Annotated in this window: 207 protein-coding genes, 2 tRNA genes and 2 riboswitches (2 of these 211 only partly in view); of the genes, 81 read left to right on the forward strand and 128 right to left on the reverse strand. The window is 60.9% G+C overall.

The features are described from left to right. The 4 genes from AC097R_RS13220 to AC097R_RS13235 form a co-directional block, all read right to left on the reverse strand. On the reverse strand, positions 1–154 hold the 5' end (the start) of the coding sequence (locus tag AC097R_RS13220; protein ID WP_479598609.1) for an ABC transporter ATP-binding protein. It extends 947 nt beyond the left edge of the window; the window shows 154 of its 1,101 coding nt (coding positions 1–154); it begins with the start codon at positions 152–154; the stop codon falls past the left edge of the window. Positions 155–246: 92 nt separating this feature from the next. Next, entirely contained in the window at positions 247–1,407 is a 1,161-nt protein-coding gene (locus tag AC097R_RS13225) for an extracellular solute-binding protein (protein WP_479598610.1), read from the reverse strand. Positions 1,408–1,491: 84 nt separating this feature from the next. After that, positions 1,492–2,886, reverse strand: a complete 1,395-nt coding sequence (locus AC097R_RS13230; protein WP_479598611.1) for an aspartate aminotransferase family protein — start codon at positions 2,884–2,886, stop codon at positions 1,492–1,494. Between the two features lie 28 nt (positions 2,887–2,914). After that, positions 2,915–4,282, reverse strand: a complete 1,368-nt coding sequence (locus AC097R_RS13235; RefSeq protein WP_479598612.1) for a glutamine synthetase family protein — start codon at positions 4,280–4,282, stop codon at positions 2,915–2,917. 195 nt (positions 4,283–4,477) lie between these two features. Between AC097R_RS13235 and AC097R_RS13240 the strand changes: the two genes are divergently transcribed. Next, positions 4,478–5,443, forward strand: a complete 966-nt coding sequence (locus tag AC097R_RS13240; protein WP_479598613.1) for a DMT family transporter — start codon at positions 4,478–4,480, stop codon at positions 5,441–5,443. Here the strand turns inward: AC097R_RS13240 and rraA are convergent. Continuing rightward, entirely contained in the window at positions 5,427–5,948 is a 522-nt protein-coding gene (rraA, locus tag AC097R_RS13245) for a ribonuclease E activity regulator RraA (RefSeq protein ID WP_479598614.1), read from the reverse strand. The genes AC097R_RS13240 and rraA overlap by 17 nt on opposite strands. Before the next feature lie 178 nt (positions 5,949–6,126). Here rraA and AC097R_RS13250 point away from each other — a divergent pair, with 178 nt between their 5' ends. The 10 genes from AC097R_RS13250 to AC097R_RS13295 all read left to right on the forward strand — a co-directional run bounded on the left by AC097R_RS13250 (position 6,127) and on the right by AC097R_RS13295 (position 15,806). Beyond that, on the forward strand, positions 6,127–6,561 hold the full coding sequence (locus AC097R_RS13250; protein ID WP_479598615.1) for an SWIB/MDM2 domain-containing protein: 435 nt from the start codon (positions 6,127–6,129) through the stop codon (positions 6,559–6,561). A gap of 173 nt (positions 6,562–6,734) precedes the next feature. Further along, complete coding sequence (locus AC097R_RS13255; protein ID WP_479598616.1) at positions 6,735–7,745, forward strand: ABC transporter permease subunit; 1,011 nt, start codon at positions 6,735–6,737, stop codon at positions 7,743–7,745. After that, positions 7,745–8,644, forward strand: coding sequence for an ABC transporter permease subunit (locus AC097R_RS13260; protein ID WP_479598617.1), 900 nt, complete (start codon positions 7,745–7,747; stop codon positions 8,642–8,644). Before AC097R_RS13255 ends, AC097R_RS13260 begins: the two co-directional genes overlap by 1 nt. Positions 8,645–8,665: 21 nt before the next feature. Beyond that, positions 8,666–9,643: an ABC transporter ATP-binding protein gene (locus AC097R_RS13265; RefSeq protein ID WP_479598618.1), complete on the forward strand. Its 978-nt coding sequence runs from the start codon at positions 8,666–8,668 to the stop codon at positions 9,641–9,643. Further along, entirely contained in the window at positions 9,640–10,647 is a 1,008-nt protein-coding gene (locus tag AC097R_RS13270; RefSeq protein WP_479598619.1) for a dipeptide ABC transporter ATP-binding protein, read from the forward strand. Before AC097R_RS13265 ends, AC097R_RS13270 begins: the two co-directional genes overlap by 4 nt. 30 nt (positions 10,648–10,677) lie before the next feature. Then, positions 10,678–12,306 carry an ABC transporter substrate-binding protein gene (locus AC097R_RS13275; RefSeq protein ID WP_479598620.1) on the forward strand — a complete coding sequence of 543 codons (1,629 nt, stop codon included), beginning with the start codon at positions 10,678–10,680 and terminating at the stop codon, positions 12,304–12,306. Positions 12,307–12,442: 136 nt separating this feature from the next. Next, entirely contained in the window at positions 12,443–12,949 is a 507-nt protein-coding gene (locus AC097R_RS13280) for a gluconokinase (RefSeq protein ID WP_479598621.1), read from the forward strand. Beyond that, positions 12,946–13,443, forward strand: coding sequence for a TRAP transporter small permease subunit (locus AC097R_RS13285; protein ID WP_479598622.1), 498 nt, complete (start codon positions 12,946–12,948; stop codon positions 13,441–13,443). The genes AC097R_RS13280 and AC097R_RS13285 overlap by 4 nt, the downstream gene beginning before the upstream one ends. Before the next feature lie 5 nt (positions 13,444–13,448). Further along, the gene (locus AC097R_RS13290) at positions 13,449–14,741 is read left to right on the forward strand and encodes a TRAP transporter large permease (protein ID WP_479598623.1); all 1,293 of its coding nucleotides are present in this window, start codon (positions 13,449–13,451) and stop codon (positions 14,739–14,741) included. A 33-nt stretch (positions 14,742–14,774) separates the two neighbouring features. Next, on the forward strand, positions 14,775–15,806 hold the full coding sequence (locus tag AC097R_RS13295; RefSeq protein WP_479598624.1) for a TRAP transporter substrate-binding protein: 1,032 nt from the start codon (positions 14,775–14,777) through the stop codon (positions 15,804–15,806). Positions 15,807–15,877: 71 nt separating this feature from the next. Here the strand turns inward: AC097R_RS13295 and gloA2 are convergent, their stop codons facing one another. Continuing rightward, positions 15,878–16,276: an SMU1112c/YaeR family gloxylase I-like metalloprotein gene (gene gloA2, locus AC097R_RS13300; RefSeq protein ID WP_479598625.1), complete on the reverse strand. Its 399-nt coding sequence runs from the start codon at positions 16,274–16,276 to the stop codon at positions 15,878–15,880. Continuing rightward, positions 16,273–18,027, reverse strand: a complete 1,755-nt coding sequence (locus tag AC097R_RS13305) for a thiamine pyrophosphate-binding protein (protein WP_479598626.1) — start codon at positions 18,025–18,027, stop codon at positions 16,273–16,275. The genes gloA2 and AC097R_RS13305 overlap by 4 nt, the downstream gene beginning before the upstream one ends. A gap of 132 nt (positions 18,028–18,159) precedes the next feature. Here AC097R_RS13305 and AC097R_RS13310 point away from each other — a divergent pair, with 132 nt between their 5' ends. Further along, the gene (locus tag AC097R_RS13310; RefSeq protein ID WP_479598627.1) at positions 18,160–18,681 is read left to right on the forward strand and encodes a DUF2199 domain-containing protein; all 522 of its coding nucleotides are present in this window, start codon (positions 18,160–18,162) and stop codon (positions 18,679–18,681) included. Between the two features lie 49 nt (positions 18,682–18,730). On the opposite strand, the gene AC097R_RS13315 is transcribed toward AC097R_RS13310, so the two are convergent. Further along, positions 18,731–20,311 carry an aminotransferase class V-fold PLP-dependent enzyme gene (locus tag AC097R_RS13315; protein ID WP_479598628.1) on the reverse strand — a complete coding sequence of 527 codons (1,581 nt, stop codon included), beginning with the start codon at positions 20,309–20,311 and terminating at the stop codon, positions 18,731–18,733. 128 nt (positions 20,312–20,439) lie between these two features. Between AC097R_RS13315 and AC097R_RS13320 the strand changes: the two genes are divergently transcribed. After that, positions 20,440–20,898 carry an Lrp/AsnC family transcriptional regulator gene (locus AC097R_RS13320; protein WP_479598629.1) on the forward strand — a complete coding sequence of 153 codons (459 nt, stop codon included), beginning with the start codon at positions 20,440–20,442 and terminating at the stop codon, positions 20,896–20,898. A gap of 10 nt (positions 20,899–20,908) precedes the next feature. Here AC097R_RS13320 and AC097R_RS13325 read toward each other — a convergent pair whose 3' ends face one another. From AC097R_RS13325 to hppD, 7 genes are read right to left on the reverse strand one after another with little or no spacing between them, the layout of a single operon-like run. Further along, positions 20,909–22,129, reverse strand: coding sequence for an amino acid aminotransferase (locus AC097R_RS13325; RefSeq protein ID WP_479598630.1), 1,221 nt, complete (start codon positions 22,127–22,129; stop codon positions 20,909–20,911). Between the two features lie 12 nt (positions 22,130–22,141). Then, entirely contained in the window at positions 22,142–22,870 is a 729-nt protein-coding gene (locus tag AC097R_RS13330; RefSeq protein WP_479598631.1) for an SDR family oxidoreductase, read from the reverse strand. After that, positions 22,848–23,732, reverse strand: a complete 885-nt coding sequence (gene phhA, locus AC097R_RS13335; RefSeq protein ID WP_479598632.1) for a phenylalanine 4-monooxygenase — start codon at positions 23,730–23,732, stop codon at positions 22,848–22,850. The genes AC097R_RS13330 and phhA overlap by 23 nt, the downstream gene beginning before the upstream one ends. Further along, positions 23,729–24,043 (reverse strand): 4a-hydroxytetrahydrobiopterin dehydratase, encoded by a 315-nt coding sequence (locus AC097R_RS13340; RefSeq protein WP_479598633.1) that lies wholly within the window; start codon positions 24,041–24,043, stop codon positions 23,729–23,731. The genes phhA and AC097R_RS13340 overlap by 4 nt, the downstream gene beginning before the upstream one ends. Before the next feature lie 11 nt (positions 24,044–24,054). After that, positions 24,055–25,341, reverse strand: coding sequence for a fumarylacetoacetase (fahA, locus tag AC097R_RS13345; RefSeq protein WP_479598634.1), 1,287 nt, complete (start codon positions 25,339–25,341; stop codon positions 24,055–24,057). Next, complete coding sequence (locus tag AC097R_RS13350) at positions 25,338–25,883, reverse strand: VOC family protein (protein WP_479598635.1); 546 nt, start codon at positions 25,881–25,883, stop codon at positions 25,338–25,340. Before AC097R_RS13350 ends, fahA begins: the two co-directional genes overlap by 4 nt. A 15-nt stretch (positions 25,884–25,898) precedes the next feature. Beyond that, positions 25,899–26,996 (reverse strand): 4-hydroxyphenylpyruvate dioxygenase, encoded by a 1,098-nt coding sequence (gene hppD, locus AC097R_RS13355; protein ID WP_479598636.1) that lies wholly within the window; start codon positions 26,994–26,996, stop codon positions 25,899–25,901. A 108-nt stretch (positions 26,997–27,104) separates the two neighbouring features. Between hppD and AC097R_RS13360 the strand changes: the two genes are divergently transcribed. Further along, complete coding sequence (locus AC097R_RS13360) at positions 27,105–27,608, forward strand: Lrp/AsnC family transcriptional regulator (RefSeq protein WP_479598637.1); 504 nt, start codon at positions 27,105–27,107, stop codon at positions 27,606–27,608. Here AC097R_RS13360 and kdpE read toward each other — a convergent pair. The 7 genes from kdpE to AC097R_RS13395 form a co-directional block, all read right to left on the reverse strand. Next, positions 27,605–28,306: a two-component system response regulator KdpE gene (gene kdpE, locus AC097R_RS13365; protein ID WP_479598638.1), complete on the reverse strand. Its 702-nt coding sequence runs from the start codon at positions 28,304–28,306 to the stop codon at positions 27,605–27,607. The genes AC097R_RS13360 and kdpE overlap by 4 nt on opposite strands. 5 nt (positions 28,307–28,311) lie before the next feature. Beyond that, positions 28,312–31,080 carry a DUF4118 domain-containing protein gene (locus tag AC097R_RS13370; protein ID WP_479598639.1) on the reverse strand — a complete coding sequence of 923 codons (2,769 nt, stop codon included), beginning with the start codon at positions 31,078–31,080 and terminating at the stop codon, positions 28,312–28,314. A 4-nt stretch (positions 31,081–31,084) separates the two neighbouring features. Beyond that, a complete protein-coding gene (gene kdpC / locus AC097R_RS13375; RefSeq protein ID WP_479598640.1) occupies positions 31,085–31,654 on the reverse strand; it encodes a potassium-transporting ATPase subunit KdpC in 570 nt (189 codons plus the stop codon). A gap of 11 nt (positions 31,655–31,665) precedes the next feature. Beyond that, positions 31,666–33,741, reverse strand: a complete 2,076-nt coding sequence (kdpB, locus tag AC097R_RS13380; protein WP_479598641.1) for a potassium-transporting ATPase subunit KdpB — start codon at positions 33,739–33,741, stop codon at positions 31,666–31,668. Positions 33,742–33,769: 28 nt separating this feature from the next. Further along, a complete protein-coding gene (gene kdpA, locus AC097R_RS13385) occupies positions 33,770–35,569 on the reverse strand; it encodes a potassium-transporting ATPase subunit KdpA (RefSeq protein ID WP_479598642.1) in 1,800 nt (599 codons plus the stop codon). Next, positions 35,569–35,676, reverse strand: a complete 108-nt coding sequence (locus AC097R_RS13390; protein WP_310339497.1) for a potassium-transporting ATPase subunit F — start codon at positions 35,674–35,676, stop codon at positions 35,569–35,571. The genes kdpA and AC097R_RS13390 overlap by 1 nt, the downstream gene beginning before the upstream one ends. Before the next feature lie 104 nt (positions 35,677–35,780). Further along, positions 35,781–37,001 carry an MFS transporter gene (locus AC097R_RS13395; protein WP_479598643.1) on the reverse strand — a complete coding sequence of 407 codons (1,221 nt, stop codon included), beginning with the start codon at positions 36,999–37,001 and terminating at the stop codon, positions 35,781–35,783. Positions 37,002–37,095: 94 nt separating this feature from the next. Between AC097R_RS13395 and AC097R_RS13400 the strand changes: the two genes are divergently transcribed. The 3 genes from AC097R_RS13400 to AC097R_RS13410 all read left to right on the forward strand — a co-directional run bounded on the left by AC097R_RS13400 (position 37,096) and on the right by AC097R_RS13410 (position 39,299). Then, positions 37,096–37,908 carry an AraC family transcriptional regulator gene (locus AC097R_RS13400; protein ID WP_479598644.1) on the forward strand — a complete coding sequence of 271 codons (813 nt, stop codon included), beginning with the start codon at positions 37,096–37,098 and terminating at the stop codon, positions 37,906–37,908. Positions 37,909–37,935: 27 nt separating this feature from the next. Further along, positions 37,936–38,093: riboswitch (FMN riboswitch) on the forward strand. Between the two features lie 86 nt (positions 38,094–38,179). Beyond that, positions 38,180–38,644 carry a 6,7-dimethyl-8-ribityllumazine synthase gene (locus AC097R_RS13405; protein ID WP_479598645.1) on the forward strand — a complete coding sequence of 155 codons (465 nt, stop codon included), beginning with the start codon at positions 38,180–38,182 and terminating at the stop codon, positions 38,642–38,644. Positions 38,645–38,654: 10 nt separating this feature from the next. After that, positions 38,655–39,299, forward strand: a complete 645-nt coding sequence (locus AC097R_RS13410; RefSeq protein WP_479598646.1) for a LysE family translocator — start codon at positions 38,655–38,657, stop codon at positions 39,297–39,299. Positions 39,300–39,364: 65 nt separating this feature from the next. On the opposite strand, the gene AC097R_RS13415 is transcribed toward AC097R_RS13410, so the two are convergent. Together AC097R_RS13415 and AC097R_RS13420 are read right to left on the reverse strand one after the other, a co-directional pair. Then, positions 39,365–39,760 (reverse strand): hypothetical protein, encoded by a 396-nt coding sequence (locus tag AC097R_RS13415; protein WP_479598647.1) that lies wholly within the window; start codon positions 39,758–39,760, stop codon positions 39,365–39,367. A gap of 11 nt (positions 39,761–39,771) precedes the next feature. Continuing rightward, a complete protein-coding gene (locus AC097R_RS13420; RefSeq protein ID WP_479598648.1) occupies positions 39,772–40,203 on the reverse strand; it encodes a PACE efflux transporter in 432 nt (143 codons plus the stop codon). A 113-nt stretch (positions 40,204–40,316) separates the two neighbouring features. Here AC097R_RS13420 and AC097R_RS13425 point away from each other — a divergent pair, with 113 nt between their 5' ends. Continuing rightward, positions 40,317–41,111 carry a phosphodiesterase gene (locus AC097R_RS13425; protein ID WP_479598649.1) on the forward strand — a complete coding sequence of 265 codons (795 nt, stop codon included), beginning with the start codon at positions 40,317–40,319 and terminating at the stop codon, positions 41,109–41,111. 20 nt (positions 41,112–41,131) lie between these two features. Here the strand turns inward: AC097R_RS13425 and AC097R_RS13430 are convergent, their stop codons facing one another. Continuing rightward, positions 41,132–42,706, reverse strand: coding sequence for a methyl-accepting chemotaxis protein (locus tag AC097R_RS13430; RefSeq protein WP_479598650.1), 1,575 nt, complete (start codon positions 42,704–42,706; stop codon positions 41,132–41,134). A gap of 154 nt (positions 42,707–42,860) precedes the next feature. Here AC097R_RS13430 and AC097R_RS13435 point away from each other — a divergent pair, with 154 nt between their 5' ends. Next, positions 42,861–43,079 (forward strand): hypothetical protein, encoded by a 219-nt coding sequence (locus AC097R_RS13435; RefSeq protein ID WP_479598651.1) that lies wholly within the window; start codon positions 42,861–42,863, stop codon positions 43,077–43,079. A 26-nt stretch (positions 43,080–43,105) separates the two neighbouring features. Here the strand turns inward: AC097R_RS13435 and AC097R_RS13440 are convergent, their stop codons facing one another. Beyond that, positions 43,106–44,779 carry a hypothetical protein gene (locus AC097R_RS13440; RefSeq protein ID WP_479598652.1) on the reverse strand — a complete coding sequence of 558 codons (1,674 nt, stop codon included), beginning with the start codon at positions 44,777–44,779 and terminating at the stop codon, positions 43,106–43,108. A gap of 150 nt (positions 44,780–44,929) precedes the next feature. On the opposite strand from AC097R_RS13440, the gene AC097R_RS13445 reads away from it, so the two are divergent. Further along, positions 44,930–45,847, forward strand: a complete 918-nt coding sequence (locus AC097R_RS13445) for a pyridoxal-phosphate dependent enzyme (RefSeq protein WP_479598653.1) — start codon at positions 44,930–44,932, stop codon at positions 45,845–45,847. 12 nt (positions 45,848–45,859) lie between these two features. Here the strand turns inward: AC097R_RS13445 and AC097R_RS13450 are convergent, their stop codons facing one another. From AC097R_RS13450 to AC097R_RS13460, 3 genes are all read right to left on the reverse strand, one after another. Next, a complete protein-coding gene (locus tag AC097R_RS13450) occupies positions 45,860–46,336 on the reverse strand; it encodes a glycine zipper 2TM domain-containing protein (protein WP_479598654.1) in 477 nt (158 codons plus the stop codon). Between the two features lie 209 nt (positions 46,337–46,545). Then, complete coding sequence (locus AC097R_RS13455; protein ID WP_479598655.1) at positions 46,546–48,123, reverse strand: trypsin-like peptidase domain-containing protein; 1,578 nt, start codon at positions 48,121–48,123, stop codon at positions 46,546–46,548. An 85-nt stretch (positions 48,124–48,208) separates the two neighbouring features. Continuing rightward, the gene (locus AC097R_RS13460) at positions 48,209–48,490 is read right to left on the reverse strand and encodes a DUF427 domain-containing protein (RefSeq protein WP_479598656.1); all 282 of its coding nucleotides are present in this window, start codon (positions 48,488–48,490) and stop codon (positions 48,209–48,211) included. A gap of 118 nt (positions 48,491–48,608) precedes the next feature. On the opposite strand from AC097R_RS13460, the gene osmF reads away from it, so the two are divergent. The 6 genes from osmF to AC097R_RS13490 all read left to right on the forward strand — a co-directional run bounded on the left by osmF (position 48,609) and on the right by AC097R_RS13490 (position 53,057). Then, a complete protein-coding gene (gene osmF, locus AC097R_RS13465; RefSeq protein ID WP_479598657.1) occupies positions 48,609–49,538 on the forward strand; it encodes a glycine betaine ABC transporter substrate-binding protein OsmF in 930 nt (309 codons plus the stop codon). A 14-nt stretch (positions 49,539–49,552) separates the two neighbouring features. After that, the gene (locus AC097R_RS13470; protein WP_479598658.1) at positions 49,553–50,728 is read left to right on the forward strand and encodes an ABC transporter permease; all 1,176 of its coding nucleotides are present in this window, start codon (positions 49,553–49,555) and stop codon (positions 50,726–50,728) included. Beyond that, positions 50,725–51,681 (forward strand): ABC transporter ATP-binding protein, encoded by a 957-nt coding sequence (locus AC097R_RS13475; protein WP_479598659.1) that lies wholly within the window; start codon positions 50,725–50,727, stop codon positions 51,679–51,681. The genes AC097R_RS13470 and AC097R_RS13475 overlap by 4 nt, the downstream gene beginning before the upstream one ends. Further along, entirely contained in the window at positions 51,674–52,420 is a 747-nt protein-coding gene (locus AC097R_RS13480) for an ABC transporter permease (RefSeq protein WP_479598660.1), read from the forward strand. Before AC097R_RS13475 ends, AC097R_RS13480 begins: the two co-directional genes overlap by 8 nt. A 131-nt stretch (positions 52,421–52,551) precedes the next feature. Further along, the gene (locus tag AC097R_RS13485) at positions 52,552–52,782 is read left to right on the forward strand and encodes a ParD-like family protein (RefSeq protein ID WP_479598661.1); all 231 of its coding nucleotides are present in this window, start codon (positions 52,552–52,554) and stop codon (positions 52,780–52,782) included. After that, entirely contained in the window at positions 52,779–53,057 is a 279-nt protein-coding gene (locus tag AC097R_RS13490; RefSeq protein ID WP_479598662.1) for a type II toxin-antitoxin system RelE/ParE family toxin, read from the forward strand. Before AC097R_RS13485 ends, AC097R_RS13490 begins: the two co-directional genes overlap by 4 nt. A 168-nt stretch (positions 53,058–53,225) precedes the next feature. On the opposite strand, the gene AC097R_RS13495 is transcribed toward AC097R_RS13490, so the two are convergent. The 5 genes from AC097R_RS13495 to AC097R_RS13515 all read right to left on the reverse strand — a co-directional run bounded on the left by AC097R_RS13495 (position 53,226) and on the right by AC097R_RS13515 (position 66,924). Continuing rightward, the gene (locus tag AC097R_RS13495; RefSeq protein ID WP_479598663.1) at positions 53,226–54,737 is read right to left on the reverse strand and encodes a hypothetical protein; all 1,512 of its coding nucleotides are present in this window, start codon (positions 54,735–54,737) and stop codon (positions 53,226–53,228) included. Positions 54,738–55,119: 382 nt separating this feature from the next. Continuing rightward, positions 55,120–57,720: an ATP-dependent chaperone ClpB gene (gene clpB / locus AC097R_RS13500; RefSeq protein WP_479598664.1), complete on the reverse strand. Its 2,601-nt coding sequence runs from the start codon at positions 57,718–57,720 to the stop codon at positions 55,120–55,122. A 147-nt stretch (positions 57,721–57,867) separates the two neighbouring features. Further along, on the reverse strand, positions 57,868–63,807 hold the full coding sequence (locus AC097R_RS13505; RefSeq protein WP_479598665.1) for an alkaline phosphatase D family protein: 5,940 nt from the start codon (positions 63,805–63,807) through the stop codon (positions 57,868–57,870). Between the two features lie 25 nt (positions 63,808–63,832). Then, the gene (locus tag AC097R_RS13510; RefSeq protein ID WP_479598666.1) at positions 63,833–66,283 is read right to left on the reverse strand and encodes a putative bifunctional diguanylate cyclase/phosphodiesterase; all 2,451 of its coding nucleotides are present in this window, start codon (positions 66,281–66,283) and stop codon (positions 63,833–63,835) included. A gap of 140 nt (positions 66,284–66,423) precedes the next feature. After that, positions 66,424–66,924, reverse strand: coding sequence for a molybdenum cofactor biosynthesis protein MoaE (locus AC097R_RS13515; RefSeq protein WP_479598667.1), 501 nt, complete (start codon positions 66,922–66,924; stop codon positions 66,424–66,426). A 220-nt stretch (positions 66,925–67,144) separates the two neighbouring features. Between AC097R_RS13515 and dapA the strand changes: the two genes are divergently transcribed. Further along, entirely contained in the window at positions 67,145–68,071 is a 927-nt protein-coding gene (gene dapA, locus AC097R_RS13520; RefSeq protein WP_479598668.1) for a 4-hydroxy-tetrahydrodipicolinate synthase, read from the forward strand. On the opposite strand, the gene moaD is transcribed toward dapA, so the two are convergent. The 5 genes from moaD to AC097R_RS13545 all read right to left on the reverse strand — a co-directional run bounded on the left by moaD (position 68,058) and on the right by AC097R_RS13545 (position 73,685). Then, on the reverse strand, positions 68,058–68,309 hold the full coding sequence (moaD, locus tag AC097R_RS13525; protein WP_479598669.1) for a molybdopterin converting factor subunit 1: 252 nt from the start codon (positions 68,307–68,309) through the stop codon (positions 68,058–68,060). The genes dapA and moaD overlap by 14 nt on opposite strands. Then, entirely contained in the window at positions 68,306–69,556 is a 1,251-nt protein-coding gene (locus tag AC097R_RS13530; RefSeq protein WP_479598670.1) for a molybdopterin molybdotransferase MoeA, read from the reverse strand. Before AC097R_RS13530 ends, moaD begins: the two co-directional genes overlap by 4 nt. Positions 69,557–69,635: 79 nt before the next feature. Further along, positions 69,636–71,066, reverse strand: a complete 1,431-nt coding sequence (gene thrC / locus AC097R_RS13535) for a threonine synthase (RefSeq protein WP_479598671.1) — start codon at positions 71,064–71,066, stop codon at positions 69,636–69,638. After that, positions 71,066–72,388, reverse strand: a complete 1,323-nt coding sequence (locus AC097R_RS13540) for a homoserine dehydrogenase (protein ID WP_479598672.1) — start codon at positions 72,386–72,388, stop codon at positions 71,066–71,068. The genes thrC and AC097R_RS13540 overlap by 1 nt, the downstream gene beginning before the upstream one ends. A 70-nt stretch (positions 72,389–72,458) precedes the next feature. Continuing rightward, entirely contained in the window at positions 72,459–73,685 is a 1,227-nt protein-coding gene (locus AC097R_RS13545; protein WP_479599551.1) for a pyridoxal phosphate-dependent aminotransferase, read from the reverse strand. A gap of 111 nt (positions 73,686–73,796) precedes the next feature. On the opposite strand from AC097R_RS13545, the gene AC097R_RS13550 reads away from it, so the two are divergent. The 3 genes from AC097R_RS13550 (at position 73,797) to AC097R_RS13560 (ending at position 76,652) form a co-directional block, all read left to right on the forward strand. Then, the gene (locus tag AC097R_RS13550) at positions 73,797–74,162 is read left to right on the forward strand and encodes an Mth938-like domain-containing protein (protein ID WP_479598673.1); all 366 of its coding nucleotides are present in this window, start codon (positions 73,797–73,799) and stop codon (positions 74,160–74,162) included. A 154-nt stretch (positions 74,163–74,316) separates the two neighbouring features. Further along, positions 74,317–74,793: a peroxiredoxin gene (locus AC097R_RS13555; RefSeq protein ID WP_479598674.1), complete on the forward strand. Its 477-nt coding sequence runs from the start codon at positions 74,317–74,319 to the stop codon at positions 74,791–74,793. Positions 74,794–74,972: 179 nt separating this feature from the next. Further along, entirely contained in the window at positions 74,973–76,652 is a 1,680-nt protein-coding gene (locus tag AC097R_RS13560; RefSeq protein WP_479598675.1) for a PhoH family protein, read from the forward strand. 144 nt (positions 76,653–76,796) lie between these two features. On the opposite strand, the gene dnaB is transcribed toward AC097R_RS13560, so the two are convergent. From dnaB to ppsA, 7 genes are all read right to left on the reverse strand, one after another. Next, complete coding sequence (dnaB, locus tag AC097R_RS13565; RefSeq protein ID WP_477891290.1) at positions 76,797–78,200, reverse strand: replicative DNA helicase; 1,404 nt, start codon at positions 78,198–78,200, stop codon at positions 76,797–76,799. 197 nt (positions 78,201–78,397) lie between these two features. Further along, entirely contained in the window at positions 78,398–78,850 is a 453-nt protein-coding gene (rplI, locus tag AC097R_RS13570) for a 50S ribosomal protein L9 (RefSeq protein ID WP_479598676.1), read from the reverse strand. A 12-nt stretch (positions 78,851–78,862) separates the two neighbouring features. Further along, positions 78,863–79,144 (reverse strand): 30S ribosomal protein S18, encoded by a 282-nt coding sequence (rpsR, locus tag AC097R_RS13575; RefSeq protein ID WP_029708819.1) that lies wholly within the window; start codon positions 79,142–79,144, stop codon positions 78,863–78,865. A 16-nt stretch (positions 79,145–79,160) separates the two neighbouring features. After that, positions 79,161–79,454 (reverse strand): primosomal replication protein N, encoded by a 294-nt coding sequence (gene priB, locus AC097R_RS13580; RefSeq protein WP_477891286.1) that lies wholly within the window; start codon positions 79,452–79,454, stop codon positions 79,161–79,163. Between the two features lie 22 nt (positions 79,455–79,476). Then, positions 79,477–79,842, reverse strand: a complete 366-nt coding sequence (gene rpsF, locus AC097R_RS13585) for a 30S ribosomal protein S6 (RefSeq protein ID WP_105260691.1) — start codon at positions 79,840–79,842, stop codon at positions 79,477–79,479. Between the two features lie 94 nt (positions 79,843–79,936). Then, positions 79,937–82,234: a VC_2705 family sodium/solute symporter gene (locus AC097R_RS13590; protein ID WP_479598677.1), complete on the reverse strand. Its 2,298-nt coding sequence runs from the start codon at positions 82,232–82,234 to the stop codon at positions 79,937–79,939. A 5-nt stretch (positions 82,235–82,239) separates the two neighbouring features. After that, positions 82,240–84,633 carry a phosphoenolpyruvate synthase gene (ppsA, locus tag AC097R_RS13595; RefSeq protein ID WP_479598678.1) on the reverse strand — a complete coding sequence of 798 codons (2,394 nt, stop codon included), beginning with the start codon at positions 84,631–84,633 and terminating at the stop codon, positions 82,240–82,242. 217 nt (positions 84,634–84,850) lie between these two features. Here ppsA and ppsR point away from each other — a divergent pair, with 217 nt between their 5' ends. Then, the gene (gene ppsR / locus AC097R_RS13600) at positions 84,851–85,672 is read left to right on the forward strand and encodes a posphoenolpyruvate synthetase regulatory kinase/phosphorylase PpsR (protein WP_479598679.1); all 822 of its coding nucleotides are present in this window, start codon (positions 84,851–84,853) and stop codon (positions 85,670–85,672) included. Positions 85,673–85,739: 67 nt separating this feature from the next. Here ppsR and AC097R_RS13605 read toward each other — a convergent pair whose 3' ends face one another. Then, positions 85,740–86,423 (reverse strand): ABC transporter ATP-binding protein, encoded by a 684-nt coding sequence (locus AC097R_RS13605; RefSeq protein WP_310339544.1) that lies wholly within the window; start codon positions 86,421–86,423, stop codon positions 85,740–85,742. Between AC097R_RS13605 and AC097R_RS13610 the strand changes: the two genes are divergently transcribed. Continuing rightward, positions 86,422–87,078: an arylesterase gene (locus tag AC097R_RS13610; RefSeq protein ID WP_479598680.1), complete on the forward strand. Its 657-nt coding sequence runs from the start codon at positions 86,422–86,424 to the stop codon at positions 87,076–87,078. The genes AC097R_RS13605 and AC097R_RS13610 overlap by 2 nt on opposite strands. Positions 87,079–87,087: 9 nt before the next feature. Further along, positions 87,088–88,143: a tRNA 2-selenouridine(34) synthase MnmH gene (gene mnmH / locus AC097R_RS13615; RefSeq protein WP_479598681.1), complete on the forward strand. Its 1,056-nt coding sequence runs from the start codon at positions 87,088–87,090 to the stop codon at positions 88,141–88,143. 30 nt (positions 88,144–88,173) lie between these two features. On the opposite strand, the gene AC097R_RS13620 is transcribed toward mnmH, so the two are convergent. The 23 genes from AC097R_RS13620 to AC097R_RS13730 form a co-directional block, all read right to left on the reverse strand. After that, the gene (locus tag AC097R_RS13620) at positions 88,174–88,356 is read right to left on the reverse strand and encodes a hypothetical protein (protein WP_479598682.1); all 183 of its coding nucleotides are present in this window, start codon (positions 88,354–88,356) and stop codon (positions 88,174–88,176) included. Positions 88,357–88,439: 83 nt separating this feature from the next. Then, entirely contained in the window at positions 88,440–89,273 is an 834-nt protein-coding gene (locus tag AC097R_RS13625; protein WP_479598683.1) for a DUF2189 domain-containing protein, read from the reverse strand. Positions 89,274–89,343: 70 nt separating this feature from the next. Further along, a complete protein-coding gene (locus AC097R_RS13630; RefSeq protein ID WP_479598684.1) occupies positions 89,344–90,549 on the reverse strand; it encodes a PLP-dependent transferase in 1,206 nt (401 codons plus the stop codon). A gap of 10 nt (positions 90,550–90,559) precedes the next feature. Further along, positions 90,560–91,084: a phosphoribosyltransferase gene (locus AC097R_RS13635; RefSeq protein WP_310339551.1), complete on the reverse strand. Its 525-nt coding sequence runs from the start codon at positions 91,082–91,084 to the stop codon at positions 90,560–90,562. Between the two features lie 77 nt (positions 91,085–91,161). Then, complete coding sequence (locus AC097R_RS13640; RefSeq protein WP_479598685.1) at positions 91,162–92,538, reverse strand: adenylosuccinate synthase; 1,377 nt, start codon at positions 92,536–92,538, stop codon at positions 91,162–91,164. Positions 92,539–92,549: 11 nt separating this feature from the next. Further along, positions 92,550–93,698 (reverse strand): ATP phosphoribosyltransferase regulatory subunit, encoded by a 1,149-nt coding sequence (locus tag AC097R_RS13645; protein WP_479598686.1) that lies wholly within the window; start codon positions 93,696–93,698, stop codon positions 92,550–92,552. 54 nt (positions 93,699–93,752) lie between these two features. Next, positions 93,753–93,944 (reverse strand): DUF2065 domain-containing protein, encoded by a 192-nt coding sequence (locus AC097R_RS13650; RefSeq protein ID WP_479598687.1) that lies wholly within the window; start codon positions 93,942–93,944, stop codon positions 93,753–93,755. 3 nt (positions 93,945–93,947) lie between these two features. Continuing rightward, a complete protein-coding gene (hflC, locus tag AC097R_RS13655; protein ID WP_479598688.1) occupies positions 93,948–94,850 on the reverse strand; it encodes a protease modulator HflC in 903 nt (300 codons plus the stop codon). A gap of 9 nt (positions 94,851–94,859) precedes the next feature. Further along, complete coding sequence (hflK, locus tag AC097R_RS13660) at positions 94,860–96,236, reverse strand: FtsH protease activity modulator HflK (protein ID WP_479598689.1); 1,377 nt, start codon at positions 96,234–96,236, stop codon at positions 94,860–94,862. A 39-nt stretch (positions 96,237–96,275) separates the two neighbouring features. Then, positions 96,276–97,448, reverse strand: a complete 1,173-nt coding sequence (hflX, locus tag AC097R_RS13665) for a GTPase HflX (RefSeq protein WP_479598690.1) — start codon at positions 97,446–97,448, stop codon at positions 96,276–96,278. 48 nt (positions 97,449–97,496) lie between these two features. Next, the gene (hfq, locus tag AC097R_RS13670; RefSeq protein WP_409034242.1) at positions 97,497–97,745 is read right to left on the reverse strand and encodes an RNA chaperone Hfq; all 249 of its coding nucleotides are present in this window, start codon (positions 97,743–97,745) and stop codon (positions 97,497–97,499) included. A 117-nt stretch (positions 97,746–97,862) separates the two neighbouring features. Then, entirely contained in the window at positions 97,863–99,200 is a 1,338-nt protein-coding gene (gene der / locus AC097R_RS13675; RefSeq protein ID WP_479598691.1) for a ribosome biogenesis GTPase Der, read from the reverse strand. 19 nt (positions 99,201–99,219) lie between these two features. Further along, entirely contained in the window at positions 99,220–100,350 is a 1,131-nt protein-coding gene (bamB, locus tag AC097R_RS13680) for an outer membrane protein assembly factor BamB (protein ID WP_479598692.1), read from the reverse strand. Then, positions 100,350–101,003: a YfgM family protein gene (locus tag AC097R_RS13685; protein WP_479598693.1), complete on the reverse strand. Its 654-nt coding sequence runs from the start codon at positions 101,001–101,003 to the stop codon at positions 100,350–100,352. The genes bamB and AC097R_RS13685 overlap by 1 nt, the downstream gene beginning before the upstream one ends. A 12-nt stretch (positions 101,004–101,015) precedes the next feature. Beyond that, positions 101,016–102,341: a histidine--tRNA ligase gene (hisS, locus tag AC097R_RS13690; protein ID WP_479598694.1), complete on the reverse strand. Its 1,326-nt coding sequence runs from the start codon at positions 102,339–102,341 to the stop codon at positions 101,016–101,018. 11 nt (positions 102,342–102,352) lie between these two features. Then, positions 102,353–103,621 carry a flavodoxin-dependent (E)-4-hydroxy-3-methylbut-2-enyl-diphosphate synthase gene (gene ispG / locus AC097R_RS13695; RefSeq protein ID WP_479598695.1) on the reverse strand — a complete coding sequence of 423 codons (1,269 nt, stop codon included), beginning with the start codon at positions 103,619–103,621 and terminating at the stop codon, positions 102,353–102,355. Continuing rightward, on the reverse strand, positions 103,621–104,538 hold the full coding sequence (locus AC097R_RS13700; protein WP_479598696.1) for a helix-turn-helix domain-containing protein: 918 nt from the start codon (positions 104,536–104,538) through the stop codon (positions 103,621–103,623). The genes ispG and AC097R_RS13700 overlap by 1 nt, the downstream gene beginning before the upstream one ends. Positions 104,539–104,545: 7 nt before the next feature. Then, positions 104,546–105,373, reverse strand: a complete 828-nt coding sequence (gene pilW / locus AC097R_RS13705; protein WP_479598697.1) for a type IV pilus biogenesis/stability protein PilW — start codon at positions 105,371–105,373, stop codon at positions 104,546–104,548. After that, positions 105,366–106,526 carry a dual-specificity RNA methyltransferase RlmN gene (gene rlmN, locus AC097R_RS13710; RefSeq protein ID WP_479598698.1) on the reverse strand — a complete coding sequence of 387 codons (1,161 nt, stop codon included), beginning with the start codon at positions 106,524–106,526 and terminating at the stop codon, positions 105,366–105,368. Before rlmN ends, pilW begins: the two co-directional genes overlap by 8 nt. A gap of 8 nt (positions 106,527–106,534) precedes the next feature. Further along, positions 106,535–106,960 (reverse strand): nucleoside-diphosphate kinase, encoded by a 426-nt coding sequence (gene ndk, locus AC097R_RS13715; protein WP_479598699.1) that lies wholly within the window; start codon positions 106,958–106,960, stop codon positions 106,535–106,537. Between the two features lie 74 nt (positions 106,961–107,034). Further along, positions 107,035–108,324, reverse strand: a complete 1,290-nt coding sequence (locus tag AC097R_RS13720; RefSeq protein WP_479598700.1) for a pseudouridine synthase — start codon at positions 108,322–108,324, stop codon at positions 107,035–107,037. Positions 108,325–108,337: 13 nt separating this feature from the next. Further along, positions 108,338–108,991 carry an SMC-Scp complex subunit ScpB gene (gene scpB, locus AC097R_RS13725; protein WP_479598701.1) on the reverse strand — a complete coding sequence of 218 codons (654 nt, stop codon included), beginning with the start codon at positions 108,989–108,991 and terminating at the stop codon, positions 108,338–108,340. Positions 108,992–109,110: 119 nt separating this feature from the next. Next, positions 109,111–110,139 carry an RluA family pseudouridine synthase gene (locus AC097R_RS13730; RefSeq protein ID WP_479598702.1) on the reverse strand — a complete coding sequence of 343 codons (1,029 nt, stop codon included), beginning with the start codon at positions 110,137–110,139 and terminating at the stop codon, positions 109,111–109,113. 13 nt (positions 110,140–110,152) lie between these two features. Between AC097R_RS13730 and AC097R_RS13735 the strand changes: the two genes are divergently transcribed. Next, positions 110,153–110,959 (forward strand): outer membrane protein assembly factor BamD, encoded by an 807-nt coding sequence (locus tag AC097R_RS13735; RefSeq protein WP_479598703.1) that lies wholly within the window; start codon positions 110,153–110,155, stop codon positions 110,957–110,959. Here the strand turns inward: AC097R_RS13735 and AC097R_RS13740 are convergent. Next, positions 110,928–112,931: an ATP-dependent DNA helicase gene (locus AC097R_RS13740; RefSeq protein ID WP_479598704.1), complete on the reverse strand. Its 2,004-nt coding sequence runs from the start codon at positions 112,929–112,931 to the stop codon at positions 110,928–110,930. The genes AC097R_RS13735 and AC097R_RS13740 overlap by 32 nt on opposite strands. A 3-nt stretch (positions 112,932–112,934) precedes the next feature. Further along, on the reverse strand, positions 112,935–113,138 hold the full coding sequence (locus tag AC097R_RS13745; protein ID WP_477891232.1) for a YdcH family protein: 204 nt from the start codon (positions 113,136–113,138) through the stop codon (positions 112,935–112,937). Between the two features lie 111 nt (positions 113,139–113,249). Between AC097R_RS13745 and AC097R_RS13750 the strand changes: the two genes are divergently transcribed. Next, positions 113,250–114,011 carry a PP2C family protein-serine/threonine phosphatase gene (locus tag AC097R_RS13750; protein ID WP_479598705.1) on the forward strand — a complete coding sequence of 254 codons (762 nt, stop codon included), beginning with the start codon at positions 113,250–113,252 and terminating at the stop codon, positions 114,009–114,011. Between the two features lie 13 nt (positions 114,012–114,024). On the opposite strand, the gene AC097R_RS13755 is transcribed toward AC097R_RS13750, so the two are convergent. The 5 genes from AC097R_RS13755 to AC097R_RS13775 all read right to left on the reverse strand — a co-directional run bounded on the left by AC097R_RS13755 (position 114,025) and on the right by AC097R_RS13775 (position 121,428). Continuing rightward, entirely contained in the window at positions 114,025–114,609 is a 585-nt protein-coding gene (locus AC097R_RS13755; RefSeq protein ID WP_479598706.1) for a hypothetical protein, read from the reverse strand. Continuing rightward, positions 114,606–115,703 (reverse strand): cell division protein ZapE, encoded by a 1,098-nt coding sequence (gene zapE / locus AC097R_RS13760; protein WP_479598707.1) that lies wholly within the window; start codon positions 115,701–115,703, stop codon positions 114,606–114,608. The genes AC097R_RS13755 and zapE overlap by 4 nt, the downstream gene beginning before the upstream one ends. A gap of 79 nt (positions 115,704–115,782) precedes the next feature. Then, positions 115,783–117,210, reverse strand: coding sequence for a dihydrolipoyl dehydrogenase (gene lpdA / locus AC097R_RS13765; RefSeq protein WP_479598708.1), 1,428 nt, complete (start codon positions 117,208–117,210; stop codon positions 115,783–115,785). Positions 117,211–117,222: 12 nt separating this feature from the next. Continuing rightward, on the reverse strand, positions 117,223–118,488 hold the full coding sequence (gene odhB / locus AC097R_RS13770; RefSeq protein ID WP_479598709.1) for a 2-oxoglutarate dehydrogenase complex dihydrolipoyllysine-residue succinyltransferase: 1,266 nt from the start codon (positions 118,486–118,488) through the stop codon (positions 117,223–117,225). A 45-nt stretch (positions 118,489–118,533) separates the two neighbouring features. Continuing rightward, a complete protein-coding gene (locus AC097R_RS13775) occupies positions 118,534–121,428 on the reverse strand; it encodes a 2-oxoglutarate dehydrogenase E1 component (RefSeq protein WP_479598710.1) in 2,895 nt (964 codons plus the stop codon). Positions 121,429–121,736: 308 nt separating this feature from the next. Between AC097R_RS13775 and AC097R_RS13780 the strand changes: the two genes are divergently transcribed. Together AC097R_RS13780 and AC097R_RS13785 are read left to right on the forward strand one after the other, a co-directional pair. Next, positions 121,737–123,014, forward strand: coding sequence for a tetratricopeptide repeat protein (locus AC097R_RS13780; RefSeq protein WP_479598711.1), 1,278 nt, complete (start codon positions 121,737–121,739; stop codon positions 123,012–123,014). Positions 123,015–123,029: 15 nt separating this feature from the next. Continuing rightward, positions 123,030–124,379, forward strand: a complete 1,350-nt coding sequence (locus tag AC097R_RS13785) for a FecR family protein (RefSeq protein ID WP_479598712.1) — start codon at positions 123,030–123,032, stop codon at positions 124,377–124,379. 6 nt (positions 124,380–124,385) lie between these two features. Here AC097R_RS13785 and AC097R_RS13790 read toward each other — a convergent pair whose 3' ends face one another. From AC097R_RS13790 to AC097R_RS13800, 3 genes are all read right to left on the reverse strand, one after another. Next, on the reverse strand, positions 124,386–126,281 hold the full coding sequence (locus AC097R_RS13790; RefSeq protein ID WP_479598713.1) for a propionate--CoA ligase: 1,896 nt from the start codon (positions 126,279–126,281) through the stop codon (positions 124,386–124,388). 119 nt (positions 126,282–126,400) lie between these two features. After that, positions 126,401–127,009, reverse strand: coding sequence for an isochorismatase family protein (locus AC097R_RS13795; protein ID WP_479598714.1), 609 nt, complete (start codon positions 127,007–127,009; stop codon positions 126,401–126,403). 77 nt (positions 127,010–127,086) lie between these two features. Then, positions 127,087–127,767 carry a TetR/AcrR family transcriptional regulator gene (locus AC097R_RS13800; protein WP_479598715.1) on the reverse strand — a complete coding sequence of 227 codons (681 nt, stop codon included), beginning with the start codon at positions 127,765–127,767 and terminating at the stop codon, positions 127,087–127,089. Between the two features lie 219 nt (positions 127,768–127,986). Between AC097R_RS13800 and AC097R_RS13805 the strand changes: the two genes are divergently transcribed. Then, a complete protein-coding gene (locus tag AC097R_RS13805; RefSeq protein WP_479598716.1) occupies positions 127,987–128,535 on the forward strand; it encodes a C40 family peptidase in 549 nt (182 codons plus the stop codon). 12 nt (positions 128,536–128,547) lie between these two features. On the opposite strand, the gene AC097R_RS13810 is transcribed toward AC097R_RS13805, so the two are convergent. Next, a complete protein-coding gene (locus AC097R_RS13810) occupies positions 128,548–129,795 on the reverse strand; it encodes a YbiU family protein (RefSeq protein ID WP_479598717.1) in 1,248 nt (415 codons plus the stop codon). Continuing rightward, a complete protein-coding gene (locus tag AC097R_RS13815) occupies positions 129,782–130,783 on the reverse strand; it encodes a LacI family DNA-binding transcriptional regulator (protein ID WP_479598718.1) in 1,002 nt (333 codons plus the stop codon). The genes AC097R_RS13810 and AC097R_RS13815 overlap by 14 nt, the downstream gene beginning before the upstream one ends. 98 nt (positions 130,784–130,881) lie before the next feature. Here AC097R_RS13815 and AC097R_RS13820 point away from each other — a divergent pair, with 98 nt between their 5' ends. Both AC097R_RS13820 and AC097R_RS13825 read left to right on the forward strand, forming a co-directional pair. Then, on the forward strand, positions 130,882–131,874 hold the full coding sequence (locus tag AC097R_RS13820) for a Gfo/Idh/MocA family protein (protein ID WP_479598719.1): 993 nt from the start codon (positions 130,882–130,884) through the stop codon (positions 131,872–131,874). A gap of 28 nt (positions 131,875–131,902) precedes the next feature. After that, positions 131,903–134,653 (forward strand): DEAD/DEAH box helicase, encoded by a 2,751-nt coding sequence (locus AC097R_RS13825; RefSeq protein ID WP_479598720.1) that lies wholly within the window; start codon positions 131,903–131,905, stop codon positions 134,651–134,653. Positions 134,654–134,759: 106 nt separating this feature from the next. Here the strand turns inward: AC097R_RS13825 and AC097R_RS13830 are convergent, their stop codons facing one another. The 5 genes from AC097R_RS13830 to AC097R_RS13850 form a co-directional block, all read right to left on the reverse strand. Then, complete coding sequence (locus tag AC097R_RS13830; RefSeq protein WP_479598721.1) at positions 134,760–135,710, reverse strand: fumarylacetoacetate hydrolase family protein; 951 nt, start codon at positions 135,708–135,710, stop codon at positions 134,760–134,762. A gap of 9 nt (positions 135,711–135,719) precedes the next feature. Then, positions 135,720–136,808, reverse strand: coding sequence for a VOC family protein (locus AC097R_RS13835; protein WP_479598722.1), 1,089 nt, complete (start codon positions 136,806–136,808; stop codon positions 135,720–135,722). Then, positions 136,805–137,611, reverse strand: a complete 807-nt coding sequence (locus AC097R_RS13840; RefSeq protein ID WP_479598723.1) for an amidohydrolase family protein — start codon at positions 137,609–137,611, stop codon at positions 136,805–136,807. The genes AC097R_RS13835 and AC097R_RS13840 overlap by 4 nt, the downstream gene beginning before the upstream one ends. Before the next feature lie 12 nt (positions 137,612–137,623). Continuing rightward, positions 137,624–138,202 (reverse strand): NAD(P)H-dependent oxidoreductase, encoded by a 579-nt coding sequence (locus tag AC097R_RS13845; RefSeq protein ID WP_479598724.1) that lies wholly within the window; start codon positions 138,200–138,202, stop codon positions 137,624–137,626. 69 nt (positions 138,203–138,271) lie between these two features. Beyond that, a complete protein-coding gene (locus AC097R_RS13850) occupies positions 138,272–138,805 on the reverse strand; it encodes a Crp/Fnr family transcriptional regulator (RefSeq protein ID WP_479598725.1) in 534 nt (177 codons plus the stop codon). Positions 138,806–138,999: 194 nt separating this feature from the next. On the opposite strand from AC097R_RS13850, the gene AC097R_RS13855 reads away from it, so the two are divergent. Further along, positions 139,000–139,683 (forward strand): YceI family protein, encoded by a 684-nt coding sequence (locus AC097R_RS13855; RefSeq protein ID WP_479598726.1) that lies wholly within the window; start codon positions 139,000–139,002, stop codon positions 139,681–139,683. On the opposite strand, the gene AC097R_RS13860 is transcribed toward AC097R_RS13855, so the two are convergent. Beyond that, positions 139,652–140,581: a DMT family transporter gene (locus AC097R_RS13860; protein WP_479598727.1), complete on the reverse strand. Its 930-nt coding sequence runs from the start codon at positions 140,579–140,581 to the stop codon at positions 139,652–139,654. The genes AC097R_RS13855 and AC097R_RS13860 overlap by 32 nt on opposite strands. A 101-nt stretch (positions 140,582–140,682) precedes the next feature. On the opposite strand from AC097R_RS13860, the gene gcvA reads away from it, so the two are divergent. Continuing rightward, positions 140,683–141,546, forward strand: coding sequence for a transcriptional regulator GcvA (gene gcvA / locus AC097R_RS13865; protein WP_479598728.1), 864 nt, complete (start codon positions 140,683–140,685; stop codon positions 141,544–141,546). A 106-nt stretch (positions 141,547–141,652) separates the two neighbouring features. Here the strand turns inward: gcvA and AC097R_RS13870 are convergent, their stop codons facing one another. The 3 genes from AC097R_RS13870 to AC097R_RS13880 form a co-directional block, all read right to left on the reverse strand. Then, positions 141,653–142,471 carry an EAL domain-containing protein gene (locus tag AC097R_RS13870; protein ID WP_479599552.1) on the reverse strand — a complete coding sequence of 273 codons (819 nt, stop codon included), beginning with the start codon at positions 142,469–142,471 and terminating at the stop codon, positions 141,653–141,655. 135 nt (positions 142,472–142,606) lie between these two features. Further along, positions 142,607–143,416 carry a siderophore-interacting protein gene (locus tag AC097R_RS13875; RefSeq protein WP_479598729.1) on the reverse strand — a complete coding sequence of 270 codons (810 nt, stop codon included), beginning with the start codon at positions 143,414–143,416 and terminating at the stop codon, positions 142,607–142,609. Continuing rightward, entirely contained in the window at positions 143,416–143,961 is a 546-nt protein-coding gene (locus AC097R_RS13880; RefSeq protein WP_479598730.1) for a PadR family transcriptional regulator, read from the reverse strand. Before AC097R_RS13880 ends, AC097R_RS13875 begins: the two co-directional genes overlap by 1 nt. A gap of 203 nt (positions 143,962–144,164) precedes the next feature. Here AC097R_RS13880 and AC097R_RS13885 point away from each other — a divergent pair, with 203 nt between their 5' ends. The 3 genes from AC097R_RS13885 to AC097R_RS13895 all read left to right on the forward strand — a co-directional run bounded on the left by AC097R_RS13885 (position 144,165) and on the right by AC097R_RS13895 (position 147,142). Continuing rightward, entirely contained in the window at positions 144,165–144,548 is a 384-nt protein-coding gene (locus AC097R_RS13885; protein ID WP_479598731.1) for a hypothetical protein, read from the forward strand. An 88-nt stretch (positions 144,549–144,636) separates the two neighbouring features. Then, positions 144,637–145,764 carry a YHYH protein gene (locus AC097R_RS13890; protein WP_479598732.1) on the forward strand — a complete coding sequence of 376 codons (1,128 nt, stop codon included), beginning with the start codon at positions 144,637–144,639 and terminating at the stop codon, positions 145,762–145,764. 16 nt (positions 145,765–145,780) lie between these two features. Beyond that, positions 145,781–147,142: a diguanylate cyclase gene (locus AC097R_RS13895; RefSeq protein WP_479598733.1), complete on the forward strand. Its 1,362-nt coding sequence runs from the start codon at positions 145,781–145,783 to the stop codon at positions 147,140–147,142. A 6-nt stretch (positions 147,143–147,148) separates the two neighbouring features. Here AC097R_RS13895 and AC097R_RS13900 read toward each other — a convergent pair whose 3' ends face one another. The 8 genes from AC097R_RS13900 to AC097R_RS13935 form a co-directional block, all read right to left on the reverse strand. After that, positions 147,149–148,423, reverse strand: coding sequence for a glycoside hydrolase family 125 protein (locus AC097R_RS13900; RefSeq protein ID WP_479598734.1), 1,275 nt, complete (start codon positions 148,421–148,423; stop codon positions 147,149–147,151). A 79-nt stretch (positions 148,424–148,502) separates the two neighbouring features. Further along, the gene (gene rsmH, locus AC097R_RS13905) at positions 148,503–149,561 is read right to left on the reverse strand and encodes a 16S rRNA (cytosine(1402)-N(4))-methyltransferase RsmH (RefSeq protein ID WP_479598735.1); all 1,059 of its coding nucleotides are present in this window, start codon (positions 149,559–149,561) and stop codon (positions 148,503–148,505) included. 99 nt (positions 149,562–149,660) lie between these two features. Next, a complete protein-coding gene (locus AC097R_RS13910) occupies positions 149,661–151,082 on the reverse strand; it encodes an aspartate kinase (RefSeq protein WP_479598736.1) in 1,422 nt (473 codons plus the stop codon). A gap of 164 nt (positions 151,083–151,246) precedes the next feature. Then, on the reverse strand, positions 151,247–152,506 hold the full coding sequence (locus AC097R_RS13915) for an MFS transporter (RefSeq protein WP_479598737.1): 1,260 nt from the start codon (positions 152,504–152,506) through the stop codon (positions 151,247–151,249). Continuing rightward, a complete protein-coding gene (locus tag AC097R_RS13920; RefSeq protein WP_479598738.1) occupies positions 152,503–152,820 on the reverse strand; it encodes a hypothetical protein in 318 nt (105 codons plus the stop codon). The genes AC097R_RS13915 and AC097R_RS13920 overlap by 4 nt, the downstream gene beginning before the upstream one ends. A 29-nt stretch (positions 152,821–152,849) precedes the next feature. Next, entirely contained in the window at positions 152,850–153,407 is a 558-nt protein-coding gene (locus tag AC097R_RS13925) for an RNA polymerase sigma factor (RefSeq protein ID WP_479598739.1), read from the reverse strand. A gap of 152 nt (positions 153,408–153,559) precedes the next feature. After that, positions 153,560–154,207, reverse strand: a complete 648-nt coding sequence (locus AC097R_RS13930; RefSeq protein WP_479598740.1) for a FecR family protein — start codon at positions 154,205–154,207, stop codon at positions 153,560–153,562. 108 nt (positions 154,208–154,315) lie between these two features. Further along, positions 154,316–154,702: a COG4315 family predicted lipoprotein gene (locus AC097R_RS13935; protein WP_479598741.1), complete on the reverse strand. Its 387-nt coding sequence runs from the start codon at positions 154,700–154,702 to the stop codon at positions 154,316–154,318. A gap of 184 nt (positions 154,703–154,886) precedes the next feature. Between AC097R_RS13935 and AC097R_RS13940 the strand changes: the two genes are divergently transcribed. Continuing rightward, complete coding sequence (locus tag AC097R_RS13940; protein ID WP_479598742.1) at positions 154,887–155,609, forward strand: response regulator; 723 nt, start codon at positions 154,887–154,889, stop codon at positions 155,607–155,609. Between the two features lie 29 nt (positions 155,610–155,638). Further along, a complete protein-coding gene (locus AC097R_RS13945) occupies positions 155,639–156,988 on the forward strand; it encodes a sensor histidine kinase (protein ID WP_479598743.1) in 1,350 nt (449 codons plus the stop codon). Positions 156,989–157,124: 136 nt separating this feature from the next. Here AC097R_RS13945 and lpdA (AC097R_RS13950) read toward each other — a convergent pair whose 3' ends face one another. The 4 genes from lpdA (AC097R_RS13950) to aceE form a co-directional block, all read right to left on the reverse strand. Continuing rightward, positions 157,125–158,966 carry a dihydrolipoyl dehydrogenase gene (lpdA, locus tag AC097R_RS13950; protein ID WP_479598744.1) on the reverse strand — a complete coding sequence of 614 codons (1,842 nt, stop codon included), beginning with the start codon at positions 158,964–158,966 and terminating at the stop codon, positions 157,125–157,127. Positions 158,967–158,970: 4 nt separating this feature from the next. Further along, a complete protein-coding gene (locus AC097R_RS13955; RefSeq protein ID WP_479598745.1) occupies positions 158,971–159,567 on the reverse strand; it encodes an MFS transporter in 597 nt (198 codons plus the stop codon). Between the two features lie 85 nt (positions 159,568–159,652). After that, complete coding sequence (gene aceF / locus AC097R_RS13960) at positions 159,653–161,317, reverse strand: dihydrolipoyllysine-residue acetyltransferase (RefSeq protein WP_479598746.1); 1,665 nt, start codon at positions 161,315–161,317, stop codon at positions 159,653–159,655. A gap of 18 nt (positions 161,318–161,335) precedes the next feature. Beyond that, positions 161,336–164,044, reverse strand: a complete 2,709-nt coding sequence (aceE, locus tag AC097R_RS13965; RefSeq protein WP_479598747.1) for a pyruvate dehydrogenase (acetyl-transferring), homodimeric type — start codon at positions 164,042–164,044, stop codon at positions 161,336–161,338. 170 nt (positions 164,045–164,214) lie between these two features. On the opposite strand from aceE, the gene AC097R_RS13970 reads away from it, so the two are divergent. The 6 genes from AC097R_RS13970 to AC097R_RS13995 all read left to right on the forward strand — a co-directional run bounded on the left by AC097R_RS13970 (position 164,215) and on the right by AC097R_RS13995 (position 171,834). Continuing rightward, on the forward strand, positions 164,215–166,761 hold the full coding sequence (locus AC097R_RS13970; RefSeq protein WP_479598748.1) for a PAS domain-containing sensor histidine kinase: 2,547 nt from the start codon (positions 164,215–164,217) through the stop codon (positions 166,759–166,761). A 4-nt stretch (positions 166,762–166,765) separates the two neighbouring features. Further along, entirely contained in the window at positions 166,766–167,392 is a 627-nt protein-coding gene (locus AC097R_RS13975; RefSeq protein WP_094478892.1) for a response regulator transcription factor, read from the forward strand. A gap of 70 nt (positions 167,393–167,462) precedes the next feature. Beyond that, positions 167,463–168,341, forward strand: a complete 879-nt coding sequence (gene folD, locus AC097R_RS13980) for a bifunctional methylenetetrahydrofolate dehydrogenase/methenyltetrahydrofolate cyclohydrolase FolD (protein ID WP_479598749.1) — start codon at positions 167,463–167,465, stop codon at positions 168,339–168,341. 51 nt (positions 168,342–168,392) lie between these two features. Next, entirely contained in the window at positions 168,393–170,450 is a 2,058-nt protein-coding gene (locus AC097R_RS13985; RefSeq protein WP_479598750.1) for a M3 family metallopeptidase, read from the forward strand. A 31-nt stretch (positions 170,451–170,481) separates the two neighbouring features. Continuing rightward, positions 170,482–171,120: a glutaredoxin domain-containing protein gene (locus AC097R_RS13990; RefSeq protein WP_479598751.1), complete on the forward strand. Its 639-nt coding sequence runs from the start codon at positions 170,482–170,484 to the stop codon at positions 171,118–171,120. 117 nt (positions 171,121–171,237) lie between these two features. Then, a complete protein-coding gene (locus tag AC097R_RS13995) occupies positions 171,238–171,834 on the forward strand; it encodes a hypothetical protein (RefSeq protein WP_479598752.1) in 597 nt (198 codons plus the stop codon). Here the strand turns inward: AC097R_RS13995 and AC097R_RS14000 are convergent. Next, the gene (locus AC097R_RS14000) at positions 171,755–172,867 is read right to left on the reverse strand and encodes an IS1595 family transposase (protein WP_479598753.1); all 1,113 of its coding nucleotides are present in this window, start codon (positions 172,865–172,867) and stop codon (positions 171,755–171,757) included. The genes AC097R_RS13995 and AC097R_RS14000 overlap by 80 nt on opposite strands. Before the next feature lie 707 nt (positions 172,868–173,574). Between AC097R_RS14000 and AC097R_RS14005 the strand changes: the two genes are divergently transcribed. The 5 genes from AC097R_RS14005 to AC097R_RS14025 all read left to right on the forward strand — a co-directional run bounded on the left by AC097R_RS14005 (position 173,575) and on the right by AC097R_RS14025 (position 180,058). Next, positions 173,575–174,660: a hypothetical protein gene (locus AC097R_RS14005; RefSeq protein ID WP_479598754.1), complete on the forward strand. Its 1,086-nt coding sequence runs from the start codon at positions 173,575–173,577 to the stop codon at positions 174,658–174,660. 371 nt (positions 174,661–175,031) lie between these two features. Next, complete coding sequence (locus tag AC097R_RS14010; protein WP_479598755.1) at positions 175,032–176,390, forward strand: ParB N-terminal domain-containing protein; 1,359 nt, start codon at positions 175,032–175,034, stop codon at positions 176,388–176,390. 75 nt (positions 176,391–176,465) lie between these two features. Continuing rightward, a complete protein-coding gene (locus AC097R_RS14015; protein WP_479598756.1) occupies positions 176,466–177,320 on the forward strand; it encodes a DNA adenine methylase in 855 nt (284 codons plus the stop codon). 183 nt (positions 177,321–177,503) lie between these two features. Further along, a complete protein-coding gene (locus AC097R_RS14020; protein WP_479598757.1) occupies positions 177,504–178,487 on the forward strand; it encodes a hypothetical protein in 984 nt (327 codons plus the stop codon). Between the two features lie 839 nt (positions 178,488–179,326). Next, complete coding sequence (locus AC097R_RS14025; RefSeq protein ID WP_479598758.1) at positions 179,327–180,058, forward strand: hypothetical protein; 732 nt, start codon at positions 179,327–179,329, stop codon at positions 180,056–180,058. 101 nt (positions 180,059–180,159) lie between these two features. On the opposite strand, the gene AC097R_RS14030 is transcribed toward AC097R_RS14025, so the two are convergent. The 8 genes from AC097R_RS14030 to cysS all read right to left on the reverse strand — a co-directional run bounded on the left by AC097R_RS14030 (position 180,160) and on the right by cysS (position 188,242). Further along, complete coding sequence (locus AC097R_RS14030; protein ID WP_479598759.1) at positions 180,160–181,911, reverse strand: hypothetical protein; 1,752 nt, start codon at positions 181,909–181,911, stop codon at positions 180,160–180,162. Between the two features lie 179 nt (positions 181,912–182,090). Then, positions 182,091–182,786, reverse strand: a complete 696-nt coding sequence (locus AC097R_RS14035) for a hypothetical protein (RefSeq protein WP_479598760.1) — start codon at positions 182,784–182,786, stop codon at positions 182,091–182,093. Between the two features lie 324 nt (positions 182,787–183,110). After that, the gene (locus tag AC097R_RS14040) at positions 183,111–183,920 is read right to left on the reverse strand and encodes a mechanosensitive ion channel family protein (RefSeq protein WP_479598761.1); all 810 of its coding nucleotides are present in this window, start codon (positions 183,918–183,920) and stop codon (positions 183,111–183,113) included. A 123-nt stretch (positions 183,921–184,043) separates the two neighbouring features. Continuing rightward, positions 184,044–184,136: transfer RNA gene (locus tag AC097R_RS14045), tRNA-Ser, on the reverse strand. A 93-nt stretch (positions 184,137–184,229) separates the two neighbouring features. Beyond that, entirely contained in the window at positions 184,230–185,192 is a 963-nt protein-coding gene (gene tilS / locus AC097R_RS14050) for a tRNA lysidine(34) synthetase TilS (protein ID WP_479598762.1), read from the reverse strand. A gap of 29 nt (positions 185,193–185,221) precedes the next feature. Next, positions 185,222–186,199, reverse strand: coding sequence for an acetyl-CoA carboxylase carboxyltransferase subunit alpha (locus AC097R_RS14055; protein ID WP_310345680.1), 978 nt, complete (start codon positions 186,197–186,199; stop codon positions 185,222–185,224). A gap of 13 nt (positions 186,200–186,212) precedes the next feature. Continuing rightward, positions 186,213–186,863 (reverse strand): DNA-3-methyladenine glycosylase family protein, encoded by a 651-nt coding sequence (locus AC097R_RS14060; RefSeq protein ID WP_479598763.1) that lies wholly within the window; start codon positions 186,861–186,863, stop codon positions 186,213–186,215. Next, entirely contained in the window at positions 186,863–188,242 is a 1,380-nt protein-coding gene (gene cysS / locus AC097R_RS14065; RefSeq protein ID WP_479598764.1) for a cysteine--tRNA ligase, read from the reverse strand. The genes AC097R_RS14060 and cysS overlap by 1 nt, the downstream gene beginning before the upstream one ends. A 224-nt stretch (positions 188,243–188,466) precedes the next feature. Between cysS and AC097R_RS14070 the strand changes: the two genes are divergently transcribed. From AC097R_RS14070 to AC097R_RS14090, 5 genes are read left to right on the forward strand one after another with little or no spacing between them, the layout of a single operon-like run. Beyond that, entirely contained in the window at positions 188,467–189,585 is a 1,119-nt protein-coding gene (locus AC097R_RS14070; RefSeq protein ID WP_479598765.1) for a YybH family protein, read from the forward strand. Between the two features lie 28 nt (positions 189,586–189,613). Further along, the gene (locus AC097R_RS14075) at positions 189,614–190,897 is read left to right on the forward strand and encodes a L,D-transpeptidase family protein (protein WP_479598766.1); all 1,284 of its coding nucleotides are present in this window, start codon (positions 189,614–189,616) and stop codon (positions 190,895–190,897) included. Then, positions 190,897–191,574 (forward strand): peptidylprolyl isomerase, encoded by a 678-nt coding sequence (locus AC097R_RS14080; protein ID WP_479598767.1) that lies wholly within the window; start codon positions 190,897–190,899, stop codon positions 191,572–191,574. The genes AC097R_RS14075 and AC097R_RS14080 overlap by 1 nt, the downstream gene beginning before the upstream one ends. Positions 191,575–191,577: 3 nt before the next feature. After that, a complete protein-coding gene (locus AC097R_RS14085; protein WP_479598768.1) occupies positions 191,578–192,084 on the forward strand; it encodes a peptidylprolyl isomerase in 507 nt (168 codons plus the stop codon). A gap of 17 nt (positions 192,085–192,101) precedes the next feature. After that, entirely contained in the window at positions 192,102–192,905 is an 804-nt protein-coding gene (locus tag AC097R_RS14090) for a UDP-2,3-diacylglucosamine diphosphatase (protein ID WP_479598769.1), read from the forward strand. Here the strand turns inward: AC097R_RS14090 and AC097R_RS14095 are convergent. Both AC097R_RS14095 and AC097R_RS14100 read right to left on the reverse strand, forming a co-directional pair. Further along, positions 192,880–194,547 (reverse strand): HD domain-containing phosphohydrolase, encoded by a 1,668-nt coding sequence (locus tag AC097R_RS14095; protein ID WP_479598770.1) that lies wholly within the window; start codon positions 194,545–194,547, stop codon positions 192,880–192,882. The two genes, AC097R_RS14090 and AC097R_RS14095, sit on opposite strands and share 26 nt — an antisense overlap. Positions 194,548–194,560: 13 nt before the next feature. Continuing rightward, entirely contained in the window at positions 194,561–197,293 is a 2,733-nt protein-coding gene (locus AC097R_RS14100; protein WP_479598771.1) for a DUF349 domain-containing protein, read from the reverse strand. 880 nt (positions 197,294–198,173) lie between these two features. Here AC097R_RS14100 and AC097R_RS14105 point away from each other — a divergent pair. From AC097R_RS14105 to AC097R_RS14155, 11 genes are all read left to right on the forward strand, one after another. Beyond that, positions 198,174–198,992: a lytic transglycosylase domain-containing protein gene (locus tag AC097R_RS14105; protein ID WP_479598772.1), complete on the forward strand. Its 819-nt coding sequence runs from the start codon at positions 198,174–198,176 to the stop codon at positions 198,990–198,992. Positions 198,993–199,010: 18 nt separating this feature from the next. Further along, positions 199,011–199,139: riboswitch (ZMP/ZTP riboswitch) on the forward strand. Positions 199,140–199,180: 41 nt separating this feature from the next. Next, entirely contained in the window at positions 199,181–200,425 is a 1,245-nt protein-coding gene (gene glyA / locus AC097R_RS14110) for a serine hydroxymethyltransferase (protein ID WP_479598773.1), read from the forward strand. A gap of 15 nt (positions 200,426–200,440) precedes the next feature. Then, positions 200,441–200,890 (forward strand): transcriptional regulator NrdR, encoded by a 450-nt coding sequence (gene nrdR / locus AC097R_RS14115; RefSeq protein WP_310345709.1) that lies wholly within the window; start codon positions 200,441–200,443, stop codon positions 200,888–200,890. 160 nt (positions 200,891–201,050) lie between these two features. After that, a complete protein-coding gene (gene pilV / locus AC097R_RS14120; protein ID WP_479598774.1) occupies positions 201,051–201,632 on the forward strand; it encodes a type IV pilus modification protein PilV in 582 nt (193 codons plus the stop codon). Further along, complete coding sequence (locus tag AC097R_RS14125; RefSeq protein WP_479598775.1) at positions 201,629–202,639, forward strand: PilW family protein; 1,011 nt, start codon at positions 201,629–201,631, stop codon at positions 202,637–202,639. Before pilV ends, AC097R_RS14125 begins: the two co-directional genes overlap by 4 nt. A gap of 30 nt (positions 202,640–202,669) precedes the next feature. Continuing rightward, positions 202,670–203,242, forward strand: coding sequence for a pilus assembly PilX family protein (locus AC097R_RS14130; protein WP_479599553.1), 573 nt, complete (start codon positions 202,670–202,672; stop codon positions 203,240–203,242). A 19-nt stretch (positions 203,243–203,261) separates the two neighbouring features. Then, positions 203,262–207,884, forward strand: coding sequence for a pilus assembly protein (locus AC097R_RS14135; RefSeq protein ID WP_479598776.1), 4,623 nt, complete (start codon positions 203,262–203,264; stop codon positions 207,882–207,884). Continuing rightward, entirely contained in the window at positions 207,881–208,387 is a 507-nt protein-coding gene (locus AC097R_RS14140; RefSeq protein WP_479598777.1) for a type IV pilin protein, read from the forward strand. Before AC097R_RS14135 ends, AC097R_RS14140 begins: the two co-directional genes overlap by 4 nt. 4 nt (positions 208,388–208,391) lie before the next feature. Next, the gene (locus AC097R_RS14145; RefSeq protein ID WP_479598778.1) at positions 208,392–208,982 is read left to right on the forward strand and encodes a GspH/FimT family pseudopilin; all 591 of its coding nucleotides are present in this window, start codon (positions 208,392–208,394) and stop codon (positions 208,980–208,982) included. A 42-nt stretch (positions 208,983–209,024) separates the two neighbouring features. After that, positions 209,025–210,143: a bifunctional diaminohydroxyphosphoribosylaminopyrimidine deaminase/5-amino-6-(5-phosphoribosylamino)uracil reductase RibD gene (ribD, locus tag AC097R_RS14150; protein WP_479598779.1), complete on the forward strand. Its 1,119-nt coding sequence runs from the start codon at positions 209,025–209,027 to the stop codon at positions 210,141–210,143. Between the two features lie 54 nt (positions 210,144–210,197). Further along, a complete protein-coding gene (locus tag AC097R_RS14155; protein ID WP_479598780.1) occupies positions 210,198–210,827 on the forward strand; it encodes a riboflavin synthase in 630 nt (209 codons plus the stop codon). A gap of 6 nt (positions 210,828–210,833) precedes the next feature. On the opposite strand, the gene AC097R_RS14160 is transcribed toward AC097R_RS14155, so the two are convergent. Beyond that, positions 210,834–211,496: a trimeric intracellular cation channel family protein gene (locus AC097R_RS14160; RefSeq protein WP_479599554.1), complete on the reverse strand. Its 663-nt coding sequence runs from the start codon at positions 211,494–211,496 to the stop codon at positions 210,834–210,836. A 42-nt stretch (positions 211,497–211,538) separates the two neighbouring features. Continuing rightward, entirely contained in the window at positions 211,539–212,225 is a 687-nt protein-coding gene (rpiA, locus tag AC097R_RS14165; RefSeq protein WP_479598781.1) for a ribose-5-phosphate isomerase RpiA, read from the reverse strand. Positions 212,226–212,270: 45 nt separating this feature from the next. Here rpiA and AC097R_RS14170 point away from each other — a divergent pair, with 45 nt between their 5' ends. Beyond that, a complete protein-coding gene (locus tag AC097R_RS14170) occupies positions 212,271–213,389 on the forward strand; it encodes a quinone-dependent dihydroorotate dehydrogenase (protein WP_479598782.1) in 1,119 nt (372 codons plus the stop codon). 43 nt (positions 213,390–213,432) lie between these two features. Here the strand turns inward: AC097R_RS14170 and AC097R_RS14175 are convergent, their stop codons facing one another. Next, a complete protein-coding gene (locus AC097R_RS14175; protein ID WP_479598783.1) occupies positions 213,433–214,296 on the reverse strand; it encodes a DUF4394 domain-containing protein in 864 nt (287 codons plus the stop codon). A 32-nt stretch (positions 214,297–214,328) separates the two neighbouring features. Beyond that, positions 214,329–215,435, reverse strand: a complete 1,107-nt coding sequence (locus AC097R_RS14180; RefSeq protein WP_479598784.1) for an NAD(P)/FAD-dependent oxidoreductase — start codon at positions 215,433–215,435, stop codon at positions 214,329–214,331. Positions 215,436–215,583: 148 nt separating this feature from the next. On the opposite strand from AC097R_RS14180, the gene AC097R_RS14185 reads away from it, so the two are divergent. Both AC097R_RS14185 and AC097R_RS14190 read left to right on the forward strand, forming a co-directional pair. Then, the gene (locus tag AC097R_RS14185) at positions 215,584–216,615 is read left to right on the forward strand and encodes an alpha/beta hydrolase (protein ID WP_479598785.1); all 1,032 of its coding nucleotides are present in this window, start codon (positions 215,584–215,586) and stop codon (positions 216,613–216,615) included. A gap of 15 nt (positions 216,616–216,630) precedes the next feature. Then, complete coding sequence (locus tag AC097R_RS14190; RefSeq protein WP_479598786.1) at positions 216,631–217,314, forward strand: PilZ domain-containing protein; 684 nt, start codon at positions 216,631–216,633, stop codon at positions 217,312–217,314. 63 nt (positions 217,315–217,377) lie between these two features. Here the strand turns inward: AC097R_RS14190 and AC097R_RS14195 are convergent. The 10 genes from AC097R_RS14195 to uvrB all read right to left on the reverse strand — a co-directional run bounded on the left by AC097R_RS14195 (position 217,378) and on the right by uvrB (position 225,755). Beyond that, positions 217,378–217,452, reverse strand: a tRNA-Val gene (locus tag AC097R_RS14195). Positions 217,453–217,492: 40 nt separating this feature from the next. Further along, the gene (dnaQ, locus tag AC097R_RS14200) at positions 217,493–218,203 is read right to left on the reverse strand and encodes a DNA polymerase III subunit epsilon (RefSeq protein WP_479598787.1); all 711 of its coding nucleotides are present in this window, start codon (positions 218,201–218,203) and stop codon (positions 217,493–217,495) included. A 9-nt stretch (positions 218,204–218,212) separates the two neighbouring features. Next, a complete protein-coding gene (gene fdx, locus AC097R_RS14205) occupies positions 218,213–218,551 on the reverse strand; it encodes an ISC system 2Fe-2S type ferredoxin (protein WP_479598788.1) in 339 nt (112 codons plus the stop codon). Positions 218,552–218,569: 18 nt separating this feature from the next. After that, the gene (gene hscA, locus AC097R_RS14210; protein ID WP_479598789.1) at positions 218,570–220,426 is read right to left on the reverse strand and encodes a Fe-S protein assembly chaperone HscA; all 1,857 of its coding nucleotides are present in this window, start codon (positions 220,424–220,426) and stop codon (positions 218,570–218,572) included. An 8-nt stretch (positions 220,427–220,434) separates the two neighbouring features. Beyond that, positions 220,435–220,950 carry a Fe-S protein assembly co-chaperone HscB gene (gene hscB / locus AC097R_RS14215; RefSeq protein WP_479598790.1) on the reverse strand — a complete coding sequence of 172 codons (516 nt, stop codon included), beginning with the start codon at positions 220,948–220,950 and terminating at the stop codon, positions 220,435–220,437. Then, positions 220,947–221,270, reverse strand: a complete 324-nt coding sequence (iscA, locus tag AC097R_RS14220; protein WP_105259531.1) for an iron-sulfur cluster assembly protein IscA — start codon at positions 221,268–221,270, stop codon at positions 220,947–220,949. The genes hscB and iscA overlap by 4 nt, the downstream gene beginning before the upstream one ends. Positions 221,271–221,318: 48 nt before the next feature. Further along, positions 221,319–221,705, reverse strand: a complete 387-nt coding sequence (gene iscU, locus AC097R_RS14225) for a Fe-S cluster assembly scaffold IscU (protein ID WP_105259532.1) — start codon at positions 221,703–221,705, stop codon at positions 221,319–221,321. Positions 221,706–221,733: 28 nt separating this feature from the next. Continuing rightward, on the reverse strand, positions 221,734–222,954 hold the full coding sequence (locus AC097R_RS14230; protein ID WP_479598791.1) for an IscS subfamily cysteine desulfurase: 1,221 nt from the start codon (positions 222,952–222,954) through the stop codon (positions 221,734–221,736). A 36-nt stretch (positions 222,955–222,990) separates the two neighbouring features. Beyond that, positions 222,991–223,527 (reverse strand): Fe-S cluster assembly transcriptional regulator IscR, encoded by a 537-nt coding sequence (gene iscR / locus AC097R_RS14235; protein WP_310345751.1) that lies wholly within the window; start codon positions 223,525–223,527, stop codon positions 222,991–222,993. A 101-nt stretch (positions 223,528–223,628) separates the two neighbouring features. Further along, complete coding sequence (gene uvrB, locus AC097R_RS14240; protein ID WP_479598792.1) at positions 223,629–225,755, reverse strand: excinuclease ABC subunit UvrB; 2,127 nt, start codon at positions 225,753–225,755, stop codon at positions 223,629–223,631. Between the two features lie 66 nt (positions 225,756–225,821). Here uvrB and AC097R_RS14245 point away from each other — a divergent pair, with 66 nt between their 5' ends. The 4 genes from AC097R_RS14245 to AC097R_RS14260 all read left to right on the forward strand — a co-directional run. After that, complete coding sequence (locus AC097R_RS14245) at positions 225,822–226,865, forward strand: NAD(P)H-dependent flavin oxidoreductase (RefSeq protein ID WP_479598793.1); 1,044 nt, start codon at positions 225,822–225,824, stop codon at positions 226,863–226,865. Positions 226,866–226,970: 105 nt separating this feature from the next. Then, the gene (locus AC097R_RS14250; protein WP_479598794.1) at positions 226,971–228,179 is read left to right on the forward strand and encodes an amino acid aminotransferase; all 1,209 of its coding nucleotides are present in this window, start codon (positions 226,971–226,973) and stop codon (positions 228,177–228,179) included. Positions 228,180–228,247: 68 nt separating this feature from the next. Further along, entirely contained in the window at positions 228,248–229,585 is a 1,338-nt protein-coding gene (locus AC097R_RS14255) for a hypothetical protein (RefSeq protein WP_479598795.1), read from the forward strand. Between the two features lie 45 nt (positions 229,586–229,630). Continuing rightward, positions 229,631–230,686, forward strand: partial view of a polyhydroxyalkanoate depolymerase gene (locus tag AC097R_RS14260; protein ID WP_479598796.1) — the 5' portion only. 369 nt of this gene lie beyond the right edge of the window; only the first 1,056 of its 1,425 coding nucleotides appear in the window; its start codon is at positions 229,631–229,633; its stop codon lies off the right edge, out of view.

Consider the following 230,686-nt stretch of genomic DNA (forward strand, 5'->3'; position numbering starts at 1 on the left):
AGGTGGATTTGCCGCAACCCGAGCTTCCCAGCAGGGCAAAAATTTCGCCCTGAGCGATGGAGAGAGATACCTCGTCCACCGCCAGCGCCTCGTCAAAGCGCTTGACCAGTTTTTCGGTCACCAAGTAACCCGCGTTATCCGCTTGTGCTGTCATCAATTGATCCCTGCTGAATACGACCGCGCCATGAAAAAGGGCTGTTCATACGCCATGTACAAACAGCCCCTGTTGGCGTTTACACCAAAACCTTACTTGCCTTTTTTGAACGCGTTGTAAGCGTTGGCCAGTGCCTCACGGGCTTCGTTGCTGAAGCTGCTGGGAGGAACCATTTTGGCCAGGTAGTCGGCTTCCACGAAGATGGTCTTGTTGCCAGCGATTTCAGGCTTGACCTTGTCAACAGCCGCCTTGTTGCCGGTGTTGTAGGTCATTTCATTCGCCATTTGCGCTGCGTTTTCAGCACGCAGATAGAAGTCGATGAACGCATGGGCGTTGTTGGGGTGCTTGGCATCCTTGGTCAGCGCGATGGAGTCAATGAAGATCAGGGCGCCAGTGCTGGGCAGCAGGGCTTCGATCACGTCTTTGGAGCCGTTGTCACGGGCGCGGCCCGCAGCGATGTTGATGTCACCCGCCCAGCCAATGGCTGCGCAAGCCTTGCCGCCAGCGATGTCGTCGATCATGGTGGCGCTGAACAAACGTACATCCTTGCGAACCTTGGCCAACATGGCGGTCGCGGCTTTGTAGTCTTCGGCGTTGTTGGAATACGCATCCTTGCCGATGTAGTGCAGGGCTGCTGGCAGGATTTCGGTAGGCGAATCCAGGTAGGCAATGCCGCAAGACTTCAGCTTGGCCGTGTACTTGGGGTTGAACACCAGGTCCCATGCGTTTTCTGGCATGGGCATGCCGCCCAGGGCTTTTTCGACCTTGGTCTTGTTGATGCCCACGGTTGTGAAGCTCCAGGCCCATGGCACCAGGTGTTTGTTCTCTGGGTCAGCCTTGGTCATGACGGCCAGCAGGGCCGGGTCCAGGTTGGCCAGGTTCTTGATCTTGGATTTGTCCAGCGGCTGCAGCAGGCCGCCTTCGATCTGGCCCTTGGCAAAGACGGTGCCGGGCACCACGATGTCGTAACCGGTATTGCCGGCCACCAGCTTGGCTTGCAGGGCTTCGTTGGTCTCAAAGGTGTCGTAGTTCACCTTGATGCCGGATTCCTTCTCAAACGCGGCCACCATGCCTTCGGGGATGTAGTCAGGCCAGTTGTAGATATTCAGGACTTTTTCTTCCGCGTTGGCTGCAGGAGCAGGCGCGCTAGCCACTGCAGCGGGCGCGGGAGCAGCCGCTGCGGGCTCCTCTTTTTTGCCACAAGCCGTCAAAACCAACGCCGCTACGGCGACGGAACACAGGGTGTACTTCATGTTGGAGCTCTCCGTTACAAAAATAGAGGAAGAAAAGTCAGAAATATGCGAAGCAAAAAACAGACCAAAAGATTATAGAAGTGCTTAGACCAGCCCACGGGCCTTCAGATCCACCAAAGTGCGGTCCAAAGCCAAACGGATCAGGCGCATCAGCTCGTCAATGTCAGATTTCGTCATCACCAGCGGTGGAGCAATGATCATCCGGTCGCCCACGGCCCGCATGATGAGGCCATTGCCAAAGCAATGGCCCCGGCAGACCATGCCCACACCATCGTCGGCGTGGAAGCGCTCCAACGTCTTCTTGTTCTTGACCAGCACCAAGCCGCCGACAAAGCCGCAGGTCTCGGCGTGCGCCACCAGCGGGTGCTCGTTCAGCTCGGCATAGCGCTGCGCGAAGTAGGCACCTGTCTCGCCGCGTACCTTCTGGGGCAGCTGCTCGGCTTCCATGATGTCCAGGTTGGCCATGGCCACCGCGCAGGCCACGGGGTGGCCGCTGTAGGTGTAGCCGTGGTTGAACTCGCCGCCCTGCTCTATCAGCACCTGGGCTACACGGTTGCCCACCATCACACCGCCCAGAGGTACGTAGCCGCTGGTCACGGCCTTGGCAAAAGTCACCAAGTCGGGCTTGTAGCCAAACTTCTCGTAACCGAACCAATGGCCCAGGCGGCCGAATGCGCAAATCACCTCGTCGCTGATCAGCAGGATGCCGTATTTATCCACGATGCGCTGGATCTCTGGCCAGTAGGTGCTGGGCGGGATGATCACGCCCCCGGCCCCCTGCAGCGGTTCGGCAATGAAGGCCGCCACCTTGTCAGGCCCCACTTCCAGAATCTTGGCCTCCAGCCAGCCCGCCGCGCGCACGCCAAATTCCTCGCGCGACTCGCCTGCAATGGCGTTCTCGAAGTAGTACGGCTGCTCAATGTGGGTGATGTTGGGGATGGGCAAATCGCCCTGCGCGTGCATGCCACTCATGCCGCCCAGCGAGGCGCCCGCCATGGTGCTGCCGTGGTAGCCGTTGATGCGGCCGATGATGACCTTGCGCTGCGGCTGGCCCAGCAGGTCCCAGTAGCGGCGCACCATGCGCACATTCGAGTCATTGCTCTCGCTACCGCTGCTGGAATAGAACACATGCTGGAAGCTGCGCTCCCCCACCGGTGGCGCCAGGGACGCCAGGCGCGCCGCCAACTGCACGGCCGGCACATTGGTAGTCTGGAAGAAGCTGTTGTAGTACGGCAGCGTCATCATCTGCGCATGGGCAGCATCGGCCAGGGCCTTGCGGCCATAGCCCACGTTCACACACCACAAGCCGCTCATGGCGTCCAGAATCTGCTGGCCTTCAGAGTCCCAGACATAAATGCCCTCGGCCCGCGTGATCACGCGGGCGCCGCGGCTGGAGAGGTCCTTGAAATCGGTGAACGGGTGCAGAAAATGCGCGCTGTCCAACGACTGGATCAAGGCGGTGTCAACAGAGGTAGTCATGGCGGTCATTGCGGGTTGGGTGAACGAGTCAGACGTGGAGCAGCAAGTGCTCCCGCTCCCACGGCGAGATCACCTTCATGAACTCGTCAAACTCCAGCTCCTTGATCTCGGTGTACACCGTCACAAACTCCTTGCCCAGGATTTCGTGCAGGTCCGATTCCTTGCGCAGCCAGTCCAGCGCCTCGCCCAGGCTGCGGGGCAGCGCATAGGGTGACAGGTAGGCGTCGCCACGCATTTCTGGCTTGGGCTTGATCTTGTTTTTCAGGCCCAGGTAGCCACAGGCTAGCGTCATGGCCATGGCTACATAGGGGTTGGCATCGGCGCCAATCACACGGTTCTCCACGCGACGCGCAGCGGGCGATGAAATCGGCGAGCGAATGCCAACCGTGCGGTTGTCGTAGCCCCACTCGATGTTGATGGGCGCTGCGGTGTTGCGCGACAGGCGGCGGTAGCTGTTCACATAGGGCGCCACCAGCACCATGGCCGCAGGGATGTAGCGCTGCAAGCCGCCGATGTAGTGGAAAAAAGCCTCGGACGGCGTACCGTCTTCGTTGCTGAACACGTTCTTGCCGGTCTGCACATTCAGCAGGCTTTGGTGCACATGCATGGCGCTGCCGGGCTCGCCCGCAATCGGCTTGGCCATGAAGGTGGCGTACATGTCGTGGCGCAACGCGGCCTCACGCACTGTGCGCTTGAAGAAGAACACCTCGTCGGCCAGACCCAGCGGCTGGTTGTGGAAGAAGTTGATCTCCATCTGCCCTGCGCCGACTTCGTGGATCAGCGTGTCCACATTGAGCTCCATCTTGTCGGAGTAGTCGTAAATCTCTTCAAACAGCGGGTCGAACTCGTTCACCGCGTCAATGCTGTAGGCCTGGCGGGAGGTCTCGGCGCGGCCACTGCGGCCAATGGGTGCACGCAACAGCGTGTTGGGGTCGGTGTTGCGGGCCGTCAGATAAAACTCCAACTCGGGCGCCACGATGGGTTGCAGGCCTTCGGCCGCATACAGATCACACACGCGACGCAGCACGCTGCGTGGGGCAAAGGGCACCAGCTTGCCTTCGTGGTCAAAACAGTCGTGGATAACCTGCGCCGTGGGGTCGGTGGCCCAGGGAACAATGCGCACCGACGACGGATCGGGCCGCAGTTGCATGTCTTTGTCCGTGGGGTCGACCACGTCGTAGTACGGGCCGCTCTCAGGAAACTCTCCCGTGACCCCCATGGCCACAATGCCTTGCGGCAAGCGCATGCCGCGGTCTTCGGTGAACTTGGCGCGGGGCAAAATTTTGCCGCGCGCTACGCCCGTCAAATCGGGCACCAGGCATTCCACCTCCGTCACTCTCCGTTCATTGAGCCATTGCTCCAGATCGTTGAAGTTCATTGGTTTGTTTTCACTCATTCCCTACTCCTTGCTGTATGCACCGCAAGAGGCGTGCCCATCGCGGGTGGCAACGCGGTGCTGGCTTGGCTACAAGAGCCTGATGCCATTGTGCTGCATAAACGCACCACCCAAGTGCATGGCCCCGCCCTGACCAAGGCCGCGTGTTACATGGTGTATCGTCGTGCGCTTGTTTCTTACCCGCCGCCCCGCTGCATGACCCACACCCCTGCTGTCCTCGCCCATCCCCCACGCTGGATTGCCTACAGTTTTCTGGCGCTCAGCATGTCTCTGGTCGGCAGCTATGTGGCACTGTCCAAGCCCTTGGTGGCCGCTCTTCCCGTATTTCTGTTGGCCTGGCTGCGCTTCGGCATTGGTGGGTTGGCCATGGTGCATTGGCTCAAGCGCCCGGCGTCTGAACTGCCCATGACACCGGCTACGCGCAAGCTGGTGTTTCTGGAATCGCTCTTGGGCAATTTCCTGTTCTCAATCTGCATGCTGTTTGGTGTGAGCATGACCACCGCGGTGTCTGCGGGGGTGATCATGGCGTCCATCCCCGCCGTGGTGGCACTCATGAGCTGGGCCTTTTTGAAGGAACGCATTGGCCTGCGCACCTGGGCCGCGGTAGCTTGCAGCGCGCTGGGCATCAGCATGCTGGCGCTATCAAAAGGAGAGCTGTCCGCGCACCATTCATCGGGGCCAGAGGGCGATTTAGCCCATAACCAGGCGCTGTGGGGCAACTTGCTGGTGTTTGGCGCCGTGCTGTGCGAAGCGGCTTACGCGGTGATTGGCAAGAAGCTGACCGGCGCTTTGTCACCCAAGCGCATCACCGCACTCATCAACCTCTGGGGCTTTGCGCTCATGACGCCCATGGGCCTGTACATGGCGTGGCGCTTTAACTTTGCATCGGTGGCCACGGGCTCCTGGGTGCTGCTGGTCTTCTATGCGCTGGCCGCCAGCGTGTGGACGGTGTGGCTGTGGATGACGGGCCTGAAGACCGTGCCCGCAGCCCGCGCTGGTGTGTTCACAGTCATGCTGCCCATCTCGGCCGCGCTGGTGGGTGTGCTGGTGTTGGGTGAAAGCCTGGGGGGCCTGCAGCTGCTGGCGTTTGGCATTGCGCTGTTGGGCGTAGTGTTGGCCACCCTGCCCTCGCGCAGTGCGGCGGCTACACCAGCGGCGTAGCCGACACGACCATACCGTCTTCATCGGCATAGAGCCAGTCGCCCGGGCGGACCCACACGCCTTGCAACTGCACCGCCACATTCGCTTGGCCTTGGTTGCGTTTCTCGGTGGGCAGCGGCATGGGTGCCAGTGCGCGGATGCCCACGGCCTGCGTCGCCAGCTCGGCGGTATCGCGCACGCAACCGTCAATCACCACACCGGCCCAGCCATTGCGCGCAGCGGCCGCGCCCAGGTTTCCACCCAGCAGGGCTTTGCGCAACGAGCCACCACCGTCCACCACCAGCACCTGGGCCACGCGGCCGGTGGGCGTGTCCAGCCAGCCTTGCGAATCCACAGCGGCTTTCACCAGCGTGTTGTCCTCAAAACACTTCACCGTGACCACCGGGCCCGCAAACTTCAGCGCCTGGCCGAAGTCACGAAACACCGGTGGCAATACCCGAAAGGCACCCGAGGTGTCGCCCTTGTGGGCATCGCAAAGGTCACAGGTTGTAAATGGCAGGCTCATCTGGGGGCGCTCCTTTTCGGTGTTGCGGGCTATTCTCCAATGAAAAAAACAACATTCCCCAATGAAAATTGCAGTTTCTCCCTTGGAAACGCGCTTTTTTGCCATTAGCATCCGGGTTACCAGTGAAGAAGCAGTTTTTTGCTGGTGATTAATCAATCTTCTAGAAGGACAATCAATCATGGCAACTGCGAAAAAAGCACCGGCAAAAAAAGCCGCTCCCGCAAAGAAAGCGGCTCCTGCTAAAAAGGTAGCAGCACCAGCGAAGAAAGTCGCTGTAAAGGCCGCTCCGGCCAAGAAGGCGGCTCCCGCCAAGAAAGCTGCTCCCGCTAAAAAGGTTGCAGCCAAGAAGGCTCCCGCCAAGAAGCGCACCGTGAACGCCGCGTTCATGAAAGCCCTAACTCCCAGCTCCGCATTGGCGGCTGTGGTTGGCGCAGCTGCTCTGCCCCGCACTGAAGTGGTGAGCAAGCTGTGGACGTACATCAAAAAGAACAAGCTGCAAGACGCAGTGAACAAGCGCAACATCAACGCCGACGCCAAGCTGAAGGAAATCTTCGGCAAGGCCCAGGTCACCATGTTTGAGTTGGCTGGCCTGATCGGCAAGCACCTCAAGTAAGCAGCACCTGCACAGCGCTAAAAAGGCCGGCTCATCCCCGGCCTTTTTTGTTGGCATCAGCATTGCTAGTCACTTCGGCGACTGGTAGCCAACCTCATAAGGGAAACTCACTAGTCGTTATTGGCTTCGATCAACACTTTGCACTGCTGTGCACGCCTAGAATTCGCCCCTTCATGCTGCGCTTCCTACTCACCCGATTCAGCCTCGTCATTCCCACATTTTTTGGGATGACACTGCTCGCTTTCTTTCTAATCCGTTTGGTCCCAGGAGACCCCATTGAAACCCTTGCAGGCGAGCGAGGCATTGATGCCACGCGCCACGCGGTGCTCCTCAAAGAATACGGTCTTGATCAGCCCCTGATGGTGCAATACGGCATCTACATTGGTAAGGTGCTCAAGGGTGATCTAGGCAAGTCGATTATCACGCAGGAGCGTGTACTAACAGAATTCGCAACCTTGTTTCCTGCGACTATCGAGCTGGCACTTTGCGCCATCATCTTCGCCTTGCTAATAGGTATTCCAGCTGGGATTTTGGCGGCGGTAAAGCGCAACTCGATCCTTGACCATGGTGTTATGGGCGTGTCTCTAGCGGGCTACTCCATGCCTGTTTTCTGGTGGGGCTTGTTGCTCATCTTGTTGTTCTCGGTGCAGCTGGACTTAACGCCCGTATCGGGCCGCATCAGTGTGCAGTTCTTCATTGAGCCCACCACAGGCTTCTTACTGATCGACAGCCTGCTTTCAAACGACAGGGGGGCCTTCCTTTCGGCGCTGTCGCACCTGATCCTGCCTACCATCGTGTTGGGCACCATCCCGCTTGCCGTGATTGCGCGCATGACGCGCTCGGCCATGCTCGAGGTAATGGGCGAAGACTACATCCGCACCGCCAAAGCCAAGGGCCTGACCGGCCTACGCGTCGTGGCGGTGCACGCCTTTCGCAATGCCCTGATCCCGGTCGTCACTGTTATCGGCCTGCAGGTTGGCCATTTGTTCACCGGAGCAATCCTGACAGAGACAATCTTTTCCTGGCCTGGTGTTGGCAAATGGCTGATTGAAGCCATTAGTCGACGTGACTATCCTGTGCTACAAGGCGGCATGCTCCTGCTCGGCGTGGTTGTCATGACCGTGAATCTATTGGTAGATATCACCTACGGCATCATCAACCCCCGCATTCGCCACCAAAAGTAATGACTACTACCGCTATTCATACGCCGGTGGCGTTGCAACCCTCTCATCCGCTGCAAGAGTTCTGGCGCTACTTTAGAGTCAACAAGGGCGCCATGGCTGGGCTCGTCATCGTAGTGTTTGTGTTGCTGATGGCCCTGTTCGCACCTTGGTTGGCGCCTTACGCTCCAGACCTGACCAACAACGCAGCCTTTCTGAAGCCCCCGGCTTGGCAAGACGGCGGCTCATCTGCTCACCTGCTAGGTACGGACGCCATTGGACGGGACATCCTCTCGCGCCTCATGTTCGGCGCCCGCCTCTCTTTGGTCATCGGTATTGCCGTGGTGTCCATTTCGGTGATGGTCGGCACCGTGTTGGGCCTGGTTGCAGGTTACTTCAAGGGTCTGCTGGAAATCGCCATCATGCGCGCCATGGATATCATCCTCACGCTACCCAGCCTGCTGCTGGCCATCGTGATTGTGGCCATCCTTGGGCCCGGCTTGGTCAATGCCATGTTGGCCGTGGCGATTGTGGTGCTGCCGCACTATGTGCGCATCACACGTGCCGCCGTGATTGCCGAAACCTCGCGTGACTATGTGACTGCCGCACGCATGACTGGCGCCAGCCACCTTCGTCTGATGTTCAGCGAGGTACTGCCTAACTGCACGGCGCCGCTGATCGTGCAAGCTTCACTGGGTATTTCCACCGCGATTCTGGATGCAGCCGCACTAGGCTTCCTGGGCCTGGGCGCACAGCCACCCTCCCCCGAGTGGGGCACCATGCTGGCCGATGCACGCGAATTTGTGCTGCGCGCCTGGTGGGTGGTGACTTTCCCCGGCCTGGCCATTTTGATCACTGTGCTGGCGTTCAACTTGCTTGGGGATGGACTTCGCGATGCGCTGGACCCAAAGCTCAAACGTTAAGCTGAAAAGAGAACAACGCTGATGGCATTGCTAGAAATTGAAAACCTGTCTGTGGAGTTCCCGTCGCACAACGGCGTGATGCATGCAGTGCAGGACGTGAGCCTCTCGCTCGATGCGGGTGAGGTATTGGGCGTGGTGGGTGAATCCGGCTCGGGCAAGAGTGTGACCATGATGGCGCTCATGGGCCTGGTAGCCTACCCTGGCCGCGTGCAGGCCAAGACGCTGCGCTTTGATGGCCATGACCTGCTGGGCCTGAGCGACCGCGAGCGCCGCCGCTTCACCGGCAAAGACATGGCCATGATCTTTCAGGACCCCACCACCAGCCTGAATCCCTGCTTTACGGTGGGCTACCAATTGGCCGAAACACTGAAGCTGCATCTGGGCATGGACCGCAAGGCAGCCCACAAACGCTCGATTGAGTTGCTGGAACAAGTGGGCATCCCCGCACCCGAGAGCCGCCTGAAGGTCTACCCGCACCAGCTGTCTGGCGGCATGAGCCAGCGCGTGATGATTGCCATGGCGATTGCCTGCAACCCCAAGCTGCTGATTGCGGATGAGCCCACCACCGCGCTGGACGTGACGATTCAGGCGCAGATTCTGGAGCTGCTCAAGACCTTGCAAAAGGACCGCGGCATGGCGCTGGTGCTCATCACCCACAACATGGGCGTGGTGTCGGACATGGCCCAGCGCGTGGCCGTGATGTATGCGGGCCAAGTGATGGAGGAGCGCAGTGCCGACGCACTGTTTGCCACACCGGCCCACCCCTATACCGAGGCACTATTGGCCGCCATGCCCGAGCGCAGCCTGCACCAGAGCCGACTGAACACCATCCCCGGCATGGTGCCCGGCCTGCATGACCGCCCCAGCGGCTGCCTGTTCATGCCGCGCTGCCGCCATTCGCGCGAAGCGGCCTGCGACCAGCGCCCCGCCTTGACACCCTGGCCCGGTGGCCAGGTGCGGTGCCACTTTGCGCTGGATGCCGAACAGGTGGCCGCATGAGCACACCCACAATGCCTGCCGTGGCACCCGTGGTCCAAGCGCAGGGCTTGCGGCAGGTCTACACCATTCGCCGCGGCTTTCTGCGTGCACCCGACCAGTTGCAGGCCGTGGCCGGAGTTTCGTTCTCGGTGCAACCGGGCCGTACGCTGGCCGTGGTGGGCGAGTCGGGTTGTGGGAAGTCCACGCTGGCGCGCATGGTGTCGCTGATCGAGTCGCCCACCGAGGGGCAATTGACACTGGCTGGCGTAGACACGGCCCAAGCGGATGCGGTGCAGAAAAAACTGCTGCGCCAAAAAGTGCAACTGGTGTTCCAGAACCCCTATGGCTCGCTGAACCCACGCAAACGCATTGGCCAGATTCTAGAGGGTCCGCTGGAGATCAACACCCCGCTGACCCGCACCCAGCGGCAAGAAAAAGCCCGCGCCATGCTGGCCAAGGTGGGCCTGCGCCCCGAGCACTACGACCGCTACCCCCATATGTTCTCTGGCGGCCAGCGCCAGCGCATTGCGATTGCGCGCGCGCTGATGCTGGACCCGGCGCTGGTGGTGGCCGATGAGCCAGTGTCGGCATTGGATGTGTCCATCCAGGCACAGGTGCTGAACCTGCTGGCCGACCTGCAAAACGAGCTAGGCCTGGCGTACCTCTTCATTTCGCACGACCTGGGCGTGGTGCGCCACATTGCCCACGATGTGCTGGTGATGTACCTGGGCCAAGTGGTGGAACAAGGCGACAAAGCCACGCTGTTCGAGCGCCCCCTGCACCCCTATACCCGCGCCCTCATGGCGTCCACGCCCGGCATGCACGCGCGAGGCACTGCCGGCCAGCGCATCGTGCTCAAGGGCGAACTGCCCTCCCCGTTGAACCCGCCCGCTGGCTGCGTGTTTTCCACGCGCTGCCCGCACGCCACTCCTCGCTGCCACAGCGAGCGCCCAGTTCTACAAACGCTTGATGGCAGGCTAGTTGCTTGTCATGAAGCGCTGACCCTTAGCCAACTCGCTGCATAGGCAGCATTAACCCCCAGAGGAGTAACTCCCATGAACCTGAACTCAAAGAAAGCCGTCGCGACACGCCGCACCAAAAGTGCGCTGTTGTGCGCATTGGCGCTGCCTGCTGCTCTGGCACTTGCGCCGGTCGCAGCCAAGACCTTGGTGTACTGCTCAGAAGGTAGCCCCGAGAACTTCTACCCAGGTGTGAACACTACCGGGACTTCGTTTGATGTAACCGAACAAATTTACGACAATCTGGTGCACTTTGAGCGGGGCGGCACCAAAGTCGAACCCTCTTTAGCCGAGAGTTGGACCATCTCAAAAGATGGCCTGGAGTACACGTTTAAGCTGCGCAAGGGTGTGAAATGGCAGTCCAACAAAAACTTCCAACCCAGCCGCGACTTCAATGCGGACGACGTGATGTTCATGCTGGAACGCCAGTGGAAAGAAAACGACCCTTACTTCAAGGTCACCAGTCCGAACCACGCGTACTTTGGCGATATGGGCATGCCCAAACTCCTGAAGTCCGTAGACAAAGTGGACGAGTACACCGTGAAGATCACGCTGAACAACCCCGAAGCTCCCTTCCTGGCCAACCTAGCCATGCAGTTCGCGGGTGTGCAGTCTAAGGAATACGCGATTGCCATGCTGAAGGCCGGCACTCCAGAGAAGATTGACCAAGACCCGCTGGGTACTGGCCCCTTCCAAGTGGTGCAATACCAAAAGGATTCGCTGATCCGCTTCAAGGCTTTCCCCCAATACTGGGCTGGCAAGGCCAAGATCGATGACCTGATTTTTTCGATTACACCCGATGCGTCAGTACGATGGGCCAAGCTGCAAAAGGGCGAATGCCATGTCATGCCCTACCCCAACCCGGCCGACCTGGACGCCATGCGCAAGGACACCAACGTCACTGTAATGGAACAACCTGGCCTGAACATTGGCTACCTGGCTTACAACACCACCAAGAAACCGTTCGACGATGTGCGCGTGCGTAAGGCCATCAACATGGCCATCGACAAAAAGGCCATCGTCTCTGCTGTGTACCTTAGCACCGGTGTAGCCGCCACCAACCCGATTCCTCCAGGCCAGTGGTCATACAATAAGGCCCTGAAGGATGACGCCTTCAATCCTGCTGAAGCAAAGAAGCTGCTGGCAGCTGCGGGCTACCCCAATGGGTTCACCACCGACCTGTGGGCCATGCCTGTTCAGCGCCCCTACAACCCCAACGCCAAACGCATCGCCGAGCTGATGCAAGCCGACCTGGCCAAGGTGGGCGTGACCGCCGAGATCAAGAGCTTTGAATGGGGTGAGTACCGCAAGCGCATGCAGGCTGGTGAACATCAAATGGGCATGCTGGGTTGGACCGGTGACAACGGCGACCCTGATAACTTCTTGAACACCCTGCTGGGTTGCAGCTCCGCCAAGAGCAATGGCTCCAACGTGGCCAAGTTCTGCTACCAACCCTTTGAAGACCTGGTGCAAAAGGCCAAGGTGGTGTCCAACCCTGCAGAGCGCACCAAGCTGTACGAAAAAGCCCAGGTGATCTTTAAGGAACAGGCACCCTGGTTCACCATTGCCCACGCGGTGCAGTTGGCCCCAGTGCGCAAAGAGGTGCTGGACTACAAGCTGAGCCCCTTTGCCCGACACACTTTCTACGGTGTGGATATCAAGTAAGCCCCTCACGCAGCGACCCAGGGCCGGTTTTCACCGGCCCTTTTTTTCGGCCATTCGCGGCAAGTCTAGGGAAAGTACCGATCCTTGGCGTTGGGCAGGCGTCATAAGATAGCGCTATCCAAACCACGCGAATCACATGAATTCCATCGTCATCATGGGTGTTGCCGGCTGCGGCAAGTCCAGTCTGGGGGCAGCGTTGGCACAGGTCGGCCACCTCTCCTTGCTGGAGGGCGACGACTACCACAGCCCCGCCAGCCGCGAAAAAATGCGCCAGGGTATTGCTTTGACCGATGCCGACCGCGACGGCTGGTTGGCCACACTGGGCGATGCCCTGCGCGCCCAACCCCAGGGCCTGGTGGTGACGTGCTCGGCCTTGAAACGCAGCTACCGCGAACGCCTGCGCCAGGCCGCCCCAGGGCTGCGCTTTGTATTTATGGATATTGACAAGGCCCACGCCCAGGCCCGGGTCGTGGCGCGTGCGCCTTCCCATTTTTTCTCCACCAGTTTGGTGGACAACCAGTTCGCCACGCTGGAATCCCCCGTGGGCGAGGCTGGCGTGCTGCGCGTGGACGCGCTGCGCCCGCTGGTCGATTTGCAAACCGAGGTCAGCGCCTGGCTGCACCCCACCACGGAGGCTCTATGACAGCAATCCCACCCAACCGGTTTCAACGCTGGTCCAACCACCTGCTAGCCCTGTGCCTGGGCGTGATGGCCGTGGCCGTCTTTATCAACGTGGTGCTGCGCTACGGCTTTGGCAACGGCGTAGCCGCCAGCGAAGAGGTGTCGCGCCTGCTGTTTGTCTGGATGGTCTTTATCGGCGCCACCGCTGCCTACCCCGCGGGTGAGCACATGGCCTTCACCAGCCTGGTGGGTGCCCTTCAACCGCACCCGCGCGCCATGGCTGCCATGACGGCGCTGATACGGCTGCTGGTGCTGGCAGCCTGCGTGATGCTGGGCATAGGCGCCTGGCAGCAGGTGGTGGTGGGTTGGGGCAGCTATTCGGTAGTGATGGGTTACCCCACGCTGCTGCTGCCCTTGCCCGCCCTGCTGTGCTCTGCCGCCATTGGCGTCTTTGCGCTTGTTGAACTGATCAAACGCACGCCGCTGGACCTGGGTCACGCGGCAGAACTGGACTGAACACCATGAGCAACGAAGGTCTCGCTTTTCTGGTTTTTTGCTTCGGCATGCTGGCCCTGATGGGCATTGGCATGAACATGGGCCTGGCGCTGGTGCTCACCGGCGCCGGCATGGCCTGGGTGCTGGAGTTTTGGGACACGCAGCTGCTGGCCCAAAACCTGGTGGCTGGGGTGGACAGTTTTCCGCTGCTGGCCGTGCCCTTCTTCATCCTGGCCGGTGAGCTGATGAACTCCGGCGGCATCAGCCGGCGCATCATCGCCATGGCACAGGCTTGGGTAGGCCATATCCGCGGCGGGCTGGGCTTTGTCGCCATTGGCGCCGCCGTGCTCATGGCCAGCATGAGCGGATCGGCACTGGCCGACACCGCCGCGCTGGCCACCATCCTCATGCCCATGATGCGCCAGCAGGGCTACCCCATGCACACCTCGGCCGGGCTGATTGCGTCAGGCGGCATCATCGCGCCCATCATCCCGCCCAGCATGCCGTTTGTGATCTACGGCGTGACCACCAACACCTCCATCTCGGCACTGTTCATCTCTGGCATCGTGCCCGGTCTCATCATGGGCGTGGGCCTGGTAGTGGCCTGGAAGCTGATGCTGCGCAAGATGGACCTGCCTGAGGGCCAGCCCCTGCCACTGCGCGAGCGGCTGCATGCCACGCGCAAGGCCTTCTGGGCCATGCTCATGCCCATCATCATCATTGGCGGCATGAAGACCGGCGTGTTCACGCCCACCGAAGCCGCCGTGGTGGCTGCGTTCTACGCGCTAGTGGTAGCCCTGTTTGTGCACCGTGAGATGAACCTGCGCGAGGTACACGGCGTGCTGGTGCGCGCCGCCAAGACCACGGCCATCGTCATGTTCCTGTGTGCCGGTGCGCAGGTGGCCAGCTACATGATCACGCTGGCCGATCTGCCCGGTGTGCTGACCGGCTGGCTGGGCCCGCTGGTCAACAGCCCGCGCCTGCTGATGCTGGTGATGATGGTCGTGCTGATCATCGTGGGCACCGCGCTGGACTTGACCCCCACCATCCTGATCTTTGCGCCAGTGATGCTGCCGATTGCGGTGAAGGCTGGCATAGACCCGGTGTACTTCGGTCTGATGTTTGTGCTCAACGGTGCGATTGGTCTCATCACCCCGCCTGTGGGCACGGTGCTCAACGTGGTGGCTGGCGTGGGGCGCCTGCCGCTGCACCAGGTCATCAAGGGGGTGAATCCGTTCCTGATCACCTACACGCTGATCCTCTTCCTCTTTGTTCTGTTCCCGCAAATCGTGACCGCGCCCGTGGCGTGGATGCGATAGACCCCGTTCCCCTTACAACCCCAGGAGACAACCATGACCCACTTCCCCACCCTGCTGCGCCGGACTCTGGTAGCAGCGGCCAGCGCCGCACTGCTCAGCGCCTCGTTTGCCACGCTGGCGCAGGACATCAAACCCCGCCTGATCCGCTTTGGCTACGGCTTGAATGAGCAAAGCAACCAGGGCCGCGCCTCCAAGGTGTTTGCCGAGGCCGTGGAAAAAGCCTCTGGCGGCAAGATGAAGGTGCGCGCCATTGGTGCCTCCGCCCTGGGCCCCGATTTGCAGATGCAGAACTCGTTGATTGGCGGCGCGCAGGAAATGATGGTGGGGTCGACCGCGACACTGGTGGGTATCACCAAAGAGATGGCGCTGTGGGACACGCCGTTTCTGTTCAGCAACGCCAAGGAAGCCGACACCGTGCTGGACGGCCCCATTGGCGACAAGATCCGCGCCAAGCTGCAGGACAAAGGCTTGGTCGGTCTGGCCTATTGGGAAAACGGCTTTCGCAACCTGACCAACAGCAAGCGTGCCATCACCAAGATGGAAGACCTGGGCGGCATCAAGCTGCGCGTGATGCAGAACAACGTGTTCCTGGAGAGCTTCAAGACCCTGGGCGCGAATGCCGTGCCCATGGCGTTCTCCGAGTTGTTCAGCGCGCTGGAAACCAACACCGTGGACGGCCAGGAAAACCCGTTCAACACCATCCTCTCCAGCAAGTTCTATGAAGTGCAAAAGTACATGACGGTGACCAACCACGTGTACAGCCCCTGGATCGTGCTGGTCAGCAAGAAGTGGTGGGACCAGTTGTCCAAGGACGAACAAAAGATCCTGAGCGACGCCGCCATCGCCAGCCGCGACTTTGAGCGCAAGGACACGCGCGACGAAGCCTCCCGGGCTGTGGCCGACCTCAAGGCCAAGGGCATGCAAGTGAACGAGCTGTCGCCCGCCGAAGCCGGCCGCATGCGCGACAAGCTAACCCGCGTCTACGCGCTTATTGGCGCCGAGGTGGGCATGGACCTGTGGAACGAAACCCAGACCGAACTGACCAAGCTGCGCAGCAAGAAATAGGCCTCTAGCCCGCTTATCCATTGCGCTAGCAGCTTCTTTTTTGATAGCAACTGCGTGCTGAAGCCCTGCCCTCAAGCAGGGCTTTTTACTTCGTACAGCTCCAGCGGCAAGCCATCCGGGTCGGCAAAAAACACAAAGCGCCGCCCGGTGAACTCGTCCACGCGGATGTCTTCCACCGCAATGCCCGCAGCCTCCAGCTGGCGCTTCCAGGCCGCCACGTCATCCACCGCGAACGAAAGATGCCGCAAGCCACAGGCCTCCGGTCGCGAGGGGCGTGCTGGCGGGTTGGGGAACGAAAACAACTCAATCTGCGCACCATCGGGCAGCGCCAGGTCCAGCTTGTACGACTGGCGTTCCGCCCGGTAGTTTTCTGCCACCAGCTTCAAACCCAATGTCTCCGTATAGAACTGCTTGGACCGGCCATAGTCCGAGGCAATGATGGCCACATGGTGGATGCCGCGCAAGCTCATGCCTGCGCCCGCAGCGCGGCCTCGGTCATCGCGGCCAGCGTGCCGCGCGTACTGATGAGCTCGGGCTCCAGCACCACCTCAATCACCGTGCCATTGGGCCTCGCCAGCGCAGCCAGCAGCTCGGCTTCAAAGTCTGCACTCTTGCGGATCGTCACCCCCGCATAGCCATAGGCCCGTGCCAGCGCCGCAAAGTCGGGGTTGTTGAGCGCCGTGCCCGCCACACGCTGCGGGTACTCGCGTTCCTGGTGCATGCGGATGGTGCCGTACATACCGTTGTTGAGCAGGAGGATGATGCTTTTGGCATCATGCTGCACGGCTGTGGCCAGCTCCTGGCCATTCATCAAAAAGTCTCCATCGCCGGCAATGGTGAAGGCGACTCGTCCGGTGGTGATGGCCGCGGCAATGCCAGCCGGCACCCCATAGCCCATGGCCCCATTGGTGGGAGCCAGCTGGGTCTTGTGGCCCGCCGCCAGGCCGGTGTAGCGGTAAAAGCGGTGCAACCAGCTCGCAAAGTTGCCAGCGCCATTGGTCAGTACCGCGTCTTTGGGCAAGTGCTTTTGCAAGGTGGCCATCACGCGCGGCATATCCACCAAGCCCCGATCGTTGTCGGCTGGCAAGCCGTTGATCACGCTGGGGACGAGATTGGCCAGGTAGTCGGCGTTGCAGCCCTGCGTCCAGGCCTCCCATGGCACGTTCACGGGGGCCGTCAACACTTCCAGCGAACGCGCCGCGGCGCGCATGCTGGCGTGGATGGCCAGGTCGGCCTGGTAGACACGGTTCAGCTCTTCGGCGCTGGCGTGGATGTGTACCAGCGTCTGCGCCGCCTTGGGGGCCTGCAGCAGCGTGTAACCGCCCGTGGTCATCTCGCCCAAGCGTGGGCCGATGGCGATGATGAGGTCGCTGTCCTTGACGCGCTTGGCCAGCGCGGGGTTGATGCCAATGCCCACATCCCCCGCGTACTGCGGGTGGTGGTTGTCAAAGGTGTCTTGGAAGCGAAAGGCATTGCCGACCGGCAGGCGCCAGTTTTCCGCAAAGCGCTGCAGCGCTTGCGCGGCCTGCGGCGTCCAACCGCCACCGCCGGCAATGACAAAGGGACGCTCCGATTTCAATAGCAGCTGGCGCAGGTTCCGCAAGGCCCCGGGGTCACTCCAAGCCTCTACCGGTTCCACCCGAGCCAGCGGCTGGGGCCACTTGCCCGCTGCATCGGGCACCAGCGCCTGGGTCAACATGTCTTCGGGCAGCACCAGCACCACAGGGCCGGGGCGGCCATTCATGGCGGTGGCAAAGGCACGGGCAATGTATTCGGGGATGCGCGCGGCCTCGTCAATGCGCTCCACGCGCTTGGCCATGCCCAGTGCGCTGGGGCCGAACATCACGCGGTAGTCCATTTCCTGGAAGGCTTCGCGGTCACGCTGGTCACTGGCGACATCACCCACCAGCAGCACCATGGGCGTCGAATCCTGAAACGCGGTGTGCACGCCAATGCTCGCATTGGTGGCGCCGGGCCCGCGCGTGACGAAACACACGCCGGGGCGGCCCGTCAGCTTGCCATGCGCCTCGGCCATGAAGGCGGCTCCGCCTTCTTGGCGGTTCACCACAAACTGGATCTGGTCGCGGTACCGGTGAAAACCGTCCAGCACGGCCAGATAGCTTTCACCGGGCACACCAAAGGCGTGGGTGACGCCTTGTTCCACAAGGCATTGCACCAGCAGGTGGCCGGCAAGTTCGGGGGATGAAGTGACTGCAGTCATGCGCTCCATTGTGCCGCCAACAGAGTGCCCCTTCACCTCTGCAGCATGCATGTAGTCGTGTTGAGCGGGCTATAGTCGAAATCACTAAAACTAGCGTCACTCCAGCTTTCCAAGTAGAAACTCACAACAGCTATGGCAGCCATCTTCGCTTTCAAATGCAACTGCTGCGGCGAGATCCATGAAGGATCGCCGAGTATTGGATATCGCATGCCCGATCAATACGCGTGCCTCTCTGAAGAGCAGCGTTCAAAGATAGGAAAAATCAGCAGCGACTTTTGCACGATCACACGTGAAGCCTGTACAGACTATTTCATTCGCGCCGTACTTGAAATACCGATTCACGGAATAGAAGAGCCATTTTTGTGGGGAGTCTGGGTTTCTTTGAGCGAAAAAAGTTTTACGCGCTACGTCGAAACATACGACGCACCAATGGACGGTGATGGATTCTTTGGTTGGGTTTGCAATGAAATTCCAGCCTATCCGTACGAGGGCTCACGCCCAGCAGATGTCGTTGTCCAACTTGGTGGGGAGCGTCCAAAAGTAATTCTGCATCGCGGTGATCCGGAGAATGATCCTCTAGTCACGGATCAAGTCCATGGAATTTCCGTTTCTCGGGCGCAGCAAATTTCAGAGGATGCCTTGCACCGGATCTGAGCATTCATCCCCAACTTTCAGCTATTTTTTGGACTAGGCGAAACACGCACTACTGCGTCAAAGCCAACCCACCGACTAGGTGCCAAGCCTGGCCATGACCGCGGGCACGCAAGGCCTGCACTGCCTGCAGACTGCGCCCACCGCTGCGGCAGAAAAACACCAGCGGGCGACGCCCATCGCCCAACCACGCGGGCATGTGCTGGCCAAGAGTGGCCAGCGGCACATTGCGCAGCGCCTGCGTGGGCCACAGCAGGCTGTGCTGGCCCACCGCATGTTCACATGCTTCGCGCACATCCACCAGCAGGGCGTCGGGGTGGCTTTGCAAAAACGCGGGCAAAGTGTCGGCGGTCAGTGCACCTGCGTCCATGTCGATGCCTGGTGCCTCGGTCACTGCAACACCCGCCATCGGCGGCGGCACGGATGTCGCTACGCTTTGCAGCGCCGCACCACAGCGCGCAATACGCGCGCAGGCTTCGTCAATCAGCGCGTCATCGCTCAAAGCGCCAATGGACAAACGTGCCGCGCCCTCGGCTTGCCAGGCCGGCAAACCCATGGCACGGAGCACAAAGCTGGGCTCCGCCTTGGCTGCGCTGCAGGCACTGCCTGCACTGATGCGCATGCCGGCCGCGTCAAACAGATTCAGCAGCGCCTTGCTGGAAAGGCCCGGCACTGAGAAATTGAGTGTGGTCGGCAACGAGCCTTCGAACGGCATGTTGAACACCATGCCGGGCAAAGCGGCGCGCAGGGCGTCGGCCAACCGCAGGCGCGCCTGTTGCAAAAAGGCCGTGGAACGGAACACCGCGCCCTCCCCCCCGTGCCCCGCCTCCAGGGCTTGCAGCACCGCGCCTAGGGCGGCAATACCGGGCATGTTTTCGGTACCCGAGCGCTGGCCACCCTCTTGCCCGCCGCCCACCATGAGCGGCGTGAACGGGCTACCGGCGCGCACGTACAGCATGCCGATGCCCTTGGGCGCATAGAGCTTGTGGCCAGAGAACGGCGCGTAGTCAATGCGCGTGGCCTGCAGGTTCACATCCAGTTTGCCCAGCGCCTGCACGCAGTCCACCAGCCAGAGTGCGCGGGACTCCGTCGAATTCAACAGCTTCTCGATGCCTGCGAAGTCCGACACCACACCGGTTTCATTGTTGGCGGCCATGGTGCAAAGCAGGCCTGCAGTCGCCACATGCGCCTGCAGAAACGCCATATCGTGCCGACCGTCACGGTCCACCGGTACTTCCACGATGGGCAGATCCAAGCCAAGCACCCGGTTCCAGTGCGCCAGGCTTTGCGGCACGGCCTTGTGTTCGGTAGCCCCCACCAGCAGCGGGCCGTCCACGCGCTCGCCCGCATCGCGGCGTTCGCGCAGCGCGCACAGGGCGCAGAGCACGGCGGTTTGTATGCCTTCGGTCGCACCGCTCACAAACAGCAGGCGTCCTGCACCCACACCCAGCAAGCGGCTGGCGTGGGCCCGCACATCGTCCACCAATGCCCGCGCACGCAGACCCGTGCAGTGGCTGCTGCTGGGGTTGCCAAACTGCGCTTGCATGGCCTGAAGCGCTGCATCGCGCGCGGCGGGCAGCAGCGGCGTGGTGGCATTGCAGTCCAGGTAAATCTCGGTCGGCGGGGTGTGCATGGCTGGCCTCAGAAGCAAATAGGAATGCTGCAAATCTTAGGTTGGCATGCCAGGAATAGTCGTTTTAAATTTACCCACAAACTGCATTTTTGTAGAATGAACGTTCTCTTAATACGACATATAGCAGCATGAAAGAACTAGATCGCATGGACCGCGCCATCCTGGGTGCACTGCAGCAGGACGGCTCGTTGTCAGCCGCGCAACTGGGCGAAAAGGTGGGCCTGTCGGCCACGCCCTGCTGGAAGCGCGTGAAGGCCATGGAGGAAGCCGGACTGATTGAGAAGCGCGTGGCCATCGTGAACCGCGAACAGGCGGGCTTGCCGGTGACCGTGTTTGTGAGCCTGCGCACCAACCGGCACGACGAGGCGTGGCTGCGCAAGTTTGCGGCCTCGGTCTCCAGCATGCCGGAGGTGATGGAGTTCCACCGCATGAGCGGCGACGTGGACTATCTGCTCAAGGTGGTGGCCGCCGACATTGCAGGCTACGACCGCTTCTACAAGCGGCTGATCCAGAACGCACAGCTGGCCGGCGTGTCGTCCGCCTTCTCCATGGAGGAGATCAAGAGCACCACGGCTCTGCCGCTGTGAACGGCTGGGCTCAAGCTGTCGCAGCCGCAGGTCTGACCATGCCCACAGAGACGGCCGCCATCGCTTCTGCCACCCGCTCCACGTTGTCTGCACGCAGGCCCGAGATGCACATGCGCCCGGAATTCACCAGGTAGATCGCATACATTTCGCGCAGACTGCGTACCTGCTGCGCCGACAGGTTGGTATAGCTGAACATGCCACGCTGCGTCAGCAAATAGCCGAAGTCACGCTGCGGCAAGCGGCGGGTCAGTGCCGCATGCAACTGGTGGCGCAGTCGGCGAATCCGTTCACGCATGGCGGTGAGGTCACGCTCCCAGCTCGCACGCAGCTGCGGGTCTTCCAGCACCCGGGCCACCACGCGGCTGCCGTGCGCGGGCGGACTGAAATAGCTCTGGCGTACGGTGGACTTGAGTTGCCCGAGCACACGCTCGGCCTGCACCGCATCGGCACACACCACACTAAGCGCACCACAGCGCTCCGCATACACCCCCATACTTTTGGACAGGGTATTGGCGAGCAAAAAACACATACCGGATTGCGCCAGGGCCCGGACCGCATACGCGTCCTCTTCCAGTCCGTCCCCAAACCCTTGGTACGCCAGGTCCAGGAATGGGATCAGCGCCTTTTCCTGCAGCACCGGCACCAGCAGCTGCCACTGCGCAGGGGTCAGGTCCACGCCCGTAGGGTTATGGCAGCAGGCGTGAAGCAGCACCACGCTGTGCCGGGGCAATGTGCGCAGTGTCTGCAGCATCGCGTCAAACCGCAGGCCGCCCTCGGCGGCGTAATACGGGTAGGCGTGCACAGTCAGTCCTGCGCTCTCGAAAATGCTGTGGTGGTTGTCCCAGGTCGGATCACTGAGCCACAAGGCGCTGGTAGGAAACCACTGGCGGATGAACTCGGCCCCCGCCTTGAGTGCGCCGCTGGAGCCCACAGTTTGCACAGTGGCCACACGCCCCTGGGCCAGAACTTCATGGCCGGCACCAAACAGCAATTCCTGCATGGCATTGCGAAAACTGGGACTCCCTTCCATCGGCAAATAGGGTTTGGGCTGGCGGGCCTGGGCCAAATACTGCTCGGCCTCACACACGGCATGCTGCGCGGGCACATGCCCCCGCTCATCGCAGTAAATGCCAATCGACAAATTGACCTTGTGCGGCCGAGGGTCCCGATGAAAGGCTTCGTTCAGCGCCACGATGGCATCACCCGCAAACGCTTCTACGTGTTGGAACATTTTTTGTCTCGTTTAGCTGAGCCCGCTGACGGGCAAAGCGACACCATGCACGGCACGGGCAGCATCGGACGCCAGAAAGGCGATGGCCTGGGCCAAGTCGTGCGGTGCCACCCAGCGCGCCGGGGCCGCCTCCGGCATGGCGGCCCGGTTTTCCGGGGTGTCGATGATGGAGGGCAGCACGCAGTTGACGCGGATGTTCCGCTCCCGCAATTCGGCCGCCATGGACTCTGTCAGGCGGATGACCGCGCCCTTGGACGCGGTGTAAGCCCCCATGTGGGCGGCACCGCGCAAAGCAGACTGCGCGCCCACATTGACAATGCTGCCACCGCCCGACAACAACATGCTGGGGACAACCGCACGCACCATGTTCAGGAGCGTGCGGACATTGGTGTCCATCAGAAAATCCCAATCGCTGTCCTGGGTGGTGTGGACGGAAGGCCCCATGCGGAAGCCGCCTGCCAAGTTGCACAACACGTCAATGCGCCCAAACTGCTGCTGCGCCGCCCCGACCGCAGCCTGCACCTCTGCAGGCTCCAAAAGATTGACTGGGAGCAGCAACCGCTGGCCGGTGGACTGGCCGTAGCGCTGCGCCAGCCCCTCGTGCCGCAGGTCCAGCAATCCCAGACGTGCCCCGCGGGCCGACAGCAATTCGGCCACGGCCACACCGAGGTTGCCCGCGGCGCCCGTGATCAGCACGGTTTTGTTGGCAAAGTCCACCTCACTTCCCTCCGCGTCGGGCATCGTGGTAAGTCCCCGTGCCACGGGTCAGCACCATGTCATCGGGCAGCACCTGACCCGGTGCGTACTCCGGCTGGTGCTGCACCTGGGCGTACAGCGGTGCAAAGTCGATTTGGGCCAAAGACAACAACTCGTCAAGGTGCTGGATCACGAAATAGGTTTCCTGAAAGTCATCGATGCGGTAGCGCGTGCGCATCACGCGCGGCAAATCAAAGCGCACGCGGTTGGCGGATGCACCGTCCAGCGCAAACACCGTCTCCGAGGCCGAGGAGGCAATGCCCGCGCCATAGATGCGCAGACCGTCCTTTTGCTGCACCAGACCGAATTCCACGGTGTACCAGTACACGCGCGCCAGCTTGTCCAGCACGCCCAGTTTCTGCGCACGCAGTCCGCCTTGGCCATAGGCCTGGATGTAGTCGGCAATGGCCGGGTTCATCAGCATGGGCACATGCCCAAAAACGTCATGGAAGACATCCGGCTCTTCCAGATAGTCCAGCTCATGCGGCTTACGGATGAAATGCCCGGCCGGGAACCGGCGGTTTGCCAGGTGTTCGAAAAACACCTCGTCGGGCACCAGCCCTGGCACCGCCACGACCTGCCAGCCCGTGCGCCGCATCAGCACATCGTTCAGACGCCGGAAATCAGGAATGGCGTCCGCCGATATCGGCAAATCACGCATGCCCTGCACAAACTCGTCACAGGCGCGGCCTGGCAGCAGCCGGCTCTGGCGCTCAAACAGCGTCTTCCAAGTGGCATGCTCCGCGGTTCCGTAGTGCTCCCAGCCTTGGTCAATGGTCCAGTCCGCACGCTGGGGTACCAGCCCGGCAGCCAAACCGTGTTTGGTGGATGTCGCTTCGGTGTTCATGGGGATACCCCTTGGGAACGGTCTACGTAAGCCGCATCGATCACACGCGCCAAGTCCAGGTCGCGTTGCGACAGGCCCCGCACATCGTGCGTGGTGAGGGTGATCTCCACGCGGTTGTAGACATTGCGCCACTCGGGATGGTGATTGCGCTTCTCGGCCGTCAGCGCCACCTGCGCCATGAAGCCAAAGGCCTGCGCGAAATCGGCAAACAGCAGGGTGCGCGCCATCAGACCACCGCGCTCTGCGCTGAAACGCCAGTGGGGCCAGTCCGCCTGCAGGGTGGCAAAGGTGCCCGGGTCGATGCGTTCCATGCCGCCCTCCTTCACAGGCCGCGCGCGGCCAGCAGGGTCCCGCGACATTCACCGAACCCAATACGCCGCACGCCCGCGCGCTCGCAGCTGCCACGCAGAATAATGCTGTCACCGTCCTGCAAGAACGTGCGCGTCTCACCATTGGCAAGCGTGAGCGGCACCTTGCCGCCCTGGGTCAGCTCCAGGAGTGAACCGCCCTGCTCCGGCGCCGGACCGGACAGCGTGCCGGTGCCCAGCACATCTCCCGCGCGCAGGTTGCAGCCGTTCACCGTGTGGTGCGCCACTAGCTGCGCCAGCGTCCAGTAGGCATCGCGCATATTGGATTGCGAGAGACGCTCGCCCGCGCTGCCCGCCGCGCGCATAGCGGGCGTCTGCAGCCAGACTTCGAGCTGCACATCCAACGCACCTGCGCTGCGGTTGGGTGCGGAGTCCAGATACGCCAAGGGCTGCGGGTCGTCCGCACTCCGCGTGAATGCGGCCCGAAACGGCGCCAGCGCCTCCATCGTCACCAGCCAGGGCGACACGGTAGTTGCAAAGTTCTTGGCCAGGAACGGGCCCAGCGGCTGGTACTCCCAGGCCTGCACATCGCGCGCGCTCCAATCGTTAAGCAGCGTGAGGCCAAAGAGGTGATCTTCTGCATCCGCTATGGAAACAGGAGCACCCAGCGCATTGTCCACGCCGACCCAGGCCGCTATTTCCAGTTCGTAGTCAAGCCGGGCGGTGGACCCGAAGTCTGGCACCGTGGCGCCGGGCTTGAGCGTTTGGCCGCGCGGGCGGTGGAACTGCTGGCCGCTGGCACCGATGCTGGACGCACGGCCGTGGTAGCCAATGGGCACCCATTTGTAGTTGGGCAGCAGCGGGGCGTCCGGACGGAACAGCTTGCCCACCGTGGTGGCGTGGTGGATACCGGTGTAGAAGTCCGTGTAGTCACCGACCTCGCAGGGCAGGCCCAGTTCCACCTCCGTCTGACGCAGCAGTGCGTCAGCCCATACCTTTTGCAGGGCCGAGCCCGTACGCAGGCCGTCCCAGATGGCCAGGCGCAGCGCGCGGCGCTGGGCCACGGGCGCTGCCATCAGGCGCGCCATATCGTTGTGGTCCGTCAGGCCTGTGGCATGCAAGTCCAGCACGCGGTCGCCAATGGCCACAGCGATCTGCCAGGGCTCCAGCTGGTTATGGCGAAAGCGGCCGAACGGCAGGTTCTGGATCGGGAAGTCCGTGTCCGCCGCGTTGGCCGATTCCACCCAGCTTTGGGTGGCGGGGTCGTGCGTGGCGTCCAGCGCAATGACGGGTGCGCTCATGCCTGGACTCCCAGCTCTTTGGCATGCAAAAAGGCCGCGTGCTTGGGCGCGCGTTTGGTCACACTCCACTCCTCCAGCATGGCCCACTTCACGGCATCGGCCTGCGCGATCTTGGCGGTCTCTTCGGGGTCCGGGCAGGCCAGCTCCAGGCGGTGGCCATTGGGGTCGAAGAAGTAAATGCTGTGGAACATGCCATGGTCGGTCACGCCCAGCACGTCCACACCATTGGCTTCCAAATGCGCCTTGAACTCCAGCAACTCAGCACGGTCTTTCACGCGAAAGGCAATGTGCTGCACCCACTCGGGCGTGTTCGGGTCGCGGCCCATGGGCGGCTGCGTGGGCAGCTCAAAGAAGGCCAGCACATTGCCCATGCCCGCGTCCATGAAGATGTGCATGTACGGGTCCGGCGCCTTGGTGCTGGGCACCACGTCTTCGGCAATGGCCAGCACAAAGTCCATGTGCAGCATCTTCTGGTACCACAGCACGGTTTCCTTGGCGTCCTTGCAGCGGTAGGCCACGTGGTGGATGCGGTCGATTTTCATGGTGTAGCTCCCTGTTCACTTGGCGGCTTCGAGCACGCCACGGTTGATCTGGTCACGCTCCAGCGACTCGAACAGGGCCTTGAAATTGCCTTCACCAAAGCCCTCACGGTAGTTGCCCTTGCGCTCGATGAACTCGAAAAACACAGGCCCCAGCAGTGGCTGGGAGAATATCTGCAGCAACAGGCGCGGCTGGCCGCCTTCGGTCGTGCCGTCCAGCAGAATGCCACGTGCCTGCAACTCACCCACCGGCTGACCATGACCCGGCAGGCGTGTGGCCAGGTTCTCGTAGTACACGTCGTTGGGCGCCGTCAGTAGCGGAATGCCGGCCATTTGCAAGCGGTCTATGGCGCTGGGCAGGTCCTCGCACAGCAGGGCGATGTGCTGGATGCCCTCGCCGTTAAACTGCATCAGGAATTCCTCGATCTGCCCCCCGCCCTGGCGGGCTTCTTCGTTGAGCGGAATGCGGACCAGCCCGTCCGGCGCGGTCATGGCCTTGGACGTGAGGCCGGTGTATTCGCCCTGAATGTCGAAGTAGCGGATTTCCTGGAAATTGAACAGCTTGCTGTAGAAGTCTGCCCAGTACGCCATGCGGCCCCGGTACACGTTGTGCGTGAGGTGGTCGACCACGCTGAAACCGTGGCCTACGGGGTTGCGCTCCACACCGGGCAGGAATTCAAAGTCGATGTCGTAGATCGACTTGCCGTCTTCATAGCGGTCAATCAGGTACAGCGGCGCGCCGCCGATGCCCTTGATCGCGGGCAGGTTCAGCTCCATGGGACCAGGACGCAGCTCTACCGGTTGCGCGCCCAGCTCCAAGGCCCGCTTGTAAGCCAAGTGTGAGTCTTTGACACGGAATGCCATGCCGCAGGCGCTGGGGCCGTGCTCGGCGGCGAAGTAGCCCGCTACGCTTTTGGGCTCGCGGTTGACGATGAAGTTGATCTCGCCCTGGCGGTACAGCACCACGTCCTTGGAGCGGTGCTTGGCCACCAGCGTGAAGCCCATGCGCTCGAACACCGGCTCAATCACGCCGGCCACGGGCGAGGCGAATTCCACAAACTCAAAGCCCATCAGGCCCATCGGGTTGTCAAACAAATCACCTGGTTGGGTGGTCATGGTCATGCTCCTCAAACGCTGTTCTTGAAGCCTTGATTGTGGTCAATTGGATGCGCAAATGGTGTGCAAGTTACAGGCCAAGAGGCACTTGCGATGCATAATTTGTGCATGAAACAAGACAAACACGAAGATTCGCTGCTGGATGGCTTTGATATCAGTCTTCTTGCTGCACTGCAGCGCGATGCGCATGCCACCCACCAGCAAATTGGAGAGCAGGTGCATTTGTCAGCCTCACAGGTCAGCCGCCGCGTGCAGCGGCTGCAGACCCAGGGCATCATCCGTCGCTATGTGGCCCTGCTGGAGCCTGTGGCCATTGGCCTGGGCGTGCGTGCCATCTCCTATGTCACGCTGACCCGCCACAGCGGCGACGAGGGCCTGGCGTTTGAGCGCGAGATCGCCGGCTTCCCTGAAGTGCTGGAGTGCTATTCGGTGGCCGGTGAATCGGACTACATCCTGCAGATCGTGGCCGCCGACCTTAGCGTGCTCTCCGAGCAGGTGCTACGCCGCCTGACCCGCATCCAAGGCGTGGGCAGCATCCGCTCCAACATCGTGCTCAACCGCATCAAGAGCAGCACCGAGCTGCCATTGGCGCATCTCAAGCGCAGTGGCTAAACCATCAGGCGATAACCTACCGCTGTTTCGGTGAGCAAATGCTGCGGCTGGCTGGGATCAACCTCCAGCTTTTGCCGCAAATGCCCCATGTAGATACGCAGGTAATGGCTCTGGTCAGCGTGAGACGGCCCCCACACCTCGCGTAGCAGCTGGCGGTGTGTCAGCACGCGCCCCGCATTGGCCACCAGTACCAGCAGCAGGCGGTATTCGATGGGGGTAAGGTGCACCTCATTGCCCGCGCGGCGCACCAGGCGGGCCTGGCGGTCGACCTCCACTTCACCAAACACAAACAGCGACTCATCCACCTTGCCCTCGGCACTGGCTGCCCGCGGGCGGCGCAGATTGGCCCGCACACGGGCCAGTAGCTCGCCCACGCCAAAGGGTTTGGTCAGGTAGTCGTCGGCGCCAGCGTCCAGCGCGGCAATCTTGTCGCTCTCGTCACTGCGGGCCGACAGCACCACGATGGGCACGGCCGACCAACTGCGCACATCGCGGATCACGTCCAGGCCATCGCCATCGGGCAGCCCCAGGTCCAGCACCAGCAGATCGGGCTTGCGGGTGGCGGCATCGCGCAGGCCGTGCTGCGCGGTCTCGGCCTCAAACACCTGCCAGCCTTCGGCCTCCAGCGCCACGCGCACAAAGCGGCGGATCTGGGGCTCGTCTTCAATCAGTACGGCAACGGGCGAAGGGGTGGACATAGGGCTCAAGGTTCGTCGGCTTCGGTGGGCGCAAGCGGCGGTTCGCGCCGCGGCAGAGAGATGGTGAATTCTGCACCACCGCCATCGGCATTGCGGGCGCTGATGCGGCCCTTGTGCGCATCCACCACGGCCTTGCAAATCGCCAGTCCCAAGCCCACGCCACGCGTGGACGATTCGTTCTTGCCGCGCGTGAATTTCTCGAACAAGTCCGCCTCCCTGCCCTGGCTGGCGGCTGGCAGGCCGGGGCCGTAATCCCGCACACGCAACTCCAGGGTGTCAGGCGTTGCCTGTGCCGACACGTCCAACGCCGGAATGTGCAAGGGTGTGGACACACCGTACTTCGCAGCGTTCTCCATCAGGTTCACCAGCACACGCTCCATCAGCCCCGCATCAAACTCCACCAGCGGCAGATCGGGAGCAATGGCGGTGTGCACGGCCAGCGGCCCCAGCGCGTGCCGCGCAGCGCGGATCGCCCCGCCCACCACCTCCTCCGCCGACTGCCATTCCAACCGCAACTCCACCTGACCGCTCTCCAGCCGGGCCATTTCCAGCAGGTTGCCCACCAGGGCCCCCAACTCGCGCGCCTCGTGGCTGATAGCGTCTGCGGAGCTCTTCTGGTCAGTGGTGAGAGGCGCTGAGCTGGCCAGCGATTCGGCCTGGCCGATCAGTGCCGTGAGCGGTGTGCGCACGTCATGCGACATGGCCGCCAGCAGCGTGTTGCGCAAGCGCTCAGACTCCATCTGCACCACGGCGCCCTGCGCCACATCCACATAGTGCACGCGCTCCAGCGCAATGGCGATTTGCCGCGCCAGCGTGTCCAACTGCTGCACCTGCTCAGGGATCAGCAGCCAGCGCGCCTGCGCCGGTTGCAGCGCCAGCACGCCGCGCACGCGCATGGGCGCTTGCAGCGGCACATAGTGCCAGGGGTTGGATGGCAGCGTGGAGGTGGCCAGCCCTGCGTGCTGGCCGTTGTGAAACGCCCAGTCGGCAATGCTGCCGTCCAACCCCAGCGGCAGGTCAGCAGGCAGCGCCAGTTGGTCACGGGCGTCGGGCAGCAGCATCTTGGCCTGGCCACCAAAGGTGCGGCGCACCGCCGCCTCGCCCAGCTCCACCACTTGCTCGGTCTGCAGCGCGGCCGACAGTTCGCGCGTCAGTTCAAACAGCGCTTGTGCGCGCCGCTCTCGGCTGGCGGCAACAAAGGCCGAAAACCGCAAATTGGCCGTGAGCTGACCGATCAACAGACCCACCACCAGCATCACCGCAAAGGTGACCAGGTACTGCGCATCGCTCACCGCAAATGACAAGCGTGGCTGTACATGAAAAAAGTCAAACGAGGCCACCGACAGCACCGCAGCCAGACTCGCCGGCCCCCGGCCCAGCTTGACGGCCACCAGCACCACGCACAGCAAAAACAGCATGACGATGTTGGCCAGGTCAAACCAGGGCAATAGGGGTTGTGTGAGCGCCGTGGTGAGCAGGCAGGCCGCCGTTGCTGCGCCGTAGCGCAGCCAAGTCTCGCGCTGGCGTGTACCGGTTTGGGGTACCTCTTCGGCCTCACGGCGGATGGCCTGGCCCAGTTTGCGCACGCTGTCGGTAAAGCCCACTTCCACAATATCCAGCGTGGGCGCCAGATTGGCCAGCTGGCGTGTCAGCGTGGGGCGCAGTTGGCTCCACACACTGCGCCAGCCGTGTTGCGCCGGGCGCCCCAGCACCACGGTGGCGCAGTTCAAGGTTTGGGCGTGCAGAAGCAGCGCGCTGGCAATGCCTTCACCGGTCAGCACAGCAGTGCTGCCCCCCAGCTCTTCGGCAAGCTTGAGCACGGCCAGCGTGCGGTCGCGGTCCTGCGCGGCCTGGCGCTGTAGCGCCGGGGTCTCCACATAGGCTGCGTGCCAGCGCACATTGAGCTGCCCCGCCAGGCGCGCAGCCGTGCGCACCGCATGTTCTGCACCCGCGTGCGGCCCCACGCACACCAGCAGCGCACCCGAGGTGTTCCAGGCCGGTTGGTCCGTAGCGTTCTGCTGGCGCGAGGTTTGCACCAGATGCTGCCGATAGCTGCGTACGTCATCGCCCACGTGCTCTGCCGTACGGCGAAGGGCAATTTCACGCAACGCAATCAGGTTGCCTTTGCGGAAGAAATTCTGGCTGGCGCGCTCGGCCTGCTGCGGGATGTAGACCTTGCCGGCCTTCAGGCGCGCCAGCAGTTCGTCCGCGGTTACGTCCACCAGCACGATTTCATCGGCCCCGTCCAGCACGGTGTCAGGCACGGTCTCGTTCACGCGCACGCCGGTGATGGCGCCCACGGTGCCGTTCAGGCTCTCCAGGTGCTGCACGTTCAACGCGGTCCACACATCAATGCCCGCATCCAGCAGCTCCTGCACGTCCTGCCAGCGCTTGGGGTGGCGCGAGCCCGGCGCATTGCTGTGGGCCAGCTCGTCCACCAGCAGCACGTCAGGCTTGGCCGTCAGAGCAGCATCAATGTCCAGCTCCAGCAATACTTGGCCGCGGTAGGCAATCTCTTGCAGGGGCAACACGCGCAGCCCGGCCTGCAGCTCCATGGTGTCCTTGCGGCCATGGGTTTCCACTACGCCCACCAGCACCTCTTGCCCGGCGCGCTGCGCACGCTGTGCAGCGCTGAGCATGGCGTAGGTCTTACCTACGCCCGCGTTGGCACCAAAGTAAATACGCAGCTTGCCGCGCTGCTGCGTGGCCTGCGCCTCTTGCAGCTGCGCCAGCAGGGCGTCCGGGTCGGGCCGGGAATCTGAAGGGCTTGCCATTTATCTAGTGTGCATCAAGCGCCAGGTTCAGTTGCAGCACATTCACCACAGGTTCGCCCACCACACCGAACAGCGGGCGCTCGGTGTGCTGCGTCACCAGCGCCTGCACGGCTTCCTGCGATAGCTTGCGGGCGGCCGCTACGCGCGCCAGTTGGTACTGGGCCGCGGCGGGGCTGATATGGGGGTCTAGCCCACTGGCCGAGGCTGTGACCAGGTCTACCGGCACGGCAGCCGTGTTGGTCGGGTCGGCTGCGCGTAGCGCTTCCAGGCGCCCCTTCGCTGCGTCTACCAGCGCAGGGTTCAGCGGGCCCTGGTTGGAGCCGCTCGAGGCCGCCGCATTGTTGCCAAACGGGCCGGTGGCCGAGGGGCGGCCCCAGAAGTGGCCGGGGTCAGTGAAGTTCTGGCCAATCAGGGCAGAGCCCACAGGTTTGCCATCACGCAGGATCAGGCTGCCATGCGCCTGGTGCGGAAAGACTGCCTGGCCCACGCCGGTGACCACCAGCGGGTAGGCCACGCCGGTGACCAGGGTGAGTGCGAAAAACAGAACCAGCAGAGGGCGAAGTGTTTTGTTCATGAGAAGGCTCCTTAAACCAGATTCAGTGCGACGAGCAACAGGTCAATGGCCTTGATGCCAACAAAGGGCACAACCAGACCGCCCAGGCCGTAGATGGCGAGGTTGCGGCGCAAGAGTGCGGCGGCGCCCACGGGGCGGTATTTCACGCCCTTGAGTGCCAGCGGAATCAGCACCACGATGATCAACGCGTTGAAGATGACGGCGGACAGGATGGCCGAGTTGGGGCTGCCCAGGCGCATGACATTGAGGGCAGACAGCTGCGGGTAGGTGCTCACAAAAATGGCCGGGATGATGGCGAAGTATTTGGCCACGTCGTTCGCAATGGAGAAGGTGGTGAGCGAGCCGCGTGTCATCAGCAGCGCCTTGCCGGTTTCCACAATCTCCAGCAGCTTGGTGGGGTTGGAGTCCAGGTCCACCATATTGCCGGCCTCCTTGGCGGCCTGGGTGCCACTGTTCATGGCCACGGCCACATCGGCCTGGGCCAGTGCGGGCGCATCGTTGGTGCCGTCGCCGGTCATGGCCACCAGGCGGCCTTCAGCCTGGTAGCTGCGGATCAGCGTGAGCTTGTCTTCGGGTGTGGCCTCGGCCAGAAAGTCGTCTACACCCGCCTCGGCAGCAATGGCGGCGGCGGTGAGCTTGTTGTCGCCCGTGATCATCACGGTCTTGATGCCCATGCGGCGCAGCTCACCAAAGCGCTCCTTGATGCCGACCTTGACGATGTCTTTGAGCTCCACCACACCCAACACCCGATTGCCATCGGCCACAGCCAGCGGCGTGCTTCCGCGGCGTGACACTTCATCGGCAGCGCGCAACACCTCAGGGGGCATGCTGGTGCCCATGGCTTCCAGGTACTTGCGCACGGCATCGACCGCGCCCTTGCGCAGCTGGCGGGTGCTACCGTCTGCGCGGGTCACGTCCATGCCGCTCATGCGGGTCTGCGCCGTGAACGCGACCTCATGGGTGGTACCTACCAGCGGCTCCATCTGTACCTTGCTTTGGGCCAGGGTCACAATGCTGCGGCCCTCGGGTGTCTCATCGGCCATGGAGGCCTGCGCAGCGCACAGCGCCAACTGGGCCAGGCTGATGCTCGGGGCAGGAACGAACAGCGCAGCTTGGCGGTTGCCATGGGTAATGGTGCCGGTCTTGTCCAGCAGCAACACGTCCACATCGCCCGCAGCCTCCACCGCCCGGCCCGAGGTGGCAATCACATTGGCCTGCATCATGCGGCTCATGCCAGCCACGCCTACGGCCGACAGCAGGCCGCCAATGGTGGTGGGAATCAGGCAGACCAGCAACGCAATCAGCGCCGTGATGCTGACCACCGTACCGCTGCCAGCGGCTTCCACACTGAAGATGGAAAACGGCAGCAAGGTGACCGTCACCACCAGGAACACGATGGTCAGCGCCACCAACAGAATGGTCAGCGCCACTTCGTTGGGGGTCTTCTGGCGCTTGGCACCCTCCACCATGCCGATCATGCGGTCCAGGAAAGACTCGCCGGGGTTCACGCCAATGCGCACCACCAGCCAGTCCGACAGCACGCGGGTGCCGCCAGTGACCGAGGCAAAGTCGCCACCCGACTCGCGCACCACGGGTGCAGATTCGCCGGTGATGGCGCTTTCGTCCACCGTGGCCACACCCTGGATGACTTCACCATCCACAGGGATCATGTCGTTGGCTTCGACCAGCACCACATCACCCTTGCGCAGGTTTTCGGCCTGCTCTGGCAGCCAGGTGGAGCCATGCACAGGATCTTTCAGTTTCTTGGCCCAGGTGCTCTTCTTCAGCCCCTTGAGCGAATCGGCCTGGGCCTTGCTGCGACCTTCGGCCAAGGCTTCGGCAAAGTTGGCAAACAGCACGGTGAACCACAGCCACACGGCAACCGTCAAGATGAAGCCGGGCGAGTCGCTCACGTTGCCCTGCAGCGCCTGCAGGCCCAAGAGCGTGGTCACGATGCTGCCGATGTAGACCACAAACATCACCGGGTTGCGCCATTGCACAGCAGGATGCAGCTTGGTGAATGCGGCCCACACGGCGGGCTTGACCAGTTTGGGGTCCATCAGAGTTAGAGAAGTTTTGCTTGTCATAAAGTGTTCTCGCAAAAAGGGGCGGCGTTTACGCGGCGGGCCAGAGCATCAGGTGCTCAACCACTGGGCCCAGGGCCAGCGAGGGCACGTAGTTCAGCAGGCCCACCAGCAGCACGGTGCCAATCAGCAACACCACAAACAGCGGGCCGTGGGTCGGGAAGGTGCCGGCGGTGGCAGGCAAGCGTTTCTTGGCGGCCAGCGCACCGGCAATGGCCAGCACCGGCACGATCACGCCAAAGCGGCCAAACCACATGGCAATCGCCAACAGGTAGTTGTAGAAAGGCGTGTTGGCAGACAGGCCCGCAAAGGCGCTCCCATTGTTGTTGGCGGCCGAGGTCAGCGCGTACAGGATCTCAGAAAAGCCATGGGCACCGGGGTTGGCAATGCCGGCCTGGCCGGCGCCAGCCAGCACGGCAACGGCCGTGCCTGCCAGCACCAGAATGGGCGTGACCAGAATCGCAATCGAGGTGAGCTTCATCTCGTGCGCCTCGATCTTCTTGCCCAAATATTCGGGGGTGCGACCAATCATCAGGCCCGCGATGAAGACCGCAAGAATGGCGAAGATCAACATGCCGTACAGGCCGGTGCCAGTGCCGCCAAACACCACCTCACCCAGCTGCATCATCACCATGGGCACCATGCCACCGATGGGCGTGAAGGAATCGTGCATGGCGTTCACCGCGCCGCAAGAGGCCGCGGTGGTGATGACCGCAAACAGGCTGCTGGCAGTGATGCCAAAGCGCGTTTCCTTGCCTTCCATATTTCCGCCGCTCTGCAGGCTGCTGGCGGTCTGGTCTACGCCCAGTGCAGCAATTTGCGGGTTGCCCATCTGCTCGGCCGGGGTGATAACGACCACGGCAACCACAAACATCACCGTCATCGCGGCCAGCACGGCCCAGCCCTGGCGTGTGTCACCCACCTCGCGGCCAAAGGCAAAACACAGCGCGGCGGGGATCAGGAAGATCGCCAGCATCTGCAGAAAGTTGCTCAGCGCCGTGGGGTTCTCATACGGGTGAGCGGAGTTGGCGTTAAAGAAACCGCCACCGTTGGTGCCCAGCATCTTGATGGCCTCTTGTGACGCCACTGGCCCCATAGGCAGGGTTTGGGTCGTGGTGCTACTGTCTTCCATCACCAGTGCACCCTTATCGTCCAGCGCGGACTGACCGTCTGCGCCCAGCTTGGGTTGTTGGAACTGCGTGGTTTCCAGCGTAGTGACGTCCTGGTAGGTGTCAAAGTTCTGGATCACGCCCTGCCCCACCAGAAAGATGGCGAACACCAGCGACAGTGGTAACAGCAACCAGGTGGTGATACGTGTGATGTCGACCCAGAAGTTGCCGATCACGGCGGTTGATTTCGCAGAAAAGCCGCGGAACAGCGCAAACACCACGGCGATGCCGGTGGCGGCGGACAGGAAGTTTTGCACCGCCAGGCCCAGCATTTGCGTGAGGTAGCCCATGGTGGATTCACCTGCGTAGCCCTGCCAGTCGGTGTTGGCGACAAAACTCACCGCGGTGTTAAAAGCCGAGTCCACCGACACGGCGCCCATGCCTGCGGGGTTGAGCGGCAACACGGCCTGCCAGCGTTGCAACAGGTACACCACCAGCACACCCAGCGCATTGAACGCCAGCAGCGCCAGCGCGTACTGCTTCCAGGGCATTTGCTGGTCGGGGGAGGTGCCTGCCAGGCGGAACAGCGGCGCCTCCAGCCGCAGCATCCACTGCGGCAAGCGGCCAGAACTCAGACGTGCAATCCAGATACCCAGGGGCCAGGATGCGATCAACAGGGTGGTGAGAAAGAGGGCCAGCAGCCCCCATGCCGAGCTGCTCATTAAAAGTCCTCCGCGCACACCAGCGCATAAACCAGATACGCCAGCAGCAAGGCAGCACAAGTGCCGCCCAGGCCGTAGACCACATGCAATGTATTCACCGTTTCCATCATTTCTCCTGCATCAGTTGGATGGGAGAAGTGTGGTCAGGCGTGCGTAAAAACGGGGTTTAGATTGGGAACGGGGGTATAAAAAAAGCGTAAACGCGTGCGGCTTACTTGGCCGTGCGCAAGCCCACACCGAGCGCGGCACCCACGCTCAGCAACAGCACCAGGGCCGCGCCCAGCAGCGTGGCACCGTACCAGCCGCGGTCCATAAACACGCCAAACACGATGGGCGAAATGGCAAAACCGGTGTCCAGGCCCGAATACACCAGGCCATAAACGCGGCCGGTAGCGCCCTTGGGCGTGGCCTTCTTGATCATCATGTCGCGCGAGGGGCCGCCGATGCCAACGGCGAACCCGGTAATGGCCAGCACCACCATGGTGCCCGTGGCGCCCAGCAAGCCGGTGCCACACAGGGCCAGCAACACCGCACCCGCCGCCATGGCCAGGGCCACCACACGGTCTGAATGCTTGGACTTGGCCGCGACAAAGCCACCAATGAACATGCCCACCGCGCCACACAGCATGTAGGACGAAATGGTCAGCGTGGCCGCCTCAAAGCTCACGCCGTGCATGGCCTTGAGGATGGACACCGCGTAGCTCTGCACCACAGCCAGCGTCATGGTGGACAACAAAAAGAAGCCGAAGCACCACCACACCACGGGCAGCTTCATAAAGGCCAGGTCGTGTTCGGTTTTGGCGTGGGCGGCCACACGGGGCGCCACCGTAGTGCTCAGGTGTTCACGCTGCACCACCAGCAGCGCCAAGATGGCGGCGTACATCACCGCTGCGGCCAGGTAGGCATTGCGCCAGCCCATCAAAGCGCCCAGCCCGGCAAAGAACACCGGTGCCACGGCCCAGCCCAGGTTGCCTGTGAGCCCGTGCGCGCTGAAGGCGTAGCCCAGCCGTGGAGTGGAGACGCGCTGGTTCAGGATGGTGAAGTCCACCGGGTGAAAGGTCGCGTTGCCCAAGCCCGCCAGGGCAGCTACCGCAAACAGGCCGGTGTAACCGGTGACAAACGACGCAGCAATGCAGGCCGCAATGAACAGCACCAGGGCCACAAACATCAACGGGCGCGCGCCCAGCCGGTCCACCACAAAGCCGGCACAGGCCTGGCCCACGCCAGACACCACGAAGAACATGGTCATCAGCAAACCCAGTTGCGAGAAGCTGAGGCCAAACTCTTGCATAAACACGGGGAACAGCAAAGGCAGCAGCAAATGGCCGAAGTGCGAGCTGGCATGGGCCAGGCCCACCAGGCCAATCACGGTGGCGTCCCGCTTCATGGAAACAGAGGCGGCGGGGGCGGAGGAAAGGGTTGCGGTGGTCATGGTGGCATCGTACGGGCGCCCGCATTTTCTTGATTACGACAAAAAGACAATAATTGTCGAAATTCCGCCAAACCTGACCCAACGATCAACGCCCATGAAACGCAAGGCCTCGCTGCACCCCGTGTCTTTTGACACCTCGGCCCAACGCCCGCCTACGGCCGAGCGCCCGGTGCGCAGCCGGACACGCTCGCTGGCCATGGACGCGCACATCAAGCCCCACCAGCACCCCTGGTCGCAGTTCACCTATTGCGCCAGCGGGCTCATGCAGGTCACGGTGACGCAGGGCGAGCGGCAGACCACCTTCATCGTGCCGCCCAGCCGCGCGGTGTGGATTCCGCCGGGCGTGCAGCACAACGTGGTGGTGCTAGAAACCGCGGAGTTACGCACCGTGGACATGGCGCCCAGCGTGTTGCCCGCCAGTTGGACGGAATGCCGCGTGCTGGTAGTGAGCAAGCTGCTGCGCGAGCTGGTCCATGCGCTGGAAGGCAGCGAACCCGGCCCGCGCGATGACGCGCTGATGGCCCTGACCGCTGACGAAACCACCCGCGCCGACACCCAGGCCCTGGGCGTGCCCATGCCCCACCCCGAGCACGGCGACAAGCGCCTGCGCGCGCTGTGCGAGGCGGTGCTGCGCGACCCGGCAGAGAAATCGCAACTCAAGGAGTGGGTGGCCGACATAGGTGCCAGCGAGCGCACCGTAGCGCGGCTCTTCCGCGACGAGCTGGGCACCAGCTACCAGCAATGGCGCACCCAGGCGGTGCTGGCCCACGCCCTTCCCCAGCTGGCACGCGGCGTGCCCATTGCCCAAGTGGCCGCTGCTGCGGGTTATGCCAGCGACAGCGCGTTTTCCGCCATGTTCAAGCAAAGCATGGGCAAGCCGCCCAGCCACTTTCTGGCCCGCAGCTAAAATCCGACCCGCAGCCCGCAAGGGTTGCCGCGTTCTCAGGGCGGGGTGCAATTCCCCACCGGCGGTATCTGTGGCTTGACCACAGCAGCCCGCGAGCGCCCACACCAGCCTTTGCGGGCGTGGGGTCAGCAGATCTGGTGAGATGCCAGAGCCGACGGTCATAGTCCGGATGAAAGAGATCGCGCACACCTGAAACAGGCACGCCGTTGCGCATGCCTGTCTCTGCGTTTGCGTGCGCCCTGATTCTTGTTAACCCTCTTTTGAGACCACCATGAATCAGACTTCTTCGCCGCGCATTGCCATCATCAGTTCTTCGTGGCACCGCGACATCGTCACCAGCAGCACCGAGGCCGCGAAGGCCGAACTGCAACGACAAGACATTTCCCCCGAGCAGGTGGACCACTTCGAAGTGCCCGGCGCCTTCGAGATCCCGCTACACGCCCAGCGCCTGGCACGCAGCGGCCGTTATGGCGCCATCATTGCCTGCGGCCTCGTCGTTAACGGCGGCATCTACCGGCACGAGTTTGTCACCACCGCCGTCATCGACGGCCTCATGCGCGTGCAACTGGACACCGATGTACCGGTCTTCAGCGCTGTGCTGACACCCCGCGATTTTCATGAGCACGAAGAGCACCTGCGCTTTTACCGCGAGCACTTCGTAAAAAAGGGCACCGAGGTCGCCCAGGCCTGTCTGGCGACCTTGCGCAGCCTGCAGGCGCGGCCCACCGTCGCATAAACTGACGCCCATGCACCTCTCCAACTGGCTGGTTTTTTGTGGCGTTGCTTTTCTGGTGTGCTTCAGCCCCGGCCCCGGTGTGCTGCTGGCCATCTCCAACGCCATGGCGCATGGCAAACGGGACTGGGTGGCGAGTTCACTGGGCAATGCCACGGGCCTGTTCATCATCTCGGGCGTGGCCATGGCTGGCATGGGCGCCATCCTGGCGGTGTCGGCCCTGGCGTTCACCGTGCTCAAGGTGGCCGGTGCGCTGTACCTGATCTACCTGGGCATACGGCAGTGGCGCAGCCAGGCGGTGTCATTCGCCGCGGCAGAGTCGGCCACACAAGCGACTGGCGCCCCGGCAAGCCGCAAGCTCTACGGGCAAGGCATGGGCGTGGCACTCACCAACCCCAAGGCCATCCTGTTCTTCTCTGCCCTCTTCCCCCAATTCATCACGGCCGATGCGCCAGTGTTTGAGCAGGTGGCCGTGCTGACCTGTACTTTTGTGGCCATGTCGCTGCTCTCGCACCTGTTTTACGTGCTGGTGGCGCGCCTGTTCAAAGGCCAGCTGACCAACCCGCTGAAACAGCGCCTGTTCAACCGCGTCTCGGGTGGGCTGTTTGTGCTGCTGGGCCTGAGCCTGCTGCGCCTGAAGAACAAGGTGTCGGCCTGAGCCCTGCGAGCTTGCTATCGAAATAGAAGCTGCTCGCGCATATTCCACGGGGGCTAGAGGCCTATTTATCTCTTAGCTGGCTGGCGCAGCACCTGCACCAGGCCCAAGATAAACAGGCACACGACCACCAGGTCAAAGCCGATCGCCAGGCCCGCCTTGCCGAGGTAGGCCTGGCCATAGACCAGCACCAGCCCGATGAAAACCAACTTGCTGACCACCGCCACCGTCAACACCAGCGGGCGACTGGCGGGCCGGTAGGCGCCGTAGATCAGTAGCGCCCCCACCAGCGCGATCAGCACGCCCCAGTTGCGCACCACGATATCGGCCAATGGCCCCTCCAGCGTGGCGCCAAAGGTATTGCGCAGCGCGCCCTGCGGGTCAATGGCGGCGTACAGCATGGTGCAGGTCAGCACACCCGACACCAGCATGATCCACTTCAAGGGTTTGGCAATCCAGTTCATCAATAGTTCCTTCAAGACGGTGAGCCCACAGCCGACGCAGGCAACCCGAATATTTTGTCAAAAGCCCAGGTAAAGGCCACGGTGTAGACAAAGAAGAACGCCAGCATGCCCAGGTCGGCCACCAAGGCCGTCCACAGGGAAACGTCCAGCCAGTACGCCATCACAGGCACCAAAAACACGGTCAGCCCGCCTTCAAAGCCCACGCCATGCGCAATGCGCCGCAACAGCGTGCGGCCCTTCACGGCTTGGCGAGCCTCCCAGCGCTCAAACAGCATGTTGAACACATAGTTCCAGGCCAGCGCAATGCTGGACATGATGGCCGACAACACAAAGGCAGAACCCGGAGGGTGGGAAAAAATCAGCGCCAGGGTGGGCGTGACCACGGCGATGGCAATACTTTCAAACAGGGCTGCCTGTACAACGCGACGGGTGGTGGGAGACATCAACCCATCGTAACGGCTGCGCGCCGCGTCGCTATATGCGCCGCCGTATCATGGCCATGGCCTGTTCATTGCATGCTATGGGGCCATCAAAGCCCGATTCTTGTGGAGCCGCTGTGCTGATTGCCCAACTGTCTGACCCGCATGTGCGCCCGCCCGGCGAGCTGTACCGCGGCGTGGCCGACTCCAACCGCGCACTGACGGCTGCCATCACCCACCTGCACCAGCTCGACCGCCGGCCCGACCTGGTGGTCATCACCGGCGACCTAGTGGACTACGGTGAGCCCGAGGAATACGCGCACGCACTTGCGCTGCTATCGCAACTCACCATCCCCTACCTGGTTCTGCCCGGCAACCACGACCACCGTGAAGCGTTTCGCGCAGCCTTTGCCCGACACACCTACCTGCCCACCCAGGGGCCGCTGCACTACTGTGTGGACGACTACCCGGTGCGCATCATTGCGCTGGACTCCTGCGTGCCGGGGCAACACCATGGCGCGGTGGATGCCGCGGGCCTGCAGTGGCTGCAGAGCACGCTGCAGGCCGACAGGAACAAGCCCACGCTGGTGCTACTGCACCACCCCCCGTTTGTGAGCGGCATTCCTTACCTGGATGAGTACCGCTACCGCGACCCGGCGCCCCTGGAAGCCGTACTGCGAACCGTGACGAATGTGGAGGCCGTGCTCTGCGGCCATGTGCACCGCCCCATGCTGCGGCGCTGGGCTGGCACCGTAGTGGCCAGTTGCCCCAGCACCACCACCGAGATCGCGCTGCAGCTGGCGCCCGATGCCATACCCCAGTCTTTCATCGGCCCTGCAGCTTGCATGCTGCACCTGTGGCAGCCCGCGCATGGGCTGGTTAGCCATACGAGCTACATCGGCCAGTATCCGGGGCCGTATCCCTTCTTTTAGCTTCTCGGGTTAGCACAGGCCTAAGCGGCGACAAATGCCCGGTCAGTAGGCTGCAGCCGGAAGGCACTGATAGCCTCCACCAACAGCCGCGCCTGCTGACTCAAACTGTCGGCCGCCGCTGCAGACTGCTCCACCATGGCAGAGTTCTGCTGGGTGGCCTGGTCCAGGTGGGCCACCGATTGGTTCACCTGCACGATGTCTCGGCTCTGCGATGACGACATGGTGCCCAGCTCGGCAATCAGGGTCACCACACGCCCAACCTGCTCGCGAATATCGGCCATGTTGGCGCCCGCTGTCTCCACCAGACGCGAGCCCGCATCGACCTTCTCCACGTTGCTGCTGATTAAGGTCTTGATCTCGCGCGCAGCGGTAGCCGAGCGTTGTGCCAAGCTACGAACTTCCGAGGCCACCACGGCAAACCCGCGCCCCTGTTCCCCTGCCCTAGCCGCTTCGACCGCAGCATTGAGTGCCAAGATATTGGTCTGGAACGCGATGCCGTCGATGACGCTCACGATGTCGGAGATACGCTGAGACGCCACGTTGATCTGGGACATGGTGCTAACCACCTGGCTGACCACGTCACCGCCACGCGCTGCGGCACCGTTGGCCACCTGGGCACAGTCATTGGCCTGCTGCGCCAAACTCTCGCTGCTGCGCACCATGGTGGAGATTTGTTCCATGGCCGCAGCGGTTTCTTCCAGGCTGGAGGCCTGCTGCTCCGTGCGATGCGACATGTCGCCATTGCTGGCTGCGATTTCGGAGGCACCCAGTGCCACAGCATCGCTGCTGCTGCGCACCATCCCCACCAGATTGCGCAGCGACTCCTGCATCGACCGCAGGGACTCCATCAAGCGCCCCACCTCGTCCTTGGCCTCGGGCTCGACATGGGTGCTCAGATCCCCCTGCGCGATGCGCTGCGTCACATGCACGGCTGCCAGCAGCGGGCGTGTCACGCTGCTAGCGGTCCAGTTGGCAATCAGCGTGCCCGACACCATGGCCACCACCAGCAACAGCAACATCGCATACCCAGCCTGGCGCACCGTGCCATCGGTGGATCGGCGCGCATCCTCCATCCGCTCGCGCTGCAGGGCAATCAGGACATCGAGTTCAGAGAAATAGGCTTTTTGCAGCTGTGTCACGTCCCCCACCAGCAGGTCGCGCGCAGCCTCGTTATTGCCCTCCAAGCCCAACTTCACCGATTCGTCCACCTTGGCCGCATAGGCCAGGCGCTTGGTGGTCACTTCCTTGAGCTTGGCCTGCTCTTCCGGTAGCGTCAGCAAATCTTCCAGCTGCTTGAGCAAGGCGCGGGTGGAGGTGCGATTGCCGTCAATGACGGTTTTTTCGACTAACTTTCCCTGGGGGTCGGTCTGCAACGCAATGTTGCGGGCGGCGCGGGCCGTGAGGTTGACGTTGTCTTTGATGTTGGACAGCACAGTCACCACCACCAGGTTGTGTTCCGTGAGTGCGCGCACCTGGCCACCCACCTGGTCCAGGGCCAGGCGCCCGAACAGGGCCACCGCAATACTCACCAAGATGAGCAGGCCAAAGCCCAAGCGCATGCGTGTCGCAATGGAGCGATTTTTCAGCAACTTCATAGATATCTCCCTGTTGAAACCCAAAACGTTTGATTTCCAACGCCTTAGCTTCAAGCGCTTCTGCGAGCACTGCTGGCGCAGTATGCGGCGATCCATACACGTTGGCAACACGTGGCCGTGGGCTTCGGCGCCATTGACACGCTAGCCCCCCGGCATGGCCGCCGACATAGACCTCTATGCACTGGACTGCCCGTGCTACTTTGGCCTGCACGACGTGGCCGTGGGACCGGCAGCAAGTGGCGGGCTGTCCACACTCAAGGGGCTGTGGGTGAATGGGCAGCAGGTCGTCGAGAACGATGTGCTGCGTGGGGTGGATGTGGGGGAGCTGCGGGCGGAGGCGCGGGGAGCTGTGACGAGGTTGATGCGCATTTGAAAGTCATGCACTTCCAGCTCATTGTCTCAATTTAGGTGCTTGAAAAGTATGCCTGTCGGCGAGGCACGCCTTGCCTTGTCTGCCGCTGATATTTCTTTGTATTTGGTTTTGATGTCCTTTAGTGTTGTGAGTCCGGTTATGCCGAAAAAAGCAGAAACCCCTTGGAGAGGTACGTTGCCCGTCACTGCTCCGGCGATTCCTATCCCTCCAATCGCTAGACATGTAGGAACATCAATGCCATAAAGGCTGAGCTTTTTCCTTTTTGCATCAGAAAGGTCTTTTTGGTGTTTCCTGAAAGCGATATCAATGTTTTCAACAACTTGATCAGCAGTCCTGAAGTAGTTGTCTGGATTGACTTTGAGAAGATCTGAAATTCCATTGGAAAGAAGCATCCGCAACTCTTCTGCTTGGCCGTTCCTTCGAATTTGAAGAACTGATTCTGGGGGAACATTTCCCAACCATTCCAAATTAATATTTGCTTCCGCAGTCAACGCACGTACAACATGTCGAGCCTCCCGATTTCCAGCCTGTTCCGCCGCTGAAGTTCCTTGATATTCGAGCAGCCACGTGTAGTAATTCCACGAAGTCGGTGCAGAAATGAGCGGTGATCCTCCAAATTGAAATGCGGCATCCTCCGCCGCCATTGCTTGCGGCATGCGCCCTAGACACGCGGCGATTATTTGCTGCCCCGCAATGTTCTTATCCATATTTGGAAGAATCGGGTTTTCGGCAATCGCTCTACGCAATTGAACCTCCGGGTCAACGCCCCACTTGGTGTCAAAAAGTAATCGCTCAGGACAGCGTAGTTCTTTCAAGACCTGCTCCACGCTCTTGAGTTCGTTGCAAAACGCATGAAGCTCTTCGAAATCATTAAAGGGTCTCCCAAAAAGACGGCTGCCATGCTTCACCATTACTGGAGTGGCCCTCTCAATCAGACCTGTGCGCCCACGACCCTCTACGTCATCACGATTAGGGGTGATAAGCGCAATAGGTGGAGACACGTCTGCAATTGCAATATCCCTATAGGTCATTGCCGTCAGAACGTGCTTGAGAAACAACCTGGCCACCTCTGCCGGAGGCAGTATTCCTGCCAATGGGACAATTCGAAGTATCGGACAAGGTAAAACAATGGTGTCGATGTACAACCCGGCTGTCGAAACCACGTTCTCGCTGTGCAATGGAAATAAGTCACCTGAGAAAATTGATTTCAACTGCTGGCCATCTTGCAGGTGGTATTCAGAAATATCACTTGCGGTTTCCCAAAATGCTTTGATCGCTCCTTCAAACTCCGGTAGGCCCCCGACTAACTTTTCAACGAACTGGTCATCTGATGCAAAGTGAGCTGCAACGACATGAGGCGGCACTTCTCTTCTTTTCATCTCGTCGTAAAGCCAACCCAATTGCTCAAACAGAAAATCAAAATACGCCTGTTGCAAATCCTGCAAACTAGCTGATTTCTTCATTTCTTCACGTTGCTTCATCGCCAGTAGGGCGAGGGTTGAGGCGCGAATTCGCCCATCCACAGTTGTTGGATCGACTTTCCCGTCAGCACGAAGTCGAATGGACTCGTAGCTTCGCTTAAAGTCATCAACAAGGTGTTCGGCGAAGCGCATCTTGCCGGCTTCGAGTTTTTCCTTCAAAAGAAATACTCGATCCGTCAAGTCCTGGATCTCTTCCTCCGTATATGTTCTTTCAGACATTTGAAATCCCTCCGTTTTGTATTCCGCCATAGTAAGTGAGAACAACAAAACAGAGCTCCGTCACAGCGACCAGTATTGCTTTAACGGACCTTGCAATGGTTAAGCAAACAGGACTAGCGCCTGCTTTACTAAGCCGACTACCATACTCAAATGATCCTGCACCTAGAAACCCCTCTCCTAGAATCTCGCGCCCTCAGCCTCGCCGCACAGCGCTCCATCTGGCTAAAGATGGAGGCGCTGCAGCCGCCCGGCAGCTTCAAGATTCGGGGCATTGGATATGCCTGCCAGATCCATGCGCAACGCGGGGCCAGGCGTTTTGTGTCGTCGTCTGGCGGCAACGCGGGCATGGCGGTGGCGTATGCGGGGCGCGTGCTGAACATCCCCGTGACGGTGGTCGTGCCGCAGACCACCACGGCGCGGGCGCAGGAGCTGCTGCGGCTGGAGAACGCGGACGTGATCGTGCACGGTGCGTCGTGGCAAGAGGCGAATGAACTGGCGCTGTCGCTGGTGGGGCCGGACGATGCGTTTTTGCATCCGTTTGATGACCCGCTGCTGTGGGCCGGCCACGCCAGCATGGTCGACGAAGTGGCCCGCGCGGGCGTGGTGCCTGATGCGGTGGTGCTGTCAGTGGGTGGTGGTGGCCTGCTGTCGGGCGTGGCCGAGGGCATGGCGCGCAATGAATGGGATCAGGTGCCCATCATTGCGGTGGAAACGGATGGCGCCGCGTCGCTGCACGCGGCCATGCAGGCCGGGCACACCTTGGCGCTAGACGCCATCACCAGCATTGCCGGTTCGCTGGGCGCCAAGCGCGTGTGCGAACAAGCTTTTCAATGGACGCAGCAGCGCCCGGTGCAGAGTGTGTTGGTGTCAGACGCGAGCGCGCTGGATGCGTGTGAACGCTTTCTGAACGACCACCGCGTGCTGGTGGAACCCGCTTGCGGCGCCAGCCTGGCGCTGGCCTATGAAGCCAACGCGGCGCTGGCGCCCTTCCGCAACGTGCTGTTCATCGTATGCGGCGGCGCCACCGCCACGGTGGACCAGATCCGCCAGTGGCGGCAAGCCATCTAGCGGATCAAAGGTTTAAGGAGCAGCGTTCTTCTTGGCAATTTCATTGCCAACGTAACCGCCGCCCACTGCACCGGCAATGGTGGCAAGGGTCTTGCCATCGCCACTGCCAATCTGGCTACCCAGCGCACCGCCTACTAGAGCACCTACACCGATACCGACTACGCTGTTTTTCTGGGCCGGAGCGGCGGGGGCAGCAGCGGGTTGCGCAGGGACACCGGAATTAGTCGCCACCTGCATGGAGGTTTTTTGGGTAGCTTGTTTCTGGCTTCCAGCCTTCTGCAGCGAAGTATGTGCAGGAGACGCCGACACATCTGCCGGAGCACTGACGGCAGCAGCCGCTGGCGCCGTGGCATTGGAGTTGGGAAGAATTCCGGTAAGGGCAGCGGCGCCAAGCAGGCTGACCAAAATCACTGAGCCTGCAGCGATTGCAATCACTGGATGCAGGCGCCATACGCGAGGTTGATTGCTAGAGATTGGGTACGAGTTCATGGAATTTCCTTACGTGGTGACTTAATAAACCACGTCGTCAGTGTGGCTGACGCACGCGGTTGGTACCAGAGGACGAAATCCCGACTTGGCGTAGGAGTACTCCTACAAGGCCATTGCACACCATGCGCTGCGCGAAGGAATATTTGCTACCAAATTAGTAGCTGCTCGCGCATATTCCACGGGGGCTATAGGCCATTTCTCTTCAAAACTCAGTAGCACTCCACCTGCACCGTGGCCTTTTGCACCTGGGCCGTAATGTCGCTCACGCTCAGCGGTTTGCTGGTGGCGGGGCCTACGGTGTAGTCCACCGCATGCGCGTCCAGAAAGCCAGACACGGTGGCCAGATTGATGCCAAAGTTCACGTTCTGCGCCGCAATGGGGCCGTTGGGCAGCAGGCGTGCCCGCACAATGCCCACCAGCGCGCCAGTGTTGTCCACAATCGGCCCGCCACTGGAACCTGGCTGCACCGTGGCCGACATCTGGAAGGCCGAGGTGTCGTCGTTGGCGCCGCTCAGCGCATTCAAAATGCCGGTGGTAACGATGGGGCCCGACGACAGCAGGCCGCGCAGCGGGTAGCCAATGGCCACCAGTTCGTCACCCAGGCGCACGCCCTTGCCCGCGCGGAACTTGATGGCCGGTGGCAACGCGCCCTCCAGCTTGAGCAGGGCCAGGTCGTTCTTGGCGTCCTTGGCCACCACTTTCACATCCAGGCCCAGCGGCTGCACGCGCACTTTTTCGCAGCCTTGCACCACGTGTTCGTTGGTCACGATGTCGCCGCGCTTGCTGACCACCACGCCGCTGCCGTACACCCCTTTTTGCACTACGGGCGTGGTCGGTGGGCGGGCCACCATGGCGGACAGCTCGGCAAACATGGTTTGGGCCACCAGGGTTTTGGAGTTCTTCACCGACTCTTCCACTTCGGTCGCGCTCAGCACCTTGGCTACGCGGTCTTTGCCCTCGTTGGCAGCCTTCACCACATCGGGCGGCGCATTGGCTGGCACCACCAGGTACCAGGCGTAGGCCTGGCTGGCGGACTTGGCAATGCCGCCGCGGCCAAACTCGTAGACGCTGGCGATCCAGGTGTAGCTGTTGTAGTTGTTCTGCAGCACCGCTTTTTTGAACCACCGCAGGGCCTCGGCGCCGTCGGCGGTCACGCCTTTGCCCATGGCGTAGATGCGCCCGGCCGACACCATGGAGGTCGCGTTCAGGCGTTCGGCGCTTTTCTTGTACCAGTCCAGCGCCACCAGGCTGTCAGCCACCACGCCGGACTTGCCGTATTCATAGGCGTCGCCCAGCCAGTTCATGGCCAGCGGGTCGTTTTGCGCCGCGGCCTCGTTGAACCAGGTCAGGCCCACCACTTCATTCTTTTCTTGTCCGTACAGGCCGCGCGTCAGCCACACGCCGTACAGCGCTTGGGCCGCCGGGTAGCGCAGTTCGGCGGCCTTTTTGACCAGCTCCACGCCTTTGCTTTCGTCTTTGGTGACCAGGTTGCCGTTCAGGTACATCACGCCCAGTGTGTGCGTGGCACGCAGCGATCCGCCCTCATAGGCTTTGAGGATGTATTCGCGTGCCTTGAGTTCGTCGCGGGTACCGCCCAGGCCCCGCATCAGCATGTCGCCCATCAGGGCCATGGCTTCCACATCGCCCTGCACTGCGGGCTCGGTCAGTTCTTTGCGCGCCTCAGGGTAGCGCGATTTGCCATAGGCTTCCGCGCCCTCAAGTACACCCGCATGCGCCACGGCGCCCATCAGGGCCAGGCCCACCACACACCAGGTCTTCATGCTCATCGGTCTCCCCACCGTTGCAGGCCCCGCGGTGCGCAACCTGCGGGCCCTATTTTTTGCTAATGGGGAGAATATAAGTTACAGAAGGTTACGCGGTGACCTGCACGCCCTTCCAGAACGCGACGCGGTCGCGCACCATCTCGGCTTCGGCCTTGGGGTCGGCGTAGTACCAGACGGCGTCGATGTTCATCTCGCCGTTGACCATCAGCGAGTAGTAGCTGGCCTGGCCTTTCCAGGCGCAGCTGGTCTTGTGGTTGCTGAACTGCACATAGTCGCGGTTCAGGGCACTGGCGGGGAAGTAATGGTTGCCTTCTACCAACACGGTGTCGTCGCTTTCGGCAATCACGGTGCCGTTCCAGATAGCTTTCATGGGGACTCCTGTCAATCAACAATTAGTAGTCCCATTGCACCACAGGCCAAGGCGCCAAAGGGCTTCCGGGGGTAATGGGTTTCGCTTATCCTGTGCCCCACCCTGAAAGGAACATCCCATGGCAACACCTCTGCATTTTCTGCGTCGCACGGTTCTTATTGCGGCCGCTGGCCTGATGACCATGGGGGCCGCACACGCACAAACCGCGGTGCGCGTGGGCTCCAAGATCGACACAGAAGGCAAGCTGCTGGGCAACATCGTGGTGCTGGCGCTGGAGGCCAACGGCATCAAGACCGAAAACAAGGTCTCGCTGGGCAATACCAAGGTGGTGCGCACCGCACTGCTGGCCGGCGAAATCGACCTGTACCCCGAATACACCGGCAACGGCGCCTTCATGCTGGGCGACGAGAGCAACAAGGCCTGGAAAGACCTGCGCGCGGGCTATGAGCTGGCCAAGAAGATGGACCTGGAGAAAAACCACGTCGTCTGGCTGGAACCTGCCAACGCCAACAACACCTGGGCGATTGCCGTGCGCAAGGACGTGGCCACGGCCAACAAGCTGCACACGCTGGACGACATGGGCAAGTTCATTGCGGGGGGCGGCACTTTCAAGTTGGCCGCCTCGGCCGAGTTTATGGAGCGGGCTGATGCCATGCCCGCCTTCCAGGCCGCCTACGGCTTCAAACTGCGTGCCGACCAGGCACTGGTGCTGGCTGGGGGCGACACCTCCGCCACCATCAAGGCCGCGGCCGAAAAAACGTCGGGTGTGAATGCGGCCATGGCCTATGGCACCGACGGCCCCGTGGCCGCGCTGGGCCTGGTGGTGATGGAAGACCCCAAGGGCGTGCAACCCGTGTACGCCCCCGCTCCTCTGGTGCGTGAAGAGGTGCTGAAACGCACGCCCGCCATTGCCACCGTGCTGGCGCCTATCTTCAAATCACTGGACGGCCCCACGCTGCAGACGCTGAATGCGCGCATCCAGATCGAAGGCCAGGACGCCCGCAAGGTGGCCGCCGACTACCTGCGCAGCAAGGGATTCATCAAATAAGCGCGCTGCCTGCCATGGGCCAGCCGCCGCACGCGCCACCGCGCAACCCGGTGTTGGCGGTTTGCCTGGCGCTGGGCGTGGGTGCCGCCTGGGCTCTGCCCTTTGTGCGCGTGGCGCCTAACCGGCTGCTCTCGGGTGAGCCGGTGTTTCTGGCGCAACTGCTGGCAACGCCGGCCTGGTTGGCTGTTACGTTGGCAGTTGCGGCGCTGGTCTGGGCTGTGCTGCGCCCCCAAGGCCACATTACACAAGGCCTGGTGGCCACGGGCATGGCCCTGCTGCTGGCGCTGCTGTGGGCGCTGGCGGCGCACCATTCCACGGCCGTGGCGCACACCGAATCCCCACTTGCCCGCACCGCCCTGGGCGCCGGCTTCTGGAGCCTGATGGCGTTGGCTTGGCTGGCCTGCCTGGACGCGGTGGGCCGCCTGCAGCTGCGCACCCTGCCCCGCCTGGCTGCGCTGGCTATGGCCACCCTGCCCTTGTTGGCACTGCTGGCCATGGGCTGGGGCGAAGACTTGTCCATCCTCAAGGAATACGCCAACCGCAGCGATGTGTTTGGCGCGGCTGTGCTGCGGCATCTGCAAATCGTGGTGCTGGCCGTGCTACCCGCAGTGCTGCTGGGCCTGCCACTGGCCTGGGCCATGGCGCGGGCGCAGCGGCTGCGGCAGGCGCTGTTCCCCGTGCTCAACGTCATCCAGACCCTTCCGTCGATTGCGTTGTTTGGCCTGCTGATGGCGCCGCTGGCCTGGCTGGCGGCCACCTATCCGCTGCTGGGGCGCGCTGGCATCAGCGGTGTGGGCCTGGCACCGGCGGTGCTGGCGCTGATTTTGTATTCGCTGCTGCCCATCGTGCGCTCGGCCCTGGCCGGGCTGGAGCAGGTGCCCGTGGCGGTGACCACCTCGGCCCGCGCCATGGGCCTGGGCGCTTGGCAGCTGTTTTGGCGGGTGGAACTGCCACTGGCGCTGCCCGTGCTGCTGGTGGGCCTGCGCACGGCGGTGGTGCAGACCATTGGCTTGGCCGCAGTGACCGCGCTGGTGGGCGCAGGCGGGCTGGGCGCCATGATGTTTGACGGCCTGTTCAGCGCCGCCAACGAGTTGGTGATGTTGGGCGTACTGCCCATTGTGCTGATGGCCGTGCTGGCCGATGCCCTGTTCAAGGCGCTGGCTGCGCTGCTCGAAAGTCCCACCGCATGATCACGTTTGACAACACCCGCAAATCCTACGGCGGCACCACGGCCATTGCCGGACTGAATCTGAACATTGCGCGCGGTGAGCTGGTGGTGCTGATCGGTCCCTCGGGCTCGGGCAAGTCCACCGCGCTGAAAATGATCAACCGCATGGTGGACCACGACGGTGGGCGCATCCTGCTGGACGGCAAAGAGATTTACAGCTTCAACGTGCGCGACCTGCGCCGGCGCATGGGCTACGCCATCCAGTCGGTGGGCCTGTTCCCGCACTGGACGGTGGAGCGCAACATTGCCACCGTGCCACAGCTGCTGGGCTGGAGCCGCGAACGCATCGCGGCCCGTGTGACCGAGCTGCTGACCCTGTTTGCCATGGATCCCGCGCAGTACCGCACCCGCTTGCCGCACCAGCTCTCGGGCGGACAACAACAGCGCGTGGGCGTGGCGCGCGCGCTGGCTGCCGACCCCGATGTGCTGCTGATGGACGAACCCTTTGGCGCGCTGGACCCGGTCACGCGCGCCGCGCTGCAGCTGGAACTCAAACGCGTGCACCAGGCGTCTGGCAAAACCATCGTGCTGGTCACCCACGACATTGATGAGGCCCTGCTGCTGGCCACGCGCATTGTGCTGCTGCGCGAGGGGCAGATCGCCCAGGTCGGCACGCCGCTGGAGCTGCTCTCGGCCCCTGCGGATGACTTTGTTGCAGACTTTCTGGGCCGGGCGGACCGCGGGCTCAAGCTACTGTCGCTGCGGCCCATAGCTCCCCTGGTAACGCCGCTTGTGGTGCCTGCCTCCCTCGACACGCCTGCCGAGGCCAGCATTGCCCTCACCGCCACCGTGCGCGAAGCCATCTCCAGCATGGCGGTGTATGGGGTATCGGCCCTGCGCGTGGTGGACGACGCCGGCGCCACCGTGGGCCAGGTGACTGCGGCCGACCTGCTGGCCCCCGCTGCCCATGACTGAGTCCCTGCGTACCGCGCTGTGGCGCGACCGACTGGTCTGGACGCTCGCACTGCTGTTGGCGCTGGCCTATGGCCTGCCGCACAGCCAGCCGCTGTTTGCCGCCTGGTTCCCCGCGCTGGAGCGGCCGGTTTACCTGCAGGAGCCGCTGGCCGAGCTGTTGTGGCAGCACCTGGGCCTGGTGCTGCTGTCCAGCGCAGTGTCGGTGCTGATGGGCACTGCCGCCGGCCTGGGCGCCACGCGCCCCAGCGGCAAAGCCTTCCGCCCCCTGCTGGAAACCATTGCCGCCATGGGCCAAACTTTTCCGCCGGTGGCCGTGCTGGCCGTGGCGGTGCCGGTGGTGGGTTTTGGTGAGCTGCCCGCGCTGCTGGCGCTGTCCATCTTCGGGCTGCTGCCCGTGCTGCAGGCCACCATTGCGGGGCTAGAGGCCGTGCCCCAGCCTGTGCAGGAATCAGCCCGCGCGCTGGGCCTGGGGCCATGGCAACTGCTGTGGCAGGTGCAGGTGCCGCTGGCCCTGCCGCTGTGGGTGGCGGGCGTGCGTACCTCGGTCATCATCAACATCGGCACCGCAGCCATCGCTTCCACCGTAGGTGCCAATACGCTGGGCTCCCCCATCATCGTGGGGCTGTCGGGCTTCAACACCGCCTATGTACTGCAGGGTGCCGTGCTGGTCGGCCTACTGGCCGTGGCTGCCGACATGGCGTTTGAACGGCTGGCGCGGCGTGTGCAGTGGGATGCATGAGTAGGCTGCATTACTATCAATTCAATAGCTGCTCGCGCATATTCCATGGGGGCTAGAAGCTCATTTGGCATACATATTCGCATTGACTACAATTTAGCTACTTTTGTAGCAAAACCGTAGGAGGCACAACCATGGGCATGCCAGTCCGCATCGACGACACCCTGTACGACCAAGCCCGAGCGCAAGCCCAGGCCGAGCGGCGCACTATCGCCGGCCAGATCGAGTTCTGGGCCATCGTGGGCCGCACCGCACTCGACAACCCCGACCTGCCGATTGACTTTGTCCGCGACCTGATCGTTGCACGCGCGGAGGGCCCTACTCTGGCCAGCGAGTTTGTGCCGGAAGGTAGCCGCAGCGAATGAACGCCAACATACGGGTGCTGCAAAGCGCCTCGTTCAAGCGCGCGTACAAGCGTCTGCACAGCAACCAGAAAGCGGATGTAGACGACGCCGTGGCCGCCATCGTGTGCGACCCGACGTTGGGTGAAGCCAAGAAAGGCGATTTAGCGGGCGTGTTCATCTACAAATTCGCCTGTGTGGGCCAGCTCACCTTGCTGGCCTACGAATACGACCCCGGCACGCGGATGCTGCTGTTGCTGGGTTCGCATGAGAACTTTTACCGTGAGCTCAAGCGTTAATCATCGAGAACGATGTCGCATCCAGAAATCCTCTACGAACACTAATCTTCAAGCACTGGCGTGGCCGCGCTGTTTGGGCAGGCAGTGCTCAATCGTGGTGAATTTTCCGGTGTAACTCTGATTCCTGACATCGTCTACCCCAATCGTCTTAACTGCTATTAGTACGCCTTAGTTTGAAATCTTCTGGGCGGTCCTGCTTGATTGACTTGACTTCAAAAGCTCCCTCACATCAATACTCCAAATAATTCCTTCATGGTCTTTGCCCGGAATGCGCTGTTTTCCACGCTCAGCTACTCTGCATCCCTGATAGAACCTCACAACCCGTTCAGACGACTGAACGGCACGTGGAGAACCCGTACAGCCGTATTCAGCATTCGCAGAGGGAAAATTTTCTACTTTGATTTGCTTGGCCCACTCCAACTCGCCACTTTTTGAGTAGAACGCAAGAAGCTGCGGCGTACCGGAACCCCAGTCTGTGTTGCCCGACCACACCAAAAAGCCATTTCCCCAAGCATATGCGTCCCACGGATAGCCCCCCTCACTTCCAGTTTGAAGGCGGTAAAGAGTTTTACTCTCCCAATCCACCAATTCACGGTTATACGAAGCAAATCCTGAGCTCTTAGCTTTATTAGTTGTCCGTGGCCATTCGGTTCGAATACTCCAAGGACTCATCACTTTTGAATATTCTTGGTCATCAACCGAAAATAGTTCGGCAACAGGGCGAATCACTTGGAAATCTAGAACTCTCTCAACGAGTTGTTTTGGGGGCTGGTTTGCAACTACCACGGTCCGGGCGAGCACCTGAGGGTGAAGAGGTTCTCCATCGACTGCGCGCAGCCTATCAACCAATGCTGTATGGCGCGCACTGCAGGACATATCTACATTCTTTTGATCTCTAGATAAATCCCTTGCAGAATTCACCCACGGATCGGGCCGGACGTCGGTCAATTTCGCCAAAACGGTATTGCTTTTTCTATCCGTAAGCAGCCAGTTGACAAAGTCTTTCGAGGTACTTTGGGTTGCGTTCACAAATGCAATGGAATATCTAGCAGTCGGTGCGTTTGAATAAGTGGCGGCCAAGCAGGTATCCGGGAGAAAAGGTGGCGTATTGAATTTTCCACTCAATCCATATGGCAGCGCGGTCTCAGCCAAGCACTTACTGTCACCATCACGAGAAAGCTCCAATCGAACGAAAGACCCGACCGGCAGATTGACAGCCCAGCCACTCTCACCGTCTCCATCAGGATATGCAATTTCTACTTGACCGTTCGGTCTTCTTTGAACCATAAGTTCAACAAATTTCAAACGTCTGTCGGCGAGCAATGTCAGGATATGGCGCTGCCTCAAAGCGGCCACTTCATCGAGGATTCCATCCACCTCAAAAAAGCCACCGTTTGGCATTAGACGCAACTCGGCTAACTCTGTGTTGCATTGAGCATAGGCTGACATTCTCTCGTTTTGCGTAGCATGTAACGCACGTCCGGGTGCACCAAGCTTCGACTCGTAGAGCATGCCCCATGCAACCAACGCAACCAAAACTGCTGGCAGCCTTAGTCGACCACGAAATATTTTTGCGATCAGGAAGATCGAGAACACCACAGCGAGCAAGACCAAGACCGCGATGATGACAAGGATGGGGCCTAAATCAAAGGGACTGGAAGTCCCTGCCCAAGTAAGCATAGGTGCAAGTAAAAAGCACCCACCCCCAACTAGATGTTTGATTGGGACTGAAAAAGGTCTTAGACGCATGAAGCGTTAGATCCTACCTGAGTGGGTCGACCTGAATTTGGTGACTCTCCTCAGCTGCATGATCGGCTGCTTTCTGCCAATTCGAGTGGTTAATCTCCAGAAAAAGGCAGCTTGTCGGCTGGTTAGCTGTGACTGACGAATGAAAACACCTAGCTACAGACACGGAAAGTCAGCAGCCCGGCCGGCAATTGAACCGTTACGCAAAGTGATCTATCAAGCAGCCCCCGAAACTCACTATCAATTCAATAGCTGCCCGCACATATTCCACGGGGGCTAGAGGCCTAAAAGGCATCTAACCCCGCCCCACAACCGCTCAGTTGAAGCTGAACTGCCCGGGCGCCTGGATGGGGTCCACCCCCACATTGATGGTGTCCTTGGGCAAGAACTTGCCTTCCAGCAAGAGCTTGGACAGCGGGTTCTCGATACGCTGCTGAATGGCACGCTTGAGCGGCCGCGCGCCAAACACGGGGTCGAAGCCCACCTTGGCCAGCTCGGCCACGGCGGCGTCGCTCACCTGCAGCGTCAGGTCCATCTTGGCCAAGCGGCCCATCAGCGTGGCCAGTTGGATCTTGGCAATCGACGCGATGTTGGCGGCGTCCAGCGAATGGAAGACCACGGTCTCGTCAATGCGGTTCAAAAACTCGGGGCGGAAGTGGTTCTTCAGCTCGCCGGTCACCGCCTCTTTCACATCCTCGTAGTCCTGCCCCACCATGCTCTGGATGAGCTGGCTGCCGATGTTGCTGGTCATCACGATCACGGTGTTCTTGAAGTCCACAGTGCGGCCCTGGCCGTCGGTCAGGCGGCCATCGTCCAACACCTGAAGCAGCACGTTGAACACGTCGGGATGGGCCTTCTCGATCTCGTCCAGCAACAGCACGCTGTAGGGCTTGCGGCGCACGGCTTCCGTCAGGTAGCCGCCCTCCTCGTAGCCCACATACCCGGGGGGCGCACCAATCAGGCGGGCCACCGAATGCTTCTCCATGAACTCGCTCATGTCGACGCGAACCAGGTGCTCTTCGCTGTCAAACATGAAGCCCGCCAGCGCTTTGCACAGCTCGGTCTTGCCCACGCCCGTGGGGCCCAGGAACAGGAAGGAGCCTGTGGGGCGGTTCGGGTCACTCAGGCCCGAGCGTGAGCGGCGGATGGCATTGGCCACGGCGGCAATGGCTTCGTCCTGCCCGACCACACGGTCGTGCAGCTTGCCTTCCATTTGCAGCAGCTTGTCGCGTTCACCCTGCAGCATCTTGCTGACCGGGATGCCCGTCGCGCGGCTCACCACCTCGGCAATCTCTTCGGCGCCCACCATGGTGCGCAGCAGCTGGGTGCGCCCACCGTGTTTGGCGTCTTTGGTCTTGTCAGCCTCTTGGGCCTGGGCGTCTTTCAGGCGCTTTTCCAGCTCGGGCAGCTTGCCGTATTGCAGCTCACCAGCCTTGTTGAAATCGCCCTTATCGGTCAGCTCCTTGATTTGGAAGCGCACCTTTTCGACCTCTTGCATCAGGGTTTTGGAACCTTGGGCCTGCGCCTTTTCAGCCTTCCACAGTTCGTCCAGGTCAGCAATCTCTTTTTGCAGCGCGGTGATCTCTTCGTTGATCAGCTCCAGGCGCTTTTGCGAGGCATCGTCCTTCTCGCGCTTCACGGCTTCGCGCTCGATCTGCAACTGGATCAGGCGGCGGTCTTTCTTGTCCATGACCTCGGGCTTGGAGTCCAGCTCGATCTTGATCTTGGACGCGGCCTCGTCGATCAGGTCAATGGCCTTGTCCGGCAGAAATCGGTCGGTGATGTAGCGGTTGGAGAGCTCGGCCGCGGCCACGATGGCGGGGTCGGTAATCTGCACGCCGTGGTGCACTTCGTAACGCTCTTTGAGGCCGCGCAGGATGGCGATGGTGGCTTCCACGGTGGGCTCGCCCACCAGGATCTTCTGGAAGCGGCGCTCCAGCGCGGCGTCTTTTTCGATGTACTTGCGGTATTCGTCCAGTGTGGTGGCGCCCACACAGTGCAGCTCGCCGCGGGCCAGCGCGGGCTTGAGCATGTTGCCAGCGTCCATGGCGCCCTCGGCCTTGCCGGCGCCCACCATGGTGTGCAGCTCGTCGATGAACACAATGGTCTGGCCTTCGTCCTTGGCCAGGTCCTTCAGCACATTCTTCAGGCGCTCTTCAAACTCACCGCGGAACTTGGCGCCGGCCAGCAGTGCGGCCATGTCCAGGCTCAGCACGCGTTTGCCCTTCAGCGATTCGGGCACCTCGCCCGCGACGATGCGCTGAGCCAGGCCTTCCACAATGGCGGTCTTGCCGACGCCGGGTTCACCGATCAGCACGGGGTTGTTCTTGGTGCGGCGTTGCAGCACCTGGATGGCACGGCGGATTTCGTCGTCACGGCCGATCACCGGGTCCAGCTTGCCCAGGCGGGCGCGTTCGGTCAGGTCAATGCAGTATTTTTTGAGGGATTCGCGCTGGTCTTCGGCATCGGCGTTGTCCACGTTTTTCCCACCACGCACGGCGTCAATGGCGGCCTCCAGGCTCTTGCGGGTCAGGCCATTGGCGCGGGCCAGGTTGCCCGCATCGCCCTTGTGGTCGGCCAGCGCCAGCAAGAACAGCTCGCCCGCAACGAATTGGTCGCCGCGCTTGATGGATTCCTTTTCGGCCGCCTGCAGCAGGCTCACCATGTCTCGGCCTACCGTCACCTGCTCATGCCCTTGCACCTGGGGCAGGCGTTTGATGGCCGCCTCGGCAGAAGCGAGCAGCCCCGCCACATTGACACCGGCACGGTTCATCAGCGCCTTGGGGCCATCGTCCACACGGATCATGGCGGCCAGCACGTGCACGGGCTCGATGTAGGCGTTGTCGTGGGTCAGGGCCAGCGTCTGGGCTTCGCCCAGGGCTTCCTGAAATTTCGTCGTCAGTTTTTCAATTCGCATGTGTGCTCCTGTGGCGCAAAGGCCAGATGCATCCCAGCTTGGGGGTTACCGGCCCCTTTTCAAGTGCGCCAACGCACGGTAACCGCCCAGCAGCGCCCTCCATTGCACCTCGATTGCGCCTATGTTGACCCAGATCAACCACCAGCGCTATGCCAAATCCCAGACCTCACTCACCTGCTCTGGGGTTGCTGCGTCCATGCGCAAGGTGGTAAAGCGCGCCGTTAACCGGTAGCCCCCGGCCTGTTGGCGCTGCACCTCGCAGGCCAACCAGCCATCGCCGTCCCAGGCCTGCGCGCGGATATCGGCTTGGCCGCCCAATAGCGGCACCACTTCGTGGGTCAGCACGTCGGCAGGCGACACATTGGCAAAGCGCAGCGGCGCGTGCAGCGGCGGTGTGACCAGCGCGTAGGCCCGCACCGGGCTATGGCTGAAGACGATCGTGGCGGTGGCGCTGCAGTGGTAGTCACCCGACAGGAACACCACGTTGCTGATCTTGTGCTGCGCGATGAAGTCCAGCACCCGGCGGCGCTCGGGCTCCACCAGCTGCCAGTTGTCGCTGTCGCGCGGCGACGGCCTGCCCGCTGCCTGCACCACCCCGGGCGCCAAGACCGAGCCCGTGGCGATGAACTTGGGGTGGCTGCCGCGCGCCTGCTCGGCCAGCAGCCAGTCTTCCAGCAACAGCCACTGCCCCTCTTCCAAAATACGCCGCTGGCCCTGCGGACCCAGTGCGCGGTCCCGGTGGATGCGGGTGTTGAGCGACAGGAATGCGGCCACCTCATGCGACACGGCGCCGTCGTGCCCTTGCGGGCCCAAAGGTTCGGGCCCATGGGCCCGCTGGAAGGCGGCAAACGCGCTCAGCGCATTGCGCGACAGCACGGCCCGCGCGGTGCTGAGCCGGGGCTCGTCACGGCTCCAGTTGTCGCCAATTTCGTGGTCGTCCATCACCATGTACAACGGCAGGCTGCGCGCCAGCTGGCGGAAGCCCACCGAACCAAAGGCCTCGCGGTAGCGCGGCAGCAGCATCTCGATGGGCGAGGCGCTGGACGCCAGCCCGGCACGCGCATCGGCGTAGATCTGGTCGCCCAGCATCCACATGAACGACGCCGGCTGGCTGCGCTGCTGCGCGGCCAGCGCCTGCAGCGTGTGGTCGCTGCGGGCGGCTTCCAGCTCGGTGATGCCGGGGTGGCGGCAGGTGGACGCCACAAAGCGCAAGCTGGCGCCAGGCACCAGTGTGATGCCGCGCAAGCGCAGCACGCACTCGCCCATCCACCGCAGGCTGCGGCGCTGGCGCGACAACGTGCCCGGCTGCGCGCGCAGGGCGATGGCGCGCTGCTCACCCACCAGGTGGGCCAGGGGGCGCAACAGCAGCACCGCATCCTGCACGGTCAAATCCATCGGTATCGGTTTGATGCACTCCTGCGCGCCCGCGCCCAGCAGCGGCCTGGGCGGCGCGTCTACCCGCTGCGCAGCGCTAGTCTGCGGCTCGGGCGCCGGCCCCTGGGCCGTAGGCACGGGGCTACGGCCACCGTTTTGCATTACCTCGTCCACGGTTACCGGCGCGCCCCAGCTCTCGGGCCAGTGGTGGGCCACTGCGGCGTCAAGCCCGGTAGGTGCGTCGGCCGCAATGCTGTGCAGGCTGACCATGGCCACGGTGATGGGGCCCACCCAATTCGCGGGTACCGCCACATCAGCCACGGCGTAGACGATGCTCTGGTCGGGCGCCGCGCCTGTGCTCACACCCACCAGCCCCTCCAACGGGCTACTGTGCAGCTTCCAGGCGTGCACCACGCGCTGGCGGCCTACCGAGAGCAGCGTCATCGCGGCCACGGCTGTATCCGCCTGGCTGTTGTCCACCTCCATCCACACACGCACCAGGGTCTGGGCACCCTCGCGGCGCACCCAGCCGGCAATCGGCCCGGTGCGCGGCAGGCGTGCGCGCAGGCGGTTTTGGGTGGCGGGCGCGGGCAGCTCGGCGGCTTGGGCCTGGTTGAAAAAGTCCACCACCTCGCCAAAGATCACCTCGGGCGCGCGCTTGCCGATGGTGCAGTCAAAGTGCGCATGGTCTGGCGCGATCAAGAAGCGGTCCAGTTGGGTGGACAGGCGCTCGGCACCAAAGGCGCGGCTGAACTGGCGCTTGGTTTCTTCCAGCGATTCTTTGTCGAACAGCACGTTGTCAGCACCGTGCAGCAACATCACCGGCATGCCCAGGTAGCGACGCACGTTTTCATCGGTCACATAGATGTTCTGGCCATCGGCGTCCACCAGGTGTTCGTACTCCACGCACTTGGCACCGTGCAAAAACACTCCCAGGTTGGTGCGGCCAAAGTACAGGTCCAGCTTCTCATGGGTACCGGGGCGGCCCGGCTGGCTCTCGATGAGCTGGTCGTGGCGGAACAAGCGGCTCAAAAAGCCCGCCATGCGCTTGCACGAGGTGCTGTCGGGGTGCGGCACGCGCAGGTCGTGTTCACCGGGGCAACGTTCGTGCTCGTCGTAGGCAAAGCTGGCAAAGAAGCGGTCCATCAGCGCATGCAAGCCATCGGCCTGCGCCGTGCCCGCAGCAAACTCGACGAACTCCAGCCCCAACGCATTCACCATGAGCGAGGCCACCTGCAGGCGCATCTGCGCGGTGACTGAGCCAATCACATAGGGCTGGAACTGCGAAAACAGCACCGCCGCCACTTTGGGCTGCCCATGGGGGTGGGTCAGGTTCCCACCCAGCAACGACATGGCGGTGGACGCCGACCCCACGCAGTGGCTGAACACGCTGATCTGGCCGGGTAGCAGCGGCGCGTCCTTGCGCTCTTCCTGCAGTGTTTTCAGCACGTGGTTGACGGCCGCAGGAATGTCGCTGGCGCCGATGTCGTCCATACTGGACAGGCGGGTGGACGCATGCAAAAACGGACTGACGCGGTACTCCATGAGCCACACATCCCAGCCCTGGGCATAGAGCATCGCAGCCAAGGCGCGCTCACCCAACTCTTCGGCCACAAAGGGCAAGGTGTTTTGCGCAAAACCGTTGAGCAGCACGATGGACTTGAAGCGCCGCAGGCCCTGGGCCGTGACGCTGGACTCCACTTGCGGCTGGGCGTAGCGCACCAGGCCTACGCGAATCCAGTCAGTGCTATCTTTGGGCGGTGCACCGTCGGGCGGCAGCTGGGTGCTGGCGCGCAGGGGAACGGTCAGGCATACCGGAGCCTGCGGCAGCACCACCTGCCCGCCCGCCAGTTGGATGGGCGGGTACAGGTCGGCCGAGAGTTCGAAATGGCCATCGTCCGGACCCGCCAGCGGGTCTTTGGCAGGCAGGTCGGGTTTGTAGTCCGGCAGGCGGAAGTCCAGCATGCGGCAGCTCACCACATAGCGCAGCACGATGAGCGGGTAGCTGATGAAGGCGGCCAGCGCGTTGACCGTGTCCGGGCCTGGTTTCATTTGCGGGGCAATGCGCCGCACCATCTCAGGAATATCCATGCACAAGCGGCCCGTGGCCAGCTCGGCCCCATCGCTCGCTTGCAGCAGGCGCACGTCCAGCTGGGTCAGCTGGTCCCACACGCTGCGCCGCTGCGGCGCGGGCCAGCCGCCATGGCGCAGCTTGCGTATGCCCCACTGCCAGAGCTCGCCCCAGCCCAGCGCGGGCTGGATGAACTTGGTGCCCTCCAGACGGTAGCGTTGTTGGCCATCGCTGGGGTCGCGCAGCTCCAGCCGGTACGCAAACGTACGCGCAGCGCTGGCGTTCCAGAGCATCATGGCGCCGTCGTGCAGCGTGGTCCAAAAGCCGGGGCCGGGCCGCTCCAGCTTGGGGTCTTTGGGGTGTTTGAAATCGGGATACCAGCGGGCGATGCCGTACGTTAGCCCCGCTCGGACAGCTCGGCTGATGCGCGCGCCCACCCACTCTTGCACCTCGGCAAACATCTGCACCTGCCCCCCCGTGACCTGCAGCACAAGCGGGGGGGCTCCAGCCCGGTCCACCACCACGCGCGATGCCGTCAGGCGCTTGGCCGTGGGCGTGCCGGGTATCGCGTGCAGCGTATGCGTGGGGTCTTGCCACAGCTGCGTCCAGTCCTGCACATCCATTTCCAGGAACAGGGCTGCGGGCACGGTGGTCGCATCGCCCTGCGGTTGCAGCCAAGTCGGCAGCTGCGCATTCGCGGTGGACGCCAAGGTGCCACGCAGCACTTCGGCCAGCACCGCACCGCGTGGCGCGTCCGGCACGGCCTGCACAGACTTCTGCCGTGGCGGATGCTGCGGCAGCACATGTTGCGTGGGCTCTGCCAGCGGCGGTGCCAGCAACAAACACAAACGACAGGCGCGCTCCGCCAGTGCGGTGATGGTGAGCAAGGGGTTGACGCCCAGCGAAGTGGGAATGACCGAGCCATCCATCACCAGCAAGCCGCTGTGCACCCGGCCATCGGGCATGAAGACCTGGCCCAGGTGGTTCACCACACCCTCCGCGGCCGAGCCTGCCATGCGGCAGCCGCCCAACGGGTGCACGGTGATCCAGCTGGTGTCGCCCTGGGGGCCACTGAGCACGCTGGCAATCTTGTCTGGCAGCACGCCGGTGGCGGGGTTGGGCAAAAACTCGGCACCTGCGCCTTCCACGCTGCTGGCGCGGCTGCGGTGCAGCAGCGGTGCAGGGTCTTGGGCGTCTTTGCCCCACGACCACTGCACACGCGCATACGCGCTGGCCAGCTCTGCCCGACCGGCGGAAGAATCGTGGCCCATACCCAGCATCACCAGGCTGCGCGCCGTGGCATCGTGCCGCACGGCCAGCGGGTCTTGCCCGGCTTTGCCGCGCAGGCCAAATCGTGCCAGCTGGGGCAGGATGCCCAGCGTGGCCAGCGCCTGGCCCACGATGGGCGACAACATGCCAGGAATGCTCCCGTCCTCGGTCACCGTGCTTTGGGTGTGGTCCAGGTGGTCATGAAAACGGATCACGCCGCTGATGGTGGGCCCCACCTTTTGGGGCAATGCGGGGCCACTGCCCTGCCCAACGGCGTTGGCGGTCTCCGTCAGGTCGTAGGCGGCACTCAGGTCGTCGCCGTTGGCTGAAATGCCCCGGCCCAGCCAGGTGTGTGCCACTGGCAAGCCCAGCTTGTGGGAACGCAACAAAATTTCGCTGGAACCAAAGGTGCCCGCACTGAGCACCACGGTGCCTGTGCGCACCACAAACTCATAGCGGTCGTTCAGCGGGACCTTGGGGGCGTCAAACGACGCTTCCCAGGCCCCACGCTCGGTAGTGCGTATGCAGTGCACCACCCAGTCGCGCCCGGGGTGGGCCACATGGGGTTGGTACAGCACATGCAATACGCTGACGCCGGTGAACAGGCGCGCGCCCAGCTTGGCGGCGCGCGGCAGGTAGGTTTTGTTCAGGCTCAGCTTGGCATCGTGGTTGCAGCCGGAGCAGCAGTCACCGCAGCCCACGCAGGCATTGCGCGGACCCAGGTCCAACGGCGTGTCCTTGCGGAACTCAATGCCCAAGGGCACATCTTCGGTGGTGACGGACAACCGTGCATTGGCGAAGCGCTTGGCTGCGGCCCGGCCAATGTCTTGCAGGCGCTGGTACTTCAGGGTTTGCTGCGGCACGCAGGCGGGCGAGGCCCTCTGCGCTTCCGGAGTCTGCACCTCCAGCACCTGCGCGGCCAGCGCATAGTCCGTATCCAGCGATGCATCGCGCAGCGGCGCGGGCCAGGCCGCTTGCTGGAAGACGCGGGCATCGGGGCGCAAGGCCACGGCCGCGTTGATCAGGCTGCCGCCGCCCAGGCCATTGCCCACCAGCGCTGTGGCGCGCGTGCCTACCCGAAAGTCAAACAACGCGTCTTCGTAGCCAATGGCGGCAGGGCCTTTTTCGCGCTCCAGGTCGCCGCCCACTTCGGCGCGCACAAAGCCGCCAAACTGGCCAAAGTCCGTGGGGAACTCGCCCGCTACGTACTCGTTGCCACGCTCCAGCACAGCCACGCTCTGGCCGCGCTCGGAAAACCGCAACGCGGCCACCGAGCCCCCATAGCCCGACCCGACCACCAGCACGTCGGGGGCATAGCCCTCGTCCGTGCAGGATGCGATCAGTTGCTCAACACCGTGTGACAGCCAGTGCATAGCCCACTCTCCCTATCGTTTTTAGTTATGGCAAAAAAGGAACCTGTGCAGCACACCAGTGTTCAAAATCCTTGACCGGCATGGGCTTGGCCGCATACCAGCCCTGGGCGTAGTCGCAGCCCATGGAGCGCAGCAGCACCCATTCCTCGGCGTTCTCGGCGCCCTCGGCCACCACGCTCAGGCCCAGGCGGTGGCCCAGGGCGATGGTGGATTCGAGCAGCGAGGCCTCGTCCGTCCCCGCGCGCACATTGCGCACAAAGGCACGGTCAATCTTGAGTTCGGCCACTGGCATTTTTTGCAGGTAGGCCAGCGATGAATAGCCGGTGCCAAAGTCGTCAATCGACAGGCTGAAGCCCGCACCGGTCAGCGCATTCATCACCTCCAGCGCGGCGGCCGGGTCCTGCATCGCGCCGCTCTCGGTGATCTCCAGGCGGATGTCTGCGGGGTCGGCCCCGGTGTCACGCGCCAACGCGGCCACGCGTGCGGCAAACCCCGCTTCGCCCAGGTCAAAGGTCGAGAGATTGACCGAGATCTGCAAGGGCTGGCCCAGGGCGCGGTAGTTCGCCACCATGCGCATGGCCTCTTCCAGCACCCAGCGCGTCAGCAGCGTGATGCGCCCGGTCTTTTCGGCAAACGGCACAAATTCGGCCGGCGGTATAAGGCCACGGCGGGGGTGCTCCCAGCGCACCAGGGCCTCGGCGCTTTGCACCGCACCGTCTGCCAGCCGCACCTTAGGTTGCAGGTACAGGCGCAGTTCACCGGCCTCCACCGCGCGCTTGAGCTCAGACAGCAAGTCCAGATCCGCACGCTGGCTGGTCTCCAGATCAGCGCGGTACTCCATCCAGTTTTTGTGCTGAGCCCGGCCGGCGTCCAGTGCAATCTCGGCATTGCGCAGCAGCTGGGCCATAGATGGCTGGCTGGCCAGCACCAAGGCAGCACCCGCCGCCAGCGCAATGTCCACCGCCTGGCCTTCCACCTCGGCCGGGTGGTTGAACTCGTACTCAATTTCTTCGCGCACCGATACCAGCGTGAGCTGGCTGGGGTAGATCAGGCAGAACTGGTCCGCATGCATGCGGCCTACGCGGGCCGTGGAATGGGTCTTGCACACGGCCAGCAAGCGCTTGCCCGCCTCTTGCAGGATGCGGTCGCCCAGCGTGGGGCCCAGGGTTTCGTTGATGGCGTGAAAGCGCTCCACGTTGAGCATCAGCACGCAGGGCACCTGGCCCTCGTCGATCATCAGCTGGCCATACTGGCGTATGCCTTCGCGGTTCAGCAACCCGGTCAGTGGGTCAAACCGGGCCATCCGCGCGGTCTCGCGTTGCAGGCGCAGCGTGCGTTCGGCAATGCCGTAGCAAAACGCAATCGGCAGCAGCAGTGTGCGCACAAAGTCGAAGGTGGAGCCCAGCGCCAGCTCCGTGGGCATGGGTTCATGCAACACCACGCTGTAGAGCAAAAAGGTCAGCCAGTAGGCGGCAATCGGGGTCAGGCCCAACAGCAAAATGCCGCAGCCACGCTCCCCCTTGCGCCAGCCGCGCCAGTTGCCAGTCAGCAGCACCAGAAAGTGCAGCGGCACCAGCGCGTAGATCAGCACATTGGCCACACCTGGCAGCAGGTAGTGCATGGGAATCATGGCGGCGAACATGGCGGCCACGCCATAGGCCACCTTGGTGGTGCGCGGGCTGTGCTTGGCAAAGCGGCCAAAGCGCACGCTCAGCAACACCGACAGCACGCCCACCAGGTAATTGAAAATCCAGGCGTTGAGCCACAGCGGCGAGCTCACATTGAGCACAAACGGCAAGCCGCTCTTGGTGAAGATGGTGATGGATTGCAGCGCGGCGTACACCGCGTAGATGGCGTAGTTGGCATCGCGCAGGGTGATGGCAAAGAACAAGGCCACTAGCGCCGTGGTGAACAGAAACACGGCACCGCTGTGGTTCAACAGGTCCACGCCCTGCTCGTCCCGCAGGCTGTCTTCGGGCACCACGGCTTCTACCAACAGCGTGCGCGCCAGACCCGGATAGGCCAAAGCGCCCGCAGCGGGCTCAAAGCGGGCGTACAAGGGGAAGGCGGCCGCTGCATCGGGGGTGAAGATGGCGCGCAAGCCGGTGACCAGCACGCCGCTGCTTCGGCCCAGGCGCAGGGCTTGGCCCAGCGGCTTGCCATGGGCATCAAACAGGTTGATGTTGACGCGCTGCACATTCAGGTCGGCAAACGACAAGCGGTTGACGGTCTCCAGCGCGTGGCCCTGGGGCAGGCTGGCGATGCGAATCCAGCAGGACTGGCCCTGGGCCCCTACGGGCGCCTTTCCATCGGCAGCCGCGGTCCAGCCCTCGTGGGCCGTCGTCTGGATGACTTGTTCTGCAGAGAGGCCGTCGCAGCGGTAGTCCACCGGCAAGGGCGCGCTCCAAACGCAGGCACTCCACAGCGCAGCGACCACCGCAACACACCAACGCAGCCCAGGTAGCCGGAGATCCATGCCCGCCCTTGTTGAATGAGAGATGAAGCGGGCAAACGCGGACAACGTTCTGACCCGTAAACCCACGGCATTGTAGAGGGACAGGGCCGGATTTGGCCTGTTTTCGGGCGTCGGCTGCTACGCTTTTTGACGCAGGGCGCTCAGGCGTTGCTTGCCTCGATGCCCCAGCGCGCTAGTGCGGCGTCGTCGCTCACCCGGGCATCCACCCAATGGGCGCCTTCGGCGGTCTGCTCCTTCTTCCAGAACGGGGCCTGGGTCTTGAGGTAGTCCATCAAAAACTCGCAGGCCTGAAAGCTCTGGCCGCGGTGGGCCGAGGTCACCACCACCAGCACCACGCCGTCGGTGGGCCACAGCACGCCCACGCGGTGCACCACGCGGGCGCCCAGGATGTCAAAGCGGGCGAAGGCGGCGTCCACCATGGCCTCGATGGACTTTTCGGTCATGCCGGGGTAGTGCTCCAGCTCCATGGTCTGTACCGAGCCCGCGGCGCCGGGGCTATTGCGGTCACGCACCGTGCCCACAAAGCTGCAGACGGCCCCCACGCGCGGGTCACCCACCTGCAGGGCGGCAATCTCCTGCGCTACATCAAAAGGCTGTTGCTGGATGCGGACACGGGCGGGGGAAGCGGCTTCAGAATGCATGGCCGAATTGTGGCACCGTGCTAGGATGATGACCATGTTCGCATTCACCGCACTCCTCGCCACGGCCACTCTGGCCCTGGTCGGCGCACGTGTGGTGGCTGCGAACAAATCCAAAAAACCCAAGCTCATTTGACCGGAGCTGCGGTTCCGTCCTCAGATGAGCGATGGAACTGCGAACAACACCCTCCCCCGTTTAACGCACCCCGCCGCACAGCTGACGATGGTTCTTTCCATCGGTCTTGTTTCTGCAAAGGATGTTCGCGTGCACGCTACTGCTACCTTCTCTGGCCTCTGGATTCCACTGGTCACCCCCTTCCATAACGATGCCGTGGACCATTTGGCCCTGCGCAAACTCGTGCAGCACCTGCTGCCACAGGGCATTGCGGGCATCGTGGTCTGCGGCTCCACCGGCGAAGCTGCTGCTTTAAGCGGGGACGAGCACTTGGCCGTGCTGGACACCGTGGCACAGGCCGCACCGGGCCTGCCGCTGGTGATGGGCCTGTCGGGCTACCACCTGCCCGACACGTTGGACTGGGTGCGCACCGTGAATTCCCGCAAGCTGGCCGGACTGCTGGTGCCCGCACCCCACTACATCCGGCCCTCGCAGGCCGGGCTGGTACAGTGGTTCACCGCCATTGCCGATGCCAGCACCCAGCCCGTCGTGGTCTATGACATTCCGGCACGCACCGGGGTTCAGCTTGCGCTGGCCACGCTGCGCACACTGGCCCGGCACCCCAACATCATGGCCATCAAGGACTGCGGTGGCGACTTGGCCAAGACCCAGGCGTTGATCGCCGACGAGCAGCTGCAGGTGCTGGCCGGCGACGATGCCAATATCTTCACTACGCTGGCGCTGGGCGGCACGGGTGCCATTGCAGCCAGTGGCCATGTGCACACGGCGCGTCTGGTGGCGCTGATGCAGCAGGTGGTGCGTGGGGAACTGGCGGCGGCGCAAGCGCTGTGGCGGCCAATGCTGCCGTTGATGGAAGCCCTGTTTGCCGAACCTAACCCGGGGCCACTCAAAGCGTTGCTGGCACAGCAAGGATGGATACAAGCCGAGTTGCGCGCACCCATGACGGCGGCATCCACCGAACTCACCGCGCGGTTGGTTGCACTGAGCGCTGCTTTGGGGGCTAGCCCCCGGTAACAGGCGGAAAAAAAGCGACTTCGCAACCGGAAGTAAGTGGTGCGGACTCCTGGCTCATGACCTGGTCCAACGCCATGCGCACCGCACGGCCCGGGGCCAGGGCGTCGGCCCCAGCGCCACCGCGCGCCACCAGTTCCGCACGCAGTGCGGCCAGCGTGGGGGCCTGCGTGTCCAGCACCTCGGCGCCCGTACCCATGGCTTCTCGCACGGATGCGAAGTAACGCACTGTGACCTTCATGCCAGCAGCTCGCTGAACGGGATGTAACGCACCATGGCGCCGTACGGAATGGCCTCACCGGGCGGGGTGTCGATCACGCCATCGCCCCACACAGCCGAGGTCAGCACGCCAGAACTCTGGTTATCGAAGAGATCCAACCCGCCTTGGTCGTTGCGGCGTACGCGCAGGAATTCGCGGCGCTTGTCGGCCCGCGGCCACTCAAAGTCTACCCGGGCGGCAATGGTTCGCAGCGCCACATCCCCCACGCCCTGCAGCTTCAACAGGAACGGCCGCACCAGCAGCATAAAGGTCACAAAGCTGGACACCGGGTTGCCGGGCAGACCGAGGAAGTGGGCAGAGCCCACCGTGCCATGCGCAAACGGCTTGCCGGGTTTGATGGCGATTTGCCACAGATGCAGCGCGCCCAAGGCCTGCACCGCGGGCTTGACATGGTCTTCCTCACCCACCGAAACACCGCCGCTGGTCAGGATCACGTCGTGGTTGGCGGCCGCCTGCTGCAGGGCCTGCACGGTCGCGTCCAGTTGGTCGGGCACGATGCCGAGGTCCGTCACCTCGCAGCCCATGCGGCGCAGCATGGCGCTCAGGAAAAAGCGGTTGGAGTTGTAAATCGCGCCCGGCGGCATGTGGGCCGGCGCCACGGCGCCGGGCATCACCAGCTCGTCACCGGTAGAGAACAACGCCACGCGGGGCCTGCGCACCACCGACAGTTGGGCCATGCCCACGCTGGCGGCCAGACCCAGTTCGGCGGGCCCCAGGCGGGTGCCTGCGGCCAGCACCACGTCACCGCGGCGCACGTCTTCGCCGGAACGGCGGATGTTCTGGCCCGGGATCGGCACACTGTTGATGCGCACCAGGGTCGCGCCCTGGGCATCAGGAGCTTCCTGCACGCTGCAGTCCTCCTGCATCACCACCGCATCGGCCCCAAACGGAACCGGGGCGCCGGTAAAGATGCGCGCAATGGTGCCGGGTTGCAGCGGTGTGCCTACGCTGCCCGCCGCAATGCGCTGCGAAACGGGCAAGCCCGCGGTGGCGGCCAGCACATCGTCCACACACACGGCATAGCCGTCCATGGCGCTGTTGTCATGCGGCGGCACCTGCAGGCCCGACACGATGGACTGGGCCAACACGCGGCCATCGGCCTCCATGGTGGACACGGTGTCCCACTGCGCCAGCGGCTGCACGCCAGCCAGCAGCTGCACCAGCGCGTCGTCCAGCGGCATCAAAGGTTTACGGGGAGCGGTGGACATGCCGTATGTTTGCTATGGTTTCAATAGCTGCTGGCGCACGTTCCACGCGGGCTAGACAGCTATTTGGTGTCTATCTGGCTCAGTAACCGCACTCGCTGGCGATCAGGGCCTGGATGGCGGCCACATCGGCCTCCATCACGCGCACGCGCTTGGGCAAGGCTTCGATGCCGTTGAACTTGGCGGGGCGCTCCGGCTCGCGGCCCAGGGCCTCGACGATGGTGGCGGCAAACTTGATGGGCAAGGCTGTTTCCAGCACCACCATGGGCACACCGGGGGTGTGCTGCTCTAGCGCCACCTTCAGGCCGTCGGCCGTGTGGGTGTCGATCACCATGCCGTGGCGGCTCCAGGTGTCCTGAATCGTTTGCAGACGGTCGGCATGCGTGCTCTTGCCGCTGACAAAGCCGTAGCGGGCGGCAGCCTCTGCAAACACCGGGTCGGCGCTCAGGTCAAACTGGCCGGTCTTGGACAGGCCCTCGCCAAACAGCGCTTTCACGCGCACACCGTCGCGACCCAGCAGGTCGAACACAAAGCGCTCGAAATTGCTGGCCTTGGAAATGTCCATCGACGGGCTGGAGGTCTCGTGCGTGTCAGCCGTGCCGCGCACGCGGTACACGCCGGTGCGGAAGAACTCGTCCAGCACATCGTTCTCATTGGTGGCAACCACCAGCTTGTCGATCGGCAAGCCCATCTGGCGCGCCACATGGCCGGCGCAAACGTTGCCGAAGTTTCCGGAGGGCACCGCGAAGCTGACCTTTTGGGCGTTGCTGTCAGTGGCTTGGATGTAGCCCGCAAAGTAGTACACCACCTGGGCCAGCAAACGTGCCCAGTTGATGGAGTTGACGGTGCCAATCTTGTACTTGCGCTTGAACGCCAGGTCGTTGGAGACCGCCTTGACGATGTCCTGGCAATCATCGAACACGCCGTTGACGGCGATGTTGTGGATGTTGGCGTCCTGCAGGCTGAACATCTGCGCCTGCTGGAAGGGGCTCATGCGGCCGTGCGGGCTGGTCATGAAGACGCGTACGCCCTTCTTGCCGCGCATGGCGTATTCGGCTGCGCTGCCGGTGTCGCCACTGGTAGCACCCAGGATGTTGAGCTCTTCACCGCGGCGGGCCAATTCGTACTCGAACAGGTTGCCCAGCAACTGCATGGCCATGTCCTTGAAGGCCAGCGTGGGGCCGTTGGACAGGGCTTCGATCCACACGCCGTCTTCGAGGTGACGCAAAGGCACGATCTCGCCCGTGCCAAACACTTCGGCGGTGTAGGTCTTGGCGCACAGGGCACGCAGATCGGTGGCGGGAATGTCGTCGATGTAGAGCGAAAGGATTTCAAACGCCAGCGCGGCATAGCCTTGCTGGTGGTAGACGGTACGCCACTGCTGCAGCGTGGCGTCGCTCACCTGAGGATAGGCCTCAGGCAGGTACAGACCGCCATCCGGTGCCAGGCCTTCGAGCAGGATCTCGCAGAAGCGTTTGCGGTCAGGGTTGCCGCGGGTGGAGAGGTAACGCATCAGTTCAGCTCCTCTTTGCGGATACGGGTGATGGGCGCCAGCACCGTGGGCAAGGCCTGCATCTGGGCGATGGCACTGTTCATCCTGGCCTCGGCGCAGTCGTGCGTGAGGATGATGACGTCAGTCTGGGTGCCCGCTTCGCCGCTGATCTCGTCGGCTTCGCGCTGCAGCACCGCATCGATGCTGATGGCTGCCTCGGCCAGGATGCCAGTAACCTTGGCCAGCACACCGGCCTCGTCGGCCACGCGCAGGCGCAGGTAGTAGCTGGTCACCACATCGCCCATGGGCAGGATGGGCGTGTCGCTCATGCTGTGCGGCTGGAAGGCCAGGTGCGGCACGCGCTGCGCCGCATCGGCGGTGTGCAGGCGGGTGATGTCCACCAGATCCGCAATCACGGCGCTGGCCGTCGGCTCGGAGCCCGCGCCCTTGCCGTAGTACAGCGTGGTGCCCACGGCGTCGCCATTCACCACCACGGCGTTCATCGCGCCTTCCACATTCGCAATCAGGCGCTTGGCCGGGATCAGCGTGGGGTGCACGCGCAGCTCAATGCCCTTGCCCGAGCGCTTGGTAATACCCAGGAGCTTGATGCGGTAGCCCAGCTGCTCGGCGTACTTGATGTCGGCCGAACCCAGCTTGGTGATGCCTTCCACATGGGCCTTGTCGAACTGCACGGGAATGCCAAAGGCAATCGCCGACATGAGCGTGAGCTTGTGCGCGGCGTCCACACCTTCGATGTCGAAGGTGGGATCGGCTTCTGCGTAGCCCAGGCGCTGTGCTTCTTTGAGCACCACGTCAAAGTCCAGGCCCTTGTCGCGCATCTCGGACAGGATGAAGTTGGTGGTGCCGTTGATGATGCCGGCGATCCACTGCACGCGGTTGGCGGTCAGGCCTTCGCGCAGCGCCTTAATGATGGGAATGCCACCGGCCACAGCCGCTTCAAACGCCACCATCACACCCTTGGCGGACGCAGCCGCAAAAATCTCGGTGCCATGCACGGCCAAGAGCGCCTTGTTGGCGGTGACCACATGCTTGCCTGCGGCAATAGCCTCCAGCACCAACTCTTTGGCCAGCGTGTAGCCACCGATGAGCTCGACCACGATGTCGATATCGGGGTTGCGGATGATCGCGCGTGCGTCGGCCACCACCTGGGCCTTGTCGCCCACGATCTCCTGCGCCAGCGCCGTGTTGCGGCGCGACACCATGGTCACCTCGATGCCGCGGCCGGCGCGGCCCTTGATTTCTTCCTGGTTGCGCTGCAGGACGTTGAACACACCGCTACCCACGGTGCCCAAGCCCATCACGCCTACTTGTATCGGTTTCATAAATTCTTCAGGTAAAAAGGCTTCTAGCCCGCGCAAACACTGCGCGAGCAGCTATCAAAATCAGAGTGAGTCAGCCGGCCTTGCGGGCACGGTAGTGCTCCAGGAACTTGGCGATGCGGCCAATGGCTTCGCGCAGATCGTCTTCGTGCGGCAAAAACACAATGCGGAAATGGTCTGGCTGCGGCCAGTTGAACCCCGTGCCTTGCACCAGCATGACGCGGGTCTCGCGCAGCAGCTCCAGGAAGAACTGGCGATCGTCCGCGATGGGGTACACCTTGGGGTCCAGCTTGGGGAACATGTAGAGCGCAGCCTGCGGCTTCACGCAGCTCACGCCGGGAATGGCGGTAATCAGCTCATAGGCCAGGTCGCGCTGGCGGCGCAGGCGTCCGCCTTCGCAGACCAGGTCGTTGATGCTCTGGTAGCCGCCCAGCGCGGTCTGGATGGCCCACTGGCCGGGCACGTTGGAGCACAGCTTCATGTTCGAGAGCATGTTCAGGCCCTCGATGTAGTCGGTCGCGTTCTTCTTGTCGCCCGACACGACCAGCCAGCCCGCGCGGTAGCCGCAGGAGCGGTAGCTCTTGGACAGGGAGTTGAAAGTCAGCGTCAGCACGTCATCGGACAGGCTACCCAGCGCCGTGTGCTTGATGCCGTCGTACAGCACCTTGTCATACACCTCGTCGGCCAGGATGACCAGGCCGTGCTCCCGCGCAATGGTGATGATGCCCTTGAGCAGCTCATCGGAATACATCACGCCCGTGGGGTTGTTGGGGTTGATGACCACGATGCCCTTGGTGCGCGGCGTGATCTTGGCGCGGATATCGTCCAGGCTGGGCATCCACCCATTGGCCTCGTCGCACAGGTAGTGCACCGGGGTGCCGCCCGACAGGCTGGTCGCGGCCGTCCACAGCGGGTAGTCGGGCATGGGCAGCAGCAGCTCGTCGCCATCATCGAGCAAGGCGTTCGTCGCCATGGTGATGAGTTCGCTGGCGCCATTGCCCAGGTAAATGTCGTCCAGCGTCACGGCCTTGATGCCCTGCTGCTGGGTGTAATGCATGACGGCCTTGCGCGCCGCAAAAATACCCTTGCTGTCCGAATAACCCGCCGAGTTGGGTAGGTTGCGAATCATGTCTTGCTGAATTTCCTCAGGCGCATCAAAACCAAACACCGCCAGGTTGCCCAGGTTGAGTTTGATGATTTTCTGCCCCTCGTCCTCCATCTGCCGCGCCGCGTCCATGATGGGTCCGCGGATGTCGTACAGCACGTTGGCAAGCTTGGCAGATTTCTGAATGGTTTTCAAAGGCCCTCCGGCGGTCTTCAGCATGGGGTGAAACCTATAATTTGACCACAGTTCCGCAGCGCAACAGCCTCGCCGCACCCCGCGCCCACCCCAAACACCCGCACATTGCCCATGAAACTTTTGCCCGATGCCCTGCAAGGTCCGTCCATCACCGGTTACGGCCCTGGCTGGATAGCGGTGAATGGCCAGCAATACACCACCAGCATGATTGTCAGCAGCGAGGGGTTATGCCAACCCTGGAGCTGCGCGGCCTTCGACCAGCTGGATATTGCCCACTTTGAAGAACTGGCCACGCTGGCGCCCGAGTTGGTGCTGTTTGGCAGTGGCGAGCGTATCCAGTTTCCACGCCCGCAGTGGCTGGCCCCCCTGTACAGCCGCCGCATCGGGCTGGAGACCATGGACACCCAGGCGGCCTGCCGTACCTTCAACTTTCTGGCCGGGGAAGGCCGCAAGGTGGTAGCCGCGCTGCTGGTATAGGGATTCCTCTAGAGCCTTCAGGGTTTGGGGAGTGGTTTTCAGAGTAAAATCACGGGTTGCGGTCTGGGGCGACATTCGCTGTCACGTTTGGCGCCCTTCACTACGACTGACAAGTCCGGCTTACCGGACTGCAACACCGAGACTGAAACTGCTTATGGCCATCGTTGTCAACAAACCCCTGCCCGAATTTGAAGCCAACGCCACCGGCGGCATCAGGGTGACCAACACCACCCACGTCGGCAAAACCATGGTGCTGTACTTCTACCCCAAGGACAATACCCCTGGCTGCACCACCGAAGCGATGCAATTCCGGGACAAATACAAGGATTTCGTCAAAGCCGGTGCCGAGGTTTTCGGCGTCTCCCGTGACAACATGAAGTCCCACGACGAATTCAAGGCCAAGCTGGAACTCCCGTTTGAGCTAATCGCCGACACCGAAGAAAAAATGTGCCACATGTTCGGCGTGGTCAAGAACAAGATCATGTACGGCAAAAAGGTCAAGGGCATCGAACGCAGCACCTTCCTGGTGGGCGCCGATGGCCTGCTGAAGGAAGAATGGCGCGGCCTCAAGGTGCCAGGCCATGTGGACGAAGTCCTCAAGGCGGTCAAAGTCCTCAAAAAAGCGGGTTGATTTTCGCGCCTGTTGTTTTGGTGCACACCAAAGCAACCGTGTCACGGCAGTCATGCATAATGAATTCATGCCGTTGAACGTCGCAACCGCGCTCCCACAAAAAGCCGCCTTGGCTCAAGGCGGCTTTTTCGTTTTTACGGCTACGGTTTTTCACTTTTCATCCTCTGCGAGCCCACTCCATGCCATTGCCTCCCGCCCCGTCCAAGCGCGCCGATCGCCTGACTGCCAAAGACTTTGACGCCCCCGCACGTGCCACAGCCCGCCCTGTGCGCAAGGCCCAGCAAGTCGAGACACTTGCTGCCGCAGCCCCAAGCTTGAGTGAAAAGCCCACCGCCAAAGAGTCGACCAAACGGGTTCAGACCTCGGCACTGACCCACACGCCCGTCAGCAGCCCGGCGGTAGTGGCCGCAGCGCCGGCAGCGCCCCGAGCGGTTGCACCCGCCCGCCGCATCAAACGCACGGGCCCCAGCGGTCCGAGCAAGCTGTTTGTGCTGGACACCAATGTGTTGCTGCACGACCCCATGTGCCTGTTCCGCTTTGAGGAACACGACATTTACCTGCCGATGATCGTCCTGGAAGAGCTGGACGGTCACAAAAAGGGCATGACCGAAGTGGCGCGCAACGCCCGCCAGACCAGCCGTACGCTGGATACGCTGGCCGGCGCCCCCGGCGCCGACATCACGGCGGGTTTCGAACTCAACAGCACCGGCCACAAGGACGCGGGCGGCAAGCTGATGTTCCAGACCCAGCCGCTGAACTACACCTTGCCCACCAGCCTGCCCCAAGGCAAGGCCGACAACCAAATCCTGGGTGTGGTGGAGGCTCTGCGCCAGCACTACGCGCCGCGTGAGGTGGTGCTGGTGTCCAAGGACATCAATATGCGGGTCAAGGCCCGTGCGCTGGGCCTGGCCACAGACGACTACCAGAACGACAAGACCCTGGAGGACGGCGACCTGCTGTACTCCGGCGCACTCGCCCTGCCCTCCGACTTTTGGGCCACCCACGGCCAAGGCGTGGAAAGCTGGCAACAAGGCCCGCACACCTTCTACAAGGTGGACGGCCCCGTGGTGCCCAGCATGCTGATCAACCAGTTCGTCTTCTTTGAATCCCCCGGCGAACCCAGCCTGTATGCGCGCGTGACGGAAATCCGCGGTACTACCGCGGTGCTCAAGACCCTGAAAGACTTCAACCACTTGAAGAATGCGGTTTGGGGTGTAACCACGCGTAACCGCGAGCAGAACTTCGCCATGAACCTGCTGACCGATCCCGAAGTCGATTTCGTCACGCTGACCGGCACCGCTGGCACGGGCAAGACGCTGATGGCCCTGGCCGCCGGCCTGACCCAGGTGCTGGACGATCGCCGCTACACCGAAATCATCGTCACCCGCGCCACCGTGAGCGTGGGTGAAGACATCGGCTTCCTGCCCGGCACCGAGGAAGAAAAAATGGGCCCTTGGATGGGCGCGCTGGACGACAACCTCGAAGTGCTGGGCAAAACGGATACCAGCGCCGGCGAGTGGGGCCGCGCGGCCACCAATGAGCTGATCCGCAGCCGCATCAAGATCAAGAGCATGAACTTCATGCGCGGCCGTACCTTCCTGAACAAGTACGTGATCATCGACGAGGCGCAGAACCTGACGCCCAAGCAGATGAAGACGCTGATTACCCGTGCCGGCCCCGGCACCAAGATCATCTGCATGGGCAACCTGGCGCAGATCGACACACCCTACCTGACTGAAGGTTCGTCGGGCCTGACCTTTGCGGTGGACAAGTTCAAGGGCTGGCCGCACGGCGGGCACATCACGCTGGCGCGCGGCGAACGTTCGCGCCTGGCGGACTTTGCGAGTGAGGTGCTGTGACATTGAGGGTCAGACCACTCGCGCAGCGACGTGCTCTGACCCCAACTGATTAGAAACGCTATTGATTCAATAGCTGCCGATGCAATGTGGACGGGGGCTAGAGGCCGATTTGGCTTCTAGCCCCCGTTCTTTTGGTGCCGTCAATCAGTAGTCGTCGCCACCGCTGTAGGCCAGGTTCTCGAACTTGGTAAAGCGGTTCATGAAGGCCAGCTTCACCGTGCCCGTGGGGCCGTTACGCTGCTTGGCAATGATGACTTCGGCCACGCCAGGTTCCTTGCACTGATCCTTGGTGTAGTACTCGTCGCGGTAGATGAACATGATGATGTCCGCATCCTGCTCAATGGCGCCGGATTCGCGCAAGTCACTCATCATGGGGCGTTTGTCGGGGCGCTGCTCCACCGAGCGGTTGAGCTGCGAGAGCGCGATCACCGGGCATTTGAGTTCCCGCGCCAGCATCTTCAGACCCCGGGAGATTTCGCCCAGCTCGGTGGCGCGGTTTTCACCGTCGCTGCTACTGCCGCTCATGAGCTGCAAATAGTCGACCACGATCAGGCCCAACTGGCCGCACTGGCGTGCCAGGCGGCGCGCGTTGGCGCGCACCTCGCTGGAGTTCAGGCCCGCGCTTTCGTCGATATGCAGGGAGATGGTTCGGAGCTTCTCGATCGCTTCCGACAGGCGTGGCCATTCGTCATCGGTGAGCTTGCCGGTCCGCAGATGGCCCTGGTCGATACGGCCGATGGAGCCCACGATACGCACCGCCAACTGGGCGGCGCCCATTTCCATCGAGAAAATGGCAACCGGTAGGCCTTCATTGAGTGCCACATGCTCGGCAATGTTGATGGCCAACGCGGTTTTTCCCATGGAGGGGCGTGCAGCCAGCACGATCAAATCACCGGCCTGCAGGCCGGCCGTCATGCGGTCAAAGTCAATAAAGCCCGTAGGCACCCCCGTCACATCGTTGGGGTTGTCAGCCATCTCCTGCACGCGGTCCAGCAGGTTGACCACCAGGGTGTCCATGCCTTGGAAACCCTGCTTGTTGCGCTTGCCCTGCTCGCCGATGTTGAAGATCTTTTGCTCGGACTCGTCCACGATCTCGGACACCGGCCGACCCTTGGGGTTGAAGGCATTGGTGGCAATCTCATCGCTGGCACTAACCAGCTTGCGCAGGATGGAGCGGTCCCGCACGATCTCGGCATAGCGGCGGATATTGCTGGCGCTTGGCACATACTGGGCCAGCGAATTCAGGTAGGCCAGCCCGCCCATTTCCTCGGCCTTGCCCTGGCTTTGCAAATGCTCAAACACCGTGATCACATCAGCCGGCTTGTTGCCGTTGATCAGCGTACCGATGGAGGCATAAATCAGGCGGTGCTCGTAGCGGTAGAAATCCGTGTCCACCAACACGTCGCTGACGCGGTCCCAGGCCTCGTTGTCCAGCAACAGCCCACCCAGCACGCTGGACTCACCCTCGATGGAGTTGGGCGGCACCCGCAACTGGGCGATTTGGCGGTCGGTATCAAAGTTATCGCTGGCGGACAGTACGGCGGACATTGGTGGTTTCCTTGAAGCCTTTCATCCTACGATGTGGCCGCATTGGCGTCGAGGGACAAAGCTGGGGGCAAGTTGTGGGCAAACTGTGCAAATGGCGGGATAACTCCGTCCCAAAAGCACAAAAGCCGCAAGGGACCAGCCCCAGCGGCTTTTGGTGAGGGCACACCCCGTTGCCGGGGCATACCATCAAAGTGCCATTAAGCGGTTTCGCCGTACACGGACACGGTGATGTCGACCACCACGTCAGTGTGCAGAGCCACGCTCACGGTGCTTTCGCTCACGACCTTGATAGGACCGTTGGGCATGCGCACTTGAGACTTGGCCACCTTGTAGCCGGCTTTCACCAGTTCTTCGGCGATGTCGTAGTTGGTCACGGAACCAAACAAACGGCCATCCACACCAGCCTTTTGGGTCAGCTTGATGGTGGTACCACCCAGCTTGGCACCCAGTGCCTGGCATTCAGCCAGCTTGGCAGCGGCTGCTTTTTCCAGCTCAGCGCGCTTGGCTTCGAATTCTGCCTTGGCAGATTCGGTGGCGCGGCGTGCACGGCCGGAAGGGATCAGGAAGTTGCGTGCGTAGCCATCTTTGACCTTGACGATTTCGCCCAGGTTGCCGAGGTTCACGACCTTGTCGAGCAGAATAATTTGCATTGCCTACGCTCCTTAGATCTTGTGCTGGTCGCTGTAAGGCAGCATCGCCAGGAAGCGAGCGCGCTTGATAGCGGTGTTCAATTGGCGCTGAAAAATAGCGCGGGTGCCGGTCAGGCGTGCGGGAATGATCTTGCCGTTTTCAGCAATGAAGTCACGCAGCGTGTCGATGTCTTTGTAGTCAATCTCTTCCACACCGGTCACGGTGAAGCGGCAAAAGCGCTTGCGCTTGAACAGCAGGGATTGTGTGTTGCGCTTTGGGCGCTTGTCTTTGTTGAAACGTTTTGGTCCGGGCATGATGGACTCCTAAAAATTAGTCTTGCAAAAAATCTTGAATGTGAAACACGAGTGACTTGCCTTGGCGTGCATTGGCGAGAAAACCACTGAACTTCCAGACACTGCCGATGGCTTGCTTGGCAAGCCGCTCCGCCAATGTGCCGAAAGCCACTGCTTTCACCACCACCTTCACGGTTCGCTGACCCCCTGCTTCTTCCACTTGGGACTCGTGTTCAAGTCGCAAATTCAGAGCGGGTAAGCCGGCTGGCGTGTAACGCATGGACTCAACCTCTGCGATACAGGCACTTAAAACCAATGAGTTGGCTTGCACTCCTTTTCAGGCAAATGCGTGTTTACGCTTGGTACTCGGCCTGTTGGGCCTTGCGTGCATCTTCGCGTTCCACAGTCTTCATCATGGAAGAAGGGCCGGTATCGGCTTTTTTCTTCAACACGGTGAGGTGGCGCAACACGGCGTCGTTGAACTTGAACGCGTGTTCCAGTTCAGACATCACAGCCTGGTCGGCTTCGATGTTGACGCACAGGTAGTGGGCCTTGGCCAGCTTGTTGATCATGTACACCATCTGACGACGGCCCCAATCTTCAACACGGTGCACCTTGCCACCGCCAGCGGTGATCATGCCCTTGTAACGTTCCAGCATGGCAGGAACTTGTTCGCTCTGATCCGGGTGGATCATGAGGATGATTTCGTAATGACGCATTGATACTCCTTGAGGATTTCCCAGCATCTGGGATTAAGTAAGCTGCCCCCGGCGTCTAAACAGGGTGCAGCAAGGCGAAGCCCATGATTATAGCTCAGCCCAGGTCGGGCGCCAAATCTCGCTCTGGCAGGGGTTCTGGGCGCGTTACGCAGCTGAGCAAAAACCCCACCACAAAGCCCGCCAGCACCCCAAACACCCCTGCGGAAACGGGTTGGATGCCCCACCACAAGCCCTCGCCCTGCAAACTCAGGGCCAAGCGCAGGCCTGGCAAATTCACCGCCATGTAGTAGACCGTGACGCCCAGACCGGCCAACATGCTCCCCACCGCCCCCACCCGCGTCATGCGGGGCCAGAAGATGCCCAGCACCATCGACGGCACAAAAGCCGCCCCCGCCAACGAGAACGACGCCGACACCAGGTACAGAATGCCGGCCGGCCGCTGCGCCGCCGCGTAGGCCGCCACCAGGGCCACCACCAGCAAGGCAAATTTGGACCACATGACGCGGCGCATGGCCTGGGCCTTGTTGCCACTGCCCTCGAAATACACATCGTGCGCCAGCGCATTGCCAATCGTCAGCAGCAGGCCATCGGCCGTGGAGAGCGCAGCGGCCAGTCCGCCTGCCGCCACCAGCACCGACACCACATAAGGCAAGCCGCCAATCTCAGGCGTAGCCAGCATGACCAGGTCGGCCCCCACCCGCAGCTCGGCAAACTGCAGGATGTGGTCGCCATTCACATCCGCCACGGTCAGCAGCGTGGGATCGCGCGACCACTGGGCGATCCAGCCGGGCAGCGCGTCCATGGGCTGCCCCACCAGATGCGCCATGACCTCGTACTTGACCAGCACGGCCAGCGCCGGGGCCGACAGGTACAGCATGGCAATGAATACCAGCGACCAGGCCACGGAGCGTCGGGTCTCTGCGACCGAAGGCGTGGTGTAGTAGCGCGTGAGCAGATGCGGCAGGCCGGCTGTGCCCACCATCAGGCAGAACATCAGGGCCAGAAAATTCAGGCGTGAGGTCTGGGTGTCCTCCGGCGTGCCCCCTACCCCACCGGCCTTCCCCGCAAAGGGTTGGGAATGCAGAGGCATGCCACCCAGCGGTTGCGCGCGCTCCAGATTGTCGGTGCGGGCTTTGGTCCAGCGCTCGCGCGCGGTGACCGCGTCTTTGGGCAGGGCAGACAGTTCTCGCCGCAGCGTCTGGGCGCGCGTGTTGTCGGCCTTGATGTCGCCCAGGGCACGCAGCTGCTGGCGCAGCTCCTGCCGCTCCTGCTGCAAGGCCTCGTCCACGTTTTGCAGCTTGCGCTCCAGCACCGCGGCGCGGTGCGCGTAGATGCCGATGACTTCCTGCTCGACCGGCGAGTTGAGAAACTGCTGCTCCAGCGCCGCAATTTTGGGCAACTGCTGGCCGTAGGCCAAGGGCGCCAATGGATTGCCGGTCTGCTTGTAAGACAGCCAGGACACCGGGATAAGAAACGCCAGGATGATGATCACGTACTGGGTGACCTGGGTCCAGGTGACGGCCCGCATGCCACCGAGAAACGAACACACCAGCACGCCGCCCAGGCCCAACAAAATACCAATCTCGAAGTTCACGCCGGTCAGGCGCGAAGTAATCAGCCCCACGCCGTACAGCTGTGCCACCACATAGGTAAACGAGCACAGTACCGCGGCCAGCGCGGCCAGCATGCGCGGCCAGCGCCCCCCAAAGCGCACCGCGAAATAGTCGGGCACGGTATACAGGTTCATGCGGCGCAAATACGGCGCCACCAACAGAGCCACGAGGCAAAAACCGCCGGTCCAGCCCAGCACATAAGCCAGACCGCCAGGCTGCCCCCCCGCCCCTGAAAAGCCTTGCAGGTAGAGGCCACCGGCCAGGCTGATGAAGGAGGCCGCACTCATCCAATCGGCCGCCGTAGCCATGCCGTTGTAGATGCCGGGCACGCGGCGCCCGGCCACGTAGTACTCATTGGCATCGGCCGTGCGGCCCACCACGCCAATCACGGCGTACATCATCAAGGTGGTGGTCAAAAAGATGCCCGCCACCCAGGGTTTGGACAGGCCAAACTGCTCCGCCACAGCCAGTGCCCCGAGCAACAGCAGCAACGTGGCCACATAAATGCCAAAACGCCGGTGCAGGGTGCGCGTGTATCGGCCGTAGGCCCGCGGATCAAAGGTGGGAGTTTCCGTCTCGCGCCGGTTGGCACGCCAGGCATACACCACCACGATGGCAATGAAGACCAACACCGCGCCCTGGGCCGCAAACCAGAAGCTTATGGGCCAGGACAGTAGCTGCCACTGCAAGTCCCGCGCGAAAAAGACCGCCCCGAACGACACGGCAAACCACAGCGCCAGCAACCCTGCATGCAGGTGCCACCGGCGTGTGGTCTGCACACGCGTCATTGGTTGGCGAGCTGCTGCCAGGTCGCGACGACCGAGTCCGGGTTCAACGAGATCGAGGAGATGCCCTGCTGCTCCAGCCACTGCGCAAAGTCAGGGTGGTCGCTGGGACCTTGGCCGCAGATGCCGATGTACTTGCCCTGACGCTTGCAGGCGTCAATGGCCAGCGTGATCAGCGCCTTGACCGCGGGGTCACGTTCGTCAAAGTCGGCCGCCAGCAGCTCCAGGCCCGAATCACGGTCCAGGCCCAGCGTGAGCTGGGTCAGGTCGTTGGAACCGATGGAGAAGCCATCGAAATACTCGAGGAACTGGTCCGCCAAGATGGCGTTGCTGGGGATCTCGCACATCATCACCAGCTTGAGCTCGTCCTCGCCGCGGCGCAGGCCGTGGCGGCCCAGCAACTCGGTGACCTTTTTGGCCTGGCCCAGGGTGCGCACAAAGGGCACCATGACCTGCACATTGGTCAGGCCCATGTCGTTGCGCACGCGCTTGAGTGCCTCGCACTCCATGGCAAAGGCTTCGCCAAACTCGGTGCTGGTGTAGCGCACGGCGCCGCGGAAGCCCAGCATGGGGTTCTCTTCCTCAGGCTCGTAGCGGCTGCCACCGATGAGCTTGCGGTACTCGTTGCTCTTGAAGTCCGACAGGCGCACGATAACGGGCTTGGGCCAGAAGGCTGCGGCAATGGTCGCCACGCCTTCGGCCACACGGTCTACATAGAAAGCGCGCGGAGACGCATGGCCGCGGGCTACCGACTCCACGGCCTTTTTCAGGTCGCTGTCGATATTGGGATAGTCCAGGATGGCCTTGGGGTGCACACCAATGTTGTTGTTGATGATGAACTCCAACCGCGCCAGGCCCACGCCCTGGTTGGGCAACTGGCAGAAGTCAAACGCGAGCTGCGGGTTGCCCACGTTCATCATGATTTTCACCGGGATGTCGGGCATGGCGCCGCGCTGCACTTCCGAGACCTCGGTCTCGAGCAGGCCGTCGTAGATGAAGCCGGTATCGCCCTCAGCGCAGCTCACCGTTACCAGCATGCCGTCCTTCAGCAGGTCTGTGGCGTTGCCGCAGCCCACCACGGCCGGGATGCCCAGCTCGCGCGCGATGATGGCGGCATGGCAGGTGCGGCCACCGCGGTTGGTGACGATGGCGCTGGCGCGCTTCATGACCGGCTCCCAGTTGGGGTCGGTCATGTCGGTGACCAGAATGTCGCCGGCCTGCACCTGGTCCATCTCGTTGATGTTGTGCACGATGCGTACGGGGCCGGTGCCAATCTTCTGGCCAATGGCGCGGCCTTCCACCAGCACGGCGCCTTTGCCCTTGAGCTTGTAGCGGTACTCGGCGGCATTGCCGGCCTGGCTCTTCACAGTCTCGGGGCGGGCCTGCAGGATGTAGAGCTCGCCGTCGATGCCGTCCTTGCCCCACTCGATGTCCATGGGACGGCCGTAATGGTCCTCAATCACCAGCGCGTAGCGGGCCAGTTGCTCCACATCGGCATCGGTGAGCGAGTAGCGGTTGCGCAGCTCGGTGGGTACATCGGTGGTCTTGACCAGCTTGCCACCGGCGGCTTTTTCTTCTGCGCTGGTAAACACCATTTGCAAGAGCTTGGAGCCCAGGTTGCGGCGGATCAGTGCGCGCTTGCCAGCCTTGAGCATGGGCTTGTGCACATAGAACTCGTCGGGGTTCACTGCGCCCTGCACCACGGTTTCACCCAGGCCGTAGCTGGAGGTGATGAACACCACTTGGTCAAAGCCGGATTCGGTGTCGATGGTGAACATCACACCCGCCGCGCCCAGGTCCGAGCGCACCATGCGCTGCACACCTGCCGACAAGGCGACCACGTCATGGGCAAAACCCTTGTGCACGCGGTAGCTGATGGCGCGGTCGTTGTAGAGCGAGGCGAACACCTCTTTCATCTTGTGCAGCACGTCCTCGATGCCGACCACGTTGAGGAAAGTTTCCTGCTGACCGGCAAAGGATGCGTCGGGCAAATCCTCGGCCGTGGCGGACGAGCGCACGGCAAAGCTGGCTTGGGCGTTGCCCGCAGACAGCGTCACGAAGGCCTCGCGGATGGCTTTTTCCAGGTCAGCCGGAAAAGGCTGGGCCTCGACCATGGCGCGGATTTCGGCACCTACGACGGCCAGCGCGCGCACATCTTCGGTGTCCAGGTTCTTGAGTTTGGCGCTGATCTTGTCGGCCAAGCCGGCGTGGGCCAGAAACTGCCGAAAGGCATGGGCCGTGGTGGCGAAGCCCGTGGGCACTTTAACGCCCTGCGGTAGTTGGGAAATCATCTCCCCCAGGCTGGCATTTTTGCCACCCACGGATTCCACATCGGCCATGCGCAGCAGCTCGAAGGGGACGACCAGGTCGGTCGGGTTGAAAAGATTAGACATAGGAATGCTCCAGAAGTTAAAACCGTTTCATGGCCCGCAGGTCCGAGACCCGCCCGCAGCCGCGCACGACCGTTCGTTTTCTGTTGTTGGTGTTCTGGATTACGAACCGGTTACCAAATGCGCTAAATTGTGGTGATTGTAGGTGGCGAGGGCGGTAGGTGAGACTACTGAAAATCCAGGCGCGCTTGCAAATCACTGACACCCTGGACCACCCACCATGCACCAACGCACCGTATTTTTCATTTCTGACGGCACCGGCATCACCGCCGAGACCTTTGGCAACGCCATCCTGGCGCAGTTCGAGTTGAAGGCTCGCCATGTACGCCTGCCCTTTGTGGACACGGTCGACAAGGCCTACCAGGCGGTGCGCCAGATCAACCACACCGGGGTGGTGGATGGCAACAAACCCATTGTGTTCACCACGCTGGTGAACATGGAGGTGCTCAAAGTGATCCAGGAGGGCTGCCAGGGCATGCTGCTGGACATGTTTGGCATGTTCGTGAACCCGCTGGAAAACGAGTTGCAGATCAAGTCCCACCACCGCATTGGCCGCTTCAGCGACGCCAGCAAGAGCAAGGAGTACCAGGACCGCATCGAGGCGATCAACTTCTCGCTAGCGCACGACGACGGCCAGAGCAACCGCGACCTGGAACAAAGCGATGTGATTCTGGTGGGCGTGAGCCGCAGCGGCAAAACCCCCACCTCGCTCTACCTGGCCATGCAGTACGGCCTGAAGGCCTCCAACTACCCGCTGATCCCGGAAGACTTTGAGCGCCGCCAACTGCCGCCTGCGCTGGTCCCGCACAAAGCCAAAATTTTTGGCCTGACGATTCAGCCCGAGCGCCTGAGCGAGATCCGCAATGAGCGGCGCCCCAATTCGAAATACGCCTCCATCGAGAATTGCCGCATGGAAGTGAGCGAGGCTGAGACCATGATGCGGCGCGCCGGCATCCGCTGGCTGTCTACCACCACCAAGTCCATCGAAGAGATCTCCACCACCATCCTGCAAGAGATCCACCCTGAGCGGCTGATGTACTAGTTCGCTATGGTTTTAGTAGCTGTTGGCGCAATGTTGACGGGGGCTAGCGGCCTATTTTTCTTAAAACTCAGGCGGGCAGCTCGGCCAGCACCTTGCCCGCCTCAATCGTGATGCGGCGGTCACAGCGCGCGGCAATGGCACGGTCGTGGGTCACCAGCACCAGGGTCGTGCCCTGCTCCCGGTTCAGGTCAAACATCAGCTCCATGATCTTTTCGCCCGTGGCGAAGTCCAGGCTGCCCGTGGGCTCATCCGCTAGCAGCACGGCAGGCTTGACCACAAAGGCACGGGCCAGCGCCACGCGCTGCTGTTCACCCCCACTCAGCACCTTGGGATAGGAGTTCAGGCGCTGGGCCAGGCCCACGCGTGCCAGCATCTCGGTGGCAGCGCTGCGGGCATCCTTGCGGCCATCCAGTTCCAGCGGCAGCATCACGTTTTCCAGCGCGGTCAGGTTGCCCAGCAGCTGAAAGCTCTGGAACACAAAGCCCACCTGGCGCGCGCGCAGCGCAGCGCGCGCATCTTCGTCGATGGCGAACAGATCGTGGCCCGCCAGCCGCACCGTGCCGCGTGTGGGCGTGTCCAGCCCGGCGATGATGGACAGCAATGTGCTCTTGCCCGACCCGGATGCTCCGACGATGGCCGCGGTCTCGCGGGCTTTGAGTGCAAAATCAATATCGCGCAGGATCTCCAGCGTGCCGGTGGAATCGGTCACCGCCTTGAAAACATGCTCTACCGAAATGATGGGATCTGACATGGGACTCTCTGTAGTTCGACGACACTGTAGCGCGCTGCTTATTTTGGCTGGATTCGCAGGGACTTGTGCCCTGCCCGCCCAGGCCGCCGCACCCAAGCCTGCCACCATTGTGGTGGTGGGTGATTCGCTGAGCGCCGAATACGGCCTCAAGCGCGGCACCGGCTGGGTGGCGCTGATGGAGCAGCGCCTGGCCCAGGACAAGGTCAATGCCAAGGTGGTCAACGCCAGCATCAGCGGTGACACCACGTCGGGCGGCCGCTCGCGCCTGGCGGCGCTGCTGGCGCAGCACCACCCCAGCGTTGTGGTGATCGAGCTGGGCGGCAACGATGCCCTGCGTGGCCTGCCCCTGGGCATGACGCAGGACAACCTGCAGGCCATGACGCAAACTGCCCAGGCGGCTGGTGCCAAGGTGCTGTTGGCGGGCATGCAGGTGCCGCCCAACTACGGCCAGGACTACACCAAGCGCTTCAGCGACACCTTTGCCACCGTGGCCAAGGCCAACAAGGCCGCGCTGGTGCCGTTTCTGCTCAAGGGCGTGGCCGATGCGCCGAACGCGGCCCAGCTGTTCCAGGCCGACCGCATCCACCCCAAAGAAGAAGCCCACCCCACCATCCTCAACACCATGTGGCCCGCGGTACGCGCGCTGCTGCGCTAAGCAAGTCCCATGAGCCTCAAGTTAATGGCGGCCGCCCAGGCCTTGGCCCAGTTGGACCAGTTTGATGCCGTGATCGACGCGCGCAGCGAGGGCGAGTACGCGCTGGACCACCTGCCGGGGGCGCAGAACTGGCCCACGCTGCACGACGACGAGCGCATCACCATCGGCACCCTGTACAAGCAAGTCAGCCCGTTTGAGGCCCGCAAGCTGGGAGGGATAGCCGCCGCCCGGAATATCGCCAGCAACATCGAGGCCCACGCGCTGGACAAGCCCAAGCACTGGGCCCCACTGGCCTACTGCTGGCGCGGCGGCCAGCGCAGCGGCTCACTCAGCCTGGTGCTGGACCAGATTGGCTTCAAGGTCACGCTGGTCGAAGGCGGCTACAAGGCCTTTCGCGCTGCCATGCTGGAGGACATTGCGCTGCAAGCGCAGCGGCTGCAGTTGGAGGTGGTGTGCGGCACCACGGGCTGCGGCAAAACCCGACTGCTGCACGCGCTGGCAGCTGAGGGCGCCCAGGTACTGGACCTGGAGGGCCTGGCCAACCACCGCAGCTCTCTGTTGGGGGCCGTTCCCGGCCTGCCCCAACCCACGCAAAAGCGCTTTGACACACTGGTGTGGAACGCGCTGCGCCGTTTTGACGCCACGCGCCCTGTGTATGTGGAGAGCGAGAGCAAAAAGATCGGCAACCTGACCCTGCCCACGGCACTGGTTGAGCGCATGCACGCCAGCCCGTGCCTGCAACTGAGCCTGCCCACCGAAGAGCGCATAGAGCTGCTGCTAGAGGATTACAGCCACCTGGTGCACGACACCACCTACTTTTGCCAGCGGCTGGACGTGATGGCCGAATTTCGCGGCAAGGTGGTGGTGCAGGGCTGGAAAGACCAGGTGATGGCCGGTAACTTTCGCCCCGTGGTGCAAGACCTGCTGGCCCAACACTACGACCCGAGCTACCTCAAGTCCATGCAGAACCACTTTCGCCAATACGGCAACGCGCGCAGCATCACCGCCCCCAACCGTTCGGTGGAGGCGATGCGCCAGCTGGCGCAGGCGCTCTTGGCGCCCTAGCGATTTGCGAATGGGGGGATGGGAGGCGGCTCAGGCAGCGTCGCCAGCGGCAGTACCTTCGGCAGGCGTGCCGGGCTCAGCGTCAGTCTCGTCATTCTCAGGCGCGTCACCTGTGAGCTTGCGCTCGGCCTTGCTCTTGAGCTTTTCTTCTTTTTTCTTGCGCTTGGCCAGTTCTTTCTGACGCTTTTCGTAACCGTAATTGGGTGTTGCCAAGTTGTGCTTTCAGTATATGGGGGGCACTTTACCACCTTGGTGCCCCGTCGCCAGCCTGCATCTGGCGTTTACCGCGTGATTTGTCAGGCCATAGCGGCCTCCTCCGCGGGCTCTGCCTGGGCAGGCCATTGCACCGCCCCCCGATAAGCGTGCCAGCTGGCGTGCCCCAACCAGGGCCCCACCACCAGCAAACCCAGGCTCCAGGGCACCAGCATGGCCAGCACTACCAGAGTCGTCAGGATGGCGCCCCAAAGCAGCATGACCGCCAGGTTGTGAAACACCACCTCCAGGCTGGTGATGGCCGCCGAGATGGCATCGGTGTCGCGGTCCAGGATCATGGGGATGGACACCACGGCGGTGGCAAACACCAGCATGGCAAAGCCCCCACCGACCACGGCGTAGGCGACCACAAACTCCCAGTTGTCCGGGTTGAAAATGGCCTGCACAACCCCCGTGGTCGAGGGCATGCCGGTGTTGAAGAACACCGCAAACACCACCAGCGACGCCCTGCCCCAGAGCAATTCGAGCACCACCAACACCAGCACCAGCAGCCCCATACTGCCCAAGTGGCGGTCCCAGCAGGTGACCGAAGCACCGAGCTCGGGCACCAAACCCAACTCGCGGCGGCGGCTAACCTCGTACAGGCCCATCGCCAGAAATGGCCCCAGCAGCAGGCAGCCCGATGCAATCGACAGGGTGTATTCGGGTTTGGACTGGAAGACCGCAGTCAGCACCAGCGCCATCAGGCAAAACGCCACACCATAAAACGCAGCAATACCGGGGTGGGCGACCAGGTCAGCAGCACCCTTGCGCAGCCACACCAACGGCTGCAACCCGTTCAAACGGACGATGGTTTTGCGCGGTGCCGTCGATGGCGGTGGGATATACGGTTCAGGTTCAGGCGAGGAAGGTTGCATAGGTACCCCCAGCCTACCCAGACCGCGGGCCTTTGCCTACTCAGGAAAACGCGCGGTTGGCGCGCAAACTTCAACGCAGGACTTGCAAGGCCTGGGCGATGTCCGCCTGCAAATCCGCAACATCTTCCAGCCCAACCGAGAAGCGCACCAAGGTGCCGGGCAACAAATGCGCGGGCCAGCCCGAACGCATGGTCTCTAGTTCGTAGGGCACCACCAGGCTGATGGGGCCGCCCCAGCTGTAGCCCAGGCGGAACAGCTTGAGCGCGTCACAGAAAGCATCGGTCTGCGCCTGGCTGAAGCGCTTGTCCAGAATCACGCTGAACAGGCCGGCAGCTCGCCCTTCTTCATCGCTGCACAGGGCTTTCCAATGCGCATGGCCCGGTGATTCTTCGAGCGCAGGGTGCAGCACCTGCACAAACTCGGCTTGGGTCTGCGCCCAGGCCGCCAGCTCGCGCGCGGCCACATCATGGGCGCGGTAGCGCAGTGCCATGCTGGGCAAGGAGCGCAGCACCAGTTCCACATCGTTCATGCCCACACCGATACCAAAGCGCATGTGGGTGAGCTTGAGCTTGAGGTGCAAGCCCGCGTCAACTGTGGTGACACTGCCCATGAGCACGTCGCCACCGCCGCTGGGGTACTTGGTCAGCGCGTGGGCCGAGATGTCGACCCCCACCGCAGGGCTGGCACCGGGCACCAGGTCAAACGGCGCAAACGCCAGGCCTGCGCCCCAAGTGTTGTCCAGCGCGGTCAGCACCTTGCGGCGCTGGCAGATGCGCACCATCTCCACCAGATCAGGGAACTCCAGCGAGACCGAGCCCGCGGCCTCTAGCCAAACCAGTTTGGTGCGGCTGGAGATTTGCGCCTCCAGGTCCTCGGGGTCCATGGGGTTGTAGTACTGGTGGGTGATGCCCCAGCCCATCAACTCGCCTTCGACCAGGGACTTGTTGGGACCGTAGGCGTTGTCGGGCACCAGCACCTCGTCACCGCTTTTGAGCAGAGACAGGGCCACCAGACCCAGGGCGGCCAAGCCACTGGGCACCAGCAGACACTGCCGGCCACCTTCGATGGTGGCCAGGCGCTCTTCCAGCGCGTAGCTGGTGGGCGTGCCGTGCAGGCCGTAGGTGTACGCGGTCTTGTCTTTCCACTCGCGGCTGCGCATGGCAGCCACGGTGGGAAAGAAGACGGTGGACGCCTTGAAGACGCCGGGTTGCGGTGCCTCAAAGCCTTCTGGAGGAACGTAGGGGTGGTGAATGAGGCCGGTGGTGGGATGCGCCATCAGACCAACCTCACACCGACCATTTTTGGATCAATTGTTGGGGGCGCAGGGAGTCGTAGCCCTCGAAGGGCTGGTGAATCCAAGGATTGGTGGGCAAGAATTCGACGGAGTAGTCGGGCGTGAAGGTGCTCAGGGCCTTGGTCCAGATCACGGCGCTGCGCAGCTCGCTGATGGGCTTGTAGTTGTTCTTGAGCTGGTGGATCACCGCGTTCAGCGTGTGGCCCGAATCAGCCAAGTCGTCCACCAGGAGCACGCGGCCGGCGATCTCACCCTTGGGCGTGGTGATGAAGCGCGCAATGTCCAGGTTGCCCTGCTGCGTACCGGCTTCGGCACGGTAAGAGCTGGTGGACATGATGGCCAAGGGCTTGTCAAACACACGCGACAGGATGTCGCCGGGGCGCATGCCGCCACGGGCCAGGCACAGGATGGTGTCGAACTCCCAACCCGACTGAAAAATCTTGATCGCCAGTTTTTCAATCAGGTTGTGGTACTCGTCGTAGCTCACATACAGGTGCTTGCCGTCTTCTGTCAACATCAGAATGCTCCTAAATTAGTAGCTGCTTGCGCAATATTCACGGGGGCTAGAGGGCTATTTGACTTCAAACCGGGCGATCACTCGGCCAAGTAGGGGTGGCGCATCATGATGGTGTGGTCACGGTCAGGGCTGGTGGACACCATGTGAATGGGCACGCCCGTCACTTGTTCAATGCGCTGCAGGTACAGGCGCGCGGCCACGGGCAGCTTGTCGTACTGCGTCACACCCACGGTGCTGTCGCTCCAGCCCTCCATGGTTTCGTAAATCGGCTTGCAGCGCGAGATGTCATCGGCCCCCATAGGCAGGATGTCTACCACTTCACCGTCCAGTTCGTAGCCGGTGCACAGCAGCAATTCTTTCAACCCATCCAGCACGTCCAGCTTGGTGATGCACAGGCCGGACAAGCCGTTCACCTGGGCGGAGCGCTTGAGCAGTGCGGCATCAAACCAACCGCAGCGGCGTGAACGACCGGTGGTCACGCCCTTTTCGGCACCCACGGTGCTCATGTGGTAACCGGGCGTACCCTCCACTTCCCAGTCCAGCTCGGTAGGGAACGGACCACCACCCACGCGAGTGCAATAGGCTTTGGTGATGCCCAGGATGTAGTGCAGCATCCCCGGGCCTACGCCGGCACCTGCGGCAGCGTTACCCGCCACGCAGTTGCTCGAGGTAACGTAGGGGTAGGTTCCGTGGTCCACGTCCAGCAGCGTGCCCTGGGCGCCTTCAAACAGCAGGTTGGCACCGTGGAGGTTGGCTTCGTTCAGCTCGCGCGACACATCGGCCATCATGGGCTTGAGCAGCTCAGCGTGGCGCATAGCTTCGGCGTACACGGGCTCAAACAGCACTTTGCCATCGGCCATATAGGGCGTCAGCGTGGGGCCGAAGTCAAACGCGGCGGAGCCCAGGTAGCTGGTCAGCACGTGGTTGTGCAGGTCCAGCAGCTCGCGCAGCTTGGTGGCAAAACGTTCCGGGTATTTCAGGTCCTGCACGCGCAGGGCGCGGCGGGCAATCTTGTCTTCATAGGCAGGGCCAATGCCACGGCCGGTGGTGCCGATCTTGGCGTTGCCGCCCTTCTCGCGTGCAGCTTCGCGGGCTACGTCCAGTGCCGCGTGGAACGGCAGGATCAGTGGGCAGGCTTCGCTGATGCGCAGGCGCGAGCGCAGCTCCACACCCACTTTTTCCAAGCCTTCAATTTCCTCAAACAGCTTGGCGGCAGACAGCACTACGCCGTTGCCGATGTAGCACTTGACGCCGGGACGCATGATGCCGCTGGGGATCAGGTGCAAGGCGGTTTTAACGCCGTTGATGACCAAGGTGTGGCCCGCATTGTGGCCACCCTGGAAGCGCACCACGCCTTGCGCGCTTTCGGTGAGCCAATCGACCAGCTTGCCCTTGCCCTCGTCGCCCCACTGGGTGCCCACGACCACTACATTTCGACCTTTGGTTGTATTCATTTCACTCTGCTTTAAATTGCTGTTACGACCCACTGACCGGCGGCTTGCACCAATTCGCGGTCGCACTGAAACTCATCGACTTCACTCTCATGCCCTGGCAGCACACACACCACCGTCTCGCCCTGCTGGCGAAGCTGGGCAATGGCGGTGCGCAACGCGGCAGCTTCGCCCCAAGGCGCGCGGATGGCCGCACGCAAGGGGCGCACGGCAGCGGCGCCAACCAACACTTTCACGTCCAGGCTGAACCCCACGGCCGGGCGCTTGCGGCCAAACACCGAACCCACCTCGTCATAGCGGCCACCGCGCGCCAGCGCATCACTGGCACCGGCGGCATAGACAGAGAAGCGCACACCGGTGTAATAGGCGTAGCCACGCAGGTCCGCCAGGTCAAACGACACGCGCACGCCTTCCAGGTGGCTCGCCAGCCATTTCAAATGGTCCAGCGCTTCGTGGATCGCGGGCAAAGGGGGCAAGACCTTGCGGGCATGCTCCAGCACCTGTTCGCCACCATAGAGATCAACCAGCGCCAACAGGCCTTGGGCAATCGCTTCGGGGCAACTCTTCACCAGCAAAGCCAATTCGCTGCTGTCTTTGGCGGCCAAGGCGGCGTGCACCAGCACCTGCTGCGCGGCGTCCAGGCCCGAGGGGGCCAACAGGGCTGCCACGATGCGCGCATCGGCCATATCCACCGTGAGGGCACCCACTTGGGCGGTCTTCAGGGCGTCCAGGGCCAGCGTGAGAATTTCGAGATCGGCTTCCAGGCCAGAGTGGCCATAGATTTCGGCACCGAACTGCAGGGGTTCACGCGTGGCGTGCGGCACTGCGGGGCGGGTGTGCAACACCGGGCCGCAGTAGCACAGGCGGGTCACCCCCTGGCGGTTCAGCAAATGGGCGTCAATGCGGGCTGCCTGCGGCGTGCTATCAGCCCGCAAGCCCATGGTGCGGCCCGAGAGTTGGTCCACCAGCTTGAACGTTTGCAGGTCCAGCGCCTCACCCGTGCCAGACAACAAGGACTCCAGGTGTTCCAGCATAGGGGGCATGACCAGCTCGTAGCCATAGCAGCGCGCCATGTCCAGCAGGTCTCGACGTATTTCTTCGATGTGGCGCGCTTCAGACGGCAGCACATCGGCAATGTGATCCGGCAGGACCCAAGCAGACATGGAATTAGTGGGGGCTGTTAAAACAGCGATTTTACCGGGCTTGAGGCCCGGTTTTCAGGGCGTGAGCCACCAAATCGTGATCAAACCCGCCAAGATGCTGAGCAAACCGAAGAATCGGATCTGCCCATCCTGCAGCTGCAGCAGCTGCGCAAACATGCGGCGCCACCCGGTGGGTGAGATAAAAGGGAACAAGCCTTCAATCACCAACACCAGGGCCAGCGCCAGCCAGAACGCGTCAGCGCTCAAGGCCTACTTCTTGGCTGCGGCCATTGCGCCGCCGCCATTGCGGAATACCTTGAAGAATTCGGAAGAGCTGGGGTCCAGCACCATCACATCACTCTTGTTGGCAAAGCTGGTCTTGTAGGCTTCCAGGCTGCGGTAGAACTGCGCGAACTGCGGGTCTTTGCCAAAGGCCTCGGCATAAATGCGCGCAGCCTCGGCATCGCCCTCGCCCTTGATCTTCTGGGCTTCGCGGTAGGCATTGGCAATCGCGATCTCGCGCTGGCGGTCCGCATCGGCGCGGATTTTTTCACCCTCGGCGGCTCCGGTGGAACGGAGCTCGTTGGCTACGCGCTTGCGCTCGGCCTCCATGCGGCGGTAGACCGACTCGGTGATGGCCTCCACATAGTCCACACGGGTGATGCGCACATCCACCACGTCCACGCCCCAAGGCTTGGCACCACGCACCTTGTCGAGCACCTCAGCTTTCACGTCAGCCATCAGCGCTTCACGCTTCAGCGACAGCAGTTCTTTCACCGTGCGCTTGTTGATTTCTTCCTGGAAAGCATTGCGCACCACACGGTTGAGCTGGCTGGCTCCGGCGCTTTCGTTCAAGCCTACATTGCGGATGTACTCGGTAGGCTCGCTGATGCGCCAACGCACATACCAGTCAATCACCACGCGCTGCTTTTCTGCAGTCAGCATGGGCTCAGCATCGGTGCTGTCCAGCGTCAGCAGGCGCTTGTCGATGTACGAGACATTTTGGAACGGTGGCGGCAGCTTGAAGTTCAGGCCTGGCTCCGTGATGACTTCCTTGATTTGGCCCAAGGCATAGACCACGCCAAACTGGCGCTGGTCCACCACAAACAGCGTGGAGCTGGCCAGCGCCAACACTACCAGCAACGAAGAAAAGATAAGTCCGATCCGGTTCATGGTCAGTTCCTAGCGCGAATCGCGGTCACGGGTGCGCGAAGCATCCCGGCTGCGTGCATCGTTGTTCAAAATGGTCACCGCTGGGGCAGTGGCAGGAGCGGTCGTGGTTGCGGCTGTGCCGGCATCCGCCGCAGGCGCTTGGGTCCCATTCATCTGCAGAACCTTGTCCAACGGCAAATACAGCATGTTGCCACCCTGGCGAGACTCCACCAGCACCTTGGTCACATTGCCATAGATCTGCTGCATAGTGTCCAAATACATGCGGTCACGCGTTACCTGTGGCGCCTTTTGGTATTCGGTGTACACCGAGCGGAAGCGCTGTGCGTCACCCTGGGCCTGGGCCACCACACGGGCCTTGTAGGCATCGGCTTCTTCCTTCAGGCGCGATGCGGAACCCACGGCACGGGGCACCACGTCGTTGGCGTAGGCTTGGGCTTCGTTCTTGGAACGCTCGCGTTCCTGACCCGCCTTCAGAACATCGTCAAACGAGGCTTGTACCTGCTCGGGCGGACGCACACCACCCTGTTGCAAGTTGATACCAACCACTTCCACACCCACCTTGTAGCGATCCAGAATGGTCTGCATCAGGGCGCGCACACGCGGTGCAATCTGGTCACGCTCCTCGGAGAGGGCCGCATCCATCTTCATCTTGCCCAGCACTTCACGCACCGCGGTTTCTGCGGCCTGCACGACAGCCTCATCGGGCTTCTTGCTTTCAAACAAAAAGGCACGGGCGTCGCTCAGGCGGTATTGCACGGCGAACTTGATGTCCAGAATGTTTTCATCTTCGGTCAGCATCGCGGACTCTTTGAGGCCGGTGGCCTTCAAGACCACGTCACGGCCCACATCCACCGAGCGGATTTGGCTGACAAACACCAGCTCATGCTTTTCAATCGGGTACGGCAAGCGCCAATTGAAGCCCGCGTTGACGGTGGACTTGTACTTGCCAAACTGGGTGATCACGGCCTGTTGGCCTTCTTGCACAATGAAAAAGCCGGTACCCAGCCAGATCAGCAACAACACGCCAACAATCAAGCCAATGCCAATGCCGGCACTCTTCATGTCAGGCTGAAATCCGCCGCCATTGCCGCCGTTGCCAGTGCCTTGGGGCTTAGCGCCACCACCGAACAGGCCACCAAGCTTGCGGTTGAAGTCGCGCCACAGTTCGTCCAAATCTGGGGGGCCCGATTGGGCAGCACCACGGTGACCCGATTGCGGCCCCGTGCTGGGCTTGCTGGCTTCAGGGGGAGATACCGGTGGCTCCCCGCCCTCGCCCTCTGGCTGCTTGTCCTCACCTCGGCCCCAACGCGAATCGTTGAGGTTGAACATTTGGCGCATCCACTGCGGGCGACGAAGCCCCTGGAGGGAAAGCGTAGGAATTTTCATGATTTTGTCTCGCATACAACTGCTGACGATTGTGCCTAACTAATCACCGTCCCCAGACGGATCAGGGGAATACGCGGGCGAAAGGTCTGCCTCCACGGGCAGTGCGGCCATTTGCGCCAAGCGCTGGCGCAACAAAGGCATGCCCTTGTTGTCCCGCGCGCTGACAAACACCCGCGGGGTTTGCACGCCGTTGACCTCGTAATCATCTTCCAACCGCAAGGGTTGGTGCTCCGCATCCAGTGCATCGATCTTGTTGAAGACCAGCAACTGTGGAATGTGGTCTGCACCAATCTCCGCAAGCACGGCCTGCACCTGGGCAATTTGCTCCGGGAAGTTGGGGTTGGATGCGTCCACCACATGTAGCAACAGATCGGCGTCAATCGCTTCTTGCAGCGTGGCCTGGAAAGCATCGACCAACCCGTGCGGCAAATCACGGATAAAACCCACGGTATCCGACAGCGACACCGAACGCTGGGCATCGCCCAGGTAGAGCTGCCGCGTGGTGGTATCCAAGGTAGCAAACAACTGATCGGCCGCATAGGCGCGCGCCTTGACCAGCGCGTTGAACAACGTCGATTTACCCGCATTGGTATAGCCAATGAGTGAGATGTTGAAGGCATCGCGCCGTTCGCGCTGCCTGCGCTGGGTTTGGCGCTGGCGCTTGACCTTGGTCAGGCGCTCTTTGGTGCGCTTGATGGTTTCGCTGATCATGCGGCGATCCAGCTCGATCTGCTTCTCACCTGGGCCACCACGCACCCCCGCACCACCGGTTTGGCGCTCCAAGTGTGACCAGCGACGGACCAGACGCGTGCTGAGGTACTGCAGGCGCGCCAGCTCGACCTGCAACTTGCCCTCGTGGCTGCGCGCGCGCTGGGCAAAGATTTCCAGAATGAGAAAAGTACGGTCGTTGACCGGCAGTTCAATGTGGCGCTCCAGATTGCGCTGCTGGCCAGGACTGAGCGACTGGTCAAACAGGATTTCCGTGGCCCCCAATTGCTGGGCGAGCATTTTGATTTCGTCGGCTTTCCCAGAACCGACAAACAAGGCGGCATCCGGCGCCCGGCGCTTGCAGGTGATGCGCGCCACAGGGCTCAGCCCGGCGGTTTGCGCCAACAGCCCGAGCTCTTCGAGCTCACCGTCGAAATTGGGAACACCCAAATCCACCCCGACCAAGATGGTAGGAGTGATGGGAAAATCAGTGCGATTGGTCAAAAGGGAGATCTGGCCGATCAAACAGCTGCGGGCACAGTGCCCGCAGGATTAGGCTGCGCCAGCGTCGTCTGCGGTGGCCGCAGCGAGGTTCACTGCGCGGCCTGGAACGATGGTGGAGATGGCGTGCTTGTAGACCATTTGTGTCACCGTGTTGCGGAGCAACACGACGTACTGGTCGAACGATTCAATTTGTCCCTGAAGTTTGATGCCGTTGACCAAGTAAATGGAAACCGGCACGTGTTCCCGACGCAAGGCGTTGAGGAACGGGTCTTGTAGGAGCTGACCTTTGTTGTTCACGATATTCTCCGTGTTCAAAAAATGAAGAGGACTCGACCATACCACAGCATTGGACATGCGCTGAGCGCAACCGTGGTAACCCGGGGGTCAAAGGGCTACTTGGGCGTCAAATGGGCGCTAGTCTTTGTCCGCGTAGGGGTTTTCCGAGGATTTCATCTGGATTTTGAGGGGGGTACCCACCAAATCAAACTCCTTGCGGAAGCGGCCTTCCAGAAAGCGCTTGTAGGTCTCGGTCACATGTTCGAGCGAATTGCCATGCACCACAATGATGGGCGGGTTCATTCCACCTTGGTGGGCATAGCGCAATTTCGGGCGGTAGACCCCAGTTTTCTTGGGCGTCTGGAACTGTACGGCCTCCAGCAACAAACGGGTCAACACTGGGGTTGGCATTTTGCAATTGGCCGAGCGATGCGCCTGTGCAATGGAGTCCCACACTGGGCCCAGACCTTGGCGCTTGTGGGCAGAAATCATGTGCAAGGCGGCGAACTTCAGAAAGCCCAGGCGGGTTTCGATAGAGCGTTTGACCAACTCGCGCTGGTATTCGTCGACTGCATCCCATTTGTTGATCGCCACCACCACGGCCCGGCCCGACTCCAGGATATAGCCCGCAATGTGCGCATCCTGGTCCGTCACGCCTTCGATCGCGTCAATCAATAGCAACACCACGCTGGCGGATTCAATCGCCTGCAGGGTCTTGACGACAGAGAACTTTTCAATAGCCTCAAAGACCTTGCCTTTGCGACGCAAACCAGCCGTATCAATCAACTCAAAGCGCTGACCGTTGCGCTCAAAAGGTACCGAAATCGCATCCCGTGTGGTCCCGGGCATGTCAAATGCTACCAAGCGCTCCTCACCTAGCCACGTGTTGATCAGGGTCGACTTGCCCACATTGGGGCGCCCTGCCACTGCCAGCTTGATAACCGCAGGATCCACTTCCTCGACAGCGTCCTCAGGCAGGTCCCATTTCAGAAGTGCCAAAGCCATGTCGACTAGGGAACGAATGCCTTGCCCGTGGGCCGCGGAGACCGGAAACACTTCGCCAAGACCTAGCTCAAAGAATTCGGACAGCTGCGAGCCATCCTTCATGCCTTCGGCCTTGTTAGCGACCACCAGGCAGGGCTTGCCCAACTTGCGCAGGTACTTGCCGATGTCATAGTCTTGGGCAGATACCCCGCCTCTGGCGTCCACCACAAACACCACCACGTCCGCTTCAGCGACTGCCTGGCGGGTTTGCTTGGCCATTTCCTTGTAAATGCCAGAACTGGCATCCGGCTCGAACCCGCCGGTGTCAATAACGATGTATTCGTGCTTGCCCTGCTTGCCATTGCCGTAGTGGCGGTCGCGTGTCAGCCCCGCGAAATCGGCCACAATGGCATCTCGGGTTTTGGTTAGCCGATTGAACAACGTGGATTTGCCGACGTTCGGACGACCGACCAGCGCGATGACAGGTTTCATGAAGAGTGCACTTTTCTAATTATTCAGGGCGGTACGCAAAAACGCCGCCTTTTTGCGTTACTGCAATCAATGTTTTTCCAACCAGCGTGGGCGAGGCCATGATGGCCGAACCATCGGTGCTCAAGCGGTTCAAGGCGGCAGCATCCTGGCGTGCCAGGAAATGCAGCAAGCCAAAACTGTCCCCCACCACAATGCTTTGACCCAGCAGCACAGGCGCAGTCAGACCGCGCCAGCGCAGGCTGTCCGAGGACCACAGGCGCTCGCCATCGGCACGCCGCCAAGCCACCACTTTTCCATCGTTCTCGGAGCCGACCAGCACACTGTCGTCGCCACCCAAGCCTGTGCTGCCAACCGCCGGTTTGGTCCACGCCACTTTGCCCGTCGCAGCATCCACACACCCCACCACGGACTGAAAAGCCCGAACACACACGCTGCTGCCCACACGGCTCACACCGGCAGAGAGATCCACCAGTCGCTCAACCTCGTTGGTTCCTCGGCTTACCGCCACAGGAGCCTCCCAGCGCACGCTACCCGATTGAGGGTTCATACCCACCAGGCGGCCACCAATGCCAACCACCAAGGTATCGCCTACGGGCATCAACACCCCCGCTTGGCCCAGCACCAAGGCATCGGAACCGCGCTGTTGCTGCCACAGCTTGCGACCCGTAGCGGCGTCAAAAGCGGTAATGGTGCGATCGGCAGAGAGGGAAAACACACGCTCGCCAGCCACCAAGGGCGTGGTCAATGCCGCCGCCCCCAAGCGTTGGCGCCAAATGACCTGCCCGGCCTCCAGAGTGATCAACTCACCCTGGTCTGTCACGACGGCCGCATAGTGGCCGTCGCTGCCGACGCCCGTCACCACTGAAGCGGCCAATTCCGCTTGCCACACGGGTGCACCGGTTTCACCATTCAGTGCCACCACATGGCCACTGGAGGATGCAAGAAACAGCGTGTTGCCAACCACCCGAAGCTCTGTCGGGGCATTGATAGCGCCAACACTGGCAGCCCAAGCAGGCTTGACGCCCAGCAACGCGGCATTGGGCCCTAACTCAGCAGGCACCGGCTTGGCAGGGCCAGCGCAACCGGACAGCACTATAGATAGTGCGCCCAATAGAACGGAGATCCAGCGGGTCAGGAGAGGCCGCGACATCAGGTTGCGTCACCCGCGGTGGCGCCCAAGGCATTCAGCTTCACCAGCACCATGCGGCGGTATTCAGACTGGGCATCAAACCCGAGGTAGGCCTTTTGGTACAAGGCGATTGCCTCTGTATTCTTACCCTGGGCTGCCAAAACATCACCCTTGCGATCGGCCACCAAAGACGCAAACTCGGCAGGGAATGCGCCATCCAACAGTTTGAGCGCCTCGTCATAAGCTTTGGTTTCCAGGCGCATTCCAGCCAAGCGCAACTTGGCAATGGCGGCGTACCCCTCGTCGGTCTTGCTCTCAGCCACCCATCCCAGCACGTTCTGCGCAACTTCGGGCTTGCTCGACAGATACGCCATCTTGGCAACCAGCAAACCTGCCTGCGGTGTATAGACGGCAGAGCCAAAGCGCTGCTTCATGTCATCAAAAGCTCGCTCAGCCTGGGCTATATCGCCACTGCGCACGACCTTCTCCACCTCATCAAACATCGCGGCCGCTTGGGTCGCCTGCTTTTGCTGCCAGTACTGGTAACCGTTCCATGCGGCCAAAGCACCCAACACCAGTACCAAAATACCGGTGATGAGGTTGCCATACTGTTTCCAGAAATGTTTGAGCTGGTCTAGCTGCTCTTGTTCTTCAAGGTCTAAGTGGTTTGCCATATCAATCTTCAATTAAGCGGGGGATTGTAGGCTCTTGGCCCATTGTTCAATTTGGTCAAGCGGCTGAGTGGCTTGTGTTTGGGTTGCATCCCGCAGGGGCTTGATGGTCACCTGGCCTTGGCGCATTTCATCGGCACCGAACACCAAAGCGAAGCGGGCGCCAGAGGTATCCGCACGCTTGAACTGCGATTTGAAACTGGCCATGCCCTCGGGGCCAGATGTGTGCATCTGCACCGACACCCCCAGTGACCGTAACGTCTGCAGATGGCGCATGACCTGCGGGAGGTCGGTGACTTCGGACACGATGGCATACGCGTCTGGCACGGGTGTCGATACGGAGGTGCCTTGCTCTTTCAATAGCTCCAGCACGCGCTCAATGCCCAAGGCCCAGCCCACGGCCGGTGCGGCCTTCCCGCCAATCTGGACGATCAGATCGTCATAGCGGCCGCCGGCACACACCGTGCCCTGGGAGCCCAAGCGGTCAGTGACAAATTCGAAGACCGTCAAGTTGTAGTAGTCGAGGCCCCGCACCAAGCGCGGGTTGATGGTGTAAGTGACACCGTTTGCATCGAGGATGGCCTTTAAACCCTCAAAATGCGCAAGCGACTCAGCGCCGAGAAAATCCAGCAGGCGCGGCGCCGCCATGACCATCTCCTGCATGACAGGGTTTTTGGTGTCAAGGATGCGCAACGGGTTGCTGTGCAGCCGGCGCCTAGCATCTTCATCTAGCAGCTCGGCATGCCTCTCAAAATACGCGATGAGTTGGGCACGGTGTTGTGCCCGCTCTGCTGGCTGGCCCAAACTATTGAGTTCCAGCCGCACGTCGGTCAGACCGATCGCCTTCCATAGCGAAGTGGCCAACAAGATCACCTCGGCATCAGTGTCCGGACCGGCAAAGCCCAGCGCCTCGACACCTACTTGGTGGAACTGGCGATAACGCCCGCGTTGCGGCTTTTCGCGTCGGAACATCGGGCCCATGTAAAACAGGCGCTTGCCACCGTCGTAAAGCAAGTTGCTCTCGATCACGGCACGCACCACAGCCGCCGTTCCTTCGGGGCGCATGCTCAGGTGCTCGGCCTGTCCATGCTTGTCGGAACGGTCTTCAAAGGAATACATCTCCTTCTCGACAATGTCAGTGACCTCGCCAATGCCGCGCACAAAAAGCGCAGTTTGCTCAAGGATAGGGGTGCGGATGTTACGGTACGCATAGCGAGACATGAGTTCACGCACCGTGGCTTCTAACGATTCCCAGCGCGCTGAATCCGGTGGCAGGATGTCATTCATGCCTTTCACACCAACGAGTTTCTCCACCTTGCGTGGAACGATCTTGTCAACCATAAGTTTTTGAATCAGGAATTGGGTTCTACGGACGCAAAACGCCGCTGAATGTAATCTTCAACCACCGCCTGGAATTCGGTGGCAATCGCGTCGCCGCGCAAGGTCATGCGTTTTTCGCCATCAATGTAGACAGGCGCAGACGGCGCTTCACCCGTACCGGGCAGGCTGATCCCAATGTCCGCATGCTTGCTCTCCCCAGGACCATTGACAATGCAGCCCATGACGGCCACCTTCAAGTGTTCGACACCCGGGTAGGCGGAGCGCCAGACTGGCATTTTCTCCCGCAGAAAATCATCAATCTGTTTGGTCAGCTCTTGAAAGGTCGTACTGGTGGTGCGGCCACATCCCGGGCAGGCGGTCACACTGGGAACGAACGTGCGCAACCCCAAAGCCTGGATGATTTCCGAGGCGATGACAACCTCCTGGGTCCGAGCTTCGCCAGGCGCAGGCGTCAGAGAAACGCGAATGGTATCGCCGATACCTTCCTGCAGCAGCACGGAGAGCGCCGCTGCAGAGGCCACGGTGCCTTTTGTCCCCATACCTGCTTCGGTCAATCCCAAATGCAAAGCGTAGCGCGAGCGGCGCCCCAACTCACGGTAGACCGCGATCAGGTCTTGCACACCACTAACCTTGCACGAAAGCATGATCTGCTCAGGCCGCATACCCAGCTCCTGCGCGCGCTGCGCAGACTCCAGTGCTGACGTGATCAAGGCCTCGTACATCACCTGTTTGGCATCCCACGGTATTACACGGGCCGCATTCTCATCCATCAAGGACGCCAGCAACTCCTGGTCAAGACTGCCCCAGTTGACACCAATACGAATCGGTTTGTCCCAGCGGACGGCGGCTTCTATCATTTGGGAAAATTGCTTGTCCCGCTTGTCGCCCTTGCCCACATTGCCAGGATTGATACGGTACTTGGACAGCGCTTGGGCGCACTCCGGAAAATCCGTGAGCAGGCGATGTCCGTTGAAGTGGAAGTCCCCAATCAGAGGGACATCAATACCCATGCGATCCAATTGTTCGCGAATGTAGGGCACGGCTTGCGCGGCTTCTGGCGTGTTGACCGTGATCCGAACCAGCTCGGAACCCGCGTTGGCCAATTCTTTGACCTGGATGGCTGTACTAATGGCATCCACGGTGTCGGTGTTGGTCATGGACTGCACGCGCACCGGCGCACCACCACCCACCGTAACAACACGGCTTCCCCACGTCACTGCGGACTGCAAGGAACGTCGCTGACCAGGCACAGCCAGCGCAATCGGAGAATTCGCTTCCACTACTTCACCTCAAATCGAGCAACGTTGTCACGGGCAATGGCGGTCGCATTGAAGGCCTTGCCGCGCACTTCTACATCGGTCAGATCGGCACGTCCTACCACCACCGTCAAGGGGCTCACGCCGGTGGCCTTGACCACCTCCCCTTGGGTCAGCATTCTGCGCACCTGCACACTACCCTTGGCGTCGGTAACCTCTACCCAGGAAGGTCCCCGCACCCGGAATACCACCATGTCTGACGGGGAAGCTGCCGGCGCCTCCGCCACCGGGGCAGGTGGAACAACTGCCGGCGCCACAATGGCTGTCGTTTGAACTGACATCTGCGGTGGATTGGCTTGCACCACGTCTGTAGCGACAGGCACAGCCGGCACATTCACTGCAACTGCAGGAGTTGTGACATCAGAAGGTGCAATAGCCTCAGCTTGGGGATTTTTAACCGGCTCGGCACCAACAGCATCAGACGCTGCAACCGTTACCTTTTCCATCTGAAACTCAGGAACCATCACGACCACCACAGCGGCCACCAGCAAGGCCACGACCACCAGTGCGGCGGGACGCTTCAGAAAAGACGGCAGCGACATGGCGCTGGTGTCTCCAGAGGCTCGAAATGGCGCGTTGATCCCGCGCTCCCCCGTATCCAGACGAGGAATACCGTTCTGCGGCAATTTAGCCAACACGGGAGCAGCGTCTATCTTCAGACTGCGACACACACTGGAGGCCAAGGCCCGAACAAAAACAGCATCTGGCAGCAGATCCAAGCGGTCTGACTCCAGCGCCTCCAGCTTCTTCACAGGGACCTTCATGGACACGGCCAAGGCCGCCACATGCAAGCCCGCAGACTCTCTCGCAGCGCGCAGCATTGCGCCCGCGGTCAAGACAGGAGAAACAATCGGCGATGGCACATCTGCAACATCCGCCATAGGTGTATCACTCATCGAATGCTCCGCGCTCCAGCAAGGTTGTCTCTTTGGACTGAGGGAAACGTTTTTTCAACTGCCCTGACAACTGCGACACAGCCTCACGATTGTCCAAGCGACGTTCGATCTTGATGCCCAGCCACAGGGACTCGGCATTGGCGTAATCACCATTGTTAATACGACGAACATAAAACTGCGCGCGCACATACTCCGCACGCTGGAACAGCAGCAATGCCAGGTTGTAGCCTGTGACAGGACTGGCAGCATCCAGCTCATACGACCGGATCAAGCTGCTCTCTGCCTCGCTGCGTTGCCCGGCTTTAGCCTGGCACACACCGAGCGCCATCCAAGATTTCGCGCGGTCGGTATAGGTCGGATCCGCAATCGCATTGCCAAACTGCTTGTATGACTCCGCCATACGGCCCTGCTGGCACAGCAACCAGCCGTAGTTGTGTTGCACTGTGCCCGCCTGGGGGTTGATCTGCAGCGCGCGCTTGAAGCTCTCTTCGGCCAACCCCATGTCATTGAGACGCAGGTAAATCAGACCGCGCAGGTTGTGTGCCTCAAAAAGGCTAGGATCGGCGGCAATAGACTGCTTCAGTTCATCCAAAGCAATGTTGGTCTGCCCATTGTTGTAATACCCAGCCGCCAGCTCCAGGCGAATACGCGCACGCTTACGGGCTGCAGACTCGTCCGAGTCCGTCATGAGGTCGGCATTACCCGCGGGACCTGCGGAGTTGGAGGCACAGCCCACCACTCCCGAGACCACATGCAAAGCTAGCGCAGACCAAAGCAATCCGCGCACCCACTTCCCAACCAGACCAGCAAGCTTAGGCATCCAAATCCTTTTTCGATTCGACGGAGGCAATCTCCAAAACAGGATGCAGCATAACGGTTCGTTGCTTGAAAATTCGCTTGGCGACATCCGTTCTGTCTTTGACATCACCCGCCAGCTGCCCGCAGGCGGCATCGATGTCGTCCCCACGGGTCTTGCGCACCGTGGTCACAATGCCTGCGTCGCTGAGAATTTTGGAAAAGGCCTGAACGCGCGCGTTAGGCGAGCGGGTCAACCCGGAAGCCGGAAAAGGATTGAAAGGAATCAAATTGAACTTGCACGGCAAGGTCTGAGGCTTGCCAGGCTGCACCAACGCCACCAATTCACGTGCATGTTCAGGCGTGTCGTTCACGCCATCCAGCATGCAGTACTCAAACGTAATGAAATCGCGCGGCGCGAAGGCCAAATAGCGCCGGCAAGCGTCCAGCAACTCTGCAATCGGGTACTTCTTGTTCAATGGAACCAGGCTATCGCGCAGCGCATCATTGGGCGCATGCAGAGACACGGCGAGTGCCACCGGGCACTCCTCGCCCAACCGATCCATCATGGGAACGACACCAGAGGTGGACACCGTTACACGGCGCCTGGACAACCCATAGGCATGGTCACTCAGCATGGTGCGCAAGGCGGGCACTAGGGCTGAGAAGTTCTGCAGGGGCTCACCCATACCCATCATGACCACATTGGAAATGACCCGTTGGGTGACGCCCAAATGTTTGCGCAAAAAATGCTCGGCGAACCATAGCTGCGCAACGATCTCAGCAGTTGTGAGATTGCGACTGAAACCTTGATGGCCCGTAGAACAGAATCGGCACCCCACAGCGCAACCGGCCTGCGATGAAATGCACAAGGTGCCTCGGTCGTCCTCGGGAATGAAAACTGCTTCAACGGCATCACCCTGCCCTACGTCAAACAACCATTTGATCGTGCCGTCTGCGGACATGTGCTGCGTGATCACGGGCAAGGCCCGCATTTCGGCGCAGGTCTTGAGCTTTTCCCTGAGTGACTTGGCCAAGTCACTCATGCTGTCGAAGTCAGCCGCCCCTCTTTGGTGAATCCAACGGAACAGCTGGGTGGCCCGGAAACGTTTTTCCCCGAGCCGCTCACAAAAGGCGGCCAAGCCCTCGAGATCAAATTCGAGCAGATTGGCCGTCATTGCATAACTTAGCGAGAGTAAACGTTCATGCCGGGGAAGAAAAACGACACTTCAACAGCGGCGGTTTCTGCGGCGTCGGAACCGTGCACAGCATTGGCGTCAATGCTGTCTGCAAAGTCGGCACGGATGGTTCCAGGAGCGGCCTTCTTGGGGTCGGTAGCGCCCATCAGGTCACGGTTCTTCAGGATGGCGTTTTCGCCTTCCAGTGCCTGAATCATCACGGGGCCGGAGATCATGAAGTCCACCAAGTCCTTGAAGAAAGGACGTGCCTTGTGCACGGCGTAGAAAGCCTCTGCCTCGCCGCGCGACAGATGCGCCATGCGAGCAGCCACAACCTTCAGGCCAGCCGCTTCGAAGCGGGCGTAGATTTGACCAATCACATTCTTCGCAACTGCGTCGGGCTTGATGATGGAGAGAGTACGTTCGATTGCCATATAAGTTCCTAAAGTTTCTTGCTGTTACAACATTTGCCCGAACAGAGCAAAGCCTGCGATTTTACCATTGGTGATTAGCGATTTCGTCCACCCCGACGCTGATTGCCGCCGCCCTTGGGGCGACCGGCCTCTTGGCGTTGCCGGGAGAAGCTGTCGGCACCGATGTACCCAAACGCAGTCTTCATGGGATCTGGTTGGGACGAGGCGGCTTGGCGGTCGGCAGGTTTGTCCTGACGCATACCACCACGGCCGGCATTTTTACCTGCGGCAGGGTTGCCAGGCTTCGGAAAGGCGGGGCCGCGGCCAGGGGTATTGCGTCCACGCTGTTTTGGGGGACGCGCACCGCCATTGGCATTGGCATTGCCGCCACGATGTGATGGTTCCCGGGCATCGCCGTCTTCACGCTGGGCACGTCCACCACCGGCAGCTTGCACCAGAGAGCGGATATCTGCATCGTCCAACTCCATCCAGGCACCACGCTTGAGCCCACGGGGCAGCACCATGGCGCCGTAGCGGATGCGGATCAAACGGCTGACCGCGTGCCCCACCGCTTCCAGCATACGGCGCACTTCCCGGTTCCGGCCTTCAGAAATCGTCACGCGGTACCAGCAATTCGACCCTTCGCCGCCGCCATCCTCAATGGAGCCAAACTGGGCCAAACCATCATCCAGCTGCACGCCATTCAGCAGGGCCTGCTTTTCTTCCTTGTTCAAGGCGCCGAGCACACGCACCGCATACTCGCGCTCCAGACCAAACCGGGGGTGCATCAAGTTATTGGCCAACTCGCCGGAACTGGTGAACAGCAGCAAACCTTCTGTATTCAAGTCCAGACGCCCTACCGATTGCCACTTGCCCTGGTGCAGTTTGGGTAAACGGCGGAACACCGTAGGACGGTTTTGGGGGTCGTCATGGGTCACAACCTCACCCACCGGCTTGTGGTACGCGATCACGCGAGCGGGGGGCGGGTCAATGCGAAAGCGAATGGGTTTGCCATTGACCTTGATGTTGTCACCAAACTGAATGCGCTGGCCAATGTGGGCTGGCTCGTTGTTGACCGAGATGCGCCCTTCCAGAATCAGTTGCTCCATTTCCAGGCGAGAACCCATACCCGACTGGGCCAGTACCTTGTGCAGCTTGGGGGTCTCGGCCAAAGGCGCCAGCACACGCTTGGGCACTGTCAGGTCTTCGATCGCTTCATCCGCATCGAATTGGCCAGAAATCACGTCGTCAAAGCGGTTCGCTGGGCCGGATGGTGGTGCGTCGCCCGTGGGCGCGGCAGAAGTGGCCTGCACGGCCGCCTTGTTAGCAGACGCGGGCACTGCGCCGTCCGATTCCAGCTTCGGTTCGTTTGTTTCGTCGTTCATTCTGCTAACCCAATCATGTTTGTTCCAAGCCCAAGGTGTCCAAAGGCATATTCATCTGCGCGCCCGGCGCATCAGGATCTGTCGCCTCCGCTTGCACCACCACCGGCTGCTCTTCCAGTGCTGCCGCCAGCACCTCCAATGTGTCACCCGGACTACTGGGGCTTTCCAATAAGGGGAGCTGGTCCAGCGATTGCAGCCCCAAGTCATCCAAAAACTGTTTCGTGGTCGCGAACAACGCGGGCCGACCTGCGGCCTCGCGATGCCCAATCACCTCCACCCAGCCACGGTCTTCCAGTTGTTTGATCAACAAAGAGCTGATCGTGACGCCTCGGATGTCTTCCATGTCGCCCCGGGTCACCGGTTGGCGGTAGGCAATGATGGCCAAGGTTTCTAACGTCGCCCGCGTGTAGCGCGGCGGCTTTTCAGGATGCAGCCGGTCAAGATACTCGCGCATCTCGGGCCGGCTCTGGAAGCGCCACCCCGTGGCCACGCTCACCAACTCCACACCGCGCTCAGCCCAATCGTTCTTCAGATCTTCCAAAAGCTGCTTGATCGAATCCACACCAATGGCATCCGCAAACAACTCTCGCATGCTTTTGAGCGGCAAAGGTTGTTGAGCGCACACCAAGGCGGTTTCCAGAACCCGCTTTGCATCGACCATGTTCATAGTCAGGGTATTTCGAATATGTCACCAACACAAGTGAGCGGCTGCTGTGGGGCCGTCAAGGGCAACTTCAGCGGCATATTTCGCCGCAGTGCCAGCCCGGGAGCGACTTGCCGAGGCTTTCAGTGTCCTCCCGGACCTGCAGCTGCATTGTATCGCAGCCCCCAGTCCCCTAGCATCTGCAAGAAGTCTGCAGGTGGCTGGGACTCAAATGCCAGAGGCTCGCCGGACACCGGGTGTGCAAATGCGAGCTTGTAGGCATGCAAGGCCTGCCGGGCCATTGCGCCGGTAGCGCTGCCGCCGTACAGCGTATCGGCAATCAAGGGGTGCCCTAGCGACGCCATGTGCACGCGTATTTGGTGGGTTCTCCCCGTATGGAGAATGCAACGCACCCAGCAGCCCTCACCGCCATTGGCAATCCAGACAATATCTGTTTTTGCAGTTTTTCCAGACGTTTGCGCCAGATCGACCACCGCCATGCGCAAGCGATTGCGGGGGTCGCGGCCAATGGGCTTGTCTACCGTCTGCCGTACGGCACCCGCCCAGACACGGTGTGCCAAGGCGACATACTGGCGGCTCACATCCCGTGCAGCAATGGCTTTGACCAGCGCATCCATGGCGGTGCGCGTGCGCGCCACCACCATCAGGCCACTGGTGTCTTTGTCTAGCCTATGCACGATGCCTGCCCGTGGTACCGAGGCGCACGCAGGGTCACGGGCCAGCAGGCCGTTGAGCAGGGTCCCGCTCCAATTGCCCGGTGCCGGATGAACCACCAAACCTGCCGGCTTGTTGATGACCAGCAAATGCGCGTCTTCAAAAACCACGTCCAGCTCCATGGCCTCTGGCCGGAACGCCTGGCTTTGGGGCGTGGGCCGCAGCTCCACCTCGATCATGTCGCCAGCCTTGACGCGCTGCGAAGTCTTGCGCACCGTTTGGGCATTGAGGCGCACTGAGCCATCTTCGATGAGCTGCTGCAAGTAGCTGCGCGAGAATTCATTGGCCGCCAAGGCCAACGCCCGGTCCAATCGCTCGCCATGTTGGGGAGTGTCGATCACCACACTGCGCACCTCAGATTCTGCGACCGGCTCCGCCACCTCATCCAAGTCCGGCTCCAGAGAGGGCGTCGATATAATTCCGGCGGTCTGATTCAAGAAGGTCCCCAAGATGCTACGTGTGAAATTATCGGTCGTTTGTGCCCCGCTGTTGACGGCCTTCACATTGCTGTTGGTGGGCTGCTCCAGCACACCGGTGGACAAAACCGCGGGAATGAGCCCCAACCGCTTGTACGCGGAAGCCAAAGATGAAATGCAATCATCGCAGTGGGACAAGGCTGTACCCCTGCTCGAAAAACTCGAAGCCCGTGCCGCCGGCACCCCGTTGGCGCAGCAAGCCCAGTTGGACAAGGCGTATGCGCACTACAAGTCTGCAGAACCGGCGCAGGCCTTGGCCACGCTGGACCGCTTTATCAAGCTCAACCCAGCCAGCCCGGCATTGGACTACGCCATCTACCTCAAGGGGATCGTGAACTTCAATGACGACCTGGGTGTACTGTCTGCCATCACCCGCCAAGACCTAGCCGAGCGCGACCAGAAGGCCGCCAAGGAGTCATACGAATCGTTCAAGGAACTGGTCACCCGTTTCCCGGATTCCAAGTACACCCCGGACGCACGCCAGCGTATGAACTACATCGTAGGCTCTCTCGCGCAGTACGAGGTGTATGTGGCCCGCTATTACTACAAGCGCGGGGCCTACCTGGCTGCCATCAACCGCGCGCAACTCGCCGTGACAGACTACCGCGACGTGCCCGCAGTGGAAGAAGCTTTGTTTATCCTCTACAAGTCCTACGACGCCTTGGGCATGGAGCAACTGCGCGACGACACCAAGCGCGTGATGGAAAAAACCTTCCCGCAGTCAGACTACCTGGTCAAGGGCGGCAAGCCTAATACGGATCCTTGGTGGAAGATTTGGTAAGGTCCCGCAAAGCCTGCTGAAAGGCATCTGTCGAATCAAGCCTGCGCATGGGCGGCAGGCTTGCCAGGAGCTTGCGGCCATAGCCCATCTGGGCCAGCCGCACGTCACACAGCACCAGCACACCACGATCCGTTTCGCGGCGAATCAACCGCCCCACCCCTTGCTTTAAGGCCACTGCCGCCTGAGGCAGTTGGTAATGGGCAAAGGCACTCTTCCCCTCCTCTTCCAGGGCCTGACAACGCGCCTCGACCAAGGGGTCGTCGGGCGGTGCGAAAGGGATCTTGTCTATCACCACCAGCTGCAACGCCGCACCTGGGACATCTACCCCCTCCCAAAAGGAAGCGGACGCCACAAGCACACACCCTGCAGCCTCCGACGCGCTGGCAAAGCGATCTATCAACTCGCGTTTGGAGCCGTCGCCCTGCACCAGAACCCGGATTGCGCCAGTGGCAGCCAATCGCGCCCGCAAGCGCTGGCCAATGCGACGCATAGCGCGCAAGGTGGTGGTGAGTACCAGCGTCCGTCCGCCCAAAATGGCTGCGGCCTGCACCACCAGATCGGCCACCTGATCGCTGTGCTGGGGCTCCGACGGTTTGGGGAAAACCTTCGGCACATACAGTGCAGCCTGCTCCAAATAATTGAAGGGGCTGGCCACTTGCAAGACTTGGGCGCCCTCCAAGCCCGTGGACGCTAAAAACCACTGCAATCCGGCTTCATGCCCCAAGGTGGCGGACGTAAAAACCCAGGACTTGCGTCCCTCTCCCAGGCCCCCATCCCCCGCGACTTTGGAACGCAGTGCATCGGCGATTTGCAAGGGTGACTCGACCAAGCGCAGCCGCAACCCGGCTTCCAGCCAGCGCACATTGCCCGCCTGCGGCGGTGTTGCGAAATCATCTAGCCGCGCAACCAAGACCTGTGTGCGCTCGCGCAGGGTACCCAAGTCGGGTGACATTTCCGCCACAAGATCTAGTGCCTGCAGTACGCGTCCCAGGGCCGCGGCAACCCCTCCCATGGCCTGCGACCAGGCCTGAGGCACGACCCCAGCGGGGGTATCGCCCACCCAGCGCAAACGGGTCGGCATATCAGCCCGCCCACCACACAGCAGTTGCCACTCCGCCAAGGTGTTTTCCAGGTACCCCACCAAGCCCTGCCAATCGGCCAGCCCGCGGGCATGCTGGCTGCCCAGCAACACCACATCGCGCCCCAGCGACAGCAATTGTCCCGTGGTGAGTTGTTGTCCCAGAAACTGGACACCAATTTCATTGAGCTGGTGCGCTTCGTCAAAGATGACGGCCTCGACCGAGGGCAACAACTCGGCCACGCCCGACTCCTTGACATTCCAGTCGGCAAAAAACAGATGGTGGTTGATGACCACCATGTCGGCGGCCATCGCCTCGCGCCGGGCCTGGTACACATGGCAAGCTTGGTATTGCGGGCAGCGTCCGCCTTGGCAGTTCTCGCGGGTAGAGGTGACCAGCGGAATCACGGGCGACTGTTCATCCACGGAGGCTAGCTCGGCAAGATCCCCTGTGCGGGTGGCGAGTGCCCAAAACTCCACGGCAGCGATGGAACGCAGGTCGTCGGGCGTTTGCAAGGTGCTGCCGTAACGCGCCACCCCCAACCGCTGCAAACATAGGTAACTGGCACGCCCCTTGAGCAGCGCCACCCGGGCCCCGACCCCAAGGGCCGCCAGCAGCTTGGGAATGTCACGGCCGAAAAGCTGGTCTTGCAAGGCCTTGGTCGCAGTAGACACCAGCACGCGCGAACCACTGAGCAGGGCAGGCGCCAAGTACGCATAGGTTTTGCCGATGCCGGTACCGGCCTCCACCACCAGCACGCCCCCAGACTCCAGCGTCTGGGCCACGGCCTGGGCCATTTCCAGCTGGCCGGCGCGCGGAGAAAACTCTTGCACCGCACGAGCGATGGAGCCCTCCACCGCAAACGCTTCGGTCACCGCGTCGGACAGGCCCATACCTCAGGCGGGCTCGTCAGGCTGCAACGCGTCCTGCAAACGGGTGATCTCGTCGCGCAACGCCAAGCGCCTTTTTTTCAGACGACGCATCATCAGCTCATCCTTCGGCGCATCCAGCAGCGCGATGTCAATCAGGGCATCCAAATCGCCGTGTTCGATGCGCAGCTCGATCAGCCGACGCTGCGGGGAGTGGAGATTCGTTTCCAATGGTAAATCGGGATAAGTACGTGGTTAAATGGCGCGGGTTGCCGGCGACTCCGCTCGATAATACGGCCAGTTTCTTCATTCTCGGAAAACCATTGCTGGATCGAACGCACCATGGCCACTGGATACCGTCTTACCGCCTCCACCGGCATTCACAAAGGTGACCGGGATTACCAGCAGGACCAGGTCGCCTTGTTCAAGCACGGCCGCAGCAACGGTTGCCTGCTGGCCATCGTGGCGGACGGCATGGGGGGGCGCAGCGGCGGACGCAAAGCTTCCGATCAGGTGATGATGACCGCCAAACAACTGTTCGAGCGCTACGACCCCGAAACCGATGACGCTGCGGCCACCCTGATGCAAATCGTGCAAGAAGCGCACATTGTCATCAAGCTGACGGCCATTTCTTCTGAGGAAGAACCGCACAGCACGCTGGCGGCATTTCTGATCAACCCGGGTGGCGACTGCCACTGGGCCCACACCGGGGACTCCCGTGTGTACCAGTACCATGGCAACCGCTTTGTGAAGCGCACCATGGACCACTCCTACGTGCAAGCGCTGGTGAACCGCGGCGAAATCACCGAAGAACAGGCGGCAGTGCATCCGCAGTCCAACATCCTCATGGGCTGCCTGGGCACGGACAGCGACCCGCCGGTGGACTTTCACTTCATCCCCAAACTGCGGGCGGGTGACGTGCTGATGGCCTGCAGCGACGGTGTGTGGCACTACTTCAACAACGGGGAGCTGGGGTCGGTGCTGTCCACCCTGTCCGCGCGCGAGGCCACCGAATTTCTGATTGAAAAGGCCCGCTCACGCGGCCACGGCGGCGGAGACAATCTCTCCCTTGTGGTGGTGAAGGTCGAGGCCCTACAGAGCTAAGTTCAAGCCACCATCAGGGTGGCGTAGGCAGGGACTGTTTGGGTTTGGTGCTTTCCCGCAACCGCTTGTCGCGGGCGGCCTTGCGCTCTTGAGCCGCTTTCTGTTTGTCCGCAAATGCCTGTTGGTTGGCCGTCTGCGCACTGGCAGCTAGGCCAGGTTTCGAAGCAGCAGCTGAGCGGTTGCTAGCCTGCGCGGTCTGCGCTTGGTGTTGGGCCTGCTTGTCCCGCTGCTGCTGCAGTTTGTCCTCCTCAACATCCCGGTTGCCTTGTGTCCCAGCATCACGGGCCAAGCGTTCCCGCGCTTTGTCGTCCAGACGCTCCCGCTGCTCAGCGGCGCGCTGCGTGCGCTCCGCGTTGTTCAACACAGCCTCCTGGCGTGCCAAGGCTTTGCTGCTGGCGCGGCGGCGTGCGGACACGTCTTCCATGCAGGTGGTGACGGCAAAGCGCTTGGCGCACACAGCTTCCTGCGCAGCAAACTCTGTCTGCGCTTGGGCACGTGCCGCGGCAATGGACTGGCGCTGGGCCTCAACATCGTCCTGGGCCAGCGCCGTGCCAGAGGCCAGCCAACACAGCGACAGAGCGATGACTGCCGTTTTCATGTCAGCCCCGTGTCCACTACGCGGCGCTCGAGCAGCAAAAACTCTTTGGATTGCATCTCCGTCAGGCGCGAGACCGTGCGTGGGAACTCGTGTGACATGGGACCTTCGGTGTACAGCGCCTCGGGTGCCACGGCAGCCGACATGATGAGTTTGACGCGCCGGTCATACAACACATCCACCAGCCAGGTGAAGCGCCGCGCCTCAGAGGCCATGCGCACTGGCATATAGGGCACATCGCTCAAGAATACCGTGTGAAAGCGCGAGGCAATCTCCAAGTAGTCGTTTTGCGATCGGGGGCCACCGCACAGGGTTTTGAAGTCAAACCAAACGGCACCACCTGCCATGCGCCGCGCATGGATTTCACGCGATTCGATGTGCAAGACCGGGTTTTCATCATGCTGCTCAGCCAGTGCATTGAAAGTGGCCGTCATCGCCGCATCGGCCTCCGGGCCGTTGGGCACGTGGTACAGCTGGGCGTCCTCCAGCGTGCGGCGCCGGTAGTCGGTGCCGTTGTCCACGCTCAGCACCTCCAGCTTGGCATTGAGCAAGGCAATCGCCGGCAGGATACGGTCACGGTGCAGGCCGCCGGGGTACAGGTCGTTGGGCTTGAAGTTGGACGTGGTGACAAAGCCAACGCCATTGTCAAACAGCGCCGTCAACAGGCGGTGCAGGATCATCGCGTCGGTGATGTCCGCCACGTGGAACTCGTCAAAGCAGATCAGGCGGTAGCGCTTGGCCATGCGCTTGCCCAGCTCATCCAGCGGGTTCACCGTGCCTTGCAGGTCAATCAACTCGCGGTGCACCTCGCGCATGAACTCGTGGAAGTGCAGGCGCGTTTTGCGCTTGAGTGGCACGGCGTTGAAGAAGCAATCCATGAGGAAGCTCTTTCCCCGGCCTACTCCGCCATACATGTACACGCCGCGCGGAATCTCGGGGCGGTTGATCAGCTTCTTGAGCGCGTTAGAACGCTTTTCCTTGTACTGCGCCCACTCAGTGGCGCAACGCTCCAGCGCCTCCACCGCACGCAGCTGGGCCGGGTCGGCCGTGTAGCCGCGCGCGGCCAGCTCGGCCTCGTAGGTTGCTTTGACGCTCAAGAGGAACTCCGATTCGCTATGGAAATAATAGCTGCTAGCGCACTACCCACGGGGGCTAGCAGCCTATTTCGTTCCTAAATCAGAAGTTCAGCGTGCGTTTGTCCACCGCCAGCGCCGCTTCCTTGGTGGCTTCACTCAAGGAGGGGTGGGCGTGGCAAATACGCGCAATGTCTTCAGCACTGGCCTTGAACTCCATGGCTACCACAGCCTCGGAGATCAATTCCGATGCCTGCGGACCCACGATGTGCACGCCCAGGATTTCATCGGTCGTGGCATCGGCTAGAAACTTCACAAACCCGGTGGTGTCGCCCAGCGCGCGGGCGCGACCATTCGCCAGGAAGGGGAACTGACCGGCCTTGTACGCCACGCCGTCCGCTTTGAGCTGCTGCTCGGTGCGGCCAACCCACGCAATCTCGGGGCTGGTGTAGATGACCCACGGCACGGTGTTGAAGTTGACATGTCCGTGCTGACCAGCAATACGCTCGGCCACGGCAACGCCCTCTTCTTCCGCCTTGTGCGCCAGCATGGGGCCACGCACCACGTCACCCACTGCCCACACGCCGGGTAGGTTGGTTTTGCAGTCTGCATCCACCACCACGGCACCGCGCTCGTCCAGCGCCAGGCCCACCGCTTCGGTGTTCAGACCGATGGTGTTGGGCACGCGGCCGATAGAGATGATGAGCTTGTCCACATCCAGCGTTTGGGCTTCGCCCTTGGCGTTGGTGTAGGCCACCGACACGCCCTTCTTGCCGTTCTTGATCTCACCGACTTTCACGCCCAGCTCGATCTTCAGGCCTTGTTTGGTGAAGGCCTTGAAGGCTTCCTTGGCGACCTGCTCGTCCACCGCGCCCAGGAAGACCGGCAGGCCTTCCAGGATGGTGACCTCCGCGCCCAGGCGCTTCCACACAGAACCCATTTCCAGGCCGATCACGCCGGAGCCGATCAGGCCCAGCTTCTTGGGCACGGCGCCGATATTCAGCGCGCCGTCGTTGGACAGCACATTGACTTCATCAAACGGGGTGCCGGGCAAGGCGCGCGCGTTGGAGCCGGTGGCAATGATGATTTGCTTGCCGGTGATGACTTCTTCGGCAGCACCTGCCACCTTGATCTCGTAGCCAGCATCGCTTGCTTTCACAAACGAACCGCGGCCATGGAAGAAGGCGATCTTGTTCTTCTTGAACAGATACAGGATGCCGTCGTTGTTCTGCTTCACCACGGTGTTCTTGCGGGCCAGCATCTTGGCCACATCCATGCTCACGCCAGTGGCCGTGATGCCGTGCTCGGCAAAGTGGTGGTTGGCGTGGTTGAAGTGCTCGGACGATTGCAGCAAGGCCTTGGAGGGAATGCAGCCCACGTTGGTGCAAGTGCCGCCGGGCGCAGGACCGCCCTTGTCGTTCTTCCACTCATCGATACAGGCCACGTTAAAGCCCAGTTGGGCCGCGCGGATGGCGGCGATATAGCCACCGGGGCCGCCACCGATAACGATCACGTCGAATTGTTTGCTCATGCTGTGTGGTCCTTAGATGTCGAACAACAGACGGGCGGGATCTTCCAGCGCTTCCTTCATGGCCACCAGGCCCAGCACGGCTTCGCGGCCGTCGATGATGCGGTGGTCGTAGGACATGGCGAAGTAGTTCATGGGGCGCACCACCACTTGACCGTTTTCCACCATGGCGCGGTCCTTGGTGGCGTGCACGCCCAAGATGGCCGACTGGGGCGGGTTGATGATGGGGGTGGACATCATGGAGCCAAAGGTGCCGCCATTGGAGATGGAGAAGGTACCACCGGTCATGTCTTCAATGCCCAGCTTGCCGTCCTTGGCCTTTTGGCCGTATTCAGCAATCTTCTTCTCGATGTCGGCAAAACTCATCTGGTCGGCATTGCGCAAGATGGGCACTACCAGGCCACGGGGCGAGCCCACGGCAATACCGATGTCGAAGTAGCCGTGGTACACGATGTCATTGCCGTCCACCGACGCATTCAGCACCGGGAATTTCTTCAGGGCGTGCACCGCGGCCTTGACGAAGAAGCTCATGAAGCCCAGCTTCACGCCGTGCTCCTTCTCAAAACGCTCTTGCATGCGTTTGCGCATTTCCATGACCGGGGCCATGTTGATTTCGTTGAAGGTGGTCAGGATGGCGTTGCTGCTTTGCGATTGCAGCAGGCGCTCGGCCACGCGGGCGCGCAGGCGGCTCATGGGTACGCGCTGCTCGGGGCGTCCGGCCAACGAATCCGCCAGGCTCACGCTCGGCGATGCCACTTGGGGCAAAGAAGCGGTGCGAACCCCCGTGGGGATTGCGGCAGCAGCTACCACTTTAGGAGCAGCAGCGGCGGCCAACACATCACCCTTGGTGATGCGGCCATCCTTGCCGGTGCCTTCCACGCTGGACGCAGCGATGCCGTTGTCGGCTAGCAGCTTGGCCGCCGCAGGCATGGCCACACCGGCCTTGGAGTTGCTAGCGGGTGCCGCAGCGGTTGCGGGTGCAGCGGCAGGCGCTGCAGCCACGGGAGCGGTTGCGGCGGGAGCCACGGCGCCGGCCACAGCGGCCGTGTCGATGCGGGCGATCAGCTGCTCTGCCACCACGGTGCCGCCATCGGCCACCAAAATTTCAACGATCACGCCGGAAGACGGTGCGGGCACTTCCAGCACCACCTTGTCGGTTTCGATGTCGATCAGGATTTCGTCCGCCGTGACGGCGTCACCCACTTTTTTCTTCCATGCCAGCATGGTGGCTTCGGCCACAGATTCAGAGAGCTGCGGTACTTTGACTTCTACGATTGCCATATCAATTCTTTCCGTATGTGTTCGAGTGAGGATGCTGCTGACGGCTTATTTGGTCAGCACAAAGCCCTTGAGCTTGGCGAATGCGCCTTCCACCAGCGCTTTTTGTTGCTCTTGGTGGAGGTGGGAATAGCCCACCGCAGGCGACGCAGACGCGGCGCGCCCGGAGTAGCCCAGCTTCTGGCCTTCGAGCATGTTTTCGTGGATGTAGTGCTGCACGAAGAACCAGGCGCCCTGGTTCTGTGGCTCGTCCTGGCACCACACCACGTCGGTGGCGTTGGGGTACTTCTTCAGCTCTGCCGCAAACACCTTGTGGGGGAACGGATACAGCTGCTCCACGCGGATGATGGCTACGTCGTCGTATCCCTTCTCTTCGCGCTTTTTCACCAGGTCGTAGTACACCTTGCCGGAGCAGGCGATCACGCGCTTGACCTTGTCGCCCTTGAGCTCTTTGCTCTCGGGGATCACGGTCTGGAACGCACCCTTGGTGAACTCGGTCAGCGGCGAAGTCGCATCCTTGTTCCGCAGCAAGCTCTTGGGCGTCATGATGATCAAGGGCTTGCGCAGGTTGCGCACCATTTGGCGACGCAGCACATGGAAGATCTGGCTGGCCGTGGTTGGCTGCACGATCTGCATGTTGGTATCAGCCGCCAATTGCATGAAGCGCTCCAGGCGTGCCGAGCTGTGCTCGGGGCCTTGGCCTTCGTAGCCGTGCGGCAGCATCAGCGTGATGCCGTTGACACGGCCCCACTTCACTTCGCCGGAGGCGATGAACTGGTCGATCACTACTTGCGCGCCGTTGGCGAAGTCGCCGAACTGGGCTTCCCAGATCACCAGGGTATTGGGGTCGTTGGACGCATAACCGTATTCAAAGCCCAGCACCGCTTCTTCGGACAGGATGGAGTCGATGACGACGAATGGGGCCTGGTTGTCGGCCACGTTTTGCAGGGGCACGTAGGTGCCCGCATCCCACTTCTCGCGGTTCTGGTCGTGAATCACGGCGTGGCGGTGCGTAAAGGTACCGCGCCCGCTGTCTTCGCCCGACAAACGCACGGGGTAACCACTGGCCACCAGAGAGGCGAACGCCATGTGCTCACCCATGCCCCAGTCCACATTGACTTCACCGCGGCCCATGGCGGCGCGGTCGTCGTACACCTTCTTCACCAGCTGGTGCGGCGTCACACCAGCAGGAATGGTGGTCAACTTCTCAGACAAACGCTTCCATTCGGTCAGCGGAATGGCAGTGTCACCTGCGTCGGTCCACTTTTTGCCCAGGAAGGGCGACCAGTCCACCGAGTACTTGCTTTTGAAATTGGTCAACACCGGGTCTACCGTGTGCTTCCCAGCGTCCATGGCGGCGCGGTATTCCTTGACCATGGCATCGCCCAACTCCACACCCAAACCTTGGGCGGCCAACTTGTCAGCGTACAACTTGCGGGTACCCGGATGGGTGCCGACCTTTTTGTACATCAGGGGCTGCGTCAGCGACGGTGTATCTTGCTCGTTGTGGCCTAGTTTGCGGAAGCAGGTAATGTCCAACACCACGTCCTGGCCGAACTCCATGCGGAATTCCAAGGCCAGCTGGGTGGCCAGCACCACGGCTTCAGGATCATCCCCGTTCACGTGCAACACTGGAGACTCGACCATCTTCACGATATCCGTGCAGAAAGCGCTAGAGCGCATGTCACGCGGGTCCGAGGTGGTGAAGCCGATCTGGTTGTTGATGATTAGGTGGACCGTGCCACCGGTGGTGTACCCACGGGTCTGGGCCAGCGCCAGGGTTTCCTGGTTCACGCCCTGGCCGCCGAACGCGGCATCACCGTGCACCAGCACGGGCAGCACCTGGCTGCCCTTGGGGTCACCCCGGCGGTCCATACGGGCGCGCACAGAGCCTTCCACCACCGGATTCACGATTTCCAGGTGTGACGGGTTGAACGCCAGCGAAAGGTGCACTGGGCCGCCGGGAGTGGACACATCGGAGCTGAAGCCCTGGTGGTACTTCACGTCACCCGAAGGCAGCTCTTCGGGCGCAGTGTGGTCGAACTCGGCAAACAGGTCCGCAGGCATTTTGCCCAGGGTGTTCACCAGTACATTCAAGCGGCCGCGGTGGGCCATACCGATCACGATTTCCTGCACGCCCTTGGCGCCGGCTTGCTGGATCAATTCGTCCATGGCGGCAATAAAGCTCTCGCCCCCTTCCAGGGAGAAACGCTTTTGACCTACGTATTTGGTGTGGAGGAAGCGCTCCAGCCCTTCGGCAGCGGTCAGGCGCTCCAGAATGTGCTTCTTCTTCTCGGCGTTGAACTGGGGCTTGCTGCGGCTGGCTTCCAGCTTTTGCTGCCACCAGCGCTTCTGGTTCTGGTCGGTGGTGTACATGTACTCCACGCCAATGGTGCCGCAGTAGGTTTCACGCAAAGCGTTCATGAGCTCGCGCAGGCTCATGGATTCCTTGCCGAAGAAGGTATTGCTGATGTTGAAGACCGTTTCCTGGTCAGCGTCGTTGAAGCCGTAGAAGGTTGGCTCCAGCTCGGGGATCTTGTCGCGCTCGGTGCGCTTGAGGGGATCGAGGTCAGCCCAGCGGGCACCCACGTTGCGGTAAGCGGCAATCAACTGCTGCACTGCGGTGCGCTTGCGCCCCATCTCGGAGTCAGCGCCGGTGGCCATCACCACATGCTTCACACCCTTTTTGGCCAGATCAACGAAGGCGTTGATCACGGGCATGTGGGCTACGTCTTTGGACGTAGAGCCATCGGCTGCGGGGACGTTTTGCAGCGCGTCGAAGTAATCGCGCCAGGTGTCGGGAACGCTGCCGGGGTTGGCCAGGTAGTTCTCGTACATCTCTTCGACATACGGAGCATTGCCACCGAACAGGTAGGTGTTGTTTTGATAGGTTTGGTACACGGACGAAGCCGTGCTCGCACCATTGGAGCTTGAATCACTCATATTTCGCTGACCTCCGTTCCCCTTCAGGGAACATTAGCTGGTTAAAGCTAGTTAATTAACCTTCCGCGACACGGCTGAACCGATTGGCGGATGCGACTGTGGCATGGGAAGGGCCTTCATTGCAGGGCGGATTGTGCCACCTTATGCGTTGGCGGCAAAGGGAATTCACCAAACTGGGGCGATGCCCGTCTTGATTCAACGGGGGGCTTCCAAGGGAGAATTGGGCTTTTGTTGCAAAAGCGCATGGCATAAAATTCGCTTGTTGCCTGCGTGCTTAGGCCTCCCCATTTCGCCAGAAAGTCCCCTCCATGCGTTTACGTCTTCTTTCTTGCCTGGCGCTTGGCAGCGCGTTGCTCGCCGGCACAGCCCATGCCGAATGGGACGCCACGCTGAAGCAGGCCTTGTCACTGGCCGAATCAGGTGCTGCGCAAAAAGCGTTTGAGATGCTGGAGCCCCAGGAAATGCAGCGCTCCGGCGATCCGGATTTCGACCTGGTGTTGGGAATCGCTGCCAACCAAGCCGGTCATTACACCCGCGCCATTTTTGCGCTAGAACGGGTCTTGATGGTTACCCCCAACAACGCGCGCGCCCGGGCAGAACTCGGACATGCGTTGTATGCCGTAGGTGACAACGCGGGCGCCAAGACCATGCTGGGCCAAGCCAAGGAGCAAGGCATTCCCACCGAGGCGGCCCGCACGATTGACCAGTTGCTGCAGACCATCGAGCGCATCGAGGCCGAAGCGAAGACCACCACCCGGGGTTACCTTGAAGCCACTGCGGGGTTCGACAACAACGTTAACAGCGCCCCCGACAGCAAGGCCTTTGGCCTGAAGCCTGTGAGCAGCCAGTTTGGCGGCATGGGGTTGGGCATTTCCGGACGCACAGCCATTGCGCCGCGCTGGTCTGCTATCGGCAGCCTGAACGCGAGTTTCCGCGCCCATGAGCCGACGGCACTGGCCTATGACAACACCCAGATCGACGCCAGCGCAGGCGCCGCCTATCTGGTGGACCGCAACGAATACACCGTGGCGGTGCAAGCGGGGAACAGCACCATTGCGAGCGTTCCCGCCCGCACCAGCTGGAGCATCACGGGCGAGTGGACGCACCGCTTTGATGGCTTCCGTCAGTTCAATGCCTATGCCCAACTGGGCCAGCTCCGCTACCCACAGCAAACCCGCAATGTCGACCGCTACACGGTGGGCGCGTCATATGGACAGCAGTTCAAAAGCGGACTGTCCGCCTATGGCAGCGGCTATCTTGGACAAGAACTCACCATGGAGCCCGGCGTCGGCCATTTGGGGCAGCAGTTCATCGGCGCACGCGCGGGCCTACAGCAGCCGTTTTCAGAAGCACTGGCGGGCTTTGCCACTGTTAGCCTGGAAGACCGAGGCTACAACGGGCCAGACCCCTTCTTTGGCAGCGTGCGCCACGACCAGCAATGGGGACTGACCCTGGGCTCCATCTGGGTTCCCGCCAAGGCCTGGCGTGTGACCTCGCAATGGGCCTACCTGCAAAACGTGTCCAACCTGAGCACGTCCACCTTCGACAAACAAACGCTGTCCATCACCGCACGCCGCGAATTTTGATAGCAGGAGCACACCATGCGCACACACCTCTTCTCTTGCCGCACCGCCCTGGCCGTGGGTTTGCTGGTCACGTCCCCCTGGAGCTTGGCAGTGGATGCCGGCACGGCCAACTTTGTGTTTGGCGACGTAACTGTGCGCTCCACCAACGGGAGCAACGTGCCCCTGAAAAAAGGGGGCGCCGTTCAGAGTGGCGATGACATTCTGACCAGCAATGGGGCGCAAGCGCAGATCCGCTTCAGCGACGGCGGCATGGTGGCTATCCAGCCTAATTCGCAGTTCAAGCTGGCCAGCTATGCCGACCACAACGACGCAAAAAGCGACAGCTTTCTGGTCGAGCTGGCCAAAGGCGGCATGCGCGCTATCACCGGCCTGATCGGCAAGCGCAACCACGACAACTACAAGGTCGTCACCAACACCGCCACCATTGGCATCCGCGGTTCGTCCTTCCTGATCTCCTACAACACCGATGGATCCGTTGCGGTGAATGCGGAGCAGGACGCGATCGTGGTTTGCACCAACACCGGTTGTGCCGGCCTGACCGCTGGCGAAACGGTAGTCGTCAAGGACAAAAACCAGGACCCGGCACGTACCACCCAACGCACATCGTCCGAAGGCAGTGTTCCCCCTCCCCCGCAGAGCCAGACCGTGGCGGGCAACAAGGTGTATGTCATCAACGACTTACAAGCGGAATTCAAAGGTATCGACAGTGCGCTCAATACCGCCGGCTACTCCACCGTGAACGCCGATGGCAAGGCCTCCGCGGTCGTGATCGACACGCCCCTGGTTTCCTTTTTGGACTCAGATGGATCCAAGCAATTGCTCAAAGGCAACAACGTTTCCAGCTTTACTGCATCAGGGGATCCGTTTGCTGCCGACTACATTGGCTGGGGCTACTGGGCCACTGCCACCAAGGGCCCTGTGTCGGGCACGGCGGCAGCACTACAAGACGTGCACTACATCGTGGGCCGCCCAACTCCTACGCTACAGATGCCTACGGTGGGCACCTTTGAATACAACATGATTGGCGGAACCGCACCAACGGCCACCAATACGTCCACCGGCGCAACCTTGGTGGGGCAATTGGTCAGTGCCAGCATGACGGTGGACTTTGGCTCTTCGTACGTGCAAAGTATCAGTGCCACGACACGCTTTGCAGGCAACGATTACACCGCGAGCGCGAGTGGTTCCTTGAGCGGCGCCCGCTTCAATGCATCCATGACGGACTCCAACTTCAAGGGCATTCTTACTGGCGCCGGAGCGACCAAGGCCGCCTTTACCTTTCAGCAAACGAGCACTGCCGTAGGCACCATCACGGGTGCGGTAGGCATGACCAAGGGCGCGGAAGTAACCAACTACGCCCAGTAACTCACTTCACGGTAGGGCCAGATCTCGGATTTGCTGCAGGGCAGACGGATCTTCCATCGTGGTGAGATCTCCGGGATCGCGCCCCTCGCACACCGCCTGAATGGCACGGCGCAGCAGTTTGCCGCTGCGGGTTTTGGGCAGTACTGTCACAAACCGAACGCGTGCCGGGCGGCCCACCGCACCAATGGAATGGTCTACCACCTTCATGATTTCGCCCTCCAAGGTCAGCTTGGCAGCATCGTCGACCAGGGCACTGGCGTCTTTGGCCACGACAAATGCCATGGCGACTTGACCTTTGAGTGCATCCGCCACTCCGACCACGGCTACTTCGGAGACGTTCGGGTGGCCTGAAATGCTTTCCTCAATTTCTCGGGTGCCCAAGCGGTGGCCCGCCACATTGATCACGTCGTCAGTACGACCCAGGATGAAAAAGTAACCATCCTTGTCGCGCACGCCCCAGTCAAAGGTGTTGTAGACCAGTTTGCCGGGAATGCTGTTCCAGTAAGTTTTGACAAAGCGGGCATCGTCTTGCCACACGGTTTGCATGCAGCCTGGCGGCAACGGCCCCTCAATGGCCACCACCCCTTTTCGGTCTGCGCCCACCAACTCTTCGCCCGTGTTTTCATCCAGCAGCTTGACGTTGTAGCCGTACATGGCCACGCCGGGGCTGCCAAATTTGCTGGGCGCTTGCTCGACGCCATTGGCGATGCTGAGGATGGGCCAGCCGGTCTCCGTTTGCCAGTAGTTGTCGATGATGGGCTTGCCCAGCGCTTGGCTGATCCAGTGCGCCGTCGGCTCATCCAGCGGCTCGCCCGCCAAAAACAGTGCACGCAGGCTAGACAGGTCGTATTGGGACAGCAAGGCGGGGTCTTGTTTCTTGAGCACCCGCACCGCCGTGGGGGCGCTGAACATCACGGTCACCTTGTATTTTTCGACCAAGCTCCACCATATGCCACCGTCCGGGCGAGTGGGTAGCCCTTCGTACATGATGGTGGCCATGCCAGCGATCAGGGGGCCATAGACGATGTAGCTGTGGCCCACCACCCAGCCAATGTCACTGGTAGAAAAGTAGGTTTCGCCCGCCTTGCCACCATAAATGTGCCGCATGCTGGCCGCCAGGGCGACCGCGTAACCGCCTGTGTCGCGCTGCACGCCCTTCGGTCTACCGGTGGTGCCGCTGGTGTAGAGCGTGTAGCTGGGGTGCGTGGCATCGACCCACTCGCACGGAACCACCGTTTGCAAGTGATTCTGGCGCTGAGCCCCCCACAGATGGTCGCGATCAGCTACTAAATTCATAGCAACCAGTTGCCGGTCTACCAGCAGCACCGCGGCCGGTTTGTGGGTCGATGTGGCAATGGCCTCATCCAGCAGCGGCTTGTAGGCCACCACCTTGCCATTGCGAGAGCCCGCGTCAGCGCTCACCACCACAACAGGGGTTGCATCTTCAATACGTGAGGCCAAGGCGCCGGCTGCAAAGCCCCCAAACACCACCGAATGGATAGCGCCAATGCGCGCGCAGGCAAGCATGGCGAATGCGGCCTCCGCCACCATGGGCATGTAAATCAACACCCGATCCCCCTTGTTCACACCAAGCGCACGCAAGGCCGCCGCCATGCACTGCACTTCGGTATGCAGCTGGGCAAACGTGTAGGTCTGCTCGGTGTTGGTTTCTGTGGAAACGGCGATCAGTGCGGCTTGGTCAGCACGGGTGGGGAGGTGGCGGTCCACCGCGTTGTGGCACAGGTTGGTGGCGCCACCCACAAACCACCGCACAAAAGGTGGGTTGCTGTAATCGCACACCTGCTGGGGCGGTGTTTGCCAGTCGATCAGTGCGGCCTGCTCTGCCCAAAAACCGTCGCGGTCGTCGATAGAGCGACGGTAAAAGTCGGCGTAGCCTGGCATGGTGTGTCTCCGGTCGGATTCGTAAAACTGAATTCATAATTATGAGCAAGCAACTTGCTACAGGCTGACTTCAGTATTTACCCCCAGGGCGCCCCACTAGCCCGCCAAGGACCGCAGGCTTACTTGATAAGCGCCTGCATGGCCTTGAAATCGGGGTGCTCGGCAGAGCGCACCCATTCAAACCCCACCATCTCGGTGGTTACCAGCTCGGCACCCGCGCCGGCCAGACGGTCAAAGGCGGCATCCCGATTGCGCTCCGAGCGGGAGCTGCAGGCGTCGGTTACGACCCACACCTCAAAGTCATCTTCCAGCAGGTCCAACGCCGTTTGCAGCAGGCACACATGCGCCTCGCAACCCGCAATCACAATGCTACCGCGCTGGTCTGCCGGTGGTTTTTGCAGGTGCTTGGGCAGGCTGCGCGCATTGCCTTGCACGGGTTTGGCTGGCGGGCGCAGCCATTCGCCCAAGCCTTCCTCCACCGCGCTGAACTGCATTTTGCTGAGCACCCTGGCCTCTGACTCTTCCAGTGCTTCCAGCAGTTGCGGCACCGTGGCCCCTAATCCAGACGGGTTTTGCTCGGTATAAAAAGCAGGCACCTCCAGCAAAGCGGCCCATCGTGCCAAGCGCACGGCATTCGCCAATACCAGATCACCCTCCAGCATGGCGGGCATCAGCCGCACTTGGTAATCCACCAAAACCAGCTGGCTTTCTTCAATATCTAACAACATGGAATTCTTTCGTTCTGACTAATACAGATAAGCATAACCGCCGCCTGTGCCACTAACGGCGAGACACCTCGACCGCGTTAGCCAAACAAGTCCACTTGGGCGGGCGCGCTGCCCTGCCCCTCTTCAGCGGTTAATGCCTGGGCCATGGCCCAGCGGGCTGCTGCCTGGTCCAGGTGGGCCGCGAACGACTGCAAAGCCAAGGCGTTGAGCGCAGACAAACGCCTGGCATCGCGCAATAGCAAGGCACCCATGGCAGCCGATAGCAACGCCATGGTTTCTGATGGCAGCTGCGCGTCTGGGCAACCCAGCGCACCCAAAGCGGCCGACACCGGCGCCAGAGACTGCAACAGATCTGCCACGATATGGTGGGTTTGGGCCAACTGCTCGGGATCGGTCGTGTCTTGGGCTAACAGATGCAGGACCAGACCAGCCTCACTGGGGTGGGCGGAAAAATACGCAAACCAGGCATGGGCACGCACGTGAAGAATGCTGGACCCTGCATTATTTTTAGGCACTTTGGCCTGCTGGGCGGCGGCCTGTGCGCCCAGCAAGGTCTCTTGCAGCACCGCCGCGAACAGGGCTTGTTTGCCCGGAAAGTAGGCATACAGAGCACCCGGCGTGTACCCAGCCCGGCGGGCAATGTCACGCACATTGGCGCCCTGAACGCCCCCTTCGGCAATGGCCGAACGCACCGCCCGCAACACGATGCCCCGCCTGGCCTCGGCCATCGCCTGCTGGCGCTTGTTCTTCAGTTCCATGGAAACACGCACCCAATCAAACACAACATCAAGTATTTGATCATCACTCAATTCAAAAAACCTTGAATTTAAATTTGAACATTGTTTAATTTTAAGAACACGCAATCCATCTATTGAATCAACAAGCCCCTCATTTTTCCAACGAATCAAAGACTTACCTGAACATCTTGAGACACTACATTGCTTGACACCCGCCGCTTAGCTCATTACATTGCGTCGATGCTTTTTCGCTTTCTGGTTGTTGCTGCGCTTTTGATTGGTACTGCACACGCCGAACCCACGCCCCCTGCCGACGACATGTCACGCTTCATGAATGAGCGTGGTTTACTGGCGCGCATTGGTGACGTAGGCGAAAAGATGGGCAACAAGGCATCCGAGCTGGTGTTGAACTCCATGGCCTTCTTGGGAGTGCCCTACAAGCGTGGTGGCAACGACGCGCAGACAGGCTTTGATTGCAGCGGCTTTGTGCGCGCCATTTACGAGCAAACCGCCGGCTTGCTACTGCCCCGCAAGGCTGAGCAACAAGCCGCGGCCACCGAAAAAATCGACAAAAAAGACCTGCAACCCGGCGACCTGGTGTTCTTCAACACCATGCGCCGCGCTTTCAGCCACGTAGGCATTTACGTGGGCAATGGCAAATTCATCCACTCGCCCCGCCCCGGCGCGGAGGTGCGGGTGGAAGACATGGGCGTGAGCTACTGGTCCAAACGGTTCGACGGTGCACGCCGCGTTGCCACCGAAGAACCAGCACCGCTCGCCGCCCGCTGATTTGCACGGCCGTTAGCGGTCGTAACCCATCTGCAGACGCCCTAGCGGCGTCAGGTCTGCCGGCATGAACCGGCCTTCAAAATCCACCTCGTAGTCTTCCGGCGCAAAGTTGGGCGACGACTTGCCCACCTCAAACGCGGGCCGCTGCTGCGCCAGAAAAATGCGGTTTTTCTCACAATCGGGCGCCGCACCGATGTAAATCACGTTGCTGTAGCCCTTGCCCAGGTGCTTGTCTTCCACGCCGTGGATGGTGTCCGGATGCCACCACACGGTGTCTCCGGCTTCCACCTTGGGAATGGCGACATAGGCACGCAGCAGCAGCGCGTGGTACTGCTCTGACACCACCAGGGCGCGGCCCGCGCGCGCGCCACACAACTCGTCTTCGGCAATGTCGTCCTGCAGCGCGCGCAGCAGCACCCAGGGCATGGCGTTGGCAATCGGCACCAGATTCAGCGTGCCGTCGCCCGGCCCCTGGGGCGTCAGCGCCGTCCAGCCCTGGAAGGTGCGGAACATGCTGCACACGGCTGGCGACGGGATTTCGTGGGTCTCGGTGCGGTAGGCGGCGGCAAAAGGGTCGTACTGGTTGGCATCGCCCCCATAGATATGGCGGTAGACATTGCGGTAGCCGGGGTCCGTCCAGCGCTCGATGGAGCCACCGTCGACGTGGGGCGACAGGCCCAGGGACGCATCACCGGGCTCACGCTGGCGCACGCGATCGGCATAGGTGCATTCCTGGTCGGGGTTAAACACCGACTGGCCGTTCTGGTCAATATTCCACAGGCGGTTGAGCCAGCGGCGGGCGTGGGCCAGCTCGGTGGATTGGCGCGCCTCCATCTGCGGCTTCGACCAGTACACACCATAGATCTGTGGGCGGCTGCTGGCCAGGGCGCTGAAGTATTTGTCGATGCCGCGCTTGCTCACTTCCTTGTCCAGATAGTGGTTGTCGGCCAAGTACGACTCAATCGTGTGGTTCCACTTTTCCACGCGCGCCTTGTCAAACACCCCCCGCACCACCACGCAACCACGCTGCTTGATGCGAGCCACCGTAGCGGCGTCCAGCGTGTCCAGCTCGGCGAACTGCACCTCTGGCACGGAGTTGATTCCTTGTGCGCGTTCGCGCTCTATGGCTTCGACCTGGGCTTCTATCGCTCGCGTCAGTACCTCGAATCGTTCCTTCAAATCAGGGATCTGGGCCCGCAGCAGGCGTTTGGCGGCAATGATTTCGCTCTGGAAATTGAGGTTGGGATCAGCTTGTTGCATGGAATAGCTCCAAAGTGGGGGGAGGAAAAAGTTGTTGGTTGACCGACATGCCGGGCTCGGCAAAGCGCGCCAACATGCAAGTGCCGAGCGCTTTGCCAGCCCGGTGCATGTCTTCAAAGCAGCCCCAAAAGGGCTGGCGGATGTACTGCGGCAGCGGGCTGCTGTACTTGATGGCCAGCTCAATGTCCTTGCCCACCTGCAGACTGCTGTCGGCCAGCGCGCTGAGCAGGGGCAGGATGGGCGCTTCGCGCGTCAGCACCAACCCATCAAAGCGACGGGCGTTGTCACGCGCCCACCGGTAAATGTCGCCGGGCGCGTCATCCAGGCTAATGGCCCGCACGCATTCCCCCGTCACACCACGCTGCTGGCACTCGCGGCTGAAGCCATCGGCCAGGTGGTGGTGAAAACTCGCACCGGCTTCGGGCAACAAGATGCCCAGACGCTGGCGCCCCTGCGCCACCAGCGTGGCCACCGCGCCACCGGAAAAGTCTTCGTTGGCAAAGTCCACACTGTCGTGGGCCGCCAACTGGGTGCGCCCGTAGGTCACAAATGGAAAGCCCTGCTCCTGCAACCAGTGCACGCGCGCATCCTGTGGGGCGGAATAGGTCAGCACCAAGCCATCGGCCAGGCCGCGCTCCACCACATAGCGCACGCTGTCCAGCGCGTCCTGCCCCACCAACTGGGGTAACACGATGAGGTGGTAGTCGGTGCCCTGTAGCGCGTCGCCCAGCCCCATGAGAAAGTCCTTGAAGCCGGGCTGGATGGCATCTTGCCGGTCCATGATGAAGGCCAGCGAGTTGCTGCTGCCCGTCTTCAGGCGCACCGCCGCGCGGTCGCGCACGTAACGCAGCTCACGCGCCGCCTGCAGCACTTTTTCACGCGTTTCCGGCTGCACGCTGGGCAAGCCCGCCAACGCACGTGACACCGTGGCCGATGACAAGCCGGTGGCCTTGGCGAGGGTGACGATGCTGGTTTTTCGAGCTTGCATGGGATCTCCTGCAACAAATTATGCAAACGTATACATTGCATGTCAAGTGTTGACTTAAAGAAATGTAAACGTTATCTTTTTGATTTTAAGGAGACTGTATGCGTTGGGCATTGATTGGAGCCAGTTCTATTGCTGAAACATGGATGGTGTCTGCCATCCGCTCTGTGGGGGATGAAATCGTGGCCGTGGTGTCGGGTGATAGGGACCGCGCCCGTGCCTTTGCGACCCAGCACGGCATTGCACATGCCTTGGATGACGAAGCCGGCCTGCAAGGCCTGGACCTCCAGGCGGTCTACATCTCCAGCACCAATGAAAAGCATGAGGCCTCGGTGCTGCGCGCCGCACGCCTGGGCCTGCACGTGCTGTGTGAAAAACCCCTGGCTACCTCGCTGGCCGCAGCCCAGCGCATGGTGCAGGCCTGCGCCGACACCGGCGTGGTGATGGGCACCAACCACCACCTGCGCCACAACAGCGCCCACCTGCAAATGCGCGAGCATGTGCGCCAAGGTAGCTTGGGCCGCTTGGTGTCCGTGCGCGTCAACCACTCGGTCTACCTTCCGGCACATCTGCAAGGCTGGCGGCTCAAAGACAAAGGTGCGGGCGGGGGCGTGGTATTGGACATTGCGGTCCACAACGCCGACTCCCTGGGCTTTTTGCTGGGCGAGTACCCCACCGAGGTCACCGCCATGACCAGCAACAGCGGCATGGCCGAGGGCATGGAAGACAACGCCATGTCGGTCTGGCGCTTCCCCAGCGGCATCACGGCATTTACCCACCAGGGCTTCAACACCCCGTTTGCGGACGTGGGCCTGGAAATCCATGGCACCGAAGGCTCGCTGCAAGGCACGGGCATCCTGCACCAGGGACCTGATGGCAGGCTGAATTTCAAGAACGCCCAGGGCGAACAGGCCTTGCCGCTGGAACCCACCAATCTGTACAACCGCTGCATCCAGCACTTCCACAAAGCCATCCAGGGCCAGCCCAATGACTTGGCGGACGGCCAGGCCGGCGTGCGCTCGTTGGCCGTGGCGCTGGCGGTGCTGGAAAGTGCCCAAACCGGCCGCACGGTGAGGGTGGCTTACAGCGGCTGAAGCACACGGGCCACGGCACAATCGCCGCATGGCCCGCCCCCGCAACAGCCCTACGCATCTGCATCCCGGTGCCGACCACCGTGACCGCACGGTGGCGGCTTGGGTGGAGGCGCTGCGGCGCAAGGCCGACGCGGCCACACTGAAGACTCTGCCCACGCTCTCCGATGCGGATGCCGCCCGCGTGATGGCGCTGCTGCGCATGGACAGCCCGCCGCCCGCCGAGCTCGCACCAGTGGTCGAGGTGCCATCGGACAGCATGCCCGGCCGCTTCCGCCCTCGCCTCACGCTGCAAACCCTGGGTCGGGGCGATGGCCTGCTGGGCCTCAAACCCCAAGGCAAGCTGGGCCCGCGCGGCGACAGCGTGACGCTGGCGCAGTTTGACTGGACCTACCAGACCGATGCGGGTGACCGCTGGCAGACACCGGCCCCCACCTCCATCCTGAACAACCGGCCCCAAGCTGTGCAGGAGCTGTTTGACACCGGGGGCCCCGTGGTGCGCATGCAGCGCGACCTGGCGGCCGAGGCCGACGCCATGGACCTGGTGTGGGACATGGGCTTTGTGCCGCTGGACCCGCAGTCTTTCCAGTGGCGCAGCCGTGAACACCCAGCGCTGGGCTCGGTGTGGACGCTGCCGCAAGAGGAGTTCTTTGGCGACTTCTGGGCCGATCAGGTGCCGCAGCTGCAGGCCAACGGTTGGTCGGTGGTGGTGAAACCCGGCTTTGCGCACGAGAGCGTGCCCGTGCAGCGCTGGAAGCTCGTGGTCAGCCCTGACAACGGCGAGGTGCTGGGCAAGGAACTGGACACGCCCCTGGTGAAGCCCGGGCGCGGCGTGGAGAAGCTGCAACTGCCCGCGCGCGAAGGCGCCTGGCTGCTGAGCCTGGGCATCGAGATTGACGGCCAGACGCTGGACCTGGCGCCCATGCTCGCCGACCTGCTGCGCCGCGACCACCGCTGGCTCAACGCCGCGCAGATCGCGGCCATCGACGACCTGGCCATCGTCTCGCTGCGTGCGCCGGGCGGAAAACGCATCGACGCGCCCGCTGCGCCGATCAAAGCCATCGTCGGCGCGATGGTGGACCTGCTGACCGACCCGCTGCGCAACCAGGACCCGAGTTTGTTGAAGCTGGGCGCGTGGGAGGCCCGACGCCTGGACGCCCTGCGCGCCAGCCTGCTGGACGCCCACCGCGTAGGCGCACACAACGCCTGGCAACTCGAAGGTGATATCGGTTTGGCCAGTCTGGCCAAACGCCTCAAGGCCCTGGGCACGCCACAACCCGTGGCCGCCCCCCAAGGTCTGCAGGTGCAACTGCGCCCCTACCAGCTTGAAGGCCTGGCCTGGCTGCAATACCTGCGCGCCCACAGCCTGGGTGGCATCTTGGCCGACGACATGGGCCTGGGCAAAACCGCGCAGGCCCTGGCCCATGTGCTGGTGGAAAAACACGCAGGGCGACTCGACCTGCCGGTACTGGTCGTGCTGCCCACATCACTCATCTTCAACTGGCAGGCGGAAGCACAACGCATGGCACCAAGCCTGCGTGTGCTGACACTGCAAGGCCCGGACCGCGCCGACCTGTTTGCGCAAATGCCTGACCACGATCTGGTGCTGACCACCTACCCGCTGCTGTGGCGCGACATGGATGCGCTGGCCGCACAGCGCTTTCACCTCGTCATCCTGGACGAAGCGCAGATGGTGAAGAACGCCGGCAGCCGCAGCGCCCGCGCGCTGCGGCGCCTGCAGACGCGCCACAGCCTGTGCCTGACCGGCACGCCCATGGAAAACCACCTGGGCGAGCTGTGGGCGCAGTTCGACTGGCTGATGCCCGGCTTCTTGGGCGACGCCCGCCACTTCGCCGCGCGCTGGCGCAAGCCAGTTGAAGAGAACGGCGAAACCCTGCGCGCCGCGCTGCTGGCCCAGCGCGTGCGCCCCTTCATCCTGCGCCGCCGCAAGCAGGACGTAGCCAGCGAGTTGCCGCCGCGCACTGAAGTCATCAAACGCGTGCAACTGCAAGGCCAGCAGCGCGAGCTGTACGAAAGCGTGCGTGTGGCGGCCGATGTACAGGTGCGCCGCGTGCTGCAGCGCCAAAGTTTCAACGGCGCGCAGATCAGCATCCTCGATGCGCTGCTCAAGCTACGCCAGGTCTGCTGCGACCCGCATTTGGTCAAAGGCAGCAAGCCCGTAAACACCATGGAACGCGCCAAGCTGGAGCTGCTGGCCGACATGCTGCCCGCGCTGGTGGAGGAAGGCCGGCGCGTGCTGGTGTTCTCGCAGTTCACCGAGCTGCTGGACTTGATTGCCGACCAACTGCATGCCCAAGCCTTGCCCTTCCTGAGCCTGACCGGCAAGACTGCCACCACGGCGCGTGGCGATGTGGTGCGGCGCTTTCAGGCGCAGGAGGTGCCCGTGCTGCTGCTGAGCCTGAAAGCCGGTGGCGTGGGCCTGAACCTGACCGCCGCCGACACCGTGATCCACATGGACCCGTGGTGGAACCCCGCTGTGGAAGAACAGGCCACCGCCCGCGCCCACCGCATCGGCCAGGACCAACCGGTGTTTGTCTACAAGCTCGTGGTCGAAGGCAGCATTGAGGAGCGCATGCTGGAGCTGCAGGCCCGCAAGCTCGCGCTGGCGGACAGCGTGCTGGGGCATGACGCGGCAGGAGCGCTCAAGTTTGACGAGTCGGATCTGGATGCCTTGCTCGCACCGCTGGGCGCCCTGATCGCCAGTGGGCAAACGCCGGAAGAAGCTGCGCGGCGCTGGGGACGCAGCGGCAGCCGGACGTGAGCCATTCAGGCATCAAACAGACCTCTAGCCCTCGTTAAATGTGCGCGGGAAGCTATTTATTTGATAGCAAAACAATACGCCGCGTGCATCACATCTTCTGGGTGCCTCACACAATGGCTGTAGTTTGCTGGCCCAAATCCAGCTGACCGTCGTCGGTGCGGATGCTGGCGCAGATGCGATCGCCGGGCTGCAGGTAGTGGGGCTTGCGCTGGTTCATGCGGGTGAACAGCCGCCACTTGGTCGCTTCGCTCACCAAGTGCTGCACCACCCAACTGACCAGCCGGCCCGGCGCCTTGGCCGCGCAGCCGGCGGGCGTGCCGGTGGCAATCAGGTCGCCAGCATGCAGGTCTTGGAGCTGCGCCAGCTCCGTCAGCGTAGCGTGCGGCGGGTGGATCATGTCGGCGCAAAAAGCGTCCTGCCGCAACTCCCCATTCACCGCGAGCCGCATGTGCAGTTCGGGCCAACGCTGCCATTCCTCCACCGTGAGCAGCAGCAAGTACGGCCCCACTGGGCCAAAGCCACGGTAGCTTTTTCCCTTGTAAAACTGGCCTTGCGGCAACTGCACATCGCGGGCCGAAATGTCGTTGACGATGACCAAGCCCGCCAGCCATTGGCCCAGGTCGTCCGGCGCCACGTGCGTGCCAGCAGGGATGGGGCGGCGTAGCACCAGCCCCAACTCAATCTCGTAGTCCAGCAACTGCACATGCGGTGGGCGCAGCACCGGTGCATCCGCCGCCACGATGCTGGAGGCCGCCTTGGTGAAGAACATATTGAAGTCGATGCGCTCAGGGTCCTGCCCCGACTCCCGCACGTGGCTAGCGTAGTTGACGCCCTGACATATGAATTGTTGGTTGCGCGTGATCGGCGCCAGCAGTTGCACCGCGGCCACGGGCCGTGTGGCCTGCGCAGGTGTGCTGGCGCGAATGGCCTCCCAGGCCTGGGCGAGAACCTCCCCGGTGGTCTGTGCGGGCGTGTCCAGCGGTGCGAACCGTGTGCCGTGGAGCACGCCCCAGCCGATGCGGGAGCCGTCTTGGTAGCGGATAAGAATGTGTGGCATGGGTGCTCCTTATTGCCAGCTGCGGCCTGGGGCCGCGATGGAACCGTTCAGCAACTGCAGCCGCCGCCAGCTGATACGCCCTGCGGCCAGCAGTCGGATGATGTGCAGCAGGTTGCCCAGGGTCTTGGCCGGTTTCATGCTGCTGGGCGCGTCCTGGCCCCAGGCCCAGACGCTGCCAAAGGTGAGTGGTGAGTAGGCAGTCGGGAACGCGGCGGTGCATAGATCGCCATCGGCGTAGTGTTCAAACTGGAAGCCATGGGGGTCGGCCCAGTAGTCAAAAATCTGGCTACCAATCAGATGGCGGCCCAGGCCCCATACATGCTGGTAGCCCTGCCCGCGCAGAAACTGCTGGCCTTGGCCCACCGCATCTAGGTCCACCACTTCGTAGGCGCTGTGCTCGTACTTGTCTTCGATGCCTCCGACGATGACCACGCTGTGGTGGTCGGTGGGCTGGGCGCCCAAGTTCAGGCGCAGGAAAGCAATGTTGGGACTGCCATCGGCCAGGTACTGCACATCACTGGGCAGCAGGCCCAGCACCCGCTGGTACCAGTCTGCCAGCCCCGAAAAATCCACCGTTTGAAAGACAACGTGACCCAGCCGCTGCACCTGCGCGGGCGCCAGTGGCGTGCGCAGCGGCGCGTCCACGCGTACCGGCGTGGTTGGCCCATTGGCTAGCGGTGTAACGCTGGCGCGGCTGTCCAAGGCGGCGCTGGGCGCCTGCCCTTGCAGTAGCCAGACGCGGCGGCCACTCGGGTCCAGCAGCTCCACGCCCCGGCCGCCACCAGGAATGCGAGCCGGGTCCAGCCAGCGGCCTTGGAGTTGTTGCACATACACGTCCAGGCTCGTGTCATCCGACAGGGTGAAGGCCGCACCCACAAAGCGATCGGCAGCCCCACGCTCGGCCACATAGAGCGCGGCACTGGGGCCGACGCCACGGGCCAACAGCCGGCCCGGGTCATGGTCATCGGTGACAAAGCCGAAATCCTGCAGAAACCCGCGCATGGCATCGAAGCTGCGCAGCTCCCACATCAGAAACGCCAGCGCCACGGCGCGCCCCAGTGGCTGGGGCTGGGGTAATGGTTGGAAAGCGGTGCTCATACGGCCCCCCATCCATGCCAGCGGCAAAACGCCCGGCCCATGATGAGCTCCTTGTCTCTCTCACTCAACCCTGGCATCTCGTCAGTCAACATGGTGATGGCCTCGTGCCAACTGCAGGCCAGGCGTGTGATGTCCGAACCCCAAAACAGACGCTCGGGTCCATACGCGTCTAGGAGTTGGCGCACCGTGGCGTGCATGTCCTTGAACGGGTACGCTTCCTGCGAATAGCCCGGCACCCCCGATAGCTTGACTGCCACATTGGGAAAGCGCGCCCAGGACAGCAAGTCTGCCGCCTGCACCAAGCCCCCAGACGATGTAAAGCCCACAAAACCCAAGTGGTCCACCGTGAGTTTGAGCGCGGGGTAGCGCTCGGCCAAGGGTGCCACCAGCGGTAGCAAGGTCGGGCCACACAGGGCGATGGGCAAACCCATGTCCTCTGCCAAGGGCCAGAGCCAGTCCATGGTTCCATTACGGGGCCAGGCACGTTCCTCCTCTGCCAAGCACAAAAAGCGCAGGCCAATCACGCCGGGGCGCTGGCGAATGGCGCGCAGCTGCTGCGGCGCCTCCGGGTGGTCCAGTGCAAGACTGGCCAGGGTGGCGAAGCGCGTGGGGTAGCGTGCCGCCGATTCATCTGCGTACGCATTGGCCTGCGCACTCCAGCCCGGTGGGTGGTTGATGGCGGCATGCACGCCGGCCGCGTCCATGTCGGCAATGGCCTGCTCGGCCAGGTAGGGCATCTGCCGGTGGTGGGCAGGGGCTTGCCCGGTGTTCCACAGGTGGATTTGAGAATCAACAATCAGCATGTGAGGCTCCGGTTACTTGGCAAACATGGCGCCCACCTGCTGCAACCAGGCCTGGCGCTTGGCATCGGTCGCGTGGCTAACAGGGGACAGGGCCACCCATTCCACCTTGCGCACGCCGCATTTGCGCAGCGTGCCGCGCACCAGCGCGCGCTGCACGGCGTCGCCATACAACCAGCGGTAGGCCCACTTAGGTGTGTTCATCGTGGTCACCACCACGGCGCGCTGGATGTGGGTCAAACGCCCCTCAACGCCACGCTTGGAGGGCTTGTAGGCCCATCCGTTGGTGAACACTTTGTCGATAAAGCCCTTGAGCAGGGCCGGCATCACCTCCCACCAGATCGGGAAGATGAAGACCAGTTGCTGGGCTGCGTCGATGCGGGCCTGGTAGCGCGGGACGGCTGCGTCGGCACTTTGGCCGCGTGCGTAGACAGCCAGGTCTGCACCGCGCATGACGGGGTCAAAATCTTCTGCATCCAGATGCAGGCGGTCCACGGTGTGGCCGGCTTGCTCCAGCTGCTGCACCACGCGGTGGTACAGCGCGTGGCAATAACTCTTGGAATAGGGGTGGGCCAGAATGACCAGGGTTTGCATGGGTGCTCCATCAAAAAATGTGATGGGGCGATGATGCGAAGCGCGGGCCGCGCCGTCATTAACAAAGGTTCAGAGCGCCTTCAATTTGCGCCGAATCCGGCTCAGGTGCACGGCACTCACGCCTAGGTAGGCCGCCAGAATGTGCAGTGGGATGCGCTCCAGGCGCTGCTGGTGCGTGGCCAGCAACGCCTGGTAGCGCTGGGTGGGCGTATCGGCAATGGCGCTGGTGTAGAGGTTGGCGTAGTGGATGAGCCGCTGCTGCAACAGGGCCTGCAAGTCGGCCTGCAACGCGGGGTCCACCAGGGTCCGGGCTTTGATGGTGGCACCGTCCATCACGCGCAAGTGGCAGGCCTCCATGGTCACCAGGTGCAGGGCACTGGGGCGCCCGGTCAGCAGGCTCTCCATCGAACTCACCACCTCGCCTTCAAAGAAAAACTGGGTGCTGGTCTCGCGTCCCTGCGAGTCAATCAGAAAGAGACGCGCACAGCCCTGCTCAATGAGGTACAGGCGCTGCGCCACCTCCCCCGCACGCAACAGCAGCTGGCGAGCGTCCGCCTGACAACGGGTGCCAAGCTGCAGGAAGGTGGTGTGTAAAGCGTTCATGCCAGGGTGCCTGCGCATTGTCCACCAAGCCGTGAATACAAACAAAATATGCCTCTAGCCCCCGTGGAATATGCGCAAACAGCTACAGAATTCATAGCATCAAGAATGCGCGCCGCAGCGACGGCTAGACTGCAGTGGTGATACCACCCTCTTGCCTCCATCCCTAGATGCGACACATCCCCCCCTCTCCCTGTTTGCCCTGGCTGGCTCTGGTGTGCCTGGCGGCGCTGGCATCGTGCACAGCGGTAGCGCCCAGCCTGCCATCGCCGCCCGCCAGTCCGCTGGCCTCACCGACCAAGGCGCCAGCCCAGTCCTACCGCATCGACCCCACGGCCTCCACCCTGCATATCCTGGTCTACCGCGGTGGCCCCATGGCGCGGCTGGGCCACAACCATGTGGTGAGTTCGCACAACCTGCAGGGCCGCGTGTGGCAAGGGGCAACGCAGGAAGACTCGGGCTTTGACATCACCGTGCCGGTGAACGACCTGGTGATGGACGACGACACAGCGCGGGCCTCCGAGGGTGAGGACTTTCCGCTCAATGTGAGTGAAGACGCCAAGCAAGGCACCAAGGCCAATATGCTGCGCGACACCTTGCTGGATGGTGCGCGCTACCCGGAGATCCGCATTACCTCGGTGCGCGTGCAGGGCCATGCCCACGCCCCCGTGGTCATTGCCAGTCTGCGTATCAAGGACCAGATCCGCCAGGTCACCGTGCCAGTCACCTTGCAACCCACTGACACGGGCCTGCGCATTAAAGGCGCGTTCGAGATCAAGCAAACCGACTTTGGCATCACCCCACTGAGCATTGCGCTGGGCGCCCTGCTGGTGGTGGATGCCGTGACCATCAAGTTTGTGCTGGTGGCTGTGCCCGACTAGCGGCCACAGGCGCCACCACGGCGGGCCGCAGCACCAGCCACAAGGCCACGGCAATCAAACCACCGCCCAGGGCGTGCGCAACGGTGGCGGATTCATGCAGCACCAATGCCCCCCACAGCACGCCAAACAGCGGGATGAGAAAGGTGACGGTGAGGGCCTTCATGGGACCCACTTCGGCGATGAGCTTGAAATACAGCACGTAGGCCAGGGAGGTACACAGCAACCCCATCGCCAGCATGGCCAGCCATACGCTGACACCCACCTCGCCCCAGGCCACGGGGTGCGTGGCCGTATCCCAAATGGCAAACGGCAGCAGCAAGACCACGGCCCCCAGCTGACTGCCCAGCGCCACGATGCGGGCGTCCAGCCCTCCGCGCAGCGTGATCCAGCGCTTGGTGAGAAAACCCGCCAGGCCATAGCAGGCGGTGGCCACCATGCAGACCGCCACGCCCCACAGCGTGGCCGCATTCAGTTCCACAGGGCCCGCGCCGGTGAGGATGGCCACGCCGCCCAGGCCGACGAACACGCCCAGGGCCTTGGGCCAGGTCAGGATCTCACCAAACGCCAATACACCGATGGCCACACCCATCAGCGGTGTGGTGGCGTTCAGGATGGCGCTATAGCCAGCCGGCAGAATGCGCGCCGCGAACGCAAACATCAGAAACGGAATGCCGGAGTTGATGGCCCCCAGTACCAGCGTGGCCCTGAACTTGCCGCCAAAAGCCAGCGGCAGCTTCATGACTGCGGCCACGCCCAGCAGCCCCAAGGTTCCCAGCACCACACGGCCAAACGCCGTGGGCATGGCCCCGAGCACGGGCGCCGCAATCCGCAGGAACAGAAAACTCCCACCCCACAGGGCGGCAAGCAGTAGCAATCGGGTCAGGTTGGCAGCATTCATGGTGTATCCAAAACAAGTGGTAATGGCGTTGATTTTTGCGTTATGGTTTAGCCAAAGCAAACGATTTATAGTCAACAGAGATTTAGTTTTTCTAATTCATCATGCAACTTCCACCTCTGCTGGCCCTGCGCTTCTTTGAGGCCACGGCGCGCCGCCTCAGCGTCAAACTGGCGGCCGAAGAGCTCTGTGTGACGCCGGGCGCGGTGTCACAGCAGCTGCGCAAGTTGGAAGACTTTTTGGGTTGTCCGCTGTTTGAGCGCCTGCCGCGTGGCCTGGTGCTGACGCCCGCCGGGCGCGATTACCAGGCCAGTTGCCAGGAGGCGCTGGCCCTGATTGGCCGCGCCACGGCCAAGCTCACCCAGACCCAGCGCCAGACCATTGTGGTGAGCTGCACCCCATCATTTGCCGCGCAGTGGCTGGTGCCACGGCTGCAGGGTTTTATGCAAGAGGCACCGAAGATTGATGTGCACGTGAGCACCACCAACCGCATGGTGGACTTGCACAGCGAGGGCGTGCACTTTGCCATCCGCCACGGCCTGGGCCGCTACCCCGGTCTACGGACGGAGGCGCTGATGGAAGACGACTACATCGCCGTCTGCAGCCCTAAGCTCGTACAGCCACGCACCTCGGTCCAACCGGCAGACATTCAGGCCCACCAGCTGCTGCACGACGAGGGCCGCAAAGACTGGCGGCTGTGGCTGGATGCGCAAGGCCTGAAGCAGGTGGACAGCAGTGGTGGCGTGGTGTTTGTGGATTCGAACGCCGCCATCGAAGCCGCGCTGGCGGGCTTGGGCTATGCGCTGGTGCGCTCCGGGCTGGTGGCGACCGAAATCACCGCAGGCCGACTGCTCAGCGTGCAGGCCCCGGCGCTGCATTCGCCCATGGCCTACTACTTGGTCTACCGGCCCGAAACCCTGATGGACCCGGCCATGGGCCGCTTTCGCGACTGGCTCATGGCCCTATGAATTTCAAATCAAAATAGCCTTAAGCCCGCGTGGATATTGCGCGAGCAGCTACTAAATTTGCAGCAAATTTGCCTGCTGGTGGTGGACATGCCACCGGCGCAGAGGCTCACTGGTGTTTGACATCCAACGCCGAGGCATTCAGTTCTGCGATGGCACAAAAAGCTGGTTTGGCAAACAGATACCCCTGCATGAGATGGATGCCGGCGTCACGCAGGAAGTCCCGCTCGCCCAGCGTCTCTATGCCTTCGGCGACAACTTGTATGTTCATGTCCTTGCACAGATAGACCAAGCTGCGCACGATGGCTTGGCGGGCACGGTTGGTGTCGACGTTGCGAATCAGGTCCATGTCAATTTTGATGATGTCCGGTTGAAAGTCTGACAGCAGCTTCATGCCCGCATACCCTGCCCCAAAATCGTCGATGGCGGTCTTGAAGCCGCAGCGTTTGTACTCGCGCAGGATGGAGGCAAACCAGGGCCCATCCTCGATGCGCTCGCCTTCGGTCACTTCAAAGATGATCTGTTCCAGCGGGAAGTTGTGGGCCCTCGCAGCCTCCAGGGTGGTGCGGATACACACCTCAGGCTTGTAGATGGCGTTGGGAAGAAAGTTAATGGACACCGGTTGCTGGATACCCAGCTCTGCAGCGCCTTTGATCGCCTTGACGCGGCAGGACTGGTCAAAGCGGTAGCGGTTTTGGTCATTGACCTGTGACAACACCGTCATGGCCCCCTCTCCGCCGGGGCCTCTAACCAGGGCCTCGTGCGCAAAGATGCGGCCGCTTTCCAGGTCTACGATGGGTTGGTAAGCGTACTCAAACTGAAATCCCAAGCGTTCGGCTTTTCCACAGTCTTCGCAATCCTGTGGCGTGCCGTTGAGCGGTACGAAATTGAGGGGAAACGAAGGGTTGACCTCGGGCAAGGACGACATTTGCATGGCTCTGATTCTCTACACATCGGTGCGGGAGTCAATGCTACAGAAAAAGAGAAATACCAGCGCTGTCCGAGGCTTCGGCAATCTGCAATTTCGCTACTGAATTCGTAGCAATTCAACGGGATCGACGACTTACTTGTCCAGCGACTCGTGCGAATCCGCACTGCCCCTGCGCCAGTAGCTGGAGGCGCGAATCCACTGTGGGTTGGCCATGCAGTCGGTCGTCAGGTAGGCACGCAAAGCCTTGGCCTGCATGGACTCGCAACCGATCCACGCATGGAACACACCGGCCGGCATGGCGGTGCGGCGCAGTGCCTCCAGCAGCGGCAGCGCATCGGCGCCCGTGCCGCTGCGGTACACCCACTGCACACTCAGCGTGGCGGCACTGGGCAGCGCGATGTGGTCGGCAGGGCCCTCCACTTCAATGAGTACTTCGGCACGCGCGCCCGCGGGCAGCTCTGCCAGGCGCCGGGCGATGGCAGGCAAGGCGGTGTCGTCGCCCATCAGCAAATGCCAGTCAAACCCCGTGGGCACGATGAGCGAACCGCGCGGGCCGCCCACGCCCAGCGTCTGGCCCACCTGGGCCTGCGCCGCCCACTCGGTGGCCGGGCCACCGGGCTGGTGCAGCGCAAAGTCAATCTGCAGCGTGCGGGCCACAGGGTCAAAGTGGTGGGGCGTGTAGTCGCGCATGGTGGGGCGTGTGCCCTCGGGCCACACAGGGCCTTCGGCACCCACGGTGGGCAAAGCCAACACGCCAGTCACCGGGTCAGGGAAAAAGAGTTTGACGTGGTCGTCAAAGCCCAGGCTCACAAAGCCTTCGAGGTCGTCGCCAGCCAATGTGACGCGTACCAGGTGCGGCGTGAGGCGCTCTACGCGGCTTACCTGCAGCTGGCGAAAGCGCAGGGGGTGGCGTACGCGTTGGGACGTCAGATCGGCCGACATCAGATTTTCTCCAGCTGTTGGGCCGCGTGGTCCAGCACGGCGGCAAAGGCGTTGGCCTGGTCGGGCGTCAGCGCTTCGCGCGACAGGCGCATGCGCATGGCCAGCTTCAGGTTTTCAATCGCACGCATCACCTGCGGCGGGCGGCCACCACGGGCACCGGCGCCGTCCACCCCGCCATTCAGGCGGGCCAGCATGGCGTCGGTCAACGCCCGGTTCTCTTCCAGAAAGGCCTTGCCCGCATCGGTAATGGCGTAGCGCTTGCGGCCGCCGGCGTCAGCACTTTCGCCTTGCAGGTAGCCCTGCTCTTCCAGCAGCGTCAGCGTGGGGTACACCGTGCCGGGGCTGGGGCTGTAGCTGCCGCCCAGGCGGTCTTCGATGAGTTTGATGAGTTCATAACCATGGCTGGGTTTGTCGCTGATGAGTTGCAGCAGCACAAAGCGCAGGCCGCCGTGGCTGAAAATGCGGCCGCCACCGCGCCCGCCGCCCATACCGTCGCCGTGCTCGCTGGAGCGCATGTGGTAGTTGAAGTGTTGGTGGTGCCGCATGTGTTTTCTCCTTATTCAGATGCAATTATGATATATCTAAATGCTTTCTAAATAAAGTCAAAATCCAGTCTTTACCTGCCTTTTACGCCAACACCTCCTGCCCGCCCCCCCCCAGCACCATTTGTGTGCCAGCACACGGCAAAGACCACGCCTATCGCCGAGCATGGACCTTCGGTCAATTCACGACCACACAGAGGATCGATATGCCCATTGCACATTTCCACAAGGCCACCGACCCCGCCACCGAGGACGAGGTGCATATCAACACCGATGCCGTCCTCTACGTGGAAGAGCCGCCTGCCACGCAGATTGGCAAAACCGCGATCCAGGTGATGGGGCTGCAAACCGATGGCATCCGTATCACCGAATCCCTGAGCCAGGTGCTGGTGCAGCTGCCGCTACTGGTAACTACCTGGCGGCATTACCACGCCGGTGAGCCACCCGAGGGCGCCAGCGCAGTGCACATTGCTGCGCAAAACGTGAGCTATATCGTTCCCAACGTGCCGCACAGGCCCACGTTCTGGACCATCCATTTCAAGGACGAATCCGAACTGCGTGTTGTGCATCCCCTGCCGCTGGATCTGTAGACGACTTACGTGCCGGCGCTGAAGCACCGGCTGCAGACTTTGATGCCTTATCCTTGGGCCCACTCAGCGCAACCTGTGGGAGCCTTGGATGAAAAAAAAGACAGTGACCGCCCTGGTGTGGGTTCTTGCTTCCGGTTCGGGGCACAGCCATGACCTGACCGCCCTGCCCCTGGGCGACGGCAAGATTTCGCAGTCGCCCAAAGTGGGTTGGATTTGGGCCTGCCATACCGACCCGCAGGCCGGTGGCGCCCAGCAGGTCGGGCCGTGGATCAACAGCGCCAAAGGCACCTACGACCTGACCACCAAGCCCGTGGTGCCGGGGCAGGTGAACTGGCCTTCTCAGTTCAAGCTCAGCATTCAGAACGAGCAACGCGTGTTCAGCGGCAACGACCTGCCCAGCCACGCCACGGGCACCTTTCCGGTCCCCAGCAACAGCGATGCGTACCGCTACGACCGCAACCCCAACAGCATCAAGGCGCAGACCATGCAAGTAACGCTGCCGCTGTGGCCCGCACTGGCAGCGCAGGCCACCTGCGTGCCAGGGGCGATTGGATTTTTGTTGAGCGGCTCCGTGCTGTTCAACGCCTTGGATGCGCCAGGCCGCGACGCGGTGGCCCACGAAACCCAGGACGCCTGCCAGGGCCACCCGCAGGAATCGGGTGTGTACCACTACCACAGCCTCAGCAACTGCGTGGCCGACACACGCGAGCCGACGGGGCACTCCGCGCTGGTGGGCTATTTGCTGGACGGCTTCGGTATTTACGGCTCGTACGGCGAAAAAGGACAGGCCCTGGCCAGCAAAGACCTGGACGAATGCCACGGCCACACGCACACCATCACTTGGGAAGGCAAGCAGGTGGCCATGTACCACTACCACGCCACGCCAGACTTCCCCTACACCGCGGGCTGCCTGCGCGGGAGCTACAAGCAGGCCGACGTCACCACCATCAGCGGCCCGCGCCCACAGCGCAACATGCAAGGCCCAGGTGGCCGACCGCCTGAGGGCGCTGCCGGTGCGCCTCCAAACGGTCCTGGTGGCCCTGCTGGCCCTGGTGGTGCACCACCCGACCTGAACAAGGCCGCCGCCGCTCTAGGCATCAGTGCACAAAAATTGCGTGAGGCTTTGGGCCCGCCCCCACCGGACCTGCGTGCCGCCGCCACCAAGCTCGGCATCAGTGTGGACGCGTTGCAGTCCGCCCTGAATACCGCCCGTTGATTGTTTGAGGAACCCCATGGCTACTTTGCTTCCGCGCTGGAACCTGTCGCTGCGCACCGAACTCATTGCCTGCCTGCTGGTCACCAGCCTGGCGTCCACCGCCATCGTGGGCGGGCTGACCTACCAGCGGCTGATGAAGAAGTTCAACACCCTGGTCATGCAGGAGTCCAGTAAAAACTTCACCAACGATGTCCAGAAATATTTCAAGACCTATGGCAGCTGGGAGGAAGGCCAGAAGGTGGAGGGCTTTCGGGCTTTTTCCGAACGGCATCGCCCACCTCCACGACCCGATGCCGGCGGTGGCGTACTCCCGCCGCCGGCGGAGCCCCGCCCTGTCGGCCCCGGGCTGGTGGCCCAGCCCGGCAACCAGCCCCCGCCACCGTCGCCGGGTGGTGGCATGCACAGGCCCCCGTTTCGCTTCTACCTGTTTGGTGCGGACTACCGCTCACTGTTCACACTGGCACCCTACAAGCCTGGCGACCCGATTCGCGACGAAGACCGCGCCCGCATGTTTCCCATCCTGCTCGACGACAAGGTGATCGCCTATTCCTCACCGCAGGGGGAGCCCAACTACTCCGACCTCGACCTGGGCTACCTCTCAGCCATGCGCGAATCGTTGGTGCTGGGCACCACCATGGGCCTGGCCCTCACGCTGGTGTTGGGTGTGTTTTTGGGCAACCGGCTGAGCCGCTCTCTGCGCCGCCTGACGGGGGCCGTGCAAGCCATGGGCCAGGGGGCGCTGCGCCAGCAGGTGCCCGTGGAATCCGACAACGAAGTGGGCCTGCTGGCCCAGGCCTTTAACCGCATGAGCGACGAGATCGCGCGGCAGTACGAAGACCTGCGCCAGTCCCACGCACAGATCGAGGCCATGGCCGCGCAGATGCGCGAGCTGAGCCTGCGCGATGCGCTGACCGGCCTGCACAACCGCCGGCATTTTGATGCGCAGTGCGCGCAGTTCTTCGCCAGTGCCCAGCGCTACCAGCGCCCCTTTAGCGTGATGCTGTGCGACATCGACCACTTCAAGAACGTCAACGACCGCTTCTCCCACGCCACCGGCGACGAGGTACTACGCCGCTTGGGCGACATCCTGCAGCAAAGCACGCGAAGTTCGGATTTGGTGGCGCGCTACGGCGGTGAAGAATTTGTGGTGGCCTTCCCCGAAGCCGATCTCGTCCACGCGCGCGAGGTATGCGAAGCCCTGCGCCAACGCGTGGAAGCCTACGCCTGGCATGAGGTGCACCCCGACTTGCGCGTCACCATCAGCGTGGGCCTGTGCAGCGGCACCCAGGCCGCCAGCTTTGAACGCATGCTGGAAGCTGCCGATGCCCTGCTGTACCGTGCCAAGCATGGCGGGCGCAACATGGTCTGCACCGAGTAGTCAACGCTAGCGCCGGTTCAACCCATAGGTTTCGATCAGCAACTCAGCAAACAGCGTGTTGGCCCAGGCGAACCAAGGGCGGGTGAACTCTTCGGGGCGGTCGGGGTGGAAGCTCTCGTGCATCAGGCCCGTGCCCGCATCGCAATCGCGCAGCATGGCAATCAGCGCCAGGCGTTCCTGGTGGTCGGATGAGGTCAGCCCCTGCATGGCCAGGCCAATGGGCCACACAAAGCCCCGCGGCGTGTGCGGGCTGCCAATGCCTTGGGCGCGGCTGCCTTGCTGAAAATACGGGTTGTCGCGGCTGAGCACAAAGCGACGCGTGTTCTGCACCACCGGGTCATCAGCCGGCGCGTAACCCAGATAGGGGATGGACAGCAGGCTGGGCACATTGGCGTCATCCATCAGGTGGTGGTTGCCAAAACCGTCAGTCTCATACGCGTAGATCTTGCCGTGGACCGGGTGCAGCACCGTGCCATAGGCCTGGATGCCGTGGTCGATCTCTTCGGCCAGAGTTTCCAACTCGGTCGCCAGCGCAACGTCTTGGCACACCGTGCGCAAGATCTCTGCCGTGTGCCGCAGCGCCACCACGGCAAACATATTGGCCGGAATCAGGTAGCCGAATTCGCAGGCATCGTCGCTGGGCCGAAAGCCTGACCAGGTCATGCCGGTGTAGTTCACCGGCATGCCCCTGCCCTGGTTGCGCAAGGTGTCGGTTTGCACCGCGTGGGGGCGTTCAAACCGGTAGGGCGAATCCTCGAAGTGCCGCTGCTCTGTGCGGAACAGGGCCGCCACCGTGCGCACCGCCTTTAGCCAGGTGTCGTCAAACACGGAGGTCACCCCGCTGCGCTTCCAGAACTGCCAGGCCAGGTCCAGCGGGTAACACAGAGAGTCCACCTCGTACTTGCGTTCCCACACCATGGGGTGCGCATCGGTCAGGTCACCGGGGTGGCCACCGCCCGTGGGGCCTTTGTTAAACGCGTTGGCATAGGGGTCCAGCAGGATGCAGTCCATCTGGCGGCGAATCAGGCCGGCCACCAGGTCTTGCACCTCGGGCACATCGGCCGCCAGCAGCAGGTAGTGCCGCACCTGGGCGGACGAGTCGCGCAGCCACAGCGCCGGGATGTCACCAGTGAACACGAAGGTGGTGCCATCGTCCAGCCGTTCGGTCGTGGTCTCAATGGTGTTGAGGGCGCAGGTTTTGAACTGCGCCTGCAGCGCGGGATCGGCGGGCAACTGGCGGGCTGCCTGCTCGATACGGTCGGTGAGCTGGGGTAAATGCATGGCGAAACCATAGCACGGGAGACCGCCCTTCAGCCCCTGCCAGTTACCGCCGGGTTACCAGCTACTGAGGCCGCGGAGCTTAGTGCAGCGCCCGCACGGCCCAGCGCAACTTGGCCGACGAGGAGCGCGGGTTGCTGCGCTGTTCGTCGTACGAGGCGCGAATCGGATCGGCCGCCACGCTGCTGAAAGTGCCGTTGCGCTCGCCGGTTTGAAAAAACTTTTTCACGCGCCGGTCTTCACCAGAATGAAAGCTCAAGATCGCTACGCGACCACCGGGTTTCAGGCAGGCGGGAAGGTTCAGCAACATGGTGTCCAGCACGCCAAACTCGTCATTCACCTCAATGCGCAGCGCCTGAAACGTGCGTTGCAACACCTTCTTGGTTTCCACCAGGCGCTCTTCAGCGGGCATGCTGCGTTTGTACGCCAGCTCCATCGTGGCCCGCACGAGGTCAGCCAGCTGCACTGTGGTTTCCAGGTACTGGCCTTGCAGGGCTGCGGCCAAGGGGATGGCAAAGGGCTCGTCGGAGTTGTCGGTCAGCAGGTCGCGCAGCCGGTGCCGCGTGACGCACAGCAGCAGCTCGCTGGCCGACTGACCGGTGCTGGGGTCCAGGCGCAAATCCAGCGGACCATCGGCGCGAAAGCTAAAGCCCCGCGCCGGGTTGTCAATCTGCATGGACGACACGCCCAGGTCGGCCAGCACAAAGTCGAAACCGCCGCCCGCTTGCGGCAGCAAGGTGGCCAGTTCACTGAAGTTGGCGCGGTGGACGATAAGCGTTTCTTCGCCAAAGCCCAAGGCACGCAGCCGCGCCGTGGTGCGGGGCAGCTCAATGGGATCGACATCCATGCCAAACATGCGTCCACCGGGCTGCACCAGCGGCAGCATGGCCAGCGTGTGGCCGCCAAAGCCCAGAGTGAGATCCAGCCCGGTTTCACCGGGCACGGGCTTCAGGATGGCGAGGATTTCGTCCACGCAAATGGAGCGGTGCATGCCCGCAGGCGTTTGCCCACGCTGCATGACCTTGTCCACTTCTGCCGCATGGCGCGTGGGGTCCAGCTCTTTGTATTTTTCTTCAAACTGGCGGGGATGGGTGCCCGCGTAACGCACGCGGCGCTTGTGGGGAGGGGAAGCGTCGGTCATTGGCCATTATGCGCCCCGAAAAGTTCCAATAAAAAGGCCGCGCAGCCCCCGTAGGATCTGCGCGGCCAGCTACTAAATTTGTAGCGTTTTTAGTGGCTATCAGACGCGCGGCACGGGCGTGCCGGAGTTGACGCACAGCGCCATGTTGAGCGCCTTGACGGCGGTCTTGTAGTCCTCGCGCTCAATCACAAACTGCATGTTCACCTGGCGCAGGGTTTGCGACACGCAATTCACGTTGACCTGTGCGTCTGCCAGTGCCTGCGCGGCCTTGGCCAGCACACCGGGAATGCCGATGTTGGAGCCGATGGTGCACACGATGGCGCTGGGCTTGACCGTCACCACCTGGTACAGCTCTTCGAGTTCCGCCACCAGTTCGGCCGTCACCTGGTTGTCCCACACCAGGTGGGCGATGGAGTTGGCATTGGTCGCTTTGAGGATGTAGCTGATGTCGTGCTTGCAGAACACCTGCATCAGGCTGGCATCAAAGCCCACGGTGCCCACCATGCTGGGGTCGTGGATTTCGATCAGCGTGACTTTGTCCGTACCCGTGACGATTTCCACCCGGGCACGCTCGCCCACAAAGTCCTTGGTGATCAGCGTGCCGGGGTGGTCCGGCTCAAAGGTGTTCTTCAAGCGGATGGGGATGCCGGCGAGCTCCATGGGCTTGGAGGCCTTGGGGTGGATGGCTTCCATGCCCACGTCGGCCAGCTGGTCGGCCACGTCGTAGTTGGTGGCGCCCACCACGATGGCGTTTTCCAGGCCCACGAGGTTGGGGTCGGCCGACGACAGGTGGAATTCCTTGTGGATCACCGCCTCGGCTGGTCGCACTTCGACGGCAATCTTGCTGAAGGTGACTTCGGAGTAACCGCGGTCAAACTCGCGCATGATGCCTTCCGTACCCTTGGTGTAGCCCGTGGCCACGATCACGTTGTTGGCCAGGTCCAGGTCTTTGAAGCTGTGGGCAATGCGCTCGTCAATGGTCCAGGCTTCGTTGTCGTCAAAGCCCGCCAAATCCATCAGCACGGCCTTCACGCCATTGGCCTTGAGGATCTCCACCGAGTTGAACGCGCTGTGGGATTCGCCGATGGAAGCCAGCACTTCACGCGCAGCCAACAGCACGTCGTGGCGGCTGAGGTAGCCGCTGGCCAGCACATGCTGCATGGCCCCCAGGTATTCGCGGGCCTGGGCAATGCGCTGGTCGATAAAGGCATCGGCCACGGCCAGCGGCAAGCCGATGTCGGCGTAGCCAGCGTTGATCTTTTTCAGGCTGACAGACAGGCCCGTCAAGGCATCCTGGTAGCCCTTGCCCTCGGCAAACAGGGCGTAGATGCCGCGCTCGCCGGTTTTTTTGTGCTCCAGCAGCTGGTTGGTCACGCCCGAATAGGCCGACACCACGTAAATGCGGCCGTAGATGCGTGCAGGGTCGTGCAGCACGATGTGGCGCAGCACATCGCCAAAGGCGGTCATGGAGGTGCCGCCGATCTTTTCGACAGATATCTTGGAGGAATTTACGTCTGACATGGGCAAGCTGGGGAGGAGCTAAAGGGTTGGAAAGCTGAGCGGAAAGCCCTCTATTTTCCATCACTTTGAAATTGTGGCTTGGGCCGCCAAAAATAGGGGCATAAAAATCGCGCAGCTCTTGCGGAATCTGCGCGACTGGCTACTGATTTAGCGACACATCCGCATCAGGTAACAAGCGCTTGGCTTTCTGTGCCGCGCTGCAGCTGCCACAGCAATACCGCTGCGGCCACCGACGCTGCCAGCACCACATAGCCCGCGACATCAAAGTTCTGCAGCTTGCCGTCGGTTCCGATGGTGACAATGTGCCCGGCGATGACAGAAGCAACTCCGCCAGAGAGCTGCTGCAGAGAGCCACTGATCGCATTGAACGACCCGCGCTGCGAGGCGATGGGTACCGAGGCAATCAGCGCCCGGAACGGAATCATGCGCGAGAAGATGCCCACGAACATGACTGCATTGACGACCACCACCACCGCCAGGGACACCGGACCGAGGTGCGTGTAGACCAGCACCATGACGATCGTTACCGCCGTGCCGAACATGAACACGCGCAATTGGCCGAACGCGTCGGCCGCCCTGCCGATCAAAGGCCCGAAGACAATGGTGCACAAGCCGGTGATCAGATACACCGTTGGCAAGTGGTCCAGGCTGATGCCCAGGTTGCTGACGGTATACGCGCTGCTGAAGGGCATCAGCATGAACCCGCCGGTAGCCACCAACGTCGTCGTCGCAAAAGCGATCAGGTAGCGTCGCTCGGTCAAGGTGTGGAACAGGTGCATCAAGGGGCTGTGCTCTTGGGGCAGTTTCAGATGGTCGGCGATGGGTCGCATGCCCCAGGCAACGGCCACACCGCCGAGCAGGCCCAGCGCCGCCATCGCCAAAAAGGGCATGTGCCAATTCCATTGGTTCGACAGGTACAGCCCGACGGGGATGCCCAGCACCTGGCTGGCCGCAAAGGCGGTCTGCACCACCCCCATCACACGGCCGCGCATCTGGGGCGGGAACAGGTCGGTCGCAATGGCCAGCACCACCGAGCCGATGACGCCGCCAAACAGGCCGGTGACGATGCGTGCCATCAGCAAGGTCTCAAAGCTTTGCGCCAGCCCGCACCACAGCGTGCCGAGGATGAAACCGGCGTAGAAAAACAGCAGCAACTTCTTGCGGTCGTAGCGGTCTGCAAAGCCCGCTGTGAGCAAGCCCACCACACCGGCGCTGAACGCATAGGCAGACACCACCAGCCCAAACTGGCTGGGGCTGATGCCCAGCGTGGGCATGATCACCGCGCCCAGCGGCGCCATGAGCATGAAATCCAGAATGACAGCGAACTGCAGGAACGCCAGGATGGCGACGACGGTTTTCTGGTAGGCCGAAAACTTCAAGGGCGCGGCCTTGGCATCGGTAGGGGTGGACGCCTTGGTGCTCATTTCTGATCGCCTGCCGTTCTGCCCCAGGGCCCTCGCCGATGGAACTGCTCACGCTCCTCGGGCGTCATGGACTGCCATTTGTCCCAGCGCTTGCGCCCATGCCAACCGCCGTGGCCGCGAAAGCCACCAAAGAGGATGCGGCACAGCACCAACAAGCCCAGCGCGTGCAGGTAGTCAATCTGCCGGGCATCCGCGAAGAGCGCGGGAGCCACCGCGTTCCACAGCAGCATCACCGCCCCGCTCATCACCGCCGCCGCCAGCAGACCCCAAGCAGGCCACGCCACATAGCGCCAAAAGCCAAATTTGTATCTCATGTTTCTTCTCCTTCAAACGTCGTCAGATTTCAAGTTTCAAATTCGTCGTACACCGCCTGCAAGCGCGCCCGCAAAGCCACGACCGCGTAACGCTTGCGTGCCAACAAGGTGTTCACGGCAACACCACTTTGTGCGGCCATGTCCTTGAAGCTTTTTCCCTCGATCTCGTGTGCCATAAACACATCCCGCTGGTTGTCCGGCAACTCGTCCACGGCCAGCTGCAGCGTCCTCAGCAAAACGGATCGGGCGTACTGCGCCTCCGGCCCCGCGTCCAGCGACGGCAACGCCAGATCGAGTTGATACACCTCGCTGTCCTCGTCGTCAGGATCACCCGTTGCCTCATTCAGAGACTGCTCGCCTTTCTTGCGGAAGCGATCGATGATGCGATGGCGCGCCACCTGGAACAGCCATGCGCCGACTTGTTCAATCGGTTCGGGAAGCCGATAGGCCTCCACGAATTCATGGAACACGTCTTGCAGGATGTCTTCGGCATCCGTCGGGTTGCGCACCCGGTGCCGGATGAAATTCCCCAACCGGGAGCGCTCGCGCAGCACCACGGCAGCGATGTCGCTGTTTTGGTCAATCATTCACGCGGGGCAACAAGGGCATCAACAAGTCCATACCTCTGATGACGTTTCAGAATCGGAAATATTGTGCGCCAGACGGGGTTTTTTTAGATTTTCTAGACCGAACCGCCACGCCAAGTCGCAACGCGGCGATGTAGCAACCCAAAGTACGCCTAGTAGCTATAGGTTTGTTGGCCCGCAAACGGTGGCGTGCGGCCGACCAAAGCCTCGAGCATGGTCAGCTCGTAGTCGCGGTGGTGGATGACCGGTGCAGCCGTCAACAAGGGGCGGGATGCGTCCAAGCCGATATAGAAAGGCGAGTCGTGGTAGCGGGTGACAACCGTTTGGGCTTGGCCATGGTCCGCAGTCGGTGTCAGATCTGCCGTGCCATAGCAAAGACAGAAGTAGGTTTGCGTGTCAGACGTTTCGATATAGCAGGCCGTTCCACGGATGCCTGCAGTGGCGGTCGGCATCACGATGCGCTTGGCACCCGGACCAAATACCGCCAACATCTTGCCCGTGACCACCCGCAAGATGCCCACTGCGGCGTCGCTGCCAAATTCCACATGGCTGTCTTCACGCATCAGGTAGGCGTTGTTGCCCATTACGTAGATGACCTCGCTGGACTTGCCAGTGACGACAGTGTCGCCCGTGAGCACCAATTGCCCTTCCTTGGCAGGCACACCATTCACGCGCACGCTCCCCTTGATACTGCGTATGCCAGGCGCCAAAGGGCGGGTCCCCATGGACATGACCTCTACCATGTAGGCAGACAAGCTGCCGAGGGCCAAGCCTTGCAAGATAGTGCGACGAGGTTGCATGGTGTGTTGCCCTGAAGTGAAATAGTTGTGCGCTCGAAAGATTGCGCATTTAGCTATCAATAAGATAGCTTTACGCGCAATGCTACCGGGGGCCAGATGCCAATGTGATCAATAAGCGCTAGTGGCAGCAGCTGCTTTGGCTGCACTGCCCACGGTGTGCCATACGCCACCACTGCCTTCGCCATTGCGCTCACCGGGTTTGCTGTCACCTGCGAAATAATACAGTGGCATGCCTTTGACGGCCCACTGCTTGCCGCCAGTGCCGTCAATCAGGGTGAAATCCCCTTTTGCGCTGGCACCGTCTTTGGCCATGAAGGCAGGCCAAGCTGCCAAGCACCCGCCGCTGCAATTGCTCTTGCCCGGCGCGTCCTTGTCAAAGGTGTAGACAGTGCGACCGGCCGCATCTGCCAGAACGCCGTCGCGCATGACGGGCTGTGCGTAGGCAGCGGCAACGGTGAGTGCGAGCAATGCTGCGGAGATGATGGTTTTTTTCATGATGACTTTTCCTTGAAGGTGAGATGCAACGATTAACAATCAGGCAATCGTCAAGCCTGCGCGCCGCCATGGCATGGTCTGCATTCTTCACGGCGAGCGGTTTCGCCGGTAGCCCCAAAATTGGGGTCATGGGCGCACCCCAATCTACTTGTCAATGGCCATTGGCCCCTTTACGCTCACCCCTATGGTTCCCCCCCACCCCTCCCCTCTGACCGCCAGCCCTGAAGGTGCGCCACGCCCCATTACCGTCGCCGTGCTAGAGGATGAAACCCATGTGCGCAAGATGTTTGAGGCCGTCATAACCGCCGACCCTGGCCTGCAACTAGCCTTTAGCGCGCAGACCGTGGCGCAAGCCAAGGACTTGGCACGCACCCATGAGGCACAGGTCTATTTGGTGGACCTTGGGCTGCCCGACGCCGACGGCCGCGAGTTCATCCGCTGGGTGACAGAGAACCAGCCTAGCGCATCGGCCATGGTGGTCACCGTCTTTGGGGATGACGAACACATCGTCAGCAGTTTTGCGGCAGGTGCCGTGGGCTACTTGTTGAAGGACGCCCCAGCAGACGAAATAACGCAACACATTGCCGATTTGGTGGGCGGTGGCTCCCCTATCAGCCCCAGCGTTGCGCGCCGCGTGCTGCAGCACTTCAAAACACAACCTGCACTGGCGGCAACCCCTACAAGCCCTGTGCCGCTGGACCCATATCCTGCTGAGCAGGCGCTGAGTCCGCGAGAACACGAAGTGCTGTGTCTCATTGAAAAAGGCCTGACCTACGAGGAGATTGCCCAGGTTCTGGGCATCACCTGGCACACAGTGACCGGCTATTTACGCCGGGTGTACCGCAAGCTGGAAGTGAACTCTCGGGGCGAAGCGGTATTTGAGGCGCGCCAGCGCGGCCTGCTTTGACCACCGATTGGCAGATCTTCACAGGTTCGATGCAGTTTTTTCAGCACACACTGGCGCAAATAACCTGCGTCTTCGCGTCGGTCATTGCCCTTCTGCAACTGGGTCTGTTCCTCAACAACCGCAAAGACACCCAATACGGCTGGACCTTTGTGGCGGTGGCCGGCTACGCGTTGGTCAGCCTGACATTCTTTATGCCCGTGCTTTCGTACACGTGGCAAATGGTCTGGAATGTGGTCCTGTTTTTCAGCATCCAAGCCTTTGCCATGGGGGGCGGGGTCTACATGCTGAATGAGTGCGGTGTAAGCCACAAAGCCTATGCCCGGTTTGCCGCCATTTGGAGCGGCATCTTTCTCGCGCTGTACGGCGGCGTATTGGCATGGCAAGGAACCGTCTTGCCGCCCCTTTATGTGCTGACGTGGTACTTGGGCCTCTGCGTTGCAAACCTGTACCCTGCCTGGCGCCTGTGGCAGCTGACTGTGCGGCATCGGCATTGGCAGCACGCTGTTTTTTTACTGACCTATATGACCGTGGGTGCGGCGGCATTGCTGGACATCACGCGTTTGCTGGGCAGCCCGCTGGTGGCAGGCAAGGTCCCCGTTTTGCCCCTTGTGGCCGCCTTGTGGTTTCTGGCCGTGTGCTTCTTTTTGGTGAATGACTTTACGGCATCGCTGCGTGTCCAGCGCCAACACACTGCGCAGCTGGCCCAGGAACTCGCCGCACAAAAGGAAGAGTTGTCCCGCCTGCACGCGCTGGAAAGAGCAGCCCAAGAGTCCGCCGCAGCGGCCCTGGAGCGCAGTCGCATCATGCAAGACATGCACGACGGCCTGGGCTCCCAGCTGGTGAGCTCGCTGGTCATGGCCCGTGCAGGTGAGCTCAGCAGTCACCAAACCTACGAACTACTGCGCAGCTGTATCGACGACCTGCGTCTGGCCATCGACACGTCCCAAGACTCTCAAGATTCGCTACTTCTGGCCCTGGGCAACCTGCGTTTTCGCATGCAACCGCGCCTCAAGGCCGCGGGTATCACCCTGCAATGGGAAACCCAACAACTGAGCCACCCCCTTCCCTTGCGACTGCAGGACAAGCTCCCCGTGCTGCGCATCGTCCAGGAAAGCCTGGCCAACGCGCTCAAACACGCGAACGCGAAGACCATCAAGGTAGAGGCCAGCAACACCGAAACCGAGCTGACTATTCGCATTGCCGACGATGGCAAGGGCTTCGATGTGGCGACGGAGAAAGCCCGCGCCTCAGGCAAGGGGCTCCACGGCCTGGACAAACGGGCCCGCGTGCTGGGGGCCCAATTGCACATCGATAGCTCCGCACAGGGAAGCTCCATCGTCTTGACGCTTCCGCTACCGCAGCAAAAGCTGCCGATCTAGCGGGAGAGCCAATAGTTTGCGGGAAGGCACGGCCGTCCTTGAAACAAGCGAAATACAAGTAAAAAAGCCGCGCAGCCCTTACGGAATCTGCGCGGCCAGCTATTGAAACAATAGCGTTTTTAGCGACTAACCAGCATCACTTCTTCTGCGGCGGCACATCCGTGCAGCTGCCGTGTGCGATCTCCGCCGCCATGCCGATGCTCTCGCCGAGTGTCGGATGCGGGTGGATCGTCTTACCGATATCCACCGCATCTGCACCCATCTCAATCGCCAGCGCGATCTCGCCGATCATGTCGCCAGCATGCGTACCCACCATGCCGCCGCCCAAGATCTTGCCGTGGCCGTGGGCCTCAGGAGAATCGTCGAACAGCAGCTTGGTCACACCTTCGTCGCGGCCGTTGGCAATGGCGCGGCCCGATGCGGTCCAGGGGAACAGGCCCTTCTTGACCTTGATGCCTTGGGCCTTGGCTTGGTCTTCGGTGAGGCCGACCCATGCCACTTCGGGGTCGGTGTAGGCCACGCTGGGGATGACACGGGCGTTGAAGGCCGCGGCTGCCAGTTCCTTGTTGCCTTGCAGTTCACCGGCAATCACTTCGGCCGCCACATGCGCCTCGTGCACCGCCTTGTGCGCCAACATGGGCTGACCCACGATGTCGCCGATGGCGAAGATGTGCGGCACGTTGGTGCGCATCTGGATGTCGACGTTGATGAAGCCGCGGTCGGTCACGGCCACGCCGGCCTTCTCGGCGCTGATCTTCTTGCCGTTGGGCGTGCGGCCCACGGCCTGCAGCACCAGGTCATACACCTGCGGTGCGGGGGCGGTGCCGCCCTCTTCCGCTGGTGCAAATGTGACCTCAATGCCTTCAGGCAAGGCGCGTGCAGACACGGTCTTGGTCTTGAGCATGATGTTGTCGAAGCGCTTGGCGTTCATCTTTTGCCAGATCTTGACCAGGTCGCGGTCGGCGCCCTGCATCAGGCCGTCCAGCATTTCCACCACGTCCAGGCGGGCGCCCAGTGTGCTGTAGACGGTGCCCATTTCCAGACCGATGATGCCGCCGCCCAGGATCAGCATGCGCTTGGGAACACCGGTCAGCGCCAGCGCGCCGGTGCTGTCCACCACGCGCGGGTCGTTGGGCATGAATGGCAAACGCACAGCCTGGCTGCCGGCGGCGATGATGGCGCGCTTGAAAGCGATGACCTTCTTGCTGCCGGTTTTCTCTTGCGCGGTGCCACTGGTTTCTTCCACTTCCAGGTGGTTGGCGCCGACAAAGTTGCCGTAGCCGCGCACGGTCGTGACCTTGCGCATCTTGGCCATAGCGGCCAGGCCGCCGGTCAGCTTGCCGATGACCTTTTCCTTGTGGCCGCGCAGCTTGTCGATGTTCAGCGTAGGGGCGCCAAAGTCCACGCCCAGGTCGGCCATGTGGCTCACTTCGTCCATCACGGCGGCCACATGCAGCAGCGCCTTGGAGGGGATGCAACCCACATTCAGGCACACGCCGCCTAGCGTGGCGTAACGCTCCACCACGATGACCTTCAGGCCCAGGTCGGCCGCGCGGAAGGCAGCGGAGTAACCGCCGGGGCCGCCGCCAATCACCACCACATCGCATTCCAGATCGGCGCTGCCGCCAAAGCTGGAGGCTGCAGGCGCCGGAGCAGACGCTACAGAAACAGGAGCTGCTGGTGCAGTGTTGGTGGGGGCTGGAGCCGGTTTCGACTCTGCAGCTGGAGCTGCGGCGGCGCCAGCGGCTTCCAGCAATACCACCACGGTGCCCTGCTTGACCTTGTCGCCGAGCTTCACTTTCAGTTCTTTGACCACGCCGCCTTCGCTGGCGGGGATTTCCATGGAGGCCTTGTCGCTCTCCACGGTGATCAGGCTTTGCTCGGCCTTGATGGTGTCGCCCACCTTGACCAGCAGTTCGATGACGGCCACTTCGTCCAAGTCGCCAATGTCCGGAACCTTGATTTCTACGATTGCCATAGCTTTACTCGCTTTTTTGTTTCTTCAGTTTGATGGTGAACACCTCAACCGGGCCGGCCGAGTTTTTGTCAAATTCGCACCCCGCCTGCACGCCGGCCACCGCCAGTTCGCGCGCGGTCTTGGGGCTGTCCCACGCGGCATGCATGGCGCCCAGCGCGAAGCTGCGGCCGCTGCCGATGCCCCAGAACTCCTTGAACTCAAAGACTTCCCGGTAGCTGTAGAGGCCATAGATGCCGGTCGCGTTGGCAATCACCACGCTGAACTGGCTGGACTCGTACGGGTCGTTGTCGTCTTCCTTGGTTTGCAGGAAGAAGCTGTCTTTGAGTACCGGGTGCAGCTGGGTGAAGGTGTCAAACACCTGGTCTTTGCTGTTCAGGCGCAGCTTGTCGGCGGGCAGTGCCGCCATCGCCTTGCGCAGCACCGGAAAATGCGCCACCGTGCCCGCCAGCCCCACGTAGCTGATGCCACCAGCGCCCTCTACCTTGAAGAGCTTGCTGTTGGCCTCAAACCGTTGGTTCAGGCGGGTGTCGCCAAAGGTGACCAGGGTGTCGGCGGCTATCGCCACCTGCCCGGCCTTTTTGACAACAACGATGGTCGTCACAGCATGCCCGCAGCGCAGGGCCGCCCCAAGCAAGGGTGCGCCCCCCCGGGGGGCAGCGCAGTACACGCAGTGACAAGCGTGGGGGTCATAGCAAAATGCGGCGGAAGTCGCCCAGGATCTGGCCCAGGTAGACGTTGAAGCGCGCGGCCGCAGCGCCGTCGATCACGCGGTGGTCCCACGTCAGCGACAAGGGCAGCATCAGGCGCGGCACAAAGGCCTTGCCGTCCCACACGGGTTCCATCTGGCTCTTGCAGACGCCCAGGATGGCGACTTCAGGGGCGTTGATGATGGGCGTGAAGTAACGCCCGCCAATGCCGCCCAGGCTGGAGATCGTGAAGCAAGCACCCGACATGTCGGCCGGGCTCAGCTTGCCGTCGCGCGCCTTCTTGGCCAGCTCACCCATCTCGGCGCTGATCTGGAAGATGCCCTTCTTGTCGGCGTCCTTGATCACGGGCACCACCAGGCCATTGGGCGTGTCCGCCGCAAAACCAATGTGGTAGTACTGCTTGTAGATCAGCGCGTCGCCGTCCAGCGAGCTGTTGAACTCTGGGAACTTCTTCAGCGCAGCCACGCAGGCCTTGATCAGGAAGGCCAGCATGGTGACCTTGATGCCGGACTTCTCGTTCTCTTTGTTGGTAGAGACGCGGAAGGCTTCGAGGTCCGTGATGTCGGCGTCGTCATGGTTGGTGACGGCGGGAATCATGATCGCGTTGCGCAACAGGTTGGCGCCGCTGATCTTCTTGATGCGCGACATCTCCTTGCGCTCGATCGGACCAAACTTCGCAAAGTCCACCTTGGGCCAAGGGATCAGGCCCAGGCCGGCACCGTCGTTGCTGCCCGATGCCTTGGCTTGCGCCGCAGCGGCCAGGGTTTGCACCGCACCGCTCATCACGGATCGGGTGAAGCCTTGCACATCGGCCTCGGTGATGCGGCCCTTGGGACCAGAGCCCTTGACCTCATTCAGCGGCACACCCAGCTCACGCGCAAACTTGCGCACCGACGGCGACGCATGGGGCGGGCCCAGCGTGGCGCCACCGGGGGCATGGGCAGGCACGGCCACTGCAGCTGCCGGGGCTGCCACTGCAGCGGCAGCCGGTGCCGGCGCTGCGGCGGCAGCCACCGGGGCTGGAGCAGCCGGTGCGGCCGCAGGGGCTGCGCCCACCACACCGTCCAGCACCACCACCAGATCACCGATGTTGACGGTGTCACCAATCTTGACCTTGATTTCCTTCACCACACCGGCGGTGCTGGACGGGATCTCCATGGATGCCTTGTCGGACTCCACGGTAATCAGGCTTTGCTCCACCTTGATGGTGTCGCCCACCTTGACCAGCAACTCAATGACGGCCACGTCTTTGAAGTCGCCAATGTCAGGCACGCGCACGTCCACGGGGCCTGAAGCTGCAGGGGCGGCAGCGGGCGCAGCAGGCGCTACAGAAACAGGAGCTGCTGGCGCAGCAGCTGCGGGGGCTGGCGCCGCTTTGGGTTCAGAAACCGGGGCAGCAGCGCCACCTTCGGCGTCCAGCACCAGCACGACGGAGCCCTGCTTGACCTTGTCGCCCAGCTTGACCTTGATCTCTTTGACCACACCCGCGGTGCTGGACGGAATTTCCATGGAGGCCTTGTCAGACTCCACGGTGATCAGGCTTTGCTCGGCCTTCACGGTGTCGCCCACCTTGACCATCAATTCGATCACCGCCACCTCATCAAGGTCGCCAATGTCCGGAACTTGTACTTCTACGATTGCCATGTTGTATGTCTCCGGTGCTTAGGCGTACAGGGGGTTCACTTTGTCGGCATTGATGCCGTACTTCTTGATGGCCTCTGCCACCTTGGCCACGGGCACCGTGCCGTCTTCGCTCAGCGCCTTCAGGGCGGCCACCACGATGTAGTGGCGGTTCACCTCGAAGTGCTCACGCAGCTTGCTGCGGAAGTCGGAGCGGCCAAAGCCGTCGGTGCCCAGCACCTTGTAAGTACGGCCCTTGGGCACGAAGGGGCGAATCTGCTCGGCGTAGGCCTTCATGTAGTCGGTCGACGCGACCACGGGGCCGGTGGACTTGCCCAGTTGCTCTTCCACAAACGACACACGCGGTGTTTCCAGCGGGTGCAACAGGTTCCAGCGGTCGGCATCCTGACCGTCGCGGGTCAGTTCGTTGAAGCTGGGGCAGCTCCAGACATCGGCGCCCACGCCCCACTCTTTTTCCAGCAGCTCTTGCGCGGCAATGCTTTCGCGCAGGATGGTGCCCGAGCCCAGCAGTTGCACACGGGGTGCCTTCTTGGTCAGCGCGGGGCCTTCCTTGCACAGGTACATGCCCTTGATGATTTGCTCTTCGGTGCCCGCCTTCAGGCCGGGCATGGCGTAGTTTTCGTTCAGCAGCGTCAGGTAGTAGTAGACGTTGTCCTGCTTCTCCACCATGCGCTTCAAACCGTGGTGCAGGATGACGCCGACTTCGTGCGCGAAGGTGGGGTCATAGCTGATGCAATTGGGAATCGTGCCCGCCATGATGTGGCTATGACCGTCTTCGTGCTGCAGGCCTTCGCCGTTCAGCGTGGTGCGGCCCGAGGTGCCGCCCAACAGGAAGCCGCGTGCCTGCATGTCGCCCGCAGCCCAAGCCAAGTCGCCAATGCGCTGGAAGCCGAACATCGAGTAATACACGTAGAACGGAATCATGATCCGGTTGCTGGTGCTGTAGCTGGTGGCCGCCGCAATCCAGCTGCTCATGCCACCGGCTTCGTTAATGCCTTCTTGCAGGATCTGGCCCGCCTTGTCTTCCTTGTAGTACATGACCTGGTCTTTGTCGACCGGGGTGTACAACTGGCCTGCAGGGTTGTAGATGCCCACTTGGCGGAAAAGGCCTTCCATACCGAAGGTACGGGCCTCGTCCACGAGGATAGGCACCACGCGGGGGCCCAGGGCCTGGTCGCGCAGCAGCTGTGTCAAAAAGCGCACATAGGCTTGGGTGGTGCTGATCTCACGGCCTTCGGCCGTCGGCTCCATCACGGCCTTGAAGGTGTCCAGCGAGGGCACGGTGAAGCTCTCATCGCTCTTCACGCGGCGGTGTGGCAGGTAGCCGCCCAAGGCCTTGCGGCGCTCGTGCAGGTACTTCATCTCCGGCGTGTCGTCTGCGGGCTTGTAGAACGGCACATTGGGCAGATCGCTATCAGGCACAGGAATGTTGAAGCGGTCGCGGAAGGCCTTGATGTCCTCGTCGGTCAGCTTCTTGGTCTGGTGCACGGTGTTCTTGCCCTCACCCGACTTGCCCATGCCAAAGCCCTTGACGGTCTTGATCAGCAGCACGGTGGGCTGGTCTTTGTGGTTCACAGCCTTGTGGAAGGCGGCATACACCTTCTTCGAGTCGTGGCCACCACGGCGCAGGTCGAAGATTTCCTCGTCCGACATCTTGGACACCATCTCCAGCGTACGCGGGTCTTTGCCGAAGAAATGCTTGCGCACGTAGGCACCATCGTTGGCCTTCATGGCCTGGTAGTCGCCGTCCAGCGTGTCCATCATCAGCTTCTTCAGGGCGCCTTCCTTGTCGCGCGCCAGCAGGGCATCCCAACCAGAGCCCCACAGCAGCTTGATCACGTTCCAGCCCGCACCGCGGAATTCGCCTTCCAGCTCTTGCACGATCTTGCCGTTGCCGCGCACTGGGCCGTCCAGGCGCTGCAGGTTGCAGTTGATGACAAACACCAGGTTGTCCAGCTTTTCGCGCGCAGCCAGGCCTATCGCGCCCAGGGATTCCACTTCGTCCATTTCGCCGTCACCGCAGAACACCCAGACCTTGCGGTTCTCGGTGTTGGCAATGCCGCGGGCATGCAGGTACTTCAGGAAACGGGCTTGGTAAATCGCCATCAATGGGCCCAGGCCCATGGACACCGTGGGGAACTGCCAGAACTCGGGCATCAGCTTGGGATGCGGGTAGCTGGACAGGCCCTTGCCGTCCACTTCCTGGCGGAAGTTCAGCAGCTGCTCTTCGGTCAGGCGGCCTTCCAGGTAGGCGCGGGCGTAGACACCGGGCGACACGTGGCCTTGGATATACAGGCAATCGCCACCGTGGCCTTCGCTCTCGGCATGCCAGAAGTGATTGAAGCCGGCGCCAAACAGGCTGGCCAGCGAAGCAAACGAGCCGATGTGGCCGCCCAGGTCGCCACCGTCCACGGGGTGATGGCGGTTGGCCTTGACCACCATGGCCATGGCGTTCCAGCGCATGTAGGCGCGCAGGCGCTCTTCAATTTCCAAGTTGCCGGGCGAGCGTTCCTCTTCTGAGGGCTCGATGGTGTTCACATAGCCGGTGTTGGCCGAGAAGGGCATGTCGATGCTCTTCTGGCGGGCATGCTCCAGCAGCTGCTCCAGCAAGAAGTGGGCGCGCTCGGGGCCTTCACTTTCGATGACAGCGCTCAGCGCGTCCATCCATTCACGGGTTTCCTGACCGTCCACGTCGGACGTGCCCAAAGGGTTTTGGGGAACTGCTGCCATCGATGTCTCCTTCTTGGTGCTTTGGCGTAATTTAGTGCGGTAACCCTAGTTTCTCATATTTATTTGTGCATTTCAAATCATGCCTAGTCATTTCATATAATGAACTTTCATGAAACCGCATGTACCCTGCGCGTCCGCAGGGCAGCGGGCCCGTCCCCTACACTTGGGCAATGCCTTTTTACAAAGTGATTTCTCTCCCAAAACCCCTCGCCCTGCCCTCGGTGGGCGGCGCGCGCCGCTGGTGGCAGCGGCTCACCCCGCACCGGCAAGACCGGGTGGCCATGCTGGCCCCGCTGGCCGCCGTGATGTTGTTTTTTGCCGCCATCGTGGCCGCCCTGGGCTACCTGCGCCTGGAAGAAATGGACCGCGAGCAAGAGGCCGTGCAGCGCGATGTGGAGTACACCCAGCAGCGCCTGCGCCTGCGCCTGCTGGAGCGGCAAGAGCAAATCATGCGCATTGCGCGCGAGGTGTCGGGCCGGGAGCTGGATGCCGATGACTTCCGCCTGCGCGCGGCCACCATGATGGACCAGTACCCCGAAGTGCAGGGCATGGCCTGGGTCGACGACAAGCGCCGCACCCGTGCCAGCCAAGGCATGGGCGTTATCTCCAGTGGCCCGATGCAAACCCCTGGCGACGTGCTGGCCAAGGGCCACCGCGAAAGCGGTTTCTCGCTCACGCGGGAGGTGAACCAGCCTGTCTACATCCAGCACCCGCTCAGCAAGGACGAGGAGCCGCTGCTGCAGATGTATGTGCCTCTCAGCGACCGCGGCCGTTTTGGCGGCGTGCTGCTGACCGAGTATTCGGTGGACGGCCTGTACCGCTACGGTGTTCCTTCCGAGGTATCTGCCCGCTACGCCGTGTCCTTGCAAGACGCCAATGGCGCACTGCTGGCAGGAACCAGCATCCCCGCACGCAAGCTGGTGGGCCGCTTTCTGCCGTGGTCCAACCCGGCCAACGAGTACTCCATGGCCGTGTCGCCGGTGGGTGCCGGGCTGGTCATCCGGGCCCAGGCCTACCGGGCCTCGCTGGGAGTGATTGGCAGTGGCCTGTTCTGGCTGGTCAGCGCCCTGAGCGTGATGACCGCCTGGATGCTGATTGCCAACTGGCGCCACACGCGCCGGCGCGTGCAAGCCCAGCAGGCGCTGATGTCGGAAACCAACTTCCGCCGCGCCATGGAAAATTCCATGCTCACCGGCATGCGCGCCATGGACTTACAAGGCCGCATCACCTATGTGAATGCCGCTTTTTGCCAGATGACCGGCTGGACTGAGTCGGACCTGGTGGGCCGCACCGCCCCGTTCCCCTACTGGCCCGATGGTGACCGCGAGCACATGGCCTCGCGCCTGGAAGAAGAAATGCACAGCAACACCGCGCCCGGGGGCATCCAGGTGCGGGTCAAGCGGCGTGACAACACCTTGTTTGACGCCCGCCTGTATGTGTCACCGCTGATCGATGCTATGGGCACGCAGACCGGCTGGGTCACCTCCATGACGGACATCACCGAGCCCAACCGCGTGCGCGAGCAGCTGTCGGCCTCGCACCAGCGCTTCACGACGGTGCTGGAAGCGCTGGACGCCTCCATCTCGGTGGCCCCCCTGGGCAGCGACGAACTGCTGTTTGCCAACAAGCTGTACCGCCAGTGGTTTGGCGTGCAGGCTGGCGGCCACCTGCAGCTGGTGGCCGAGGCCGGCATGCCACACAACCCGCCCAATGACGAGGCGTCGGACAGCGTGGACTCGTTTGCCGGCCTGCCCACTACCGCCCTGCCCGACAGCGATTCGGAAAGCGCCGAGATTTTCATCACCGCCCTGGGCAAGTGGCTGGAGGTGCGCACACGCTACCTGAGCTGGGTGGACGGCCGCTTGGCCCAGATGGTGATTGCCACCGACATCACCACCCGCCGCCTGGCCGAGGAGCAGGCCGCCACCCAGGCTGAACGCGCACAGACCGCCAGCCGCCTGATCACCATGGGCGAGATGGCCTCCAGCGTGGCCCATGAGTTGAACCAGCCGCTGACTGCCATCAACAACTACTGCAACGGCATGGTCTCGCGCATCAAGGACAAGCAGATCTCGGAAGAAGACCTGCTGGTGGCGCTGGAGAAAACCGCCAAACAAGCGCAGCGCGCTGGCCAGATCATCCAGCGCATTCGCTCCTTCGTGAAACGCAGCGAGCCCAACCGCACACTGTCCGAGGTGTCCACCATGGTGGCCGAGGCGGTGGAGCTGGCCGAAATCGAGCTGCGCCGCTTCAACGTGCGCCTGAACCACTATGTGGCAGCCCGTCTGCCCATGGTGCTGGTAGACCCCATCCTGATTGAGCAGGTGCTGGTGAATTTACTGCGCAACGCAGCGGAATCCATCGACATGGCGCTGCGCCAGACGGCCGACCGCATCGTGGAGCTGCGCGTGCTGCCGCGCCACATCGACAACAAACCGGTGATCGAGTTTTCCGTGCAGGACACGGGCAAGGGCCTGGCCCCCGAAGTGATGGCGCGGCTGTACGAAGCCTTCTATTCGACCAAGGCCGACGGCATGGGAATTGGCCTCAGTTTGTGCCGCTCCATCGTCGAGTCGCACCTGGGCCGAATGACCGCGGAGAACATCTACAATGGCACGGACGTGTCAGGGTGCCGCTTCTCCTTCTGGGTACCTCTGACCGATATCGGCGCTCTGACATACAAAGAACCGCCCGCGCCCCAACCCAACCTCGGATAACTGAATGAGCTTGATCCCCAAAAAAGGAACGGTTTACGTAGTCGATGACGACGAAGCAGTGCGCGACTCCCTGCAGTGGCTGCTGGAGGGCAAGGGTTACCGGGTGCGGTGCTTTGATTCCGCCGAGTCCTTTTTGAGCCGCTACGACGCACGCGAAGTGGCCTGCCTGATTGTGGATATCCGCATGGGCGGCATGACTGGCCTGGAATTGCAAAGTCGCCTGATCGAAGCGAAGTCTCCCCTGCCTATCGTGTTCATCACCGGCCACGGCGATGTGCCCATGGCCGTGGACAGCATGAAAAAGGGCGCTATGGACTTCATCCAGAAGCCCTTCAAGGAAGACCAACTGGTCAGCTTGGTGGAGCGCATGCTGGAGCACGCCAAGGACACGTTTGCTGATTACCAGCTCGCAGTCAGCCGCGACGCCTTGCTCTCCAAACTCACGCTGCGCGAGAGCCAGGTGCTGGAGCGCATCGTGGCCGGACGCCTGAACAAGCAAATTGCCGACGACCTGGGCATCAGCATCAAGACGGTGGAAGCACACCGCGCCAACATCATGGAAAAACTCAGCGCCAACACCGTGGCCGATCTGCTCAAAATTGCCCTGGGCCAGAACGCACCGAAAACCTGACGCTCCATTTTTATAGCACCTCGCGCCCGCTCTGCCTCCGCTGCGGGCGTTTTTACTTGATGACATGACCATGACCGCTTCCCCCGCCCAAATCATCGATGGCAACGCCCTGGCCGCCCAATTGCGCGGCGATGTGGCCAAACGCACGACTGCCCTCAAAGCCCGTGGCCTGACGCCCGGCCTGGCCGTGGTGCTGGTGGGCGACAACCAGGCCAGCCAGGTCTATGTGCGCAACAAGGTGAAGGCCTGCTCCGACGCGGGCCTGCACTCGGTGCTGGAAAAGTATGACGCCACAATGACCGAGGCCGAACTGCTGGCCCGGGTGGACGCGCTGAACAACGATCCCAGCATCCACGGCATCCTGGTGCAGTTGCCCCTGCCCAAGCACATTGACGACCACAAAGTCATTGAGGCGATCTCTCCCGCCAAGGACGTGGATGGCTTCCACGTCGCCAGTGCTGGCGCGCTGATGGTCGGTGAAGTCGGCTTCAAGGCCTGCACACCCTACGGCTGCATGAAGATGCTGGAGAGCATTGGTATGAAGGACCTGCGCGGCAAGCACGCCGTGGTCATCGGCCGCTCCAACATCGTCGGCAAACCCATGGCCATGATGCTGCTGGCCGCCAACGCCACCGTGACCGTCACCCACAGCGGCACGGCCGACCTGGGTGCCATGACGCGCCAGGCGGACATCGTGGTCGCCGCCGTGGGCAAGCGCAATGTGCTGACCGCTGACATGGTCAAGCCTGGTGCCGTGGTGATTGACGTGGGCATGAACCGCGACGACGCCGGCAAGCTGTGCGGCGACGTGGACTTTGCCGGTGTAAGCCAGGTAGCCAGCCACATCACCCCCGTCCCCGGCGGCGTGGGCCCTATGACCATCACCATGCTGCTGGTCAACACACTGGAAGCCGCCGAGCGCGACGCCGCTACACGCGGGCTTGCATAAGCCTTGCTTGCCCCCAATTAGTTGTCACGTCCTTTGTCCGAGTCCTTGCCCATGAATCCACTGTTAAGCACCACTGGCCTGCCGCTGTTCAACCAGATCCAGCCCGATCATGTGCTCCCCGCCATGGACGATCTGCTGGCCCATGCCGAACAGGCGCTGGAGAAAGTCACCGCGGCCGACTTCCCCTCTGAATGGCACGCGATTGCCCGCGAGCTGGACGTAGCCACCGAGCGGCTGGGCATGGCGTGGGGCGCGGTCAGCCACCTCAACAGCGTGGCCGACACACCCGAGCTGCGCGCCGCCTACAACGCCACTCTGCCCAAGGTCACGGAGTTCTGGACCCGGCTGGGTGCCGATGAACGCCTGTACGCCAAGTACAAGGCCATAGCCACCCAAACGCTGAACGCTGAGCAACTGCAGGCCCATAAAAATGCCGTGCGCAACTTTGTGCTGGGTGGTGCCGAGCTGCAAGGTACCGAGCGCGAACGCTTTGCCGCCATCCAGGAAAAGCAGGCCGAGCTGGGCCAGAAGTTCAGCGAAAACACGCTCGATGCCACCGACGCCTTTGCCTACTACGCGACCGAAGCCGAACTGGACGGCGTGCCGCCCGATGTGGTGCAAGCGGCACGTGCGGCGGCCCAAGCCGAAGGCAAAGAAGGCTACAAGCTCACGCTGAAGATGCCTTGCTACCTGCCCGTCATGCAGTTTGCCAAGAGCAGCGCTCTGCGCGCCGTGCTGTACCGTGCCTACGTCACCCGCGCCTCCACTGAGGCCGCGGCTGAGTTCCACAAGTTCGACAACACGGCCGTGATCCGCGACATCCTGGCGCTGCGCCAGGAAGAGGCGCATCTGCTGGGCTACGCCAATTTTGGTGCCTTGTCTGTGGTGCCCAAGATGGCCGATTCCCCCGCCACCGTGGTCACGTTCCTGCGCGACCTGGCCCGCAAGGCACGCCCGTTTGCCGAGCAAGATATTGCCGACCTGCGCGCCTTCGCCCAAACCGAGCTGGGTCTGAACGACCCACAGGCCTGGGACTGGCCCTATATCTCCGAGAAGCTCAAGGAAGCGCGCTATGCCTTCAGCGAGCAAGAGGTTAAACAGTACTTCACGGCCCCCAAGGTGCTGGCGGGTTTGTTCAAGATTGTGGAGACCCTGTTCGACGTGGAAATCCGCGAAGACAGCGCCCCGGTGTGGAACGAGGGCGTCAAGTTCTACCGCATCGAGCGCCGCGGCGCCCAGGGTCTGCAGTTGGTCGGCCAGTTCTATCTGGACCCCACAGCCCGCAGCGGCAAGCGCGGTGGTGCCTGGATGGACGATGTGCGCACGCGCTGGCTGCGCCCCGATACCCAGCAACTGCAAACCCCCGTGGCCCACTTGGTGTGCAACTTTGCCGAGGGTGTGGAGATCAATGGCGTGCGGCAACCTGCGCTGCTGTCCCACGACGACGTGACCACGCTGTTCCACGAATTCGGCCACGGCCTGCACCACATGCTGACCCAAGTAAACGAGCGCGATGTCTCGGGCATCAGCGGTGTTGAATGGGATGCTGTGGAACTGCCCAGTCAGTTCATGGAGAACTTCTGCTGGGAATGGAATGTGCTGCAGCACATGACTTCGCATGTAGACACAGGCGCTGCCCTGCCCCGCGCGCTGTTTGACAAGATGCTGGCTGCCAAGAACTTCCAGAGCGGCATGCAGACCCTGCGCCAGATCGAATTCGCGCTCTTCGACATGCTGCTGCACACCGAGCACAACCCCGCAGACGACTTCATGCCGCTGCTGGAACAGGTGCGCCAGGAAGTGGCCGTGCTGCAGCCGCCAGCCTGGAGCCGTGCGGCCCACACTTTCAGCCATATCTTTGCGGGCGGCTATGCCGCGGGCTACTACAGCTACAAATGGGCCGAGGTGCTGAGCGCCGATGCCTATGCCGCGTTTGAGGAAAGCGCAGACGCCCAAGGCTTGCCCAATCCCGAAACCGGAAGACAATACCGCATGGCTATTCTGGAAGCGGGTGGCAGCCGACCTGCCATGGAGTCGTTCAAGGCCTTCCGCGGGCGCGAGCCCTCGCTGGACGCTCTGCTGCGGCACCAGGGCATGACCACCCACTGAACTCCACCGATATACGCGTAGGATTGGACCCATGACACACCGCAACATTCAGGCATGGTTGGGCGCTTCGGCTCTGGTTTTACTGGCCTTCTCTGCCCAAGGGCAGATGGTCTACAAAATCGTGGGCCCCGACGGGAAAATCACGTTTTCAGACAAACCACCAGCCGCCGACAAGGGCAAGATTGCCTCCACCGGCACCGGAGGCGCTGCCGCCGATGCCGCCAGCTCTAACCTGCCCTATGAGTTGCGCCAGGTCGTCTCCAAGTACCCGGTGACGCTGTACGCATCGGCCCAATGCGCCCCCTGCGACTCCGCCCGTAGCCTGCTCAAAGGCCGTGGCGTGCCGTACACCGAACGCTCCGTCACCACCGCGGAAGACCTGGAAGCACTGCAACGTTTGGCCGGCGAAAACTCACTGCCGTTTGGCACCATCGGTGGACAGCGATTGAAAGGCTTTTCGGACGCGGAATGGTCCCAGTACCTGGACGCGGCGGGCTACCCCAAAGCTTCGTTGCTGCCCAGCAACTACAAGTTCGCTACCGCCACTCCTTTGGTTGCCTTGCAAAAGCCTGTGGCTGCGCCTAAAGAAGCGCCCAAAGCAGCAGAACCTGCGGCTGCGCCTGCACCGTCTGCCCCCGCCCCCTCCAACCCCGCAGGCATTACGTTCTAAACACGACACCGTACCCAACGCTATTCGGTAGCTGTCGCCCATGGAAATTTATACAGGTAGTCGGTAACCTCATGCCTCATGAGAGCACCACCTACCCCCTCTTCCTTGAAATGGCTAATGAACCTGCGTGCCAGACTGGCTGGCGATCTTGAGAAATTAGAGATTACTGAAGTCAAGCGCACGCAGACCTTCTCTGAGGAGGTCGGCCGGCTAGAGGCAGAGCTTTCAGCGTTAAATGAAAGGCATGCTTGCGCCATTGAGGCCTATCGGAAGACCTTTGCGGCGGTTCGCAATCAGCTAGTCGCTACGGATCTCATATTGGCTCAACACGAAATCCAGATCAATCCAAATCTGATTGCCCCAATCCGCAGGCACGGCAGCATGGCACTCGGGAAATACGGTGACGTGACAAGGCACATTTTTGGATGTTTCCGGCAAGCTCAAGGCAAGCCGCTGACCACCACGCAAATTGCAGACTACGTTGTCGCATGTCTTGGAATTTCATTGGATACAGAAATTCGAGTTCGTATCCGCAAGAGAATGCAAGCCCTCGTCAAATATGGAAAACTTGAACGACTTCATTCTGCGGTAGGTGGTGTGGAGGGCAAATGGCGACTTGCAGAAGGTGTGCAACTCAGGTTTCGATCCGAAATTCCCCTTCTCGATGATGACCTTGCCAGTATCCTCTCCACCATCGAGAAAGCCCATTGCTGAAGATACGACCAAACAGATCAACGAGCTTTTCGCTCTCTGTTTTCCGCCGGACATCTTCGCGCCAAGCAAATTCCTGGGCATAGTCCAAGAGATACTTCGGTCGATAGCCATGGTAGGTGCCGTACTCGGCCCGTCGCATTCGAGAATAGAAGCTCTCGGCCTGGTTTTCATTGACGCCATCAATCGTGCTGAATTCAACGGAATGTTCAACACAGTGGTGGTCGTACCAGGTTGAGAGCGCGTTGTAGGCGGAATTTTCATCGGTCATGATGGTCGTTCCGGGCGTCACCATCGCTGTAGCCAGTTTGCTAGCTACTCGTTCGTTCTCTGTATAGGCAATGGCGACCCGGGTCTTGCAAGCTCCATGTCCTTTTTCGGGATAGACCTCGCGCAAAACCATGACCACACGCCGGAGCTTTCGCCTGGCCCAGTTTCTGGCTTCGGCTTTGTTACGCGGTTTCCGTTTGGGAGCGGATTCGCCGCGCATCTTGGCTTCCAATGCAGCAGTGACATCTGCCGCGTTGGTTTTAAACCGGATACGCCCCTTCCTAGGCTTGCCACAGAAATATCCCCCGTCAATCTCGACCAGACCCGACAGTACTTCGGTATCTCGCTGCCGGATCAAAGTCTCTCGCAACTTTCCGGTGAGGACGGTGGCCGTTTTGTCCTGCATGTTCAGTAGTCGGCACATAAACAGGGCGGGAACGCCCTTGGCGCTGGCAATGTACAAGCACAAAGCCATGAGCAGTTTTTTGAACTCCATCTTGCGATCAGCAAAGGGGGAGTTCACCAATGGTGAGAAGTGGTGATCGCAGTGCCGACACCGAAGTTGCCAGCGACCAATGCGGGCAAATGTCCGCCCAATACAGCCGCAAGACGGGCATACGACTTGATCCCGATTGCCCCAGCGCAGCTCCACAAATTTCCAAAAAGCCTCTTCTTCGGTCAAGTTGGCGGCCTCCCAAAGCGTGAAATCACGCAGCCGACTCGAAAGTAAGAAGTGCTGTCCTGATGCTTTTTCTTCCGTTTGCATAAGACATCCCGAAATTGTTTCTCGAATCGCCACGACTGGCGTGGCGCCGTTTTCGGGAGGGCAAAGTTTGTCCAGCAGCGCTAGCTAAAGGCTGTTGACAGACGATTACCGAAGCGGGATACTTTGCGCATCAAGTGGCCGTCCAAGCTCTTGTGCACAAAATCCAAGCCTAGGTGCGTGTTAGCGCACTCACCTAGGCTTTGTGCTTTTCTCCCAGGGACTTTTCAATCAATGGGGATTCATGGAAGCTCCTTTCAGATGAGAGGGGACAAAAGCAAAGTCCACGAGGCTGCTTATTTCGCGGCCCCGGTCTTCGCTCCAGTTGAAATTTCCGTAGTAGCTGTAGCACGGCATTTCACTAGCCAGACAGCTACGTCTCTTGCCAACGCAAAGCGGCCACGTCGGTTTGGAATATCGAAAACCGGGATGGTTACCGTGCCACGCAGCAAGGCCTGACGCAGCGCCGCAGCACTTGGATAGCCCAGCACTCGGTAGAGAACCCGAGCTCCCAAGACAGGGCCGTGACGGTCAACTAGTCCACGTTCAATCTCTTGAGCAAGAGCCTCGTCTGTGCTTTCTGATGCGGTTGTTTTCACTCGGGGCTTTCTCTGTTGTGCTCTGTCTTGCATCGTATTGATGGGTTTCAAATACGTCGAGAAGGTAAAAAAAACGGTTATCGTTACCCCCTCTGATTGCCCTTAAAACGCATGCAAGCTGTTGATTTAGCAAGGCTTTCTCTTGATGAGTTTTGTGAAAAAGTGGGTTGGTACGACCATGTACCAACTCGTCCTCGTGCGCGGCGTGATGTGACAGATGCATTGCGAACGGTCTACTGGTACAACGGTGTCCGGCAAGCAGCCAAGATCTTCAGCGCACGCGGCCTGGAGCGGAGTTTTGAACCTGAAGCGTTTTGGGTTTCAGGCGATCACGAAAGATTGCGTCGCAACAAATGGGGCAAATACCGGATGGGTCAACACGTCCCGTCCGAAACCATCGTCGCGAAAGTTGACGTGGAATTCCCAAGTTTGCGGCGGGATTTGAATCATCCTCTGTGGCAAATACTTGCTTCACGCGAATCAAGAAATTTGCAATACAAAGATTTTTTGCCGCTACTTGACTTGGACATACAGCAAGTGCTCCTAAAGCGCGGAGCGTTTGATAAGCCAGATAGCAAACGGGCAACCTCTTTGGATCTTCGCCTGGCCAACGCACTTGAGCGGCGTGCAAGTTTGGACGCACTAGCGGCCACAGTGCTGTTAATTCAGCAAACGTATGCGACCCGTCAAATGGCGCTCATGCATGAGTGGATTGGTCGTCTGTACCGAATGTTGGTCATTCTTGGCTACCACCTAATGACGCGGAACATTGCGTTGCCACTATTTGAGCTGATAGTGAAGAGAGTCTCTATGGAAACAGAATACTCTGGGATCACCCGCTATTTACCTGCCTCACGCTATATAGAAACGATTGGTGCTGTCTTGGACGCGATGTACCACCTCGAAGATTTTCCCTATGAGGAAATGTCAGAGTCTGAGAAGACTCACAACAGACAGCTCATCGTCAATGGAAAATTTGGATGGGATCACAAATGTGCATTCAATCCAATTCGAATATTCACTGGCGACACGAATTTGTGCACGGCAGATGATCGAAAAATCATCCAATGTGACATCAACCTGTACAAGTGGTCCTGGAACATGTTGCGCACTGGAGGGCATCGAAATTTTCCGCCAGAAGAAGCCATTGATGGCACGAATTTATGGGCTCGCAATTTGAATTCTTATGGTGGCTGAATTGAGTGCAACGCTTGATTTCCTGACTTCCGGTAGCGCATTTCAAGATAAAACTGGTCTTGTCACAGGTAACTTCATCCAACTTCTTAGCCTGGGCAGTCGGTCGTCAGAATTAGCGGTGCGGGACAATTTCAAGCCGTATGGTGCCCAGCGGCTATCGAAATTACTCACCACTTAAAGCCGTGAATGGCACGAATCTGGGGCTTGGAATTTGGATGTTGCCCCAGACTCAAGTGTTTAATCTGTCGGCATGCGACGAGCCCTCTACGGTTTTGAAATCTGCGTTAAGCTAGGATGCGTCTCGTTACAAAATAACATGTGATATCGGAATCACGGGAACGAAAAAGCACGCAATCTAGGGAGCAATTCAAATGGTGAAGAAGCGCGGCAACACATCCCCTCAAGGCAAAGCGGTTCTTGGGGATCAGTTGATTTCAATCAGTCGATTGCATTTGGACCCCCAGAATCCCCGGCACGAGCCGTTGGAAAGCGACACGGAAATCATCAAACAACTTTGCAACGCGGAAATGGTCGCTGAGTTAGCTCAGGACATTGCAAGGCGTGGATCGTTGAGCCCGCTCGATGTGTTGGGAGTAATCCCGTTCGAGGGGCACCCAGGACATTTCATTGCGGTTGAAGGCAACCGGCGCACATGTGCTTTGATTTTGTTGGCTGATGCCAATCGTGCACCGACGCCTGCGATGCAAGTGCAAATTCGACGCGTCGCCGCCTCTGCGGCGGTTCCGCGAGAGGTGAAAGTCCACGTTTTTGCAGATCGCGAAGCGGCAAAACCCTGGATCGATTTGCGTCATCTTGGTCCACAAGGTGGCATCGGCACTCTCGAATGGGATGCAGATCAAAAAACAAGGGCTGCCGGTGGCAATACGCGCACTTCGTCGCGTGCCAACACTCTTTCTTTGGCGGTCTTGGATCGTTTGCTTCAAATGGGTTTGTTGACAGCCGATCAGAGGCGCCAAGCGAGCCTGACGACCATCACGCGCTACTTGGGTACGCCAGGAGTGCGTGCAATTCTCGGACTTGGTAGCGGGAAAGAATTGATCTATACACACGATGTCGCTGAAGTCGATGCCGCACTGCAGCACTTAGTTCTCGACAGCATTGAACCTAAAGCCGACGGGAGTTTTCCCGTCAACTCACGCAGTGGCAGTGCGGATCGATTGGCATATGCCAATGGCATGAAGAATGCCGGAAATGCACCGACTACTCCGTTGGCAGCACCCGCGCCACCACAAGCGGCTGCTGCCAGAGTTGTGTCAACCAACAGAAAGCGCAGTGCTTCTAACCCCGCAAACCACCCAACACTGTTTGATAGGAGTTTCACGATAACGCATCGTGACCCCGTACTCTTGCGTCTGCGAAATGAAGGGCTTTCGCTCGTGTTGAAGGACTACCCTTTTAGCGCCAATTATTTGCTGCGCGCGCTCGTTGAACAAATAATGATCTTGTTCGCCAAGAAACGCGGCAAGTACAACACTGCACTGACTGACGAAGCACTCACTCAATTGTGCGCAGCCGAGTTGAAGGCTATTGGGACAAGTGGGAAGGCGTTGACCGTGATAAATAAGGCTGCAGGCAATGCCTCGCAGCCTCACAGCCTTCACAGCTTAGGACACGCTGTGCACGGCGGATCGATACCAACTAGACAGAGTTTGAGGGCGCTTTTTGATACATGGCAACCTTCTCTTCGCGCAATGCTGGACGCACTCTGAACGCGCTTCTGCACAGATTCATTTTTGAAAAAATAGTGCTGGCCAAGTGACGCGGCGATCGATATCATCGCGCCCATGCCTGTTACCGACTCCCCTCTGCGCTACCCCGGTGGTAAAACGCAATTGAGCCCCTTTGTATTAGATCTTGCACGAGCCAATGATCTGTATGGGGGGGTATATGCGGAGCCCTTTGCAGGGGGCGCAGGAGTGGCTTGGCGGCTTTTACTTAACGGTGACATGACTGAGGTCTGGCTTAACGATATAGACCCAACCATATTTGCCTTTTGGGATACGGTAGTGCATAGGCCGGATCCACTGTGCGAGCGAATTTTGCGCGAGAAGGTGACTATTGAGGAATGGCATGCCCAACGCAGCATTTTGAGCAATCCTGGAGCCAGCTCGCTAGACCTAGCCTATGCAACGCTATTCCTGAATCGGACCAATCGCTCAGGCATCTTGAAGGGTGGAGTCATCGGTGGTAAGTCTCAGACTGGGAATTACAAACTGGATTGCCGCTTCAATAAGACAGATCTGATTGAAAAAATTCAACGTATTCATATTTATCGGGATGTCATTCGCGTCAGTCAATTGGATGCCGAGAAATGTCTTCGTAAGTGGGAAAAAGAGTTGCCGCGACGTGCGCTAGTGAACATCGACCCTCCCTACTATACGCAGGGACGGGATCTGTATTTGAGCTTCTATGCGCCAGAAGATCATGGTCGACTCGCGAAACTGGTGCGAGGTCTTAAGGTTCCGTGGATGTTGACATATGACGACGCTCCCCAAATTGAAGAACTGTATGCTGGTCTACCAATCTATCGCAAAAGCCTAACTTACTACGCTCAAGTCAAACGGCGCGCGTCAGAACTACTGATATTGGCTCCAGCGCTCAATCCACCGGTAGCGTTGCAGCTACCTATGGCGGCATAGGACTTTAGAGGTGACGAGTGATGCCATGCGCTACAGAAATTGTTGGTGCTGGCATCGCGTGGTTGCCAAGAATGGACACTGCGGCTCTTTTTTGCAGAGACTATTGGGCTTCAACTGCCCGCGATTGTTCTGTCGTGAGATTGGTGTTCTCGGGAGCCCAGTACCACTGACTCGAAGAGAAAAATGCTGGAATTTGGAAACGAAGAAATCGAAGACTTTGTTGGGTTTTGTACCGACAAAGGCTTTTGGGTAGGCGAACGCATCGAGGTATTTGACAAAGAGAACAGATGGCGCCTTTCCGGTATGGTTCCAGAGATTTCGATTTGCATGGATTCTGAAAAATTCACTGCACTGGTTTGCATAGATGGATTGATCCTGCTTAGAGTCAAAGAGCTTTCAGTGAGCATGCCAAGCATGTCGGACACCCCTAGAGCTGTGCAATGGTGGGAGGAACACATCGACTATATGAATGCATTGCTAGTCTTTCTGGAATCGGAATCCAATAAATGCACTCAATCAGGGAAGATAGAACTCTCTTCGATATCAATCGATAAAACATGCCGAGTCGGCATTCAAGGCGGACGGCCGCTTAGACGCGTGCACATAGGAGAAATTTCTCGGGTGAGGGCAAGGCAACAGGCTACCGGATGGCTCATAGGCGCAGACGAGAAAACCATGCCGTCCATTGAGTGGACTGGTTGGGATAACTGGACTGTCGTTTCTGAAGAAGCCATTGAAGCCGGTCTAACTCAATTTAAACACGCGATTCCAAATCCGACGCTTATCAAACGACTGTCTTTTATCGCTCAGGCCAAGTCGGCTTTTACGAGGAACGATTTTCGAATCGCTTTCCTACTTCTTTGGTTTGTAATTGAAGCAGCTGCAAAAGACATGCTATTGCTTGCGGGCGAAACACTTGACAGCAATCAACCAACCATCAATTCTGTGCTTCGAAGACTGAGAATCCGTGGTCTGGTGAGTGCAGAACTGTTTTCTGAATTGGATGACTTGCGGAAGCGGGTGCGAAACAAGCTGATGCATGAGTCTGAGACCGCGACTTGTCTACCTTCAGATTGCATCATCGCTGCGGGCGCAGTTCTCACACTTGTTCAGCCGAATTTGGCAACTTCAATCGACCTGCGCTGGTCTTATAGTGTCGCGTTTTGAACGACCGTCATCGTTTCAAAAGTTCGGCCCAATGCAAAACGATGCCCTATATCTGATAGCGCTAAACGTATCGTCGATTCGGTAGCTTCGTTTTTGTAGCGATTCACATGTACTCTTGGGAGCTCTCAGCAGTCCAGAGCACTGCGACGGTGGAAACTCAAACCTGAAAAAGGCAGGTCTCAACATATTCACCTGGGGAAGTAGGGGAAAGAATGCCTCTAAAGCAAAAAAGGCCGAGTTCAAGGTGAACTCGGCCTTCAGCTCAAGAAGGATTATTTCTTCTTGGGTGGCGCCTCAACAACAGTACGGGTGGGCGCTGTCCTGGCACGTTCCAGAGGAACGTACCGGCCAGTGCCTGCGTCACGGGCATGACTACCGGGTGCCGGAGGGCGGGGTGGGTTGGATTTCATGATCCAGGTCTTTCTGCTCTAAGAGCGCTAAAAATAGACCGAGCACCATCTTCAAATCAGGCAAAATAATCCAGTCACTGATTACTTTGTAATTCGACTCCCAGCCCGGTCAAAAAGGTTTTGGGATGCAAGAGCCGAGGCTGCAACCTCGGCTTTTTGCTTTCTGGTGATCACACTATACCTAGTGCCTCTGATCCATTCAAGCCACTACATGTAGCGTTCAGACTTGAAAACCTTTAAACTGCGTTTAAACACCGTTTAAACGCAGTTTAAAGGTCTAGGGGATTTTTATCAGGGTAAACACTTAGATAAAAATAGCCGCCTGGATCAAAAAACAGCCTGCAAAAGGCGCGCGCGCGATGTATCTGAAGGGCGGTTGGCCCCATTAGGTGGTCGTGAACTTAAGAATCCTCTTCTGTGAAGGCTCGCATGCCGCTGCAGGATTCGACCAGATCAAAATCGGGAATCCCTATGGCAATTCCAAGGCGATGCGGCTTACCGTCGTTAACTCAAAACATTGAAGGCTTACGAATGCATGCGCTGCTAATGGCCATGTTTGTTCCGGAGTCGGATGTCACGCCCGTTGCCCAAAAGTGGCGCTCTTGGCTTGTCCACAACCTTTTGAAGATTGCTCGCCACTACACCGACGCGCGCAAACTGATCCTGGACCAGATTAATGCGGGCACCGGGCCAGTGTTGGAGGCGGTAAAGGGAAGCGCTCTACCCATCTTGGATTTCGCTCTCGCAATGGAAGACTGCGTCACGTCGCTTGAAAAAGTCATTGTGTGCATCAGCGCACTGGACAGAAAAGGCCAGATGTCAGGAGCGCGTCTCTTGGCTCTTGAGGCGGAGAGAAACGCTTTGAAGCGCCTGCGGAACCAGCAAGAGCACATGCATAACGATATTGCTGCAGGGAACACTGGAAACGGCCCAATCTACTTGACCGTCATGGACGACGACGAAGGCATGCGGTTTCGCGATCTAACAATGACGTTCGCTGATCTACTTCGACTCATAGACGCGGCTTACTTGGACATCGCGGCGCTGTTTCCAAATCATGACGTGCGGTCGGCGGCCAGCCCAGCCGGCACACCATGCTTGAGCATCACGATGACCCTTGAAGAGATTGGACCAGACGGCCAGGTCAAGCAAATTTTGTAAACACAGTTGTCGAACAGACTGAAATCCGCTGCCAAACCTCCAACCGGCCGCTGTTGCTGCGGTCGCCCGTTTTTTATGGGGAGGGCTTGTTTCTCGCGTTTCTACTCGCCGTCGAAAAGCAAGTTTCCTGTGCACCAAATGGCGTAGCCAAAGTTACTGATCAACTGTTCGCCCTGACGCAGATACGACGCGGCGGTGTCGATGCCGGCAAGTTTGAGGGCTTCGTCGATTTTCGAACTTGTCGGATGCGCATCGCCAAGGCGCATGTCGTAGGCACCGGCGATGGCCGCAAAAACCTCTTTAGCACGCGCCTCCCCGGCCTTCTGGGCCAGAACGCTCTGCAGCAACTTGTTGGACCCCAGCTTCTCTTTGTCAGGGTGGTGGGATAGCTTACGAAGAGAACGCACGTCCAATCGATCGGAAAAAATGCGAACGAGCTCTTTGGCCAGCCGTAGGAGCGTAGCTTGGTCCTTGCTCGAAAACCGAGAGACGTGCTGCATGGATGCAAAATCGTCAATCTCATGCGTGAACAATGACACACCGAATCTCCTGTGGAAGTCGATACCCAACATCCGCATGCACTCAAACAGCATTTTCTCCACAGCGTGAGTGCCCGCTGGATTTGCCTTGACCTGCGCGGCCAGAAGCTCAGCACTAACTTTGCCCTCGGGTGCGACATTGCTGGCGGCCCAGAGGAACTGTTCCCAAGCGGGCAGCTTGGCGACATCGTAGGCGTAGACGGTGATGAGGTCCGACGTGTTAATGCCGAAATGAGTCATGTACCCCGAAGTGGAATTGATCGCACCAGTTTCCGCTGTGTACCATTTCAACGAAAAGCCTCGACGGCTCAAAAGCTCATTGACCACGGATGCGCGGAACCAGAGCCACCGTCCAATGTCTTCGTCGTCCAACTCGGCCGAAAACTTACGCGAGCCATCCGTATCGACGATGAAGTGCGGTAGATTCTGATCACTGTCCCCGCGCACACGCGTACTTTTCCCTTGATGTTCGATCCACTCATCTCGCCAGAATTCGCCTTCAATGCGCACCCCGGAATACCCGCCTCTATGGCCCTCGGCTTTCTCTGAGGCGGTGTTGTCATTCGTTTCAGGGCCCATGACCGGAGCATCTTCCTCCTCGTCGACGTCTGTGCGCCACATACGAAATGATGCCCAACTTCCGCCAAACACCTCGTTCAGCTCCCTGAAGCGCAGCTCGTACCTGCCACCATCACGCTGCTCCTGGATCTCGTTCATACCGGCGTAGGGACTATCCTTGAGGGTGGTCACGTTCTCGACACGCTGGCGGTAGTAGGACAGGCGAAGAAATAGGCCGCGCGCGGCCAAGTAGTCCATTAGGAATTCACGCTTGATTTCGATCAGGCTTTGAATTCCATCGCCGTCCACCGACTCTCTGGCGACCACGACAAAGTCCTCTTCCGGTCTGACCCAGTTCGGCCCCTCCTTAATTAGTCGAAGCGCGACGACGAGGTCTGGATTCAATATCCACTGTCGGCCGCCGATCACGGGTTGCGGATGCTCGAAAACTAGGTTGATCCCTACTGGCTCCTTGTCGTTGTACTGATATTCATCAATCGGTGAGTAATGACCGTCTGAGTAGGCATACGGTGCCACCGTGTGTCCGATGCCAATGTCGCTCCAACTCAAGCGCTCAGCAAGCTCACGATGCTGTTTGGGGAAGGCAACTGAGCCACAGGCAAACACGTCACCGACATAGCCAATTGCTTTCACATTGCCTTTTTCGTCATTGAGTGAAGCACGAAGGGGAACCCATGTCGCCCGAGAAAAGGGGCGCCGAATTTCAGACGAATGAAGGATCCAAGCCTCGTTCATAAAGCGGCACTCAAGGTGATGTCAGCAGCCGCTATTCTGATACAGCGATCCGCGCCGTACATATGTCGGACCGTCTTTTAATCTTGAGCACGGAATCAGCGCTGCATAAAGGCACGTTGGGTGCAGTCAAAAATAGTCACGGACGAGCGCCAGTTTTGGCCCACCCAGAATGCGTTCCACTACTCAGCCTCCGAAGAGCTAACAGCTTCAAAAAGCTGCTGAATGAGATTGTGAACAATGACAAATGTCCTAAACACTGTCGGATAAAGATTGCTTGTGCCGTGGCCATGCATATTCCGAATGCTTGGCAAACTATCAGCGACTCTCTCCAGCCAATCGATCGCCAAGTCTTCCTCTGTTGGACGGATAGATGAGTCGTCATAGGCGATTTCGGTCAGTCCTTGTTCTTGCATTGTTTTGCTCAGTTCCAAGAAGTGGCGATGACGGGCAAGCTCACCTGCGATCTCATGCCTGGGTGTGAAGCGAGCATCATTGATAAACCCTTTGGCTCGGGCCTCACGCAGCATGAACTTCAATCCAGGCACGCGCTCATCTTCGGTTCTTAGCAATCCTTCGGCAATGAATTTTGACCGCAGTCCAAACTCTAAGGTTGTCAGCGCGTATTGCTCTGCAACCATGTAGAACCGATAGACGCACCAGGAATACAAGAAGAGGTTTTTTGCCGTCTCAAAGTGGATGCGGACACTTTCAGGAACAGCTTTCCCATATACCAAGCCGGACATGGCTTGATGATGTCCGGCTAATCGGTCGAAGGCGTATGCCCCGGAACCCATTCGAGCATCTGGAAGCGCGATTTGCTCTGGACTACGTAGGGAGTCAGCTGGGTCTATGTCTTGAGATGAAAGAGAGTTCATCTACAAATAATGCCTCATGCCGCTGAATGGCGGAGTTGAAGAGAATATTCAGAGGCCGACGATTTGAATGCCGAGCATTGACGCGTGCTCATTTTTTAGTAAAAATCACTCTGTCGCCCTTTAAGGCCATTGTGTATTCTCTCCCCTTGAGGGACCCGCTAAAGCCCAGCTCTGCTGGGCTTTAGCCTTTCTGGAATACCAAGTCGCCGTGCCTCCAATTCCACCTCTTGGACTGACCTATCCATCTTTGGGCGACAGCTACCGAATAGCGGTACCCAACAAAAAAGGCTGCCCCGTGGCAGCCTTTTTTGTTTCATCTCCCTGTCAAAGGTTGCGATGCGCCACCGGTGTTTCAGGTACCGGGTACCCCGCTGCACCAAAGGTGCTGACCACCGCCTTGTGGGTGTCAAAGTACACCTGCCAGTAGTGGTCGGTGTGGGTGTAAGGCCGCACGCACAGCAGCGGGCCCTCAGCCGTGAACTGCAGAATTTCGATATCAGGTGCCGGTGTGGCGGCCACATTCGGAATGGCCGCTACGGCCGCCCGCAGACGGGCAATCGCGTCCAGTACATCCACCCCATTGGCCACCTTGGCCAGGCAATCCACCCGGCGGTGCGACAAGGTACTGAAGTTCTGGATCGCGCCCGAAAACACCGTGTTGTTGCCCACGATGGTGACCACGTTGTCGGGTGTGACCAAAGTGGTGCCAAACAGGCCCAGCTCTTTGACCGTACCGGTCACGCCGCCCGCAGTCACGAAATCACCGACCTTGTACGGGCGCAGCACCTGCATGAACACACCGGCCGCGAAATGCGTGAGCAAGCCGCCCCAGGCGGTTCCAATGGCCAAGCCTGCACCGGCCAGCAGGGCCGCAAATGACGTGGTCTGCACGCCGAAGATGTCCAGAATCGCCAGAATCAGAACAATGTTCAGAATAACGGCCAGGATGGAGGTCAGGTAGTTTGCCAACGTCTGGTCCACCTTGCCACCGCGCTGCAAGGCGGCGCCCATGAGCCGCAACGCCAATGCGATTAACCAGCGGCCCACAATCCAGGCGCCCAAAGCGCCCAGCAACTTGAGACCAAAGTCTGCGCCCTGTGTCGTCAAAAATGTCCAGATGACTTCCGTGTTCATGCTCCCATGCTCCCAAAAATAAACTAATGCTGGCGATGATAGCTTTGGGAGAAATGGGGAAACGTCAACTATGTGGCGTACAGACGAAAAAAAGCCCGATCACAGATCGGGCTTTTTAAACTTTGGCGGAGACGGAGGGATTCGAACCCTCGATGAGGCTCTACACCCCATACTCCCTTAGCAGGGGAGCACCTTCGGCCACTCGGTCACGTCTCCTAAAGGTCAGGCGAGATTATCGCACAGACTCCGACCTGTTTTTCCCAAACCGCGGCTGGTTGCAGCTCATCCTTCAACACATCCGACGAATGCCTATGGCGTGTACCAAGCCAGCACCAGGCCCCTACGCTCCACAAAACCCTGCGCCACCTTGATGTGGATGCGATGGCCACGTGTGGTGCAATCCGCAATCTGCTGCTGGAGCTCAGCCAATTGCGCTGCGCTCGGAATCACACCGTAAACACTGGCGAGCCAGTGTCGCAAGGCATTGGCCTGGCGTGCCGCGCTTAAGGCTTGCAGTCCTTTCAAGCTTGGCAATCCATCGTCGGTACGGTACACGACCCGAAGATCGGCAACGGCCATCTCGTCCAACAGCGTCTGGGCTTGTGCGGCATGGGCGGCGCTGCGGGCCACTGTGTCGCGAAACTGGGGGAACACGGCTTCCAACGCGGGCAGCAATTGGGCGCGGATGCGGTTGCGCGTGAAACGCTGGTCGGTATTGGTCGGGTCTTCTACAAAACCAGCCCCACGCTCGGCCAGCCAGGCCCGAATGCCTGCCGCCGAAACCGCCAGCAGGGGCCGGTAAAAGGCTAAGCCATCGCGCTGCCACTGTGCAGGCATGGCGCTCAGGCCGCGCAGGCCCGCGCCGCGGCTCAGCGCCAGTAGCAAGGTCTCTACCTGGTCGTCGGCATGCTGGGCCAGTGCTATGGATTTAATAGCTTCTTGCGCAGGATCCATGAGAGCTAGAGCACTCAAAGCCTTGTAACGGGCGGTGCGGGCAGCATCTTCGGGGCTCTGACCCGGTGCGTGCCCGGCATCCACTTTCAGCACCCGCAGGGGCACGTTCAGTTGGGTACAGAGATCGACACAATGGGTTTCAAAATCGGCCGCAGCGGCTTGCAGACCGTGGTTCACATGGAGGGCGACCACCTGCCCTGGCCACTTGGCGGCACAGGCCATGAGCAAGGCGGTGGAATCGGCGCCACCACTCAGTGCCACGCCCAAAGGCAAAGCGGGCGCAAAGGCCCGCAGGGCCGCATCCAGTGACTGGGTCATGGCGTGCGGCAGGTTGCCGGGCTGCCGGCTTATTTGCCGGTGGCCTTGGTGTCGGTAAAGCGGCCGTAGCTTTGCAGGCGCTCGTAGCGGCGGTCCAGCAATTCTTTGACCTTGAGGTCGCTGATCTGGCGGTAGGCATCGCCCAGCGCACGCTTCAAGAAGGCTGCGGCCTGTTTGGTGTCGCGGTGCGCGCCCCCCACAGGCTCGTTGACGATCTTGTCCACCAGACCCAGGGCCTTGAGGCGGTGGGCGGTGATGCCCAGGGCATCCGCAGCGTCCTGCGCCTTGTCGGAGGTCTTCCACAGAATCGAGGCGCAGCCTTCGGGGCTGATGACTGAGTAGATGGAGTACTGCAACATGATGACCTGGTCTGCCACCGAAATTGCCAGCGCACCGCCCGAGCCGCCTTCGCCAATGATGGTGGTGATGATGGGCACTTCGAGCTGCGCCATCTCGAAGATATTGCGGCCAATGGCTTCGGACTGGCCACGTTCTTCAGCATCAATGCCGGGGTAGGCACCGGGCGTGTCCACAAAAGTGAACACCGGCAGCTTGAACTTTTCGGCCAACTTCATGAGGCGCAACGCCTTGCGGTAACCCTCAGGCTTGCTCATGCCGAAGTTGCGCAGACCGCGTTCTTTGGTGTCACGGCCTTTTTGCTGGCCGATCACCATGCACGGGGTGCCGTTGAAACGTGCCAGGCCACCTACGATGCTCAGGTCATCCGCAAAGTGGCGGTCACCGTGCAGCTCCACAAAATGCGTGAAGATGTCGTTGACGTAGTCCAGCGTGTAGGGACGCTCGGCATGGCGCGCGATCTTGGTGATTTGCCAGGGGGTCAAATCACTGTAAATGTCCTTGGTGAGCTGCTGGCTCTTCTTGCTCAGCTGGTCAATCTCGGCGGAAATGTCCACCGCCGACTCGTTCTGCACATAGCGCAACTCTTCGATCTTGCCTTCCAGCTCGGCAATGGGCTGTTCAAAGTCGAGAAATGTCTTTTTAGCCAACGCGGTTCTCCTTCTAGTACGCGACCGGTAGGGGGTCGAGAGACCGCCAAATATACCAAGTTGCCACGCTGCAGTACGGCGCCCAGGCGGCGGCCACCTCGCGCGCATCACTGCGACTTACTACATCGTCCGAAAAATAGTTCTTGCTGATGCCCTGGATCAGGCCGTCATCGTCCAGCGGCAGCACATTGGGACGCATCAGGTGGAAGATCAGGAACATCTCAGCCGTCCAGCGACCAATGCCGCGGATAGCCACCAGTTCCGCGATGATTTCCTCATCGCCCATGCCGTCCCAGTCCTTGACGTGCAAGGCCCCATTGTCAAAGTGCAGCGCCAAGTCCACCAAATACTCGACCTTGCGCACGCTCAGGCCCGCGGCGCGCATATCGTCCACCTTGAGCTTGAGCACATTGGCCGGGGTCATCTTGCGCGGCAGCAATGCAAAGCGGTCCCACACCGTCTGGGCTGATTTGACCGAGATCTGCTGGCCCACAATGCTGCGCGCCAGAGTGACGAAGGCGTCGCCCCGGGTTTGCAGGCAGGCATCGCCAAACTGGGGAATCAGGCGCTTCATCACCCGGTCTTTTTTCATCAGATGCTTGCAGGCCTCTTCCCAAAAATAGGGAGTGGCTACCGCCTCTTCGGACTTGATAGATGTAGCCATTACTGCGTGGCTTCCCAAGTCGTGCCCGTGGCCGAGTCCTTCAGCACGATGCCCTGGGCCAGCAAATCCTTGCGGATGGTGTCGGCCAGGGCAAAGTCTTTGGCAGCCTTGGCGGCAGCGCGCTGGGCAATCAAGGCCTGGATAGCGGTATCACCCAAGGACGCACCCGCTTGCAAAAACGCTTTAGGGTCCGCTTGCAACAGCCCAAGACAAGCCCCCAAGGCTTTCAACTGCCCGGCCAACGCGGTGGATTTGCTGCGGTTTACTTCAGTCGCCAGGTCAAACAACACGGCAACGGCCTCGGGCGTGCCGAAATCTTCGTCCATGCCGGCCTTAAAACGTGCCGCAAAGGGCTCAGACCAGTCGATAGCTGTCGGCACTTGGGGCGCCACGAGATCCAACGCCGTGTAAAGGCGGCGCAGTGCGGCGTGGGCGTCGTTCAGGTGGGCATCGCTGTAATTCAGTGCCGTACGGTAATGGGTACGCACCAGGAAGAAACGCACCGTCTCCACGTCGTACTTGGCCAAGACCTCACGGATGGTAAAGAAATTGCCCAGGCTCTTGGACATCTTCTCGTTGTCCACCCGCACAAAGCCGTTGTGCACCCAAAAGGCCGCCAGCGGCTTGCCATTGGCACCTTCACTCTGGGCGATCTCGTTTTCGTGGTGGGGAAACTGCAGATCAGCCCCACCGCCATGGATGTCGAAGGTTTCGCCCAGCGTTGACCCGCACATGGCAGAGCACTCGATGTGCCAGCCGGGGCGGCCGGCACCGAACGCACTGTCCCACTTGGCGTCGGCCGGTTCTTCGGGCTTGGCAGCCTTCCACAGCACAAAGTCCAGGGGGTCTTCCTTGCCATCCAACACGGCCACACGCTCCCCGGCCCGCAGTTCATCCAGCGACTTGCCCGAGAGCTTGCCGTAGCCGACAAACTTGCGCACCGAGTAATTCACATCGCCATTGCTGGCGCGGTAGGCCAGGCCCCTGCCCTCCAACCGCCCAATCAGTGACAGCATCTGCGGCACGTATTCGGTGGCGCGTGGCTCTAAAGTGGGGGGCTCAATCCCCAGCGCGCCAATGTCGGCGTGCATGGCGGCAATCATTTCATCGGTGAGCTGGCGGATGGTGATGCCACGCTCCAGCGCGCGCTTGATGATTTTGTCGTCAATATCGGTGATGTTGCGCACATAGGTAACGCGAAGGCCACTGACCTTGAGCCAGCGCTGCACCACGTCGAACGCCATCATCATGCGAGCATGGCCGATGTGGCACAGATCGTAGATGGTCATGCCGCAAACGTACATGCGCACATGCCCCGCCTCGATCGGTGAAAACGTTTCCAACTCACGCGACAGCGTGTTGTAAATGCGCAAACTCATGGGTATCTCAAAACCAACACACAAAAGCAGCGAGCCCATGGCAACTCGGGTGCGGGTTGCAGGGCTCGCGCGGGGTGAATCCGGGGTATTTGCCGGGGAGAGACAGGCTACCCCTCAGCTACAATGCAACGCAGTATAAAGCCCCGGCCAGAGGGCCATCACCCGCGCAGAAATCCAAAGGCAATATGAAGCACGCCCCCTCTCTCGTATTCTCATCACTCCGAATGGCAGCCCTCGCGGTCTCCATGATGCTGTCGGTAGCCCATGCGGATGAATATGCGGACGTGTCCCAACTGGTGCGCAATGGCAAGCTGGCCGATGCACTGACCAAGGCCGACCAGTACCTGGCGACCAAGCCACGTGATCCACAAATGCGCTTTCTCAAGGGCGTGATCCAGCGCGATTCTGGCAAAACCAGCGACGCCATCGCCACCTTCACCCGCCTGACCGAAGACTACCCCGAGCTGCCCGAGCCCTATAACAACCTGGCTGTTCTGTACGCTGGTCAGAGCCAGTTTGACAAGGCCCGCACTGCACTGGAAATGGCCATCCGCACCAACCCCAGCTACACCACCGCCCATGAAAACCTGGGCGACGTATATGCCAAACTGGCCAGCCAAGCCTATGGCAAGGCGCTACAGCTGGATGCATCCAACACCGCCGTGGCGCCCAAGCTGGCCCTGATTCGCGAGCTATTCAACCCTGCGGCCAAGGGTCAACGCCCCACGGCCGCAGTAACACTGCCCTCCCCCGTGCCCGCAGCGCCCAGCGCTGCTGTGGTTGCTACGGCGCCCCCGGCCAAAGCCCCGCCAACCCTGCCCGCCCAGGCCCCAGTCAAGGCGCCCCCCACATTGGCCACCGCACCGGCACCCGCCGCCACCGTGGCAGCTGTCACACCACCTGCGGCTGCTGTGCCTCCTGTTGCAGCAGCTGCGCCAGTGGCCACACCGGCCCCCACGCCCACACCACAACCGGCCGCCGCGCCTGCCCATGTGGCTGCCAATGGCAACAAGGAAGTGGAAGCCGCCGTGCGTGCATGGGCCCATGCCTGGGCGTCCAAAGACGTCAAAGGCTATCTAGCCTCCTATGGCAAGGAATTTGACCCACCTGGCAACGGGAACCGCGGCGCCTGGGAAGAAGAGCGCCGCCAGCGCATCACCAGCAAGTCAAAAATCAGCGTGAAACTGGAGAATCTGAATATCTCGGTCAATGGCAACAAAGCGGTGGCCAAGTTCCGCCAGGACTACAAGGCCAATGAATTGGCCGTATCCAGCCGCAAGGCGCTGGACTTGGTCAAGGCCGGTGAGCGCTGGGTCATCGTGCGGGAGTCGGTGGTCAACTGAGTCTCAGCGACTACAGTTTGTGTTCACCATGCTTTGCTCCCGCCAGACCTTGCGCACCTCCATCGATTCCTCTTTACCAGCCACGCTGCGCACCGCCGCGGTGGTGCTGGCCGTGTGCCTTGGCAGCGGCTTGGCATTTGCCACCAAACGCGCGGCCAAACCAAGCGCGGCCCCGACTCCCGTCGCGCAGCAGCCCTCGGACTCTGACGGCGTAGCCGAAGCCCGGTTGATCGAGGTCTACACCCTGATCGGCAAGGGTCAAAACCGCGAGGCGCTGGCCAAGGCCGAACGTCTGGCGCAAGACCTGCCGCACTTTCAGCTGGCCCAGTTGGTCTATGGCGACCTGCTGGCCGCGCGCACCCGTCCACTGACCATGGTGGGCGACGTCCCCGAGGCCATGGCGCGTGAAGCCTCTAGCACCCTGGGCGAGCTGCGCGAAGAATCCCTGCGCCGCGTGCGGGCCCTGAAGGAGCGCCCTACCGCTGGCATGGTGCCCACCCAGTTTTTGCAACTGTCCCAGCGCACCAAGCACGCTATTGCGGTGGATGCCTCGCGCTCGCGCCTGTACCTGTTTGAAAATACGGCATCCGGCCTGAACCTGATCGCTGACTATTACATCTCGGTAGGCAAAGCCGGTACGTCCAAGACGACCGAGGGCGACCAACGCACGCCGCTGGGCATTTACTACATCACCAGCAACCTGGACCGCAAGTCGCTGAAGGAGTTTTATGGCTCCGGCGCCCTGCCCATCAACTACCCCAATATTCTGGACACCAAGCGTGGCAAGACCGGAGGTGGCATTTGGTTGCATGGCACACCACCCAACCAGTTCTCGCGCCCGCCTTTGGCCACCGACGGCTGCGTGGTGCTGGCCAATCCTGACCTGGACCACATCATCCGCACGGTGGAGGTGCGCTCCACGCCCGTGGTGATTTCGCCCCAGTTGCAATGGGTGTCGCCCAATAGCTCGCGCGGCGAGGCCAAGCCGTTTGAAGACGCCCTGCTGGCGTGGCGCAACGCCAAGACCTCGGGCGATATCAACCAGGTGCTGTCCTTCTACACCTCTGATTTCTCCAGCAACGGCAAGTCGCTGACGCAATGGACACCGACCCTGCGCTCCGAGATGGACAAGATGCAGGGGCGCACCATCCAGCTCAAAGATGTGTCCTACCTGCGCTGGACCGACAGTGCCGACACCATGGTGGCTACCTTTGGTGAAGTGGCGGATGGGGTGCGCGTAGGCTGGACCAAGCGCCAGTACTGGATACGCCAGGGCAACCATTGGAAAATCTTCTTTGAAGGAGTCTTGTAGTGGGACTGTTCACCTCGCGCCGCGCTGCGCTGGCTCTGTTTGCAACACTCTTGCTACCCGTCGTAGCGCAAGCGGACGAACTTCCCCGTGTGAAGTTCCAGACCTCCGCGGGTGAGTTCGTGGTGGAGCTGTACGCCGACAAAGCCCCCAAGACCGTTGAAAACTTCCTGCAGTACGTGAAAGACAAGCACTACAACGGCACGATTTTTCACCGCGTGATTCCCAACTTCATGGTGCAGGGTGGTGGCTACGACACCAAGTACAACGAGCGCCCCACCCGCGCGCCCGTGGCCCACGAAGGCCGGGATGCTTTGGCCAAAGGTGGCCCGCGCAACGTGGTCGGCACGCTGGCCATGGCCCGCACCAACGATCCTCAATCTGCCACCGCACAATTCTTCATCAATGTGCAGGACAATGCGTTCCTGGACCCGGTGCTGATTCCACCGGGTGACCCGGTTCCCCGTTTTGAGTACCAGGGCCAGGTGTACAAAGACACCCCCCGCGCAGCACTGCTGAACTCGCCCCAGTTGTTCGGCTACACCGTGTTTGGCAAAGTCATCAGCGGCATGGAGGTGGTCATGAAAATCAAGGCGACTCCCACCGGCGCAGGCGGACCTTTCCGCAGCGACGTTCCCCAAACCCCCATCATCATCAACTCCGCCACAGTGGCGAAATAAACCATGAGCAATCCCCAAGTCGAACTCCACATCACAGGCTACGGCGTCATTACGCTGGAACTGGATGCTGACAAAGCCCCCAAGTCCACTGCCAATTTCCTGGCTTATGTGAACAAGGGCCACTACAACAACACCATCTTCCACCGCGTTATCCCCGGTTTTATGGTGCAAGGCGGCGGCATGGAGCCGGGCATGGGCCAGAAGTCCACCGATGCGCCCATTGAGAATGAAGCCAACAACGGCCTCAAAAACAATGTGTACACCGTGGCGATGGCGCGTACAGGCGATCCGCACTCCGCCACAGCCCAGTTCTTCATCAACATTGCCGACAACGGCTTCCTGAACCACACCGCCCCCTCCACCCAGGGCTGGGGCTATGCCGTGTTTGGCAAAGTAGTGGCTGGCACCGAGGTGGTGGACAAGATCAAGGCCGTGAAGACGGGTCGCAAGGGTTTCCATGACGACGTGCCGAAAGAAGACGTCATCATCGAAAAAGCCGTCGCGCTGTAAGCACCGGGTGTCGTGGGATGGAACTGCACGCGCCATCCCACTGGCAACGCATAGACTTCATCTCTGACCTGCACCTGCAGGCCAATGAACCGCTAACCTTCGAGGCCTGGCGCCAGTACCTGGGCCAGACCACGGCGGATGCGGTTTTTATGTTGGGCGACCTGTTTGAAGTGTGGGTGGGCGACGATGTGTTGACCCAAGCCCCCAGCTTTGAGGCCCAATGCAGCCGCGTGCTGCTGCAAACGACACAGCGTCTGCCCGTCTACCTCATGCACGGCAACCGCGACTTCCTGATGGGCGACGCGTTGATGCAGGCCTGCGGCGCTACCCTGCTCCCGGACCCCACTGTTCTCCAATTCGGCGCCGCGCGCTGGCTGCTAAGCCATGGTGACGCGCTCTGCCTGGACGACACCGACTACCAGGTCTTTCGCACCCAGGTGCGCAGCCCCGAATGGCAGCGCGCGTTCCTGGGCCAGACACTGGCTGCGCGGCAAGACATAGCCCGTAGCTTGCGCACGCAAAGCGAGGCCAAAAAGCATGTGGCAACCCAGTACGCCGATGTGGATACGTCCGCCGCGCTGCAGTGGTTGGCGGCCGGGAATGCCCAGCACCTGCTGCACGGCCACACGCACAAACCGGGTTTTCACACGCTCGACGCCACGCATGACCGTACGGTGCTGAGCGATTGGGATGTAGGTGCCACACCACCGCGGGCCGAGGTGCTGCGACTGTCATTGAACCCGCATGCAGAGTTCGGCGTGCAGGTCAGCCGTCTCCCACCCGACAGTCCTGAAATCAGTTCACCCAGGCTTGCGGATTGACCTCGTCAATCTGCCAGGGGTCCAGAAACTGCTGGGCGTAGCGCAGGTACACCTGCTCCTGCACAAAGATGTCGAACAGGTCGGGGTCGATATGGCCACCGGTGCGGAACTTGTGCATGATGCCCATCGCCTGCGACAGCTTCATGCCCTGCTTGTAAGGGCGGTCCCGCGCGGTCAGTGCCTCAAAAATATCGGCAATACCCATCACCCGCGCCTGGACCGACATCTGCTCGCGCGTCAGCCCCTTGGGGTAGCCCTTGCCGTCCATGCGCTCGTGGTGGCCACCGGCGTACTCGGGCACATTCTTCAGGTGCTTGGGCCACGGTAGTTGTTCCAGCATCTTGATGGTGGCCACGATGTGGTAGTTAATGATGTCGCGCTCACCAGCTGTCAGCGTGCCGGCACGGATCGTCAGGTTTTCAATTTCTTCTGCCGTGAGGAAGTCAGACTCCACCCCATCGGTGTTGCGCCACAGCGTGCCGGTGCCCATCAGGCGGACCCGCTCGATGTCAGCGTCCTTCATGAACTCGCCGCCCTGGTTGGCCTTGCGCAAGAACTCACGGTCTTCGTCCAGCGCCTCAATCGCAGTGCGGGCGCTGGCCATGATGTCGGCCTCGGCTTGGGCATCGCGCACATCACGTTGTGCCAACTGCTCGCGCAGCGCGGCAATTTCCAGATCGCGCTTCAGCACTTCAAACCGGGTGTCCACCAGCTGCATGCGGTCAAACAGGGTCTGCAACTTGGTGGCCTTGTCCACCACATGCACCGGCGTGGTGACCTTGCCGCAGTCGTGCAACAAGCCCGCGATCTTGAGCTCGTAGCGGTCGCGGTCGTCCATGGTGAAGTCCGCCAGCGGCCCACCCTTGGTGGCATTCACCGCCTCCGCCAGCATCATGGTCAGCGCTGGCACACGCTGGCAGTGGCCACCGGTGTAGTGCGACTTTTCGTCAATGGCCAGGTTGATAAGGCTGATGAAGGACTCGAACAGCGCCTCCAACTGCGTCATCAGGTTGCGGTTGGTGATGGCAATAGCCGCCTGCGAGGCCAGGGACTCCGCCAGACTTTGGTCTGCGCTGGAGAAGGACACCACGGCGCCAGTCTGTGGATGCTTGGCGTTGATGAGTTGCAGCACCCCGATCACGTCGCCCTCATGGTCCTTCATGGGCACGGCCAGGAAGGACTGCGAGCGGTAGCCCGTGCGTTCGTCGAACTGGCGGGTGCCGGAGAAGTCGAAATTGGCTTCGGTGTAGGCGTCGGCGATGTTGACGGTCTGGTTGTGCAGTGCCGCGTAGGCGGCAACGAGCGAGTCATTGCGCTTGCCTTCGGCATCGCGCAGCGGCAGATTGGGAAAATTGATGGGGTTGCCCGAGGTGCCACCCATGGCGATGTGCAGCGAATCGGTACGCAAAATCTCAAACCGCAGCGCCTGCTGGTCATCGGTCACGCGGTACAGCGTGCCGCCATCGGCGTGGGTGATGGTTTTGGCCGCGACCAGGATGCTCTCCAGCAAGCGCGTGATATCGCGCTCTTTGGAGAGAGCCGTTCCGATGGCATTGAGTTGCTCCAGCCTGCGCAGCAGGTCGTCCACTGAGTCCACAGTTTCCCCCTTGGTCAAAACGCCCTCCCTCGCTGGCAGCGCCATTGTTCCACGCCGCTTAGCGCTTGAGCAACACTTTCAACGCATTCTGCAAACGGCGGGCATCGGCGGCATTGAATTCACCAGCCAACACCGCGGCAGTGTCCTGTCCCCAGGTCTGGGCGGGGGCGGGGTCGTTGCGGCGCGTCAGCAGCTGCAACTGCAGGCCGCGGCGCGCATCCAGATGTTCGGCGGGCGTGGGCACTTCGGCTGCCATTTCCAGGCGCAGCAGCGACTGTGCGGCTTGTGGCTTGGCGCCCCCCTCCACGGCTTTCACCCACACCGGGCGGTTTTGGGCCGCAGCGCGGTTGCCCAGCTCTTGCGCGGGCGGCAGCAGGCTGGCATCGCGCTTCTCCCACGCGGTCAGCAGCTGGGTCAGCGCCTCCCCATGGGCTTGTGCCGCCAATTTTTTCAACGCCAGTTGGGCGTGTTCGAGCGCATCACGCTGGGCACGGAAGGCCGTATCGCCCAAGCGTGGGGCGGCAGGTGCATAGGCGCGGTCGCCTCTATCACCCCGGTCATCGCGGCGTGGGCCGCGGTCACCCCAGGGGGCTGCGGCACCGTCACGGCCACCGCGGCCGGCACCGGCGTCCTTGCGGTCGCCAAATTTGCCACCACGGCCACCGGGGGCAGCGGGCGCTTCTTTCTTCATGCCGGGGCGGTCGTCGCCGCGCACAGCCACCACGGGTTTGGGTGCGGGTTTGGCTGGTGCAACGGGTGCCGCAGGGGCTTCTTCTGCGGCAACTTCGGTTACAACATCAGTTTCAGCAGCGGCATCTGCTACAGATTCAGGAGCTGCTGGCGCAGATTCCACGGGGGCTGCAGGCATATTAGGTGCCTCTGCGGCGGCAGACTGGGCCGCCTGCTCTTGTGCCCCGGCGGCGGTGACTTCGGCTTGCGCCTGGGCCTGGCCTTGCAGGGCGGCTTCCAGGGCGGCCATGGCGGCGCGAATCGCCTGGGCGTCGCCCGAGGCATTGGCGGCTTCCAGCGCCTTGGCAGCCTCCAGCACACTGCGGTCACGCGCGCCCAGGGCGGTTTCGGCCTTTTCACGCTCGGTCGTCTTGCGGTTGAAGGCGTCGTCAATGGGCTTGCGGAAGGCGTCCCACAGCTTTTGTTCTTGGCGGCGGTCAATCGGCACCGCGTGGGCCTGCGCTTGCCAGCGCTGTTGCAGCGCCTTGACCGCGTCAATGCGCAGCACGGGGGCGTCGCCCAGCACCTTGGCTTCTTCGATCATGGCGTGGCGGGCCGCCAGGCTTTGGGCCTGCAGGGCCTCCAGCGGGGCGGCGGCGTTGGCAATGGCGGCTTTCCACAGCGGCTGCAGTTCGGCAAACACCTTTTCGCCCACGTGGCCGCCTTCGCGCCAACGGTCGCCGAACTGGTGCAGGATGCGGTTGAAGCCCTTCCAGTCGTCGTCCAGCGCCGTGCGGTTGGCTTCGGCCCAGGCGTTGACCTCGGCAATCAGCGCCAGGCGTTGCGCCTTGTGCTCGGCGGATTCAGCCTTCACCTTCTCCAGCCAGCCCTCGACCACTTTGTAGGCCTCGTTGCAGGCCTCGTCAAAACGCTTCCACAGCGCGTGGTTGGGTACGCCGCCCTGGTCGGTTTGTTTCCACTGGTCGCGCAGGGTGCGCAGGGTTTCCTGCATCTTGCGTCCGCCAATGGCTTGGCCTTCGGGGCGTTTCAACAGACCTTCGGCCTTGGTGACCAGCTCTTCGCGGATCTGGTCGGCACGCCAACGCTGCCAGCCTTCCAGCTCTCCTGCAGCGGCCAAAGCGGCATGGGCCTGGTTCTCCAGCTTGCCGTCGATGACTTTGCCAAATTCCTTAAGCGCATTGCGCAGCGCATTGGCCGCGCCAGCGCTGGCCTTGCCATGGCCTTCGGCCACTTCCAGCTCCAGCGTGGTCAGCGCAGCACGCACAGCGGCGGTGGCTTGGGCGCGCACTTCGGGGTCAATCTTGGGTTTGGCCTGCTTGGGTGGTGCCTCAGCTGGCACGCCGCGCGCAGTGCGCAGCTCATCTGCCCACACGGGCACGGGTGGCAAGGGTGCGCTGGCGTCGGCCGCGGCGGCCACGGCCAGGCCCAGAGCCGCCTGGAAGGCGTCCCATACCACCAGCAACTGACCACGGGAAGCGTCCAGCAGCGGTGGGAACTTCAGGTCCACGCTGGCCCAACTGACGTGCGCCACCAGCGCCGTAGCCTGGGTTTGCCAATGGTTCACGTCGGCGCGCAGGGCATCCAACGCAGCCTGGGCATCGCCCCAGGGCTTGGTCGACAGCACTTCAATGCGCTGGGCCAGCAACACAGCGGCCTCGCGCTGCACCTGCACCTGGTGCTGCAGGTCTTCAATGCCACGCACACGTTCGGCCAGTTGGGTTTTGAGGGTGGCGAGTGGCTCTTTGCTCAGGGGGGCACCGGCTTTGGCGGCATCGCGCTGCCAGGCCAAAGCATCCGCAATATTGAGCTTGGCGGTGTCGATCAGCGCCTGGGCGCGGGCGGCCCACACGGCGGCCAGGGCCTCTTGCCCCTTGGAGCGGCGGGCTTCGTCGAGCTTTTCGCGCACCAGCTTGGCAGCGCCCTTGTCCTTGATGCTGAGTTCCTTAAACACTTCGGACAGCTGCTCGGCCGCTGGATTGCCCAACAACCACTCCCGAATGCGGGATGCGCGCTCGCCCGAGGTGGCCGCAGTGAAGGCGCCCCCGGTCAGGCTGTCTAGATGGGCAATATCGGTGTGTTTGGCAGAGGTGGGCGACGTCACAGTGGGCTCGGGAATAGGTTGAATGCAAATGCGCAACCGGCTATTTTCGCCGCGAAATGAAGCCGCCCTCGATGTTTTTGATATGCCCTGCAAGCAGTGTGGCAAGCCAGCCGCTGCTCACGCCTTATTTTTAAAGAAAACAAGGCCCTAGCCCCCGTATTCATTGCGCGAGCAGCTATCAAATGCATAGCATAGTGAACGTGCGCTTCTACAGGAGGGCTTTGGCACCTGCGCTATCTATATAGAGGGGCAGTGCAATTCCCCCAGAAGACATCGCACAAAACAAGAAAGCCCGACACCAGTCTTCACAGACAGGTGCCGGGCTCGATGGCTGACCACAGGTCCATGCCATCCGGGGTTGCCGCAGGGGAGTATGGCGTCCCAAGCGGTCTAGAAGCAATAGATTGCCTCCTTTGAAGTTACCGGGGCCGCTTTATCACGGTGCCTTCAGCACGGACTGGCTACTGCCGGTAATTCGCCTGCAACTGCAGACCGCCCCACTCTAGTCATCGGCCAGACGAGATGCAAATCGATCTTTCAATGGATCTTGAGGGGCCGATTGGAGGGATTGAGGCCTGCACTCTATTTGCCTGGCTTTTGGCTGTTTTACCTCCCAAAACGCCCTCTTAAAATCATCATGAATATAAAGAATCGATTTGTTATTGTTGACTATGTATATGAAAGCCCCCTAGAATCCGCCCATTCCAAGTTTTGACTAGGGATAACCCGCCCCGCTGCCGAACCCGGCATATTCAAATCGCTGCACATGTCGAGACGACGCCGCAGGATATTGATAGCGTACCAACCCAAACGAGGTGTCTGAACCGCCCCGCTGAACAACAGCGCCAAGGTCCCGGCCCCCGCCAAAGAAGGAAGAGCTATGACAGCGACTCAACAATTCACCAAGGGCCTGCGCATCGTTGCGTCAGACATTGCCCAAGGTTTCTTTGAAATCACACACAACGGCTTCGCCCTGCTGGGCTTGGCCGTCATGTTTGCCGTTATCACCCTGACGGCAAAACCCGAAATCCGCCAAGCCGGTGAAGTTCAGCTGATGGGCTGGTTGCAAAACCGCCATGTGGCCGAGACCGGCCTGCTCACCGAACCCGAAGCCGTGGACCGCGCCACCGCCACCAACCCGCAAGGCTTGCCCAAGCAGCAAGCGGCCGTGGCCTTTTGGCTCAGCCGCAAGTACGGCATAGCGCCAGAACCCCTGAGCGCCTTGGTGGCCGAAGCCTATGAGACCGGCCAACGGACCAAGATGGACCCAACGCTGATCCTCGCGGTGATGGCAATTGAATCGGGCTTCAACCCGTTTGCACAAAGCCATGTGGGTGCCCAAGGCCTGATGCAGGTCATGACCAAGGTGCATAGCGACAAGTACGAGAACTTTGGCGGCAAGCTGGCAGCCTTTGACCCTGTGTCCAACCTGCGCGTGGGCGTGAAGGTGCTGCAAGAGTGCATCGCCCGCGCTGGCTCCATCGAAGGCGGACTGAAGTTCTATGTGGGTGCCGCCAACATGGAAGAAGACGGTGGCTACAGCGCCAAGGTGCTGGCAGAGCATGCCCGCCTGCAACTGGTCGCCTCTGGCCGCGCAGTGCCTATGGCATCGCCCATGCCGGTGCCCGTCAAGCTGCAGGCACCCTCTACGGCGACTCCCGCCACGGTGGAAAACGTAGCCAGCCTCGCCAACTCCTGAGCCGAGTCGGGTAAACTCCGCATTGCACGCAACTGGCGATAGGCGCCTGATCCACCCGGATCATCGGCGCTGACGTGGGACACCACTGGGAAGCGTGCCGCAACCCCTTTTCGGGTTTGTGATCAGCCGTTCGCCTGGGCAGCCCTGTGTCTTTCAGACCCACAGGCCCTTTGTCTTTTAGGACTGCCATGTACGACCGCAACATCCTTGTTGAACAAGCCGACCCCGAATTGTGGGCTGCCATCCTGGCCGAAAACGCACGCCAGGAACACCATATCGAGCTGATCGCCAGCGAAAACTACGCCTCCCCCGCCGTCATGGCCGCCCAGGGCAGCCAGCTGACCAACAAATACGCCGAAGGCTACCCCGGCCGCCGCTACTACGGTGGCTGTGAGCACGTGGACGTGGCCGAGCAACTGGCCATCGACCGCATCAAGCAGATTTTTGGCGCCGAAGCCGCTAACGTGCAGCCCCATTGCGGCGCATCGGCCAATGAAGCCGTTTTCCTCGCCTTCCTGAAGCCTGGCGACACCATCATGGGCATGAGCTTGGCCGAAGGCGGCCACCTGACCCACGGCATGGCCCTGAACATGAGTGGCAAATGGTTCAACGTGGTGAGCTACGGCCTGGACGCCAATGAAGCGATCGACTACGACGCCATGGAGCGCAAAGCCCATGAAACCAAGCCCAAACTGATCATTGCTGGCGCATCCGCCTATTCCCTGGCCATCGACTTTGAGCGTTTTGCCAAAGTAGCCAAAGCCGTGGGCGCCATCTTCATGGTGGACATGGCCCACTACGCTGGCCTGATCGCCGCAGGCGTGTACCCCAACCCTGTACCGCACGCCGATGTGGTCACCTCTACCACCCACAAGAGCCTGCGTGGCCCCCGTGGCGGCATCATCCTGATGAAGGCCGAGCACGAAAAGGCGATCAACAGCGCCATCTTCCCCGGCCTGCAAGGCGGCCCGCTGATGCACGTGATCGCTGCCAAAGCCGTTGCGTTCAAGGAAGCGCTGGCGCCGGAGTTCAAGGCCTACCAGCAACAAGTGGTCCGCAACGCCAAGATCGTGGCCGAAACCCTGACCGCACGCGGACTGCGTATCGTCAGCGGTGGCACCGACAGCCATGTGATGCTGGTGGACCTGCGCTCCAAGGGCATTACCGGCAAGGAAGCCGAGGCCGTGCTGGGCGCCGCCCACATGACCATCAACAAGAACGCAATCCCCAACGACCCCGAGAAGCCCATGGTCACCAGCGGCGTGCGCATCGGCACCCCCGCCATGACCACCCGTGGATTCAAGGACGAGGAAGCCCGCGCCACGGCCAACCTGATTGCCGATGTGTTGGACAACCCGCGCGACGAGGCCAACATCGCGGCCGTGCGCGCCAAGGTACATGCGCTGACCTCTCGCTTCCCGGTTTACAAGTAATCAGGCTCGCCCACGATGAAGTGCCCGTTTTGCAGTCATTCGGAAACCCAGGTGGTGGAGACCCGGATTTCTGAAGACGGGGACTTCATCCGCCGCCGCCGCCAGTGCGGCTCATGCGAAAAGCGCTTCACCACCTACGAGCGCCCGGACGTCAACTTTCCGGCTATCGTCAAAAAAGATGGCCGCCGCATCGAGTTTGAACGCGCCAAACTGCTCGCCTCCATGAACTTGGCCCTGCGCAAGCGGCCTGTGAGCACCGAGCAAATCGACAGCGCCATCGAGCGCATCGAAGAAAAACTCCTCAACCTGGGCCTGCGCGAAGTCCAGTCCACCCGCATCGGCGAACTCGTCATGCGCGAACTCAAAAAGCTCGACAAAGTCGCCTACGTGCGCTTTGCAAGCGTTTACCGGAGTTTTGAGGATATTGATGAGTTCAAGACGTTGGTGGATGAAGTTAGTCGGTAAGCACACACAAATACGCGCCTCATTGAGCCGCTCAATGGCAATGCTGAGCCGACACACGGTGAGCCAATGGCTGGCTTTTCTTGGACCGGCTATGTAGCATTCAAACATGCAACACTGTTCCGTTCTCTTACCCAATTTTGGGAGTCACCGCAGGCGCTCCTTGAACAATCGCGGTATATATCAGCAAGGATTTTCGCTGGTTGAAGTGCTTGTATCAATATTTGTATTGACTGTCGGTTTGCTTGGGATGGTGGGCATGCAAGCAGCATCGCTGCAGTCCAATCGAGAAGCAAAACTCCAATCATCAGCCGTGGTTCTCGCAAGGGAACTTGCAGACATGGTGCGAGGGAATAAATCAGAAGGCGTTAAAACAACGAACAATCCTTATATCGGTACATTCACAAGCCCACTCACCTTTTCTACCCAAACTTATTGTCTAAATGTGGCGGCTGCTTCAACCTGCTCAACAGCAAATGATGTGGCAAACGCAGAGATGACGGAATGGCTAACGCGCGTTGACAACGAACTACCTGGCGCAAGAGTTACCGTTTGCTTTGATGCAGCGCCCTTTGACGCGACTGGGGTGCCACAGTGGACATGCACAGATACCGGTTCAGTGATGGTAGTAAAGATTGGGTGGACCCGCGGCTCTACCAATAGAGGGCAAACAGGCTCGGCCGGACTTGAACGTGCAGGTGTCCCAAGTGTTGTAGTACCTGTGACCGCGGGGAGTGCAACATGAAACACTCTTTACGCCTTAAATCATGCCACCAACGGGGATTGACTTTAATCGAGTTAATGGTCGCGCTCGCCATCAGTTTAATTATTGTCATTGTGGCACTCACAACATTGGTGGTCGCACGCAAGGGTTTCAACGCGGTGGATACTGCCTCGCAACTCAGAGACAATGGACGCTTTGCATCAGATGTTATTCAGCGTATCGCAGTCCAGGCAGGTTTTAAGGAACTACGCTATGCAACTCAACCTCCAACTGCAGCAGAAGTTGCAGCCAACATATATCCAAATATTTATGGATTTAACAACTCGCTAATTAGCGCATCGGATCCATTAAATTCCGCCTCGGCGCGGACCGCTAGTGTCCTCGGCTACGGCAGTGACATATTGATTCTTCGATATCAAGCACTGGAGACTTTTCCTGGCTCCGGTACAGCCGATGGTTCAATGATTAACTGCAATGGAAAAGCAGTGAGTGTAATACCCAGTACTCGCGATGAACGCTATTCAAGCATCTTTCATGTGACTGTTGGGACCGATGGTGAACCCACGCTGTACTGTACCACTATGAACTTGGCAACAGGAGCTGTTGACGAATCGCAACCTCTTATCCAAGGCGTTGAAGAGTTTCAGGTCTTGTACGGAATTGACGGTTTCTCTACTGTTAACACAGCCTTTAACGGAGCTACCGACTCCATTCCAGAACGCTACTTGCGCGCGGACCAGTTGGTTGTTGGTGGCGACCCTGCCTCAGTTGCCACATACAACAATTGGAGACGCGTTCGTAGTATTCGGATTGGGATGATTTTGCGGGGCGGTTTGAATTCTGCCCAAGAGCGAGTCGTCCAAACACTATATCCATTTGGTCTTGGAAAGGCTTCAAGTGCAGGAATACTTGGCAGCGCCATGTCCAGTGCCAATGATATAGGAACCATATTCAGCGCTCCTGCCGATGGTCGTCTACGTCAAGTGGTGACATTTACCGTCCATCTGCGAAACGACCAGAGTTTATAAATGAATCACAGAAAACGTTCAGGCATACAGATGTCCAATTGCCACACTACTCAGAGAGGTGCGTCACTAATGACTGTATTGCTAATACTAGTATTGGTAAGTCTCGTCGGCGTGGGTGGGGCTCAAATAGCAATGATGAGTGAGCGCGGTGCACGCAATGATCGTGATATGCAACTAGCGTGGCAATCCAGTGAAGCAGCTTTATTGGACGCGGAGTCCGATATACATGACGCCACGTCTACCAGAGTATCAACTTTTGACAGCAAGATTACTGCCGTTTTTTTAGATGGCTGCGGGACCTCGGGAACATCCCAAGGCCTGTGCTCACTACCAGGCTCTGGCAAACCCGCGTGGATGACCATTGATTTTACAGATACGAGCAACAGCGCACGTAGCGTTGCGCTGGGTACATTTACTGGCAATACTTTTTCCTCGGGAGGCATTGGCATACAGCCTGCGCAGGCACCTCGCTACATTATTGAAGTGATTCCCGATACTATTGGTGATCGGTCTGACCCTTCATATATCTATCGCGTCACTGCTATGGGCTTTGGACCACGATCAGACATTCAAGCAGTAATGCAAACGGTATACAGAAATTGAGAACCCAAAAGGTATTCAAATGAGTAGTAAAAACCAAAATACACTTCAACGATGGGCTCAGTCACCCGGAGTATTGAGAATCATAGGCCGCACAGTACAAAGTATTCTCAGCCAAATTTCTTTGCGTTTTGCTGCAGCCATTATAGGGCTAGCCACTGCCGCCGCTTTTGTTGTCTTTGCGCAAATCTCTCCACCGAATATACCTACTATTGCTCTCTCGTCGGACCCACTTTACACCCCCTCTGCAGTGGACAAGCCGGTTCTAGCGCTGGCCTTGTCGGTGGAGTTTCCAACTGTTGGCGCTCAATATGTTGATCCAGACAATAATAATAGCGGTACGACCGATGATCCTACTTACTCACCCACAATCGAGTATTTGGGTTATTACGACGCGGAAAGTTGTTATACCTATGATAACGCCGGTGCTGGAGCACCTTCCGGGCAAACAAATGACTATAAGCGATTTGTTCGGCGGGGAAAAGCAATTGCGTTGGCCACGCCGAACACTGCCAATCCCACTTGGACAACACGGATGTGTTGGGACGGTGCCAAGAGCTATACCAAAGATGATGGCACATTCAGCACAACGACCAATGATGCATTCAGCGGCAACTTCCTAAATTGGGCTTCTAGCTCGGCGATCGATATGTTGCGTCTAGCATTGACTGGCGGTGATCGAGTTGTTGATACAGCTTCATTAACCATATTGCAACGAGCCGTCATTCCCAACGGCGACCCAATTAGTATGGGTAACAGTTCAAACTTTCCAGCGAAACGCCTTTACGCCAGCGGCACATCTCGCGCAATTACGTCGGCTAATTTTGCGTCGCCGTCATACGCGTCTGGCGTCCCCTATTTTGGTGCTATTCCAAGATCTATGGCAACGGATGCTGCAGGTGTAGATGTCTATGTAGCAAACACGCTCAACAGAATTTACTTCGGAACTGCAAAGGCAGGAAACAATTCCGGGGGGTTCGGTGGCTACACTCTGGGAGGGTCCGCCACTGTTGCTATGTCGTCTATTGTTTTCAATAATGGTCCCCTTCCCGGTGATGCGGTCGCTTGTACTACTGGGGAAAATCAAACCTGCGCTTTTGCTGGTATCAAAGAAGTTTGGTACGGGGCCAATAATGCAGGGACAAACAAGTGGAATGTAGTCTCCACCTCGGATGGAATCGATTGCTCCAATGCAACGATTGGCGATCCTTATGGTGGCGTTGCAAAAAAATGCTACATACGGACGAGTGCATGGACGCCACCGGCGACAACCAACCTAAATAATAACGGTTATTTTTTTGCACGCGTACAGGTATGTGACCGCGATCCGAGTACGTATATCCTCAAAGATGTTCGCTATTGGGGATTGTGCTCCAAGTATCAAGAGTCATCTAGCAATACAAATCCCATTTATAAACCGACGGGCACGGTGCAGAAATATGCTGATCAGCTCAGATTGGCTGCATTCGGTTATGCGATGGATCAAACTGCAAGTTACAGCAACGGGCGGTACGGTGGAGTACTGCGAGCACCAGTGAAGTATGTGGGGACGAGAACATTTGACTCCAGTGGTTTCGAAAACACCCCTACTGGAGGCAACCCCAAACAAGAATGGGATCCGGTAACAGGAATTTTTTACTCCAACCCAGAGTCGAACAACACTGTTCAGACCGCAGACGGCCGAGCAATTTACTTAAGTGGTGTCACTAATTATTTAAATCAATTTGGCCGAACCGGATCTGTAGCGGGCCGCTATAAAAAATACGATCCAATTGGTGAGTTGCACTACGAGACCTTGCGATACCTTCAAGGTTTGCAACCTAGTACGGATGCAATCAACAATCTGACTACGGACATGTATGATGGATTTCCAATATACACGACCTGGAGCGATCCGTATTCGGGACGCCCCACTACGTCAGATTACTCGTGCTTAAAAAGCAATATTGTTGTCATCGGCGACAAAAATACCCATGATGGCAATCGACTGCCCACTGCAAGCACCGCTGGCAATATTCCCAATATTGATGCTTGGAGGACAACCGTCCAGAATTTTGAGAAAAATGCTAATTCCACATATGTCGACGGACAGGGTGCTACTAGGTCGACTGCCAATCCGAACGGTGCGAACAACAGTGTTCCATCCGGAAGTACTACAAGTCAAATTCTAGGCTCAGCATACTGGGCCCGTACACACGACATTCGGCCTGCGACATGGTCAAATGAACCAACTAAACAAATGCCGGGATTGCGCGTCAAAACATTTGTCTTTGATGTAAACGAATATGGAGGATCAAACGACGCCAATAGCCGCCGAACATCCAACCAATTATTCATGGCTGCAAAATATGGTGGATTTGAGACTGATCCAGCAAATACAGCAAAGAATGAATATAACACCAGAGGTAACCCTTTTGTCAGTGAGGCAACAGGGACAAACAATAATTATGTTTGGGCGGATAAAGATACTAGAGCTAGTCGCGTGGGAGAAGCCAATACTTATTTCCTTCAAAGCGATGCTCGTGGGGTTTTGAGTGCTTTTGACGACATCTTTGCTCGAGCATCGACGACGGCCCGTAGTATTTCCGGCACTGCTATCCAGTCAAAGAATTTGACGCAAGGCGATACTGTATACCAAGGCCAATTTGATACCACTGATTGGGTAGGCGATCTCATCGCCACGCCTTTAAATGTCAGCGCGAGTAACGACGTAACCATTAGCACCACATTTAAGTGGACTGCTGCGACCCAGTTGAAGGCTTTAATATCTCCAGCAACTAGCCGAAAAATTTTCGTTGGAAACCGCACCGCAACGGCAAACCCTGTTGCAGCCCCCTTCTTATGGGACACTCCTGCAGGGACCGCAGGTATTGAAACCAGTCTTCGCACTGATCTGGACAAACCAAGTCCATCACTTGCCGCTGACGGATATGCACAAAGGCGATTGAATTTCTTGCGTGGAGACCCAATTGACGAGGGAGGTATATTCCGACGCCGGCGTTTCCTGCTTGGCGATATCGTCAACTCTGGTGTAGCGTATTCAGGGGCACCGACAGCGTCCATCCAAGGTGGTACTTATGCAAGTTTTTACAATACTTATAAAAATCGAACCGCGGCGGTATTCGTGGGTGCAAATGATGGGATGATGCATGCCTTCAATGCAGAAACCGGCAATGAACTCTTCGCCTACATCCCCAGTTGGCTAGGCCCCAAACTTTCGGCCTTAACAAGCACAAGCTACGCAACCAACCACCAAAGTTATTTGGATGGAACACCCACCGTAGGCGAAGCCTTGGTCGGTACCTCAGGTACTTATGCAGACTGGAAAACGGTTCTTATCTCGGGAACAGGAGCCGGGGGGCGCGGAATATTTGCCTTGGACGTAACTGATCCAACCACATTTTCCGCAACCAGTGCGATGTGGGAGTTCACACAACTTGACGATCCTGACATGGGCTTTGTGATAGGCAAGCCCCAAATTCTAAAAATGAGAACCAGCGCCCCTGGCAATACGGCCACTTACAAATATTTTGCAGTTGTAGCTAGCGGTGTCGATAATTATGCAAATGATGGAGCAGGGAACTTCAGTACCACAGGAAAGCCCGCATTATTTTTTCTGGACCTTGCGAAACCTGCTGGATCAGCCTGGCAGCAAGGCACAAATTACTACAAAATTAGTTTTCCGATCGATGCTACATTGGCACTGACAAAGCCAACAGGAATGCTTAATTTCCGTGTCGCTGTGGGTAATAATCGAGAGGTGACACAAATTTATGCAGGTGACTTGCATGGTAATTTATGGAAGTTAGATTTCTCCCTTTATGGAACGGCAGATTGGAATATCAATAAACTGTCTTACTTCAATAAAGGAACTGTTGCAATCCCTCAACCTTATCCTATGTTTATTGCAAAGGACAGTTCGGGTAACATTCAACCAATATCAGCTTCACCGTCACTGGTTGCAGGAACAACGGCGGATACAACGTATGTAGTTTTTGGCACAGGAAAATATTTGGAAGTAGCTGACAAATCGAATACAGCGGTCCAATCTGTTTATATGGTGTATGACAATGGCAGCTCTGCAGCGGATTCGAGCCCGGCAGGAGATAGTGCTATCAATGGTCGTGGCCGGCTTAAGGCGGGTACTGCAAGCGCCAGCGGAACCACAATGCCTGCCTTTACTTTAGGCAGGGCAATGGCAGATACTGACGTTATTCGCTCAGGATGGTATTTTGATTTTCCCACCTCCAAAGAGAGACAAATATACGACGGCGTTCCTTTGGTCAATTCCAATATCGTTAGTTTTAATTCACTCGTTCCAGGAGCATCTACCGCGAGTGGCAATTGCACAGCCAGTGGCGGTTTTGGGCGAACGTATAATATAGACGCATTGTCAGGTGTAGGCACTGCCAACGACTCTGCAGTGGGTATTTTGGGAGCACCTCTAATCGCCAATCTTGTTGGTGCCACTACCTACTCTTTAAGTGACAGCACTGGAAGGCGTACAAAAACTATTGTTAGCCAAGTACTGCAACAAGGTTCAGATGGACTTGCGGCCGGTGCAAAGGTCTCTCGCCAAATAACCGTCGGAAGGCTCAGCTGGAGACAAATTTACAACTATCAAGATTTGAAAAATACTCCATGAAAAAATTAATGCACGGTTTTACGCTGATCGAACTGATGATTACTGTTGCCATCATTGGGATATTGGCTGCCATAGCGTTTCCAGCCTATACGAGTTCAGTTCTCAAAGGACGACGGGCGGAAGGGCGTGCTGCGCTGTTGGATCTGATGCAGCAACAAGAGCGCTATATGACCCAACGCAATTGTTATTTGGGGTTCACCACAAACTCATCCGGAGTTGCAACGGCGGTGGCACCGTCTCCGAGTACTGCATGTGGTGGGGTAACTGCTTCCTCTGTACCATTTAAAACTTTTTCCGGTGACTCATTAGCCAATTCTGCCTACCTGCTTTCCGCCGAAACCTGCGATGCAACTGGAGGAGGGACATTGTCCATTGCTGAATGCGTCCGAGTCATTGCAACCCCAACCAGATCCGGAAGTGATCCTGATGTGCTCAATTTGCGTCTGACAAGTACCGGCGTGAAAGATTGCACTGGCCCCAAGACTTCCATTTGCTGGAAATAGGTCTATGAAAAAATTGAAGGGGTTCAGCCTGATCGAATTGATGGTTACTGTGGCAATTGTCGCGGTGCTTGCCATGGTTGCTGTTCCTGGATATGTAGACTTTCAGCGCAATTCAGAACTGATTTCTCGGACAAATACCCTTGTTGCAAGTCTCAATACGGCTAGAGGCGAGGCAATGAAAAGCGGGCGATACGCCATGGCCATACCTTTTGACCGTGCAAATTGGTCGAGCGGTGTCACTGTTTTTGTAGATACCAATGGGAATAAAGCATTCGACGAAGCCGTGGACCGCGTTATCTATCAGAACAGCGATCCATTCCCTAGTTTTCTAACTTCTTCTGGAACTAACACAGCTGACACAGCATTAGTTACAAATCCCTACGTTCTATTTGACGCACAAGGCTATCCGAAAACGAGCGCGGGAAGCTTTGGCAATGTTACGTTATCCATTGCAAGAAATGACGTATCGGCTGCCAGACAATCCGCTCAAACACGCAGGATTATTGTTTCGCGAACCGGGCGACTTCGCACATGCGCACCAAGCTCCGCTACCGACAACACATGCGCAGAGAGTAGTGCAACTAGTGCCAATTGAAGTTTTTAAATTAGCGTGCACATAGCTTTCGATCACACGGTTTTGGGGAAGTTGAAGGAACTAAACACTCAACAGGCCTACTTGGAAAGTGCTCCAAATCCTTTGGTGTTTTGCATACTGACTTCCTCAAGCAGAATACTCATTGCTCAAGGCCAGACTCAACGCGCTGGCGGCCCCCACGCCGAAATCATGGCTCTGCGCGACGCTGCAGCCCAGGGCCACTCTGTGGCCGGCGCCACCGCCTACGTAACCTTAGAGCCCTGCTCCCACCACGGCCGCACCGGACCGTGCTGTGATGCGTTGATCGCAGCCGGTATCAAGAAGGTGGTTGCAACGAATGTGGACCCAAACCCGTTGGTGGCTGGCCAGGGTTTTGCGCGGTTGCGTGCTGCAGGCGTCGAGGTCGAAGTGCTGGACCCTACCGATCCGCTAGCCATCGCTTCGCGGGAACTCAACATTGGCTTCTTCAGCCGCATGATCCGCAAAACACCATGGGTTCGCATGAAAGTGGCTGCGTCGCTAGACGGCACCACCGCGTTAGACAATGGCGCTAGCCAGTGGATTACCTCCTCCGAGGCGCGTGCCGATGGCCATGCCTGGCGTGCTCGGTCGTGCGCCATCCTGACAGGCATAGGCACCGTCTTGGCGGATAGACCACGGCTGGACGTGCGCTTGGTGGAAACACCGCGCCAGCCGCATCTGGTGATCGTAGACAGCGACTTGCAGACGCCGCTGGATGCTCCTTTTTTTATAGCTATTCGCACAGTGTTCATTTACGCTGCGACACAAAACGATGCTAAGCAGGCTGCTTTGGAGGCTCTGGGAGCCAAAGTGATATACCTGCCGGGCCACAGCGCCCAAGGCCAGCCCACGGGCAAGGTCGATTTGGCGGCCATGGTCAAAGACTTGGGCCAGCGCGAAATCAATGAGCTGCATGTCGAGGCCGGGTTCAAGCTCAATGGATCGCTTGTGCGCGAAGGCTTGGTAGACGAGTTTGTGGTTTACCTAGCGCCCAAGTTGCTGGGCCAGGGTGCAGGCATGTTCAATATCGGCCCACTGAGCGAGCTGGCGGAGGGCGTGGCACTGGATTTCAAATCCACCGAGATGGTTGGGCCTGATTTGCGCATCGTCGCGCGCGTGCAGGGGCGCGACGTCTTCTAAGGTTATGCCACACCGGGGACCAGCGCCCTGCCCTTTCCCTGCGAAAATGCGCCTATGTTCACAGGCATCATCACCGGCGTAGGCCGAATTTCCGCCGTCCAGGCTCTGGGCGAATCTGAAATCCATGGCAAACGCCTGACCATCGAAACGCCCGCGGGCTATCTGGACGACGTGGGTCTGGGCGACAGCATTGCGCTCAACGGTGCTTGCATGACGGTCACCACCTTCGATGTGGCGCAACAGCAGTTCACCATCGACATATCCGCCGAATCTTTAGACAAAACCGCTGGCTTGGACGCGCTGGGCCCCATCAACCTTGAAAAAGCCCTGCGCGCGCATGACCGCCTGGGTGGCCATCTGGTGTCGGGCCATGTGGATGGCATGGGCACCGTGAGCCACTTTGCCCAGGTGGGCGAGAGCTGGGAATTGCGCGTGCTGGCGCCCGTGGCGCTGGGCAAGTATTTGGCCTACAAGGGCTCCATCACCATCAACGGCGTAAGCCTGACCGTGAACCGCATTGCCGATGTGGCAGACGGCTGCGAGGTGAGCATCAATCTGATTCCGCACACCGTGGAAAACACTGCGCTGCACACATTGGCAGTGGGCAAAAAAGTGAACCTGGAAATTGACCTCATCGCGCGCTATGTGGAGCGCATGATGACGGCGCCCGCCGCACAGGCCTAACTGCCTTTAATCCGAGCCGGCTGCGCCCGAGCGCCACTCGGGCAGGCTCCAGCCCCGGTACAGGGCCAGCAAGCGCAACGCGGTGGCCACGCCAGCCGCAGCCACCAGGCTGCCCCACAGCGGCAGGCCCAACGCCTGCGCGCCCACCATCACCCAGCCCCCGACAAACGAACACACCGCATACGGCTGGTGGTCGCGGAACGCGCGCGGAATTTCGTTGCAGACCACATCGCGCATGACCCCGCCAAACACCGCCGTGACCATGCCCATGAGCACGGCCACGATGGCGGGCATGCCCATCTCCAGCGCGATATGGGTACCACCGGCTGTGAACAAGCCCAGCCCCAGCGCGTCGGGCCACTGCATGGCACGCTCGGTCGGTTCAAAGTGGCGTGCGCGCAAAAACAGCATGGCACCCACACACAGGGCCAGCAACGCCCACAGCCAGGTGGCGTGCTCCACCCAGAAGAAGGGGCGCCGGTCCAGCAGCACATCGCGCAGCGTGCCGCCGCCAAACGCGGTTAGTCCGGCCACTACGCACACACCCACGGCATCCAGCCGCTTGCGCGCCGCTTCCATGAGGCCGGACAGCGCAAATGCCACCGTAGCGGCGGCTTCAATGGCAATGTGGGTGTTGGAGAGCGTGAGCACCTCGGCCAGATGGTTCATTGCCATGCCCTGCCCTCCTTGCTGGGTGCCAAGAAAAAGGGTTTAGAACGTCAGCGTCTTCACGCCGCTGGCCGTGCCCAGCAGGCACACCTGCGCGCGCTGGAAGGCAAACACGCCCACCGTCACCACGCCGGGCCACTGGCTCACTTCGGCTTCAAAGACTAGCGGATCGGTGATCTGCAAGCCGGTCACGTCCACAATCCACTGGCCGTTGTCGGTCACCAGCGGCTTGCCGTCTTTCTGGCGCACCTTGCCCGCGCCACCCATGGCAGCAAACTGGGCGATCACGCGCTGCGTGGCCATGGGGATGACTTCCACAGGCAGGGGGAACTGGCCCAGCGTCTTTACCAACTTGGACTCGTCCGCAATGCAGACAAACTTGGCGCTCTGCGCCGCCACGATCTTCTCACGCGTCAGGGCCGCGCCGCCGCCCTTCACCATGTTGCCAGCACCATCGATCTCGTCCGCACCGTCGATGTAGACCGAGAGCTTGTCCACCTCATTGCTGTCAAACACTTGGATGCCCAGCGCCTGCAGGCGCTCAGTGCTGGCCACGGAGCTGGACACGGCGCCCTTGATCTGGTCCTTGATGGTGGCCAGCGCGTCGATGAACTTGTTGACCGTGGAGCCGGTGCCCACGCCCACAATCTCGCCGGGAACTACATACTGCAGCGCAGCCTGGCCCACCAGGGTTTTGAGTTCGTCTTGGGTCAGTGCGGGTGTGCTCATAAGGGACAATCGTGGGAGTTGAAATCTGAAAGCAGGAATTATCCGATGTCTCTGGTGCCCTACGCCCTCGCCCGCAGCGTTTTGTTCAATCTGGACCCCGAAGTCGCCCACGACATCACCATGGCGGGCCTGGCCGCCACCCAGGGCAACCCGCTCAAGTTGGCCTATTGCAACAACCGTGTGGACGACCCCGTCACCCTGGCCGGCCTGAAGTTTCCCAACCGCGTGGGCATGGCCGCCGGCCTGGACAAAAACGCCCGCTGCATCGACGGCCTGGGTGCCATGGGCTTTGGCTTTGTAGAGGTGGGCACCGTCACCCCGCTGGCCCAGCCGGGCAACCCCAAGCCGCGCATGTTCCGCCTGCCCGCGGCCCACGCGCTCATCAACCGCCTAGGCTTCAACAACGGCGGGCTGGACGCCTTCATTGCCAACGTACAGCGCTCCGCCCTGCGCCAGAGCAAAAACCCGTCGTTGCTGCTGGGGCTGAACATCGGCAAAAACGCCGCCACGCCCATCGAGAAAGCCACGGACGACTACCTGATCTGCCTGGACTGCGTGTACCCGCATGCGGACTACATCACGGTCAACATCTCCAGCCCCAACACCAAGAACCTGCGCAGCCTGCAAAGCGACGAAGCGCTGGACGCGCTACTGGGCGCCATTGCCGAGCGCCGCGAACAGCTGGCGCAAAAACACGGCCAGCCAGACGGCAAAGGCGGCATGTCACCACGCCGCGTGCCCATCTTCCTGAAGATCGCCCCCGATCTGGAGGCCGACCAGGTGGCCGTGATTGCCGCCACGCTCAAACGCTACGGCACCGACAGCAACGGCCAGGTCAACAACGCCTGGGGCGTGATCGGCACCAACACCACGCTGTCGCGCGAGGCTGTGAAAGGCCTGCCGCATGCGGAAGAAACCGGCGGCCTGTCGGGCGCGCCAGTGCTGGAGAAAAGCAATGCAGTGATCGCCCAGCTGCGCGCGGCGCTTGGCAAAGACTTCCCCATCATCGGCGTGGGCGGCATCATGAGCGCGGCCGATGCGGTCAGCAAAATCCAGGCGGGTGCCGATGTGGTTCAGATCTACACCGGGCTGATCTACAGCGGCCCGCAGTTGGTCAGGGATGCCGCCCTGGCGATCAAGTCTTTGAATAAAAAGAGCCACTAGCCCGCGTCAATAGTGCGCTAGCAGCTCCTGAATCCATAGCAACTCAGGGTTCGACGGCCAACCCCAGAATCGCTGCCCCGTCGGCCACGGTGCCCAGCAAGGTGGCTTTGCCGCTGCTGAGGTCAATGGTGTAGAGCTTGGTCGTGGGTTGGCTGGTGCTGCGTACCGCGGCGAAGGCAACGCCCGTCACGTCGGCGATGTCCAACGACGCATCCAGCAAGGGGCCGGTGCCCAGGGGCCCCACCGTGCGCAGTTGCCCAGTGTTGGGCGACACGGCGGGTTGCACGCCCTCCACTGTGCCCTGCGTCACCAGCATGCCAGCGCGGCGGTCGATGGCGTAGTTGGTGGTGAGCTTGTCGTCTTTCTTGTTGTAGGTATAACCCGCAGCCACTACCTCTGGCTGCTGCCCCGCCTGCACGTCGCCCGGCCCATAGGCCAGAGCCGGATCGGTGGCGGCCACGGCGCCGGTGTCGGGGTGCAAGCGCAAGTTTTGGCCCGTATTGCTCACCACACGCACCCGGTCCGCCACGGGGTTGAAGTCCACCCCAAAGGCATTCCCCTGCAGCGCCACGCCGGGCCCGCTGCCCACGACGGTGAGCACCCCGGTGGGGGCATCCAGCGTGTAGAGGCGCCCTGCACTGCTCAGCGTGAACAGCATGCCCTTGGAGATGCGGTAGTCCATGCCCACCAGCGTCTCCCCCTCGGGCAGCCCCACCACCGCGGTGCGCCGCAGCACCTTGCTGGGCTGGCCCGCATTCACAGTCAGCAATTCCATTTTTTGGGTGAGAACATGCAGGGTCTCCGTGCGCAGAGACTCCTGGGTTTCGGACCTGGTCGCACAGCCCGCCAGAACCGCCAAGGCCATGGCGGCCCGCGCAATCTTCACACTCGATGCATTGAACTTCATCACGGCAACCCTTCAGCATGGAAAAAAGAACTCTAGGGCGTCTGCAACAGCCCCTGCACATATTCTGCGATAGCCAGTGCACTGGTCAAGCCCGGCGACTCGATCCCAAACAGATTCACCAGCCCCGGCACGCCATGCACCGCCGGCCCCTGAATCACAAAATCCGATGCGGGCGTGCCAGGGCCGTGGATCTTGGGGCGTATACCTGCATAGGCAGGCAACAGCGCACCGTCGGGCAGGGCCGGCCAGTACTTGCGCACCTCGGCATAAAACGCATCCCCGCGCGCCGGGTCCACTTCCAGCTCCTGCGGGTCGTCCACCCACTGCACGTCCGGGCCAAAACGGGCCTGGCCGCCCAAGTCGATGGTCAGGTGCACGCCCAGACCCGCGGCCTCGGGCACGGGGTAAATCAGCCGCGAGAACGGGCTGCGCCCCGCCAGCGTGAAATAGTTGCCTTTGGCAAAGTAAGCCTGCGGCACATGGCGCGCGTCCAGCCCCGCAAAGCGGGCTGCCAAGGCGGGGGCCGCGAAGCCAGCAGCATTCACCACCGTGTTGGCCCGCAGACGGGTGCCATCCTCCGCTATCAAATCAATAGCTCCTTGCGCAATATCTGCGCGGGCTAGAGGCGAATTCAGTGCCAAAACACCGCCTGCGCGCTCCAAATCGCCCAGCAGCGAAAGCATGAGCGCGTGGCTGTCCACAATGCCGGTGGACGGTGAATGCAGGGCCGCCAGGCACTGCAGCTGCGGTTCGGCGGCGCGGGCCTGGGCAGCATTCAGTAGCACCAGATCGGCCACACCATTGGCCGCCGCCTTGGCTTGGATGCCCTGAAGCTGCGCCACTTGCGCGGCATCGGTGGCCACAATGAATTTGCCGCAGCGCTGGTGCGGCAGGCCGCGCTCGGCGCAGTAGTCATACAGGAGCTGTTTGCCACGCACGCAGAGTTGCGCCTTCAGCGACCCCGCTGGGTAGTAAATGCCGGCATGGATCACCTCGCTGTTGCGTGCGCTGGTCTGGGTGCCAAAGGCATCGCAGGCCTCCAACACCAAGACCTCGCGACCGGCGAGTGCCAGCGCGCGCGCCACGGCCAGCCCCACCACGCCCGCACCAATCACCACGCAGTCCACCTGCTCCGACATCATTGAACCTCACATTAATGCACGCTCCACCTTTTTTTGATAGGTATTTGGCCGGTGTACCATCTTATCAGTGGCATGTGGGCATGCTTTTTCGCAAGCTTCAGCGCTCAAAAAAATTGATCCATCAAAAAATCGCGTGGAGATTACCTTGGCAAACCTAGCACCTACAGCCCGAAAAGGCTTTTTACATAGGCGGTGGTTCCGTATTTGCGCATTGCTACTGGCATTGCTGGTGGTCGTCATAGCTATATTTTTAGTGGGCCCACGCAATACTTTTGGCGCAGATACCCCAACTGCCAGAGCAAAGCCCCCCCAAGACGTAACGTTAGTAGAGAATTGGTTGCGCAACAGTGAAGCCACATTCACCGACCTCAAGCCGGGCAATGCGAAAGGCATTGTGTGGGCTGGGACGCCAGGACGACGCACGCCGTGGTCCGTGGTCTATATTCACGGATTTTCAGCCAGCCGATTGGAAACTGCACCACTGACAGACATGGTTGCCGAAGCTCTAGGAGCCAATACGTTTTATACCCGCCTTGCAGGACACGGGCGCCCCGACTTTGCAATGGGTGAAGCCACTGCGCAAGATTGGCTGGCAGATGCCGAGGAAGCAATTCGCATTGGTCAGACTTTGGGTGAGCGTGTTTTGGTTATCAGTTGCTCGACCGGATCTACATTAGCTACGTGGATTGCAACCCATGCGCCATCTTCCGCAATTGCGGCGCATGTATTTATCTCTCCCAACTTTGGCCCCAAAGACAAGCGTGCAGAGATTATCAACGGCCCTTGGGGTCAACGCATTGCATTCGCGCTGCAAGGAGAGACTCGGGGCGGAGCACCAGAAAATGGAGCAGAAGGAGCTGCCTGGACATCCAGCTACCCAACTAAGGCGCTGTTTCCAATGATGGCATTGGTCAAAGCAGTGCGGGAAAGCGATTTGTCAACCTTTCAAACACCGGTTTTGCTTCTGTACAGCCCAGGAGATCAAACGGTAGATCCAGCTGAAACGGTCGCGGCTTTTGCCCGCATAGGAGCGCCGCTGAAGACCATCGAGATGGTGGATTACAGCGAGTCCCGTGGTCAGCATGTGTTGGCAGGAGCGATCAAAGCTCCCAAAGCCACGAAGACCATGGCGACATCCATCATCGAGTGGGTCCAGTCCCTACCGCAAAAACACTAACCATCTTGTATCGCTATGGACAGCCCAGATTCCTCCACTGACAGTATTAATCGCCTTCCCCTCAAGTCCATGGGCCTGCGCTCCGGCATGGCGCTACAAACCCGCCGGCTGGTCGAGGGTGCCAGCAAAAAAGAGGCGCAGTTTTTCGGCGCCATCGAAGGCAAGGGCGTGATGGTCGGCCCGCCAGGGTCCGATGCCACACAAACTGGGCTGGAGGAAGGTGAGGTGTGCGTGGTGCGCGGGTTTACCGGGCAGTACGAGTTCTCGTTTTTGAGCAAGGTGCTGCAGACCTTCGAGAAGCCCTTTGCCTACGCGCTGCTGGCCTACCCCGCGCAGGTGGATGCCAAGAAGGTGCGCCAGTCCATGCGCACCAAGGTCTCCTGGCCTACCCGGGCGCGACCTGCGAATGTGGCCGAAGATGCGCCGGCCTTGGACCTGATGCTGGTGGACATCAGCCCCGCGGGCGCCATGGTCAGCAGCCCTGCCGCGCTGGGCGGCATTGGTGATCTGGTGCAGCTAGGCATGGATGTGCAGTTTGAAGAGAACCCAGTGCGCCTTCAGCTGACCGGCAGCATCTGCCACCACAACCGCGCCGCCGGGCAAGACCAGTTCTTTGTTGGTCTGGCCTTCAAAAACCTGACCCAAAACGACAAACTGGTGCTGCACTACCTGACCCAGGCCCAGGTACCTAGCGCCTAAGCCGTGTGCGGCTTGGAAGGCGGAAACAAAAAAGCCTAGCTCGTTGAGCTAGGCTTTTTAATGTGGTGGGCGATGCAAGTTTCGAACTTGCGACCCCTGCAGTGTGAATGCAGTGCTCTACCCCTGAGCTAATCGCCCTGAATTCTTATCAGGTAAGCCTCAAATTATATAACAAAATTTAAGCGGTTTTCCGCCACAGCGTTTTCCCGCCGCTGGATTTGTCGAGCTGGGTCAGCACATCGTCATGGGCAGCCACTTCCTGTGCGTTGGCACTGAGCACGGGCAGGTCAATCGTGCGCAGGTCGACACGCTCCACCACGATGCCCTTGGTCTCTTGCGTGGCGGTGTCCATCAGCAGCGCGTCCTGGCCCCGCGTCATATTAATGTAGACGTCGGCCAACAGCTCGGCATCCAGCAGGGCGCCGTGCAGCGTACGTCCAGAGTTGTCTACTTCCAGCCGATCGCACAGCGCATCCAGACTGTTGCGCTTGCCGGGAAACATCTCCTTGGCCATGACGAGGGTGTCCAGCACGCTCCCCACGTACTCCTTGAACCGCAGGCGGCCGGTGCGCGCAAGCTCCATGTCCAGAAACGCCAAGTCGAACGGGGCGTTGTGGATGATGATTTGCGCATCGGCCACATAGTCCACCAACGTTTGCGCGATTTCCTCGAACCGGGGCTTGTCACTCAAAAACTGCGTCGTCAGCCCGTGGACGCGCAAGGCACCCTCGTCGCTATCACGCCCGGGATTCAGGTAGAAGTGCAGGTTATTGCCCGTGAGCTTGCGGTTCACCAGCTCCACACAACCGATTTCCACCATGCGGTCCGGATTGTCCGGATGGTTGGCGTAGAAGCCAGTGGTTTCGGTGTCCAGAAAGATTTGGCGCATCGCAATACCTCAGTGGTTCTCTTTGGCGTGGTTGATCGAGTACTTGGGAATCTCCACCACCAAGTCTTTTTGTGCCAAAAACGCCTGGCAGCTCAGGCGGGAATTGGGCTCCAGGCCCCAGGCCCGGTCCAGCAGGTCTTCTTCCGTTTCTTCCTGCTCATTCAGGGATGCAAAGCCCTCACGCACCACCACGTGGCAGGTGGTGCAGGCACAGCTCATGTCGCAGGCGTGTTCGATGTTGATGCCGTTTTCCAACAGGGCTTCGCAGATCGACGTACCGGCTGGGGCCGTCAACTCAGCGCCCGTGGGGCAGTATTCCGGATGCGGCAAGATTTTGATGATGGGCATGGTGCTTACGGGAAAAGATCAAATGGATTCAATGTTCTTGCCCGACAGCGCCTGCGCGATACCGCGATTCATGCGCAGCGCGGCAAAGGCTTCGGTGGCCTGCGCCAGGGCTTTGGATTGGGCTTCGACAAAGGCTGCGTCGTCGCTGGTGCGGGCAGCGTCCAGTGCCTGCATCGCAGCATCGACCTCGGCGCGCTCTTGCACACTGAGCAAATCGCCATCGGCGGCCAGCGCACTGTGGGTGGCCAGTAGCAGGCGGTCGGCATCCACCCGGGCTTCCACCAATGCGCGCGCGCGCATGTCGGCCTCGGCCGTGGTGAAGCTGTCCCTGAGCATTTGCGCAATCTGGTCGTCGGAAAGGCCGTAGGACGGCTTCACATCAATGCGTGCCTCGACCCCACTCACCTGCTCCTTGGCCGCTACGTTTAGCAGGCCATCGGCATCCACCGTGAAGGTCACACGGATGCGCGCTGCGCCAGCAGCCATGGGCGGAATGCCCCGCAGCTCAAACCGGGCCAGGCTGCGGCAGTCTGCCACCAGGTCACGCTCCCCCTGCACCACGTGCAAGGCCAGTGCCGTTTGGCCGTCTTTATAGGTCGTGAAATCCTGCGCCATGGCGGTAGGAATGGTCTGGTTGCGTGGCACGATGCGCTCCACCAAACCGCCCATGGTTTCCACCCCCAGAGACAAGGGAATCACGTCCAGCAGCAATAAATCGCCCGTGGGGTTGTTCCCAGCCAATTGGTTGGCCTGGATGGCAGCGCCCAATGCCACCACCTCGTCGGGGTTCAGGTTCGTTAAGGGCGCCTGGCCAAAAAATTCGGCCACCGCGCGACGCACCTGCGGCATACGGGTCGAGCCGCCCACCATCACCACGCCCTGGATATCGTCCTTACCCAGGCTTGCATCCCGCAGCGTCTTGCGTACGGCCTGCAAGGTCCGCGCGGTCAAGGCAGCGGTCGCTTCTTCAAACTGCTCACGGTTCAGCGACACGTCCAGCCCGCCCGTGGACAGGTCTGCCTCAGCGGTCACGATGTCTTCGTCCGACAGCGCCTCTTTGCAGTGGCGCGCCTCCGCCATCAGCACCGCTTGGTCTTCCGGCGTACGCGCCTCTAGGCCGGCCTGGGCGAGCAACCAGTCCGCCAGAGCCCGGTCGTAGTCGTCGCCGCCCAGGGCAGAATCACCGCCTGTGGCCAGGACTTCGAACACGCCGGCCGACAGCCGCAGTATGGAAATATCAAACGTGCCACCGCCCAGGTCATACACGGCGTACACGCCCTCGGACGCGTTGTCCAAGCCATAGGCAATGGCCGCCGCCGTGGGCTCGTTGATCAGGCGCAACACGTTGAGACCCGCCAGTTGCGCAGCGTCCTTCGTGGCCTGGCGCTGCGCATCATCAAAGTACGCGGGCACGGTCACTACGGCGCCGTAAATGTCGTCGTTGAAGGTGTCTTCGGCACGAAAGCGCAGCGTGGCCAGAATCTCGCCACTCACTTCCACCGGGCTCTTGTCGCCCGCAATCGTGCGGACCTTGACCATGCCCGGCGTCTCCACCAGCGCATAGGGCAGTTTGCTGGCATGGGCAATGTCTTGCATGCCCCGACCCATCAGCCGCTTGACCGACGCAATCGTATTGCCGGGGTCACTGGTTTGCTGCTCCAGAGCGGCGAAGCCGATTTGGCGGCGGTCTGCATCCACGTAACGCACCACGCTGGGCAGAATCACGCGGCCTTCGGCGTCGGGCAGGCACTCGGCCGTGCCGTTGCGCACTGCCGCCACCAGCGAATGCGTAGTGCCCAGGTCAATGCCTACGGCGATGCGGCGTTCATGCGGGTTGGGCGATTGCCCGGGTTCAGAAATTTGTAGAAGCGCCATGGAGGTAATTATTCAAACTGGTCGAAGCGCTGGTTCAGGTCTTGTGTGAATTTTTCGATGAACATCAGGGCCCGCACAGGCCCCACCGCCGCAACGGCATCGTGTTGCTGGTCCAGCAGGGTGGCACATTGTTGCAGCAATTGCGCGCGCGAGGCATCCACCTCGGCTTGCAAAGCCTCTAGTGCCGGTACCGCGTCCGCGTCATCCAGCGCCTCGCGCCATTCCATCTGCTGCATCAAAAACGCAGCGGGCATGGCGGTATTGCTGTGGGCATTCACGGGCGCACCATCCAGTTCACACAGGTAGACTGCGCGCTTGAGTGGATCCTTCAGGCGCTGATAAGCCTCGTTGATGCGCACCGACCATTGCATGGCGATGCGCTGCGCGGCCGCACCTTGGGCGGCAAATTTATCGGGGTGGGCTTCGCGCTGCAGCGCCTTCCAGCGGGCGTCGATGGCGGCGCGGTCTTGCGCAAACTGCCGGGTCAGACCAAACAGTTCGAAATCATCGGCCTGCAGGTTCACACGCGAAACGATTCACCGCAGCCGCACTTGTCGCGCTCGTTGGGGTTGTTGAAGCGAAAACCTTCGTTCAACCCTTCACGCACAAAGTCCAGCTGTGTCCCGTCGATGTAGGCCAGACTTTTGGGGTCCACCAGCACCTTCACACCAAAGCCTTCAAACACGATGTCTTCGGGCGACAACTCATCCACGTACTCCAGCTGGTACGCCAAGCCAGAGCAGCCCGTAGTTTTGACGCCCAGACGCACGCCCACGCCCTTGCCACGCTTGGTCAGGTAACGGGTCACGTGCCGTGCTGCGGCCTCGGTCAGAGAAACTGTCATGTTTTTAATCAGTTGGGGACAGCGCTAAAGATCTGTCCCGCAAACCTATTAGTTAAGGTGTTTTTTCTTGTAGTCGTCCACCGCTGCCTTGATGGCGTCTTCGGCCAGGATGGAGCAGTGAATCTTGACAGGTGGCAGAGCCAACTCTTCCGCAATCTGGCTGTTCTTCAGGGCCGCTGCTTCGTCCAGTGTCTTGCCCTTGACCCATTCGGTCACGAGCGAGCTGGAGGCAATGGCGGAACCACAGCCATAGGTCTTGAAGCGTGCGTCTTCGATCACGCCAGTCAGAGGATTGACCTTGATCTGCAACTTCATCACGTCACCGCAAGCGGGCGCACCCACCATGCCGGTACCCACGCTGTCATCGCCTTTTTCAAAGCTGCCCACGTTGCGGGGGTTTTCGTAGTGATCAACGACTTTGTCTGAATATGCCATTTTTGTTTCTCCAAATTGGGGGACTTAATTAGTGGGCTGCCCACTGAATCGTCGAGATATCGATGCCTTCTTTGTACATGTCCCACAGTGGGCTCAGGTCACGCAGTTTGGCGACGTTCTTCTTGATCGTGTCCACGGCGTAATCGATATCGGCTTCGGTAGTCCAGCGGCCAATCGTCATGCGCAAGCTGGAATGGGCTAGCTCATCGCTGCGGCCCAAGGCGCGCAGCACATAGCTGGGCTCCAAGGATGCGGAGGTACAGGCGGAACCGCTGGATACCGCCAAGCCCTTGATGCCCATGATCAGCGACTCGCCTTCCACATAGTTGAAGCTCATGTTCAGGTTGTGGGGCACGCGCTTGGACTCGTGGCCGTTGATGAACACCTGTTCGATGTCTTTCAGGCCATTCAACATGCGGTCGTGAAGGGCCTGGATACGGACGTTCTCGGCGTGCATTTCCTCTTTGGCAATGCGATAGGCCTCGCCCATGCCCACAATCTGGTGCGTGGGCAGCGTGCCGCTGCGCATGCCGCGCTCGTGGCCACCGCCGTGCATTTGCGCTTCCAGGCGGATGCGGGGCTTGCGGCGCACAAACAGGGCACCAATGCCTTTGGGGCCATAGGTCTTGTGCGAGGTCAGACTCATCAGATCCACTGGCAGCGTGGTCATATCGATGTCCACACGGCCGGTGGCTTGGGCGGCGTCCACATGGAAGATCACGCCCTTTTCGCGGCAGATGGTGCCGATGGCGGCAATGTCCTGGATCACACCGATCTCGTTGTTCACGAACATCACGCTGGCCAGAATCGTGTCGGGGCGAATGGCAGCCTTGAAGGCGTCCAAGTTCACCAGACCGTCTTCTTGCACGTCCAGATAGGTCACTTCAAAACCCTGGCGCTCCAGCTCGCGGCAGGTATCCAACACCGCCTTGTGCTCGGTCTTGACCGTGATGATGTGCTTGCCCTTGCTCTTGTAGAACTGGGCCGCGCCCTTCAGGGCCAGGTTGTTGGATTCGGTCGCACCCGAGGTCCAGACGATTTCGCGCGGATCAGCATGGATCAACGCGGCCACTTGCTCGCGGGCCTTCTCCACCGCCGCTTCGGCTTCCCAGCCCCAGGCATGGCTGCGCGATGCGGGGTTGCCAAAGTGGTTGCGCAACCAAGGAACCATGGCATCTACCACCCGCTCATCGCAGGGGTTGGTGGCGCTGTAGTCCATGTAGATGGGAAAGTGGGGAGTGGTGTCCATGGCTGGCTCGATGCTGGCTAAAAAGTAAAACGAAAATCAGGATTTGGAGAACGCGTTGCCCAGGGCGAAGACCGAGTTGGGCGCATTCACCCGAATGGGCTTGACCACGGGCATGGCAGAAATGGCGCGCTTCACGCTAGGCTTGTCTTCGATCTGCAGGCCCTTGGCCAGTTGGTCGTCCACCAGTTTTTGCAGGCTCACGGAGTCCAGAAACTCCACCATGCGGGTGTTCAGCGAGGCCCACAGGTCATGGGTCATGCAGCGGTTGCCCTCGCCTAGGCAGTTTTCTTTGCCGGCGCATTGGGTGGCATCGATGGGTTCGTCGACCGAGACGATGATGTCGGCCACGGTAATTTCGCTGGCCTTGCGGGCCAGGGTATAGCCGCCTCCCGGGCCGCGGGTGGACTCCACCAGCTCATGGCGGCGCAGCTTGCCAAACAACTGCTCCAGGTAGGACAGGGAGATTTGCTGGCGCTGGCTAATGGCCGCCAGCGTGACCGGACCGGAGCTCTGACGCAGGCCCAGATCGATCATGGCGGTGACCGCAAAACGGCCTTTGGTAGTGAGACGCATGGCAAGCTCCTTGAGTCGTGTTGGTTGACTAAGCGACTCAAGTATACCAAGAAACCTACCAATCCGCTCAGGTACCTAGACCGGGCAGTCGCATACCCGAGCTATTTAGAAGGAGATGGTAGAACCACCACGTTGTCCGCCCCTGGCGCGCCAAAGGCTTGCTGCTTCAGGATGCCCAACTGGTCGCGCACCCGCGCCGCCTTTTCGAACTCCAGATTGCGGGCATGTTCCATCATGAGCTTCTCCAGGCGCTTGATTTCGCGGGAGATGTCCTTCTCGCTCATGTCCTCCACCTGCGCACGTTGCTGGGCGTCGCGCTCCAGGCGATCGGCTTCCTTGCCCGCCTTCTCGCTGTAAACGCCGTCGATCAGGTCGCGCACCTTTTTCACAATGGCGCGGGGGGTAATACCCCGTTCCAGGTTGTGGGCAATCTGCTTCTTGCGGCGTCGCTCCGTCTCGCCAATGGCACGCTCCATCGAATCCGTGATCTTGTCCGCATACAGAATGGCGCGGCCTTCCAGATTGCGCGCGGCGCGGCCTATGGTCTGGATCAGGGAGCGCTCGGAACGCAAAAAGCCTTCCTTGTCAGCATCCAGAATCGCCACCAGCGACACCTCGGGAATGTCCAACCCCTCGCGCAGCAGGTTGATCCCCACCAGCACGTCAAAGGTGCCCAGGCGCAGGTCGCGCAGGATTTCCACGCGCTCCACGGTGTCCACATCGCTGTGCAGGTAGCGCACCTTGACGCCGTTGTCGGTCAGGTAGTCGGTCAGCTGCTCCGCCATGCGCTTGGTCAGTGTGGTGATGAGCACGCGCTCATTTTTCTCCACGCGGATGCGGATTTCCTGCAGCACATCGTCCACCTGGCTGGTGGCCGGACGCACCTCCACTTCAGGGTCCACTAGGCCCGTGGGCCGCACCAATTGCTCCACCACCTTGCCCGCATGGTCTTTTTCCCACTGGGCGGGTGTGGCGGACACGAAGATGGCCTGGCGCATCTTGGTCTCGAACTCTTCAAACTTCAGCGGACGGTTGTCCAGCGCGCTGGGCAGACGAAATCCGTACTCCACCAGCGTGGTCTTGCGCGCCCGGTCGCCGTTGTACATGCCGCCAAACTGCCCGATCAGCACATGGCTTTCGTCCAGAAACATCACCGCGTCTTTCGGCAGGTAATCGGTCAGCGTGGACGGCGGCTCACCGGGGGCGGAGCCGCTCAGGTGGCGCGAGTAGTTCTCGATGCCTTTGCAGTGCCCCACTTCGCTGAGCATTTCCAGGTCAAAGCGCGTGCGCTGCTCCAGCCGCTGGGCTTCCACCAGCTTGCCCATGCTGACAAACTCCTTGAGCCGGTCCGACAGCTCCGTCTTGATGGTCTCCACGGCCATCAGCACCTGTTCGCGCGGCGTCACATAGTGGCTGCTGGGGTACACGGTGAAGCGCGGGATCTTCTGGCGGATGCGGCCAGTCAGCGGGTCAAACAGCTGCAGACTCTCGATCTCGTCGTCAAACAGCTCCACGCGGATCGCCATCTCGGAATGTTCAGCAGGAAAAATGTCGATGGTGTCGCCGCGCACACGGAAAGCGCCGCGGCTGAAATCCATGTCGTTGCGCTGGTACTGCATGCGCACCAACTGGGCAATCATGTCGCGCTGGCCCAGCTTGTCGCCCGTGCGCAGGGTCATCACCATCTGGTGGTAACTCTCGGGCTTGCCGATACCGTAGATGGCTGACACCGTGGCCACGATCACCACGTCACGACGCTCCAGCAGGCTCTTGGTGCAGCTCAGCCGCATCTGTTCGATGTGCTCGTTGATCGCGCTGTCCTTTTCAATGAATAGGTCGCGCTGCGGGACATAGGCCTCGGGCTGGTAGTAGTCGTAGTAGCTGACGAAGTACTCCACCGCGTTCTTGGGGAAGAACTCGCGGAACTCGCTGTAGAGCTGTGCGGCCAGCGTCTTGTTGGGCGCAAACACGATGGCCGGGCGCCCCAGGCGGGCGATCACGTTGGCCATGGTGAAGGTCTTGCCCGAGCCGGTCACACCCAGCAGGGTCTGGAACACCTCGCCGTCTGTCACCCCCTCCACCAGCTGGTCAATCGCTTCAGGCTGGTCGCCTGCCGGGGGGTAGGGTTGGTACAGCTCATAGGGGGAATCCGGGTAGCGCACAAAGGTGCCGGTGCGCACCTGTTCGGCGTCGTCGGTCACTGCGGGGGTGGGCTGGCTGGAGGACATGGCGGCGTGCTCAAAAGGGGCAAAGGTAGAACTGTAGACTAGACCGCGAATCTGCAGGAACCCACCATGCCAAACCCTTCATTCCTGGGCACCGCCCTCCCCCTGATTCAGGCCCCCATGGCGGGCGTGCAAGGCCATGCACTGGCCGCTGCCGTGTGCAATGCCGGTGGCCTGGGCTCGATCCCCGCTGCCATGCTGAGCCTGGAGGCACTGCGCACCGAACTCACCCAGCTCACCGCACTGACGGACAAGCCCTACAACGTCAACTTCTTTTGCCACGCGCCCCCCGAACCCGATGCGGCCCGGGACGCGGTCTGGCAACAAGCCCTGCAGCCCTTTTATAGAGAACTGGGGCTCTCAGTAGCGGACATCGTCCCCGGCCCGGGCCGGGCGCCCTTCAGCGACCAGGTCGCCGATGTAGTTCAGGCGTTCAAGCCCGACGTGGTGAGCTTCCATTTTGGCCTCCCATCTCCGCAATTGCTGGCGCGCGTCAAGTCGTGGGGCAGTCGTGTGCTCGGGAACGCCACCACGGTGGACGAAGCCCTGTGGCTGCAAGACCATGGTGTGGACGCCATCATTGCCCAGGGTGTGGAGGCCGGTGGCCACCGGGGCATCTTTCTCAGCGAGGACCTCAGCACCCAAGTGGGCACCATGGCCCTGCTACCGCAAATCGTGCGGGCCGTGACCGTGCCGGTGATTGCCGCGGGTGGCATTGCCGACGCGCATGGCGTGGCCGCCGCCATGGCGCTGGGTGCATCGGCCGTGCAAATTGGCACCGCCTACATGTGCTGCCCCGAGTCCACCACCTCCGCCCTGCACCGCGCGGTACTGCAAAGCCCCGCCGCGCGCCACACCGCGCTCACCTCTCTGTTCACCGGACGCCCGGCGCGCGGCATCATGAACCGGCTGATGCGCGAGCTGGGTCCGCTAAGCCCGGCCGCCCCCGCCTTTCCACTGGCCACCAGCGCCATTGCCCCGCTGCGCGCACGCGCCGAAAGCCAAGGCAGCACCGACTTCACCCCTCTGTGGAGCGGTCAAAACGCCTCACACTGCCGCAATGTCCCGGCCGCTGAACTCACGCGTGCACTGGCAGAGGGCCTTGCGCGTTAAGCACCCAGAAAAGGCACCAGCGCGGTGCCCGGTAAAATAGGGATTACCCGCATCGCAGGCCGCGGAGTGGGTTACCCCCCGACATTCCAATCACAGGACTTTTCCATGTCTCTTTTCTCCGCCGTCGAAATGGCTCCCCGCGACCCTATCCTGGGTCTGAACGAACAATTCAACGCTGACACCAACCCCAACAAAGTGAACCTGGGCGTGGGCGTGTATTTCGACGACAACGGCAAGCTGCCCCTGCTGCAATGCGTGCAAGCCGCCGAGAAAACCATGATGGACAAGCCCACCGCGCGCGGCTACCTGCCGATTGACGGCATCGTGGCCTACGACAACGCCGTCAAAGGCCTGGTGTTTGGCGCTGACAGCGAACCCGTCACCTCCGGCCGCGTGGCCACCGTGCAAGCCATTGGCGGCACTGGCGGCCTGAAGATCGGCGCCGACTTTTTGAAGCGCCTGAACCCCACCGCCAAGGTGCTGATCTCCGACCCCAGCTGGGAAAACCACCGCGCGCTGTTCACCAATGCCGGTTTTGAAGTGGGCACCTATGCGTACTTTGACGCAGCAGCCAACGGCGGCAAGGGTGGCGTGAACTTTGAAGGCTACCTGGCCAGCCTGAATGCCGCAGCCGCTGGCACCGTGGTCGTGCTGCACGCCTGCTGCCATAACCCCACCGGCTACGACATTACCCCCGAGCAATGGGACCAAGTAATTGCCGTGGTGAAGGCCAAGAACCTGACACCTTTCCTCGACATGGCCTACCAGGGCTTTGGCTACGGTATTTCCGAGGACGGCGCCGTGATCGCCAAGTTTGTCGCCGCCGGCCTGAACTTCTTTGTGTCCACCAGCTTCTCCAAGAGCTTCAGCCTGTATGGCGAGCGCGTGGGCGGTCTGTCGGTACTCTGCAAGGACAAGGAAGAGGCCGGTCGCGTGCTGTCGCAATTGAAGATCGTCATCCGCACCAACTACTCCAACCCACCGACACACGGTGGCGCCGTAGTGGCAGCGGTGTTGAACAACCCCGAGCTGCGCGCGCTGTGGGAAAAAGAACTGGGCGAAATGCGCGTACGCATCAAGGCCATGCGCCAGAAACTCGTCGACGGCCTGAAGGCCGCCGGTGTGAAACAGGACATGTCCTTCATCACCACGCAGATCGGCATGTTCAGTTACTCCGGCCTTTCCAAAGACCAGATGGTGCGCCTGCGCTCCGAGTTCGGTGTCTACGGCACCGACACCGGTCGCATGTGCGTGGCTGCACTCAACAGCAAGAACATCGACTACGTCTGCCAGGCGATTGCCAAGGTCATCTGACTTGATGACAAAAACAGCTGCTAGCCCCCGTGCACTATGCGCCAGCAGCTCCTGAAACCATAGCAAAGGTGAACCCTTTGACTGTGCGTGGCTTGGCTCTGGCGGTGTGGTGGGGGTTGTCCGTGGGGCAGGCGTGTGCGGGGGCCAACCACACGCAGGCCAGCTACCGGGCGCTGGAGAAGATGCCCGAGGTGGCCCATGCCCCCCGGGTCAGCGCCGAGCCGCTGGAAGCCTTTCTCAGGGCCGAGGAAAAAACCCTGGAGGCTCTGCTGGCCAGCCACGAGGCCTGGGCCATGGCTTCGTTGGAAAACTACCCGGCGCGCCCGGAGGCACTGGCCTTTGTGGCCAACCCGGGGCGCAATGACGAAGCCCGACGCCAGGCCTTTTTGACCGCCCTGCGCGTCGCCCCCAACAGCAAATGGGCGCTGTATGTACAGCCGGACACCCAGGACGCCCCGATCACCAGTGGCCTGCTGGCCTGGACCGACATCAGCCCCCTGCCCGCCAGCAGCCTGCCCCAGGCCAGTGCGCGGCAGTTTTTACCCCTGCGCCCCGGCGAGCTGGTGAGCGCGCTGACCGTGGTGGCCACCGCCACCGACGAGCCGGACTACGGCCTGGACGCTTTTCTGTGGGAAGACAGCCCCGGCCCCTGGGGTCGCCAATACGGGCTGGGGCCGCAGCCCTTTGGCAACCCTGCCCTGGCGGCCGACGCGCAGGCGCCCTTCAACATGGGCTTCTTCTTTGAGGACCGCATGCTGCTGGGCGTGGCGCCCTGGGCCAAGCGCTCGCTGGTGCTGTCGCGCTTCTACCAGTACTCCAGCCTGGCGTCGCTGGCGTTTCGCTCGGGCCATGACTACTGGGGTTGGCGCTTTGCCGGCCTGGCGCTGCACTATGTGCAGGCCCTGACGCAGCCCTACCACGCCAGCCTGGCGCCCGGCGAGTCCACAGCCAAGCTGCTGGGCTTCTACGCCTTGGCCCGTGTAGGCCTGCCCCGCCTGCGCAGTGAGCAGATTCGCCTGATTGCGAATCGCCGTGTGGCGCTGGACCTGGTGCAGGCCGAATGGCTGGAGTCAGCCGACAAGGCCTTGCAAGCCAGCGACAAGGACCGCAACTACCCGGAATGGAACGACCGCTACGTGCGCGACGTGGTGGCCGCCCAGTCTGCCGCGGCTGGCAACCGGGCCCAGGCTGCCTTATTGGCCTGTCTTCCGCCAGAATGGGTGTCTGACCCGCAAGTCGATTTGCAATCACCTGAGCGCACCCTGGCTCCCCTGGAAGACACCCTGCGCAACGAGCCCGCGAAGCGGGCGCGGCTGCAGGCGCTGCTGGCGGAATGGATGGGCAACTTTGGTGCGCACAGCCGCAACGCCTTACGGGCTATTGTCAAATCCGGCAACCTGTATTAAAGCAATTACTGTTATATTGCACTGCAACATTTAAGAGGTCCCCCCATGCTGTACCAGCTCTATGAAACCCAACGTTCCCTGATGGAGCCGTTTTCTGACCTGGCTCTGGCAGCAGCCAAGCTCTACAGCAACCCGCTGTCCGTCGTCGGGCAAAACCCCTTCGCGCAGCGCCTCTCGGCCGGCTACGACCTGATGCACCGCCTGGGCAAGGACTACGAAAAGCCAGAATTCGGCCTGCGCACCATCGATGTCGACGGTGTGGACGTGGCCATCCACGAGCGCGTGGAAGTTACCAAGCCATTCTGCGAGCTGCGCCGCTTCAAGCGCTTCACCGACGACACCAAGACCCTGGACAAGATCAAGGGCCAGCCCGTGGTGCTGATCGTGGCGCCCCTGTCAGGCCACTACGCCACGCTCTTGCGTGACACCGTCAAGACCATGCTGAAGGACCACAAGGTCTACATCACCGACTGGAAAAATGCCCGCCTGGTGCCGCTGGAAGACGGCAGCTTCCACCTGGACGACTACGTGAACTACGTGCAGGAGTTCATCCGCCACGTGCAGGGCAAGTATGGCAACTGCCATGTGATGAGCGTGTGCCAGCCCACTGTGCCCGTGCTGGCCGCCGTGTCGCTGATGGCCAGCCGTGGCGAAACCACGCCGCTGACCATGACCATGATGGGCGGCCCCATCGACGCCCGCAAGTCGCCCACCGCGGTGAACAACCTGGCCATGAACAAGAGCCACAGCTGGTTTGAGAACAACGTGATCTACCGCGTGCCCAGCAACTTCCCGGGCGCCGGGCGCCGCGTCTACCCCGGCTTTTTGCAGCACACCGGTTTTGTGGCCATGAACCCCGACCACCACGCCAAGAGCCACTACGACTACTTCAAGGACCTGATTAAGGGTGACGACGCCAGCACCGAGGCCCACCGCAAGTTTTACGACGAGTACAACGCTGTGCTGGACATGGACGCCGACTACTACTTGGAAACCATCCACGTGGTGTTCCAGGACTTCAGCCTGGTCAACGGCACCTGGGATGTGAAGAACCCCCAGGGCAAGCTGGAGCGCGTGAAGCCTGCCGATATCAAAACCACC

The sequence above is a fragment of the Rhodoferax sp. ZS1R25 genome, from assembly GCF_056521335.1.

Bases quoted from the DNA above. Each gene is read 5' to 3' on its own strand.
- AC097R_RS13630 (WP_479598684.1), bottom strand. From the start codon at position 90,549: ATGGCGCATCCCACCACCGGCCTCATTCACCACCCCTACGTTCCTCCA.
- AC097R_RS13910 (WP_479598736.1), bottom strand. From the start codon at position 151,082: ATGTCAGACGTAAATTCCTCCAAGATATCTGTCGAAAAGATCGGCGGC.
- AC097R_RS13455 (WP_479598655.1), bottom strand. From the start codon at position 48,123: ATGAGCATGAAGACCTGGTGTGTGGTGGGCCTGGCCCTGATGGGCGCC.
- AC097R_RS13840 (WP_479598723.1), bottom strand. From the start codon at position 137,611: ATGCTGATTGTTGATTCTCAAATCCACCTGTGGAACACCGGGCAAGCC.
- dnaB (WP_477891290.1), bottom strand. From the start codon at position 78,200: ATGTCCGCCGTACTGTCCGCCAGCGATAACTTTGATACCGACCGCCAA.
- iscU (WP_105259532.1), bottom strand. From the start codon at position 221,705: ATGGCATATTCAGACAAAGTCGTTGATCACTACGAAAACCCCCGCAAC.
- ppsA (WP_479598678.1), bottom strand. From the start codon at position 84,633: ATGTCTAATCTTTTCAACCCGACCGACCTGGTCGTCCCCTTCGAGCTG.
- AC097R_RS14030 (WP_479598759.1), bottom strand. From the start codon at position 181,911: ATGAACGAGGCTTGGATCCTTCATTCGTCTGAAATTCGGCGCCCCTTT.
- nrdR (WP_310345709.1), top strand. From the start codon at position 200,441: ATGAAGTGCCCGTTTTGCAGTCATTCGGAAACCCAGGTGGTGGAGACC.
- iscR (WP_310345751.1), bottom strand. From the start codon at position 223,527: ATGCGTCTCACTACCAAAGGCCGTTTTGCGGTCACCGCCATGATCGAT.
- AC097R_RS13505 (WP_479598665.1), bottom strand. From the start codon at position 63,807: ATGCACTGGCTGTCACACGGTGTTGAGCAACTGATCGCATCCTGCACG.
- AC097R_RS13795 (WP_479598714.1), bottom strand. From the start codon at position 127,009: ATGTTGTTAGATATTGAAGAAAGCCAGCTGGTTTTGGTGGATTACCAA.
- AC097R_RS13450 (WP_479598654.1), bottom strand. From the start codon at position 46,336: ATGAACTCGTACCCAATCTCTAGCAATCAACCTCGCGTATGGCGCCTG.
- AC097R_RS13775 (WP_479598710.1), bottom strand. From the start codon at position 121,428: ATGAGTGATTCAAGCTCCAATGGTGCGAGCACGGCTTCGTCCGTGTAC.
- AC097R_RS13550 (WP_479598673.1), top strand. From the start codon at position 73,797: ATGAAACTTTTGCCCGATGCCCTGCAAGGTCCGTCCATCACCGGTTAC.
- AC097R_RS13240 (WP_479598613.1), top strand. From the start codon at position 4,478: ATGACCCACACCCCTGCTGTCCTCGCCCATCCCCCACGCTGGATTGCC.
- kdpB (WP_479598641.1), bottom strand. From the start codon at position 33,741: ATGACAAGCAAAACTTCTCTAACTCTGATGGACCCCAAACTGGTCAAG.
- AC097R_RS13890 (WP_479598732.1), top strand. From the start codon at position 144,637: ATGAAAAAAAAGACAGTGACCGCCCTGGTGTGGGTTCTTGCTTCCGGT.
- fdx (WP_479598788.1), bottom strand. From the start codon at position 218,551: ATGCCCATCATCAAAATCTTGCCGCATCCGGAATACTGCCCCACGGGC.
- AC097R_RS14175 (WP_479598783.1), bottom strand. From the start codon at position 214,296: ATGAAGTTCAATGCATCGAGTGTGAAGATTGCGCGGGCCGCCATGGCC.
- AC097R_RS13400 (WP_479598644.1), top strand. From the start codon at position 37,096: ATGAAACGCAAGGCCTCGCTGCACCCCGTGTCTTTTGACACCTCGGCC.
- AC097R_RS13340 (WP_479598633.1), bottom strand. From the start codon at position 24,043: ATGGAACGCATCGACCCGGGCACCTTTGCCACCCTGCAGGCGGACTGG.
- AC097R_RS14145 (WP_479598778.1), top strand. From the start codon at position 208,392: ATGAAAAAATTGAAGGGGTTCAGCCTGATCGAATTGATGGTTACTGTG.
- AC097R_RS13940 (WP_479598742.1), top strand. From the start codon at position 154,887: ATGGTTCCCCCCCACCCCTCCCCTCTGACCGCCAGCCCTGAAGGTGCG.
- AC097R_RS13685 (WP_479598693.1), bottom strand. From the start codon at position 101,003: ATGGCAAACCACTTAGACCTTGAAGAACAAGAGCAGCTAGACCAGCTC.
- AC097R_RS13480 (WP_479598660.1), top strand. From the start codon at position 51,674: ATGACTGAGTCCCTGCGTACCGCGCTGTGGCGCGACCGACTGGTCTGG.
- phhA (WP_479598632.1), bottom strand. From the start codon at position 23,732: ATGAACACCGAAGCGACATCCACCAAACACGGTTTGGCTGCCGGGCTG.
- aceF (WP_479598746.1), bottom strand. From the start codon at position 161,317: ATGGCAATCGTAGAAGTACAAGTTCCGGACATTGGCGACCTTGATGAG.
- aceE (WP_479598747.1), bottom strand. From the start codon at position 164,044: ATGGCAGCAGTTCCCCAAAACCCTTTGGGCACGTCCGACGTGGACGGT.
- AC097R_RS13945 (WP_479598743.1), top strand. From the start codon at position 155,639: ATGCAGTTTTTTCAGCACACACTGGCGCAAATAACCTGCGTCTTCGCG.
- AC097R_RS13515 (WP_479598667.1), bottom strand. From the start codon at position 66,924: ATGCATTCTGAAGCCGCTTCCCCCGCCCGTGTCCGCATCCAGCAACAG.
- AC097R_RS13825 (WP_479598720.1), top strand. From the start codon at position 131,903: ATGGCCCGCCCCCGCAACAGCCCTACGCATCTGCATCCCGGTGCCGAC.
- fahA (WP_479598634.1), bottom strand. From the start codon at position 25,341: ATGAGCGCACCCGTCATTGCGCTGGACGCCACGCACGACCCCGCCACC.
- AC097R_RS13830 (WP_479598721.1), bottom strand. From the start codon at position 135,710: ATGCCACACATTCTTATCCGCTACCAAGACGGCTCCCGCATCGGCTGG.
- AC097R_RS13510 (WP_479598666.1), bottom strand. From the start codon at position 66,283: ATGGATCTCCGGCTACCTGGGCTGCGTTGGTGTGTTGCGGTGGTCGCT.
- AC097R_RS13640 (WP_479598685.1), bottom strand. From the start codon at position 92,538: ATGAATACAACCAAAGGTCGAAATGTAGTGGTCGTGGGCACCCAGTGG.
- clpB (WP_479598664.1), bottom strand. From the start codon at position 57,720: ATGCGAATTGAAAAACTGACGACGAAATTTCAGGAAGCCCTGGGCGAA.
- der (WP_479598691.1), bottom strand. From the start codon at position 99,200: ATGAAACCTGTCATCGCGCTGGTCGGTCGTCCGAACGTCGGCAAATCC.
- rraA (WP_479598614.1), bottom strand. From the start codon at position 5,948: ATGAGCCTGCCATTTACAACCTGTGACCTTTGCGATGCCCACAAGGGC.
- AC097R_RS14035 (WP_479598760.1), bottom strand. From the start codon at position 182,786: ATGAACTCTCTTTCATCTCAAGACATAGACCCAGCTGACTCCCTACGT.
- AC097R_RS14025 (WP_479598758.1), top strand. From the start codon at position 179,327: ATGCCGCTGCAGGATTCGACCAGATCAAAATCGGGAATCCCTATGGCA.
- AC097R_RS13415 (WP_479598647.1), bottom strand. From the start codon at position 39,760: ATGAACTGGATTGCCAAACCCTTGAAGTGGATCATGCTGGTGTCGGGT.
- AC097R_RS14140 (WP_479598777.1), top strand. From the start codon at position 207,881: ATGAAAAAATTAATGCACGGTTTTACGCTGATCGAACTGATGATTACT.
- AC097R_RS14090 (WP_479598769.1), top strand. From the start codon at position 192,102: ATGGAACTGCACGCGCCATCCCACTGGCAACGCATAGACTTCATCTCT.
- AC097R_RS13925 (WP_479598739.1), bottom strand. From the start codon at position 153,407: ATGATTGACCAAAACAGCGACATCGCTGCCGTGGTGCTGCGCGAGCGC.
- AC097R_RS14070 (WP_479598765.1), top strand. From the start codon at position 188,467: ATGGCAGCCCTCGCGGTCTCCATGATGCTGTCGGTAGCCCATGCGGAT.
- AC097R_RS13610 (WP_479598680.1), top strand. From the start codon at position 86,422: ATGGGACTCTCTGTAGTTCGACGACACTGTAGCGCGCTGCTTATTTTG.
- AC097R_RS13635 (WP_310339551.1), bottom strand. From the start codon at position 91,084: ATGTTGACAGAAGACGGCAAGCACCTGTATGTGAGCTACGACGAGTAC.
- AC097R_RS13740 (WP_479598704.1), bottom strand. From the start codon at position 112,931: ATGGGCCTGTCCGACGCGGTGACCGAAGCGTTTGCGGTGGAGGGCTCC.
- AC097R_RS13970 (WP_479598748.1), top strand. From the start codon at position 164,215: ATGCCTTTTTACAAAGTGATTTCTCTCCCAAAACCCCTCGCCCTGCCC.
- AC097R_RS13360 (WP_479598637.1), top strand. From the start codon at position 27,105: ATGAAACAAGACAAACACGAAGATTCGCTGCTGGATGGCTTTGATATC.
- AC097R_RS13530 (WP_479598670.1), bottom strand. From the start codon at position 69,556: ATGTCCACCGCTCCCCGTAAACCTTTGATGCCGCTGGACGACGCGCTG.
- bamB (WP_479598692.1), bottom strand. From the start codon at position 100,350: ATGTCGCGGCCTCTCCTGACCCGCTGGATCTCCGTTCTATTGGGCGCA.
- lpdA (WP_479598744.1), bottom strand. From the start codon at position 158,966: ATGGCAATCGTAGAAATCAAGGTTCCGGACATTGGCGACTTGGACGAA.
- AC097R_RS13845 (WP_479598724.1), bottom strand. From the start codon at position 138,202: ATGCAAACCCTGGTCATTCTGGCCCACCCCTATTCCAAGAGTTATTGC.
- AC097R_RS13785 (WP_479598712.1), top strand. From the start codon at position 123,030: ATGCGCACACACCTCTTCTCTTGCCGCACCGCCCTGGCCGTGGGTTTG.
- AC097R_RS13605 (WP_310339544.1), bottom strand. From the start codon at position 86,423: ATGTCAGATCCCATCATTTCGGTAGAGCATGTTTTCAAGGCGGTGACC.
- AC097R_RS13295 (WP_479598624.1), top strand. From the start codon at position 14,775: ATGACCCACTTCCCCACCCTGCTGCGCCGGACTCTGGTAGCAGCGGCC.
- AC097R_RS13800 (WP_479598715.1), bottom strand. From the start codon at position 127,767: ATGGAACTGAAGAACAAGCGCCAGCAGGCGATGGCCGAGGCCAGGCGG.
- AC097R_RS14190 (WP_479598786.1), top strand. From the start codon at position 216,631: ATGGACAGCCCAGATTCCTCCACTGACAGTATTAATCGCCTTCCCCTC.
- AC097R_RS13780 (WP_479598711.1), top strand. From the start codon at position 121,737: ATGCGTTTACGTCTTCTTTCTTGCCTGGCGCTTGGCAGCGCGTTGCTC.
- AC097R_RS13930 (WP_479598740.1), bottom strand. From the start codon at position 154,207: ATGCAACCTCGTCGCACTATCTTGCAAGGCTTGGCCCTCGGCAGCTTG.
- AC097R_RS13330 (WP_479598631.1), bottom strand. From the start codon at position 22,870: ATGCCCGACGCGGAGGGAAGTGAGGTGGACTTTGCCAACAAAACCGTG.
- AC097R_RS14085 (WP_479598768.1), top strand. From the start codon at position 191,578: ATGAGCAATCCCCAAGTCGAACTCCACATCACAGGCTACGGCGTCATT.
- AC097R_RS13755 (WP_479598706.1), bottom strand. From the start codon at position 114,609: ATGAAAACGGCAGTCATCGCTCTGTCGCTGTGTTGGCTGGCCTCTGGC.
- hflK (WP_479598689.1), bottom strand. From the start codon at position 96,236: ATGAAAATTCCTACGCTTTCCCTCCAGGGGCTTCGTCGCCCGCAGTGG.
- AC097R_RS14245 (WP_479598793.1), top strand. From the start codon at position 225,822: ATGCCAAACCCTTCATTCCTGGGCACCGCCCTCCCCCTGATTCAGGCC.
- AC097R_RS14160 (WP_479599554.1), bottom strand. From the start codon at position 211,496: ATGAACCATCTGGCCGAGGTGCTCACGCTCTCCAACACCCACATTGCC.
- AC097R_RS14010 (WP_479598755.1), top strand. From the start codon at position 175,032: ATGGTGAAGAAGCGCGGCAACACATCCCCTCAAGGCAAAGCGGTTCTT.
- gloA2 (WP_479598625.1), bottom strand. From the start codon at position 16,276: ATGAGCTTGCGCGGCATCCACCATGTGGCCATCATTGCCTCGGACTAT.
- mnmH (WP_479598681.1), top strand. From the start codon at position 87,088: ATGAGCCTCAAGTTAATGGCGGCCGCCCAGGCCTTGGCCCAGTTGGAC.
- AC097R_RS13850 (WP_479598725.1), bottom strand. From the start codon at position 138,805: ATGAACGCTTTACACACCACCTTCCTGCAGCTTGGCACCCGTTGTCAG.
- hppD (WP_479598636.1), bottom strand. From the start codon at position 26,996: ATGACCACCCAACCAGGTGATTTGTTTGACAACCCGATGGGCCTGATG.
- dapA (WP_479598668.1), top strand. From the start codon at position 67,145: ATGGTTCTTTCCATCGGTCTTGTTTCTGCAAAGGATGTTCGCGTGCAC.
- AC097R_RS13490 (WP_479598662.1), top strand. From the start codon at position 52,779: ATGAACGCCAACATACGGGTGCTGCAAAGCGCCTCGTTCAAGCGCGCG.
- AC097R_RS13790 (WP_479598713.1), bottom strand. From the start codon at position 126,281: ATGCCAGGCTACGCCGACTTTTACCGTCGCTCTATCGACGACCGCGAC.
- AC097R_RS14005 (WP_479598754.1), top strand. From the start codon at position 173,575: ATGCAAGCTGTTGATTTAGCAAGGCTTTCTCTTGATGAGTTTTGTGAA.
- AC097R_RS13440 (WP_479598652.1), bottom strand. From the start codon at position 44,779: ATGTCTGAAAGAACATATACGGAGGAAGAGATCCAGGACTTGACGGAT.
- AC097R_RS14000 (WP_479598753.1), bottom strand. From the start codon at position 172,867: ATGCAAACGGAAGAAAAAGCATCAGGACAGCACTTCTTACTTTCGAGT.
- osmF (WP_479598657.1), top strand. From the start codon at position 48,609: ATGGCAACACCTCTGCATTTTCTGCGTCGCACGGTTCTTATTGCGGCC.
- AC097R_RS13305 (WP_479598626.1), bottom strand. From the start codon at position 18,027: ATGACTGCAGTCACTTCATCCCCCGAACTTGCCGGCCACCTGCTGGTG.
- AC097R_RS13280 (WP_479598621.1), top strand. From the start codon at position 12,443: ATGAATTCCATCGTCATCATGGGTGTTGCCGGCTGCGGCAAGTCCAGT.
- AC097R_RS13390 (WP_310339497.1), bottom strand. From the start codon at position 35,676: ATGGAAACGGTGAATACATTGCATGTGGTCTACGGCCTGGGCGGCACT.
- AC097R_RS14040 (WP_479598761.1), bottom strand. From the start codon at position 183,920: ATGAACACGGAAGTCATCTGGACATTTTTGACGACACAGGGCGCAGAC.
- pilW (WP_479598697.1), bottom strand. From the start codon at position 105,373: ATGCCTAAGCTTGCTGGTCTGGTTGGGAAGTGGGTGCGCGGATTGCTT.
- kdpE (WP_479598638.1), bottom strand. From the start codon at position 28,306: ATGTCCACCCCTTCGCCCGTTGCCGTACTGATTGAAGACGAGCCCCAG.
- AC097R_RS13540 (WP_479598672.1), bottom strand. From the start codon at position 72,388: ATGAAACCGATACAAGTAGGCGTGATGGGCTTGGGCACCGTGGGTAGC.
- AC097R_RS13290 (WP_479598623.1), top strand. From the start codon at position 13,449: ATGAGCAACGAAGGTCTCGCTTTTCTGGTTTTTTGCTTCGGCATGCTG.
- AC097R_RS13420 (WP_479598648.1), bottom strand. From the start codon at position 40,203: ATGTCTCCCACCACCCGTCGCGTTGTACAGGCAGCCCTGTTTGAAAGT.
- AC097R_RS13990 (WP_479598751.1), top strand. From the start codon at position 170,482: ATGACACACCGCAACATTCAGGCATGGTTGGGCGCTTCGGCTCTGGTT.
- AC097R_RS13815 (WP_479598718.1), bottom strand. From the start codon at position 130,783: ATGCAAGCTCGAAAAACCAGCATCGTCACCCTCGCCAAGGCCACCGGC.
- AC097R_RS13285 (WP_479598622.1), top strand. From the start codon at position 12,946: ATGACAGCAATCCCACCCAACCGGTTTCAACGCTGGTCCAACCACCTG.
- AC097R_RS13445 (WP_479598653.1), top strand. From the start codon at position 44,930: ATGATCCTGCACCTAGAAACCCCTCTCCTAGAATCTCGCGCCCTCAGC.
- thrC (WP_479598671.1), bottom strand. From the start codon at position 71,066: ATGCGTTACCTCTCCACCCGCGGCAACCCTGACCGCAAACGCTTCTGC.
- lpdA (WP_479598708.1), bottom strand. From the start codon at position 117,210: ATGAGCAAACAATTCGACGTGATCGTTATCGGTGGCGGCCCCGGTGGC.
- AC097R_RS13250 (WP_479598615.1), top strand. From the start codon at position 6,127: ATGGCAACTGCGAAAAAAGCACCGGCAAAAAAAGCCGCTCCCGCAAAG.
- hisS (WP_479598694.1), bottom strand. From the start codon at position 102,341: ATGGTTGACAAGATCGTTCCACGCAAGGTGGAGAAACTCGTTGGTGTG.
- AC097R_RS13495 (WP_479598663.1), bottom strand. From the start codon at position 54,737: ATGCTTACTTGGGCAGGGACTTCCAGTCCCTTTGATTTAGGCCCCATC.
- AC097R_RS13735 (WP_479598703.1), top strand. From the start codon at position 110,153: ATGCTACGTGTGAAATTATCGGTCGTTTGTGCCCCGCTGTTGACGGCC.
- AC097R_RS13315 (WP_479598628.1), bottom strand. From the start codon at position 20,311: ATGCACACCCCGCCGACCGAGATTTACCTGGACTGCAATGCCACCACG.
- AC097R_RS13835 (WP_479598722.1), bottom strand. From the start codon at position 136,808: ATGAGCACCGCTTTCCAACCATTACCCCAGCCCCAGCCACTGGGGCGC.
- AC097R_RS13235 (WP_479598612.1), bottom strand. From the start codon at position 4,282: ATGAGTGAAAACAAACCAATGAACTTCAACGATCTGGAGCAATGGCTC.
- kdpA (WP_479598642.1), bottom strand. From the start codon at position 35,569: ATGAGCAGCTCGGCATGGGGGCTGCTGGCCCTCTTTCTCACCACCCTG.
- AC097R_RS13475 (WP_479598659.1), top strand. From the start codon at position 50,725: ATGATCACGTTTGACAACACCCGCAAATCCTACGGCGGCACCACGGCC.
- AC097R_RS13435 (WP_479598651.1), top strand. From the start codon at position 42,861: ATGGCCGCCGACATAGACCTCTATGCACTGGACTGCCCGTGCTACTTT.
- AC097R_RS13645 (WP_479598686.1), bottom strand. From the start codon at position 93,698: ATGTCTGCTTGGGTCCTGCCGGATCACATTGCCGATGTGCTGCCGTCT.
- AC097R_RS14230 (WP_479598791.1), bottom strand. From the start codon at position 222,954: ATGGACACCACTCCCCACTTTCCCATCTACATGGACTACAGCGCCACC.
- ndk (WP_479598699.1), bottom strand. From the start codon at position 106,960: ATGGCAATCGAACGTACTCTCTCCATCATCAAGCCCGACGCAGTTGCG.
- AC097R_RS14060 (WP_479598763.1), bottom strand. From the start codon at position 186,863: ATGGCTACATCTATCAAGTCCGAAGAGGCGGTAGCCACTCCCTATTTT.
- hscA (WP_479598789.1), bottom strand. From the start codon at position 220,426: ATGGCGCTTCTACAAATTTCTGAACCCGGGCAATCGCCCAACCCGCAT.
- AC097R_RS14180 (WP_479598784.1), bottom strand. From the start codon at position 215,435: ATGTCGGAGCAGGTGGACTGCGTGGTGATTGGTGCGGGCGTGGTGGGG.
- AC097R_RS13920 (WP_479598738.1), bottom strand. From the start codon at position 152,820: ATGAGATACAAATTTGGCTTTTGGCGCTATGTGGCGTGGCCTGCTTGG.
- AC097R_RS13370 (WP_479598639.1), bottom strand. From the start codon at position 31,080: ATGGCAAGCCCTTCAGATTCCCGGCCCGACCCGGACGCCCTGCTGGCG.
- AC097R_RS13275 (WP_479598620.1), top strand. From the start codon at position 10,678: ATGAACCTGAACTCAAAGAAAGCCGTCGCGACACGCCGCACCAAAAGT.
- AC097R_RS13750 (WP_479598705.1), top strand. From the start codon at position 113,250: ATGGCCACTGGATACCGTCTTACCGCCTCCACCGGCATTCACAAAGGT.
- AC097R_RS14250 (WP_479598794.1), top strand. From the start codon at position 226,971: ATGTCTCTTTTCTCCGCCGTCGAAATGGCTCCCCGCGACCCTATCCTG.
- rlmN (WP_479598698.1), bottom strand. From the start codon at position 106,526: ATGACGGCCAATCTGCTCGAATTTGATCTCGAGGGCTTGGCCGCCTTT.
- AC097R_RS13985 (WP_479598750.1), top strand. From the start codon at position 168,393: ATGAATCCACTGTTAAGCACCACTGGCCTGCCGCTGTTCAACCAGATC.
- AC097R_RS14020 (WP_479598757.1), top strand. From the start codon at position 177,504: ATGCTGGAATTTGGAAACGAAGAAATCGAAGACTTTGTTGGGTTTTGT.
- AC097R_RS13485 (WP_479598661.1), top strand. From the start codon at position 52,552: ATGGGCATGCCAGTCCGCATCGACGACACCCTGTACGACCAAGCCCGA.
- AC097R_RS13625 (WP_479598683.1), bottom strand. From the start codon at position 89,273: ATGCAACCTTCCTCGCCTGAACCTGAACCGTATATCCCACCGCCATCG.
- AC097R_RS13395 (WP_479598643.1), bottom strand. From the start codon at position 37,001: ATGACCACCGCAACCCTTTCCTCCGCCCCCGCCGCCTCTGTTTCCATG.
- AC097R_RS14095 (WP_479598770.1), bottom strand. From the start codon at position 194,547: ATGGCGCTGCCAGCGAGGGAGGGCGTTTTGACCAAGGGGGAAACTGTG.
- AC097R_RS13810 (WP_479598717.1), bottom strand. From the start codon at position 129,795: ATGCAACAAGCTGATCCCAACCTCAATTTCCAGAGCGAAATCATTGCC.
- scpB (WP_479598701.1), bottom strand. From the start codon at position 108,991: ATGAACATGGTCGATGCAAAGCGGGTTCTGGAAACCGCCTTGGTGTGC.
- AC097R_RS13875 (WP_479598729.1), bottom strand. From the start codon at position 143,416: ATGTCGGCCGATCTGACGTCCCAACGCGTACGCCACCCCCTGCGCTTT.
- AC097R_RS13915 (WP_479598737.1), bottom strand. From the start codon at position 152,506: ATGAGCACCAAGGCGTCCACCCCTACCGATGCCAAGGCCGCGCCCTTG.
- AC097R_RS14075 (WP_479598766.1), top strand. From the start codon at position 189,614: ATGCTTTGCTCCCGCCAGACCTTGCGCACCTCCATCGATTCCTCTTTA.
- hflC (WP_479598688.1), bottom strand. From the start codon at position 94,850: ATGAACCGGATCGGACTTATCTTTTCTTCGTTGCTGGTAGTGTTGGCG.
- AC097R_RS14105 (WP_479598772.1), top strand. From the start codon at position 198,174: ATGACAGCGACTCAACAATTCACCAAGGGCCTGCGCATCGTTGCGTCA.
- AC097R_RS13860 (WP_479598727.1), bottom strand. From the start codon at position 140,581: ATGAATGCTGCCAACCTGACCCGATTGCTACTGCTTGCCGCCCTGTGG.
- AC097R_RS13265 (WP_479598618.1), top strand. From the start codon at position 8,666: ATGGCATTGCTAGAAATTGAAAACCTGTCTGTGGAGTTCCCGTCGCAC.
- AC097R_RS13885 (WP_479598731.1), top strand. From the start codon at position 144,165: ATGCCCATTGCACATTTCCACAAGGCCACCGACCCCGCCACCGAGGAC.
- AC097R_RS13430 (WP_479598650.1), bottom strand. From the start codon at position 42,706: ATGAAGTTGCTGAAAAATCGCTCCATTGCGACACGCATGCGCTTGGGC.
- AC097R_RS13320 (WP_479598629.1), top strand. From the start codon at position 20,440: ATGAAAGAACTAGATCGCATGGACCGCGCCATCCTGGGTGCACTGCAG.
- AC097R_RS13255 (WP_479598616.1), top strand. From the start codon at position 6,735: ATGCTGCGCTTCCTACTCACCCGATTCAGCCTCGTCATTCCCACATTT.
- AC097R_RS13895 (WP_479598733.1), top strand. From the start codon at position 145,781: ATGGCTACTTTGCTTCCGCGCTGGAACCTGTCGCTGCGCACCGAACTC.
- AC097R_RS13270 (WP_479598619.1), top strand. From the start codon at position 9,640: ATGAGCACACCCACAATGCCTGCCGTGGCACCCGTGGTCCAAGCGCAG.
- AC097R_RS14015 (WP_479598756.1), top strand. From the start codon at position 176,466: ATGCCTGTTACCGACTCCCCTCTGCGCTACCCCGGTGGTAAAACGCAA.
- AC097R_RS14155 (WP_479598780.1), top strand. From the start codon at position 210,198: ATGTTCACAGGCATCATCACCGGCGTAGGCCGAATTTCCGCCGTCCAG.
- AC097R_RS13720 (WP_479598700.1), bottom strand. From the start codon at position 108,324: ATGAACGACGAAACAAACGAACCGAAGCTGGAATCGGACGGCGCAGTG.
- AC097R_RS14130 (WP_479599553.1), top strand. From the start codon at position 202,670: ATGTCCAATTGCCACACTACTCAGAGAGGTGCGTCACTAATGACTGTA.
- AC097R_RS13230 (WP_479598611.1), bottom strand. From the start codon at position 2,886: ATGACTACCTCTGTTGACACCGCCTTGATCCAGTCGTTGGACAGCGCG.
- glyA (WP_479598773.1), top strand. From the start codon at position 199,181: ATGTACGACCGCAACATCCTTGTTGAACAAGCCGACCCCGAATTGTGG.
- AC097R_RS13870 (WP_479599552.1), bottom strand. From the start codon at position 142,471: ATGTCGTCCTTGCCCGAGGTCAACCCTTCGTTTCCCCTCAATTTCGTA.
- AC097R_RS13560 (WP_479598675.1), top strand. From the start codon at position 74,973: ATGCCATTGCCTCCCGCCCCGTCCAAGCGCGCCGATCGCCTGACTGCC.
- tilS (WP_479598762.1), bottom strand. From the start codon at position 185,192: ATGACCCAGTCACTGGATGCGGCCCTGCGGGCCTTTGCGCCCGCTTTG.
- AC097R_RS13995 (WP_479598752.1), top strand. From the start codon at position 171,238: ATGAACCTGCGTGCCAGACTGGCTGGCGATCTTGAGAAATTAGAGATT.
- iscA (WP_105259531.1), bottom strand. From the start codon at position 221,270: ATGACAGTTTCTCTGACCGAGGCCGCAGCACGGCACGTGACCCGTTAC.
- AC097R_RS13405 (WP_479598645.1), top strand. From the start codon at position 38,180: ATGAATCAGACTTCTTCGCCGCGCATTGCCATCATCAGTTCTTCGTGG.
- AC097R_RS13470 (WP_479598658.1), top strand. From the start codon at position 49,553: ATGGGCCAGCCGCCGCACGCGCCACCGCGCAACCCGGTGTTGGCGGTT.
- AC097R_RS13325 (WP_479598630.1), bottom strand. From the start codon at position 22,129: ATGTTCCAACACGTAGAAGCGTTTGCGGGTGATGCCATCGTGGCGCTG.
- AC097R_RS13805 (WP_479598716.1), top strand. From the start codon at position 127,987: ATGCTTTTTCGCTTTCTGGTTGTTGCTGCGCTTTTGATTGGTACTGCA.
- moaD (WP_479598669.1), bottom strand. From the start codon at position 68,309: ATGAAGGTCACAGTGCGTTACTTCGCATCCGTGCGAGAAGCCATGGGT.
- odhB (WP_479598709.1), bottom strand. From the start codon at position 118,488: ATGGCAATCGTAGAAGTCAAAGTACCGCAGCTCTCTGAATCTGTGGCC.
- cysS (WP_479598764.1), bottom strand. From the start codon at position 188,242: ATGAGTTTGCGCATTTACAACACGCTGTCGCGTGAGTTGGAAACGTTT.
- AC097R_RS13935 (WP_479598741.1), bottom strand. From the start codon at position 154,702: ATGAAAAAAACCATCATCTCCGCAGCATTGCTCGCACTCACCGTTGCC.
- AC097R_RS13700 (WP_479598696.1), bottom strand. From the start codon at position 104,538: ATGGCGGATGTTGCAGATGTGCCATCGCCGATTGTTTCTCCTGTCTTG.
- rplI (WP_479598676.1), bottom strand. From the start codon at position 78,850: ATGCAAATTATTCTGCTCGACAAGGTCGTGAACCTCGGCAACCTGGGC.
- AC097R_RS13410 (WP_479598646.1), top strand. From the start codon at position 38,655: ATGCACCTCTCCAACTGGCTGGTTTTTTGTGGCGTTGCTTTTCTGGTG.
- AC097R_RS14135 (WP_479598776.1), top strand. From the start codon at position 203,262: ATGAGTAGTAAAAACCAAAATACACTTCAACGATGGGCTCAGTCACCC.
- AC097R_RS13310 (WP_479598627.1), top strand. From the start codon at position 18,160: ATGGCAGCCATCTTCGCTTTCAAATGCAACTGCTGCGGCGAGATCCAT.
- AC097R_RS14125 (WP_479598775.1), top strand. From the start codon at position 201,629: ATGAAACACTCTTTACGCCTTAAATCATGCCACCAACGGGGATTGACT.
- rpiA (WP_479598781.1), bottom strand. From the start codon at position 212,225: ATGAGCACACCCGCACTGACCCAAGACGAACTCAAAACCCTGGTGGGC.
- rpsF (WP_105260691.1), bottom strand. From the start codon at position 79,842: ATGCGTCATTACGAAATCATCCTCATGATCCACCCGGATCAGAGCGAA.
- rsmH (WP_479598735.1), bottom strand. From the start codon at position 149,561: ATGACCGACGCTTCCCCTCCCCACAAGCGCCGCGTGCGTTACGCGGGC.
- AC097R_RS13350 (WP_479598635.1), bottom strand. From the start codon at position 25,883: ATGAAAATCGACCGCATCCACCACGTGGCCTACCGCTGCAAGGACGCC.
- AC097R_RS13880 (WP_479598730.1), bottom strand. From the start codon at position 143,961: ATGCGGCACCACCAACACTTCAACTACCACATGCGCTCCAGCGAGCAC.
- AC097R_RS13555 (WP_479598674.1), top strand. From the start codon at position 74,317: ATGGCCATCGTTGTCAACAAACCCCTGCCCGAATTTGAAGCCAACGCC.
- AC097R_RS13260 (WP_479598617.1), top strand. From the start codon at position 7,745: ATGACTACTACCGCTATTCATACGCCGGTGGCGTTGCAACCCTCTCAT.
- ppsR (WP_479598679.1), top strand. From the start codon at position 84,851: ATGCACCAACGCACCGTATTTTTCATTTCTGACGGCACCGGCATCACC.
- AC097R_RS14170 (WP_479598782.1), top strand. From the start codon at position 212,271: ATGTCTCTGGTGCCCTACGCCCTCGCCCGCAGCGTTTTGTTCAATCTG.
- AC097R_RS13460 (WP_479598656.1), bottom strand. From the start codon at position 48,490: ATGAAAGCTATCTGGAACGGCACCGTGATTGCCGAAAGCGACGACACC.
- AC097R_RS13820 (WP_479598719.1), top strand. From the start codon at position 130,882: ATGCGTTGGGCATTGATTGGAGCCAGTTCTATTGCTGAAACATGGATG.
- AC097R_RS13900 (WP_479598734.1), bottom strand. From the start codon at position 148,423: ATGCATTTACCCCAGCTCACCGACCGTATCGAGCAGGCAGCCCGCCAG.
- gcvA (WP_479598728.1), top strand. From the start codon at position 140,683: ATGCAACTTCCACCTCTGCTGGCCCTGCGCTTCTTTGAGGCCACGGCG.
- dnaQ (WP_479598787.1), bottom strand. From the start codon at position 218,203: ATGCGCCAAATCTTTCTGGACACCGAAACCACTGGCTTCTACGCCAAC.
- AC097R_RS13975 (WP_094478892.1), top strand. From the start codon at position 166,766: ATGAGCTTGATCCCCAAAAAAGGAACGGTTTACGTAGTCGATGACGAC.
- AC097R_RS13225 (WP_479598610.1), bottom strand. From the start codon at position 1,407: ATGAAGTACACCCTGTGTTCCGTCGCCGTAGCGGCGTTGGTTTTGACG.
- rpsR (WP_029708819.1), bottom strand. From the start codon at position 79,144: ATGCCCGGACCAAAACGTTTCAACAAAGACAAGCGCCCAAAGCGCAAC.
- uvrB (WP_479598792.1), bottom strand. From the start codon at position 225,755: ATGTCCTCCAGCCAGCCCACCCCCGCAGTGACCGACGACGCCGAACAG.
- kdpC (WP_479598640.1), bottom strand. From the start codon at position 31,654: ATGAACAAAACACTTCGCCCTCTGCTGGTTCTGTTTTTCGCACTCACC.
- folD (WP_479598749.1), top strand. From the start codon at position 167,463: ATGACCGCTTCCCCCGCCCAAATCATCGATGGCAACGCCCTGGCCGCC.